Below are 165,371 nucleotides of genomic sequence, written 5' to 3' on the forward strand. Positions count from 1 at the left end.
ATTACATTGAATACTATAATAACGATCGAATAAAACTCAATCTAAAAGGGATGAGCCCGATAAAATATCGAGCTCATCACATTAATAATTAATTTCTAATTTCGTCCAACTTTTGGGGTGCACTTCAAAAAAATGATCAGACTCTTTTTTTTGCACCTTAGATAGTCCAAAATCCTAAACCTAAGCCCAACTTTTTCTTATAATGTAGTACCAAACATTGATCGATATCTAGCCTATTTTAAAAAATTTGAAGAGCAAGTACAGCAGCTAGATTTTAGGCCACCCCCGCTATCGCTACAAGTCCGCCCCGATAAAAATCGGGTTACGGGCTTTCCGATTTATCGGGTCTAAGTGGCTCATTCCCAATAAATATCTACGTTTCTAAAACACACAATCGCTCAACTCAAAAAGTAAAAAGTTTTTTTATGAAAAATTTGCGAAACCGAATAGTTGCATATATATTTGCAACCAATTAGTTTCATTTAATTAATCCCGAAAATGAGAAGAGATGTTTTTCAAGCCATTGCAGACCCAACAAGGAGAGCCATTATTACGTTAATTGCCTTACAAGCAATGACACCAAATGCCCTCTCCGAACATTTTGAAACCAGCAGACAAGCCGTTTCAAAACACATCAAAATTTTAATTGAGTGTGAGTTGGTTAAACAAGACCACCAAGGCAGGGAAATTTATTATCAATTAAATGCCAATAAAATGAAAGAAATAGACACTTGGCTTGAGCAATTTAGAAAAATATGGGAAACCAGATTTAATCAACTTGATCAAGTATTATTAACACTTAAAAACAAAAAATCATGAGAAACGACTTGCTATTTGATTTTACCGTTGATAAAGAATCAAAAACGGTATTCATAAATAGAGAATTTAATGCACCAATTGATTTGGTATGGGATGCCTTTACCAAAAAAGAAATCCTCGATCAATGGTGGGCACCAAAACCTTGGGCCTCCGTAACAAAGGCGATGAATTTTGAAGTCGGCGGACGAAGATTTTATGCCATGGTAAGTCCTGAAGGAGAAGAACATTACTCTATTCAAAAATATACGGCAATTAACCCGAAAACAAATTTTAAAATGTTAAATGCCTTTGCAGATCCACAAGAAAATCCACAATTACCTGGCTCTAACTGGGATCTTAACTTCAGTGAAGAAGAGGGTATCACCAAACTTTCCGTTACCATTTACAACGACTCTTTGGAGCGAATGGAAAAAATGATTGAAATGGGCTTCAAAGAAGGCTTCAGCATGACGTTGAATAGCCTTGATGATTTATTCGAACAACTATCAAAGCAACCCTAAATGTAGCGCCTCATTGCTATATGATTGCACAAAATTATTTTTGATCTTAACCCACAATGGCTTGCATTTCTGCAAGCCATTGTAAATTAAACTGATATTGATTGAGAATAAAATCCCTTATTTGCCATTCTGCTCAATATCCCTGTCCATTTCCACCAAATCTACCCCGCTTGGATCCGAGAAATCTCCAATTAAATACTTATTAAAATGATCGGCAAGTTTCCAGAAAGCATATTCTGTTAAATCGCCATAAGCATGGCGCTGACCTGGTACAATTAACATATCAAATCTTTTACCGGCCTTAATCAGTGCATTTGCAACGCGAATGGTATTCGCCGGATGTACGTTGTTATCCACATCGCCCGTCATTAACAATAAATGACCCTTTAAGTTTTTGGCCAGATCTGGGTTTTTCTCAATATTGTATTTAAAGGTTGTATCCCCTTTGGCAGATATAATTTCTTTAACGCCATGATGCTTCTCGCTCCACCATCTGTTATAAATACTATTATCATGGTTACCAGAATTACTGACCGCAGCTTTGAAAAAATCTGGGTAAACCAACATGGCAGCGGTTGACATGAAGCCCCCACCAGAGTGCCCAGTGATGCCTACTTTCTGATCATCAATAAAAGAATACTTTGCAGCAAGTTGTTCTACAGCCGTTTTTTTATCAGCCAAACCATAATCACGTAAATTTCCATAACCGAAAGTGTGATACCATTTTGAACGTGAAGGATTTCCACCTCTATTTCCCACGGTGATTACGATGTAACCAAACTGTGCCAAACGCTCAGTACGATCCATACTTTTACTAAATGCTTTGTTTACCGCTTCAGTTTGTGGGCCAGGATATACATATTCAATTATTGGGTATTTCTTATTGGGATCAAAATCAAATGGCTTATACATTACTCCATACAAATCGGTGATGCCATCATCAGCCTTTACTTTAAAGGGTTCTGGAAATTTATATCCCGCCGTCATCAATAAAGAAAGATCGGTAGTCTCCAAATCCATCACCTTTAATCCATTTCTGTTGTACAGTGTAGATTTTGGCGCTGTATTAACGCGAGAGTAATTGTCAACGAAGAAGGTACTATTATCATTCATGCTCGAAGAATGATCAAAATCACCTGCATTAAGCAATTTCATGTTCGAGCCATCAAAATTAATGCTATACATATGAAGATAATAAGGATCTTCTTTAGCCTCTCTCCCATTGGCGGTGAAATAAAGCACCCGATTTTTTTCATCAATGTTGACTATACTTTCACAATGGAAAGAACCTTTTGTAATTTGATTTTTAAGTTTTCCATCACCATCAAAAAGATAAAAATGTGCCCATCCATCACGTTCGCTCCAATGAATTAGCTCTTTACCATCGTTAACCAAACCTGGCCTATTTACTTCCACATAGGTATTAAAGCGTTCGTCAATCAATGGTTTAACCGCATTGGTATTAATATCTACGGTGCAAATATCAATTCGCTTCAAATCCCTACTGGTGCGAGAGAAATAGAACTTGGTATCGTTACCTAACCAAACAGATGGGCGGAATTCATTATCACGATCTTTAGCCAAGGTGGGTTTACTCCAAACTGAAACGCTTTGATCTTTAAAAGCAGAGACATTTAATTTCTTGTAGGTTTTTGCAGGAAAATCAAAGAGCAAAACTTCATCTTGAGGGGCTTCAGCTTCACCTGGCATTTGGTATTTGTAGGTTTCTAAAGTTGGTCGGCCTGGGGTAACGCTATTAATTACCCAAAGATCTTTAACCTTTCTAGAATCGGTACGGTCTAACACAAAATACCTCGAATTTGGCGACCACAACACATAAGCTCCACGTCTTTTTTTATTGTTTTTTTCGTTTTCTACATTATTTTCACCATCTCCATCACTTCCGTATGAGTAAAATTTAACTCCATCTTTAGTAAGTTGATGTTCTACAATTGTACTGTCATCCTCATTTTTAACGGCTTTTTGGTAGTTGCTCTTATCCATCCAATATAAATTATAATTGCGTGAGAAGATAATTGCAGAAGAATCTGGAGCCACCGAACCCCAATTTGGTTTGGGTTTTGGTTTCGTAAAATTTGGCACTTCGGTTAACTTAGCGGTTGCGAGTTCGTACTTAAAGGAGTAGATTTTTTTCTGCATGGAATCGGCAGCCTTTTTATCCTTTCTATCTTTTTTCAACTCATCTACCGAGCTCTTTATTTCGAACGAAATGCTTTTTTCATCTGCAGCAAATTTTAAATTTTCTAATGGTAAATGCTCGGCATCAAACGGATCACGAACGATTAGAGTGATGTCCGCAGCAAGTTTAGCATTATCAAACATCTGTTTTTTGGTTTTAGCAACAGGATCAACTAAATACCAGAATTTCCCCTTTGGGCTTTCAAAATTATACCAAAAACGATTGCTCATTTTTAACCAATGCGGATCTACCGAAGTGGAATACACCATTTTCTTCAACTTATTTGGAGAAAACCTAGAAGCCAATTGATAGTTTGCCTTTGGTGTTGATTGAATATTTTCGCTTAGGGTAAAAGTTTTGGTTTGCGCTAAAGCTGTAAGGGATAACAACTCTGCGCAGAATAATAGTTTGTAAAACTTGTTCATTAATTTGCGGTTTGAGTTTGCTAAAATATTTAATTAAAGGCGATTAAATTTGTAAATTTTGTAATAAAAGCGATAGTTTCAATCAATTTGTGCTCGATTAAATAATTATCAACACATTTTTATTTAGTGAATATTTAATTAGCGGATTTTATAGTTTTGTAGCAAATACATTTATATGAAATTCAGATTCTTGAGCATAATTTCAGCAGGCCTAATTTTATTCGCCAGCTGTCAATCTAAATCACAAACCGAAAGTAAAAGCAGTAAAGATTCTACCGAAACTAAAGCTCAAATCGCGGAAAGCAACACTACCCCAACCGATGTTTCCAAAATTAAAGTGGCCGATGCCAAAACAATTTTGGCCAGGAAGCAAGTTCCCATTTTATGCTACCACCAAGTACGCAACTGGAAACCCACCGATGGAAAAGTAGGCAAAGACTATATCGTAGAAATTCAAAACTTTAAGGATCAAATGAAAATGTTGGTCGACAGCGGCTACCATACCATTTTGCCAAATCAGCTTTATGCCTATTTAAATACAGGTGCAAAGCTACCAAGCAAACCCATTATGTTAACCTTTGACGATACAGACATGGATCAGTTTACGGTAGTAAAACCCACGCTAGATAAATTGGGCTATAAGGCTGTTTATTTCATCATGACCGTTTCGATAGGTAGAAAGGGCAAGTTTGTTGATTATATGACCAAAGAGCAAATTAAGCAACTATCAGATGAAGGAAATGTTATCGGAAGCCACACCTACGACCACAAGAACTTTAAGAAATATGCTGGCAAGGATTGGGAGGAGCAATTGGACAAACCCACCAAAAAGCTTGAAGAAATTACCGGTAAAAAAATGACCGAGTTTGCTTATCCGTTTGGTTTGTGGAATGCAGAAGGCATACCCGAATTGAAGAAACGTGGATTTTTGATGGCTTACCAATTATCAACCAAACGTGATGAAAAAGACCCCCTATTCACCATCCGCAGGATTATCGCCAGTGGATATTGGAGTCCGAGAACATTAAGCAACAGCATTAAAAACAGTTTTTAAAATAGATTTATGAGCTCAGGCATCGTGCCTGAGCTTTACTAGCCTCCGAACACATGAAACGACTTTTCTATTTCGCCGTTATCATTCCTCTGCTTTTAACATCCTGCCATTCAAAATCCAATCGAAACAAATTATCTGTTCTACAGCAAGCTGAAACAGCAGAAAATAAAACACCTTCACAAGGTAAACCAGCTGATACCAAAACCATATTGACCAGAAAGGAAGTTCCTGTTTTATGTTACCATCAAATAAGAAACAGCCTCGCCAGCGATAGTAAAAGAGCACACGACGACATTATAGCGCCCGATAAATTTGCCCAGCACATCAAGATGCTAGCCGATAGTGGTTACCACACCATTTTGCCAGATCAGCTGTACAATTATCTGGTTTATGGCACAAAATTACCAACAAAACCCATCATGATTACTTTTGACGATACCGATGAAGATCAATTTACCGTTGGTGCATCAACACTAAAAAAATATGGTTTTAAGGGCGTCTATTTCATTATGACGGTATCTATTGGTAAAAAAGGACGGATTGGATACATGACTGCCGACCAAATTAAACAACTGTCGGATGAAGGAAATACCATCGCCAGCCATACTTACGACCATAAAAATTTTGCTCAATTTACCGATCAGGATTGGATCACCCAAATTGATGAACCCACCAAAAAACTCGAAAAAATAACGGGTAAGAAGGTGGAGTATTTTGCCTTCCCCTATGGTGTTTACAAAGCTTCTACTTTACATAAACTGCAAGAACATGGCTTCAAAGCAGCATTTATCTTATCTACCAAAAGAGACGAACAATATCCACTTTATACCATCAGGAGAATCATCGATCCGGGAAGATATACCGCTAAAAACTTGTATTACAGTATCAATAAAAGCTTCAATAAGCCAAAACAATAAGCCAAAAAATTTATTTAATAAGTATAATCATTACCAGCCATGAAAAAACTTATTTTATGTAGTGCCATCGCATTGGTAGCGCTAACAGCCTGTAACCGCAGTAAAACAGAAAACAGCAATACAGAAACCCTCGACTCCTCAAAAAACACAGTTGCCGATTTGCCAGAAAACTTTTACAAGCGCCTTGAAGGCGAAATAGCTGGAAAACACGTTGTGATGAACTTACAAAAAACTGGGAGCGATTATTCTGGAACATATTATTACAACGGTTCATGGTTAAACTTATCTATTGATACTTTAATTGGGAAAGATAGTGTCGTATTAAATGAAAACAATTACGCTGAATATTATTTTGATGAGCATGCAAAATCCAATCGCTTAGCGCTAAAATGGGTAGGTAATGGTTTTAACGGTAAGTGGATGAATGGTAAAACAGATACAACCTTTCCCATTAACCTTACTGAAAAATATCCAGCGGGTAGTTATTCCTTCTCAATTTCGACCTATCAGGATTCTATAAAAGCATTTCCACAAAAGGCAAAATCGCCTGTTGCAGAAATTGGTTTGAAAGCTTTAACGGCTCCAGAAAACGCTTGGCTAGATCAACAACTTAAAAAATTGATGGGTTTCAAGGATAATCAAACCAACTGGAACGCAGGATTGAAGAGCATGGCAAGTTCTTATTTAGAAGATTATAAAAAAAATGTTGCTGAATACGAAAAAGACGGAGATACCAATGTCGCATTTTTAAATTATAGCAACCACAGTAATCAAAGTTTGGTTTATAACGATAAGGATTTTGTAATCATCGAGCAGATGGATGATGATTATAGCGGTGGTGCACATGGTAATTATGCAAGCACATTCCACTGTTTAGATGTTAAAACAAAAAAGAAATTGGTGCTAAGCGATGTTGTAAAGGTAGATACGCTAATTTTACAGGGCTTGTTAGAAAAGAACCTTCGCAAGCAATACAATGTTAAAGCAGGAGAAAAATTATCAACTGTTCTTTTTGATGATTATTTAAAGCCAAACAACAATTTCTATTTTAACGATAATGGATTGGCGTTTTTGTATAATCCCTATGAGGTTGCAAGTTATGCCCAAGGACAAATTATTGTTTACATTCCATTTACAGAACTAAAACCTTACTTAACACCAGCTTTTGCAGCAAGAATTGGAATGAAGTAATTAAAAATTCTTCTCCCTGTATTCAATTTAGAAGGGGATAAGATCAAAATACCTAAGCTTCTCATTTAAAGTATATTGCCTTCATTTTCAATTATTTAATAGATTTCCTCGATTAAATATTGCTTCCCGTTGAAGTTGAGTACTTCTTTGGCTTTTTTGCCAATAAATAACTTTCCGATTGGGGAAGCTTGAGAAACGGCAAAAAAGGTTTTACCATCAAATTTGAGTTCTCCTGCACTCATACTGATGTAGAAATTACCTTCAGAAGTTAGCACCAAACTTCCGTTTTTAACAACCTTCGCAGCCTCCACGTGCTCTATTTGTTGTAAAGCAATTTTCTGCTGTCCGGCTTCATATAAAAGCTTGTTGTTGCGGTCCATTTCTTGTTGCATCATCTCGCGGGTGGTTTCGTATTTATCACCGGCACTGCTTTTTGTATCGTCATTTGATGCCTGCCGGGCTTGCTGTAGGGAATATTCGATGTTTTCGATTCTATTCTCAATAAAAGTTAAGCAAAGCTGATATAATGAAGATTTTAGATTAGACATATTTTGAAATGGGAATAATTGATCATGAGGTTTAATTACGAATTGCAAAAGCCTGTTTTAAAATGAATTCAATCTTATCTTTTGGAATATCTAACTGCGGATCGATAATGAAAATTTTAATTCTGGCTCTTTTCTCTTGCAACAAATCTTCGTGTTCTATTTTGTTTCCATCTACCAAACCAAGGTAGGGCTTATGGCGCTTTTTGTGCATCCAAAGATAGCAGAACATTTTTCCTTTAAAATAATAAAAGGGCATTCCATATTTCCAGTGTTCGGTAACTTGGGCATAACTTAATAAAAGCGATCTTAAATATTGTAAACAGCTTTTAACGGGTTCATTTTTCTCTGCAAAATAAGTATCCAGTGGGTTTAAGATGGCTAAACAACTATTAGATTTTAAATGTCAACAGGATAAGTATTTTATAGATACGATTGAACAACTGAATAAACTACTCCTCTATCCATTTTACTTTTTCTTCTATCGGGGTACGGTTTGGAGTCCACGGCTTTTCATTATGGTAGCCCATGTAAAATAAACCAATACACTTCTCATTCTGGTTAAGTTTAAGAAAGTTGCCCAAATCATCAATTATCGGTGGTGAGCTCCAATATGCGCCAACTTTTAGACTTTCGGCGGTTAAAGCCATATTTTGAACCGCGCAAGAAACTGCCGCCAACTCTTCCCATTCAGGAATTTTGCCACTTAACTGCATATTAATGGCAATAACACAATCTGCTTGGCTCGTTTTTTCTGCAAAGCTATCGTACTTTTTCTGTAAAAACTGTTGTGGCGCTACCAGGGCTTTATACAAATTACCGAGTTCTGCACCAAGTCTTTCCAAGCCAGTTTTTCTAATTACGGTGAAGCGCCAAGGTTGGGTTAATTTATGTGTGGGTGCATAGTTTGCACTTTCTAAAATTTGATTAATGACCTCAAGCGGAATCTCCTTTTTGATGTAACTAGCTGGAAAGATACTGCGCCGTTCTTTTATAACTTTTATTAAATTTTCGTAAGCTGTTGTCATTTGGTAAATATAAGCTAATTGGTTAAGAATTGTGGCCTGAGGAAGAATCAAAGAAGTATTTTGACATTCGGATTCTGCCCGACTATTCTTTTTACTTGATAAGTTTGAGCTGTTTCCTAATCTGTTTAACTTTTGCAAAAAAGGCAATGCTTTCCTTATCCACTAGAAAATCCATCGTTTCGATTAACTCTTCCTTTATCCAACCGTGTTTAGTGCTTAAATTGGCGAGAATATTTAAGCAATGAGATTTAACGGCGACAGGTATTTTTTCATCAATGAGCCAAGCAAATACAACCTCTACTATTTTGTTGGTATCGTACTCAGCAACAATCTTTTTCAAAGCTGGTGAAGCATTTTTCTTGGTTATTAGAGCGAGAATTTTAACGAAATGCCTTAATGCCGATAAATTAGTCTGGTTAGAGAAATGATCAAGAAAATAAATTGTGGTGGGCAAAAACCGCTCTTGATGGCTGGAATACACATTTTCTAAAATCCATGCCGCTCTGAAACCGATTTGTGCATCTTTATGAAAACTTAGATTGATTAGATCTTCTATTGAAAACGTTTCTTCAGATGTGATGGCTGCAAGTTTTTCAACTCTGCTTTTTCCAATGGGCTGTTGTATGATGTCGATTAAATATTGCATAAATCGCTTCCATAAGTGCTTGAAAATAAAAATGCCTTTACCGTTGGCTTCGCCTTCGGTAAAGGATTTCCAATAATAAAGCTTAAATAGCTATCAATCAATGTTCAGGAACAAAAATTTTATTTCCGAATATATCGGTCTTATACGTACCAATTTTTTTTCCGTTTTTATCTTCCACAATCGTATCACCAAAGATATCAAGTCTTTGTTTTGAGATTGTATTTCCCTTTCCATCTTCGATAATGGTGTTGCCAAAAATATCTACTTTTTGTTTTGATATGACATTGCCTCTGCCATCTTCCTTAATTAAATTCCCAAAAATATCCACCTTTTGTTTTGAGATCACATTACCGCGCTCATCTTCATTTATAATGTTCCCAAAAATATCAGTTTTTTGCCTACCAATGGTTTGCCCGCTCCCATTTTCAATGATGGTGTTCCCTAAAATATCCTTTTTATAAACATATAAGGTATTGCCATGCTCATTTTCGATAATTCTATTTCCAAAAGTGTCTTGCTTTTGTTTAACAGCCGTTGTCCACTTTCCAGTTAAGGGCACCAAGGTTTCGACAACCTCATCCCACTTGGTTTCTAAACCTATTCCATTAGGTGTACGAATTATAGTATTGCCATAAAAATCTTTAGTTTGCTTACCGATCACCTTACCCTCCTCGTTTTCCAACAGAATGTTATTGAAAAAATCTGTTTTCTGAGTTGCAATGGTATTGCCTTGATTGTCAACAATGATGGTTTTACCAAAAAAATCCTTCTTTTGCTTTCCGATCGGGTTATCCTTTTCATCAACTATAACCGTATCACCAAAAAAGTCAACTTTATACTTATAGTTTGTAGTTTGACCGTGAGCCAATGGCCCAATAATAGACATTAGAATGCCTAGTGTTAATTTTTTCATAATGTTTCATTTTGTGTGTGAACTAAAATAACGAAATGAAATTAGATTTTAAGCATTTTTTTCGCCAATTCATTTATAAACTAATCCTAATGTTGATTTTACCAAACATTGCATTAAGAAGGCAGTTTAATGAAGCTTCTCAATGGATGATCGATTCAGTCAGCAATCGTTAAACATTCAGATCATTATGCCCAAACCATTTACGTTGTACCTTTTTCCCCTCAACCTTTTTGCCTATCTTTGCGGCTTATTTATTTCACAGCATGATTTCAGTTTCTAATTTATCCCTACGATACGGCAAACGCACTTTATTTGAAGATGTTAACCTAAAATTTACTCAAGGCAATTGCTACGGTGTAATTGGCGCCAACGGTGCAGGTAAATCTACTTTCCTTAAAATTTTATCGGGAGAAGTGAGCCAAACTTCTGGCAGTGTAGCTTTTACCCCAGGAGAACGTATGGCGGTTTTGAAGCAAAATCACTACGAGTTTGATGAGTTTACGGTACTGGAAACGGTTATGATGGGCCATAAGGAACTTTACGCCATCATGAAAGAGAAAGATGCCATTTACATGAAAGAAGATTTTACCGAAAAAGACGGCGAACGTGCTGGCGAATTGGAAAATATCTTTGCTGAAAAGGATGGTTGGAACATGGAAAGCAATGCAGCAACCATGTTGAGCAACTTGGGCATTACAGAAGAAAACCATTATAAATTACTTAAGGAACTCGATAATACTCAAAAAGTACGCGTATTATTAGCGCAAGCCCTATTTGGTAATCCTGATATTTTGCTTTTGGATGAGCCTACCAACGATTTGGACATTGAAACCATTGCTTGGTTGGAAAATTTCTTGGCGGATTATCAAAATATCGTATTGGTTGTATCTCACGATAGGCACTTTTTAGATGCAGTTTGTACACACATTGTAGATATCGACTTCAGCAAAATGAGCATTTATACGGGTAACTATACATTCTGGTATGAGTCGAGTCAGTTGGCTTTAAAACAACGAAGCGATCAAAACAAAAAGACTGAAGATAAAGTTAAAGAGCTTCAAGAATTCATTCGTCGTTTTAGTGCCAACGCGTCCAAATCAAAGCAAGCAACCTCGCGTAAAAAGGCTTTGGACAAGATTGACATTACCGAAATCAAAGCTTCAAGCAGAAAATATCCAGCCATTATCTTCAACAATACAGGTAGAGAAGCCGGAGATCAAATTCTACAGGTTGAAGGTTTGGGCAAAACTGGCAACGACGGTGTTTTATTTGATAAAATTACCTTCATGGTAAATAAGGGCGATAAAATTGCCGTTTTATCTCAAAACAGTTTAGCCACCGCAGCGTTTTACGATGTTTTATCTGGTAGAGATACCGACCACAAAGGCGAATTTAAGTGGGGCGTAACCATTAGTACGGCTGATATTCCAAACGACAGTTCAGAATACTTTTCTGGTAAGGATGAAAACTTGGTGGATTGGTTGCGAGAATATTCTGGAACCGATGCCGATGAGCAATTTGTACGCAGCTTTTTAGGCCGAATGCTGTTTTCTGGCGAAGAGGTGTTGAAAAACGTAAAAGTGCTTTCTGGTGGTGAAAAAATGCGTTGCATGTTCTCTAGAATGATGTTGCAACAAGCAAACCTATTGATGTTTGATGAGCCAACCAATCACCTTGATTTAGAATCGATTGAGGCACTAAATAATGGCATGAAAGATTTCAAAGGCACCATTCTATTCACCTCACGAGATCATCAACTTACTGAAACAGTGGCCAATAGAATTATCGAAATTACCCCTAAGGGAACGATTGATAAACTGATGACTTACGATGAATACATCAATAGCGATGAAGTTGCAAAACTCCGCGAAAGCATGTATGCCTAAATAAAACTTAAAACCCACATTTCTTAGTGTGGGTTTTTTTTTGAAAAAAAATTTCGCCATTTGTAGCGTTTTCTTGTGGTACATCGTTTTAGTCTAAAAAGCGTTAATGGCCATTAACCAATTTTGTTTATAAATTGATTTAATTACATGAAAACTAAAAACTACTTTTCCATCGCCACTAAAATTGCACTCTCCATCTTCGCTATAACTTTAACCCTATCTGCTTGTAAAAAAGATTTTAATGATACGCCCATTGAAGCCACAGGAATTGGATTTGTACATGCATCTCCAGGCACTGGTGCTTTAGATTTTGTTTTAGATGGACAGAAAATCAATAATTTTACCTACACCAAAGATTTAGGTTATTACGCCGCATATCCAGGCACAAGATTAATTGGTGTTGCAAAAAAAGATTCCTTAAAATACTTAACAACAGCAACTTCAGCCTTAAAAGCAGGTGCTTTCTATTCTGTTTTTGTGGTAGATACACTAAAATCAACCAAACTGTTGGTAGTTGAGGATGATTTAAAAGCTCCTGAAACCGATAAAGCAAAAATCCGTTTCATTAACCTAAGTCCAGGTGCTCCTGCTTTAGATTTAGCCGTACAAGGAACCGATGCACCAATATTTACAGCAAAGGCATTTAAAGAATTTACAACATTTACCTCTATTGCCCCATCAGATACTTATACTTTCCAGGTAAAAAATACAGGATCTACAACTGTAAGAGCTACATTATCAGCGGTAAAGATTGAGAAGGGTAAAATTTACACCATCTGGGCAAAAGGATTGAGCAGTAAAACAGATAGCACTCAATTTGGGTTATCTGTAATGACGAATAAATAAAATTATCTACCTATGAAAACTTACATCGCCCCGCTGGGGGCGGTGTATTTTATTAATTTTATAAATAATTGTCCCTTAGTAAACGAAGGCAAATCTTAATTAACCAAATTCCTTTTTTAGGGTGATCAAAAAAACACTCAGTTTTGAGGAGATTTTAAAAGGCTGCGTTAAAAACGATAATAGCTGTAAAGAAATGATGTATAAATCATTTTATGGCTACTTAATGGGAATTATTTTAAGGTACACGAAGAACATTTCTGATAGCGAAGAACTTGTAAATGATAGCTTTATAAAAATTTTTAGAAATATTTCGAGCTATAAATCACCACAAAACCCAGAGGATTTACAGAAATCTTTTAAAGGATGGATTGCTAAAATAGCTTCGCGCACAGCAATTGATAAACTAAGAAGTGCTAAAGCTCAATTTTATGTTGACGATTTAGCTGAAGATGAGCACCCCGCTTCTCCGGTTTCAATCGTTTCCGAACTCCACGTAAATGATATTCTGAAATTACTGAATCATTTACCCGATTTACAACGATTGGTATTTAATTTATATGAGGTTGAAGGCTTTAGCCACGATGAAATTTCAAAAATGCTCAGCATCCCAGAAAGTTCAAGTCGGGTTTATCTAACTCGAGCGAAGAATAAATTACGTACACTATATACAAGTACCATGCTTCATTTATATGAAAAAAATGGATAAAGAAATTATTAAGCATATTGTAACGCAACTCCATGGCCACGAAGAATCATATTCTGAAGGCGCTTGGGAACGTTTTTCTTTGCCAGAGAGAAAGAAAAGACGAGTAATTGCATACTGGCCTTTGTGGAGTGCTGCTGCCTTAATTTTAATAACTGCCGCCATATTTTTCGGCAGGGATAACAATGCCCTAAGAACGGATTTGGTTGTCAAACATCCATCATCAAAAAAACAACAAGTTGATTTACAAAAAAATACGAACCTCCAACAACAAAAAAAATCTAACCAAAACACAGATAACCAAATCGTTGAACCGATACTATTGTCAGAACAAATTGTTAAAAAGCCAAAAGGCGCGGAAGATCAAATGGCTTACGCAGTTTCGAATAACGGAACAGATATTTTTGCTAAACAAGTTGTTGCTCCGCCAAACAGCAACGAGGTGACCACATCAAATAGCCATGTGAATTTGCTCGAAAATCATTCAGCAGGCAATACACTTATTGCCTCAAATACGGAACGAGCTTTTAATATCATCGTGGAGAAAAGAAAGACATTACCTAAAACCACTTTTGAAGAATTACTAGCCAAAGATAGTCAAGTAAGTGCCCTCAGCCCAGCAAATAAGAACACTAAAGATTCTAAATGGTCGCCAGGTGTTTATGTTGCCCCTGCAATGGGTAACGATAACAAGGTTAATATGAACTACGGATTCTCTTTGGCTTATAAGGTGGCGGGTAAATTATCCATTAGCTCTGGAATTGCCTATACCGCTTTAAGTTCTACGAGCAATCCGTCTTCAAGTTCGTCGGCAGTGATGGATAGTCAGGCTTCAACGTCAAGTTTATCAAGAGACAGCAAGAATTTAGAATCTGTTGATGCCCAACTTCGTGGAATAAACATCCCGTTAGAATTAAAATACAGTTTTAGCGACAAGTTTTACACCGGCATTGGTGTTTCGGCATTGGCCATTTTAAACAATAGGCAAGAGAATAACTATATTATCAATCAGGCACAAAACACCACGGTTTTGAATACCATGGGATATGCCGAGCAAAAAATGTTGCTCGTTACGCAAAGGGTGTCGGAGCCGCAGGCAGAATCGGTAATTGCTCCAGAAAAGTATTTAGGCTTCTATAATTTTTCTTTGGGATACAAACAGAAAATATCACCAAAGAAAAATATAGCCATTGAGCCGTTTTTAAGGTTGCCGATGAGGACTTTCTCAAAAGAAAATTTAAACCTAACAAATGGCGGATTGAGAATAAAAGTAGATTTTTAGAGCACGGTTAGAATTTCCTTAATGGAAGCTCTTTTTTTATAATCGGTATCAAACTGTACGAATTTTATTTTACCATCCTTACCAATTACATAGGTTGCAGGCACAGGTAAAACAGCTTCATCAGCACCATTATTTTTAGCCACATCAATACCGTAGCTTTTATATTTAGAAGCCAAGGTTTCTTCCATCACAAAATTTACCTTGTAATTCTTCATAATCTGGTAACCACGATCAGAAATTAAAGAAAACGATGCTTTTGTTTTTTCTTTTGTTTTACTGATCGATTCGTCAGTTTCAGGCGTAACACCTACAACATAAGCGCCTTTTGCGCTTAAACTTTGTAAAGAATCTTGTAATTCCTTAATGTGCTTACTACAATAGGGGCACCACTGTCCGCGATAGAAAAAGAGCACCACGCTTTTGTTTTGCTTCAGTAATTGGGCAAGATTAATTGATTTCCCCTCACTATCTTTTGCAGCAAAATTAGGTGCTACATCACCAGTCTTTAAGCCCGTTTGAGCCTGGGTGGAGCCCGCTAAAATCAACACGAAAATAGAGAGTAAGAATGTTCTTTTAAGATTTTTCATTTTTAATGGATTTAAGGTTTTGATGTTTAGTCGCAACTGGCGAGTTAACCTTACAAGCTTTTTCGCTCTTTCAACACATTGAAGGCTAAGAAAATCAAAAAGTAAAAAAAAAGGAACCTAATTTTCATTAAGTTCCTGATATTTTAAAGAGTGTAAAACTTCGTTTTAAAGAAATTAGTGACCTGAATGACCATCAGCACCATGTGCGTGGCCATGTGCCAATTCATCTTGTGTTGCTTCCCGAACACTTAGGATGTTTCCGCTAAACAATAGATTTTTACCTGCCATCGGGTGGTTTAAATCAACTGCAACAGTTTCATCATGTACAGCTGTAACACCTGCTCTGAATTGGTTACCGTTGTTATCCTGTAAAGGAATTACATCACCAACTGCAGGCACTTCACCACCAGCTTCTGTAAACATCGACTTTGGCAAATCTGCGAAAGCACCTGGATCCAATTCTCCATAACCATCAACAGCAGACAATTCGAAGCTGTATTCATCGCCAGTTTTTAAACCAGTTAAATGCTCTTCGAACTTAGGCAACATCATGCCAACGCCGTATAAAAATACTAGAGGATTTTGCTCATCAGCTTTCTCAACGAAAACTTGTTGTCCTTCTTCATTAGTAGTATGCAATTCATAAGTTAATGCTACTACTGAGTTTGGTGAAATATTCATTTAAATTAATTTATTGTAAATATTCTAATGCTTCCTCAACAGTGTTAACCGGCAACTGGCATACTTTATTTCGGCAAATATCTTATCTGATTTGTGCTCGTAGCGCAAAGATAGCCTAATAATTAATTTAACAAAGAAAGTGTTGAATTGTTGTTTACATTGATATAAAAATTAATTTCAATTCGAAAGGATTTTCACCCCTAGCATGCAATACATTCTACTTAGCTTGTTTCTCTGAAATTTAAACTGAAAAAATGCCTAGGAACTTTAAAAAAGAAAACCCCCATTTAAGGGGGTTTAATGAGACTGACCAGAATTTTATCCTGCCCTTTGCAAGGCTGTCCAGATTGTTATCCTGTCTCAAATGCTGATACAAATATAAATATTTGCAATTAATATTCTAATCCAAAACAGAATCCTTAGTTGGAAATTGCATACGGTATCTATCTACGTATATTATTGTTATGACTAAAGTATTTGCAAATATTGATGAAGGAATAAAAGTAAGTATTTCCATAAAAAGGTGTTCTGATTATTATCAGAAAGAAACTTATATATTAAAAGACTTTCTGTCCAAATAAATACCTATAGTTTTCAGAAAGCTTAATTCCAGTTGATCTAAATCTTTCACTAGTCTTATTACAGTAACTTATTGTGTTTTTGAACAATCTAATTAATTTGATATTTTCAGCTGCTGCAAGCCTTAGTTGATGGTGATAATTCCAGAACTCCTTAGGTGTATATAGAACTTGTATCGGTGCAGAATTATTAAATTCAAATTCCGAAATATCAATAAAATATTTTTGACTATCCTCAGCCTTTCTCAAACCTTTATAGTAGACATTACTAATGGCTTCTCGTTTTTGAAGCCATATTTTCGTGTCTAAATTAAGTTCTAAAGTCGATGTTATTTTTATAGTTAAATCGCCAATATTTTCGATTGCTTGTTTGTTCAAAGAATTGATGTTTTGAACAACGGGTAGTGCTTCATTTTGATAGCTAGCTAGTATTGGAAAAATACGTTCTTCTTCTATTCGATACATTGCTAAACTCTCATACAAATAATCAAATGCTTGCAACCTTCTATTAAAATTAAATAAGCGAAAATTTTCAAGCCCAGTAAATAATGATTTGAAAGCATTGGAGTATGAGATATCCTTAAAATTTGAGATTGCTGAGCAAGGAGATACAAAAATATTGAAATTGGGATTACTATCTTCGTTTATCTGACTGCTGAATGTTTGCATATTTGTTGATTGTACAAATAAGTAGTTTTTGAAGATCAGATAATTTCTTTTTAATAACTTTTTAAAGTTTCTGCGTTGCCTGTATCTACCTATTTCTTTTATAGTTTCATTCAGAAACAGACCTAAAATAAATACTAAAATACTGATAGTTATAGTAGCCGTTGCTGGTTTAGGTATCGACAAATAGCTTGAAAGAAAATTAATTAGAGAGTTCATCTGTCTAAGATACTAAAAAATTAATATACTGATTTATAAGGATTTATCAATCAAACTTATAGATCAAATATTACATTAGCATAATTAATGTGTAACTATGGCTACTAAACTCATTATATTTCACCGAGTTTGGTGAAATATTCATTTAAATTAATTTATTGTAAATATTCTAATGCTTCCTCAACAGTGTTAACCGGCAACTGGCATACTTTATTTCGGCAAATATAAACTTTTGTTTCATTGCTTTCCTTACCTTTTAACAGTGGCAGGTTACTTTTTGTTCCGCCTAATGTAATTTTGTTCGGAATATAATGATTACTTAACTCCAGTTTAACTAAATCGGTTTCTAAACCCATAATCGCAATCTCGTTTATTCCGTAAACCTCATTTAAAATTTGTATCGACCAATTGGAATAAGCTGAACCGTAATTCTGGATTTTAGATTGTACAGAGGCCAACATTTCGGATGCCTTTGCCGTATAATCATCCAAGTCATAAAAAAGGCCAAGTTTGCGAAGGTTTTGTGCCATTACGGAATTAGATGCAGGAATAACGTTGTCCATAATTTCGTGTTTCCGGGCGATTAATCCTTCACTTTCTGCTGAGGTATAAAAAAACATTGGCGAATCCGAATCCGTGAAATTGGCAATAACATAATCAGCTAAATTCTTCGCCTCGATCAGCCATTTTTCGTCAAAATCTCCTTCATAAAGTGCAATAAGTGCTTCAATCATAAAGGCATAGTCATCTAAAAAAGCGGTTATAGATGCTTTTCCATTTTTGTAATTCCGATATAAGCCACCATTTTCAGCTTTCAGGTTGTTTAAAATAAATAGAGCAGCGGCTGATGCCTTTTCACGATATACACCATTGTTCAAAACAGCATCTGCATCGGCCAAAGCCTTAATCATCATGGCATTCCATGCAGTTAAGCATTTATCATCAAGCCCTGGGCGAACTCTTCTGCTGCGTGCTTCGAGTAGTTTTGTCTTTGCAAATTGTACCTTATCAAAAAGGATTGCGGCATCAATATCGTGCTTGGCAATGAGCGCATCATCCTGAACGGTTTTCCTTAAAATATTGGTTTGTTCCTCCTCCCAATTTCCATCTTCTGTTACATTGTAATAATCGCCGATTAAGGGCGCATCTGCCCCCAAAACTTCATCAAATTCCCGCTTATTCCAAACATAAAACTTGCCTTCAACACCCTCGCTATCTGCATCTAAAGCCGAATAGAATAAGCCATCAGGCGAAGTCATTTCACTAAAAACCCAATCAATACTTTCTATAGCCGTTTGTTTGAAGGAATCAAATTTTGTGCATTGGTAGGCTTCTATATACAAACTAATCAGCTGTGCATTATCATAAAGCATTTTTTCGAAATGTGGAACGTGCCATTTATCATCAACAGAATAACGTGCAAAACCACCTGCTATTTGATCGTAAATTCCGCCTCTGCTCATCTCTTCCAAAGTTTGACAAACGGGCGTAAAAACCGATTCATCATCTTTCAGAAATCCATACCTCAACAAAAACACCCAATTGTTTGGTAAGGGGAACTTTGGGGCACGATTATATCCACCGTAACTGATGTCGAAATGGCGTTTCCAAGGTTCTACAATTTCTGATAGGTCTTCATGCGTGTAGCCTTCCTTTTTAACTGAAGGAATGATTTTCTCGCTATCGCGAATGCCTGAAGTAAGCCTTTCCGCATATTGAATCGCCTTATCTGGCTCATTCGCCCAAAGGCCAGCTACATTTTCTAAAATGTTAATCCAATCATTCTTTCTAAAATAAGTACCGCCATAAATCGGACGTTGATCAGGCAAACAAATGCAGTTTAAAGGCCATCCTCCGCTTCCAGTCATTAACTGAATGGCATACATATAAATCTGATCGATATCTGGTCTTTCCTCACGATCTACCTTAATGCAGATGTAGTGTTGGTTCATCACCTCTGCCACCTCATGGTTTTCAAAACTTTCACGTTCCATTACATGGCACCAATGGCAGGCAGAATAGCCAATACTAACCAATATCAGTTTATTTTCTGCCTTCGCTTTCTCCAAAGCCTCTGCACCCCATTCATACCAGTGTACGGGATTATATGCGTGTTGCAGCAAATAAGGCGAAGAAGCATTAATTAGGCTATTGGGTTCGGAATGTGTGTTTGACATGGATTTTATGAATCTAAAATTGAAATCGTAAAGCTATAAATTATCTACAAAGCTGTTCCGTTTTAGTTTTTGTTTTTATACTTTAGTCGGAAATCTAAACATTGATGGCGCTGGCTAGAAACAGCTGATGCCAAATCCATTGGAGAGACTTTTAAATCGCCTATAGAAAATTATCAAAATACCATTATGAAAATCACCCATATAGAAATATTCCGATTCAGCATTCCGATGGAGCCTTTTGTTATTGCAACGGGAACCATGCACTTTGCTCAAAATGTGTTAATTAGGGTGCACACGGATGCCGAAATCCATGGCATTGGCGAATGCTCGGCCTTCCCGATGATTGTTGGCGAAACACAAGACACTTGCATTGCGATGGCGAAAGACTTTGCCGCCATTTGGATTGGCAAAAACCCCCTTGAAATTCCGGAAAGGATGAACGATTTGTTGGGTTATGCCGACCATAACAGCACCATTAAGAGCGCATTTGATATGGCCCTTTTCGATATTTCGGCTAAATATGCCAAACAACCACTTTACCAATTTCTAGGCGGACAAAAACGAACCATTGAAACAGACATGACCATCGGCATAGATACGCCTGAGGGTATGGCTCAAACCGCATTGAAATACAAAAGCCAAGGCTGTAGCATTATCAAAATAAAATTGGGTAAAAAAATTGATGATGATATTGAGCGGGTTAAAACCATTAGGGAAGCCGTTGGTGATGAAATGACGCTTCGCTTGGATGCCAATCAGGGCTGGACATTTGATGATGCCCTTTTTGCCCTTGGCGAACTTGCACAGTACAATATCGAATTCTGCGAACAGCCCATGCGCACTTGGTTTGATGATAAATTGCCTGAGTTAAACATCAATTCGCCAATTAAATTAATGGCTGATGAAAGTTGCTACAACCATCACGACGCCAGAAAACTCATTAACAGTCAATCAACCACCTACTTAAACATTAAATTCTCAAAATCTGGAGGCATTCTCGAGGCACAAAAAATTCATGAAGAAGCGATTCAAAAAGGGGTGAAATGTATGATCGGTAGTATGTTGGAGAGTAGAATTGCTTTGAGTGCAAATCTTCATTTTGCGCTGGCAAGCCCAAATGTAGAGTTCTTCGACTTAGATACGGCCTTACTGGGGCATTTGGTTGACCCTGTGGTTGGTGGATTAACCTACAATGGCTACTTTCTTGATGTTCCAGAATCGCACGGTCTAGGTGCCGAACCCGACGAAGAATTTTTGAAAACCTGCGAAAGTTGGACGATATAATGACCTGCCTAGCCCCTTTAAATTAACTTGCAAAAATAAGGGGGCTTACTTAATGATCATCTTTTCAAACGCAGTGCTATCTCCGTTAAAAGCGTTAAAATCGACCACGTGTCCGATTCCATTAATTTTCGCCTTATCAGAATGTTGCCAAAACTTCCATCTGCTTTTGTCTAATCGCAATTTGGGTTGGTAATAGTGCGCAATCCACAGCGGAGAATCATCCAGTTTTCCTTCCAGATAATCTTCATAAAATTTTAAGCCTGTGTAAACAATTGGCCTTACTTTGGTTTTCATTTCTACATATGTTAAAAAATCAGAAAGTTCGAGGCGCATTCTTAATGGCGAAACACCATCAAGCGATTCGACATCCACTACAGGCGGTAAATCTCCTTTTTCGATATTAACTACTTGTAAAAAGAACTTCGCTTGCGTTTTACCATCGCGTTTGGGTCTGAAAAAATGATAGGCACCACAGGCAATACCCACTTTAGGCGCTTCTCTCCAATTGCGTTGGAAATATGGATCGACCTGCAAAATCCCTTCGGTGGCTTTTATAAATGCAAAGCGAATGCTTACATCATCATCCCTCATCTCTTTAACTTTTTGCCAGTTAATTTTTCCCTGATAGTAAGATACATCGATTCCGTGTATGGTATATTTTTTCGGAATTTTAATGCTAAAGCTCTCGTAAGTTCTATAATTTGGGTCTTCACCAATATCCTTTATCCATCGCCAAGTGCCTACAAAACCTTTTAAAATATATCCATAGTAAAAAGGAGAAAGCAAAATGAGCAATATACCTGCTATTGCTATTTTCCACTGCGTTAAAAAGCGATTTGATTTCTTTTTACCCTTATTCGGTTTTCTTGCGGGAGCTTTTCTTACAACAGGCTTTTTTCTCTCTGGCGGCATAGCTTATTTGATTTGGCTAAGTTGAGGAAAAATGTAAGGAAATAAAAGATTTTGAACCATTTTAAGCCTTAAAAAAAGAGAGCGAGAAAAACCAAAGGCTCTTCCCGCTCATCTAAATTAACGCTCTCGTATTTTAAACGTCAGTTTTGCAAAAATGTTTGGCTGAGTTTAAATTAATTAAATATTATTTTTTGAAATCACGCTCCAATCGTCTGAACCGTGCCCTTTTTCAATCCAAGCATCCATTTCAGCAACAACGGCTGGCAAAACGGTTAGTTTAACTGCGCCTTTGTTTGCTGCGCTCATCATTAAACCCGCATCTTTTCTGGCCATATCAAGTTCCCAAGACGGTTTACTAAAATCGCCTGCTCTGAGTTTATCCAATCGGGCAGGTGCTCCAGCTCCCGGATTCCAGAATCCAAAAAGTGTTGCGATATCTTCTGAATCGATATTCAAGGCTTTTGAAAGTGCAAGTGCATCAGACAGGCCTGCGGTCATTGAAATCAAAAATAAATTGCCCACCAGTTTTATCCCGGCAGCTTTTCCCTCCTCTTTCCCGAAATTAAGCACTTTGCCCGTCATCTTAGAGAGTTCGGGCTCTAGCGTTGCGATAATCTCTTGATCGCCAGATACTAACATACTTCCTGTACTTTCAAGTGCATTTGGCGGACCCATAAACACTGGTGCGTGTAGGTACACAAAACCTCTTTCTTTCCAGCTTGCCGTTCTTTCCACCGCTCCTTCCGCAGATGTTGTGGTATGATCTATAATTACTGTACCTGGCGAAAAACCGGTACTGGCAGCCTCCAAAACCTCGTCAACTGTGGCATCATCTTTTAACGTAAGGTGAATCACGTCTGCTCCCCTAACCGCATCAGCCACATCAGTAAAAACAAGTGCACCATCTGCCGCAAGCGCTTCGGCTTTAGATGCCGTTCTATTCCAAACCTGCACCTGTTCTCCTTTGCGAAGCATGGCCTTAACAAAATTTGAACCCAAAAGGCCCATACCTAAAAATGCTTTCATAATTGTCTATTTTGAAGGGTAAATATAGCGATATGAACACAAACACTGAAGGCGAGTACAACTCTTTAAATATTGCAGGATTAAGCAATAAAGCCTGGCTATGTTAAAAATCCAACCGTAATAATTTATAATTTTCTATTTTTGCAGCTCCAAACCAAAGCATGTTTAAACTTATATTCAATACTTATAAAGCCTCTTTTAGCGGATTAAGCAAAGAGACTTGGTTGTTGAGCATTGTTATGATGTTTAATCGTTGTGGCAGCATGGCTGTGCCATTTATGGGGCTGTATGTTACGCAGAGTTTGCACCGATCGGAAACAGATGCGGGCTTAATTATTACGCTTTTTGGTGTAGGATCAATTTTAGGTTCATTAACAGGGGGCAAATTAACCGATATTATTGGTTTCAGACCCGTACAAATCTTATCCTCTATCATTGGTGGGCTATTGTTTATCTTATTTTCTTCGGTAGAACATTTTTATACCCTGTGCATTTTAGCCGTTGTGATTAGTTTTTTTTCAGAAGCATTTCGTCCCGCCAATTTTACCGCCGTTGCCCACTATGCCCAAGAAGGCACCATAACCAGATCATACTCCTTAAACCGCCTTGCAGTAAATATAGGCTGGTCTGTAGGGATCAGTTTGGCTGGTATTATTGCCTCCATAAACTATAAATTACTGTTCATTGTTGAGGGTGGCGTAAGCATTATGGTTGGGCTTTCCATTTTATTGCTTTTGCCTCAGGTTAAGGGCTTTATACAGAAAGCAAAAGCAAACCGAAATGCCATAGCCATTCAAAAACCTTGGGAAGATGGTTTTTACCTGAAGTTTATTGCACTCACAACGGTTTTCATCACATCGGCATTTTTAATGTTTAGGGTTGTACCTGTATTTTTTAAAGAGCAGTGGCACATTAACGAATCATCAATAGGCTTGATTATCGGCATAAACGGTGCAATAATTGCGCTTTTTGAAATGATTATGATCAACAAAATTGAAAATAAAAGACCACCTATATTTTTCATTGTAATTGGCGCTTCTTTATTTGCAATATCGTATCTGGTTTTGAGCATTCCGTTGGGCCTGCACATTACAATGGCTATTTTAACGGTAATCATTTTCACCATAGGCGAAATGTTTGTTTTGCCGTTTATAAATACGGTGGTAATAAGCAGAAGCAACGAACACAATAGAGGTTTGTATGCCGCGGGTTACACGCTCAGTTGGTCGGTGGCGCAAGTATGTGGACCAATAACCGGTTTCTACATTGCAAATCACTTCGGCTATACAAGCTTGTATGTTGGCATTGCTGCAATTTTATTTTTATGCGCTTATGGTTTTAGCGCACTCAACAAAACCAGTGCGAAACCTGCTTTGGAAAAAGAAAATGCTACATACCTCTAAGCAAAATTCTTTTTAGCTGATTAAATTTTATTTAAAAGCGCCTGGAAAAAATAAGAGGCAGACCCATAAAGACAAAATTCGTACACAAAATCTTTGTCCTGCTTGTGTCTCCACCAACCAAAAACAGACACCTGTTATCACGGTAAGAGGTGGCACGTACCATGCGGTTTACTAAATAATAAATCAAAATTAGGCAGTCATGCCTAAATAATATTTGCGCTTCTACAGCACATTTGACTAATGTTATCACAGTCAGATGAAAAAGAGCAATTAGATGCTTTCGGAAAGAATCTTCGAAGAATTGGAAAGGAGAAAGACCTTTCAAGGGAAGCGCTTGCAAATTTGTCTGAGATAGAATTATGACAGATTTATCGGATTGAGACGGGAAAGATAAATTGTAAGCTTATTACAATATCTAGGATTGCAAAAGCGCTAGAGATAGATTCTAGGGAGCTGTTTTGACGATAGTTTTTAATTCCGAATAGATTTAATTAACAGCCTAGATACTAGTACTTTACATAAATAGCGTAAGTTATTAACACTCGTATTAGTCTCTCAAACCCTTGAAAAGAAATATTTAGCTTTTTTATTGCTTGAAAATGATATTTGGATGATCGTTTTTCCCCAGCAATTCAACAGGGTGTTAACAACTTTGGTTCACAAAAAGCACATATTGCCCTATCTTTGAATAAGATAAATCGATGATACGTTTTTTCTAATATGATTTGTTCTTTTTCTCAGAAAGAAAAATCACGCATTAATAATCATTAGTTAAAGTTTAGCTCCCTCCAAAAGAGATAATTGCTAATCATGTTAGTGTGAAGCCTAGGTCCAAACTAGGCTTTTTTTATAAATCAAAACTATTCATAAATCTAAATTTTTCTTTCTAATCTTCTCCACATTTCAACATTTTCGATTGAAGACTTATATTTTAATGCATTTCAATTGAAATTAGCTACCTAATTTGTTTCATTAATCTATTTGTAACATTTTTGTTACTAAATTTTAAATGTTTATATTTGGTAATGGAAGAATCACAAATAAAAATAGGTGACGTTGCTAGACATCGTTATTTACCTGGAAGACACAAGTTTTATATTGCTAATGTTGCAGATACTAGGGTATTAGCCAGATATGTAATACAAGGAGGAAAGATTGAAACTTTAGAAATGTTTGTTCATGAAATCGAACTATTAGTTGAGCAGCCAGAAGAAAACATGGACGATATCGGAGTGTAGCCTTCTAATTTTATAGACCTATATTCTAAATCTCGAATTAGTAAGTTAGATGTTTAGAAAATACAAGAGGAGCCCGCAAGCCCCTCTTAGTTAATCGTAGTTCTGGTTAAAACAGAACGTCAATTAAGTGTACAATTCTTAGAATTGCATTGATGGCGGAAATTAAGGGTTTAACGACCGCCATCACTTTTTTGAGTTTCTTCAAAATATTATTGAATAGACACGATTCGTGCAGAATTATTTCCACGTAACAAAAATAACTAAGTGGTATAGAACTAAAAAATTTATTATTTAAACCGAATAAACACAGATTATATAGGTAAGGGTAATTTGCTATATTGTCGCCTAATTTTCAACCACTGCCCTGCCTTGGTTCGTGTTTTCACAAATCGGCTGCCTCAGTTCGTGTCTTCACGAACCAATAACAACATCTTTCATTCCGGTACTTGGAAACACTTGCAATGGTGGTATGGAAGAGAAACGGAATAAAAAAAGGCAGACTTTCATCCACCTTTCTATATCTATTTTACCTTTTGAGCTTTAACCCCCTCATTGGTTATTTTTACAGGAAGTATATTTCCATCAGCATCAAACTTCATTTCATCTATACAGGTAACACGGTGATTACCATCCGTTTCTGTTAAAGGACGGCGATGATAAACGATGTAATAATTTCCTTTCTTCTCATTGATGATGACAGAATGATGCCCTGCACCAGTTGCAATGGTTGGATCTTGTTTTAAGATTTTTCCAACGCGTTTAAACGGACCAAAAGGAGAATCGCTAACGGCATAAGCCACAGAATAATCAGGCCCAGTCCAGCCGCCTTCGCTCCACATAAAATAATATTTACCATTTCTGATAAACATGTACGGACCCTCAACATAGTTATCAGGCGTAATCTCTTTGAAAGTTCTTCCATCAGGGAAAGGCACAAAACCAGTAAAATCGTTATTCAGCTTGGCAATATTGCAATGTCTCCAGCCCCCGTAAATCAAATAGTATTGTCCGTCCTTATCCTTAAACACGAACTGATCAATGGGTTGCGCACCATTATAAAATTTATCAACCAAAGGCTTTCCTAAATGATCTTTATAAGGTCCTTCTGGCTTATCGGCCACGGCAACCCCAATACCCCCTACTTCTTGATCATTTTGAATATCGTTTGCACCAAAAAACAGATAGTATTTTTTATCTTTTTGAACAATTGCTGGTGCCCACATGGCTTTATTGGCCCATTTAACGGCTGCTGTATCTAAAATATGTTCGTGTTTTTTCCAAGTAACGAGGTCGTTAGATGAAAAAGCATCCAGAAAAACCTGCTCTTTGTACTTTGCAGAATACGTTGGATATACCCAGTATTTATTGTTAAAAATTGCGGCATCTGGATCGGCATACCAGCCCTTAAAAATTGGATTTCCAGACGGCTGAATCGTTTTACCACCTTGAGCAAAAGAAGCGATACCAGCGAAAAGTAAAAGAGATGAGAATAGGTATTTCATGTGCACAATTTATAAAAAATTATGGTATTTATAAACTTGAAGCCTAATGACTTTTTATTTTTTTGGAAAGCAAGTACAGCACGTATCGCTTGCAGCAGTCCCGCCCCCGTTTCTGCTCTCGATGAAAAATCGAGGAGCATTTCACTAAGTCGGGTTTAGGTGGCACATTTCGTACTCCGATTGTGGGTTTGCAAACCCTAAACACTTAACCCATCGGCAATTGATTTATACGATTTGCAGGAGCAGGCATTTCAAATGGAAAACAGACCTTTAATATCTAAACGCGACAGTAGCGAACACAATCCCGATTTTTCATCGGGTGAGTAAAGCGAATGGCGGGGCTACAGCACCTATGAAAAAAACACGTTCATTTTTAAAAAAAAGAGCATTGTACAGTTATTAAAATCAGTCTTAACGAATACAACTTAACCAGTTACCGCCCGGCTTCCACTTGACCTAATCTTCTTAAAATCATAGGTCCATACCACCTATTTTCCAAAAAAAAATCCCTCTGCTTTAAAGAGGGATTTCTCACGTCGCAACACAGGCAACAGACTGATTTTTTGCTGATTACTTACTCAGTTCGGCAAAGTATTTATGAAACAATGGCAAAGTTTCTATGCCTTTGTAATAATTATAGATGTCGTATTTCTCATTTGGAGAGTGCAGTGCATCGCTATCTAGGCCAAAGCCGAAAAGTACTGATTTTATGCCCAGTACATCTTCAAAAAGCGCAACAATTGGAATACTGCCACCACCACGGGTTGGAATTGCTGTTTTACCGAAACTATCTTCGATGGCTTTTTCTGCAGCCTGATAAGCAATACTATCTGTTGGTGTAACAACCGGTTCGCCACCATGATGTGGGGTAACTTTAACCTTAACATTTTTTGGGGCAATGCTTTCAAAATGCTTGGTAAAGATTTCGGCAATTTCTTCTGAACTTTGATTTGGAACCAAACGCATCGAAATTTTTGCATTTGCTTTGCTTGGCAATACGGTTTTAGCACCTTCGCCAATGTAACCGCTCCAAATGCCATTTACTTCTAAAGTTGGACGCGTACCGGTACGCTCTAATGTAGAATAGCCCTTTTCGCCCCAAACTTCATCAATATCTAAATCTTTGGTGTATTCTGCTTCATCGTACGGTGCTGCGTTTAAAGCTTGTTTTTCTGCATCGGTTAATTCTACAACCTTATCATAAAAAGCGGGAATGGTAATGTGGTTATTTTCATCGTGTAAGGAAGCAATCATTTTGCAAAGAATGGTTGCTGGATTGGCTACTGCACCACCGTAAACGCCAGAATGCAAATCGCGGTTAGGGCCCACAACTTCTACTTCCATATAGGCTAAGCCACGTAAACCGGTTTCAATAGATGGATGCTCCATGCTAATCATCGAAGTATCAGAGATTAACACCACATCGGCTTTTAAACGATCTGCATTATCTTTAACAAAAATACCTAGATTGGCAGATCCTACCTCTTCCTCACCCTCAATCATAAATTTAACATTACAGGCTAAGGTATTGGTTTCCATCATCAATTCGAACGCTTTAACGTGCATATAGAATTGTCCTTTATCATCGCAAGCGCCACGTGCATAAATCTTACCATCGCGAACGGTTGGCTCGAAAGGTGGTGTTTTCCAAAGCTCTAACGGATCTGCAGGCTGCACATCATAATGACCGTAAATTAAAACTGTTGGCAAAGATTCATCAATAATTTTTTCGCCATAAACAATTGGATAACCGGCTGTTGGACAAATTTCTACCTGATCTGCACCAGCATCTTTCAACTTCTGCGCAACATAATCGGCAGTTTTTAAAACGTCGGCCTTATATTTAGGATCGGCACTTACCGATGGAAAACGTAATAACTCAAACAATTCGTCTAAAAAGCGTTGTTTGTGCGTTTCTACATAATTTTTAATCTCTTGCATAACAATATGAATTTGGGCAAATATAGGCTTTACCGAATAAATGCCATAAAATTACAATAAACACCCTTACAAAAATGTGCGTAAAATTTGTTTTCATCATTTTTAGTGGTAAATTGCTTTATCTATCAATTGGATAACGAAATTTTTCATCCCCAAAAGAAAAATATCCCACCGCTCATTCACATTAAAGTTCTGGAATTTAGAATCCTGTTTAAATGATTTTATACCCTTCAGATTGAGAATTGAGCAAATTTTATCAACTAATTATTTTTTTATGGTTTGTTCATTAAATCAAATTAGCAAAATAATTTTATTGCTGTGCATTTTGGGATGTACTACGGAGGCAGCATTTGCGCAACACTTCTATCAATCAGGTAATTACATTGCTCAAAAGCAAAAGAGTTATCTGTGCTTGAAAGGCAAACTAAAAGAGCGTTACCAAAGTGGTAGGTTCAACTGGTTTATTGTGGAAAACGAAAATAAAACCTATAACATAAGCGTTGTTGACACGGGTATTTTTCATCGATTTTTAGTTAACGATTCTATTGAGCTAAAAAATTGCTTTAAAATTGCCCGAATGAACTTAAAAAAGAAAAAGTAACTAGGAACTTCAATCTAAATTTTTGTAAATTGCAACATTTAATAGAAATCCCTAAATCCCTCCTGATACACCCTTAATGATGAAGTTGAGTGCAATAGTATATCCTTTTCTGCTGTTGCTTTTATGTTTTGGTTCTGTTGATTTCGCTTTAGCGCAAAATTCTACCCGGATAAGTTGCCCTGAGGCAGCAAAATTCTATGCTAAAGACAGTATAAATATTGTAACCTTTGGCGCGAGTACGGTTGAGGGCGTTGGTGGTGTTGGTTTTCAGGCCATGCTTGCAAGTAACTTTCAAAATTGCTATGCAAACAAGGTAGTTGATATTACCAATCATGGAATTGGTGGACAAACCACTTTTCAAGGTTTATTGCGGGTTGAGAAAGCCATTCGAGATCGTACAGGCTTTATCGTAATCGATATGGGTATTAACGATGCCATTTCAATTCGAGATAAAAAGCAAACGGTAGCCAATACCGAAGCCAATATGCGCGTAATTATCGAAGCAAGTATAAAACAAAAACTTGTGCCCATCCTTTGCACCCTCCAAAACGTGGATGATAGAACACTTGCCAACTTAGTACCTGTAAATACGAATATCAGAACAATAAATGCAATTTACCGCAGGCTTGCAACGGAGTATAAAATTTATCTGGCAGATGTAAACGCGGCCATGCGTCGCGATTTTTCTTTGTATCAAGATCCTTTTCATCCAAATGCACGCGGCTATAGACTAATCAGTTACGTAATTTTTGATGCCATTAACAAAGCAATTTTTGATAAATTTTTAAAGTTTGTAGTTACACAGAATTACCCCAACCCGGCTTCAACGCAAACCAATATCGATATTGTGCTGCCGGAAGCAGATAAAATAAACATCCAAATTTTCGACCTAATGGGCCGATTGGTTAAAACCGTGGTTAACGAATATTTAAACACTGGCAAGCACACATTAGAGATTAATACTGCCGCATTTGTTCCAGGAATTTATTTCTTTAAAGTGTCTTCAGATTCTGGTCAGTATTCTGATGCGAAGAAATTTATTGTTGCTCGGTAACCTTTCTTCGGGATTTAAATATTTTTAAGGATTGAATCTCCTATTCAACACATAATCAGCAAGAATGATTTGATTGTACAGATCTAAACTTTCGGTACGGATGTATTTATACTTTCCTTTTATTGCCGCACTAAATGCACTGCCCAGCACCTTATGATCTGATTCTATAGCTGCCTCACAAAGTATAATCCCCATATTTTCATCGGCTCCAACACTTACCATAACTGTTTTCACATCTTTCCAATTGCCTGTATAATAATGAAATTTACCCAATAGTTTAGATTCGCTATAAGAAGCATATCCTTCCTTTGAAAATTTGATGTGTTGGGTTGCATTTAAATAACTCAAATTAAAAAGAACCACAGCAATTGAAAATAAGATTGATAATGGAACACCTAAATAATAGAGCTTTTTATCTTCATAACTGCCCGTTGCCTGACCAAAAACAAACAACCATAAAATGGTTAAAATGATGATTGAAATTTTGCCAACAAGCGGATTTGCTTTGAGGGAATAGGCCACTGCTGTGCCATCTGGATTTAATGTTGTTTTTACATTTCTCAAATTTTGATGAATTTTTGTAGGATCGTAACCCAATGTAACAGGCTGATCTTCTGAACCATCTCTTAAAGCGTAAATACCAGTTGAAATTTTCGGCAAACCAACTTGCTTTATTTTCGATAGCACTGCTGAGAATTCACTTTTCTGATATTCTCCAAGCGATAATGATAGTCCATCTTTGCGCAATAAATTTAACTTGTAACTCAATTTACTGTTTCTGTTATTGTCTTTTATACTTGAGACCTTAACTTCTACCCAATAACCTTTGAAGTTATGTAATGGGCTTTGATAAGTGAGCTTAGATTTTGAAGATGTGACAACAACATTCTTTTTATCACCCCTATAATTGATAAAAACCTGAACATGGCTACTATCGTATTGCTTGATTGGATAAACCATACTCAAACCAACAGCCAAGATTAACCCAATGCCGAAATAAATAATTAATGATTTATTTCTTTGCCTGCCCTTTTCTTCCTTAATGATTTTGACGATTTCTCTAATCAGAAATAACAAGGCAATAATAAAAATTAGGGAAAATAATTCAATCCATCTCGGCACAGCTTTTTCTGTAAAAAGCAAACCAAAAGGGGTTTCAGTTATGTTCATGGATTTGAGATAAAATCTAAAAATGAAGCTTCTAAATCATCTGGAACGTGGTATGAAACCAAAAACTCAAATTTATGGATATCGTAAGCCAACTTAATTCGAAAAACATCAATACACCATAGCTCAAATGTACTTACACTGCATGAATAGTAAGTTAAATCGTTTTCAGTATAAATGGAACCGCCTATATATAAAGGCTTTACAGAGTAACTGCAATCTAAAGTGTCGTAATAACAAAAGGATTCAGGATTATCTCGACCAACTTTCCATTCGAGTGCTTTTGGGAAAATGTCTTTAAATCCGTTCGCTTTTAAGAAATCGACTATTTTTTGATAGCTGTGGTTATAAAAATTTACGTCCCAAAAAGTGGGTATTAAGCCCAAGAATAGCTGTTCTTGCTCCAAAACAATGGACTTTAATTCATTCATATTATCAATATTTAAATCTAAATTTCTGTGTGTAGTAATCTTTTATTATTGTATGAATAGGGAATATTTCGCACCATAAGGGGCGGATTTTTATGCATTTCAAAAATGCTAAACGTTCAATTTTATTTTGGGGGATGCGTTGTAGATAAACTTATCAATCTCACTAGGGCGTGAGCATGTGTACAACGTTTTGAGCAAATTTCATAAGCACCCAAGGAAAATCAATTTTATTTGATTTCAGGTGGTTAATTATGCTTTAAACCATATAAGAAATCTAAGTTGGTAAATACTCCTTTACTCAGATATTCTTATATGGTCAAATATAGCATTTTTTGGAATCAATTTTAAAGCATCATAATGCCTTTAATATCAGCAACTTGTTTATATACAGCAATAACTTCATCTGCATTTTGCATTTCTTTCTTTACTGTAATGGAAACATATTTACCCGTTTTAGAGGCTTGTTCTAAAAATTGATCATCGGGAAGTACCTTCCGTAATTCTTGTATCTTATCCATGCCTCCAGTGATAATAAATTTAAAATTATATATCCCTGGAAACTGCTCCACACTTTCTAGCTTTTCTTTTAAATTCGCGTATATATCTGTACTCCCACCTTCTGGAATATCAGTAAACTCAATATTTTTATCTTCCATAGCCCAAACTTATCAAATACTATTCCTAAATGGTTAATATGTTATTTTGGCATAAATGGATTTGGTGTGATTTAAAAAATCATCTGTGTAAAGCTATGGCAAACGTTTTCGCGTAGTTTGAAATGATTTTGTAGTTTATTTTTATTTAATAACATCCAGACCTAATATTTCATTTTTTTAATTGCTATTTCTCCACAAAGCCCTAAATAAATGTAGGATTTCTTATTTTTGAAGCTCAAAAAACAGGAGCCGATTTGGACTATTTAGAAGGATTAAACCCACAACAAAGAGCAGCAGTAGAGAACACTAAAGGACCGGTAATGATTGTTGCGGGTGCGGGTTCGGGTAAAACCAGGGTAATTACCTATCGGGTTGCTCATCTCATTCAAACGGGAACAGATCCCTTTAACATCTTAGTTTTAACCTTTACCAATAAGGCGAGTAAGGATATGCGCGAGCGTATCAGCAAGGTTGTAGGTGCAGAGGCCAAAAACATTTGGATGGGAACCTTTCACTCCGTTTTTGCGAAAATTCTTCGTGTTGAAGCTGAAAAGATCGGCTACCCAAGCAATTTCACCATTTACGATACAGACGATAGCAAAAGTGTAATCCGTGCCATTTTGAAAGAAATGCAACTCGATGATAAGTTATATGCCGCCAATTTTGTGTTTAACAGAATTTCAAGCGCGAAAAACAATCTTATTTCTTGGGGCGAATATCAAGCAAACGATCAAATTCAGGCAGAAGACCATCAAAACAAACGTCCGTTAATTGGTCAGATTTACGAAACCTATGCCAAGCGTTGTTTCAGAGCAGGTGCAATGGATTTTGATGATTTGCTATTTAAAACCAATATTTTACTTAAGGAACATACGGATGTTTTAAATAAATACCAGCAAAAGTTTAGGTATTTGATGGTGGATGAGTATCAGGATACCAACTTTTCGCAATATACCATTGTGAAAAAATTGGCCGCAGCCTACCAAAATATTTGTGTTGTGGGCGATGATGCCCAGAGTATTTATGCTTTCCGTGGCGCTAACATTCAAAACATTTTAAATTTTGAACGCGATTACCCCGATTTAAAAGTGTACAAATTAGAGCAGAATTACCGCTCTACCCAGAATATAGTTGATGCCGCCAGCAGCATTATCGCCAATAACAAAAATCAACTCGAAAAAAATGTTTTCTCTGAAAACGTTCAGGGCGATCGAATCAAAGTATCGAGGGCTTTTACCGATAATGAAGAGGGTAAATTAGTTGCCGAATCCATTATTCAAGAGCGCAGTACAAAGGGCTATCAACATAGCGACTTTGCAATTTTATATCGTACAAATGCACAAAGTAGAGCCATGGAGGAAGGTTTGCGCAAGCTTAATATTCCCTATCGAATTTACGGCGGGCAGTCTTTCTATCAACGCAAAGAGATTAAAGATTTAATTGCCTATTTCCGCTTAACGTTTAATCCAAAGGATGAGGAAGCAATTAAAAGGGTAATTAATTATCCAAAACGCGGAATTGGCGATACTTCTATCGATAAAATTATTGTAGCGGCAGATCAAAATGATAAAACCATGTGGGATGTCATTTCAAATGCACACATGTATGTGGATGGTCGCTTGGCCAATCAATTGAATGATTTTTCAACCATGATTCAAAGTTTTCAAGCCGAAGCCAAAAAGCTTGATGCTTATGATACTGCATTATTTATTGCACAACATGCAGGCATTTTAAAAGAACTTTATACCGATGATAGCGTTGAGGGCAGAAGCCGATACGAAAACATTCAGGAGCTTTTAAACGGGATTAAGGAGTTTGCTGAGCGTGAAGATATTGAAGAGAAAGGCTTAGATATTTTTATGCAGGACGTTGCCCTTTTAACCAATGATGATAAAGATGGCGATAAAAACAAGGATACCGTTTCTTTAATGACTATTCACTCTGCAAAAGGATTAGAATTTAAAAATGTATTTATTGTAGGGTTAGAAGAGAATCTCTTCCCTTCGCAAATGTCGCTTACCAATAGAACCGATTTAGAAGAAGAGCGCCGATTATTTTATGTAGCCATTACAAGAGCTGAAATTAAGTTAACCTTAACTTATGCAACATCGCGCTACCGATGGGGCACCTTAACCAATTGTGAACCAAGTCGTTTCATCAACGAAATTAATCCAAAATACTTAGAATTGGATGTTAAACCTTCGAAAAGCAACCTACTTGAAGGTAATTTTGACGATGAACGCAAAACATGGACTTCGCAACCTCGTGATTTTTTCAGCAAGCCAAAACCTGCATCCACAACGTCGGCAGCCGCGGCTCGTCCGAAAACTACTACTTTGTTAGCAAAAGCACACGTGCCAACGCCTGGCTTTACGCCATCCTTACCGCACGAATTTCAAGGCGGAATGGAAGTTGAGCATGAAAAGTTTGGCTTCGGAAAAATAATAAGTCTGGAAGGTACACTCCCTGATGTAAAAGCAACTGTATTTTTTCAAGGCTTAGGCAATAAACAATTGTTATTGAAGTTTGCAAAACTGATGATTGTTAAATAAAAACTGATTTTCAAGATTATAATAAACGAGGATGTATCCGTAATTCAAATTAGCTCTAGCATAGTGCAACGGAGCGATCTTTGAAACTAAAAACAAATACCTCTTTAACAGATTTCTCCGCTACGGTCGAAAGGACGATCCTTTGATACGCTAGAAAGAACGCATCGGCAATCCGTCCTCTCGACTGGAGCGCAGCGGAACGGAAAGATCTTTGAAATGCGAACAGAAACCTACTATTAGTCAGATTCGTAATCCCGACTTGTTATACTAGAAATTTCAATCCCTAATGGTTTGTACGAGATCACAAATCTAGCCCAGATTGGTATTACATGCACAAACCCTTGTTAATAAACCGTATTGAAGCGGTATCCCCCGATTTTTCTATCGGGGATTTAGCGGAAAGACGGGCAGCAGGCCGCCAAGCCCAGCTAACCGTACCTTTCCAAATTAAATAACGTAAGTTCCGGATTACAAAAAAATCTAATAGAAACAAACACCTTGAAATCAATTCAAGAAAACAACGCGTCGTTCCCATATCACATAATCCTTCCATCATGCTCAATTTATTTCAGCATCTTAATGGATCTTAATTTGCTTTGGTCTTCCCCTTAAACCGAGCTCGGGTTAAATATCTACTTCCAAACAAGTGCCTCCGCCTATATTTATTACATGGCATTCATCAACCCAAGCAAAGCGAAAGAATCAATATCCCTTTTACCTAAAACATACGTTTGAAAAACCACAAAATAATCCTTAATATTGGTTTCGGTTCGCCCGATAAAAAACCATGCAACTTACTCGATTAGACATTAAAGGATTCAAGAGCTTTGGCGACAAGGTAACCATCAATTTTAATGAGGGTGTTACGGCCATTGTTGGACCGAACGGTTGTGGAAAATCGAACGTTATAGATGCCATGCGATGGGTTTTGGGCGAGCAAAGTACAAAGGCCCTCCGCTCTGAAAAGATGGAAAACATCATCTTTAATGGCACCAAGAACAGAAAACAAGCCCAACTTGCAGAGGTTTCTTTAAGTTTCGACAACACAAAAAACATACTTCCAACGGCGTATTCGCAGGTTACGGTTACACGCAAGTTGTACAGGAATGGCGACAGTGAATACCGCCTTAACGATGTTCAATGCCGGTTAAAAGACATCACCGATTTATTTCTTGATACAGGCATAGGCTCCGATAGTTATTCGATTATTGAGCTGAAAATGGTGGATGAAATCATTACCAATAAAGAGCATAGCCGTAGATCGTTATTTGAAGAAGCATCCGGGATTTCAAAATATAAACTCCGCAAAAAACAAACTTTCAATAAGCTAAAAGATACCGAAACCGACCTAGAGCGCGTTGAAGATTTACTCTTTGAAATTGAGAAAAATTTAAAAACCCTTGAAAATCAAGCTAGAAAGGCTGAAAGGTATTATAAATTAAAAGAACAATACCGAGAATTGAGCGTTCAATTGGCCACCCACAGAATTGCCTTTTTCCGAACCGATTTAAGTGCCCTCGAAACGGAAGAACAAAAACAGCAGTTGAATAGAACGGAACTAAGCACAAAGATTGACTCCCAAGAAGCTGATTTACAAAAACTTAAACTAGAGAGCATTAATCAAGAAAAAAATCTTTCTGTACAACAAAAGGCCACTAACGAATTTGTTTCTAAAATTCGCGCATATGAAAGTGAAAAGAAAGTTAAAAACGAGCAGATGCGTTTTTTACAGGAGAAGGAAACACGACTTTCTGGCGAGCTTGAAAAAGATAGAAACCAGCTTAACCACATCAAATACAACATTAAGCGCTTAAACGAAGAAGTTTTAACAGAAACTGAAGTTTTCAATCGTTTAGAGTCGGATTTAAAATCGCTTAAAACTGCGCTTGATACCTTAAGAGAGCAGCAACAAACCGAAAAAAACCGAACAGATAATTTAATAAAATCAGTCAACGACTTACAAAATCAAGTTTATCAAGCACAAAAGGAGATTGATATTTTAAACATCCAAAAAGATGCGCTGGTGCAGGAAAGCAATAGAAACGTTGATGATACCGAAACCAAAACGCTAGAACTTAAAGCATTTGACCATGCTTTGGCAGAATTGGATATTCAGCTTAGAGAAAAACAAACCCACATTAAGCAACTTACTGAAGCTGAATCGGTTTTAAAAGAAAAGTTAGCCCAATCCGAATTAAATTTAAGTACCAACAAAGAAAAGCTTACGGTAGAAAATCGCAAAAAAGATGCGAAGCAAAACGAGTACAACCTTACAAAATCGCTTGTTGATAGCTTGGAAGGCTTTCCAGAATCCATTCGTTTTCTTAAGAAGCACAGTTCTTTTCCAAAAAGTGCCTTACTCCTATCTGATATTTTGTTTTGTAATGAAGATTATCGTATTGCCATAGAAAATTATCTAGAGCCAGTGATGAATCATTACGTGGTTGATGAATATGCAGATGCCGTTCTTGCCATAAATTTGTTAACAGATGCAAGCAGAGGACGAGCTAATTTCTTTATTTTAGAAAATGTTCCAGATAAAAACTTTACTCAAAGTCCGCAAGATGGCTTGGTATCAGCTTTATCGGTTATTGAAGTAGATAAAAAATATCAAAACCTATGCAACCTACTGCTTCAAAACGTTTACATCGCCATTAACGAACAAGAACACTTATTTAAAGAAACGCCAACCGATGGTTTAACCATTTTGGCCAAAAACGGAAAATATGCGCAAACCAAATTCACCTTAGCAGGTGGTTCAGTGGGTTTATTTGAAGGTAAAAGAATTGGGCGTGCGAAAAATTTGGAGAATCTAGCGAAAGAAATTAAAGCATCAGAAGCACTCATTAATCAATACAATACGGCCATAACAACGGAAACCGATCAAATTTTTAATCTGAAAGAAGCATCTAAAATCAATCAGATTAACACGCTCCAACAAGAATTGAATCGTTTAAATAATGAACACATCTCGGTACAAACTCGTAGAGACCAGTATCACGAGTTTATTACCACCAGCGAAAACAGAAAAGCCGATATTGCACAGAAGATCTTATCCATAGAGAAAGCTTTATCCAAGAAACTCCCAGCATTGGTTTCCATGCAAAAGAACCAACAGGAAGCTCACATCAATTTACAAGAACAACAGCTTAATTATCAAGATATTGCCACACAGGTAAATGATAGTGCAGGCAAATATAATCAAGACAACATTCGCTTTCATCAGCAACAAAACAAACTCGCAAGTCTTGAAAAAGATTTAGATTATCGTTTTGTACAGGAAGAAGCTTTAAACAAAAGAATTACGCAGAACGAAAAGGAACTTCAAGAAGCCTTAACACAAATTACTGATACACTGCAACATACCGATTTAAACGACGATACCCTCCTGGAAATGTACCAACAACGGGAGGAAATGGAAAAAGGTCTGACCGAAGCAGAACAAGCCTATTTTACGAGCAAAGGGACAATTAATGAACTCGAAAATAACTTGAGTAACATTCGCAAAAACAGAGAGGAAACTGATTTCATTTTAACGGAGATCAAAGACAAAAAAAATGCCCTAAAAATTGACTTGAATGCTTTGAAAGAACGTTTAGCGGTAGAATTTAACATTGATATAAACGATTTATTGGATACTGAAACAGAAGTAGAAGCGCTAGAAAGCGAATTCGAACTTCGCCAAAAAGTAGAAAAAATGAAACGGCAGTTGGATGAATTTGGCGCAATAAACTCTATGGCAATGGAAGCATTTCAAGAAATGGAGCAACGGTACACCTTTATTCAAAACCAGAAAAAGGATCTCAACGCTGCTAAAGCCGACCTGTTGCAAACCATTAAAGAAATTGATGATACAGCCAAGGAAAAATTTATGCAAGCCTTTACACAGGCCCGTGAGCATTTTATTGTGGTGTTCCGCTCTCTTTTTAATGAAGAAGACAGTTGCGATTTAATCCTTTCTGATGTGAACAATCCACTTGAAGCTGATATAGATATTGTAGCCAGACCTAAAGGCAAAAGACCGCTGTCCATCAATCAGTTATCAGGCGGGGAGAAAACCTTAACCGCCACTGCCCTATTGTTTTCATTATATCTTTTAAAACCTGCACCATTTTGTATTTTCGATGAGGTTGATGCCCCGTTGGATGATACCAACATTGATAAATTCAATAACATCATCCGCAAATTTTCCGATCAGTCGCAGTTTATTATCGTATCGCACAACAAACGCACTATCGCCAGTACCGATATTATTTATGGTGTAACCATGGTAGAACAAGGCGTATCGAGAGTCGTAGCGGTAGATTTAAGAGAAGTTGCGGCCTAAAAAAGTTATATTTCTTTTTCCCAACTACGTTCAACGGTTGGGCAAAATATACGTTACAGCAGACAAAATCTCCACCTAAATTTGTACTTTCAGCATATAAACCATTCATAAAAATGAAATATTTCTTTTCTGCACTTTTTATTTGCACGGCTTCGTTGGTTAGTGCTCAGGATAAATTTGGTGATGTTTTCAATCAAATTAATACCGATGTTCAACAAAACTCTAAAGCCTACCAAACTCTCAAGTACGAAACCGAAACCATTGGCCACCGTTTAACCGGCTCTCCAAATGGAGCAAAAGCAGAGCAATATGCCTACGATTTATTAAAGTCTTACGGATGTGAGGTTAAGTTTCAGCCCTTTGAAGTAGAAAGCTGGAGCAGAAAAACAATCTTGGTAGAAGTTGGCGCCAATGCGAATAATTTAGCTAAAATGAAGGCCGTTACCTTGGCACATTCCCCTGTTCAGGCAGATGTATCTGGCGAAATTGTAGATGCAGGCAATGGCTTAGAAGCTGACTATCAAGCCAATCCAGAGAAATTCAAAAACAAAATTGCACTTATCTATTTGGGCGTTTTACCAGGATCGCCAGCGGGCACAAAATCACTGCATCGTTCAGAAAAAACAGCTATTGCAACAAAATATGGCGCTAAGGGTGTCATCATCATTAACACCGTAAAAAATGGCGTACTACTAACCGGAACAGCTTCTGTTACAGGTAAATTGATTCCAATTCCAGCGGTATGCATTGGTTTGGAGGATGGCATGGCTTTAAAGGAAAAGCTCAAATCTGAATCTCAAATGGCACACCTAGCCATGACTAATTTTTCGGGGATCATTAAAGCTAGAAATGTGGTGGCAACCTTTAAAGGCACCGACTTGCCAAAAGAGAAAATTGTAGTTGGTGGGCACTTAGACAGCTGGGATTTGGCAACGGGAGCAATAGACAATGGCATAGGTTCTTTCGCCATAATGGATATGGCCAGAAGCTTTAAGAAGCTGAATTTGAAAACGAAAAGAACGGTAGAATTTGTGTTGTTTATGGGTGAAGAACAAGGTTTACTTGGTTCAAAAGCTTACATCGCACAGGCAAGAAAGGATAAAAACCTAAGTCAGGTAAAGTTTATGCTTAATTACGACATGACAAATGACCCAAAAGGTTTTTCTACTTCCAGATCGGAAATGAAGGAGCTATTTACGACCTGGGGTGCCGACATTGTTAAGATTGATACCGGATTTAAAAACTTATTTAATGCAGGCGCTGGCTTACACAGTGATCATCAACCTTTTATGCTTGAAGGCATTCCAACTGGCGGTGGTTTTGGAGGAAAGTTACCCAACAATTCTGGCCCTTTTTATCATTCGGACGGAGATTCATTCAAGCTGGTAGATGAACAAGAGCTCAAAAATACCGTGCGCTACAGCGCCATGCTTACGTTCGCATTAGCGAATACAGCTACCATACCCGTTGGTGTGCAAGGCGAAGAAGAATTGAGGGCTTTCTTAGAATCTCAAAACTTAAAAGAGCCACTTTCAATTGCTGGAGAATGGCGGTGGAAATAGAAACTTAACCCTTGTAGGAATATAACCTATAATAAAATATAGGTTATGTTGACTATAATCAAAAAATTGACAAAAATCTTCAAAATCCGTAGTATTACGAATACAAAATATAGAAATATCTCAAATTTAACATTAGCTTTGTTAAATGAAAGCGATACTATATATCTTGACAATTATTGTAACGGGGTTTAACTACTCGGTTTTGGCTCAAAGCGTTAGCCCGATTAGCATCGCTCAAGTAAATGGTACTGAGGCCATTGCCAAATTGCGAGAGGCGAGATTTACTTTCAATAAAGCTTCCATGAGCAGCAGAAAAACAAATTTGAGCAGTCTTCCTCAGTCTGAATACATTTTTGATAAGCCAGGGATGCACGCCGTATCGTTTGAAGGGGTGAAATTTGTATTGAAAGATCAGAAGGTGGTTTCAATTAATGGAATGACGGCATCTGATGAAGTATTGGCTGTCATTACTGAAAAGCTATTGACGTTGGATAGACTTCAATATTTTTATAGTGAAAAATCTAATCAAGAATATTTAAATGCTGTAAAAAGCAATTCGTATATTTTTCACGCAGATAGATTGTTTTTTGCTGCATTAAAAATTTTAGGTACAACTGTTAAAGATATTGCTGCAATAGCAAAACCAGAAATATCAACAACACAACTTGCACTTGGCATTGCAAAATTGCCTAAACCAAATATCGATCAAACCATCATGCTCAAAGATTTTCAAAACAACAGCATTATCGCAAAGTAAGCTATTCGTTTAACACATTCTTTATATAACGAAGCGTTATCCACTAATATAGCTTTCCAACTGAGAAATTGTTTGTTTTTGATCTGCGATGATAAATTTCACCACATCGCCAATAGAAACCATTCCTTTAACTTCACCGTTCTCTACAATTGGTAAGTGTCTAATGTGTTTATCTGTCATCAATTCCATGCAATAATCAATCGTATCACCAAAGCGGACGGCAATTGGGTTTGGCGTCATTACCTCTCTGATGAGTGTATTTTGTGATGATTTACCTTGAAGTATAATTTTTCTGGCATAATCTCGCTCGGTAAAAATACCCGATAGCTGATTGTTTTCCATCACCAAAACTGCGCTGATGTTTTTTTCTGTCATAACTTTCAAGGCATCTAGTACAGAAATATTTTCTGAAACAGAGATTATTCTGGCTTGTTTGGTATCAAGCATGTGTTTTACTGATTTCATAAACGTTCGATTTGGTTATAACAATTTAAGAAATAAATAACTGGAAATCAAAGTTTTGTTTGAAAATTAACAAGGCATTGTTTTGTTTTCATGATCCGATTTCACTCAAAATGCACCAAGGCTGAGCCGATAGGTTGAATATTACCGTAAAAACCGTATATTTGCACTGTTCCTGAAAGCTTCCACTTTTCAGAAACACTAAAGCCTTTCAGCAATGAGAGGTTTTTTTATGCCCTATACTTTTATTAAGGCAGCTGATCATCTCTTCTTGACAAAAATCATTAAACCATTATTTTACAATTCGCAAACGAGCCCGCCCGCTTAATTATTTGGCTTTCACAAAGCTATGCTGTAACTTTACATCACATTTAAAAACAAATAATTATGTCATCAGTAGAGACAACTTACATCCCTTACAAAGTTAAGGACATTTCACTGGCAGAATGGGGCCGTAAAGAAATCGAATTAGCCGAAGCAGAAATGCCAGGTTTAATGAGTTTACGCAAAGAATTCGGTCCATCGCAACCGTTAAAAGGTGCTCGTATTGCAGGATGTCTGCATATGACCATCCAAACGGCTGTTTTAATCGAAACATTGACGGCTTTAGGGGCAGAAGTGACCTGGTCTTCATGTAATATTTTCTCCACTCAAGACCATGCTGCTGCTGCAATTGCTGCTGCTGGTATCCAGGTTTACGCTTGGAAAGGTTTAAATGAGGAAGAATTTGATTGGTGTATTGAGCAAACTTTGCACTTTGGACCAGATCAACAACCATTAAACATGATTTTAGATGATGGTGGTGATTTAACCAACATGGTTTTTGATAAATACCCAGAATTAATCGCTGCGATTAAAGGTTTATCAGAAGAAACCACAACAGGTGTACACCGTTTATATGAAAGAATGAAAAACGGAACATTGCACGTTCCAGCAATTAACGTTAACGATTCAGTTACTAAGTCGAAATTCGATAATAAATACGGATGTCGCGAATCATTAGTAGATGCAATTCGTCGCGCTACCGATGTAATGATGGCTGGTAAAGTTGCCGTAGTTTGCGGATATGGTGATGTGGGTAAAGGATCCGCAGAATCTTTAAGTTCGCAAGGTGTACGGGTAATTGTAACTGAAATTGATCCAATTTGTGCTTTACAGGCCGCTATGGAAGGTTACGAAGTTAAAAAATTAGCTACTGCAATTAAAGAAGCTGATATTGTAGTAACCACTACAGGTAACTGTGACATCGTTCGCGAAGAACACTTCAGAGCATTAAAAGACAAAGCCATTGTTTGTAACATCGGTCACTTCGATAATGAAATTGATATGGCTTGGTTAAATAGCAATTACGGCGATACCAAAGTGGAAATTAAACCTCAGGTAGATAAATATACCATCGAAGGTAAAGATGTAATCATCTTAGCTGAAGGACGTTTGGTTAACTTAGGTTGTGCAACAGGTCACCCAAGTTTTGTAATGAGCGCATCGTTCACCAACCAAACTTTGGCTCAATTAGAGCTTTGGACAAACACAGCTGCTTACGAAAACAAAGTTTATACTTTGCCTAAGCATTTAGATGAAAAAGTTGCTCGTTTACACTTAGAAAAAATTGGTGTAGAATTAGATGTATTGGATCAGCACCAAGCAGATTATATCGGCGTGGCTGTAGAAGGTCCTTTTAAAGCAGATACTTACAGATATTAATATAAATCAGATTAAATCTGAAGAATGGTAAAAGGGATGTGCGATAAGCGCATCCCTTTTCTTGTTATGTACTCTTCATCAACTATAATTCTTTAAAAAAGCAAAAATCAACTCCCGATAATTAATATCTTTAGCATTCAATCCCATTAAAAATGAAAATATTATATTTCTTACCATTAGCGATGATGCTAAGTTGCTGTTCATCAGTAAAAAACCAAAATACCACAGCATCTGGCAAATTAGATCCGCAGCTATTGAAAGATGTAGAAGTCTTATCATCAGACGCTTACCAAGGTAGAAAAACCGGAACCAAAGGGGCTGAAATGGCGAGGGCATATATTATTCAAAGGTTTCAAAAATTGGGATTAAAATCATATCCTCAACATGTAAATTACGCACAGGATTTCAAGTTCAAATCGAGAGGTGCCGACATTAATGGAACAAACCTAATTGGCTATATTCCTGGCAAAGGCAATAATGTTATCGTGGTTTCGGCACATTATGATCACATTGGCGTAATTAAAGATGAAGTTTATAATGGTGCCGACGATAACGCTTCAGGCACGGCAGGCCTTTTAAAAATTGCCGCTTACTTCGCCAAAAACAAGCCCAATAATACCATTATTTTTGCTTCCTTTGATGCTGAAGAAATTGGCTTACAAGGTGCAAAAGCCTTTGTTGCAAATCCACCAGTGCCCATTAATACCATTGCCATTGATTTGAATATGGATATGATAAGCCATAGCGACAAAGCTGAACTGTATGTTTGCGGAACATTCAAATATCCTGATTTGAAAAAATACGTGGTGAATAATAACCCGAATATCAAGGTTGCTTTAGGACATGATGATCCAAAACTGGGCCATGACGATTGGACAAACCAGAGCGACCAGGGTGCTTTTAATGCGAAAAACATTCCCTTTTTATACTTCGGAGTGGAAGACCACAAAGACTATCATAAAGCTACAGATGAATACAGCACCATTAATAAACCCTTTTTTAATGATGCTGCCAATGCAGTTTTGGAGGTTGTTAAAAATTTAGATCAACAAACGGGTTTACAAAAAACCTTGAAGGATAAAATGATTATGAATGACTCCAAAAAATCTGATGCAAACCAAAAATTATAAATCTAGCGGTAGATCACTAAACTACTGCGGTACGTAAACCACATACTTGGTTTCAAAGAAATCTTCCTCAAAATAAGCTGAAAGTGGATAAAGTTCTGCTTTCAGTTTTGATTCTTTAATTTCCTCTTCTAAATCGCCACCTTTTAAATACAGAATCCCATTCGGAATGGCGTTTAAGGCATCTTTTTTAAATTTTCCTTGAATCCAAGGGTAAAATTCGCCTAAACGTGTAACCGCTCTGGAAACAATAAAATTGAATTTATCTTTAATTTGTTCAGCGCGCAAATGCTCTGCTTTTAAATTCTCTAAACCTAATGCCGAGGCTACTTCCTTCACCACCTTTATTTTCTTGCCGATGGAATCAACCAAGTGGAAATCCGTTTCTGGAAACAAAATGGCCAATGGTATTCCCGGGAATCCACCCCCAGTACCCACATCTAAAACATTTTCGCCTGGTTTAAAAGCACAAACCTTTGCAATCCCTAAAGAGTGTAAAACATGTCTTTCGTAAAGTTCCTCTATATCTTTTCTCGAAATTACATTGATTTGAGCATTCCAAAAACTGTATAAATCAAACAGTTGCGCAAATTGAGCAATCTGCTTTTGGGTTAAATCGGGAAAATATTTTAAAACGATATCGGGCTTAACTTCAAGCATATATGTTGTTTCTTTAAAAATTTCGAATTATTTCCAGTTCACTTTCTTCTTTCCAAACATAGCCAAAAAGCCATTTAAGGTTAAAAAGAAAAACAAAAGTATATCTAATATCGGGAACCACCAACGTAAATCGCTATAGTTTAAGCGTTTCAATAATTTGGGATAGATTAAGCATCGGATGAATATGCTTAAAGCCAATATACCACCGCCCAAATATTGGCACTCCCGGCTAAAAAACATGCAAGCTGCAAAAAACGCATAAAACAAAAATTGAAATATGATTTGGATGCTGAGTATGAACTTGTGTTTGGATTTGTATAGTTTCCCAGCTCCAAAATGACGCTTTTTCTGCCGTAGGTAACCTTTCCAGGTTTTATTGGGTTCGCTCCAAACATGGCTCTCTTTATTTAGCCTCACAAGTACATTATTCCGATTTGCATGTGCATTTACGAATAAATCATCATCACCAGAAGGAATATGCATGTGTGCTGCAAAGCCTTTGTTTTTGAAAAATAAGGATTTTTTGTAGGCCATATTTCGCCCCACACCCATGTATGGCATGCCCTTGAGTGCAAAGGATAGGTAATTAACCGCCGTAAAGAATGTTTCGAAACGGATTAATGCGTTCAGCAATCCGCCTTTTTTAAGATAAGGGGAATAGCCTAGAACAATCTCAATATTTTCATCATCAGGCTGTTGCATATCCAATAACCAATTTTCTGAAGCTGGTGTACAGTCTGCATCGGTAAACACAAGCCACTCATGTTTAGCCGCTTTTATGCCCATGGTTACGGCAAATTTCTTTCCCGCAATAAACTTATCATTATCTAACACCTTAACTATTTTTAAGTGATGGTGTTGCTTTTCCAGATCTTCTAAAAATTCTTCTGTTCCATCCCACGACCGATCATTAACCACAACCACCTCAAAATCAGGATAATTCTGATTCAATACAGTTGGCAAATACTGCTTAAGGTTTTCGATTTCGTTTCTCGCACAGATGATGACACTGATCGGTTTACCCGGCGTGTTCGGCACGTCCTCTACCTTTATACGGGCTAATTTCAGGTGAACAAATAAAACATAATAGAGTTGCACCACCAAGCAAAAAGCTAAAGTGGCGAGCAAACAAATTTCGGGTAGAGTTAAGATCACGATGGTAAAATAAATAGGCGCAAATTTCTCATTTTTAATCTGTAATACCCTTTTATGTTGATAAAAAATTAAACAAAAATATGCCCTCAATTTTTGCTATTTTTGGCAGATTTTTGACGAGAAAATACCTTATTAACCCAACATGAGCAAAATCATGTTAACATCCATCTAAAGGTGGATCATAATACTCAATACATAGATGAAATTTAGTTTACAAGCTAACGATCCGCTTTCCAAAGCCAGAGCAGGAACCATAACAACTGCCCACGGCGAAATCCAAACGCCTATTTTTATGCCTGTTGGCACTGCTGGAACCGTTAAAGCTGTACATCAACGCGAGCTTAAAGAGGATATAGACGCCAAAATTATTCTTGGAAATACATACCATTTATATTTAAGACCAGGGCTGGATATTTTAGAGCGCGCTGGCGGATTGCATAAATTTATTGGCTGGGATAGACCAATTTTAACAGATAGTGGTGGTTACCAAGTGTATTCCTTAAGTAAAGTTCGTAAGATAAAAGAAGAGGGCGTTACTTTTCACTCGCACATAGATGGCTCTAAACACCTGTTTACGCCAGAATATGCGATGGACATTCAGCGCACAATTGGTGCTGATATTATTATGGCCTTTGATGAGTGCACCCCATACCCCTGCGATTATACTTACGCAGCGCAGTCCATTAAGATGACCCATAGATGGTTAAAGCGCTGCTGCACACGTTTCGATACCACCGAACCTAAGTATGGTTTCGATCAAACGCTTTTTCCAATCGTACAAGGCTCTGTTTACAAGGACCTTAGAATGAAATCTGCTGAGTTTATCGCCAGCATGAACCGCGAAGGAAATGCCATTGGTGGTTTGTCTGTTGGAGAACCCGCAGAAGAAATGTACGCCATGACAGAGGTGGTGTGCGACATATTGCCTTACGAAAAACCACGTTACTTAATGGGTGTGGGTACACCAATTAACATTCTGGAAAACATCGCACTCGGCATTGATATGTTTGACTGCGTAATGCCAACCAGAAATGCAAGAAATGGCATGTTATTCACTCGAAATGGCATCATCAACATCCGTAATAAAAAATGGGAAGATGATTTTTCGCCTTTGGATGCAGAGAGTGATTTACATGTAGATTTGGTAACCAGCAAAGCGTATTTAAGACATTTAGTACACAGCAATGAAATGCTTGGCGCACAAATTGCAACACTGCATAATTTACATTTCTACCTTTGGTTGGTTAAACAAGCAAGAGAAAAAATATTAGCTGGCGAGTTTTACGAATGGAAAAACAAAATGGTTAAAGTATTAGGGAACAAACTATAAGATGAACATAATCAAGGGAAACATTAAAATTATAGATCGATACATTATCGGAAAATACTTGGGTACATTTATTTATACTCTGGCTATTTTTGTAATTATTATTGTTGTTTTTGATTTATCAGAAAAACTGGATGACTTTCTAAACAGCGGTTTAAGCTTCTGGGGCATTTTAACCAAGTATTACGCGGGTTCTATTCCCTTTTACGTGAATATGCTTTCCCCCCTAATTAACTTTATCGCGGTGATTTTCTTTACTGCGAAGATGGCCGATCAAACTGAAATCGTACCGATATTAAGTGGTGGTGTAAGTTTTAATCGCTTTTTATTTCCTTACTTAATTTCTGCAACGATCATATTTTCAGCCAATCTCGTTTCCAATTTATACATTCTACCTTATACCAATACCCTTAAAAACAACTTCGAAAACACCTACGTAAAGCGGAACGACCCCTCTACAAAACAGAACATCCACATGAAACTGGATGATAAAACATACATTTTTATAGAGAGTTTTGATAATAAAACGAACTCTGGATACCGCTTTTCATTAGATAATTTTAATGGAGACGTTTTGACTAAAAAAATTGTAGCCGATAACATTAGATGGGATTCATTGAAAAGAAAATGGTCACTATCTAATTATTCCATTCGTAAAATTGATGGCTTAAAAGAATCTATGATTTACGGCAGTGGAAAGCTCAAAGATACTATTTTAGACATGCGCCCTGACGATTTCTCTGCCTACGACAATGTGGTGCAAAACTTAACCACCACTGAACTGGCGGAGAAAATAAGGAAGGAAAGAACGCGTGGCACTGGCATTATGAACGATTTGATGTTTGAGCAATACAAACGCTACTTACACCCGCTATCAGCCTTTGTATTAACCTTAATTGGGGTTGCACTCTCTTCAAGGAAAGTTCGCGGAGGCGTAGGTGTATCGTTAGGAATCGGGATTTTCTTGAGCTTTGCCTACATCGTGTTTAATCAATTTACCCAAATGTTCTCGACAAAAGGTGGATTGCCTCCATTTATCGCGGTGTTGGCACCGACTATTTTCTTTGGTCTTTTAGGTTTGTACCTATTAAAAAGAGCACCAAAATAATGGAAGCAAACAAAAAAAATCTCATCATTCTTCATTTAACTGTTTTAGTTTGGGGCTTTACCGGCGTGTTGGGTAAGGTAATTTCTATTGATGCTGTGCCAATGGTTTGGTATCGAGTATTGATTGCAACCACGACGCTTTTTGCCTATTTTTTGATTACCAAAAAGAACATCAAAATCAGCCAGAAACAGTTTATCCAATTCTTTTTAACAGGTGGAATCGTGGCCATACATTGGATTTTTTTCTTCCATGCCATTAAAGTTTCTACCGTTTCGGTAACCTTAGTTTGCCTATCTTCTTTCACATTATTTACTGCGATATTAGAACCATTAATCAAGAAGCAACCCATTCATCTGGGTGATATTCTGGTTGGTTTAATCATTATTTTCGGCATTTATATGATCTTTAAATTTGAAGGTCAATACACTTTGGGCATCATTTTCGGCCTCCTAGCCGCCTTCGCCGCCAGCCTTTTCTCTACCATAAATTCAACCTTAATCCATAAAAGTGAAGCCTCAATAATCGGATTTTATGAGTTAATTGGCGGTTTATTTTGGATTACTTTGTATCGTTTATACGATGGTTCTTTACTGCGTATGCCTTTTAATTTGAGTACAAATGATTGGATTTTCCTCGCAATTTTAGGCACGTTTTGCACCTCTGTAGCTTACGTTGCGGGGGTATCTGTAATGCGAACTTTATCCGCTTTTCGGGTAGCTTTGGTGACTAATTTAGAGCCTGTTTATGGAATCATTTTGGCCTTCATTTTCTTCGGAAATAAGGAACAAATGACGGGTGGATTTTACATTGGAGCAGCGATAATTCTGACCACAATCTTCGTATATCCGGTGTATAAAAGACGCAAAAACCAACTGTAATTTTCACGGTTCAAACGAGCAAAATTAAAGTCAAAGGCCTTCGATGTAAAGGCTCAATCTGAAGTCAACATCGCCTACAATTTGTGCCTTAAATCTAAAACATCAACACTCTATAAACAGGTTCTTAGGCGTAAGATTTCAATGAATTTTTTAACGTTTTTGATCGCAGAAATTTGTTGCAAATTGCACTTAACCCAAGCCTTGCATACACCTAAAAATTCAAATCTCTAACTTTCCATCTCATCAAAATTCGGATAAAAATCTAGCCTTTTGCAAGGCATAAATGAACCAATTTTAGGCGAATATCAAGCTTCAAATGAGCTCAAAAGAATCTAAAAACAGGAACTCACAAAAAATCAGCGCTACATTATAGGAGCAAGCAAAAACAAGATAAATCCGCCTCAAAACACAATTCAAAGCACATTTTAGCCCCATCACAGAATTTTGGGAAATCATAGCCGTCAAACAGGTTCTGAGCAAAATAACGGCAAGAAATTGCATTATCTACTGAAAATACGCCCTAAAAATGCCCTTTGCAATGTAATAATATATACCGAATCCCTAATTTTTTTTAAGTTTTCGACTTAAATAACGCCGTATAAATCATTAAAACTTCGGGAATTTACCCACGAGATAAGGCATGAATATCGACCAAAATTTCAAAATTGATCATGTTTACCGAAGTTGATATGCAATGAAATATGAGCAGAATTGCGAAGATAGGGGCATATAGTTTCAGAATAAATAATTAAAAAAAAAGCGCCAATATGACAGTTATCCAATCTGCTTGATTTTAGAATTTCAAATTCCACGCAATACAAAATCCTAAAATGGAAATGTGTTTTCTGCAAATTTCAGCATCCAAAACGCAAAACAAAATGGTGCAAACTCGTTAAAAATTGAGGTGATTTATTCATCCAATTCGCATTCCAAAATGCCTCAAAATTATAGGATAATTCCAGCCAAATTTCATCAAAACGGGTTATTATCCCTTGTCAATTACTAAGGTAATTTGGCTTGGCAAACGCAACATTCTGCATACAACATTCAAAATTGGAGTGAAAATATTCCAAGAAAATCAATTAATAAGTGTACATTAAAGCCGTATTTAAGAAGCACGGAAAACTCGAATTTTTGATCTTAATCGTTCTCTCTTTAAGGCTTTTGAACATCATTAAACGCTCTTTTAATCAATTTATATAAATATTACAAATATCAATAAATCAGATTATTATATATTTCTACATCAATTAAAATTATATATAAATATCTCCCAGCAAATTTTAAAAAACTAAATATTTTAGCAAATCTATTACATGAATCTATTTTTTACATACAAAACTCAGTTTATCAGATACTTAATAATACTTACATTAAGTTTTATTTCACTAAGCGTTTTTGGCCAAATATTCAGTACCGAGCAGAACCCACTTAGTGTAAAATGGAACTATATTAATTCAGGGGGCTTCAAAATCATTTATCCAACGGAACTTGAAAAGGAGGCGCAGAGAATGGCCAATACCCTACCCTACATCTATCCAAAAATTGGCTTGGGTTTGAGGCAACAAAAAACCTCCATTCCACTCGTACTTCAGAACCGCGGCACCATCGCAAATGGCTTCGTACAGCTGGCCCCAAAGAAGTCAGAATTCTACACCACCCCACCTCAATATTTTGACAGCCAAGATTGGCTAAACAACCTAGCTGTGCATGAGCTTAGGCACATTGCTCAGTTTGACAAATTGACAGGAAATCAAAGTCATCCTTTTCCAGAGCTCGTTTACTTTGCCTATTTCGGCGCGGGCATCCCGACTTGGTTTTTTGAAGGTGATGCGGTAGTTAACGAAACGGCTCTGACCTATTCGGGCCGAGGCAGACAGCCCAATTGGATTATGCCTTTTAGAGCTTCTGTTTTGGAGGGCAAAAAATTCTCCTACAGCAAAGCCTATTTCGGATCGAACAAGGACGTAACTCCGGGCTATTACCAAACCGGGTATTTGATGGTTGCCGACATGAAAGAAAAATATGGAAAATTTATTTCAGACAGTTTGCTGGGCGACATCAGAAAACGCCCGATTAGATTGTATCCATTTTCACAAAGCTTAAAGAAATTTACAGGCAAAAACACGAATGACTATTTTCTAAAAACACAACAAAAATTGGAAGATAAATGGAAAGCTCAAGACAAACTTTCGCCTTCAGAAAACTATGAAAGTTTAAATGCAAAAACCGATTTGGCCACCAACTATTTTTTACCAGCAAGACTCAACAAAAACCAAATCTTGGCGCTTAAAGAAAGTAAGCAAAACGCAAGGCATTTCGTCATCATCAATGCCGATCAAACGGAGCAAAGATTGTTTGGAATTGGCTACCAAGAACACCCTTGGTTTAGCCTTAAAAATGAGCTGCTGGTTTGGGATGAGATTCGTTACGACCCAAGGTACAAACAGCGAAGCTACAGTGTAATTTGTTCGTATAATTTTAAGACGAAAAAATTCAAAAGCTTGAGTAGTAAAAGTCGCCTCTTCTCGCCTAGTCTTTCTGGCGACGGAAAAAAATTGGTTGCCGTAAATGTTGATTTGAGCAATCGCTTCAACTTGGTCGAAATCGAAACCGCAACCGGCGAAATTTTAAAAACTCACCCCAACTCAGACAATCAAATTCTTCAAACACCAAGCTTCGATAGTTGGGGCAACAAAATTGCCTACATCAGCGTAAGCGAAAAAGGTAAAAGTTTGTGGTTGCTGGAGGGTGGCAAAAAAACACAACTTATTGCCAACAGCAGGCAGCAATTAACTCGCCCAATTTTTATTGGCTCTAAAATCGCATTTAATGCGCACTACAATGGAATTGACAACATCTGCGACATCGACATAGCCTCAAAAAAAATAAGCGCGCTAAGCGACGCTAAATACGGCGCCTTCAATTTAACCGAAACGCCCGATGGAAAAATGATTTTCAACAATTACAAAATCAATGGTTACGAAATTGCCGAGAAAACAATTAATGAAAAAAGCATAGGAAAAAACGAATTTGTAGATTTTTCATCAGCAGCAGAGCAGCAGGAAAATGCAGGCAATGTTTTCGAAAAAGTTCCCGAAAATAAATTTGAATCGAAACCCTACCGCCAGGGATTAAATCTTTTCAGTGTACACAGTGTAATTCCAGTTATTGATGATGAATATGTTTTCGGATTAGAGCTTCAATCCAATAACCTACTCAACACAATGGATTTTTATACCGGTGCAAAATACCACCGAGATTTGGCAAGATTTGAATATACGGCAGACGTGAGTTATAAGGCACTTTACCCCGTTTTGAGTGTTGCTTATCGGAACCGACCTAAAAGAACCTTCTACAACACCAAAACCGGCGTTAAACAGGGCGATTGGAGAGAGAACTATACCAAGCTCAATGCATCACTTCCAATTTCCATAAATGCCATGAATCATAATTATTCTTTTACGCTGAACGTGGCCACAAGTTTTACCCAACGGTACATGACCCAAAACATGCCGAGCAACTTCATTACCAGCTTAAAATTTCCGATGGAGTATAATTTTACCTTTAACCACAGCGTTCGAACCACCGAACGGGATATTGCACCAAGGTGGGCCCAGGTTTTTAGATTTACTTATGACAACCAACCCTTCGACAAAAACTTAAAGGGCGAAATTTTGGCGCTAGAAAGTTTTCTTTATTTCCCTGGCTTTGCAAAAAACCATTCATTTTTAGCCAGTTTCAATTATCAAAAAGCCAATGGGGTAAACCAATACGCAACCGAAATTGCAACCGTTTATGGCTACAACAACATTTTGGCGAAAAGCAGATTGGAAAATAGTTTGCTGTTTAATTACCGCTTTCCCTTTGCTTTTCCCGATTGGGAAATTGGCTCATTAGCCTACGTACGCAACTTTAGAGGGGGTTTATTTGCGCATTACGAAAACATTGGGGTAGATACAAATATCAGCCAGCCTAAAACCTATGGGATAGAATTAAACAGTAGCTTAAACATTTTGCGCTATCAACCTGTTGTTGATGTGGGCGCAAGACTTGTTTTTGTGAATCAAATTTACAACCAAAACCCGATATTAGAGTTTTCATTTAATTACAGCTTTTAAAACCATGACTACAAAAACGATTTTCATTATCATCCTAACAGCATTGCTAACTATATTTTTAATGGTTAACACTGAGCCAGTTGATTTCAATTTCTTGGTTACCACTGTTGCCGTTTCTAAACTTTTGGTTATCGGTATTTGCATCATCATTGGTTTTATTATTGGTTTTATTGTGGGTCGACCAAGGAAAACGCTAACCAGTTACGATGATGAGATTCAAAAAAACCATCCAGATGCCAATAAAAAAGCATTAAGCGATGAGGATAGAGAATACATCAGTTAGAAATTAAGTTTAGGGCTTAAAAGTGTCTCACAAATCGTCAAATAGATTTGAAAAGCAGAGGCAGCGCTTCGTTTTAAAGCCAGCCGGGCTTTTCGCTAAATCTTTTTTTTGCGATTGGTGCTTACGAAGTTTCAAGGGCTTGCAACAAAAAAAGGATACCGCTGCAATCCCGTTTAGGAGGCTGGGCAATACGAAATAGGAACGTTGGTTCAGCGATTAGCCTAGAGCAGTCATAATCTCACCGTAGAGCAGTCCACTACCACCACCATAATGTTGAATAATTTTCGCATTCGGACATAAAGCCTGTAATTTGTTTCTTAATTGGCTTTCTTCTTCATCTTCAATGCCGTTTCCCAGCAAAATTAAATCAATGTGCTGTGTACTGCAAACAGCAAGCGCCTCATCATCGGTACAAAAACACAAACCTTTCCACTCTGGCCTGGCGTTAAGCAGTCGGTTCATCACTACGGTTATTTCTGGATCTCTTCCTATGTAAAGTATGTTGGTTTGCATGTTATTTTTTTTTGTTTTCGATTCAAGTAGATTAAATTTTTCAGTGCAATTGGCGTTCGGGAAATTTACCTAGGTGTTGTCGTTTGTGTCTTTCCCCTTTTTTTAAACCACAAAAAGAACAAAAGAAAACAAAAGTTTTATGCTCTTGCTCTAGACAACCGTCTCCCAACTTCAGTCCGCTTCACTTTTATTCTTTTTCCCTTTAGTCTCTCCGCTTTGGTCTTCCAGCTTTAGTCTTTCACCTTTAGTCTTTCACCTTTAGTCTTTCCCCTTTAGTCTTTCAACCTTTAGCCTCACTCAGATTAGTTTAACCAAAAGAAGAAATCTTTGAGCATCGCAACCAGCGAGCCCAAAGATTTCCAATCCAGCCGGAATGACGGCAAATTATATCAATCGTTAATATTTAATTAGTTTATTTCCATCGGTACATCCATCAGTAGCACTTCAGCATTTGCTGTATTTGCTTTAAAACTAATGGCATCTGCATCCCAAATCCCTAAACCATCTCTTTTGCTTAGCGTTTGTCCGTTAATGGTTACTTCACCACTAATTACGAAGGCGTAAACACCGTTGCCAGGTTTTTTAATTTTGTACTCCGTTTCAAAACCTTCATCAAATTTTCCTAACGAAAACCAAGCATCTTGTTGAATCCAAACACCAGCATCATCGGCATTTGGCGATAAAATCTGCTGGAAGTTATTGTGCATGGCCTCAACATTGAGGGTTTGTTGATCGTATCTTGGCGTAACATTTTTCTTATTGGGGAACAACCAAATCTGCAATAAATTTAACTGCTCATCAGCAAGCGCATTGTATTCACTGTGGCTAACACCTGTGCCAGCGCTCATCACCTGAATTTCTCCGCTTTTAATCACTGCCGAGTTACCCATGCTATCTTTGTGTGCAATGGCACCAGCCAATGGAATGGTGATGATTTCCATATTATCGTGCGGATGTGTTCCAAAACCCATTCCTCCATCAATCAAGTCATCATTTAAAACCCTCAAAACTCCAAAGTGCATTCTTTCAGGATTGTAATAATTAGCAAAGCTGAATGAGTGGTGAGCGTTTAACCAGCCATGGTTAGCATGGCCTCTGGTGTTTTCTTTGTGCAAAATAAACTGTGACATAAATTTCCTTTCTTGTTTATGATACAAATTTACTGCACGAATCTTAGCCGTGCATTGATGTAGGGTAAGTAATAGCGCATTGAACATTTTTTTGGTTTAATCCTCTGAATTGGGCTCCCAAAATAAAAAAAGTGGAGCGATCACAACGGACGCCCCACTTTATAGCCTTAAAATCTAAGTGAATTGGCTTTTATGCCAAGGCCTGCTCTATGTCGGCTAAAATATCGTTAATATGCTCTAATCCAATAGATAAGCGGATTGAACCCTGCTCTATACCCACAATATTACGCTCAGCTTCGGTGAGCTTGCTATGCGTACTCGTCGCAGGATGGGTTGCAATAGAACGGGTATCGGCCAAATTTGCCGAAATGGAGAACATTTTCAGTCTGTCCATAAATTTACTGGCACCTTCTGCCCCACCCTGAACCACGATTGTTACGATACCACCACCCTGTTTCATTTGCTTTTTGGCTATTTCATACTGTGGATGAGATGGCAGAAATGGATATTTCACCAATTTAATTTTTGGATGGCTTTCTAAATATTCGGCAACCTTTAAAGCGTTTTCGCAGTGGCGATCCATACGAACGGCCAGCGTTTCTAAACTTTTAGATAAAATCCACGCATTAAATGGCGATAACGATGGTCCGCTGTGGCGAGCAAAATTCATCACTTCGGTAATCAAATCTTTTCTACCTAAAATTATACCACCTAAAACACGGCCTTGCCCATCGATGTACTTGGTAGCCGAATGGATGGAGATGTGAGCGCCCAGTGCTAGCGGCTGCTGAAGATATGGAGTTGCAAAACAGTTATCAACCACTAAAAGCTGATTGTGTTTTTTGGCTAGATTGCCTAAAAACGCTAAATCTATAATGTCGATACCCGGGTTTGAGGGTGTTTCAACAAAAATCATTTTTGTATTTGGTTTGATTAAGCCCTCCCAATCTTCGGGTTTATCTAAATCTGCATAATCGAAAGTGACGCCCCATTTAGAAAAAACATTGGTTAGTAATTGGTGTGTAGAGCCAAAAACAGATCGACTTGAAATAATATGATCGCCATTTTTTAAGAACGCCCCGAAAGTTGTAAAAATTGCAGCCATGCCTGTTGCTGTAGCGAAGCCATCTTCAGCACCTTCCAACAAGCACATTTTTTCGATGAATTCTGATGTGTTGGGATTTGAATAACGGCTATATACATTACCTTCCTTTTCGTTCGCAAATAGGGCACGCATTTCCTCCGCATCATCAAATTTATAGCTTGAGGTTAAATACAAGGGCGCAGAGTGCTCTTTATGTAAACTACGTTCTAATTGGGTGCGGATGGCTATGGTTTCAAAATTTTCGGATTTCATTGTTTTGGTTATTGTCATTTAGTAGTGAGACGTGAGTATTGAGATTTTATGGGGTATCAAGGTTTGAGTATCAAGTATCGAGGTTTGAGCATTAAGTATCAAGGCTTTAGTATCGAGATTGGAGTATCAGGTATCGAGGTTTGAGTATCAGGTATCAAGACTTTAGTATCAAGTATCAAGAGTTGGTGATTCATGTTTTTTTATCGAATTTTCAAAAGATGTTATTTTCTGTTACTTGCCACTTTATACTCGCTATTTTACACTTTTTACTGGCTACTTTATACTTTTTACTTGCTACTTTATACTTTTTACTTGCTACTCATCACTCCATACTTGCTACTTTATACTCGCTACTTATTACTCACTACTGTTTATGCTATATGTAAAGTTAATTGTTGCTGAGCGGCCTAGAATGTTTGAAACGGAGCAGTACTTATCGAAAGTCATAGATAGAGCTCGTTCTACTTTTGCAGGGCTTAAATGTCCGTATAAATCGAAGTGGATATTAATTACGTCGAAAATTGGAGGCATTTCTTCTTCCTTTCTTGTGGCGTTAATGGCAATTTTGATATCGGTTAGTGGTTCTTTTTGTTTGCTGAGTACATTCACCATGTCAATACCACTACAGCCACCTAAGCCAATTAAAAGCATTTCCATTGGTCTGAAGCCCTTACCTTCGCCACCAATGGCTTGTTTAGCATCTAATTCTACAGTAAAACCGCTTTCGTTTTCTGCTTCAAAATTAAATTTTCCACTTTTGCGGATTAAATTTATATTCATTTTTTTATTCTTTATCCACTAACTGGTAACAACCATCAAGACCAATTTTACTTTTAGTCTGTTTGCTTTTACCCATCAGCCCTTTTAAATATTATAATAAACTAAGTTGTTTTTTTCCAGTTCGGGCAATTTAACCGTGCTTGGAAAAATTGCAAAAACCGACGAGCCGCTGCCACTCATTAAAGCGAATGTTGCGCCTGCATCGTATAAACTGGTTTTTATTTGATGAATTTGGGGATATTTAGCGAATACCGATGGCTCGAAATCGTTGATAACCTTATTTTTCCATGTTGTTGGCGACAAATGTATGATTTCTTTCAAAGATTGCAAAGGCTTTTGCGGTTTTACAAGTGCGTAAGCATCGGCTGTGCTTACATGTACTGGCGGTTTTACCAAAACTTTGAACCAGCCTGACAAATCAACTCTACATTGTTCAAACTCATCGCCTTTATTATATGCATAAACGGGCGCATTCTGAATGAAGAAAGCACAATCTGCACCAAGTTTGCGTGCATAGGCTTCCATTTGACTTACAGATAAGCCAAGTTCAAATTTATCATTCAACAACTTGATTAGAAAAGCACAATCTGCTGAACCTCCGCCTAAGCCTGCCCCTACAGGTATGTTTTTTAGAAGATTAATTTGTTGTGCGGGAATATTAAAATCTTGTTTAATTAAATGGTAAGCTTTTAAACACAAATTATCTTTTGAGTCGCCAGGGATCTCGATCCCATGAATTTTGCAAGAGGTAAATTCTGCATCTGTAATCTCTACCGAATCTTTAATGTTAATCGGATAAAAAACAGTTTCGAGGTTATGGTAACCATCGTTGCGTTTCTCGGTGATGTTTAAGCCTAAGTTTATTTTCGCGTTTGGAAAAGATAACATACAGATATGAGATATGAGATGTGAGATATGAGATATGAGATATGAGTACTTGGATATGAGATATGAGCGTTTAGAAATGAGCGTTTAGATATTAGCATTTAAACATGAGGTGTGAAACTATAAATGTGGATTTTTTCTCAAAGCCACATACTGATGCAAACATACAAAAGTCGGGCTTGTTTAAAAATCCATTAATGTAGAAAACTAAAAGATTACGGGATTAAGATTTTTTACATATTTGTACATTATCAGATTTTATGAAACAGTATTTAGATTTAATGCAACATGTGCTGGATCACGGCGCACAAAAACATGATCGTACCGGCACAGGAACCATCAGCGTTTTTGGGTATCAAATGCGATTTAATTTGCAAGAGGGTTTTCCGATGGTTACCACTAAAAAATTGCACTTAAAATCGATTATACATGAATTGATCTGGTTTTTAACGGGCGACACCAACATCAAATACCTTAAGGAGAACGGTGTGCGGATTTGGGATGAATGGGCGGATGAGCATGGAAACCTTGGGCCGGTGTATGGTTCTCAATGGAGAAGCTGGCCTACACCTGATGGACAACACATCGACCAGATTACCAATATCATCAATACGATCAAAAACAATCCAGATTCGCGTAGAATTATTGTTTCTGCATGGAATGTTGCAGAAATAGAAAACATGGCCTTACCGCCTTGCCACGCTTTCTTCCAATTTTATGTTGCTGATGGCAAACTAAGTTGCCAATTATACCAACGCAGTGCCGATATTTTCTTGGGCGTTCCTTTCAATATTGCCTCTTATGCGCTATTAACTATGATGGTGGCTCAGGTTTGTGGTTTACAGGCCGGAGATTTTATACACACACTTGGCGATGCACATTTGTACAACAACCACATTGAGCAGGCCCATTTACAATTGAGCAGGGCACCAAAACCGCTTCCAACGATGAAAATCAATCCGGATGTAAAAAGTATTTTTGATTTTAAATTTGAGGATTTCAGTTTAGAAAACTATGAGGCACATCCACATATTAAAGGCGTTGTAGCAGTTTAATTCATTGCCGTACAGGTCATACCTAATTAACGCATTGCTATCGAGGATGTCCAATATCAGGAACTATAATTAGTCGGGTGCCGTACATTACAGCTATTGCAGGATATAAAAAACGAAAGAAATGATTAGTGATCAAAAGAACAAGCCATCAATAGCGATAGCCGTTGCGGTAGGCAAAAACTCCGAAATCGGCAAAAACAATCAGCTTTTATGGCACATGCCTGCCGACCTTAAATACTTTAAGCAAACAACTTCTGGACATACTGTTGTAATGGGGCGCAAAACTTTTGATTCTGTTGGCAGGCCTTTGCCCAACCGCCGGAACATTGTAATTACGAGAGATGCTTCATTGAAAATTGATGGTGTGGAAGTGGTTAATAGTTTAAACGAGGCTTTAAACATTACCCAAAGTGAAGAAAAGCCCGTTTTTATTATTGGTGGTGCCGAAATTTACCACCAAGCACTGCCGAAAACAAATATGCTTTACTTAACCACCATACACGAAACTTTTGACGCAGACACCTTCTTTCCTGTAATTAACCGCAATGAGTGGGATACGGTGAGTTCGGAAACACACCTTGCTGATGAGAAAAACAAATACGACTATACTTTTGAAGTTTTAAAGCGGAAGTAAACTGCTAGCTAGTTTACTGGCTCAGCAATGCCGCAAAATGTTATAAAAATTTGCTTATTACCAAACCGAAATAAAAATTCGGAAATGAACTTTGAGCTTTTCAATTGATACAGCTGCCCACTGTACCTCCAAGTGCTATAAAAAATAGCGACTTTCCGTCCAATCGGGCTTATGATTAAAAGTCTGCAAAAAAAAGAAACCGTAGTTTTGGCTGGGGGCAAACCTGTTTGCTGAGCTTTCAAACAGGGGTTTTTGAAAGCAAAGCCCTTGTACCTAAACCCAATGGAAGCGGTAGCCCGAGCTTTTTCTGCGAGGCTTTAGCGAACAGTGGGGCTGCACGAAGCGAAGAATTACTGCACGCACGTTTTCAAACATAAATCAATACAAGTTACGAAATGAGCAGTGTTCAAAAACCAAGCATCTTAATTTTGGTTAAGAAATTCAGGCTGATGTGCCAACAACTACGGAAGGATATTAAAACAATTTAGAAGTATCGAATAACGAAAGGATAATTCTGCTGTAAAAATTATTGTTAATAAATTATCAATTAAGGGGTTCTATAATTTAAAAATTTAATTAGATTTGCCGACTTGTTAAAAAACAGCCAAAGACAAATTATTTTAAACAAACAATGCAAGGAAAAGGTTTTATTAAGTTTATAGCGATAGTATTAGCTATCGTTTGTGCGTATGCACTTTCTTTTACTCTGGTAGCATCCAGTGTAGAAAAAGACGCAAAAAACTATGCGAAAGGTGATTTAGCCAAAGAAAAGGCTTATTTAGATTCGATGAGCACGGAGAAAGTTTATCCAGTAGTTGGGTTTACTTACGGAGAGGTTAAAGCGAAAGAGATTAATTTAGGTTTAGACTTAAAAGGTGGTATGAATGTAACGATGGAGATATCGTTAGCGGAATTGGTTAAATCTTTAGCGGGAAACCCTACTGATGCAAACTTTAACAAAGCCATTCAAAATGCTCAAGCCCAATTAAACGCTGGTGGTAAAGATTACATCAAAATATTTGTTGATGAATTTGAAAAATTAAGCCCTGGTGTAAAACTTGCAGATTATTTCTCTAACCAAGACAATGCTTCACAGTTAAAAGCAAGCGCAAGCAATAGTGAGGTAGAATCTTTCTTGGAGAAAGAGGCCACAAGTGCTATCGACCGTTCGTTTACTGTTTTACGTTCTCGTATTGATGGTTTCGGAGTTGTAAGTCCGAACATGCAAAAACAAGAAGGCAGTAACCGCATCTTAATCGAGATGCCAGGTGTGCAGGATAAAGATCGTATTGCTAAACTTTTACAAGGTTCTGCCGAGTTACAGTTTTGGCAAGTATATCAAGTACAAGAGGTTGCGCCTTTATTAGAAAATATAAACAAAACCTTAGCGGCGACCCTAAAAGTTGCTACGCCTGCTAAAACCGATTCTACAGCAAAACCTGCTGAAGGCGGTAAATTAGCTGGTTTAGAAAAAGCTTCTGCTAAAGATAGCACAACTAAAGGTGGCAAACTTGCTGGCTTAGGTAAAAAAGATTCTACAGCTGCAAGAGCGGAGTTACTAAAATCTAACCCACTTTATGCAGTTTTAAACTTACCAATTTACCAAGGCGAAAACGGCCAACAACAACTTATGCCAGGTGCAGTTGTGGGTATGTCGTTACAAAAAGATACGGCTAAAGTAAACGCTTACTTAAAACTTCCAGAAGTTGTTGCTGCAATTCCTTCTACAATGAAGTTTATGTGGAGCGTTAAGCCAAGAGAAGGTTCTAAAGTTTTCGAATTATATGCCATTAAAGTTGTAAGTGCCGATGGAAAACCGGATTTAGGTGGTGAAGCCATTAGCGATTCGCGTGCAGACTTTGACCAAAAAGGTAAACCAGAGGTAACCATGTACATGACCAGCGAAGGTGCTGCGAAATGGAAAAAAATTACCGCAGAAGCTGCTGCTGATGCAAACAATAAAAAATCTATTGCAATTGTTTTAGATAACATGGTTTATTCTGCTCCAACGGTTCAGAATGAAATTGCTGGTGGTGTTTCTTCAATCACAGGTAACTTTACCCAAGCAGATACTAAAGATTTATCAAACATTTTAAAAGCGGGTAAATTACCTGCCCCAGCACGTATTGCTGGTAGTTATGTTGTTGGGCCTACTTTGGGTGCGCAAGCCATTCACGATGGTTTAATCTCTTTCGTGATTGCGTTTATCGTAATCCTGATCTTCATGGCATTGTATTATCACCGTGCGGGTTGGGTAGCTAACTTTGCCTTGTTAATCAACTTATTCTTCATTATTGGTATTTTGGTATCATTAGGTGCAGTTTTAACATTGCCTGGTATTGCCGGTATCGTGTTAACTATTGGTTTATCGGTAGATGCAAACATCCTAATTTTCGAACGTGTACGTGAGGAACTGGCTTTAGGCAAGAACATTCCCACGGCCATTAAAGAAGGTTTTAAACATGCCATGCCATCTATCCTAGATGCAAACATTACCGTATTTATTTTAGGTGCTATTCTTTATGCGTTTGGTAGCGGGCCGGTACAAGGTTTTGCAACTACGTTGTGTATTGGTATTCTATCGTCGTTATTTGCAGCGGTTGCCATTTCGAGAGTTGTATTTGAAGGAATGCTAAGTCGTAAAATGGAAATCAGTTTCGATAATAACTTTACACGAAATGCATTTAAAAACCTTGCGTTCAACTTTGTTGGTCGTCGTAAAATATACTACATCATCTCAACTGTAATTATTCTTGCAGGTATTGGTATGTACTTCAAAAACGGTGGTTTAAACTTAGGTGTAGATTTTAAAGGTGGTAGAACTTATTTGGTTCACTTTAATAAAGCAGTAAATACTGAAGATATTAAAGCCAAATTAACGCCTGTTTTTGGAAACGAAACACCAGAGGTTAAAACTGCTGGCGAGGCAAGCAATGTAAAAATCACGACTACATTCCACATCGAAGATCAAGACATTAAAACCGATAAAGTTGTTGAAGATGCTCTGAAAAAAGGTTTAACTGGCGATACCTACAAAATTGAAAGCTCGCAAAAAGTTACACCAATCATTGCTAGTGATATCGTAAATGGTGCTTTCTATGCTGTATTGATTTCATGTATCTTCATGTTCATCTACATTGTGGTACGTTTCAAGAAATGGCAATATGGTTTAGGTGCGGTATTGGCATTGTTCCATGATGTGCTTATGGTACTATCTTTCTATACCATTTTAGATGGCGTTTTACCATTCTCTTTAGAAATTGGACAAGATTTCATTGCCGCTATTTTAACAGTAATGGGTTATACCATGACAGAAACTGTAGTTGTTTTCGATCGTATCCGCGAGCGTTTAAAAGAAGCTGGTAAAGATGATTTACATGGTGAAGCTCGTAACAACTTAATTAACTTCGCATTAAACAGCACATTAAGTCGTACAATTTTGACTTCATTAACTGTATTCTTCGTGTTATTGGTAATCTTTATTTTCGGTGGCGATAGCATTCGTGGATTCATCTTCGCATTGTTAATTGGTCGTATCATTGGTACATATTCATCATTATGTATCTCTACGCCTATCGTAATCGATTTAGGTAGCTCTGAAGAAAAAAAGTAGGACGATTATAAATTCAAATTTATACCAACGCCTCGATGAAAATCGGGGCGTTTTTTTGTGGTTAATCTTCGAGTTTAGTCTCTCGAAACATTAAATCTATATTCATTCAGCTTTGGCAACTGACCAAATAATTATGTTTTGGAAAGCACTTGCAGTAACTCTTTTGTACATGCAGTCCTGCTGTACACTTTACTTCGCTGCGCTTCGTGCTCGTTTCCATCAGGTTTAATTTACGCAGAACAGTACTAGAAATTTCCACTGCTAAAATGAGTGAAAGAGTGAAAGAATGAGTGAATGAATGGTGGGTCAGCTTAGTAGTGCCACGTTTGGCGTCTTATCCAACATTAAATTTATATTCATTGAGCTTTGGCAACTGACCAAATAATTATGTTTTGGAAAGCACTTGCAGTAACTCTTTTGTACATGCAGTCCTGCTGTACACTTTACTTCGCTGCGCTTCTTGCTCGTTTCCATCAAGTTTAATTTACGCAGAACAGTACTAGAAATTTCCCCTCCTATAATGAATGAATGACTGAAAGAATGAATGATTGGTGGGTCAGTCATACCAAAGTTATTTCTCCATGCAATAAGGTTATGAATGTGCTAAGCGCCCCACAGCCCTAAACCTTTTAGCTATCTTTTTGTTACTTTAGCAACACATTAACAAAAGAAAATGGATTTACAACTTCCGAAAAGCGAATACCCAAGAGTAGTTATAGTAGGCGGTGGATTTGGTGGAATAGAACTGGCTAAACGATTAAAAAACAAACCTTTCCAGGTAGTTATGTTAGATAAACACAACTATCATACCTTTCAGCCACTATTGTATCAGGTAGCAACGGGTGGCCTTGAGGCAGATTCTATCGCTTTTCCATTACGGAAGATTTTTAAGGGGCAGAAAAATTTAATTTTCAGGGTTACAAAAGTGAAGGAAGTTAATGCAGGTGAAAACTGCCTGCTTACAGATATCGGCAAAATAAATTACGATTACCTCGTGATTGCAACAGGTTCTACTAGTAACTTTTTTGGCAACAAAGAAATTGAAACCAACTCAATGCCCATGAAATCGATACCAGAGGCATTGGATTTGAGAAGTCTGATTCTGCAAAATTTCGAAAAATCGTTAATTGAAACAGATCTAGATAAAAAAAGTGCATTATTGAATTTCGTAGTTGTAGGTGGTGGACCAACAGGGGTTGAAACCTCTGGGGCAATTGCCGAACTTAAGAAGCATGTAATTCCGAATGATTATCCTGAGATGGATTTAAGCAAGGTAAACATTTACTTGGTTGAAAATTCACCAGAACTTTTGGGCGTAATGTCTCCACAAGCACAAAAAAAATCAAAAGATTTTTTAACGGAAATGGGTGTGCAGGTGATGAACGAGACTCGGGTTTTGGGCTACGATGGTCATACCCTATCCCTTCAAGATAAACCAGCGATACTGAGCGCTACCGTAATTTGGAGCGCTGGTGTTAAAGGAGAAGTTTTAGGTGGCTTGGATGAAGCCGAAATTGTACGCGGCGGAAGATTAAAAACCGATACTCAAAACTTGGTAGTTGGCTACAACAATGTTTATGCAATTGGCGACGTTGCTGCAATTATAACGGAAGAAACACCAAACGGACATCCCGGTGTTGCACCTGCGGCAATCCAACAAGGGCATCATTTGGCCAAAAATTTAATCAACTTGAGTTTGAATAAGCCCCTAGAGCCATTTAAATATTTCGATAAGGGTTCTATGGCAACTGTAGGAAGAAACAAAGCGGTTGTAGATATTGGCAAAATCCGTTTTCAGGGCGTATTTGCTTGGTTTACATGGATGTTTGTTCACCTGATGACCTTGGTTGGCTTTAGAAATAAGATTATCGTTTTCGTAAACTGGCTTTGGAGCTATTTTAGTTACGATCGCGGAACCAGATTAATTATTAGAACCTTCGCAAAAGATAGAAGTGTAGATTATCGAGCAGAGGCAAATACTGTAAAGGAAGTACATTAAAGTATAACCTGAGCCGTTTTTGTTGGGTGTTGCTTCAAAAACTTCTTGTTTATAAAAAACTTTGCTCAACTTAGCTGTAAACCAAATTAAATATGAGTAACGAAGAATTCAAGTTAGTAGAATGCCCTCGTGATGCCATGCAGGGATTACATGATTTTATTCCAACTCAACTAAAATCGGAATACTTGAATTTGTTATTGCAGGTTGGCTTTCACACCTTAGATTTTGGCAGTTTTGTTTCGCCAAGAGCGATTCCTCAGATGGCAGATACCGCAGAAGTTTTGGCTAATTTGGATTTAGGCAACACCACAACCAAGCTACTCGCCATTGTAGCCAATTTAAGGGGCGTAGAAGACGCTGTAAAACATCAAGAGATTGATTACTTGGGATTCCCTTTCTCTATCTCAGAAACCTTTCAACAACGTAATACCAACTCCAGTATAGCTGAGTCCTTAAACACAGTTGAAGAAATGCTTTTATTGTGTGATCAAAACAATAAGAAAGCAGTTGTATATTTATCAATGGGATTTGGAAATCCTTATGGTGATGAATGGAATTACGAGATTATAGAAAAATGGGCCGATATTTTGGTGAGTAAAGGTGTGGCAATTCTTTCTTTGTCTGACACCGTTGGTGTTTCTACCCCAGAAAAGATAAGCAGCATTTTACCGAAAATGATAGATAAGTTTAACAAAACCGAGATTGGAGTTCACTTACATTCAGCGCCCAACCAACGTTTTGAGAAGATTGAAGCGGCATACAATTCGGGTGTTAAACGGATAGACTCGGCGTTGAAAGGTTTTGGCGGCTGCCCTATGGCTGCTGATGATCTAACAGGAAACATTGCCACGGAGGATGTAATTGCCTATTTAAATAGCAGAGGAGAAAATTTAGAGATCAATATGGACAAATGGAAAGAGGCAGTTGTACTATCCGAGAAAATTTTTGGATAATTAGCCTGAGTTCGGGATGATAGATAGCGATTGAAACCAACTAAGGCCTTGCAATACATTCAGATTGACGAACTTCTATAATTTCTTTTGAAAGTCGTCCACCCTGCTTGATGTATTTAAGCATTGTAATGGCTTTGGTTGTTCTCCATTGCCGCTTAAACCGACTCCATGAATGAACAATTGACAAACAAAGGCTTCAATATGACACAGCATTAATGCACATTGCAATTTTGGTAAAGGATTATGACGAAGCCATAGAATTTTATACCAAAAAATTGCACTTTGATTTAATTGAAGACACAACTTTAACTGATTCCAAAAGATGGGTATTAGTTAGACCACAAGGAGCCAAAGAATGTGCACTTTTATTGGCTAAAGCCGTAAATGATACGCAAATAAGCGCAATAGGCAATCAATCTGGCGGCCGTGTCTTCTTATTTTTAAATACCAATAATTTCGATCGTGATTATGAAAATCTAATTCATAACAACATCAAAATCATTAGGCCACCCACGATATAAAAATATGGTAAAGTGGCCGTTTTTGAAGACTTATACGGCAATCTTTGGGATTTAATTGAATCAACTTCGAAATAAATTTTTGGTTAAATCCCTCACATTGACCCCTGTAATTTAGCCCTTCAAACAATCAAATTAAACCTGCTTAACCATTTTAAAATGCTGGATACCAGCTTCTTCAAATTGATCTCCCTCTGCAACAAATCCAAATTTTGCATATAAACTCATGGCATCCAACTGGGCATTTAAGTAAATGTAATGCGCATCTAAAGGTAAATCAGATAAAGCTTCTGCAATTAGTGCACGCCCAACCCCCTGACCTCTAAATTCTTTAAGTACCGCAAAACGCTCTAATTTGTAACCCTTATCGGTTTTACGCCATCTGCAAGCGCCACATGGCTGCCCATTGTTAGCGGCAAGAAAATGTATCGATTCATCTTCATGTTCCCATTCCAGTTCGGGTGGGCAGTTCTGCTCATCAACAAATACAATTTTACGAATGGCAAATACTTTATCTAAATCTTCTGGATGGTTAACTTTTTGGACTAGCAAACTCATTATTTCTGTTGTTTAAAATGTTTATTTGTTTTTAATTTCATTTCGTTTAACTCTTTAGCTACATCTATAGAGTGCGAACAATGAATATCGGCCTCTTTTTTTGCAAGTGTAGCAATCGTTACGTAAAATTTATGTAACTGATCCAATTCTTTTTCGCTCAAATCTTCAATATCCACCATTCTATTACTTGCCCCCTGCTGAGCTGCAATAAGCTCATTTAATTTAAGCTGAATGGCTTTACCATCTTTATTTTGCGCTTTCTGGATTAAAAAAACCATCAAGAAAGTAATGATCGTTGTACCCGTATTGATGAACAATTGCCAAGTCTCTGAATATTTAAAAAGTGGCCCACTAACAGCCCACAGAATTACAATTGCTGTGGCAGAAATAAAAGCCACCGAGCTACCAGTAAATTTTGTTGCAGCATTGGCAAACTTCTCAAAAAAATTATTTTTTGGGGCATCAGGTTTAGACTTTTTCATCGCGATTTGTTTGATTTAAATATAGCTAAAACAAACAAAAGCGCCATAAGTTTTACAACCTATGGCGCTTCGTTAAAGCGATATGCTAAATAACTCAAGTTTGGAATAACAACATCATCTTTTAGAAATAAAAAGACCCTAAAATAAGTGTAGGGTGACGACTCCTTATAAAATCTTTTAAAACTCGTCCTCAAGCTGAAATTTCAGCATCTTAATGAAGATTTGCTTTGGTCCTTCTCCTATAAACCGAACTCGGATTTAAATAAGTTAAGAATGTTAAAGCTAATTCATCCCTAAAAAATAAAAATGTTATAACTTGTCGTTAGCGTTGATGCAGTTCAAATCTTCGAAAGCAGTAGTTAAACGCTTAACAAAAGTTTCTTCACCTTTACGCAACCAAACGCGAGGATCGTAGTATTTTTTGTTAGGTTTATCGTCACCGTCTGGATTACCAATTTGGCCTTGAAGGAAAGCTTCATTCTTTTTGTAATATTCTAAAATACCTTCCCAAAATGCCCATTGCATATCAGTATCAATATTCATTTTAATTGCACCGTACGAAATGGCTTCTCTAATTTCTTCTTGAGAAGAACCCGAACCACCGTGGAAAACGAAGTTAATCGGTTTCTCAGCAGCCAATCCAAATTTTTCTTTAACAAAATCTTGCGAGTTTTTCAAAATTACAGGTTGCAATTTAACGTTACCTGGTTTATAAACGCCATGAACGTTACCAAAAGCAGCAGCAACCGTAAAACGAGGAGAAACTTTGCTTAATTCTTCGTAAGCATAGGCAACTTCGCTTGGTTGAGTGTATAATTTGGAGCTATCAACATCGCTATTATCTACGCCATCTTCCTCACCACCTGTAACACCAAGTTCAATTTCGATGGTCATATTCATTTTAGCCATACGGGCTAAATATTTAGCAGAAATTTCCATGTTTTCCTCGATAGATTCTTCTGATAAATCTAACATGTGAGAAGAAAACAAAGGTTTTCCGGTTTCGGCGAAGAATTTTTCTCCATGGTCTAAAAGGCCATCAATCCAAGGTAATAATTTTTTAGCGGCGTGGTCGGTATGTAAAACCACGGCAACACCATAATGCTCTGCCAATAAATGTACATGTTTAGCTGCCGATACAGCACCTAAAATACATGCTTGCAATTTCTCATTATCTAAAGATTTACCCGCATAAAACTGAGCACCCCCATTAGATAATTGAATCATAACAGGCGAATTTACTGCCTTTGCAGTTTCTAATACCGCATTAACCGTGTTTGTACCGGTTACGTTTACTGCTGGTAAAGCAAACTGATGTTTTTTAGCCTGCTCAAACAATTCTTGAACGGCATCTCCGTAAATTACGCCTTTGTAGCCTTTTAAACTCATTTCTTGTTAATTTTATTAAGTCCGAAGTTATAAAAAAAAATAACATTTTATACTTTTATAACAATACATTTATTTGTTTAACAACCAAATAAGGCATATTTAGTGTAAAAACTACATTATCCATCGTGTACTTTTTACACTAAATACAAATACTTGACTTAAATATTTTTTTCGTTTCTTTGCAATCCAATTCTTTAAAAAATTATATGGCTTGGTTTAAGAGAGAGAATAAAGGTATCATTACCACAACTGAAGAGAAAAAAGAAGCACCAGATGGCTTGTGGAACAAATGTCCAAATTGTAAAAAACCGCTACATCAGGCAGAATTACAGGAAAACAAATATGTTTGCCATTACTGCAGTTATCACCTAAGAGTAGGGTCTAAAGAATACTTCGAAGTTTTATTTGATGATAATGAGTTTAAAGAGCTGTTTGCCAACCTTACTTCAGGCGATCCATTAAACTTCAACGATAACAAACCCTACACCGATAGAATATTAGAAAGCCAAGCTAAAACAGGCTTAAAAGACGCTATTCGTGCAGGCGTTGGTAAAATCGAAGGTCAGGATATAGTTATTGCTTGTATGGATTTCGCTTTCATTGGTGGTTCTATGGGTTCGGTGGTTGGAGAAAAAATTGCTCGATCAATCGATTACAGCATCAAACACAAAATTCCGTTCCTAATGATTTCAAAATCAGGTGGCGCAAGGATGATGGAAGCTGCATTTTCTTTAATGCAGATGGCCAAAACGTCTGCAAAGCTTGCATTGTTAAGCCAAGCTAAAATTCCATATATCTCTTTGTTAACCGATCCAACAACAGGTGGTGTTACAGCATCTTATGCCATGCTTGGCGACATTAACATTGCCGAACCTGGTGCCTTAATCGGTTTTGCTGGGCCAAGGGTAATTAAAGAAACCATTAAAAAAGATCTACCAAAAGGCTTCCAAACATCCGAATTTGTTTTAGAACACGGATTTTTAGATTTTATTGTGGATAGAAGAGCCATGAAAGCAAAATTGGGTGCTTTCATCAAAATGATGAACAATTAAATTCCTTTCCCATAAACCTATTTGGTAAAAGGAAATAGCAAAATTTTTCGATACTTAAAAGAGCAGGGCTTAAATCACTTCAGTTATTTAAGTCCTGCTCTTTGCTTGTTGTAGGCTGTTTCATCAATCAAAAATAGTTTCTAGCAGACAAAATTAAATTTCTTCGCCGTGGTTCGTGTCTTCACGAAACACCATCTAGCTGTCGGTGGCCCACTAAACTGATTGCCAAAAACAAACAGCACTATTCTTTTTGTTTACTACATGCAATAGTATTATTTTAGCCAATACTTGAGTAGCCAAATTTGGCTCTGTAATTCATTCATTAAAAAATAACATGCCCAACAACCCGATTCCAGAAAGTGCCCACAATCCAGCCGACGCTTTTACCCGTTTGCTAACTGTTTTAGATACCCTTAGAACACAATGCCATTGGGATAAAAAGCAGACCATGGAAACTTTGCGACACTTAACCATCGAAGAAACTTACGAGCTATCTGATGCAATTTTAGAGGGCGATTTAGAAGAAATTAAAAAAGAATTAGGCGATGTAATGATGCATCTGGTTTTCTATGCCAGAATAGCCTCCGAAACCAACGATTTTAACATTACCGATGTTTTAAACGGCGTTTGCGACAAATTGGTTAATCGCCATCCGCATATTTATGGCGATGTGGAAGTGCAAAATGAAGAAGACGTAAAACGCAACTGGGAACAGATTAAATTGAAGGAAGGAAATAAATCGGTGTTGGCGGGCGTTCCATCCTCTCTCCCAGCCCTTGTTAAAGCCTCAAGAATTCAAGAAAAAGCTCGTGGAGTGGGTTTCGATTGGGAAGATAAAAATCAGGTTTGGGAAAAGGTTGAAGAAGAATTACAAGAATTTAAAGCTGAATTTAACGTGGTCGACAATACGGCGATTGATGTAGAAAAAGCAGAATCCGAATTTGGTGATGTGCTGTTTTCATTAATTAACTACGCCCGCTTTATCAACATCAATCCAGAAAATGCCCTCGAAAAAACAAATAAGAAATTTATCAAGCGTTTTCAGTATTTGGAAAATAAGGCAAAAGCTAATGGAAAAGCCTTGGCAGACATGACACTTGCCGAGATGGATATTTATTGGAACGAGGCTAAAAAACTGTAAAAGCATACAAAATCGCAAAATTTACATGAATTTTGCGATTAAAATCGCAAAATTTATATTAAATTTGCGATTATGATTTCTAGAGCTGTAGCCAATTTTATTGAAAACCATCTGAATGATGAGAAAGCAATCATACTTTTGGGACCTAGGCAGGTTGGTAAAAGTACGCTTTTGCAACAATTATCATCAAAATTTGCTAAACCAGTTATTTGGTGGAATGGAGACGACGCTGACATCAGGGCGATCTTATCCAATACCACCTCAACTGCGCTCCAATCCTTAATAGGTAAATCGAAAACCCTGATTATCGACGAAGCTCAACGCATAGATAATATTGGTTTGTCCATCAAAATAATTATCGATCAAATTAAAACTGTAAAGGTTATTGCAACTGGCTCATCTGCCTTTGAATTGGCCAATCATATCAATGAGCCTTTAACGGGAAGAAAATGGGAATTCAACCTCTTTCCCTTTTCTTTTGGCGAAATGGTAGAAGAGCACGGCTTACTTGCCGAGAAAAGATTGTTAAACCACCGCTTGGTTTATGGCTACTATCCAGAAATTGTTAACAATCAAGGTGAAGAAGAGATCAGACTGAAACAACTTTCCAACAGTTATTTATATAAAGACATTTTGACTTGGGAAAAGATCCAGAAGCCTGATAAAATGGAGAAACTGATTCAGGCATTGGCGTTTCAAGTTGGAAATGAAGTTTCGTACCATGAACTTGGACAGATAACCGGACTTGATAATGAAACGACGGAAAAATACATCGATTTATTAGAAAAAGCATTTATCGTCTTCCGATTAGGTTCTTTAAGCCGAAATTTAAGAAATGAGCTTAAAAAAAGTAGAAAAATATATTTTTACGATAATGGAATCCGGAATGCAGTCATCAATCAATTTGGTTCTGCTACATTAAGGCAGGATATAGGTGCATTGTGGGAAAATTTTGTAATTAGCGAGCGCGTAAAGTTTCTTGCCTATCAGCAAATTAACTGTAATCAATATTTTTGGAGAACCCATGCACAGCAAGAAATAGATTATATTGAAGAAAGAAATGGTTTAATGAACGCTTACGAGATTAAATGGAATCCAAAGTCAAAAGCAAAATTTCCAAAATCGTTTTTAGAAGCATACAAAGATGTTGAAACCAAAATAATAACGCCAGAAAACTTTAGTGACTTCCTTTTATGAGTAGAATTTACCATCAACGTAATACCACCTGCCCTCTTCCAACTTGAAATTCGATTTTTCGTGTAAAACTTCGGCTTGGAATTTCTTATTCAAGTAGTACGCCTTAAACTCTACCACATCAAGTTCAGCATGAACAATTTCTAGTTTAACCCACTTGGTATTTTTGGCACTCTTTAGGTAGGCGCTTTTGGCATTTCCTGATCTTTTGATTGGGTGCGTGGTATCGTATAGATAATCTCCATCTAAAACTACGAAAGCCGAATATCTAGATCGCATTAAAGCCTCTGCTGTGGGTGCTGCTAACTTTTTTTTTGTGATAAGGTTCGCAACAAATGGAGTAGTGCAAGCCACTTCCGCAAGGACAATTTACTGGGTTCATTCGATTTTAAAGGTTAAAAATGGAAAGCTGGAGCACAAAAGTATGATTTAATATTCCTGATGCTAAAATTTACGTAAAATTGCAGTCGAAACTAATGAGATATTTCTTCCACATTGCATATCAAGGTCAGCATTTTAGCGGCTGGCAAAAACAACCCGGTGTTAAAAGCGTACAGGAGGTAATTGAACAATCACTTTCCAAGATTTTCAAAAAGCCTATTCAAATCATTGGTTGTGGCCGAACGGATGCCCATGTGCACGCCAGTCAGTTTTTTTTTCACGCCGACTTTGAAACCGAATTTGAATTTGATTTACTTTTTATCCTGAACAAATCACTTCCACACAGTATTGCGGTTTTTGATATTGTTAAGATGGATGGATTGCCTCATGCCCGTTTTGATGCTGTACAACGAAAATATGATTACTTTATCCACACCTATAAAGACCCATTTTTAGGCACACAAAGTTCTTATTACTACGAGCATCATCTCGATTTTAAAAAAATGAAGCGAGTGGTAAGCCTTTTACCCAAATACAAGGATTATCGAAATTTTTGTACCCATCCTGATAAATATGACCATACCAAGTGCAATGTTATGGAGGCCGATTTATTTGTAAACGCGAAGGAAAATCGAATCCGATTTCACATTGCGAGCAACCGTTTTTTAGGTAAAATGATACGGATTTTGATGGGTAAAATACTCCTAGTGGGCAAAGGAGAGTTAAGTGTAGATGAATTTGAGAGTTATTTGAATGGTGCAGATCGGCCACAACTATTACTTCCTGCGCACCCAACGGGCCTATTTTTATCAAAAGTAACCTATCCTTACTTGAATTTGGAGCCTAAAACGGAATTTTTAACAGATACGCAGGGAACAGAATGGCTTTCCGTGTAGCATCTGATTTATTTTTTTAATCGCAGACTGTCCAGTGTCAAATTCATAAAGCGTACAAATGGTTATTTAAACCGAATGGCTTTTAAAGGAGAAACTTTACTAATGAGCAGTGATGGAACGATTAAAACCGTTAAACAAACCACTACCGTAACCAGATTAAGCAGAAATACATCCATAAAATGAAATTCTATGGGCGCATAAGCCAAAAAGTACGATCCCTGATCGAGTTTGAAAATGTGGGTAGATTGTTGAATAAAACCCAAGCCCAAACCCAAAATATTGCCCAGAATTAAGCCTATGCCAATAAGATAAGCGGCATTGAAAAGGAAAATCTTCATAATGCTGAAGTTATTTGCGCCAAAAGCCTTTAACATACCTATCATGTTAGTGCGTTCCAAAATCATAATTAATAAGGCTGTAACCATATTAATAACGCCCACTATAAGCATTAATATCAATAAAACTTTTGTATTCACATCCAGAAGCCCTAACCAAGTAAAAATATTAGGAAAATTCTCTTTAATGGAATAGGAACGAAGCGTTGATGGCAGGTTTTCAAAAATATCATCGGCAACCGTATTGAGCTTCTTAAAATCTTTAATCTTGATCTCTACCCCACCTATTTCGTTCGGTTTCCAATTGTTAAGGCGCTTAACAATATTCAGGTTGCCAAGCACAAAACCCTTATCTATATCTTCTACTCCAATATCATAAATACCAACAATTTTAAATTTACGCTTGCGCGGTGGATCTTGAACAAAATACATGATGAAATCATCACCCGTTTTGAGTTTTAATCGGTTGGCTGTATAACTAGAAATCAGAAGCTCTTGCATGGCAGCGGTACTGTCTCTAAAATCGATAATGGTTCCGCTAATGATATGCTTTTTAATGTAATCCCAATTGTAAGTTTTATCGATGCCTTTAAAATTAATCCCCTCAATTTCATTGTTGGCCGAGAGTATGGCTGGCTTTGTGGCGAAAGGATAATAATACGCAACATTAGGATTATTCTTCAGCTTTTTATCACTCTCTGCATCGAAAACGAAAGGCGAGTGCTCAAAAGAATTGTTTAAATCGTATCGCGTAATTTGAACATCGCCTAAATATCCTCTAACCTTATCTTGTATTTCTGTTTTGAAGCCCTTAATAATTGCTATCGACAGAATCATAACGGCTAAACTCAGCATCACACCGGCAATGGCAATGCGCACAATGAGCTTAGAAAAAGTTCTTTCTGATTTGATGGCAATTCGCCCGGCTATGAAATATTCGAAATTCAACGTTAAGTGATTTATAGGGACAAAAATGCTCAAATCCTTTTAAAAAAAGGCAGTATTTAAGAATTAATAGCCGAAATTTATAATGAACTGACGAGTACATAATGTAAAAAAATTGAGAATTGTTTTAATCTTAAATTGTTTTTATGGATACTTGGAGCTTAATAAGAATATCCCCATCATGAAAACATACATTGGCATTGCCCTCACCTGCCTAATCGCATTATCTGCGTGTGGCCAACAATCAAATCCATCTGAACAACTGGGCAACAAAAGAGGCGAACGCAAACTATTAATTAGAGATAACATAAAACTACCTAGTGGTTTTAAAACCGGTGCAGAACAAACCGAACAGTATTTGCCTCTACTTGCAGGCAAACGGGTTGGCATGGTGGTTAATCCAACTTCGATGATTGGATCTGAAACATCGGTTGATAGCTTGATAAAACTTGGTGTTGAAATTCAAAAAATATTTGGTCCGGAGCATGGCTTTAGGGGGAATGCAAGCGCTGGAGTTACCGTTAATGATGATGTTGATGCTAAAACCGGTATAAAAGCCATTTCACTTTATGGCAAACACAGTACGCCAACTGCTGAAGATTTAGCCGACATTGATATTATGATTTTTGATATTCAGGATGTTGGTGTACGTTTTTACACCTATATCAATACCTTACAACACGTTATGGAAGCTTGCGCTGCCAACAACAAGGAGTTGCTGATTTTAGATAGACCCAACCCAAATGGTTATTTAATTGATGGCCCTATTTTGGATCCGAAATTCAAATCTGGTATTGGTGTACAACCTATTCCAATTGCGCACGGCTTAACCGTTGGAGAATATGCACAGATGTTAAATGGAGAAGGCTGGCTTAAAGACAAATTGAAATGCAAAATTACGATTATAAAAAATGCCAACTATAATCATGATATGGAATATACCCTTCCGGTTAAACCATCGCCAAATTTAAACACCCAACAATCCATCATGCTTTACCCTACAACATGCTTATTTGAAGGCACTTACCTAAATCATGGTCGCGGAACCATGTTTCCTTTCACTATTGTAGGTGCTCCATATTTAAAAGGAAAATTCGCCTTCAACTTTACGCCAAAAAGCATCAAAGGCATGTCTGAAACACCATTATTTCAAGATCAAGTGTGTTATGGATTGGATTTAAGAAACTATGATGTTTCGAAATTGAGAAAATCTAAAACAATTAATTTAAGCTGGATTATCGAACTATACAAGGCATCGCCTAAAAAGGAAGATTTTTTTAATACGAAGCTGAGCAAAGAGATGGGAACGATAGAAAAATTAGTGGGCGTTGCAGATTTTAGACAGCAGATCATCGATAAAAAAAGCGAGAAAGAAATTAGAGCCACTTGGGAGCCTGGATTAAACGCTTACAAAGCCATGCGCAAAAAATATTTGTTGTATAATTAATGATTGAATGAGGGAATGACAGAATGAGCGAATTAGCGAATTAGATAATTAGCGAATGGGAGAATTAGCAAGTTGAGCGATGAGCAACCTATTATTAAATGAAACAATTATTTGTGGTGGGTGTTTTAATCATTCAATCATCTCAGTCATTCAATAATTCAGTCATTCAATAATTCAATAATTCAGTCATTCAATAATTCAATAATTTCAGTCATTCAATCATTCACATCATGAGCGGACCAAAGAAAACAAGCGATAATCCAGGAAGCAATTACGAGGAAGAAGTTCCAAAAGGACGCAAACCTACGGATCATCAAACAGTTAGAAAATCTAATGACAGTTTGCCAAATAAGCCGCCTAAAACAGATAACCCTGCACAACAAAGGGAAAATGAAGAGCAACCTGTGCATTCCATTAAAAAAGCACCGAAAGAATAAGCCGAAAGGCTTTACTAAATATGTTTTATTGCAAAATAAAAAGTAGAGCCTTTCCTTTCTTCACTCTCCACCCAAATCCGTCCGTCTTCATTTTTGATAATTTCTGATGAAATGTACAGGCCCAATCCAAGGCCGGGATAGGTGTGTTGCATATTTCCACCCACCCTATAAAACTGATCGAATACTAGGGGCTGAGCTTCTTTTGAAATGCCGATGCCGTAATCTCGAACGCTAAAAATTACTTCTCCGTTTTCAACATAACTTTTAACATCTATTTTATTCGAGTCAGTAGAATATTTGATGGCGTTGGATAAAAGATTAATCATCACTTGCCCAATGCGTTCTTTATCAGCGAAGACTTGTACACCGCTCTTTAAATCTGACTCAATAACATGCTGGCTGGTGGTATGCTGAACGTCTTCTACCATATCTACAATAGCCGAATCGAAATCAAACTGAACGGGATTAAAAGTCATTTTTCCCGATTGAATTTTAGTTACATCCAATAAATCGCCAATCAAACTTGTTAATCTGTTTAACTGCTGATCCATTTTACTCACCATGCTCGCTTTCTTCTCATCCCCTTCACTTCGAATCATTCGCTCCAGTACTTGGGCATAAGCTTTTATGCTGGTAACAGGCGTTTTTAATTCGTGACTGGCAATACCTAAAAATTCATCTTTTTGCTTTTGCAGTTGAACTTGCTTCGTTACATCGATGGCCGCATGGATAATGGCATAAACTTTTCCATCTGAATCAAACAAGGGTTTATAGGTGAAATTAAACCAAAAAGTTTGAAGTTTTCCGTCCACCACTAAATCTGCGGCTTGCTGGTCGGTATGATAGGCAATCCCAGTTCTATAAACTTCTTTTAAAAGACCAATAAAGGGTTGTCCCTCCAGTTCGGGGATCGCTTCGAGCATAGGTTTACCCATTACACTTTTATCTTTTCCCCAAAAGTTAAGCATTTCATCGTTGGCTAAACTGATGATGATGTCTTCACCTTCATAAAAACCGGTAGCGGTGGGTGCATCCAATAATAAGTTTCTAAAGCGTTCCTCACTTTTGGCCACCTCATTTCGGGCCTTAACTTGTGTTGTAATTTCGTTGGCCACAACCATAATTCCGGTTACCTGATTGTTTGTATCACGTATCGGATCGTACACAAAGTTGAAATAACAATCTTTTAAAACACCCTCTCTTTCAATTACCGCCAGCGTTTCATAACCATAATGGGGATGACCAGTTTCATAAACTTCGGTCAGCAAATCGGGGAAGGGTTGATCGATAATTTCAGGCAAACCCTCTATAAGTTTCAATCCGATCACCTTTTCTGTTTTACCCCAAAGCTTCAATAAATCGGCATTTGCCTGTTCTATTATAAAATCTTTGCCTCTTAAAATACCGATAGCAACAGGGGCCTCCAGAATCATTTTCTTAAATAATTCTTCGCTTTCTTTAATTTTTAATCTGGCGCTTACCAGCTCGGTTACATTTGTGGCATTATTTAAAATCGCGCAAACGTCCCCGTTACCATCTTTTAATGGCTTGTATGTAAAATCAAAATAAAAGGTTTTTAACGCGCCATCCTGCATTAATTCTACCCGATCTTCCTTTGCTTCGTAGGCAATGCCTGTTTGAAAAACGTTTTTCAGAATTTGCAAAAACGGCTGTCCTTCTAACTCAGGAAGGGCAATATGCAGCTCCTTCCCAATTACAGAAGCATCTTTACCCCAAGCATTTAGCATGGCCTTATTCGCAACCTTAATAAGCATATTCTCACCAACATAGAGCGCAATTGGCATTGGAGATTCTTCAATTAAGCTGTTAAATAAAGCTGCGTTGTTGTTGAGGTCAATTTGCATACTAAGAGATAAAAAACAAATATAATTTATTTATTTATTCGTAGTTTTTAAAAAGGACAATAATACTTTTTCATCATGCTCTAAACCAAGCTTCCCAACGGTTTTCTTATTGTTCATCTTTTTCAGATAATTGACCAACTCATCTTTCTCGTAAGCGGTTAATAAAAGCGGATAAACATACGAACTTTTACAAACCGCACGGGTATTGCCTAGTTTCTTGGCCACACAATCGAGCACGTTTACAATTGTTTTTTTGGAGTTGATTGGAAGGTGTTGATCTACACTGCATTTGGCAAATTGCCGTAAAGCTTCTAAAGTTCCGCCCCAGGTTCTAAAATCTTTTGCCGTAAAATCGTTTCCAGTAATCTCTTTTATATAGTTGTTAATTTTTCCAGAGTCGATGCCCCTGTGTTCCTTTCCATTGGTGTAAAACTGAAAGAGTTCTTGACCAGGAATATCTCTACATTTCTTCACCAGTTTGGCCAAGTTTCTATCGTTTAATTCGATGCTTTGCTTAACGCCCTTTTTGCCTATAAAATCCATGGTAATTTTACTTCCATTTATTTTTACATGCTTATCTCGAAGGGTTGTTAATCCAAAAGATCCGTAAAGTTGCTTGTAACTTTCATTGCCCACTCTTATCAACGTTTTTTGAAGCACATCTACCGATATGGCAAGCACTTTTCTTTCGTCGAGTTCTTTGCGTTTCAAATCTTTCTCCAAGCGCTTTCTGGCTTCTGGCAAGGCTTTACCAAATTCCAATAAACGAAAATATTTATCTTCTGAGCGTCTGCTGGTCCATTTGGGGTGATATTTATATTGTTTACGGCCTGCAGCATCAATTCCAGTTACCTGTAAATATCCATTGGGTTTATTGGAAATCCATACTTGTTGCCAAGCGGGTGGTATAACCAGCGATTTTATTCTGCTGAGATGCTTTTCATCAGTTATTTTCTGACCTTTTTTATCCTCATAATGAAATTTTCCTGGCTTACCTATTCGATAAATGCCTGGCATGGCATCTGTTACATAAACCAATCCACTTGCTTTGACAACTTCTTCGCCCTGAACCATTTTTTTAAATATAAGGATGATTTTATTTTAGTTATTTTGCAAACATAACGCCTGCATGCTCGTTATTTTTAGAAACACAACACGTTTAATATGAAAATAGTTTTCATGGGTACGCCCGATTTTGCAGTTGCTTCATTAGATGCGCTGGTACAAGCACAATTTGATATTGTTGCGGTAGTTACGGCACCTGATAAGCCCGCTGGCAGGGGGCAAAAATTAAGCGAAAGCGCGGTAAAAAAATATGCCGTAGAAAAAGGCATTCCGGTTTTACAGCCAGAAAAATTGAAAAACCCTGAATTTGTTGCGCAACTTAAAGCCTACAATGCAGATTTACAGGTTGTTGTTGCCTTTAGAATGCTACCCGAAGTGGTGTGGGCTATGCCGTCTAAAGGAACGATTAACCTTCATGGTTCGTTATTACCACAATATCGTGGTGCCGCCCCAATTAATCATGCTATAATAAATGGCGAAAAGGAAAGTGGCGTAACTACATTTTTCTTAACTCATGAAATTGATACCGGCGATATTATCCTTAGAGAACAAGTTTCTATCGCGGATGACGAAACCGCTGGCGATTTACATGATAAACTGATGGATGTTGGCGCAAAACTGTTAGTTAAAACTGTTACTTTAATTGCCGAGGGAAATTTCTCTGAGCAACCGCAGCCTCAAACGGATGTGCTTAAACATGCGCCTAAAATTTTTAAAGAGGATTGCAAAATCGATTGGAATGGCTCTGCCGTGCAGGTTTACAACTTAATAAGAGGACTAAGTCCTTACCCCACTTCTTTTACATTCTTAAACGATAAAACGCTTAAAATTTTTAAGGCAGAACTGGAACAAAAAGAACCCGGAATTGCCGCTGGTGGCTTTTTAACCGACGGAAAAACCTTTTTAAAATTTGCTACAAAAGATGGTTTTATCAAACTGCTTGATATCCAATACGAAGGAAAAAAACGGATGTTAATCGAGGATTTTTTAAGAGGTATGCGTTTGTAATTTTCGTTTAACTTAATTTATTTTTTTGAGCAGAGAACCTTTGCAAAAGATAAACCTTGATAATGTTGTTTCGAACGTTTCGTGAGGACATGACAAAAGGCAATTTGGATTTAAGCAATAGAAATAGAGATTTGGTGCGGCTGCTGTGCTTAGAAATTATTCAGTTTTTCTGTTAAAAACTTAGAAATCTCATTAAAATAACGCTTTCTACCGTAGCCCATCACCCATTGTATGCCCTGTGTGGCATTGGTGATGAAAACTTCGTCGGCCTCTTTTAATATTTCTGGGTTAATCTGTGCTTCAATTACCGATAGATCGTTCATCTTTGCAATTTCCATCACCGCACTGCGCATCACACCACCTACACAACCCTCGGTTAGGGCTGGTGTATAGATTTTCTCATCATACACTACAAATACATTTGCGCTAATGCTTTCGCAAAGGAATCCGTTTTGATTCAAAATGATGGCTTCATCCAACCGATTGGTACTTTTAAAAAGGCCCGCCATTACATACAATAATGAATTTGAGGTTTTAAAATTCGAAATTTTATTGACCGATTTTGTCATTTCATCAAAAACATCAATAATTAATCCCTTGGTATTCAAATCATAGTTACTGCTTTTTAATGCCGTTCCCTGTAAAACATAGCCTGCCCTATTAATTTCTGGTGTATAAACGCCTGCGCCATCACGATAAACGGATAGCCGGAACCGAACATTTCCGTTCCATTTATTACGCTTACCCAAATCGGCTGTTTTTTGACGCAAAAAATAATCATCCATCAAAGCATGACCTTCAATTTTCAAGGCTTTCATTCCGGCAACCAATCGATCTGCATGTAAATCTGCAAATTGCAGTTTGTTGTTGATCATTCGCATGCTCTCAAATAGACCGTCGCCAAATTTAAACCCACGGTTTGAGGCGGTTAAAATCGGTGCATCTACTAAATGAAATTCATCATTAAATAAAAGGTACTGTTGAGACATATTTTATTTTATGATGTAACGATGTAATTTCTCCACTTGGTAAGGGCAGCCTTGAAATCAGGAGGTAAAGGAGATTCAAAATGCATGTATTCTTTTGTTGTTGGATGAATAAAGCCTAAAGACTGGGCATGTAAAGCTTGCCTAGGCAAAAGCTCAAAGCAATTATCTACAAATTGTTTGTATTTGTTAAACGTAGTTCCCTTCAAAATCTTATCGCCGCCATACATTGCATCATTAAATAATGGATGCCCGATGTGTTGCATGTGTGCACGAATTTGGTGGGTACGACCCGTTTCCAACTCGCAGCTAATGAGCGTAACGTAACCCAAGCGCTCTAAAACCTTGTAGTGTGTAACAGACCATTTGCCTTTCTCTTCGGTGTCGTAAATATCCATCACTCTGCGATCTTTCAAACTTCTGCCAATGTAACCTGTAACGGTTCCATCGTTTTCGATATCGCCCCATACTAAGGCAATATATTTTCTGGTAATGCTGTGATCGAAGAATTGTCTGGCTAAAATGGTAATCGATTTTTCGTTTTTACTGATTAACAGCAAGCCCGAAGTATCTTTGTCAATTCTGTGCACTAAACCTGGTCGGCCATCATTACCAGGCAGTTGTGGCAGTTGTTCGAAATGGAAAGCTAAAGCATTAACCAATGTTCCTGTATAGTTATTGAAACCCGGATGAACAACCATTCCTGCCGCCTTGTTTACCAAAAGCAAGTCGTTGTCTTCGTAAACAATTTCAATTGGAATATCTTCTGGATAAACTTCCGTATCGCGAGGTGGATGCGGTAAAACGATTGAAATTTCATCAAAAGGCTTTACTTTATAGCTTGCTTTAATTTGTTTTTGATTAACCAGAACATTGCCTGCATCAATGGCATTTTGAATGCGGTTACGAGAAGCATTTTCTACCCGAACCATTAAAAATTTATCAATTCGGAGCAAAGATTGACCTTTATCAACGATAACTTTTAAATGTTCATATAACTCTTGATCTTCCGATTCCTGCAATTCTACCGAATTTTCCATGCTGCAAAAATAAACTTTTAAGCGCAAGAATTTTGGAATCATTTTAGTTTAATGAAAAGAGCCTATCTTTATGTGATAGAAATTATCATCCTAAAAAAATATCTCATGAGAAAACACTACGCTTTCGGGGCATTATTCGCACTTATCCTGACCCTTAGCTTTAATCTTACAAAAGCCCAACAAGATGTAGGCGGACTATTTGTTTCGGGCCCTGCCGATGCAACCAAACTCATTAACGCTTATTTCGATCCACTTTATAAGGGATTAGGTGTTGGGTTAAGCGATGGTTGGACCAATACGGCGAAATCAAAAGGCTTTTTGAAGTTTGATGTCCGTGTTTCAGCAACCGGTGCATTTGTACCACAATCTGCCAGAAGCTATGATGTAAATACGCTTGGTTTAAATAACATCAAGCCAGCGCCAGGCGCCTCATCGATAGGTCCAACCGCTTTCGGAAACGATCAGGAAGGCGGAAGAATGCAAGTTTACACCAGTGGCGGCATTCCAACAACTACATTTTTTAATCTTCCACAAGGTGTAGGCTTCCACGTGGTGCCCTCAGCGCAAATACAGGCTACAGTGGGTTTGCCAAAAAATATCGACATTACTTTAAGGGCAATGCCCAAAATTAAAATAAGCAACGATTTAGGAAGCCTATCCATGATTGGCTTTGGTGCTAAAGTAGAGTTGCTACCCCTATTACTTGGAAAGGCTGAAAAAATAATTCCCATTGATATAGCCATTGCTGGAGGCTTTACCCAATACAAATACACCTTACCATTAAATGTGAATAACACCGCAAATTCGGATCAGCGGATTGACGCGAAATTTAACGGCGTAAATTTCGACGCCATTGTTTCTAAAAAGATTCTTTTCTTCACTCCTTTTGCAAGCGTTGGCTACCAAACTTCTAAAACCGATTTAAAAGCATTAGGAACCTATAGCTTTGACACCGGTAATGGCACATCAGTTACTTATGTTGATCCAATTGCGGTGAAACAAACTGATATTGATGGCCTTAGAGCAAGCTTAGGCTTTCAATTAAAATTTGGATTCTTTAAGTTTTATGGCTCGTACACGGCTGCAAAATACAGTATGGTAAATGCTGGCATAGGATTAGGCATTGGCCAATAGAAATGATATTAAATTAATGTTAATTTTCGAGAAAAATTGAACAAAAAAAATATTTGGCGTGTTATTTGTAGAATTGTTCATACCTAATAATAATACCATGAAAAATTTTACTTCAAATGTCAAGATTGTACTTAATTTTTTTCCCTACTTAGTAAGGAAAATATACTTTAAGTAGTTATAATCTGAAAAAACGCTTAAAAAACACTTGAAATCATCAGGTGTTTTTTATTTTTACACGTGTTTGAAAAAATATACAGTCCTGTACAGAAATTAGAATTATTTCCTTTTACCCAGCTTTTTGTTAAAAGAGATGATTTAATTGATCCATATATTTCGGGCAATAAATGGCGTAAGTTAAAATACTTACTTTTAAGTGCCAATAATGCACACAAATCTCATCTAATCACCTTTGGAGGTGCCTATTCAAATCATCTGGTTGCCACCGCAGCTGCTGCATCCCGATCAGGGTTAAAAGCTACAGCCTTTGTTCGTGGCGAAAGCGTTGAAAATGAAATGCTGATGCTATGCAAACTCTTCGGAATGAAGTTGATTTTTACCGATAGAGAAAGCTATAAAAATAAAAAATCTTTATTCGAACGGTATTTTAAGCTTGATGAGGATGCTTTTTTTATCGATGAAGGCGGGGCCTCTGAAGAAGCCACCATTGGCTGTTCGGAAATTATTAGCGAGTTGGACCATACCTACGATCATATTTTTTGCGCAGCAGGTACAGGAACAACAGCCGCTGGTTTATTAAAGGGCATTCAAGATCGGGGTTTGAAAACTAAATTGCATGTGATTCCAGTTTTAAAGGGCGGCTCATTTATAAGAAACGAAATCGAAAAATATACCCCAATATCAAATCACTTGGAACTGCATCTCGACTATCATTTCGGCGGCTATGCGAAAACAACACCTGAATTGATTGAATTTATAAAGTTTTTCACTGCAAAAACGGGTTTACTCATTGATCCGGTTTACACCGCTAAAATGTTTTTTTCAATAAGTGATCTTCAAAAACAAAATGCTTTAAATCCAAACGATAAAATACTGGCCATCCATACGGGCGGTCTTTTGGGTATGTTTGGGATGAAGGATAAGTTTTAAACCTATTTTATAATCTTAGCGCCAATTCGCGAGAACAAAATATCTTTTAAAACTAGCAGAGAAGGCTTACTCATAATTCACTTTCCCATCACAGTCGCCAAATACTATTTTGCATTCATAAATATCTATGCTTGTCAAAAATTAATTTTTAAACGCTCATGCATTCCTTTTTTGCTTTTCGTAGCTAGGTAGTAAGCGATTATAGCTCTAAAATTTACCACAGAAACATCGAATACGTGGAAAATATTTTTCTACTTCCTTCTCTTGGGTGCCATAGGTGGTTCAAATCCCTTATGGCTTAAACCGAATACAAGTCTGAGTCAGTCTTGTTGAAGCTGATTGATGGTTTCAATAAAATTTGGTTCGGAGAGTATATATTGATTTAACAGTGCAATTTGGTTCCGAGCTCTTGATAGGTTATGATGGGGATAAGTGGTTGGATAATAAACATCGCCATTTAAAAAATCGGTTAGAAAGCGAAGGGCTTGCATGTAAATCATAAATTTTCCGCCATAAATAAAAAGATCCTTTTCTAGAGGTGTGAGTATATGCGCCATTTCTCCCATATATCCTTTATAGATAGCGGTAAATACTTCCTCACGGACGGTAACTTTCTTAAAGTCTTGCTCTTCCTCATTTGATTCAGCGAGGTAAGTACGCATCATGTCGCCAACATCACTAAAAAAATAGCCTGGCATAACCGTGTCCAAATCGATCACGCATAAACCTTTATCCTCATCATCCAACAAAACATTGCTAATCTTAGTATCGTGATGAATAACCCGAAGCGGAATGGCTTCACTCCTCTTTATTTCATCGTATTTTTCGGCAATGTCGGCATGATTGACCAACTCCTCGATTTCGCTTTTTGCAAGGCTAATTCTTCCCTCATTCGCCTTCTCAATGGCTTTATTAAACTGTTCTATCCTGAGTGAAAGATTATGAAAATCAGGTATCGTGTAGGTCAATTTTTCAGCATTAAAACCATTAAGCACACGGGTAAATTTACCAAAGGCCTTGGCCGCCTGATAAGCCTGATCGGCACTCGTAACATAATCTATCGTGTGCGAATTTTTAACAAACGGCAACATTCGGTAATATTCTTCACCCTTATGTACAAGAGTTTGACCATTCAAGGTTGACAATGGTGCCGGAAAAAGATACTCCGGAAAAGCTTGTTGAAGGTAAATTTTGATGTGATTCAAGTTATCATCAATCGCTTCTGGATTTGCAAACACCTTATTATTGATCCGCTGTAAAATGTATTCAGCCTCTGAAGCAGTAACTTTCCAAGTGTGATTAATTAAGCCAGAGCCAAAGGGTTGGATGAGACATTGATCTTCATCCAAGCCGTAAGCGTTTAAAATATTCTGAAACATCATTGAACGATAATAGAAAACTAAATGATAACATTGATGAATGTAAAATTAGTACAATCCGTTCAGTTTGGAAATGATGGCAAAATTTTAACTTTTTTAACAGAAATCTTTGAAACAGTGCATTTTATTTCCTCCTATTTTTCTCTGATGGGATATCCAATTCGGTAGTTGTTTTTACGGGAATGCCGAAGTTTGGCGTGCCATCTGCATTCCAAGTAAACTTTTGTGCTCTAGGCGAACGAAACCCACCGCAACCTTGCCCCGCTTTATCGTTGGCATGGTACAAGATCCAATCTTCCGTTCCATCAGGCGATTTGAAAAAAGAATTATGCCCTGGAGCATAAACCCCATTTTCTATTGATCTTTGGAAAACTGGCTGGTTGTGTTTAACCCATGATTTTGGATCTAAAAGATTGCTTTTTAAATCGGCGGACAACATACCTAAGGCATAAAAATCTGTCCAACAGCCACTTGCAGAATATATAATGAATACCTTTTTATTGTGCACCAGAAACTGCGGACCTTCATTCACATCTACATGTTCAGAATTTCCCAAATCACCTATTTTTTCCCAATCGAATTTAGGAGTGGATATTTTGTAACGCTCGCCCTCTACTGTCCAAGGGTTTTTGAGTTTTGCAATAAATACTTCTTGTTTACCATTTACATCACCTTCCCATCCCGACCAAATCATGTACAATTGGCCATTGATTTCGCCTACGTCGCCATCTATTGCCCATTTATTTGTTGGGTCGTTAATTTGACCTTTAAATACCCACTCGCCCTGCATGGGGTCTTTCGATGAATTTTCTAAAACATACATTCTGTGGTTTTCATTTTTACCATTATCGGCAGCAAAATAGGCATACCATTTCCCGCGTAAAAACATTACTTCGGGTGCCCAAATACTTTTAGAGTATGGCCCAGAGGCGGGTGCTTTCCAAATGGTTTTATGTGGAGCATCTTTTAAGCCTTCAAGCGTTTTACTTTTCCACAGCTCAACGCGGTTTCCGGTCGTGTTGGTGTAATAATAAAATCCATCTTTATAAAAGCTATAAGGATCGGCACCAGAAGGAAGCAATGGATTTTTGAAGGTTTGCGCTTTGCTCATTCCTAAAGAAAACAGCGTGATGCATAAAAGGAAGAATAAATTTTTCATAACTTATTTTATTGATTTAAAAATCTGAACGATGTTGGGTCAACCTTTAATGCAAAACTACCATCGCTTTGCTTAACGAATTTGGCTGCAATAATGGCGGTTGCTCTTGGCGATACTTGTGTATTTGAGTGGTGGGTATGCAATACGTATTGAAGATTGCCTTTGCCATCGACAACGAAATCGCCATGCCCAGTGCCGTTAAAACCCAAATTGTATTTGCTGATGATGGGGTTGCCTTGAAATTTTGTCCAAGGACCAAGTGGTGAATTTGAAGTTGCATAGCCTACCGCATAATCTGGATTCCTAAAATCGTTTGCGGCGTAAAAAAGATAATAAACGTTCCCCTTTTTTAAAACCGTTGGCCCTTCAGTTACCGGCCATGTCGTTTTTTCGGTATTTTCCCAAGCTTCGGTGGCTGTAATGCATTCCTTTAACGTTTCCTTTACGATGTCAGAAAAATCTAGTTTAAGTTCTGCAACAAAAATTCGGTTTCCATGATCGAGCCTTACGTGGTATAGGTACATTTTACCATTCGTATCTTCAAAAACAAAGGGATCGATTTGCAAACCAGCACTTGGTAAGCATTTGATTATCTGTTGTTTAAACGGACCTAAAGGGCTATCACTTTCTGCGAAGGCAATATGCTCGTTGGCGGTATAGGCCATATAAAATCTGCCATTCTTCTTGAAAACCTGTGGCGCCCAAAACCCCTTATCGCCATAACTTTCGCCCTTTGATAGCGCAAAGCCTCTGTTTTTACCTATTGGGCCTGTCCACTTGTGTAAATCGGTTGATTGATAAACCTCAAAACCTTTATTGCTACTGGTACCATACAGGTAATAAATGCCTTTATCTAAAAATATCGTTGGATCGGCAAGGTAAATAGTATCTACACCAATAGATGTGTTTTCTTTATGTTTCGGCTGAGCGTAACTGGCAAAAGAGATTAACGCGAAAAGCGGTAGCACATAGTTTTTCAAAATGGGAGAGATTGCTTTCAAACTAAGGCTAAATTTAAGTCATTTTAAACGAGAATTACGAAGGTAAAACGATTTATTTTACTAAAAACGAAGTGGCTGTCGTTTGAGTATGCTTCTTAGCTTTTTCGAAATTAATTTCAAACATCTCGATTTCATAATGTATTTAGACTAATTATCATTACCATAAAAATGGTTCTACTCCATGTTGTTTTTCCTAAATTCATAGAATTAAAAAAAGGAATTAACCAACAATGGGTGTACACATCGGCTTAATGATTTGGAAAGAAATGAAAAGACAAGATCTTTCCAGTGCATTCCTTGCCACCGAACTCAAAATTAGTAAGGTTAAAGCACAAGATATTTTAAACAGTGCATCTATAGATACAGCGTTACTGATGAACATTTCTGAAGTTTTAAACTATAATTTCTTCCAATATTACGAGAACGGCAAAGCCTTCTCTAAAATTGAAACCCAATCCAAACAACAGTCTGCCCTAGAAATTGAACGCCTAAAACACTTAATTGCAGAGAAAAATAAATTGATCGATCTTAAAGATCAGTTTATTAAAACCCAAACCAATCTCATTGGTTTGCTCGAAAAGGGGCAGTATATTTAAGTTGATGTTTGCAAACGTTCTATTTATTGATAGTTGAAACGAGAAACTGAAAACACATTACACAAAAATATAATTTTAATAAAATTACCCACCTCAACAGCAATACCCTAATAAGTTAAACTTATTTTCTGCGCGCCGAACAATTATAACCAAATACACAAAACTTATCATCAATTTTTGCTGTTGATTAGATTGGAAAATAATAAAACACGATCTATGCGAACAGAATCTATTCAACCCCCTCCTGAAGCAAAAAATTCGGAAACCGTAACGCTCCACATCAATGGTGAAGCAAGAACGCTTAGCGTAAAACCTTGGGTTACCTTATTGGATGCGCTAAGAGAAAATTTAGATTTAACCGGAACAAAAAAGGGCTGTGACCATGGTCAGTGTGGTGCATGCACCGTAATTTGCGATGGTAAAAGAATTTTAAGTTGCCTTAGCTTAGCCGTAATGAAAGATGGTGCCGAAATCACCACTATCGAAGGCGTAGCCCCAACCGGCGATTTACATCCACTACAAAAAGCTTTTATTGAGCACGATGCCTTTCAATGTGGCTATTGTACGCCAGGCCAAATTTGCAGTGCAATAGGTATGTTTAAAGAAGGGAAAGCGCACACCGAAGCAGAAGTTAAAGAGCTAATGAGCGGAAACTTGTGCCGCTGTGGAGCCAATACCAACATCATAAATGCCATTATGGAAGTTAAAAACGGAGGGAATTATGAATGATTTTAATTTCTATAAAAGCCAAGGCATAAGCGATGCTGTTGAAAAAATAGCCGATCAACCAGATGCCAAATTCATTGCAGGCGGAACAAATCTGATTGATTTATTAAAATATAACTTAATGACTGTTTCAACTTTAGTTGATGTAAATTCGATTAAAGAGGATACCCTAAGTGAAACAGATGGAGCAGTTCTACTCAACGCTTTTGCAACAAATGCCAATACCGCTTATCATCCGATAATAGAAGAACGTTACCCACTCCTATCAAAAGCGATTTTGGCAGGTGCATCAGCACAAATAAGAAATATGGCCAGCAATGGTGGAAATCTGCTCCAAAAAACCAGATGCTATTACTACTATGATGCCAATACGCCCTGCAACAAGCGCGAGCCGGGTTCAGGTTGTTCAGCCATAAATGGTTACAACAGAAATTTAGCCATTTTAGGAACCAGCGATCACTGTATTGCGGTGTTCCCATCGGATATGTGCGTGGCATTAGCCGCTCTAAATGCCACAGTTTGTGTTACTGGGCCAGATGGAGATAGAAAAATTCCTTTTTCAGAATTTCATCGTTTACCGGGAAACACCCCGCATATTGATAACAATCTGTTAACCGCTGAACTGATAACAGGAATAGAACTTCCATCAAAAGGCTTTGAGAAAAACTATTCTTACCTCAAACTTCGCGATCGAAATTCCTATGCTTTTGCATTAATTTCAGTTGCAACAGCGATGGAATTAGAAAACAATCAGATAACAGAAATTAGAATTGCACTAGGTGGCGTGGCTGCAAAACCTTGGCGGGTGCAAAAAGCAGAAGATTTTTTGGTTGGAAAAACACCCACGAAAGAAAATTTTGCATTAGCCGCCGAGTTAATTGTAGAAGGTGCGAAAGGTTTTGAGTTTAATGCATTTAAAATTGAACTTGCCAAAAGAGCCATTATCCGCAACTGCCTAATGGCCCTTAACCCAGCCTCACAATTGCCAGGCGCACAACCATCAGCTTAATAATTCATTCTTATTTAAAAAGATATGTCTATAAAACCGTTAATAGGCCAGCCGATCAGTCGGTTGGAAGGACACTTAAAAGTAACAGGTGCAGCAAAATATGCAGGCGAATACAATGTTTCGGATTTGCTGTATGGTTATGTTGTAAATAGTACCATTACAAAGGGAAAAATCATCAGCATGAATACTGATGAAGTAAAAAAAATACCAGGAATTGTAGAAATTTTCACGCATGAAAATCGGCCATCTTTGGCTTGGTTCGATATGCAATATTCGGATATGGATGCCCCTCCCGGCTCTCCTTTTAGGCCACTGCATAAACCGGATATCAAATACAACGGGCAACCCATCGCTTTAATCGTTGCCGAGACTTTCGAGTTGGCCCGTTATGCAGCCTCAATCCTTAAGGCTGAATACCAAACGGAAGCCTTTAAAACGGATTTGGAAGCCAATTTAGGAGAAGGCCGGAAACCGCAACCTGGATTAGCCACCATGTTAAAACCGCCTCCGCCAAAGGATAAAGGCGATATAGATTTAGCACTCTCTGCTGCGGCGTTTACCTCAAAGGGCACTTTTACGCATGGCACAGAACACCATAATCCGTTAGAACTGTTTGCCACAACAACCGTTTATGAAGGCAAAGGCAAGGTTACCATTTACGATAAAACGCAAGGTACCGTAAATTGCCAGCTATACGTGGGCAATGTTTTCGGGCTTCATTTTAAAGATGTTCGAGTGATTTCTCCGTATGTAGGCGGTGGGTTTGGCTCTGGGTTAAGACCTCAATATCAGCTCTTTCTATCGGTTATGGTGGCATTGGAGTTGAAAAGAAATGTCCGGGTGACTTTGGATAGAAGCCAGATGTTTACCTTCGGACACCGTCCACCAACGATTCAAAAAACAAAATTTGGATCAGATATAAACGGTAAAATTACGGCTTTATACCACGAAGCAACGGCAGAAACTTCTTTATATGAAGATTATACAGAAACCGTTGTAAATTGGGCACCAATGATTTACCCAAGTCCGAATTCGAAAATGGAATATAATTTGGTTCCATTGGATGTGTTTACGCCGATTGATATGCGTGCACCGGGTGGTTCAACAGGTCTTCATGCCATCGAGAGTACGATCGATGATCTTGCTCATCAGGCAAAAATAGATCCCATTCAATTTAGGTTGCTCAATTATGCAGAGCGCGATGAAAGTGTAAATCGTCCTTTTTCGAGCAAGGAATTAAAGCAATGTTTTATTCAAGGGGCAGAAAAGTTTGGATGGGATAAACGCAATCCGGAACCGCGCAGTATGCGCAACGGCAATAAATTGGTGGGTTATGGCATGGCAACAGGCGCTTGGGAATCGATGATTTTACCAGCAAGGGCAGAAGCCATTTTAACCACAGAAGGCAAACTAATTGTTAAAAGTGCCGTTACCGATATTGGTACAGGAACCTTAACGGTGATGAGTCAAATTGCTGCCGATGAACTGGGGCTTCCGCTGGATCAGGTTACGTTTGAATATGGCGATAGCAAAATGCCATTTGCACCCATCCAAGGTGGTTCTTTCACGGTATCAACCGTTGGCTCAGCCATTAAGGCTGCAGGAAAAGCTTTGCGCAAAAAACTGTTAAAAATTGCACAGCACATACCCCATTCAGCATTTAAGGGACTAGAAATAGAAGATGTGGTTTTTCAAGATGGATATATTCGCTTAAAACTAGATCCATCAAAAGAAATCGCATTTACAGCACTTATTCATGCCAACAAAGGGAAAGTGATCAGAACCAAAAACTTCAACGTACCCAATTTATTAAAACTTAAAAAACATTCCAGAGCAGCGCACAGCGCCGCCTTTGTAGAAGTTGAGGTAGATGAAGAATTGGGTGTAATTAACGTAACCAGAGCGGTAACCGCGGTTGCTGCTGGTAAAATTATCAATCCGAAAACGGCAAGAAGCCAAATTTTAGGCGGAATGGTTTGGAGCATCAGCAAGGCTCTAAGAGAAGAAACAATTTCAGACCACAACTTCGGCAAATACATGAACCAAAACTTAGGCGAATACCACATTCCTGTTCATGCAGATATCCATGATTTAGACGTGATATTTGTAGAAGAGAATGATGAAATTGTAAACGAATTAGGCAGCAAGGGTATTGGCGAAATTGGTTTGGTGGGCATGCCTCCTGCCATTGCAAACGCCATATTTCATGCCACAGGAAAAAGAATTAACGAATTCCCCATCCATTTCGATAAGCTTTTGTAAGTTTTATAATTAAATTGCGCCAATAAAAATGGCATTACATCCCAACCACAATGAGAGAGATTAAGGACATCATTAAAAGTTACGAACTGGCTGATAAAGCAGGTTTGAAAACTGCGCTTGCAACTGTTGTACAAGTGGAAGGATCTTCTTATCGGAGGCCAGGTGCCAGAATGTTAATTTGCGAAAATGGACAGTTAACAGGGGCCATTAGTGGTGGATGTTTGGAAGGCGATGCATTGAGGAAAGCGCTCTCTGCCATACTTCAACAAGAAAATAAATTGGTTACTTACGACAGTACCGATGAAGATGATGCCAAATTTGGCGTGCAGTTGGGCTGTAATGGCATTGTGTACATTTTATTCGAGCCAATCAATCGCGAAGAAATAAACAACCCCATCTCACTTTTAAAACAAATTGAAGAAAAGCGCGAAAACGCAGTTCTAAGCACCCTCTTTTCGCTGGAAGAACCACAACAAGTGGGCACGATTTTAATGACGAAAAATGAAATTCTACAAAAAGGAATAGCAGATGATTTAGTCGAAGTCATTGCATCAGATGCGAAAAATACACTTAATGAACGGTCTTCAACCATTAAAAGTTATCAAGTAAACGGCAAAAGCCTAAGCGCCCTCCACGATTTTATCGAACCTCCCATTGCACTGGTTATTGCTGGAGCAGGTAACGACGTTCAACCTTTGGTAGAAATTGCGGCTGTTTTGGGTTGGCAAATTACCGTTGCAGATGGTAGGCAAACACATGCCACTGTGCAACGCTTTCCTAAAGCCGATTTGGTTTTAGTTGCAAAACCAGATGCGCTTTTAAATAAAATCGAAATAGACAATCGTACTGCCCTAGTTTTAATGAGCCACAATTATAATTACGATTTGGCCATGCTAGATGGATTGTTGCAAATTCAAACGCCCTACATTGGCGTACTCGGACCGAAGAAAAAGTTGATGAGGATGTTAGGCGAACTAGAGATTGAGGAAAGCAGAAATCTCGATCATGTGCACGGGCCAGTTGGATTGGATATTGGTGCAGAAACCGCAGAGGAAATTGCCATTTCGATTGTATCCGAAATTAGAGCTGTTTTTGCCAGAAGATCGGGTAAAACGTTAAAAGATAAAAATGCGCCCATCCATCAGGCATCACCAACGATATAAAACAAATGAACACTGGAACGATTATTCTTGCGGCGGGCAGTTCTTCCAGATTGGGTCGCCCAAAGCAATTGTTGGATTTTAATGGTAAAACATTACTCTCACATGTAATCGATGAGGTGCAAGAAGCAGGAATTCAGCCCATTATAGTGGTTTTGGGCGCTAATGCTTCGGTTTTTAAGCAAGAAATCAAAGATACAAAGGTTGTCATCCTAGAAAATGAAGCTTGGAAGACAGGAATGGCTTCTGCTATCCAAGTTGGCGTATCTGAAATCACCAAACAATATGATGTTGAAAATCTAATTATTGCCGTTTGCGATCAGCCCCACATCAGCAGCGCCATTTTTACTTCGCTAATAAACAAGAAGAACAGCACAGGCAAAGGAATTATCGCTAGCACCTATCAAAACATTATAGGCACGCCTGTGTTATTCGATAAAAAATATTTTGATGCTTTGAAAGCTTTAACGGGCGAAGAAGGCGCAAAAAAAATAGTAAAACATTACACTGCTGATGTTGAAACAGTGGCTTTCGAAAATGGGGAAATTGATATAGATACTGAAACAGATTACTTAAATTTACAACATAAAATAAGCAAATAGCGTATGATAGAGGATTCATTTGGAAGGGTACACGATTATTTGCGCATCTCATTAACAGATAATTGCAATTTTCGTTGCTTTTATTGCATGCCTGAAGAAGACTATGATTTTACACCGGCTTCTAGGTTAATGCAAACCGATGAGATTATTCATTTGGCAGAAATTTTTGTCGCTCAAGGCGTAAAAAAAATCAGACTTACTGGTGGCGAGCCTTTGGTACGGAAAGATGCAGCAAAAATTATCGAAGCATTAGGTAAACTGCCTGTAGAACTTGCCATTACAACTAATGGAACCCGAATAAATGAGTTGCTGCCAGTTTTACAAGCCGCCAACATCAAAAATATCAACATCAGTCTGGATACTTTACAGCCAGAAAAATTTTTCATGATTACCCGACGGGATGTTTTCCATCAGGTAAAAAGCAATATTGAACTGTTACTACAACATAAAATTGGCGTAAAGCTCAATATGGTGGTTATGAAAGGCTTAAACGATAACGAAATTTTAGATTTCATCGCTTGGACCAAACACAACCCCATCCAAGTAAGATTTATAGAATTTATGCCTTTCAGCGGAAACCGATGGACGAGCAATAAGCTTTTTTCGTTGGAGGAGATTTTAGCCATCATTCAAACAGAGCATACCATTCTTCCTGTAGAAGCCGGGCCAAACGATACCGCAAAAAGTTATATGATACCTGGACATGATGGTTCTTTTGCAGTCATTAGCACGATGACGAGTCCATTTTGCAGCACCTGCAATCGCATGCGATTAACAGCTGATGGCAAACTTAAAAACTGCTTATTTTCAAAAGGAGAAACCGATCTTTTAACGGCATTACGCGCTGGAGAAGAAGTTTTACCTTTGATAAGATCTTCCATTTGGGCAAAAGAGAAAGAGCTTGGGGGGCAATTGCACACACATTTTGAAAACATTGATGCTGAATTGCTTACGAACAGAAGTATGATTACCATTGGCGGCTAAATTTTTAAAAGAACATGATTACAGTAGCAGAAGCCAAAGCCCTAATCGCTGAAAATATTGCATCACTTAATCCATTAAACTTACCCATTGAACAGGCCAGCAGGCATATTTTAGCTGCTGATGTTTTCGCAAAGTACGATATTCCGCAATTCAGACAATCTTCCATGGATGGCTATGCACTTCGATTCGAGGAAAAAGATTTAGCCCTTCAAATTGATGGTGAAATGGCTGCTGGAACCGCTAGCCCACTTAGCTTAGCACCAGGAAAAACAGCTAGAATTTTTACGGGTGCGCCACTTCCAGATGGTGCAGATACCGTAGTGATGCAAGAAAAGGTTTCTTTGAGTGAAGGAAAGTTAACTGTTTTAGATGATCGCCTTCAAGAGGGTGTTAATGTTCGGGCTGTAGGCTCAGAAATAAAAGCGAATGCCTTAGCCATGCACAAAGGCAGCATATTAAGCCCGGCCGCAATTGGCTTCTTGGCCGGAATAGGCATTACAGAAGTACCGGTTTATCCGCTCCCTACAGTTTCCATCATTGTTACGGGAAAGGAACTTCAATCGCCGGGAGAGGAATTGGGTTTTGGTCAGGTGTACGAGTCAAACTCTTATTCGTTGAGCGCCGCTTTAAAACAAGCAGGCATCATAAAAGTTGATGTGATTTGTGCAGATGATGATTTGGAAATTTTAACGGGGATTTTAGATGATGCATTGAAAAATAGTGATGTGGTTTTACTAACTGGCGGCGTAAGTGTAGGTGATTACGATTTCGTGCTTGAGGCTTCAAAAAGGTGCAAGGTGAATCAAATTTTTCATAAGGTGAAACAGAGACCAGGTAAGCCACTTTTCTTCGGTATGCAGGGTGCAAAACCCGTATTTGGTCTGCCCGGTAATCCATCATCCGTGTTAAGTTGCTTTTACAACTATGTTTTGCCGGCTTTGTTTCAGATGGCGCGAAAGGAAAATCCGGTAAAAGAAATCTATGCAAAACTGACCGCAGCATACAACAAACCATCAGGATTAAGCCATTTCTTAAAGGGGACTTATCAAAATGGATTAGCCACGCCATTGAGCGCACAAGAATCCTTCCGATTAAGCTCTTTCGCCTATGCAAATTGCCTAATTTGCCTTAATGAGGGCGTAGAACAATTCGAAAAAGGTGACCACGTAACCATTTTATTAATCCCCGATTAATTATTCCATGCAGGCAGAAATTTTACTTTTTTTTGGTTTATTGTTTACCGTTGCATTTCTATATGCATCTGTGGGGCATGGTGGGGCAAGTGGGTATTTGGCATTAATGGCTATTTTCGCCATTTCACCATTGGTGATGAAACCAACTGCTTTACTGCTAAATTTATTTGTTTCATCTGTTTCATTCATACAATTTTATAGGGGTGGGCATTTTAAATGGAAAGTATTTTGGCCATTTGCCCTATCCTCCATCCCACTCTCTTTCGTTGGGGGCACAATGGCTATCGATAGCAACATCTATAAGAAGATTTTGGGTGCATTACTGCTTATTCCCGTAATTCGTTTTTTCTTTTTCAAAAATACCGATCCAAAGGATTTCAGACCGCCAAATTTTGCGCTATCACTATTAATTGGGGGCATAATTGGCTTACTATCAGGCATGATTGGAATTGGAGGTGGCATTATTCTGTCTCCAATTTTACTACTTTTAAAATGGACCGATCAAAAACAAACCGCAGCAATAAGTGCAGCATTTATATTTGTAAATTCGGTAGCTGGCTTAGGTGGTCAATTGATAAAAGGAATTAATTTCAGTACGGATATGATAGCCTATGTTGTTGTAGCCTTTGTGGGTGGTTTACTTGGCGCTTATTTCGGTGCACTTAAATTCCCACAAACCTTACTTAAAAATGTTTTGGCCTGTGTACTTGCATTAGCAGCCTATAAATTATTATTCACTTATGCATAACATAAAATTTAACCCATCAGGTAAATTAGCGAAATGGAAATTCAATTACTAAGCTTCGGCAAAATAGCCGAAATTATAACCGTTAAACATGTAAATATCGAGGGTATTTCAGATACCGATGGATTGAAATCACATCTCGAAGCACAATTTCCTGAATTGAAAAACGTGAAATATAAACTCGCTGTAAATAAGCTAATTGTACAAAGCAACACAAGTCTTACCCATCATGCAACTGTAGCAATTATGCCCCCATTTTCTGGAGGATAAACCTGTACCAATGGATACCGAACGATACAACAGACAGCTCATTTTAAAAGGATTTGGAGAAACCGCCCAACAGAAACTTGCTGATGCAAAGGTGCTGATTATTGGTGTGGGCGGATTAGGCTGTCCGGCATTGCAGTACCTTGTGGCCTCAGGAATTGGCAAAATTGGTATGGTAGATGGAGATCGCGTATCGCTCAGCAATTTGCATCGGCAAATATTGTTTACCACAGCCGATGTTGGAAAACTGAAAGTGGAAGTTGCCAGCAAGAGGCTGAATGAACTAAACCCTCAAATCGGAATTGAAGCTTATCCAAATTTTATTACCCAGACAAATGCTTTACAAATCTTCAGCCAGTACGATTTGATTATAGATGGAACAGATAATTTTGAATCACGATATTTAATAAATGATGCCTGCGCCTTACTCCAAAAACCTTTAATTTTCGCTGCGGTTTCTGGTTTTGAAGGCCAATTGGCCATTTTTAACATCGAAGATCAGAATGGAGTGAAAACCAATTACCGTGATTTATTCCCAATTCAACCCGGTAAAGGAGAAATTCCAAACTGTGCAGAAAATGGCATTTTAGGTGTTTTGCCAGGCATCATCGGAACCATGATGGCAACAGAAGCCATCAAATTAATTACCGGAATTGGCGAAGCATTAATCAATCAAATACTAAACTATAACCTTTTAAATCAACAGGTTTACACGATAACCATAACCCCCTCACCGAACAACACCTATAAATTACCCTCCAACCAAAACGAGTTTTTAAACATGAATTACGGCAGCAATGTACAGAGCAAAGCAAAACAAGTGGTTGAAATTGATATTGATGAATTCGAAAATCTTCAGAAAAAAAAATCTACATTGATTATTGACGTAAGAGAAACTTATGAAGTGCCTGTATTGAATTTATCCGATTATAAACAAGTGCCCATGTCTGTTTTCGAAAGTTTTTTAAATCAGGATATCGAACAAGAAAACATTGTTTTGCTTTGCCAACACGGCATTAGAAGTTTGGCGGCGGCTGAAGAGCTACACGAAAAATATGGCGATAAAAAACACATATACAGCTTAAAAGGAGGCGTAATACGCTGGAAAAAATATTTTACCACAACACCATGAGCGAGAAAAAAATTAAAAATATATTTGTAGAAGGCGCAATTAGTCCACAATTTATTGCCGAAAGCATTGCCAAACACAGTTCGAAAACTGAAATTGGTGGACATGGCATTTTCCTTGGTCAGGTAAGGAAAGACAAAATTGACGAAAACACAGTGGCAGCAATAGAATATACCGCTTTCGAAGATCTGGCTCTTGAAAAAATGCACCTCATTAGAGAAGATATTTTCGAAAAATATCCCTTAACCTGCATGCACATTTACCAATCATTAGGCACCGTAAAGGCGGGAGAAATCTGTTTGTTCGTTTTCACTTCATCAGCGCATCGCAAACCAGCCATCGCGGCTTGCGAGGAGGTTGTAGAACGACTAAAGGCTGAACTGCCAATTTGGGGCAAAGAAATTTTTGAAGACGGATCACATCAATGGAAAGAAAATAAATAACATGGTTAACATTACATCCAAATCCAATACCCTCAGAGTTGCAATTGCTACGGCTACCGTACGCGTATCCAAAATCGAAACCATTGAAGCCATACAAAACCGCAAGGTTCCAAAAGGCGATGTATTTGAATTCGCCAGAGCAGCTGGCCTATTGGGTGTAAAAAAAACCAGTGATGTGATTCCAGATTGCCATCCCCTACCTGTAGAATTTACCGCCATTACCTACGAAATTGAAGGTTTAACCGTTGTTATTTCTGTTGAAGTGCATACCATTTATAAAACTGGTGTTGAGGTAGAAGCCATGCACGGTGCTGCGGTTACCGCCTTAACCATGTACGATATGCTAAAACCGATTGATAAAGGGGTAGAGATAGAATCAGTTAAATTGCTTAAGAAATCTGGCGGAAAAACAGATTTCAACAAGAACGATTTTGCACACTTAAAAGCTGGCGTAGTGGTGTGTTCAGATACCATTTCTGCTGGTCAAGGAGAAGATAGATCGGGCAAAGCAATTATTGCCAAATTGGAATCTTTTGGAATAGAAAGCACACATTATGAAGTCATTGCAGATGATTTTGAGATCATACAAAATCAGGTTAAACAACTTACAGAAAAAGTACAGCTTCTAATTTTTACCGGTGGTACAGGCTTATCGCCGAGAGATGTAACGTTCGATGCCATTGAACCGCTGATTGAGCAACCAATAGATGGGATAATGGAAACGGCCAGGCGCTATGGACAAGAAAGAATGCCATTTGCCATGCTATCTAGAGGTGTGGCAGGCTTAATCGGTCAAACTTTGGTTATGGCTTTCCCAGGGTCGGTTAAGGGGGCACAAGAGAGTATGGATGCATTATTCCCTCAGGTATTGCATGTATTTAAGGTAATGAAAGGCGATCGGCATTAAAAAATTGGCAGGAAGAAAAACCCTTCCTGCCAAGAAACTACATTTTGCCTTTTGACATTTTGTCTTTTGCCATTTTTGATTGCTCCATTTTGGCTTTTTTCGTGGTATCTGCCTTCATTTTAGACATCTTATCCACCTTCTTCTTCTCCATTTTATCGGTTTTCATTTTAGACATTTTGTCTTTTTCCTGCAAAGGACCATTTGATGCAAAGGTTGAAAACGATACGCTGGCCACCACCAATGCAGAAAGAATTAATTTACCTACTGATTTTAAAATTTGATTTTTCATGTTTTATGAGTTTTGTATATCCGCTTAGTCGAAAACCTTTTCAATACCTTACATAAAAACATTTTTTGTTCTCTTTCCTGTAAAGTGTAAATTAAATGCCCATAAATTACCGATCTTGTTAGAAGTCTAGCCAGTAGAATGATTTCCTCAATCACCTCATTTATTTTTATTTTGTAAGGTTTAGGATGCTCAACCGACTAAGTATAAAATGATCATCATGATAAAGAACATAATATTGCCTGTTATTGCATTTGGGATAATTGGCTTAGGATTGGCTTTTAATCCTGTAAATAAAGACACATCAAAAACAATAAATACTGCACCAACTGGATTTGCCGTCGTTGAGTTGTTCACATCAGAAGGGTGCTCCAGTTGCCCACCAGCCGATGCACTTATTGCAAAAATCGAAAAAGAAAGTGCTGGTAAGCCTATCTACATTTTAGCCTATCATGTAGATTATTGGGATAGGCTAGGCTGGAAAGATACATTTAGCGATGCCAAATTTTCTGCAAGGCAAAACCGTTACGCCAATTGGTTAAATTTAAAAAGCGTTTATACACCTCAAATCGTGGTTAATGGCGATCAAGAATTTGTCGGTTCAAACGAAGTAACATTACGCAAAAGCCTGGCTACCGAACTTGCAAAGCCCTCAAGCCAGAATTTGGAAATTTCTTTAAGCAGATCGGATAATCACAATTTGAGCATAAGCTATAAAACAAACCAAAAAACCGATGACTACAATTTAGTAGTGGCTTTGGTGAGCCCAATGGCAACAAACAAAATATTAAGGGGCGAAAATAAAGGCAGAACGCTTGCTCATATTCAAATCGTTCAACAGTTTGAATCCATCCCTATTAAAGGCAACACCAACGGAACTGCCAACATTGCACTCGCCCGGGCAAAGCAAAATGATGCTTTACAAGTCATTTGTTTCTTGCAAAACAACACCACAGGCAAAATAACAGCAGCATCCAAATTAAATACGAGAGAATTGCAAACTGATTGATAAATCCAACTCGATAAATTTCCAGTATATTACATGTAAATCAAGCTCTGATGAAAGAAATAAAAGAAAAGCATTCATTCTTAATGCGTTGGACCCATTGGGTCAATTTTCCGGTGCTTACCATTATGATTTGGAGTGGACTATTTATCTATTGGGCAAATGATGCGTATGGCATTTCTATTTTCGGGTTTAGTTTGATAAAATTTTTCCCCCAATGGTTTTACAATTATTTTCACATCCCACACCGGCTAGCAGAAGGCATGGCCTATCACTTTCTATTTATGTGGTTCTTTTTCATTAATGGATTGCTTTATATCGCCTATACCATTTTTTCGGGTGCTTGGAGAGAACTGATTCCGAAGCGAAATTCTTTTAAAGAAGCCTGGTTGGTGCTACTGCACGATTTGCACATTCGAAAAACCATCCCCCCACAAAAAAAATATAACGCCGCCCAAAGAATTGCCTACACCGCCATAATTGTAATGGGCATTGGTTCAATCGCCACCGGCTTAGCCATTTATAAACCTGTTCAATTTTATTGGCTTTGCTGGCTCTGCGGTGGTTACCATTTTGCAAGAATCATTCACTTTACCCTAACCATTGGCTACGTACTCTTTTTTGTCATCCACATTGTTCAGGTTGCGCTTGCCGGTTGGAACAATTTCCGATCCGTTATTTCTGGCTTTGAGGTGATTGATTCTTCAGCTAAAAACAAATCTAATAACCTACCTGTAGAAAAAGTTAAGGAGAAAAATGGAAACGACTAATCAAAACAAAGAACAGCTTAGTGTAGAGCAAAAAATAAAACGTAGAAATTTTATTTCGTTTGGCGTTTTTTTCGCACTCGGTGGAACCGCCGTAGCCGGATGGAAATGGCTGTTAAACTCGCCGGATGAAGTAGCTGGCGTTACAGCCAATGCGAAGGCACCGTTAAGAAGAGCATTGAACAAAACAGAACTTTTCTTTCGCAACTTTTACAGCAATAAGCATCTGGTTAAAACCTATCCAACATCCAGAGCAGCCAAAAATGTTCGTGTAAATAGCTTAATCGGAATAAATGATGATGAAGATTTCGATGCGAAAAACTGGCATTTGGCCGTTAAATTAAATAACCTGCAAACGCTAAACATTAATATTGATGAAATTAAAGCCTTGCCGAAAACGGAAATTGTTTTTGACTTTAAGTGTGTTGAGGGTTGGGATCAAATTCAACATTGGGGAGGCGTTAAATTGAGCGACTTTTTAGCGCACTTTAAACTGATTGAACAAAGCAAAAAACAATACATGGGCTTAGAAACCCCCAACGGAAAATATTATGTAGGCTTAGAAATGGAATGTGTGCTGCATCCACAAACCCTACTGGCTTATGAAATGAATAATCAACCCATTTCAATGGAGCATGGTGCCCCTTTAAGATTGATTGTTCCCGTTAAATATGGAATAAAGAACCTCAAAAGAATTGGCACCATGTCGTTTAGCAATGCCCGCCCTAAGGATTATTGGGCAGAACAGGGTTACGATTATTATTCAGGACTTTAATAAAAAAGCATGCTACCTGCATTACTTTCCTAGAAACTCTGGCTTAATTAAAGCGCTCATACTTTTTCTAAGTTTCATCACTTTTGGGGCAGATACATTTTGAATATATGAACTGCTGGGATGCAACTTATAATAGCCTTGGTGATAATTTTCCGCCGGGTAAATCACTTTAAAAGGCTCAACCTCCGTAACAATCGGATTTGAGTAGTGATGACTTGCATTCACTTTAGCAATTACACTTTTAAGTGTTGTTTGTTCTTCAGGCGTTCTATAAAAAGCAATTGAACGATAATCTTCGCCCTCATCTGGGCCTTGGCGATTTAAGGTAGTTGGATCATGTGCATAGAAAAACGCTTCTACAAGCTGTGCGTAACTAATCACTTTTGGATTGTAATACACCTGAACAGATTCTGCATGCCCGGTATTGTCAGCACATACCTGCTCGTATGTGGGGTTTTTAACCGTTCCGCCTGCATATCCGGATACCACCTTGGTTACGCCCTTCAACTCACTTAAGCCTTCTGATAGCGCCCAAAAGCATCCCCCGCCAAAAGTAGCAACTTTTTCATCAGCCTGCGGGACAGGCAATTTGGCAAAGGCATTCCCGTTTTTTGTCGATTGACCATTTGCACATGCACTTAATAAAAGCAGTGCACAGATCCATATTTTATTTAGTTTCATAACGATGTCTGAATAATTATTTTGCTGGAATAAACTTCAAAGCGTAAGAGTTCATGCAATATCTTTTTCCGGTTGGCTTTGGCCCATCATCAAAAACATGGCCTAAATGCAAGCCTGTGCTGGCTTCTATCACTTCATCTCTATCCATGCCGTAAGATGAATCATGAACAACTTTAACTGCTTTTGGATCAATCGGTTGGTAAAAACTTGGCCAACCTGTTCCCGATTCAAATTTTGTATCAGAAGAAAAAAGCGGTTTCCCCGTTGCCGCACTAACATAAATGCCTTTTTTGTGGTTATTCCAATATGGGTTTTTGTAGGGTGTTTCCGTACCGCTATTGACCATAATTTCGTAACTATTGGCAGAAAGTTGCTTTTTCCAATAGGCATTGGGTTTGGCTTCTGGATATAACTTTGTATTCTCAGATCGACTACCACCCGTGGCTGATTTTTGACCTGAAGGATTTTGGCTACAAGCATTCAATGCCAAGGCCAAAAGTGGGATCATTAAAAATTTTATCTTTTTCATATTGTATTAGTCGGATTGTAAGGGCATACCTTACAGTTGTGATTTAAATAACTGCTTATATATCAACAAATACGAGTAAAGTTTAAATTCAGTTCTTAGCCGAAGCGAAAGATGAATTAACCGTGACTTGTTTAAACCGTTGGGCTATAATCGGCCGTATTAAAAAACTAAAGGCTTAACTTTTCCGTTTATAATATAGTAAGTGTAACTTGCGAGTTAAAGTAAAATAAATCAACTTACTGATCCTGGAATTAAAAGTCTGCGAACATGAGTACAGCACCGATAGTCCATGAAATCAAAAGCGAAGTTCCCATCTGCCACCGGAACCACATTCTACTCTGAAGTTAGAAAAAAAGTTAATGCCCATTTTAAAGATCAAAATATAAGCACCCATGCAAATGTGGCCATGTGGTTTAAAACCAGTTTATTTTTAAGCTTGTTTTTATTTCTGTATCTGTCGATTTTATTATTGCCATTAAATTTAATCATTTTAACTGGCATGGCTATTTTGCTTGGGGTTACTTCGGCATTTATCGGTTTTAACGTTTGCCATGATGCCATTCACAATTCGTTTTCAAAACACAAATCGGTCAATCAGTTTTTTAGTTTTTTATTTCACATGGTCGGTGCAAACCCATACGTTTGGAACATCACACACAATGTTGTTCACCACACCTATACTAACATACCTGGGCATGATGAAGATATTGAAGTTGCACCCGGTTTAATCAGAATTTCTTCAGAGGATGAGCTTAAACCCCACCAACGTTTTCAACATTGGTATGCTTTCCCCTTGTATAGTTTGGCTTCATTATCATGGATTTTTAGAAAAGATTACAAAAAATTCTTCCAAAAAAGCGTTGGCGCATGCGAAAACAAACATCCCAAAATACAGTACTTCAATCTGTTTTTTTATAAAGCGCTATATTACTTTATGTTTATTGGCCTGCCCTTGTTGGTAATGGATGTTGCTTGGTGGCAAATTACAATTGGCTTCGTGGTGTTGCATTTGGCACAAGGTTTAACCATGGGCTTGGTTTTCCAGTTGGCACACGTGGTAGAAGGCACCATTTTTCCATCACCAAATATTAATGGGAACATGGAAGAGGCCTGGGCAGAACACCAAATGCGTACAACGGCTAATTTTGCCACGCAATGTAAGTTTGCAGCCTTTTTCCTAGGCGGACTTAACCGCCAAATAGAACACCATCTCTTCCCTAAAATTTGTCACATTCATTACGGGAAGGTATCGCTGATTGTGAAAGAAACCGCTCTAGAGTACGGCATGCCTTACCATGAAAGTAAAACTTTTGGCGCTGCATTGAGGTCACATTATCTGGTTTTAAAGAAAATGGGGAAAGCCCAATAACATTTGTTCAATCACAATTCAATATTCTAATATCCTAGTAATGATTTGCTTACACAAGCTAAGGTCGGCTCAAGACCTAAGGGCAAAAAGATAATCAAAGCAATTTCCGTTAAGGTGTTAAAATCAATTCAGCGGGAATGGACAAATTTGAAAAAAGGATTATATAAATTAATCACCATCAATTTATTGGAGCGTTTTAGCTCTTTTTGAAAGATATTTTTGTGATCCCGAGCTTAGATTACCGATTTAGGTGTAGCTCATTCCTGTAAATCTTAAGCGCAAGTTCAAAATCTTTTTTGTCAACATAAATTTCATCATTCTTAAAAGGTGAAGCAACGGGAGCGGTAAATAGTGTGATCTCCTTATTTATATGACTAATCTCGTGCACGTGTAGTATTTCTTGAAATTCTTCAGGCGTTAATAAAAACTTCATGCAAGCATCGCGTCGGGTATAGTAAGATTCTGTATTCATTAGTTACAATAAGTTTCGCCTATATGGCTAAAAGTGCTCCTCGTAAAAATCAGGTCGTGGTTCCGAATCCTGCTTTGAATTTTAAAGAAGCTCTATATAAAATTTAGGGCTAAACAACAATAAATTCTTCTACAAGCGGCCAAGTTTAACAACTGTGCGCTTAAGAAGCACTATGAATTTTTTGATATGATTAGTAACAAGGTGAATTACGTAAAGTTTAGTTTAATTGCAAAAAATTAACAACTTGTAGTAGTAATTAGCCTATAAATCCTTTAAAATTATCATTTTATAACCTTTAATTCTGGTCAAAATGGATAAAACTACAAGGCTGTATAATCTTCTAGTTTAGAAACAATAGGCAAGAACTACAGCCTTTTATTAATCAGAATACCCTTACTGTATCTACACAAATGCGTCGAAAATAACTAAACTTACTGAATCATCTGCTTAACGTCATAATCCAGTTTAACTGCATCTAAACCGCCATTTTAAATGATAACTTGCAGCATTATTCCCTTGTTACTTAACCAAAAATGAACATCCAAGTTTTCTTAATTAGCATCTTAATTTTCCTTTCTACACACCTAGAAACCACCCCTCCCATAAAAGTTTTACGCAATACAACTAGTCGAGATTTTTTTAAAGACACCAAATATGTGCATACTGCTTGGTTGGGTTTTCTTCAATCTAAAGATTCGAAAAAATTGATTAGCAATGTGCCCATGTTTATTTACGATAATAAAGCCGATGGCTACGGCAAAATTGTATGTGTACCCAAATCATTAGAAGGCTGGAATGCAAAGTTTAAGGGAAAAACAAAAGCGGAGAAAATATCAATCGGAAGAACTTTGTTCAATGGTATTTTAAACAATTCTATCGGCGACAACAATTTTACAATCTATACCTTCTTCACCAATACCAATGAGCTTGATAACACCGCCGATTTGCAAAAAGGAAGTTATCCCAAATTTCCAAGTACGGTGTACATTTATGAAAAAACGGGCACTAAATGGAATTTGGTAACTCAAAAAGCAGTCAGAACGGTTGCCGAATACAGCGACCTCCAATTCAAAATTGCCAAGGGCTTGTAATACAAGCTTTAACTTAAAAATTGTACCACAAAAAAAGCCCTTAGATAAAAATCTAAAGGCTTACTACTTAAAAATAATAATACAATCTAATTGTGTAAAATATCGTCTATTAGGGCATTAATACCATCTATAAAATGTGTTTTGCCCTCATTAAAAGTTTCCGGGGAAGAAAACTCGGAAATAATTTCATTGACTTGATTTTCTTTAACTTTCTCGTCTATACCCTTAAACTGGCTGGCCAAGAAATAAGAATTCATATCACCAAAGCCCCTCAATTGCTTAACTTTTGCAAGGAAGGTATTTAACATTTGAACTTTATTAAGCGTTTCCATACACAAACATAATAAAACATATAATTAATACTACAGAAATAAACCTTAATTGGTTAATTTAATGATATATATCAATAAGTATTATTGTTATTGGCTTCAATTCCGTTAATCAAGCTATAATTTATGTCGTGTACAACGTTCAGGATGGAAATAATAAGCATCAATTTGATCATCTCTTCAGAAAAAAGTTTTCCACATTTATTAAAAAGATGTCTGTGTAGGGGCAAAATCATACTTTAAACAGTTTAAACCTATTTTTGCTCTTCGAGTACAAAAAGGGCTTAAATTTTGATTCTAGGCACATTTCGCTAAATTTGAAAAACATCAAAACCAAATTTATGTACCAATTAACAATACCTGCAGATCAAGTTAACGAAGCACTTAGTAAACATATTTTAGCTGACGGTTTCGACCTTACCTATGATATGGAAAAAAGTAAGGGGGCATATATTTACGATTCGAAATACAACCGTACACTGCTCGATTTTTTTACCTGTTTTGCTTCGGTGCCATTAGGGTACAATCATCCAAAAATGATTAACGATGAAGCCTTCAAAAAAAATCTACTACAAGCAGCCATGGCCAATCCATCAAATTCTGATGTATATACCCAACAATATGCACAATTTGTAGAAACCTTTTCCAAAATCGGCATTCCAGATTATCTGCCCCATGCTTTCTTTATTGCAGGTGGTGGTTTGGCCGTCGAAAATGCCATTAAAGTTGCTATGGACTGGAAGGTTCAAAAGAATTTTGCAAAAGGATATACAGCAGAGAAAGGTTTTAAGGTACTTCACTTTGAGCGCGCCTTTCACGGTCGTACAGGATATACCTTAAGTTTAACCAATACCTTGCCAGATAAAACCAAATGGTTTGCCAAATTCGATTGGCCGAGGGTAAGTATTCCACAAGTTAAATTTCCACTTCAAGGTGATCATCTAGATCAGGCCATACATACGGAAGAAACATCTATAGCACAGATTAAACAAGCCTTCGCCGAGAATAAAGACGAAATTTGTGCGATTATTATAGAACCCATCCAATCTGAAGGTGGCGATAATCATTTACGTGAGGAATTTTTAATTCAACTTAAAACCTTGGCAGATGAAAATGAGGCGTTTCTAATTTATGATGAGGTACAAACGGGCGTTGGTTTAACCGGTAAATTTTGGTGCCACCAACACTTTAGCGAAAAAGCACGGCCAGATATTGTTGCCTTTGGCAAGAAAATGCAGGTTTGCGGAATTTTGGTTGGCGATAAGGTGAATCAAATTGAGAACAATGTATTTAGAGTTCCAAGCAGAATTAACTCAACATGGGGTGGGAATTTGGTTGATATGGTGCGCGCTACCCAAATTCTACAAATTGTAGAAGAAGACCAACTTTGCGATAATGCCACAAAGGTTGGAGCTTATTTAAAAGAAAACCTCGAAAACCTTGCCCACAAATACGATAAAATGAGCAATGTACGTGGAAGAGGCTTATTGTGCGCGTTCGATTTCCCTACAAAAGACATGAGAAATCAATTCATAAGCAAAGGATTAGACCATAACGTTATGTTTTTAGGCTGTGGCGAAAAAACCATTCGCTTCCGCCCCGCCCTTTGCATTGAGCAAAAACATATTGACGAGGGTTTGACGGTTATGGAAAAAATATTGCCTTTATTGTAAGCATGCGCAAAAAATCCCTTTTTTACCTAACTTTCATTGGTGTTTTAATACTAATCTTCTTTATCGTGAAAGACACCCTTAACCAACCAGGTATAGGCGATATGAAATCGGGTTTCAAAGAAGTTGTTAAATACAGAAATGCTAACAATACCGGCCCCGTGCAAAGGATTTATGTAGTAACGGTTAAAGATAGCATTTGGAAAGAAATGGAAGATTATGGAAACATTATGCCCCATACCAAATACGGAAATACCAAAGTTTATTTCTTCATGGAAAATTCCAATGTTCCTAAAGCATTGGAACCTGGAGCAATAAACTTTGATTCTCAATACAATAAATCCTGTATTGCACTATTCGAGAAAAGTGCCATGAGCCAAGTGGCATTCAATAAGCATCCGTTTTAAGCAGTAGTTAAGCAAGCTGTTTAATTGGCGACTGACATACCGTTTCATCTATTGATGGGCATAAGCCTCAATAAGCGTTAGATACGACGAAAATAATTTGGAAATGAACGTTCAGCATTCCATTGGAAACACCTGTCCCGCTTTCCCTGCTGCCAATTTGAAAAAAATTGGCATTCGTACAATCGGGTTTACAATTAAAGGGGGCTCATAATCCATATCTATAGCATGCAAACAATTCAATCATACCTTGCGCCTCCATATAAGAAAAGGACGTTCAAAAGAACCACAAGCCCAATTTATTAAACCTGATAATAGCGGCAGCCCCAGCTTTTTCAGCTGGGCTATAGCGGTTAGCAGGGCTACAGCACCTATGAAATATAGAACCGTTCATTTCCTAACAATAAGCGATTAGCCACTCACAAAATTGGCATTCGCAAAATCGGGTTTATAATTAACGGGAGGCTCATAATGCACATATACTACATGCCAAGCAATTCAACATTACCTTACCCCACCATACAAGAAAAACGTTCAAAAGAACCACCAGCCCAATTTATTAAACCTGATAATAGCGGCAGCCCCAGCTTTTTCTGCTGGGCTATAGCGGTTAGCAGGACTACAGCACCTATGAAACACAGAACCAATCCTTTCCAAATATTAATATGGTGGCGTCTGAGAAAATACGCCACAATTGATTTTCCAAGAACGTTATGACTAACAACAGAACACCCTCGCTTATTTACTACCAATACTTTTGCAATTCCGAAAATATACTAATGGTTTTGCGAAAAAAATAAACCCTTCCCCGAATCAAACGAAAGCAGAAAACCCGGTGATCGCCCTGCCTACAATTAAGGTATTAATCTCTTTTGTACCCTCGTACGAATAAATTGCCTCTGCATCTGCAACAAATCTCGCAACATTATACTCAAGCAAAATCCCATTTCCACCCATTACTTCACGGGCTTTACTCACTACATCCCGCGTGCGCAAAGAGCAGAAAACCTTCGCTAAAGAGGCATGTTCATCTTTCAACAGACCTTGATCTTGCAGTTGGGATAAACGGAAACAGAGCGTTTGCATAGCCGTTAAATTAGATAACATTTCCACTAAATGGTTCTGAATTAATTGGAATGATGCTATCGGTTTACCAAACTGTTTGCGCGTTCTGGTATATTCTAAGGCGTTTTCATAGGCACCTCTTGCACAGCCTACTGCCTGCCAAGCAACGCCAGCCCTTGTCATTTGCAAAACCTTAGCCGTATCTTTAAACGAATTGGCGTTTTGCAATCGGTCGGATTCTGCAACTTCGCAATTGCTTAGCGTAATAATTCCATTTTGAACTATTCTCAAGGCCATTTTATCTTGCATTTTTTCGACTGCAAAACCGGGGTTGTCCTTTTTGACAATGAAGCCTTTCACCTCTCCACTGTCTTCGTCCCTTGCCCAAATAATTAAAATATCGGCAAAGGTGGCATTGCCAATCCACTTTTTCTGACCATTTAGAACCCACTTATCGCCTATTTTTTTACAGGTAGTGGTTAAGCCGCCAGCAGCAGCAGAGCCAACTTCGGGCTCGGTTAAGCCAAATGCGCCTATAATTTTAAATTGTTGCATTAGGGGAAGCCATTGTTGCTTTTGTTCTTCTGAGCCACAAAGATAAATAGAGCCCATGGCCAAACCGCTTTGGACTCCGAAAAAGGTAGAAATAGAGGTATCAATTCTCGCCATTTCCATCGCTAAAATACCTTCCATCAAATTGGATTTGCCCGGACAGCCATAACCTTGGTACGTTAAGCCGCAAATATTTAATTCGGCAAGTTTAGGAATGATTTCGAAGGGGAATTCGGCTCTATTCCAATAGTGATTTACAATTGGCTTAACTTCTTTTTCTAAAAATGCCCTTACTTTAAGCTGTAATTCTCGATCTTCATCTTTAAGGGCCTCATCTCCCAAATGATAGAAATCGCCCTCAATTGGAGGCAATTCCCTCTTTTTACCAGAGCCGCCCATCATTTTCATCATCCCTTGAATTTGCTTATCATCAAGGCTAGAGATGGTTTCGACCATTTTAGGAAGATCGACTTTTTTGGATAAGGCTTCTAACTTATCAAAATCTACATGCTTAAAAAGATTATAAGCATGTTTAAGTGAAGAAAATATATTCGCCATTATTATTCGTTTTCAGAGTAACAAATAACTCAGCTTTTTGTTGCATGCTGCCCTCTTTGCACAAGGGAGCGCTAGCAATACGCTACTTTAAATGAAATAGATTATCTACTCCAAGCAGTTTCCTTGAGGTAAAACCCTCACCGAAGGTAACACCGATGTTTTTTCCAAATTCTCTTGATCTGCCAATAACACTTTCGAAAAATTCTGGAGAAGATATATAAGTATCTAAGCCCTCTACGCCAGGCGTGTAAAACTGTGTTTTAAAAGCCCTTATCGACTTAATTTTTGTGTCCATGTAATCTGTAATATCTACAATAATATCAGGCTTAAGGTAACGATCTTGAATGTACTGTAGCAACAATCTCGGACGATGTGCACCCTGTTTTTCTCCATCTAGTGTGGTTTCAATTTTGGGTAAGCCCGATAGAAACACAGAATCATAAACCAAATCGCCTGCACGGCCATGATCTGGGTGACGATCTTCTAAAGCATTGCTTAAGATAATTTCTGGCTGATACTTTCTGATCGCTTTAATCACTTCTAAACGGTGTGCCTCATCGTTTTGGAAAAAGCCATCTCGAAACCTCAAATTTTCTCTAACGTGTAAGCCTAAAATCATTGCCGATTCGGCGGCTTCTTCATCTCTGGTTTCTGCAGTTCCCCGTGTGCCGAGCTCTCCTCGGGTTAAATCTACGATGCCTACTTTCTTGCCCAAGGCGATGTGTTTTAAAATCGTTCCTGAACAACAAAGCTCAGCATCATCTGGATGCACGGCAATGACTAAAATATCTAGTTTCATTATTTTACTACGAATTTTGATTCAGCAAGCGCTGAATGCTCTTTTTAATTTTTGAGCTCAATGGTTTGGTAAAAGGAAAGAAGAAATCGACCAACTCTCCATGTTGATTGACCAGGTACTTATGAAAATTCCACCTCGGTTTTGAATTTAGTTTTCCGTTTTGTTTCTTATCACTCAAAAATTGATATAAGGGATGAACTTGAGTGCCACGAACCATAATCTTATCGAAAACGGGAAATTTCACACCATGATTAATTTCGCAAAAGGTACTAATGTCCGAGCCGCTGAGGGGTTCTTGTTTTCCAAAATCGTTGGTTGGAAAACCTAATATCTCAAAATCAGGATGATTAATTTCATCCTTAAGCTGTTGAAGTTCTTTAAGTTGTGGGGTAAAACCACATTCAGAAGCCGTGTTTACAATTAATACAACCTTGTTTCTGTAAGCAGATAAGGGCTGCTCGTCGCCATTAATTTTCTTGACTTTGAATGGGTAAATATTCGGAACGCTTTCCTGCATTTTGTTATTGATAATATCCAGAGGTACGAATGATGGATTCTATATCTCTGTCTTGATTGGGGTCGTAAGTGCTTTTCAAATTATGACCAACAACTCTGGCCACAATTTGATAAGAAAACGCTGCAAAACCACCTTTAGTTTGTTTTACAATATCGTAAGTGGTTCTTCCAACTTCACGATCAATGAGTTTGGTTAATATTTGTCCTTGCGTAATGGTTAACTCTTTAATCTCCCGATTAAACATGTCTTTAATCTCATTATCACAAGCTTTAACCAATTGTTTTTGTTCTTTTTTCTCGGGTGTTTTAGCTAAGTCCTGTTCCAATTGCTCATATCTGCGTTTGGCGTACAAGGCATAAGGCATCACCTTTAAAACGTTGTAACGCAAGCGATTGTAAGCAGCTTGCTCTGCTGGAGATTTCCAAATTCTGGCCGCAAAAATACTAACATCGTTTAGTTGCATCCAAGGAATCATCACACCGTTATCATTTGTAGAGGCAACTCTAATGGTATCGGCCTTGCCCAATTTAGGAAAAACTGGGGATGCAGGGTCTTGTGCTTTTAGCGAAATGCTAAAAATCATTACAATACACAGAAAAAAGAGCCCTTTAAATTTCATAAATTTATACTTTTACAAAGTTAGGTGTTATTTCATATATAAGGTGTTTCACAGATCTAATATAAGTTTTATTCATAAATAAGACGCAATTTTTTACGCAAAAAATACAAATGAAAACAGAGTTAGTGATTGATTTAGAGGCGGAAAAACAAGAAATTCTAAAAAGATACAGGGCATTGTTACGGGCCAGCAAGTCCACATTACAAAAAGGAGATAAGAAGGAAATCCGCAAAGCATTTGATATGGCATTAGAAAGCCATAAAGACATGCGACGTAAATCTGGCGAACCCTATATTTATCATCCAATAGCGGTAGCACAGATTGCAGCAGAAGAAATTGGTTTGGGTACAACATCAATTGTTTGTGCCCTATTGCATGATGTAGTGGAAGATACGGACATTACACTTGAGGATATAGAACGCGAATTTGGCAAGAAAACCGCCAAGATTATCGATGGTTTAACCAAAATATCTGGCGTTTTCGATACAAATAGTTCCTTGCAAGCCGAGAATTTCAGAAAAATGTTGCTTACCCTGGCAGATGATGTTCGTGTAATACTGATTAAACTAGCTGATAGATTGCACAACATGCGCACGATGGAGTTTATGCCTCGTCATAAGCAACTCAAAATCGCTTCAGAAACCATTTATCTTTATGCACCCCTGGCCCATCGCTTGGGGCTTTATGCCATCAAATCCGAACTCGAAGATCTTTCCATGAAATATCTTGAGCCCGATACCTATAAATTTGTTGCCAAAAAGTTAAACGAGAAAAAAGCCGAACGGGCAATGTTTATCAAAAAGTTTGTAGAACCAATTGATGAAATCGTACACGAACAGGGTTTAGTTGCTGATGTTTATGGCCGCCCAAAATCAATTCATTCCATCTGGAATAAAATGAAGAAAAAGAACATCCCTTTTGAGGAGGTTTATGATCTTTTTGCGATCCGCATTATTTTGGATAGCCCGCCAGAAAACGAAAAGGCCGATTGTTGGAAAGCCTATTCTATTGTAACGGATTTATACCGCCCCAATCCTGATCGCTTGCGCGATTGGGTATCCTCACCAAAAGGAAATGGTTACGAGAGCTTGCATACTACCGTAATGGGCCCTCGCGGCCAATGGGTTGAGGTACAAATTCGTACACAGCGAATGAATGAAATTGCGGAGAAAGGTTTCGCCGCACATTGGAAGTACAAAGAATCGAGCAACGATAATGGTTTGGATCAATGGATTCAAAAAGTGAGGGAGATGCTCAGCAATCCTGAAGCCAATGCGCTCGATTTCTTGGATGATTTTAAGATGAATCTATTCTCCGACGAAATTTTCATCTTTACTCCCAAAGGATCGCTTATTCAATTGCCATTAGGTGCAACGGCGCTAGATTTCGCCTTTGAAATTCACACGGGAGTGGGCGCAACCTGTATTGGTGCGAAGGTAAATCATAAACTGGTACCCATATCTTACAAACTCCAAAATGGCGATCAAGTAGAAATTATCACCTCTAGCAAGCAAACGCCAAAAGAAGATTGGCTGAATATTGTGGTTACGGCGAAAGCTAAATCCAAAATTAAATCCTCTTTAAAAGAAGAAAAACGCAAAATTGCCGATAACGGAAAAGAAATTTTAGAGCGTAAGTTAAAATCGCTTAAAATCACATACAACACCGATAACCTTCAAAAAATAAGTTACTTTTTTAAGCTGCCCTCCACACAAGAACTCTTTGTACATGTAGCACAAGGGAAGATAGAACTTAAGGATATTAAGGAATATTTAAGCACAGAAAAAGAAGTAGAAAGCCGTGCGCCAGAACGCCCAGAAAATCTATCGGTTGATGGCATTAAAAATAAAATTAAAGGTGGAGAATCTGATATTCTTTTAATTGGCGAAGACATGCAACGCATTGATTATACGCTTGCTGCATGTTGCAACCCAATTCCGGGGGATGATGTTTTTGGATTCATTACCGTAAGTGAAGGCATTAAAATACACAGAACCAATTGCCCTAATGCCACACAACTTATGGCCAACTATGGCTACCGCGTGGTTAAAGCAAAATGGAACAAACAACAAGAACTAACCTTTTTAACCGGATTAAAAATTGTTGGAATTGATGATGTGGGGCTTATCAACAACATTACCCGAGTAATTTCAACTGATTTTAAGGTAAATATGCGTTCGATTACAGTTGATACCAACGATGGTATTTTTGAAGGCTCAATTATGATTTTTGTTAACGATACAGAGCACTTAGAAAATCTCATTAAAAACTTATTAAAAGTTAGGGGTGTTACCGGCGTAACTAGGTTTGATGCTTAAATGATACTTTCGATTAAGATGCTGAAATAAATTCAGCATGACGGATTGTTTATTTAGCATAAGGGATGGGTTTAAGGTATTATTCCCCGAATTCATTTCAGGGTCTTGGCTAGTTTTAAAGGGTATTTTTATTACCCAGAACTCGCCAAAACATAGCGTTGAAAGGTTAAAAACCCTTCAAATTCAATCCGTAAGAAAGCCATTTAATCCTTCAACTTTACAACATTTAAACAATCAAAAGCTAGGAGAATCAAACAATTTACATACCTTTGAATGGAGTTAGAAAACTATGTCTGAACAAAAAACAAATGAGCTCGTTCGTAAGATTTTTGAGGCTTATTTAGAGAACAAAAACCTGCGTAAAACACCAGAGCGTTTCGCCATATTGGAAGAAATATATTCTAGAAACGACCATTTTGATGTTGAAACCCTATACATTCACATGAAAAACCAAAAGTATCGTGTAAGCCGAGCAACGGTTTATAATACTTTAGAGTTATTGGTATCGTGTGATTTGGTAACTAAACATCAATTCGGGAAAAACATGGCCCAATTCGAAAAATCTTACGGCTACCGCCAACACGATCACGTAATTTGTATTGAATGTGGCAAAGTTGTGGAGTTTTGCGACCCACGTGTACACCAAATTCAAACCATGGTGGGCGATCTTCTAAAATTCGATATTAAACACCATTCCTTAAATATGTATGGATTCTGCTCTGATTGCAGTGTATCCAGAAAAGTAAGTGAAAACGCCACAGCAGCAGCGAAAGTTGAAGCAAATTAAATCAATCCTAAATAATAAAACCCGCTTAATTTTTTAATAATGACGCAAGTAGATGTACTTCTCGGCCTACAATGGGGCGATGAAGGAAAGGGAAAAATCGTTGATGTTCTAAGTCCAAAATACGATCTTATTGCCCGCTTCCAAGGTGGTCCAAACGCTGGGCATACGCTGGAATTTGACGGTAAGAAATTCGTTTTGAATACCATACCATCAGGAATCTTTAACGAGAAAACCATGAACCTTATTGGTAATGGTGTAGTTATCGATCCAATCATATTAAAAAGAGAACTAGATAATCTAAAAAAAGCTGGTCACGACCCAGTTGCTGAGGGCAAATTAGTGATTGCCAGAAAAGCCCACTTGATTTTGCCAACCCATCAATTATTAGATGCAGCAAACGAGGCCAGAATGGGTAAAAACAAAATTGGATCTACCTTAAAGGGTATTGGTCCAACTTACATGGATAAAACCGGACGTAATGGGTTACGCGTTGGCGATACCACCCTGCCCGATTTTAAAGAACGCTACAATAAATTAGTAGAAAAACACACAGAAATTCTCTCTCATTACGAAGGTTTCGAGTATGAATTGGCAGAGAAAGAAGCCTCCTTTTTTGAAGCCATAGAATTCTTAAAAAGCATTCCACATGTAGATAGCGAACATTTTGTAAATGGCTATCTAAAAGAAGGAAAGGCCGTATTGGCAGAAGGTGCACAAGGTACTTTGTTGGATGTAGATTTTGGTTCATACCCATTTGTAACATCAAGCAACACCACAACTGCTGGTGCTTGTACAGGATTGGGTATTGCACCTAACAAAGTTGGGGCCGTGTATGGTATTTTTAAAGCCTATTGTACACGTGTTGGTGGCGGTCCCTTCCCTACTGAACTAGACAATGAAGTAGGCGAGAACCTACGTGCCCTTGGGCATGAATTTGGTGCAACTACAGGACGTGCTCGCCGTTGTGGATGGATAGATTTGCCAGCCTTAAAATATGCCATTATGTTAAATGGCGTTACCGATTTAATTATGATGAAGGCAGATGTTTTAGATACTTTCGACACCATTTATGCTTGTACACACTACGAATATAATGGCGAAACCATCGATTACATGCCATACGACATCATTTCTATCCAACCAAAACCTGTTTTAAAAGCGATAGAAGGCTGGGCTACTGATGTAACCAAAATTACATCCGTTGATGAAATCCCTTCAAAATTACAAGCTTATATCGATTACTTAGAAAAAGAATTAGAAGTTCCCATCAAATTCCTTTCAGTAGGACCAGATCGGGCACAAACTTTAGAATTACGTTAAACTATTTTCAGCATTGCTGATTTAGAGATTATTTGAATGAATAAGGCAACTTTCTCTGCTGAAAGTTGCCTTTTTTTATACTTATTTTCGTTAGTACAAACACCGCTTACTAGGAACGGAAAATGTAATCATGCGATTTTAATTGCGCTTCGCTTTATATGTTATTGCGTTGCGTCGGTGCTTCATAATTTATTTTGCTTGCCAAAACTATTTTTGATTAGGCTGGCTTTAATTACCTTTGTTCAGCTTGAAAACTCCAGAAACCATCATCGATTTTAAATACAAGGCCCTGAATTGGGCAAACCAATTTGGCGTATGTTGTTTTCTAGATTCAAATGAATACCAGGACAAATACGCTGCCTTTGATTTTTTGCTGGCTGTGGATGTTCAAACCGAGTTGAAATCTTCAAGAGGCAATTCATTCGATCAATTAAAAACTTTTTGCGATAAACACAAACAGTGGATTTTTGGTTACTTGGGCTACGATTTAAAAAATCAGATAGAAGACCTGTCATCTAAAAACAGAGACCAGTTAAAATTTGACGACCTCTATTTCTTTATTCCAAAATATCTAATCGCCTATAAAAATGGAATTGCAGAGGTTTTAATTGGAGATGCTTCTCTATTAAATGAAATTGATGATTTCATACCTGAGTCCAATTTACCAAGCAAAAAACCAACGATTAAATCTCGACTTTCAGAAACGCAATACATAGAGAAAATCGAATTACTGAAAGAACACATCGCTAGAGGCGACATTTATGAAATCAATTTTTGTCAGGAGTTTTTTGCCGAACATGCCGAGATTAATCCACTCGAAATATTCGAATCTTTGAATCGATTATCGCCCACTCCATTTGCAGGTTTCTTTAAAATCAATCAACGTTACATCCTATCCGCAACACCCGAAAGATTTTTATGCAAACGCGGCGATAAGCTCATTTCACAACCCATCAAAGGTACGGCAAAGCGAAGTTTAGACGCTGAGGAAGACGAAGCCATAAAATCTGCGCTAAGGAACGACATTAAGGAACAGGCTGAAAATGTGATGATTGTGGATTTAGTACGGCACGATTTGACAAAATCAGCAATTAAAGGAAGCGTAAAAGTTGAGGAACTGTTCGGAATTTATACCTTTCCGCAAGTGCATCAAATGATTTCGACAATTGGTTGTCACCTTCATCCAGATGTTCATTTTATAGAAGCGATTAAAAATGCCTTTCCTATGGGCTCGATGACTGGAGCGCCAAAAGTGAAGGCCATGCAACTTATAGAACAATATGAAGAAACCAAGAGAGGTGTTTTTTCAGGATCGTTTGGCTGCATCAATCCGAACGGTGATTTTGATTTTAATGTGGTCATCAGAACCATCCTATATGATGGTGAAGCAAAATATCTTTCCTTTCAAGTGGGTAGCGCAATTACCTATCAAAGCAATGCAAATGCAGAATACGAGGAATGCATGCTCAAAGCCACTGCAATTTTGAAAGTTTTAGGTGCACAGTAAAACAAAAAAAGGTGGAAGTGTTTTGCCTAAGCAAGAAACTTCCACCCCAATATACGGATATTTAAAATCCTTATTTCTTGTAATACTGCTGTGCTTCAGGTAAGTATTTTTGAATTTGTGCAATCCTGGTCGCATCACTTGGGTGAGTACTTAAAAATTCAGCAGGTTTTTGCGCATTTGCAGATGCTGAAGACATTCTATTCCAAAAACTTACTGATGATTGTGGGTTGTAACCAGCCATTGCCATAAATATTAAACCTAATCGATCGGCCTCTAATTCCTGATTACGAGAATATTTTAACATTGCTATAGGGGCGCCAACGCCATAAAGTGTATTGAAAGTAGATTGTGCTCTTGGGTTTTTAGATAGAGCAACACCCCCTGCAGTTCCAATACCTTGCGCAACCATTTCTTGCGACATGCGTTCTGCCGAGTGACCAGCGATTGCATGGGCAATTTCGTGTCCCATAACTGTTGCTAAGCCCGCATCGTCTTGTGTAACTGGCAAGATACCAGTGTAAACCACAATTTTTCCACCTGGCATACACCAGGCATTTTTTTCATTATTTTGAACAACATTTACCTCCCATTTATAATCCTGTATCAAATTTCCATAGTTGTTGTTGTTCATATAGGTTTGAACGGCAGAAATTAATCGGCTACCAATGGTTTTAACTTTCAAAGCCTGTGCATTAGATGCTGGCAAAACCGTTGTTTTATTCTCCGTTAAGAACTCGCTGTACGCCTGAAAAGCCATAGGCAAAACTTGGTCGTTACTTACCAAATTTAATCTACTACGACCCGTTAATGGAACAGTAGAACAAGAATTGAACAATAGTAAACCGGCAACACTTGCGGTTAGTAATAACTTTTTCATAAAAAATAATATTTTTTTAAAGGTGTAAACTCAAATTGTAAGCAAACAATGTAGTAACATTTAGCTTACAAATAAGTTTCAAAAGCTGTGCGATTTGTTAATTAGTTTTGTTTCGAAACAAATACACCTTGGATTCTTTGCCCTTCAGCAAGCGCTCTAAATTTTTCTGGTGCGTAACCAATATTAGAATACAAACCACCATTCCATAAAGTACTTCTGATTTTATGGATACTTGAAACAAAAAGACAACGCTGAGCGGAAAGGTAAATCCCGCACAAATTGAACTCAATGAAACATATTTTGTTAGCAAAAGAACGACCACAAAAACCAGAACACAAAGCATAGATGCTTCGAAATTAACGGCTAAAATCATTCCAAAAAGCGTTGCAACACCCTTTCCGCCCCGAAAACCAGCAAATACCGGGAATAAATGACCCATTACAGCCGTTACGCCAAGTGCCAACTGATAGTTAACGAAAACAACTGAATTTTGTGGGCCAGTTACACTCATGCCAATTAGATAGGCAAGATTAGTGGCGGTATAGCCTTTGGCAATGTCGATAACCATTACCGCAATGCCTGCTTTTTTACCCAAAACCCTAAAAGTATTTGTAGCCCCTGCGTTGCCACTGCCGTATTCTCTAACGTCCACGCCATAAAAGGCTTGTCCTAGCCAAACCGCCGTTGGGATGGAGCCGAAAAGGTAAGCAAGAAGTAAAGCGCTGAGAGAATAAACCGTAACCATAGCCTACAATGATACAAAAAATAAGCGTTTTATTAAGCAGCTCATTACGTTAATATGCTTTTAGGCTGATATCTAAACTCTTAACAGAATGTGTTAGTGCACCCATCGAGATAAAATCTACACCACAGTCGGCATATGCGCTAACATTTTCTTCCGTAATGCCTCCAGATGCTTCGGTTATGAACCGCCCATCAATCAATTTTACGGCCTCTTTAAGTTTATCAAAACCAAAGTTATCAAGCATAATTCGATCTACTCCACCAATTTCTAACACTTCTTTAAGTTCCTCAATATTCCTCACTTCAATCTCAATCTGTAGAGATTTTTCCTTAGTTGACAAATATCTCTGAGCAGATTTTATCGCATTCGAAATGCCACCAGCATAGTCAACATGATTATCCTTGATTAAAATCATGTCGTACAAACCTATCCTATGGTTCACCCCTCCACCTATTCTCACAGCCCATTTTTCCAAATAGCGCAGTCCAGGTGTAGTTTTTCTTGTGTCTAAAATTTTAGTTTTGGTATTCTTTAACAAGCCTACGATATGATGGGTTTTGGTTGCAATGCCACTCATTCTTTGCATGCAATTCAAAACCAAACGTTCAGCAATGAGGATCGAATGTGTGCGACCACTAACCGTTAGGCCAATATCACCTACTTTTACCTGATCGCCATCTTTTAACAGCACATTAACTTTCAAATCACCATCTACAACTTTGAAAATTTCTACAGCAAGCTCAATACCTGCTAAAATTCCATTTTCTTTGATAATTAGTTTTGCATTGCCTTCTGTATGAGCCGGGATGGTTGATAATGAAGTATGATCGCCATCGCCAACATCTTCAGCAAGAGCATTTTTTATGAATTGATCTATAAGTTCTTTGTCCAAAACAAGTGATTTGATCGCAAAAATAGGAATTATTTATCAGCCAGCAATTGACAGAAAGCCTTAAATTAAAATTTAGGCGGCGTGATGGATAATTAGCAGATTGGATTAATCTTTAGCAGGTTCTATGCGCAATTCGGTAATCAGAAAATTGCTATTAAATTTTTTCATCGTGATTGAAACACGAAAAGTTTCTTTTGCTGTACTTAAAAGAATTACGCCAAACCGGTAGTTGGGATTGGTATTAATTTTATGAAAAATACTTGTTTTTATCGGTGGGTGTTTGATGAAAAAATCTTTTAAAATCTGTTCACCCTGTGCTTTAGAATATACATCTTCTTCATCAATAAAGATCAATTCGATAGTTGTGGCGAAATTTTTGGCAATCTCTTTGGCGTTACTCGCCTTAAAATACGAAGATAAGTCATCGATAATATCAGCCTGGTAGGCTGTAAAACGATATAATGATGATAAACTGATAACCAATAAAAATAAGCTCCGGATCATTTCTGCATTTTATACAGAACCCTATAGCTAAAATTATGCCATTAGCTCAGCAAAAAAAGGATTTCTTAATTTGTATAAGCTTCAATAAAGTTATATTTGCTTCGTAATAAAATATTAAAACAGGTTCTCGACAATAATGTTTTAAAAAAAATCAAGAATGCATAATTACTTTTATTAAATTTTGTTCGGGCGGAACGCGAAAAAACGAATGTTCTAAGCCTTACAAATATGATTATAAAACCAAAAACGAATGACAAATAAAAAACTTGCACTTATTATTCTAGATGGCTGGGGCTATGGAAATAAAGATGAATCTGATGCTGCTTATGCCGCAAATACGCCTTTTTTTGATTCATTGCTGCAAAATTATCCCAACTCAAAACTTGAAGCTTCTGGCGAAGCAGTAGGCTTGCCAGCCGGACAAATGGGTAACTCGGAAGTGGGCCACATGAATTTAGGCGCCGGAAGAGTAGTTTATCAAGAACTGGGTAGAATCAATAAAGCCATTACAGATAGAGAATTGCACAGCCACCCAGTTTTATTAAATGCATTTGATTATGCCAAAAGGAATAATAAGGCTGTTCATTTTATAGGTTTAGTTTCTAATGGTGGTGTGCATGCACATATCGAACACTTAAAAGCCTTATCTGATGCTGCAAACGAAGCGCATGTTGGAAGAACTTTTATACATGCTTTTTTAGATGGTCGTGATACCGATCCGAATTCTGGACTGGGCTTTATAACTGATTTGCAACAACATATACAAAACTCCAATACCAAACTTGCCACAATGGTTGGTCGATATTATGCGATGGATAGGGATAACCGTTGGGAGCGCGTAAAAAAGGCGTACGATGTTATGGTAAATGGCATAGGTGAGAAAACGCAGGATGCGCTTGCTGCAATAAAAAAATCATACGATGCTGGTGTTACAGACGAGTTTTTGCAACCCGTTGTTTTAACGCAAAACAATGGCGAGCCAGTTGCAACCATTCAGAACGATGATGTGGTGATTTGCTTTAACTTCCGCACCGATAGAGGTAGAGAAATTACAACAGCTTTAACACAAAAAGACTTTCCTGAACAACAGATGCATAAATTGCCACTGTACTATGTTACAATGACCACCTATGATGAAAGCTTTGAAAAAGTTAATGTGGTTTTCACCAAAGATGATTTGAGCAAAACTTTAGGAGAAGTATTGGCAAACAATCAAAAAAATCAAATCCGCATTGCTGAAACAGAAAAATATCCACACGTAACCTTCTTCTTTTCTGGCGGAAGAGAAAGCGAGTTTGAAAATGAGAAAAGAATTCTAATTCCGTCGCCAAAAGTTGCGACTTACGATTTGCAACCTGAGATGAGTGCCGCAGGAATTACAGAAGCCATTACCGCCGAAATGGAGACTGGATGGGCGGATTTTATTTGTTTAAACTTTGCAAATCCGGATATGGTTGGGCATACAGGCGTTTTTGAAGCCGTTGTGAAAGCCGTAGAAACTGCCGATAAATGCGCTGAAATTGTGGTAAATAAAGGTTTAGAAAATGGCTACTCGTTTATTTTGCTCGCCGATCATGGCAATTCAGAATACATGGTCAACAACGATGGATCTGCAAATACCGCACACACCACCAACTTGGTTCCATGCATCCTAATTGATAAAGATTACAAAACCATTGCCGATGGAAAATTGGGAGACATTGCCCCTACGGTTTTAAGAATATTAGGTGTGGCCATTCCAGAAGAAATGACAGGAAACGTATTGGTATAATGATTAAAAAACAATATCTATTTGTATTTGCTTTGGCGCTCTTTTCCTGCAATCAGCGTAAAGAATCTGAAGCAAATACAGATTTACTTTATTTCGATGTAAAGGGTTATTTCAAGAAGGAAATTTCTCGCTTGCAAAAGCAGAAACCAATTGTGAATAAGATGGTTATCGTGAATGGAGCATCAGAAAATAAAGCGTTGGTGATTCAAGATTGGAACAAAGAACTTTCTGTCTTTATCGATGCAGACATCAATAAAACGTCGTGGAAAGGAAGCTTTCAAACTTCCAAAAACAACCTGGAGGAAAATTATACCTCATCAAATAAAAAGATTCCCGTTAAAAGCATTCGGGTTGAAAAAGATGGCGCGAGAATTAAGAAAGTCGAGATCTTCATCGCTAATAAAAATATCCTTTACACCTCCAACGACACTTTAGTTTATTATCCCGATAGTTTATATCAAATCAAAAAGCAACAAAAAATTAAGTTGCTCGAGCCCAAAAAATACATCATTACCGGAAAAATTAGATAAAAAAAATAGTCCTGGAAGAATCCAGGACTATTTTTTTGCTTTTGCTGCTATTCATTTTAGGCTTAAAATCTGGGCCTTATCATAAGCTACCCAATCAATAATATCTTTTCTTAAGGGTTGTAGGGTTAATACTTTCTGGAAATCAGCTATTGAATTGTTAAACAGCGCTATGCATGCCGCTTTTTCTTCTTTTTTCTTTACTTTAAATGATCTAAAAATAGCGTAATCCTTATAAGCTAAAGCCCTATTCTGTAGCATTTGTGAGTCTTCTTCACCACTAATTTCAATTGCTTTGGTGAAATCTTTAATGGATGCGGTGTAAAAATTTTCACGCATAGAATTTAAAGACTCTTTGGGGTCATTGGCAATATTTAAACGAGCCTTGCCGCGATAATAGTAAGCAGAAACCTCATTTGGTTTAATTACCACCAATCGGCTGTAAGTAGAAATCGATTTTTCAAACTCTCCATTTTGAAAATAAGAATAACCTAACATTTTCAAAACATTTGCGTTGTCAGGATCTCTTGTATCGGCTTTTTCCAACTGCACAACGGCAGTTTTATAATCGCCCTTCATCATTGCCTGCATGCTCTTATCGTAGTTACTTTGTGCAAAACAGGTTGCAGATGAAAAAAGGCAAAGTCCTAAAACAGCTTGTTTAAAATAATTCATGTATCAATAATAAGTTAACAAATCTACACATCAGGAAGATTTATAGGGAATATTTTTCGCAATATAATCCTATTCTGAGAATTTAAAAGTATTTTTAATTTCTTTCATACACCCCATCCTGTAATCAATAGCATTAACGTTGAATTTTAGTTAATATGATAATGCTGGAAATATTTAAAAACAAGCCTGCCTTTTTAACAAAAGTTTCGTTCTAATTCTACTTTGGCACAAGAGTTGGAATTATTAACTTAACAATTAAATTAAACCAAGAATACACGATGATACTGCCAGTTTGTCGTTAGAGGAAAGATGTAGATAATGAGTAAACAAGATATATTTGATTTCAATTCAGCTATGCCAATTATAAATGAAGATACCGAGTTTTTTCCCTTAATGTCTCAACAAGACGAGGAGGAAATGAATAATGAGGAAACTCCTGAAACGTTGGCAATTTTGCCATTGAGAAATACGGTTCTATTTCCTGGAGTAGTGATCCCCATTACGGTTGGAAGAGATAAATCCATCAAATTAATTAAAGAAGCTTACAAAGGGAATAAGATTATTGGGGTGGTGTCGCAGAAAGATGTTTCTATAGAAGACCCTACATTTGAGCAACTTAACAGTGTTGGAACGGTTGCAAACATCATAAAATTGCTTCAAATGCCTGATGGCAATACCACTGTAATTATCCAAGGTAAGCAACGCTTCAGCTTAATTGAAGAAGTGCAAAACGAACCTTACATTAAAGCCGTTGTTCAAAAATTTGAAGAACAAAAACATAAGGCCGATAAGGACTTTAAAACGCTAATTGCCTCGATCCGGGAGATGTCTGCACAGATTATCCAACTTTCGCCAAATATCCCTAGCGAAGCCAGCATCGCGCTTAAAAATATCGAAAGCAATTCATTTTTGATCAACTTCATTTCGTCAAACATGAATGCCGAAATGGCGGATAAGCAAAAAATCCTCGAAATGGATAAATTGCAAGATCGAGCCCAAAAAGTAATGGATCTTTTAATGGTTGAATTACAGATGTTGGAATTGAGAAATCAAATTCAATCGAAAGTTCGTACGGATTTAGATAAGCAACAGAGGGATTATTTCTTAAATCAGCAATTAAAAACGATACAGGAAGAGCTTGGCGGTAATTCTGCAGATCTGGAATTTGATGCCTTGCAAGAAAGAGCCAAAAAGAAAAAATGGTCTAAAGAAGTCGATCAGCACTTTGATAAAGAATTGGATAAACTCGGCAGGATGAATCCTTCAGCGCCAGATTATTCTATTCAGTTAAACTATTTAGAGCTGTTGTTGGATTTACCTTGGAGTGAGCTTACAAAAGATAACTTCGATTTAAAGCGTGCCCAACGGATTTTAGATAAAGATCATTTTGGATTAGAAAAAGTAAAGCAACGCATAATCGAGTATTTAGCCGTACTAAAGTTAAAACGCGACATGAAAGCGCCAATTTTGTGTTTAGTTGGCCCTCCAGGGGTTGGTAAAACATCGCTAGGTAAATCAATTGCAAAAGCATTAGGTCGTAAATATGTACGAATGGCTTTAGGCGGTATTAGAGACGAAGCCGAAATTAGAGGTCACCGTAAAACCTATATCGGTGCAATGCCTGGCCGTGTCATTTCCTCTATTAAAAAAGCAGGGGCCGATAATCCGGTGTTTGTATTGGATGAAATTGATAAAGTTGGTACCGATCATCGTGGCGATCCATCATCGGCTTTGCTTGAAGTTTTAGACCCTGAACAGAACAGTTCTTTTTACGACCATTATGTGGAAGTAGATTATGATTTATCAAACATTCTTTTCATCGCTACTGCCAATTCATTAAGCACCATTCAGCCTGCATTGTTAGATCGTATGGAAATTATTGAAGTAAATGGATACACCATTGAGGAAAAAATAGAAATTGCCAAAAAATATCTATTGCCTAAACAGAAAGAAAATCATGGTCTTCAAAATAAAGACATCAACTTAAAACCCGCTTTAATAGAAAAAGTAATTGAAGATTATACCAGAGAATCTGGCGTTCGTGGTTTGGAGAAGAAAATTGGTTCGCTTGTGCGTGGCATCGCAACGAAAATTGCCATGGAAGAAACTTATGATGCTAATTTAACTGTTGCCGATGTGGAGCGCATTTTAGGTGCACCAATTTATGATAAGGATTTGTATGAGGGTAATGAGGTTGCCGGAGTGGTAACCGGACTAGCTTGGACCAGCGTTGGTGGCGATATTCTTTTCATTGAATCTAGCTTAAGTCCGGGTAAAGGAAAATTAACCTTAACCGGAAACCTTGGCGATGTAATGAAAGAATCTGCCGTGATTGCATTAGCTTACTTACGGGCACATGCAGCAGAATTCGGAATTGATTATTCATTATTTGACAATTGGGACGTTCACGTTCACGTACCCGCAGGCGCAACACCTAAAGATGGGCCTTCTGCTGGAGTAACCATGCTAACTGCACTAACTTCGGCATTTACCCAGCGTAAGGTGAAACAACATTTGGCCATGACGGGTGAGATTACCCTTCGTGGTAAAGTTTTGCCTGTTGGTGGCATTAAGGAGAAAATTTTAGCTGCAAAAAGAGCAAATATTAAAGAAATTATCCTCTGCAAGAGCAATAGAAAAGATATTTTAGAGATCAAAGAAAGCTATATTAAAGATTTAACTTTCCACTACGTTACTGAAATGAGCGAGGTAATTGAATTGGCTTTAACGAAAAATAAAGTTAAAAAACCTCTAGATTTAAGCATTAAAATTGCACCAATCGTAAATTAATTTGTAATCTTTTATTTATTACATATTAAAATTCGATAACAATAAATACTTTTACAGCCTAGGTTCAATCGCCTAGGCTTTTTTTATGAGATTTTTTTTACCCGCCGTAATTCTTTCATTGCTTGTATCAAACAGCTTTGCGCAATCCTATAAGAACGAATTTGGTTTTAAAACTGAAAACGATGCTTATTTGGCTACATTGAACGATCGTTATTATACCAATGGCTTATTTATATATTTCCGCAGAGCGATAAACCCTGAAAAATTTGGAGAAAAAATAGAAAAGAAAATCTATGAGATTTCTGCCGGGCAAAAAATATACACGCCTTATTGGGGTCAAGTTGCCAACAAAGCAGATCAGGACAGGCCTTTTGCTGGTTATTTATATGCCGGAGGCGCCTACTCCCTATTCTACAAAAACGAAAGTGTACTAAAATTAAGTACCGAAATAGGTACTGTTGGACCAAATTCTCTGGCTCAAGATGCCCAAAGCTTCCTTCATAAAACCGTTGGTTTTTACACGCCAGCGGGCTGGGAATATCAAATAAAAAATGAATTAGCCCTAAACTTGGCTGCAAATTATAGCAGGTTACTTTACCGTACAGATGATAATATAGTCGATTTTAGTGGTCAGGGATATGCAAATTTGGGTACTACCTTTTCGGGTTTGGGTGGCTCCGTTTTGTTTAGAGCAGGTAGATTGAATCAACTGTTTAATAGTGCATACCACAATGCCGTAATTGGAAATTCTAAAACTGCCAATCTCAACAAATCAGAATTTTTCTTTTATGCAAAACCTCAATTAAATGTTGTTGCTTATGATGCAACCATACAAGGAAGCTTGTTTAATAACGATAGTCCGGTAACTTTTGGTGTTAAACCCATTGTTTTCGAACAGCAATTCGGGGTAAATTACAGCTCAAAAAGATTTACTGTAGATTTTAACATCATTTTTAAAACCAAAGAAGTTAAAAGTGTAGCCAAGGCACAAAATTATGGCGGGCTGAGCTTGTATTATCGATTTGGTAAACTATAGAGTTAATCGAAATTCGGCTTTTTTCTACTTTCTTTTCGCTCGGAGATTACGGATTTGTTTTTCAGTCGCTTCTGTACAACGGCTTTTGGAACTCGGGTGGGTTTTCGTTTTTTTTGCACAACAAGTGACCGTTTTAGCAAATCGATCAGTTTCGCAACCGTTTTTTCTTTGTTTAAAAGCTGACTCCTATCCTCCTGAGAAACAATATGTAGCAAACCATCGGTATCTAAACGATGTTCAAGTTTTAATTTCAATAGCGCCTTTTCCTCATCACTAAGTTGCTCTGATTGTTCTAAATTGAAGATCAATTCTACTTTACTCGAAACTTTATTTACATTTTGACCGCCTTTACCACCACTACGAGAAGTTTTGAATGTAACGATCTTTAAAATTTCTTCTCTACTGGGTAACATGCTGATTTTAATAAGTAATATGAAGAGCAAATATATTTAGAAAAAATTAAACCAATACTTTCGAAATTTAACCTAAATGAATGCAATTTTGTTAATTCGTTATAAAATCCTAACTTCAAGGATTCATCCACATTAAGCTCTAAATACCATTAATCGTCCCATGACTTTAAAATCTTTCGGCCAAAAACTTAAACGTTTTTTAAAAGCATTCCTATTTACCATCCTCTGTATTGTTTATCTATTTCTAACAATTTGGACGTTTTGCTACTCCTTAAGCATATTCTATGTCTTTATAATTGTATTGGCAATTGGGATATTCATTTATTTCCGACGGAAAAAAAGGAGAGACTTATCAGCAATATTGGTAACTGGTTTACTTATCTTCCTTGTTGCAACGCCTTTTAACTTAACACAGTACAACCGTAATGCTGCTGGTTTTCAAGCTAGAGTAAATAGGGGTAAATCGCTTACTTTTAAAGAAAAATGTGGCATTTACGGAAACGTTTTAATGATTATTGTGCTTGATTATATTCCACTGCGCGAAGCCAGTATCATGAACTTTTACATGTTGTTTCCTAAGGAGAACAAAACAAGGGTTTTCTACAGTAACGCTTATTTACAAGCTAGAGATATTAAGCCCTTATTAAATCAAAAAGGTAAGAACGCTGTGGCCTGGAATAAATGGAACGAGCGTTTGAATGGCAATTTCCGATTTGCGGCGGCATTTGATCCTTGTACAATTGAAATTACAGATGAAGGGACTTATAAAAAAGCAGTCTTGATTACACCATTTACATATCGCAAGAATTACACCACCATAAATGCCGCACATGCCATGCATGGGTTGTTTGAGTTCCATATCAACGAAGGTTTATTTTGGTATCTACAACATATAGGATGGCTTCACCCCTATACCGCAGTATGGATAGCTAAGTTTGATAAATAAGGATTGTGAATATTTGCGTGAATCGTTGGGATGTGCTGTAGCAGCAAGCGTAGCAAAATTCCTCTATTTCTCCCGCAGATGACGCAGATTTTAGGGATTAACGGGGATTGAATTTCAAATCAGATATCTACGTAAATCATTTGGACGTGCAGCAGAAAATAATGCAGTTAAAATTTCTCTATTTTCCCCGCAGATGACGCAGATTTTGGGGATTGAGGGGATTGTGGGGATTGTGGGGATTGTGGGGATTGTGGGGATTGGGTTTCAAATCAAATATCCACGTAAATTGTTCGGATGTGAAAAAGATATTCACCTTGAGATTGTGATTTTTTTTATGCGCCGGCACATGATTCTGATTGCTTAGATGCTTAGTTTTTAACGAATGCATGGCAGCTGCACTAGAATTGTTCATTAATAATTCAACAAGTACATTGTCTTTTTTTACCTTTGCGGTAATGAAAAAAAACTTAGTTATAGCTATCGACGGCTATTCATCTTGTGGAAAGAGTACTTTAGCAAAAGCATTAGCTAAAAAATTAGGTTTCATATACATCGATAGTGGAGCGATGTATCGCGCGGTAACTTTATATTTTTTAAGGAACAATATCGATATTTCTAATGATGCTCTTGTTGTAGATGCGTTACAGCACATCGAACTCAACTTTCATTCAAGAGATTATCAATCACATATAACCTTAAATGGAGAAGAAGTTTCCGACGAAATTCGTCTGATGCCCGTGTCTGAAAACGTGAGCGAAGTTTCTGCACACAAAATTGTTCGCCACGAAATGGTAAAACAACAGCAGCGGATGGGCAAATCCAAGAACATCGTAATGGATGGCCGAGATATTGGCACAACCGTTTTTCCACAAGCTCCGGTTAAGTTTTTTATGACTGCAGACCCAAAAATAAGAGCCGAACGCAGGTTTAAAGAATTGGAAAGCAAAGGCAACAACGAAACTACACTTGAAGAAGTTTTCGAAAATTTAGCCCACCGCGATTATGCAGACACCACCAGAAAGGAAAGTCCTTTAGTTAGAGCTGATGATGCGGTTATTCTAGACAATACCGATTTAGACCAAGAGGAACAATTAGCTTTTGCTTTAGAGAAAGTTCAGCCTTTTTTAGGTTAATATTTCCACCTGTATAAATTAAATTTATACTTTTGCATCACCAAATTTTCGCAGCTATTTTGAATACTGTAAAGCATTAAAAGCTGATTAAATTGTCTTACAGAGCGAAAACGATGACATAATTTTTAAACCATTTTAATTAAGCGCTTTTTATCAATACCAAACCCAAGTTCGATTTAGTTTTAGAAAAGATATTGAAAGCGTAATACATTTCCTCCCTATTGTTAAAGTATGCAACGCATAAATTTAACTTAAGAAAATGTTTAACAAAATTTCCAGCAAAACCATTGCATTATTTTTTATTGCATTATTTTTTTCATGTGCAACATTTGCCCAAACGGCTTATACAATCGATCAAATTCCCGATCCAAAGAAGAACGGTGGTGGCTATGTAAGCAATCCCGATGGCATCTTAAATTCAGATGATGTTTCAAAACTAAATAGTACAATAGCCAGTTTCGAAAGCCAAACAAATGTTCAAATGGCTATTGTGATTGTTAAAGATTTCGACCACGACAAAGAAGATTTTGATTTTGCCTACGAGCTTTTTAATACTTGGGGAATAGGGCAAAAAGAAAGCAACAATGGCTTGCTCTTATTCATTTCAACTGACCGGAGAAAGTACAGATTTATAACAGGAACTGGCGCAGAAGGTGTTTTGCCAGATGTTACCCTTAAGCATACTGCAGAAGATTATTTAATTCCGGCCTTTAAGGAAAATGACTTTGGCACTGGAATCATAAACACCGTAAACGCACTTGGAGACATCATTTTAAAACCTGAAAACAAGTCGGAACTGAACCAATTTTTTACACAGCTACCTGTTGATGATGATAATTTAGGTAATGGCTGGCTACAATTTATTGTAATTCTCGTTGCATTTGTTGGGGTGTTCCAAATGGTAAATAGAAAGCTTGGAATTACTCCTTCACCCTCACCAGAGCAAGACAAAAAGCTTTCTTATTCTATTTTTAAGGTAATCAGAAACTTTTTTGTAGTGATTTTTATCCCGTTTATACTTATCGCAGCGGCAAATGCATTTGGTGTTATTGAGATTTTTGAGTTTAAAACTGCTCCAATATGCTTGTATGGATTACTTTCTTTTTCACTTTTCATTCACTATTTAACTTCTATTGATCACATTAGGGCAAAACACCACGACGACAAGAACTTTATGATGGAGCTAAAATCCTTTCAAAAAAAATATTATTGGATTATTTTCTTCTCGCCATTCATATTTTTATCATTTCTAGTAAGCTTAATCAAAAGGCTTAAGTCGGTTGATCGTTTCAAACCCATCTTGGATAGCAAAAAAATGGAAATGGTTCGCTTAGATCGAGATATAAATGTTGAAGGCGAGCCCTATTTAACAAAAGGACAACGTAAAGAAGAAGTAATAAAGACCTATGATTATGACATTTGGCTCAGCCAAGATCAAAAAGAACACGTAATTAAGGCATGGCCAGCAGAAGAGTACAGCAAATTCATCGTATGCCCATCTTGTGGTTTCAGAACTTACAAACTGAACGTGCTCGTAACAATTACAGAAGCAACTTACAGCCGCGAAGGTGAAGCCAAAAGAATAAATGAATGTAGTTTTTGCGATAAAAGTGAATTTTTAAAAATGGTTACTTTGCCCATGCTTGTAAAATCAACGCCCTCATCTAGTTCGTCATCGTATAGCAGCTCGTCGTCTTCATCCTCATCCTCCTCTAGCAGCAGTTGGGGCGGTGGAAGCAGTAGTGGCGGTGGAAGCGGAGGCAGTTGGTAAACGCTACACCAACAACTTATTGCTCGTTTTTAAAAGTATTTCCTAATTTTGGAATGTTTAGCACGGTGTTTGCGCATAGCGTCAATGCATCGGTTTATTAAAAATGCATGCAGCAAAACACCTCATTATGACTAGAATATTCTTCGTTTTTTTATCGCTCCTTACTTTTTCTTTCAATGTACATGCGCAAGATATGTATCGTGTAAAGGCCGATAAATTAAATGTTAGATCCACAAACGACCCAAAAAGCAAGATTATTGGATTTATCAAGCAAGATGAAAATGTGGTGGTGTTGGATTCCGCAGATGCCAAATATTTTAAAGTTAAGGTTAGCAATGGCGAAGGTTGGGTAAGTAAAGATTTCTTAGTAAAAATTGCCTCAGCAGCGAAGCCTACACCAGCAAAACCCACAGTTTCAGTAGAAGTTCCTCAAGTAACCAAAGATTATTCCAACGTGATTTTTTTCGGCGTTGTTGCTCTTCTGTTAGGCACAATACTATTCTTCATTTTTAAATATTCTAGTCAGAACAAATTCTTAATTGGCTTTTCTACCCTTGTGGTGCTTGTTGTTGCTTATTTCTGTTTTATTACTTTCATTAAGGCAAAAACCGTTAGCGGAACTTTTGCAACCGATACCGATGCACAGTATAAGTCCTTCGATTTTAACACCTCAGATTCGGTCATTGTAAAAGATGTTTACACAGATTCTACTTTTTCGGCGAAATATGTTATTGAGGGAGATATGATTAAGTTGTACGACCAGCAGAATATGATATTGTTACTGATTAGAGATGAAAACACGCTTGTTGGAGAGGGTTTTACAAGAGGCGTATTTACGAGAAAATAGTAGCAACTACACCCTTACAGGTAATTCAGCATCTCGTTTTGTGGCATAATGCTATGTGATTGGCTTGGCTCATCAAATATACCCCAATCCCATGTGAAAAGGTTTTGGAAATGAACGTGCAGTAATTCTCCTATTCATGCAGTCCCTCTGTACGCTAAAGCCGAGCTGAAAAAGTTCGGGCTACCGCTTCCATAGTGTTTAGGAACAAAGGTACGGTTGCAAAAACCTTAATCTCGTGCAATCCCGTGTTTGGTGGCTAAACAAACATTCCCCAATCCCATGTGAAAAGGTTTTGGAAATGAACGTGCAGTAATTCTTCTATTCATGCAGTCCCTCTGTACGCTAAAGCCGAGCTGAAAAAGCTCGGGCTACCGCTTCCATAGGGTTTAGAAACAAAGGTACGGTTGCAAAAGCCCCAATCTGAACAATTCCGTGTTGGGTAGCTCACCAACATGCATGAATCCCATATGAACAGGTTTTGGAAATGAACGTGCAGTAATTCTTCCATTCATGTAGTCTCTCTGTACGCTAAAGCCGAGCTGAAAAAAGCTCGGGCTACCGCTTCCATAGGGTTTAGGAACAAAGGTACGGTTGCAAAAGCCTTAATCTCGTGCAATCCCGTGTTTGGTGGCTAAACAAACATTCCCCAATCCCATGTGAAAAAGTTTTGGAAATGAACGTGCAGTAATTCTGCCATTCATGCAGTCCCTCTGTACGCTAAAGCCGAGCTGAAAAAGCTCGGGCTACCGCTTCCATAGGGTTTAGGAACAAAGGTACGGTTGCAAAAGCTGTAAATTATAAACCCGGTAGAGCGGAATAGCCCGCAGCGCAGCGAGGACTATAAGCGATAACGGGGCTGTAGTTGCCAAGCACCGCCGAACGCTCATTTTCAAATGATTAGATTAAATTTGGTTTTGTCTGTGGAATAAAACAAGCATATGTAGCAACAAAATGTTAATAACCTTAAAATCAGCAACATTTATTAAAAAAATCTTTTCTATTAATTAAAATATTTTTACCTTTGCAGTCCCTAAATAGGGAAAAAAGGAGATAATTAATTAATGGCTAAAAAACAAGTAGCAGAAAAAGAATTAGCAGCTAAAACAGCTGAACTTCAGGGAGAAGGCGGACGCCTAACTGAAAAAGAAACGATAGAATCAGAAGCTGATTCAGTTTCGATCGAATCGATCAAATCATCATTAGCAACACCAACCGAAGATTTCGATTGGGATGCAGATGAAAAAGTTTTCGGTAATTACAATGATGCAGACCGTAAAAAGTTTGAAGATATGTATGCTGGAACATTCAATCAAATCACTAAGGGTGAAATCATTAGCGGTATCGTTGTTTCAATTAACAACAAAGATGTAGTATTAAACGTTGGTTTTAAATCAGACGGTTTAGTTTCTACTTCAGAATTCCGTGATACACCAGATTTAAAAATCGGCGATTCAGTTGACGTTTTCGTTGAAGCACCAGAAGATGCTAACGGTCAATTAATCCTTTCTCGCAAAAGAGCAAAAACTCAAAGATCTTGGGAAGCTATTAACGAGGCGCTTGAAAATGATAGAATCATCAATGGTTTCGTTAAGAGCCGTACTAAAGGTGGTTTAATTGTTGACATTATGGGCGTTGAGGCTTTCTTACCTGGATCTCAAATTGATATTAAACCTATCCGCGATTACGATGTATATGTGGGTAAAACAATGGAATTCAAAGTTGTTAAAATTAACCATGAGTTTAAAAACGTAGTTGTTTCTCATAAAGTGTTAATTGAAGACGATCTAGAAAGCCAAAAAGTAGAAATCGTTTCTAAATTAGAAAAAGGACAAGTATTAGAAGGTACTGTTAAAAATATTACTGATTTCGGTGTGTTCATCGATTTAGGTGGTGTTGATGGTTTACTTCACATTACTGATATTTCTTGGGGCCGCATAGAGCATCCAAAAGAAGTATTATCATTAGATGAAAAAATCAACGTGGTTGTTTTAGATTTCGATGATGAGAAAAAACGTATCGCTTTAGGCTTAAAACAATTAACTCCTCACCCTTGGGAAAATTTAGATGCTAACTTAGCTGTTGGTTCTAAAGTAAAAGGAAAAATCGTAACTGTTGCAGATTACGGTGCTTTCTTAGAAATCATCCCAGGTGTTGAAGGTTTAATCCACGTTTCTGAAATGAGCTGGTCGCAAAACTTAAGAAATCCACAAGAATTCTTAAAAGTTGGTGATGAGATCGAAGCTGAAGTTTTAACTTTAGATAGAGACGAGCGCAAAATGAGCTTAGGTATTAAACAATTATCTAACGATCCTTGGCAAGAAGTTGCGGCTAAATTCCCAGTTGGAAGCAAGCATACAGCTACAGTTAAAAACATGACTAACTTCGGTGTGTTTGTTGAAATTGAAGAAGGTATCGATGGTTTAATCCACATCTCTGATTTATCTTGGTCTAAAAAAGTAAACCACCCTAACGAATTCACTAAAGTTGGTGATGTATTAGACGTTGTTGTTTTAGAACTTGATGTTGATAACCGTAAATTAAGCTTAGGTCACAAACAATTGGAAGAAAACCCTTGGGATACTTTCGAAACAATCTTCACTTTAGATTCGGTTCACCAAGGTACAGTTGTTAAAGTAACTGATAAAGGTGCTGTTATTGCTTTACCATACGGTGTAGAAGGTTTCGTACCAACTAAACACATGGTTAAAGAAGATGGTACTTCGGTTAAAGCTGAAGAAACTAACGACTTCAAAATTATCGAGTTTAACAAAGAAGCTAAACGCATCGTTGTTTCTCACGCTCGTATTTGGGAAGAAGTAAAAGCTGAAGCAGTAGCAGAAGAAAGAGCAACTAAGAAAAAAGAAGCTAAAGCATCTATTACAGCAGTTAAAAAAGTTAAAGATTCTGTAGAGAAATCTACTTTAGGAGACTTAGACGTATTGGCTCAATTGAAATCGCAATTAGAAGGCGAAGAAAGCAAAGCTAAAAAAGGCTAGTTCTTTTTAACTCAATATATTAAATCCCGATAGCGAAAGTTATCGGGATTTTTTTTTACCACGGAAAGAGTTCTGCATTTTTTGCCACGGCAACACGGAAGGCGCAGAAGGTTTGGTTATTAAATTTGTAAAAACAAAGCAAGTTCTTATCGGGCACATCTGCCCCACTCTACGTTCAATCTTTTTGGTTAAGGTAATGCAGGATCATTAATTTGTACAACCAAAAAGGATTTTCCTCCGATTGGGTTTATGTAACAAAGTAAGGTAGTTCTATCAAACCACTTCCTGCAAACCACTCATAATTATTACTTTTGAAGTCGTAAATTGAATCCCCATGAAAAACCTTTTTATTGTAATTCTACTATCTGCTTGTACCCTAAAGCTTTTTGGGCAAGGTATAGATCTTATTCCTCAACCTGTGCAGATGGAGCTTAAATCGAACGAATTACCGTTTAAAATAGATAGCAATACGGTAATTTATAGCAACGATTCACTTGCTTATTCATCCATAGAGTTTTTCAAAGGTTACCTAAGCAAAAACTACAATTTCGAGCTTAAAACAACTAGAATTGCCGATATAAATCGGACCAATGTAATAAACTTGATTGTTTCGGATAAAATTTCTAATCCTAAAGAATACCGCTTAAACGTTACAAATCAATCCATTACTATTGGCTCTGCTTCAGATACCGCTATCTTCCAAGGCATTCAAACACTTATTCAACTTTTACCCACCTCAAAATCGTTGCAACTGCAAATCCCGTCGGTTTCTATTACAGATTACCCCCGTTTCGACTACCGTGGGATGCATTTAGATGTTAGTCGCCATTTTTTTGATGTGGCTTTTGTGAAGCAGTACATTGATTATTTGGCCTTCCATAAAATGAATTATTTCCATTGGCATTTAACCGATGACCACGGCTGGAGAATTGAAATTAGAAAATACCTAAAACTCACAGAAATTGGCGCTTGGCGTAATGGCAGTATTATTGGTTTGTATCCGGGCAAGGGCAATGAAAACATCAAATATCAAGTATTGCCAACCGAAGTAAAAATAACGCCAAAAGATGCCGTAATTAAAACAGATGGTATTCGCTATGGCGGCTTTTATACCCAAGCGCAAATTAAGGATGTAATTGCCTATGCCGCAAAACGCTACATCACCATCATTCCAGAAATTGAGATGCCCGCACACAGCATGGCCTTACTCGCAGCCTATCCAGAATTGGGAACCGAACCCAGTAAAAAATACGAAGTTGCAGAAACTTGGGGCATGATGAATAAATACAATAATGTTTTGCAACCATCAGAAAAAACATTTCAATTTTTAGAAGATGTTTTGTCAGAGGTGATGGACTTATTCCCCTCACCTTATGTACACGTGGGTGGCGATGAAGGGTCGAAAATTTGGTGGAGAAAATCAGACGTTTCTCAGCAAATTATGAAAGCCAATGGATTAAAAGATGAAAGCGAACTGCAAAGCTATTTTATCCGCAGGATGGAAAAATTTGTAAATGCAAAAGGCAAAACCATCATTGGCTGGAACGAAATTTTACAAGGCGGGTTGGCTCCCAACGCAGTTGTAATGAGCTGGCAAGGTGAAAAAGGCGGAATTGAAGCCGCAAAACAACAACATAAGGCCATTATGACTCCAGAACTTAAAATGTATTTTAATCATGCCCAATTTGTAAAAGAAGATAGCCTAACGGCCAATAAACTATCGCCATTAGCTGATGTGTACAATTATGAACCTGTACCAGCTGAACTAAGTGAAGCGCAAGCGAAATACATTTGGGGTGGGCAGGGTTGCTTATGGACTGAATATATTACAAATCCTGCGAAAGTAGAATACATGCTTTTCCCTAGGTTAGATGCATTAAGCGAAATATTATGGAGTCCAAAAGATAAGCGCAATTATCCCGATTTTTTAAAGCGACTAAAAACTCAATTTAAACGCTACGATTTGATGGGCATAACCTACAGTGAACGGTATTTAACCCTTAATGAATAGTGTGAGAAACTTGATTCTGATAAGCTCCTGGTGTAATACCTACTATCTTTTTAAAAGCTCTAATAAAATAATTGGCATCACTAAATCCAAGTTCGTAACTTATAGAAGCAACTTTGGCTGTAGGCTGTGCGAGTAAGATTTTTGCCCTGTTAACTTTTTCAGAAAGTATAAAATCGTTAGGGCTAATGCCTAATTCTCTTTTAAAGAGACGATAAAAAGTAGCCTTGCTCATACAGGCTTTATCGCTAAGGTTATTGATGCTGATTTTTTCGTTTAAGTTGGCTTTGATGTAGCCGAGTACAAAGGCCAATGGATTTTGATTGAGGTTGTAGCCATCATCGCTAATGGTCTTCAAATTCTGAGTTTGCATAATTCTCACTAACAATTCTTTCAAAGTTAAATCAGCTAAAACATCCTTCTCTTTTGTTCGTTCTGAGCATATTCTAATAACCTTATTGATTAGGTAAGCAATTTCTTCATTGTTGTAAAAATGGTATTCATCATAATTTAAAAGCCACTTTTCGTTACTTCCCTCCTTTGGAAAAAATTCGTTTAAATAAGTAATTGTTTTCTTAATTTGTTCTTGATCGATAGCCAAAGCAATGCATTGAGTAGGATTCAGATTGGTGGCTTCGGGAAAATCGATTTGCATGGTAATGGCAGGAGGCACAATAACCGTTTGACCGGGAAAATAATCAAAGCCCTCTTTATCAAATAAATGCATTACCTTCTTACCCCTTAACATGCTGGTAATTACAAAATCGTTAAAGGTTAGCGGAACTTTATAAGATTCGGTATAAGTTTCGAAAACATTCAGTTCGCAACGCTCTAACGTGTATGACGTTCTATTTTCGACAAGCGTTTGCAAACTTTTAGAATTGCTTAGGTTCACCTGATCCAATGTATGTTGCATATCAAAAAGATTTGGTTAGAAATAGTACTTTACGTGAGTTCGGAATAACAATCATATCTTTTTAAAAAAGCTAAGACCCTGAAATAAATATAGGACAAGGTACTGTAACCATCTTTTAAAATTCGTCCGTTCATGCTCAATTTATTTCAGCATTTTAACGGGTATAGATTTGTTTTGGTCTTTCTCCCTAAGGGCTCAAAAACCGAACTCACATTACTTATTAATCAAATATAAAAGTATTTCAACAAGGTTACACAGCTTGAAACGATAATGCTACCAAATGCTACAATTATACTATCTATTCGTTACGCTTTGCCATTAGGTTTGTATCACCAAATCTATAAGTTATGAGCAATTTAATTTCAAAACCAGCATTTAAAACCCATTACGACAATTACATAGGAGGCAAATTTGTTGCTCCAGTAAAAGGCGCATACTTTGATAATATTTCGCCGATTGATGGTAAAGTCTTTACAAAGGCAGCACATTCCACCAAAGAAGACTTAGAACTTGCTGTTGATGCAGCGCATGAAGCATTTAAAACATGGAGTAAAACATCTTCAACCGAACGAAGCCTTATTTTAAATAAAATTGCGCAGCGGATGGAAGATAATTTAGAATATCTAGCCACTGTAGAAACCATTGATAACGGCAAAGCGGTAAGAGAAACACTGGCTGCCGATTTACCGCTGGGCATCGATCATTTCAGATATTTCGCAGGCGTTATTCGCGCCGAGGAGGGTTCATTGTCTGAACTAGATCAAAACACGGTTTCGCTAATTGTACACGAACCAATAGGTGTTGTTGCACAAATTATTCCTTGGAATTTCCCCTTGTTAATGGGCATCTGGAAATTGGCTCCGGCCTTAGCTGCTGGAAATTGTGTGGTTTTAAAGCCCGCTGAAAGCACACCAGTTTCCATTATGATTTTAATGGAACTCATTGGCGATCTACTTCCCCCAGGTGTAATTAACGTGGTGAATGGTTTCGGAGCAGAACTTGGCCGGGCACTGGTTACTAATCCAAAAATCTCTAAAGCTGCATTTACGGGTTCTACTCCAACAGGACGTTTAGTGATGCAATATGCAACTGAAAATATCATCCCAGTAACACTAGAACTTGGTGGCAAATCGCCAAACGTATTTTTCAGCTCGGTTATGGATCATGATGATGCCTTCTTGGATAAAGCCGTAGAAGGTGCCGTAATGTTTGCACTAAATCAAGGGGAAATTTGTACTTGCCCTTCCAGACTTTTAATTCAAGAAGATATCTACGATAAATTTATCGCAAAAGTGATTGAAAGAACAGAAGCCATAAAAATTGGAAGTCCGTTAGATAGAACCGTGATGATGGGTGCTCAGGCATCTAAAATTCAATACGAAAAAATTGCTGCATACATAAAATTAGGCAAAGAAGAAGGTGCCGAACTTTTAACAGGCGGGGATGTAAATAAACTAGAGGGAGAATTAGAAACTGGTTACTACATTAAACCAACCATTTTTAAAGGCCATAACAAAATGAGAATTTTCCAAGAGGAAATTTTTGGTCCGGTGCTAGCCGTTACCACTTTCAAAACCGTTGAAGAAGCAATAGAAATTGCTAATGATACTTTGTACGGCTTAGGTGCAGGTGTGTGGACCCGCGATGCACACGAACTTTACCAAGTACCTAGGGCCATTCAGGCTGGTCGGGTTTGGGTAAACCAGTATCATTCTTACCCAGCGGGTGCACCATTTGGTGGCTATAAACAGTCGGGCGTAGGCAGAGAGAATCACAAAATGATGTTAGGACACTATCGTCAAAGTAAGAACATGCTCATCTCTTACGACAAAAATAAATTAGGATTTTTTTAATTCAGAATGTTCGCATTCGTTTCCATTGATGAACGTTTAACTTAAAATCCAATTTCGATTATGATTAGCAGAATTGATAGCACCCAAGCCGCAAAGGAATTAATCGCAATCCTTAAGGAAAAACATGGCGAATTGATGTTCTACCAAGCTGGTGGATGTTGCGAAGGCACACAACCTCAATGTTTTGAAAAAGGTGGGTATTACCTCAGGATGCGTGATGTTTGTATTGGAATAGTTGAAGGCTGCGAATTTTGGGTCGATCGAGATTTATTTGAGTATTGGAAATTTTCACACTTTAATTTAGATGTTTTGGATGGCTTCGGCGTAGGCGGTTTCTCATTAGAAACCCCTTTACAAAAAACATTTAAAATACATTATACACTTTTTACGGCAGAGGAACTTGATGATCTTGAGCCGGTTAAAATTGCAGATTAGTTATTATTAGGTAGAGGTAAGTAAGCTGGAAATTCCGGCTGGCTTTTTTTTATGGTTTTCCTTAAAATAATTCAATCTTTGTACAAATATAAAACATGCGTAAAATTTTTGCCATTCTCTTCACTGTAATCACCGTTTTCGCAATTAAAGAAACTGTTTACATTTTTACTTCAACAGATGCTGATATTGCAAACCAAAGAAGTCAGTTGGAATTAACAGCGTTGAGCATTACCGTTCCTTTAGTTATTTTAACGCTTTGGCTTTGGATTTCGAGCAGAAAGATTAAGCAACACTAATTTAATTTTACGAAAGAAACCTGAGTTTTAAATCTGGAGTGGGCACCCAACATTGCTCCTGTTTGCCCCACCATCTGTATCTATTCTTGGCAATTAAATCATACACCCAATCGCGTATAAACCGAGGTACAAGCATAAATCCAAATAACATGGGGCAAAGCCCATCTAACTTTCTAGCTACGCGCAAGGCTGCCGAAGATTTGGTATAAAGCACACCGTCTTCCAGAAGCATAGTTGAGTTTAATTTTGAAGGATCAACATTAAATTTGGACAATAACTCCTGTGCATAAACACTCTGTAGCGCTGTAAATTTAAACAAGCTATCCTTATCATGCTTTATTACAAATTGAACAGAAGCATTGCAAAGGTTACACACACCATCAAAAAAGATTATTGGTTGAGCCATGGTTAAAGTTAAATATTTAAGGTTCAATAAAAATCAGATTTTTGTAGTATTAATCTTCTGCAATTAATTTATCGCTTATAATCTTGTAATAGAACGCTTTAAGCATCAAAACATAAAACAATCGGCCTGCAACTTTCCAACCTTAAAACATTTTTATATATTTGCCCAATCCTTCTTCAATGCAAAAGAAAACACTTCTTGACGGACAAAAAATTCAGATCACAATTAAGAGGCTCTGCCATCAGTTAATTGAAAACCACGACGATTTCGCGAATACCGTTTTAATTGGCATCCAGCCGAGAGGTATTTTTTTAGCCGATCGCATTCAACAAGAACTTCAAGCCATTTTAAAGAAAAAGAAAATTTTAAAGGGAAACCTTGATATCACATTCTTTAGAGATGATTTTCGTAGAAAAGATGGTTTAGTAACCGCCAGCAGCAACTCTATCGATTTTATTATTGAAGGCAAAAAAGTGATTTTAATTGATGATGTACTGTGGACCGGCAGAACCATAAGAGCAGCATTAGATGCACTTTTGGCCTATGGAAGACCAGAGAAAGTTGAACTTTTAGTTTTAATTGACAGAAGATTTAGCAGACACCTCCCTATTGAACCCGATTATATTGGTCATCAAGTAGATAGCCTAAATTCTCAACAAGTAAAGGTAACCTGGGCAACTGAAGGCGCAGAAGACAAAGTGATTTTATTATCTGAAAAACAATAAATAAAAATGGCAGCAGACAAACTATCAACCCGACATCTTCTAGGCATTAAAGATATTAACCGGAATGATATCGAATTGATTTTCGAAACTGCAGATAATTTTAAAGAGGTGATTAACAGGCCAATTAAAAAAGTGCCTTCTCTCCGTGATATTACTATTGCCAATATCTTTTTCGAAAATTCTACCCGTACCAAACTTTCTTTCGAACTGGCAGAAAAAAGACTGTCGGCAGATGTTGTGAATTTTGCGGCATCATCCTCATCTGTAAGTAAAGGCGAAACGCTGATCGATACCGTGAATAACATCCTATCTATGAAAGTGGATATGGTGGTTATGCGGCATCCATATGCAGGTGCAGGTCAGTTTTTAAGCAAACATGTTAAGGCTCAAATTGTAAATGCTGGCGACGGTGCACACGAACACCCTACACAGGCCTTGCTTGATGCTTTTTCTATTCGTCAAAAGCTTGGCGATGTAGCAGGCAAAAAAGTAGTTATCGTTGGTGACATTTTGCACTCCAGAGTTGCAATTTCAAACATCCTTTGCCTGCAACGTTTAGGGGCAGAAGTGATGGTTTGCGGCCCTACCACCCTAATTCCAAAGCACATCCATCAGTTGGGTGTAAAGGTAGAACATAACCTAATTAAAGCCCTAAATTGGTGCGATGTAGCCAATATGCTGCGCATTCAGCTGGAGCGCCAAGACATCAAATATTTCCCATCATTAAGAGAATATGCCATGATGTATGGCTTGAACAAACAGATTCTTGACAATTTAGATAAGGAAATTATTGTAATGCACCCAGGGCCAATTAACAGAGGCGTGGAGATTACCAGCGATGTTGCAGACAGCAAGCAATCTATCATTTTAGAGCAAGTTGAAAACGGTGTAGCAGTAAGGATGGCGGTACTCTATTTATTGGCAAGCCAAGGCTAATTATTCTTATATAAGAAGTTAAAGGCAAGGCAGACGTATGGGTGTCGAATTATTCTAAATACCCAACCCACAATGCAAAATCTCGAGTCCATTTTTTGACCAGAATCTAATCCGGTGAATTCATAATCTGGCTAATTTTCCACAATCGGCCGAAACCCGATACCAAAGCAAACATACCTTCGTTTATTTGTGTTATTAACAGTTGTTAATTACTTCTGTTGATAAGCTTTGATACTATTTATAATTTAGTACCAACCATATTTGAAACCAATGCAGAAAAAATACTTACTAATTCCGTTATTTTTAGCGGGAGGTTTAAGTACATACGCTCAAGTTAGCGCCGTACAAAATCTCAATAAAAACTACCAAACAGGTTTAGAACTATTAGATAAGGAGAAATACACCGCGGCCTCGCAACAGTTTAAACTGGTTGAGCAGCAACGGTTTAAGCCATCTACGCAAACCGAGAGCAATGCCGAATTATCTTTGCTTAAAGAGAATGCAAAGTTCTATGCAGCAGTTTGCGCTTTAGAACTCACCAATAGCGATGCTGAGAGTTTATTTCAGGCGTTTATTCGCGATTACCCCTTAAATCCGAACACAAAACTTGCCTATTTTTATGTGGGTAGAACCTATTTCAACCAAAAAAACTATACAAAGGCATTAGAATGGTTCGAAAAAACTGATCCCTCTACCCTATCTGCAAAACAACGTAACGAATATCAATTTAAACAAGGCTATTCCTATTTCGAGCTGAAAGATTATGAAAAAGCAGAACCTTTATTTGAGCAGGTAAAAAAAGATGAAGGCGATTTTCAGGAAAGTGCAACCTATTATTTTGCCTACATCAATTACCTAAATAAAGAATACAAAACGGCGCTTGCAAATTTCGAAAAGTTAAAGGGTTCTCCAACTTACGAGGCAAGCTATCCCTATTATATAACCTCTATGTACTATTTGGATGAGCGTTATGATGATGTGATTAGCTATGCCATTCCGGCAATGCAAAAAACCAAACAACAATTCGAACCAGAAATGTTGAGCTTGGTAGCTGCCTCTTATTTCGCAAAATCAGAATTTAAAAACGCAGAGAAATATTTTGCCGAATTTTATGCAAAAGATAAAAGCGAAACCAAAAACAACCTCTTTATTTATCAGTATGGATACTCCTTATTTCAAAATAAAAAGTACAAGGAATCTGTTTCAGTTTTAGAAAAGCTGAACTCGGATGATGTTTATCTGCAAAATGGTATGCACACCTTAGGAAAGGCATTTATTCAATTGGGCGATAAACCTAAAGCACAGAGTGCATTTTTTAGAGCGTCTAGGTTAACATTCGATAAAGCCATTCAAGAAGAAGCCTGGTTAAATTATGCCAAATTGAGTTACGAGCTAGAATTTCATCAACAAGCTTTAGATGCAACTCAAGGTTTCTTAAAACAGTTCCCGAACTCCAAGAAAACCAATGAAGCCAAAACCTTGTTGGGTGAAGTGTTATTAACCACCAAAAACTATCAAGCTGCAGTTGATATTTTAGAACCTATTCCAAATAAAACACTTGAAGCTAGAGAAGCCTATCAGAAAGTTACTTATTTCCGTGGATTAGAATTCTATAATGAAAGGGCCTTTCCAAATGCGCTATCAATGTTTTTACGTTCAGAAAAGTTTCCAGAGGACAATGAAATCAATGCTTTAAGCACCTATTGGAAAGCAGAATCGATGTACGAACTTCGCAAATTTGGTGAGGCCGTTAAAACGTTTGAACTTTTCCTAAAAATGCCTGATGCTGATAAAACAGGCGTGTATAATTTTGCGAATTACGCATTGGCCTACGCCGCATTTGAAGATGAAAAATACAGCAAAGCCGCAAATTACTTTGAGAAATTTTTAGCCGGAAGCGATAAAGATCAAAAAACAATTGATGATGCAACCATCCGCCTGGCCGACTCATACTTCGTAGATAAGAATTATGGCAACGCAATGTCGAACTATAACAAAATCATCAGTCGCAAAACCAGTGCAGAAGACTATGCATTGTTTCAAAAAGGAATGATTCAAGGTTTGGAAACTCAATATGATACCAAAATTGCGACCATGCAAAGCTTATTGAAAACTTTTCCAAATTCAAATTATGCAGATGATGCTGGTTTTGAAACGGCTTATACCTATTTTAACAAAGGCGATTTTGATAAATCAAAATCTGATTTAGTAGAACTCGTGGCTAAATATCCAAGAAGCAGCTACGTACCCAAAGCACTGGTAACCATTGGATTGGTTCAGTATAATCAGGATCAAGATGATGCAGCTTTAGAATCTTTCAAAAAAGTGATTCGCGATTATCCTAGCGCAGATGAGGCTAAGCAGGCTTTAGAATCCATCAAAAACATTTATGTTGACAAAGGGGATGCGAATGGGTTTATTGCTTATGCAGGAACTACACCACTAGGCAATTATTCAAATGCAGAGCAAGATAATATCATTTTCAGCGCTGCAAACAATCTTTATTTAAAAGGAGATGCCAACGGTGCATTGCAAGCCGTTAATGCTTATTTCGATAAATTTCCGAAGGCAATACACGAAAAAGAAGCCAAGTTTATCAGGGCAGAATCTTTAGTTAAACTTAAACGCCCAGATGAAGCAGTTGCAGATTACGAATTTATTTTAAATGATTGGACAAGTGATTATACTGAACGTTCTTTATTAAGTATTTCACAAGTATTCTTAGATCAGAAAAAATACAATGAAGCAATCGTCTATCTGAAAAGATTAGAAACCACAACAGATTACAAGGCACATTACAGCTACGCAATTAACAGTTTGCTAAAGGCATATACCGCACTTAATATGCCAGATGATATGTTAAAATATGCAAAATTAACCAAGGAATCTGAAAAAGCTTCTGAAGAAGAAAAGAACAGTTCTGGTTTATATTCAGGCAAAGCATATTTGTTAAAAGGCGATACAACCACAGCTGTAAAAGAATTTAAAAACGTTGTTGCAAGTACCAAAACCATTGCTGCAGCAGAGGCGAAATACAATCTCGCTCAGTTAGAATATACCAAAGGCGATTATAAAACTTCATCAAAATCATGCTTCGACATTATTAACAACATGGCTTCTTATGATTATTGGGTAGCTAAAGCGTTCATCTTACTATCGGATAACTATGTTGCACTTAAAGATAATTTGCAAGCAAAAAGTACACTTCTAAGTATTATCGATAATTACGATGGTAAGGATGACATTATCCCTACTGCGAAACAAAAATTAGAAAAACTAAACCAGAAGAAGTAGAATTATGAAGTCGATTAAATATATATACAGTTCATTATTTTTCCTAGCCGCCGGATTAATGACGGCTCAGGCACAGGATAAAAAAACTGAAGAAAAAGCCACCGTAAACGAAGAAATTGAAGTTGTACGCCCCTATAAACCAATTTTGGCAGAAGCCGTAAAACTGAGAAGAAGTCCGAATTTAGATGATGTAAAAACCTACAAGGCAAAGCTAAATTACAGCCTAACCGATAGAAAGTTAGAACTGAATAGTGATATTAAAAAATTGCAGGCACAGCAACTGGCCGACGAAAAAGAAACCGTACTGATTAACAATTACGTTAAAGGTGCATTTGGGTCTTTAGCAACACTTTTAGGCGAAGCCTATTTTAACACCGGGAAAGATGAAGGCCTGCAAGTTGGAGGTTACTTTAAGCATTTTAGCCAGGAGGGAAAATTAAACAAACAAAATAGCAGTAGCCAACAGCTAAGTGTTTTTGGTCGCAGCATTTTAGAAGAAAATACCATTAGTGGCCGGGTAAACTTCGAGCGAAATGGCGTTCACTTTTATGGCATCGATAACGATCGCCCCGCATTAAATCCAAATCCTGAAAAACAGGCACTAACGATGTTCGAGGCAGAAGGCGAGTTGGTTAAAAACTTTACAGAAGATGAGGATGCACTAAGCTACGCCTTAAAAGCGAATGGCTACGTTTGGAGCGATAAATTCAGTGCAAAGGAAAATTATTTTACCGCTAACGGTTATTTAAACAAACGAATTAGTTCGTTAAACTTAGGTTTGGCAGCCGCTGCAGAATTTGGGAATACTAAAGATGCCTTAACCAGCGTAGGAAATAACCTATTGCGGTTAAATCCATACATCCGTTTACAAGTGAAAGGCGCAAAAATTACAGCGGGTATTAACTTCGTTCAGGAGTTTGGTGCATACAGCAGTTCAAGAATCTTCCCATCCGTTACTGCAGACTTCACTCTAATTCCAGATTATTTACAAATTTTTGGAGAGGTAAAAGGCGATGTTAACCGAAATTCTTTAAAGGGATTTACAGATGAAAACCCTTGGTTAAACAGCAACATTCTAATCAAGAACACCGTAGAGAAATTAAGTTTCAGCGCAGGCATTAAAGGAACAGGTGGTCCTGGCTTTGGTTACAAAGCCCGTGTATATGTTAAGCAGTTTGATGATATGCCTCTATTTATAAATAACTACACCGATTTCAATAAATTTGATGTGATTTATGACTTCGGCAAAACCAAATTAACAGGTTTGGAGGGAGAAATTTCCGTGCAAGTTAGCGATGCGTTAAAATGGACAGGCAAGCTGAATGTTGATGATTGGAAACCCGCACAAGAAACCTACAGTTGGTTTAAACCAGGTTTAAAAGTGAGTTCAAATTTTGTTTATACATACAATAAAAAACTAAGCTTTAATGCTGGGGTTGTGATTCAGGACGATGTTAAAGCCAAATTGAACATTGCCGCTCCGGTTAGTCCATTGCAATATGTGGTTCCAAACCCTGCAATAGAATCTATTGTTACCGTTAAGGGCTATGTTGATTTAGGTTTGGGCGCAGAGTACAGAATTAACAATAAATTTTCTGTGTTTGCAAAAGCGAATAACATCCTAAACAGTAATTACAGCAGGTATTTATTTTATCAGGTAAACGGATTTAATATTTTTGGCGGACTAACCTATTCATTTTAAACGCATTAAATTAATTATTGTGTAGGTTTAGAAAAAACGCTTAATTTTACCAGAATGGACATCTTATCATACCTCTTAGAGCTCTTGCAACAAAGCAAGGAAGTCAGTATTACTGGCTTAGGAACTTTCTATAAAAAGAAATTTCCAGGCAGATACGATAAGGAAAAACAGTCGTTTTTACCTCCGGGCTACACTTTGCAGTTTACAAGCGAAGTTAGAGATGCGGAAAATTTAGTCAATTTTATTGCTGCTAAACGAAATATTTCTACCGATAGCACCAATCATTACATTTCTCGCTTTGCTGACGATGTAAATAAACGATTAGAAATTGAACATGAAGCTGAGTTGGAAAATATTGGTAGGCTGTTTTATACCGAACACGAAGGTTTAAGCTTCGAGCCGGCTCAAAGCGTTAGTTACGGATCGGAATTTTACGGATTACCATCAATTCAAGCAGCAGATGATTCTGCAGAGGAAGTAGCTGTACCACATCAGAAAGAAGATGAAGGGGAGATTTATGATGAGATTGCAGAAGCACCAGTTGTTCCTTCTGAATCGCAAAAAACCATCGAAAGCGAAGCCACTTTTCCAGTTATAGAAAACGTAGAATTGGATGAAGTTAAGGATGACCTTAAAAATACCCTGAAGCATTCAGGACCACTGGAAGCAGAAGCAGAAGTTCCAGAATTTATAAAAGAGCAACATCAAGAAAATCCTGACCGTTTTGGGCACACGCCGGAATCAGAGCAAGGTAGCGATGAGCATAAGGGAGGTATCATTGATGCTCCTGAATTTATAAAAGAACAACACGAGGAACATCCGAATCGTTTTGGCCATACACCTGAAGTTGAAATACCAAAAACTTACATCAATTTACACGATGATGTTGTTGAACACGAAGAAATCGTGCCGGTTGAAGAAGTTATAGAAGCACCTGGATTTATCAAAGAACAGCATGCCGAACATCCAGAACGTTTTGGCCATGATCCACTGTTAGATGAAACCAGCGCGGACGAAAGCAAATCAATCTGGCCTAAAATATTGGTTGGTATATTAATTTTAGCTGTAATTGGCGGCCTTCTTTATTTTATTAAACCGGAATTGTTCACGCCAGTAGCCAAAGTTGATCAAAAACAAGCTCCGGTAGCTATTGATTCGCAAAAAGTTACAGTGGATACCGCAAAGTTAAAGCAAGATTCCATAGCAAAAACAGATAGCATTTTAAAAGCCAATCAGGTTGTACCTAAAAAAGATAGTGTTAAAAAAGCCGCTTTAGCATCACAAAAGCCGGCACTATCAGATGTAATGGCTGGAAATACAACCTTCCACATTATTGGAGCTTCCTTTAAAACGGTTAAAAAAGCAGAACAATTCATTCAACAAATGAAAGGTTATGGAATATCAGCTAAAATTGTTCCCATAGAAGGCCCTTATAAAAAAGTAAGTATTGCTTCATTTAAAACAGAGAAAGAAGCTTTTGAAGCCAGACCAGCTTTAAGCAAAAAAGTTAGAATAAAAGAATTAGACATTAAACAGATAAACACACCATAATGACGACCCTATTAACCATTCTTCAAGACACTACACAAGCATTGCAAGACACCGCACAGGTAGCTAACCCAACGTTAAGCCAACCCGCACCAGAGATACATTTTATTGATTTACTGTTTAAAGGTGGCTGGGTAATGATTCCTTTGGCATTTTTGGCCGTTTTAGCTTTGGTTATTTTCTTCGAACGTTACATAACCATCAAAAAAGCCACTAAAGACGAGTCTAACCTGATGGGTCAAGTTAGAACTTACATCCAAGCTGGAAATTTAGAAGGCGCATCTGCGATGTTGAGAAACAATAACTCTCCCCTATCTCGCATGTTGCAAAAAGGACTAAAACGTATTGGTCGTCCAATTAAAGACATTGAGGGTGCTATTGAAAACGTTGGCAAATTAGAAGTTTCCAAATTGGAAAAAAACATCAGTATTTTAGGCATCGTTGCCGGAATTGCACCAATGCTCGGTTTCGTAGGTACAATTGTTGGGGTAATCACCATCTTCCATCAAGTATCCATCAAAGGCGCAATCGAAATCGGCACCATTTCAGGAGGTTTGTACACCAAAATGATTACCTCAGCAACGGGGTTGATTATAGGAATCATAGCCTACGTTTTATACCACATTTTAAATATCATGGTAGAGAAAATCATTCTTAAAATGGAAACCGATGCAATTGATTTTATTGATTTATTAGAAGAACCAGGCAAATAATGAATTTACGCAAAAGAACAAAAGGAAGTGTAGAAGTACATACATCAGCACTGAACGATATCATGTTCTTTCTGATGCTGTTTTTCTTATTGGCCTCTGCAGTGGTAAATCCAACCGTAGTTAAACTACTGTTGCCTCAATCCTCTAGCGGACAGCAATCTACAGCTAAAAAGGCGGTTACCGTAACCATAGACGAAAACTTAAAATATTTCGTTGAAAAAAAACCGGTAAGCATAGAAGAATTACAACCCGTATTGGAAGGATACCAGAAATTAGCACCAGATATGACCATCTTGTTGTACGTATCTCGTAATGTAACCTATCAAGATGGTTTTGTAGTGAACGACATCGCAAATAAATTAAAGTTAAAACTTGTAGTAGCGGTTGAGCCTAAAAAATAATGACTCATAAAGAAGAAAATAATTACCCAAAAGCATTTGCCATTTCAATTGGCATTATGGCCCTTTTATTGGCCATAAGCTTTATAATCGTGATTGGTTCTTACCAACCACCCGAAGAATTGGGTATGGGCGGTATGGTAGTTAACTACGGCACCTCTGCCGAAGGTATGGGCGACGATTACACCAGCATCGAAGAACCATCTGCCGATCCAAATGCAAATAATAAGAGGCCAGACAAGGTAACACCAGAAGAAAAAGTTACCCCAACCACATCTACAGAAAGTAGCGATAAAGACATCCAGACACAAAACACAGAAGAAGCCATAAGCATTAACACAAAACCTCAAAAGGCAACTTCTTCAACGCCAACAACCACAACAGAAGAAAAACCTTCTAAACCTGTTATCAACCAAAATGCCTTATACAAAGGCAAGAAAAATACCGGGCAGGGCGGTGGAGATGGAACCGGCTCAACAGCCGGAAATCAAGGTTCCGTTAATGGCGACCCACTATCAAACAACTACGGCGAAGGGGGCTCAGGCTTTGGAAACAAACCTATCGAATTAAGACGGTTTTCAAATTTAGTTATCCCGAAAGATGACGGACAGAAAACAGGTAAAGTGGCCATAAGGATTTATTTCAACAAAGCAGGCGCAATTACAAGAGCCAACCAAGAGTTAAAAGGTTCTACCATTACAGATACAGAATTGGTTAATAAATGCATTCAAGCCGTATTGAATTCATCTTTGAGTAAAACAGATGTTGGCGGTGATAGCCAAACAGGTGTAGTTGTTTTCAATTTTAAAGTGAAGTAATTTTGCAATCAACGTTCCATTACGCTTATCCTTATTCATGTTGAACTATCAGCAAACACTTGATTATCTGTACAGTAAACTTCCAATGTTTACACGTATCGGCGCAGCAGCCTTTAAAAAAGATTTAACTAACACCCTAATTCTTTGCAAAGCTTTAGATCAACCCCAGCATAAATTTAAAAGCATTCACGTTGCCGGTACAAACGGTAAAGGGTCAACATCGCACATGCTGGCTTCCGTATTGCAAGCTCAAGGTTACAAAACCGGGCTATACACTTCGCCCCATTTGAAAGATTTTCGGGAGCGTATTCGAATAAATGGCAAAATGATCTCAAAAACAGAAGTCATAAAATTTGTTCAACAACAAAAAACACTAATTAGAGAAGTAGAGCCCTCTTTCTTTGAAGTTACGGTAGCCATGGCATTTGATTATTTTGCAAGGCATCAAGTAGATGTTGCCGTAATCGAAGTGGGCTTAGGCGGCCGCTTGGATTCAACAAATATCATCAAGCCAGAAATTGCGGTGATTACCAACATCAGTATGGATCATACCAATATGCTCGGCAATACCATTGAAGAAATTGCAGGAGAAAAAGCAGGGATCATCAAGCAAAATATCCCGGTGGTTATCGGAGAAACGCAAGAAAAATCAAAAGGCGTTTTTTTAAATAAAGCGGATGAAATGCATGCCCCAATCGTTTTTGCAGATGCCGTTCTATCCGCAAACAATATCTCCGTGAAAAATAACAAACTGCATCTCAACATATTTCAAGCTGCTGAACTTAAATTCGAAAACCTACAAAGCGACTTAACCGGACTGTATCAGCCAAAAAATGTGCTTACCGTTTTGCAAACTTTTGAAGTATTGAATCAGCACACCGAAATTAAAACTTCAACAGAAAATATTTATAAAGGCTTAAAACAAGTAAAAAAACGAACAGGATTGCAAGGGCGTTGGCAAACGTTGAGCAAAATCCCACTAATCATTTGTGATACGGGCCATAACGAAGCCGGAATAACGGAAGTGGTAAAAAACATCGAGCAGACCCCGCATAAAAACCTACACCTAGTTTTTGGCATGGTGAAAGATAAAGACATTTTAAAAGTGCTATCATTATTACCAAAGGATGCAAAATATTATTTCTGCAAACCAGATTTAGAGCGAGGCTTAGATGCTAAAGATCTTCAAGAACAGGCTAAGGCATTAGGATTACAGGGAAAAACCTTTAATTCTGTTGCAGAGGCGAAGTCAAAGGCAATCGAATTAGCCAGTATGGATGATTTAATATTCATCGGTGGGAGTACCTTCGTTGTTGCAGAATCCCTATAAAAACTTTACAAAAACTTCAAAAATTCTTCATCTAAAAATTGTTACTTTAGCCGAATAACAAAAATAAGAATGAAGAAAATATCTTACTTAATCTTTTCCCTATCGCTCTTTTCGCTATCCATTGCCTCTGCGCAAACCAAAAAAACCACATCACCACAACCAAAAGCATTTCCCGCCGAAGTTGCCAGACCTAAATTGGTTGTTGGCCTAGTTGTTGATCAAATGCGCTGGGATTATTTATACAGATACTACAATCGATATACAAATGGAGGCTTTAAAAGGTTAGTTAACGAAGGTTTCTCTGTAGAAAATACTTTAATCCCATATACCCCAACTTATACTGCATGCGGACACACTTGTATTTATACAGGTTCAGTTCCAGCGCTGCATGGTATAATCGGTAACGATTGGTACGATGCTGAAACAAAAAAGAATTTATATTGTACGGAAGATACATCTGTTACGACCGTTGGAAGCACACCTTCATCAGAAGGCCAAATGTCTCCAAAAAACATGTTAACCAGCACCATAACAGATGAACTTCGATTGTCCACCAATTTTAAAGGCAAAGTAATCGGCATCTCCTTGAAAGATAGAGGTTCTATCCTTCCGGCAGGACACACAGCAAATGCTGCATACTGGTATCAAGGTACAACCGGCAACTGGATCACCAGTTCATATTACATGAAAGCGGTACCAACATGGATTGCAGATTACAATAAATTAAAGTTGGCAAATAAGTTTTACGCCAAAAACTGGGAAACATTATATCCCATTAATACCTACGTAAACAGCACCGCTGATGAAAAAGCTTATGAAGGTAAAACAAGCACCTTTCCGCACCAGCTTACACAAAACATCGATAAAAACTTTGATGCCATCAGAAGTACACCGTATGGAAATACGATCACTTTAGATTTAGCAAAACTGGCCATTTTATCCGAAGATTTAGGACAAGACAACAACACCGATTTCTTAGCAGTGAGCTGTTCATCAACCGATTACATCGGACATGGATATGGACCAAACTCTATCGAAGTGGAAGACACCTATTTACGATTAGACAAGGATGTGGAAGAATTTCTAAACTATTTGGATAAAAAAGTCGGTAAAGGAAACTACACCATTTTCTTAACTGCTGATCATGGCGCAGCACATGTACCCGGTTTTATGACAGAAAATAAAATCCCTGCAGGTGTAGTCAGTGATAGAGATATTGCCACTAAACTGAATGCCTTCTTAAATGAAAAATTTAAGGTCAACAACATCGTGTTAAGATCCATGAATAATCAGATTATCTTCGATCACGATAAAACAGATAACGGATCAGTGAGTTTCGACGTAATTAAAGCTGCATCTATAGAGTATTTAAAAAAACTAGATGGCTTTGCTAACGTAGTTGACATTTCTAGAATAGCACAATCTACACTTCCAGAAATTCAAAAAACAATGATAACCAATGGCTACAATGCCAGAAGAAGTGGAGATCTTTACTACATACTAAATCCGAATTGGTTTAATGGCAGCAGCACTGGTACAACCCATGGCAACTGGAATCCATACGATGCCCACATCCCATTGGTATTTATGGGCTGGGGAATTAAACAGGGTGCTTCAAACAAGACACATTACATGACAGATATTTCTGCAACACTTGCAGCCCTGCTCCACATACAAATGCCAAACGGTTGTGTTGGAGAACCCATAACCGAGATTACCAATAAATAACTTACCAAGGCCACCAATTCGGTGGCTTTTTTGTTTTATTACTGTATCAATATCATTAAAAAACCATCCAATAACAAGTATTTGCTACATTTGCATACCAAATATATACAAGCAATAAGTTTAGAAAAATCTTCCTTTTCTATCCCAAGAATCCACAAATATGCAACAAGTAGAAATATATAAACCTAAAAATAAAATCCGGTTCGTTACAGCAGCTTCTTTATTCGATGGACACGATGCCACGATAAACATCATGCGTCGAATTCTTCAGTCGTCTGGAGCGGAGGTTATTCATTTGGGGCATAACCGATCAGTTGATGAAGTGGTTAATTGTGCCATACAGGAAGATGTTCAAGGTATCGCAATGACATCTTATCAAGGTGGTCACCTAGAATATTTTAAGTATATGTATGATCTGCTTCAAGAAAAAGGATCAGGACACATCAAAATATTTGCCGGCGGTGGAGGCGTAATCCTTCCTTCAGAAATTGAAGAGTTGCAACAATATGGCATTTCTAAAATTTATTCTCCAGATGATGGTCGTAAAATGGGTTTACAAGGTATGATAAATGATATGTTGCAAAAAACCGACTTCGTGACCAAAGCCAGCATAACCGATGAACTTGCAACCATACCTACCAAAAGCATCAAAGCCATAGCAGGGGCCATCACCGTTGCAGAAAATGATCCCGAAGGCGCTCAGCAATTTGTGGATGAACTCAAAAAGTTATCCAAAAACAATAAAGCACCAATACTCGGCATCACCGGAACGGGAGGCGCAGGCAAATCATCATTAGTGGATGAACTGGTTCGAAGATTTCTGGTAGAAGTTAAAGATAAAACCCTTGCCATAATCTCTGTCGATCCCTCCAAGAGAAAAACAGGTGGCGCACTCTTGGGCGATCGAATTCGAATGAATGCGATTAATAATCCCAGAGTGTACATGAGATCCTTAGCCACTCGCCAAGCAAATCTCGCGCTATCAAAGAACGTACAAGAGAGTATTGATATTTGCAAAGCAGCAGGTTACGATCTCATTATTGTGGAAACTTCGGGAATTGGACAATCTGATACCGAAATTACCGAACATTGCGATGTTTCTTTGTACGTTATGACACCAGAATTTGGCGCTGCCACTCAATTGGAAAAAATTGATATGCTAGACTTTGCAGATTTGGTTGCCATAAATAAGTTCGACAAAAGAGGTGCTTTAGATGCCTTGCGAGATGTGCGTAAGCAATACAAACGGAATCACAATATTTTCGATGCAAAAGATGAGGAAATTCCAGTTTATGGAACAATGGCTTCTCAATTTAACGATCCTGGAATGAACAATTTATTTGTTGCCTTAATGCAGCAGATAAAAGAAAAAACTGGAACAGATTTCCATGCAAAAATGGAGCTTACATCCGATCAATCAGAAAAAGTTTACATCATCCCACCAGACCGAATCAGATATTTAGCAGAAATAGCAGAAGCCAGTCAAACCTATAACGATTGGGTCAATCAGCAATCAAGTATTGCCAGAAAAATGTACCAATTGAAAGGTGTGATGGATTTATCTAAAGAACACCAATCCCTTTCATTGGGCGCTGGATTACAAGAAGCCTACAATTTTTTTGAGGAACAACTAGATGGAACCTGTAAAAGATTACTTCGCCAATGGCCTGAAACCAAAAAAGCCTACAAAGAAGAATTTTTCGTTTACAAGGTGCGCGACAAAGAAATTAAATTGCCTTTGTATTACGAATCCCTGTCAAAATTAAACATTCCGAAGGTTTCTTTGCCAAGATATGAAGATTGGGGCGACATTTTACGCTGGCTACTCACAGAAAATCTCCCGGGAGAATTTCCTTATGCGGCAGGCGTATTTCCACTTAAACGTGAAGGAGAAGATCCAACCAGAATGTTTGCCGGAGAAGGTGGACCGGAAAGAACAAACAAACGTTTCCATTACGTTTCTTTAGGGCAACCCGCACATCGCCTTTCAACAGCTTTTGATTCTGTAACGCTCTATGGCGAAGATCCTCATATCCGTCCGGATATTTATGGTAAAATCGGAAATTCTGGCGTAAGTATCGCTACTTTAGATGATGCAAAGAAACTCTATTCTGGATTTGATCTCTGTGCAGCCTCCACCTCGGTTTCGATGACCATAAACGGCCCTGCACCCATGTTATTGGGCTTCTTCATGAACGTGGCTATTGATCAACAATGTGAAAAATACATCATCGCAAATGGCTTACAGGAAGAAATTCAGGAGAAAATAGAAGCGATTTATAAAGCTAAAAACACAACTCGTCCAAGTTATCAAGGCGAGCTCCCTTTAGGAAATGATGGTCTTGGTCTAATGCTTTTGGGCGTTACAGGAGATGAAGTATTGCCGCCAGATGTCTATTCGGAAATACGAGCCAAGGCAATAAGTTCAGTACGTGGAACGGTTCAGGCCGATATTTTGAAGGAAGATCAAGCGCAAAATACCTGTATATTCTCAACAGAATTTGCCCTGAGAATGATGGGCGATATTCAAAAATACTTTATTGATGAAAAGGTAAGGAATTTCTATTCCGTATCCATCTCAGGCTATCACATTGCTGAAGCGGGCGCTAACCCAATTTCTCAACTTGCCTTTACTTTGAGTAATGGATTCACTTTCGTAGAATATTACTTAAGCCGTGGGATGCATATTGATGATTTTGCACCCAATCTATCGTTCTTCTTTTCAAATGGTATTGATCCAGAATATGCAGTGATTGGCAGAGTAGCCAGAAGAATTTGGGCAAAAGCAATCAAAAATAAATATAAAGGGAATGATCGTTCTCAGAAATTGAAATATCACATTCAAACTTCCGGGCGATCTTTACACGCACAGGAAATCGATTTTAATGATATCAGAACCACTTTGCAAGCTCTGTATGCCATATATGATAATTGTAACTCCTTACACACCAATGCATATGATGAAGCCATTACAACCCCTACGGAAGAATCTGTAAGAAGAGCAATGGCCATTCAGTTGATTATAAACCGCGAATTGGGATTAGCTAAAAATGAAAACCCGCTACAAGGTGCTTTCATAATCGAGGAATTAACAGACTTGGTTGAAGATGCCGTACTTGCAGAATTCAAAAGAATAAACGATCGTGGAGGGGTACTTGGTGCAATGGAAACGATGTATCAACGAGGTAAAATTCAGGAAGAAAGTCTTTATTACGAAACACTAAAACACACGGGAGAATACCCTATTGTTGGGGTGAATACGTTCTTAAATAAAAACGGCTCACCAACAATTATTCCTGGAGAAGTTATCCGTGCAACAGAGGAAGAAAAACAATATCAAATTTCCGCACTACAAAAATTTCAAGAAAGAAATGAAGACAGATCTGCTGCACTTCTAAAAAACCTACAAAAGTCGGCCATTGAAGGACAGAATATCTTCGAGCAGCTCATGGAAGTTTGTAAGGTTTGCTCTTTAGGCCAAATTAGCAAAGCGCTTTACGAAGTAGGTGGTCAATATAGGAGAAACATGTAGAGATTGTTTTGAGTAAAAAAATGACTAAGATCAAATTATTTTGAGCACTTTAAAACAAGAAATCCATCCAGCAATGGATAACTTAGCTAAAATTAATTTGATCTTTACATGCCAACACTCAATTACGTTAGTGCTGCAGCAGCAGTGCAAAATATTCATTCAGGTAACCGAGTTTTTCTTCATGGAAGTGCAGCAACCCCAATTCATATCATTCATGCGTTGCAAAACAGACATCAGGAATTAAAAAAGGTAGAGCTTGTGAGCATCACTAGCTTTGGAGATGTGGATTTCAATGATGAGAAATACCGAAAAAGCTTTTTCATCAATTCTCTTTTTGTATCGGCCAATACCAGAAAGATTGCAAACAGCAATTTTGGCGATTACATTCCAATTTTCTTAAGCCAAATTCCACAGCTTTTCGAGAGTAACATTTTACCCATTGACGTTGCAATCATTCATGTATCCCCACCAGACAGACATGGCTATTGTTCATTAGGAACATCGGTTGATATTGCGAGGGCAGCCGTGAAGGTAGCCAAATTTATCATTGCACAAGTAAATCCGAAAATGCCGCGTACCCATGGAGATAGTTTTATTCATGTAGATAAAATTGATAGTTTGGTTTGGCATGAGGCAGAACTTCCAGAAATAAACTATGAAAGTGGCGCGACAGAAGCCATAAAACAAATTGGCAAAAACATAGCTGAATTAATAGAAGATGGAGCCACTTTGCAACTTGGAATAGGTACCATACCCGATCAGGTTTTAAAAAACCTAAGCAATCACAAAAATTTAGGCATTCATACAGAAATGCTATCTGATGGTGTAATTCCATTAATTCAAAATGGTGCAATTAACAATAGCCAAAAGAAAATCAACAGAGGAAAGTCGGTTACAAGTTTCATGGCCGGTACGAGACAGCTTTATGATTTTGTGGATGACAATCCAGAAATAGAAGTATTAGACATTAGCTACGTTAACGATACCAGTATCATCAGAAGAAATAACGATATGATTGCCATAAATAGCGCAATTGAGATTGATCTAACTGGACAGATCTGTGCAGATTCAATAGGCACTTACCAATATTCTGGTATTGGCGGGCAAATGGATTTCATGCGCGGCGCTTCCCTCTCACAAGGTGGAAAACCAATTATTGCCTTACCGTCAATCACAAACAAGGGAATTTCAAGAATAACACCATTTTTGAAAGAAGGTGCGGGAGTAGTGACAACACGCGGACATGTACATTGGATTATTACGGAATATGGAAAGGTAAACCTGTTCGGGATGAACTTGAAACAGAGAGCTAAAGCGTTAATTAGTATAGCCCATCCCAGCCATATCGAAAATCTGGAAAGAGCTTTCCATGAAAGATTTAAATAAGAAAGCCCCGCTTCTGTTTAGAAACGGGGCTTGTAAATGTCTGAATATTATTAATTTTAACCGGCTATCCAGCTAAATTTGTAATCAATCGTTGGATTCTTCATGCGTTCTGCAACTTTCAATAGTCTTGATGGCAGATTCATGATATAATCACGGGCTTTCTCTCCTGCCTCATCTAAATCGCGCATGCCTTCAATTTTCCAATCAATAATCAATTGTTGCATGATCTCTACATAATCAACGGCAGTATAAACACCTAAGCGCTGTGCTGCATCTGTAAAATGGCCAAAAGTTTGCCCAATTTTCAAACCCACTTCTCTCAAAAAATGAGCTGGCATCACAATCTTCTTACGCATCATATCTTCAAAAGCCAACATAGCTTCATTAGGATCAACCTCAAAAATACGGTTCATAAAATCTTTATAAGCTTTAGCATGTCTAGCTTCGTCTGACGCGATCACACCACACATCTTAGACAGCAAGGTATCGCCATCTTTCTTCGCTAAGGAAGCTACTCTTCTGTGCGAAACATTAGTAGCCAATTCTTGAAAACTAGTATATATGAAGTTGCGATATGGATCATGTCCTGTACCAATGTCGAAACCATCGGCAATAAGATATTGCGTTGAAATCTCCATCTGACGCATATCTACACGACCAGATAAGTATAAATATTTGTTTAATAAATCACCATGACGATTTTCTTCTGCTGTCCAATGACGAACCCATTTCATCCAACCGCCTTCTTCGTCTCTGCTGTGTCCGTCAACCATTGCAAGCCATGATTCATAGGTAGGTAAAGCTTCTTCAGTAATCGTGTCGCCAATCAAAACCGCTACTAAATCATACGAAAGATCTTTTGCGTTTTCCCTTAAAATCCTAATATCTTGGTAGAATGTTTCGCTTGTAGAATCTGGTAAAAAATCAGAAGGCTGCCAGTTCGTGTCAATTGGTTTCAAATAAGTTCCCATCGACTCGAGCATATATTTTTCAATATGCATCATTACTTCCCTTCTTTTATCTGCAAAAAAACTCATTTACTTATGCTTATATTTTTGTTAAAAACAAAGATAACCAAATATTATCGCAAACCTTAGCATATTAGCATAATTGCATCAGTTGAGCTTAAAAAAGATTAAATTTTATTAATAATGTAATAGATATGGGGAGATAAGATCAAAGTACCTTATAGATACCGATTGGAGAATGGAGGGCTTGAATTGAAGAAGGCCCTATTTATTTAAATTTCCTGAAAATTAGGGCGGATAAGATTACATGTGATGTGCTAAATATGCTATTCATAAATGGCCAAACAGCTGTATGGAATAAAAAAAGGGTATAAAACAAGAAAACCCTGCAACGTTAGTTACAGGGTTTCTTTTAAGATCTGGCACCGACCTACTCTCCCACGTGTTACCGCAGTACCATCGGCTCTGGCGGG

Annotated in this window: 146 protein-coding genes; 90 read left to right on the forward strand and 56 right to left on the reverse strand. The window is 37.7% G+C overall.

Features of this window, described 5'->3' with window-relative positions:
* Positions 1-5 precede the first annotated feature (5 nt).
* The 3 genes from DHW03_RS19715 (at position 6) to DHW03_RS18005 (ending at position 1,319) form a co-directional block, all read left to right on the forward strand.
* Complete coding sequence (locus tag DHW03_RS19715; protein ID WP_394340900.1) at positions 6-92, forward strand: IS3 family transposase; 87 nt, start codon at positions 6-8, stop codon at positions 90-92.
* A gap of 406 nt (positions 93-498) precedes the next feature.
* Positions 499-819, forward strand: coding sequence for an ArsR/SmtB family transcription factor (locus DHW03_RS18000; RefSeq protein WP_109927247.1), 321 nt, complete (start codon positions 499-501; stop codon positions 817-819).
* The gene (locus DHW03_RS18005; protein ID WP_109927248.1) at positions 816-1,319 is read left to right on the forward strand and encodes an SRPBCC family protein; all 504 of its coding nucleotides are present in this window, start codon (positions 816-818) and stop codon (positions 1,317-1,319) included. Before DHW03_RS18000 ends, DHW03_RS18005 begins: the two co-directional genes overlap by 4 nt.
* 117 nt (positions 1,320-1,436) lie before the next feature.
* Here the strand turns inward: DHW03_RS18005 and DHW03_RS18010 are convergent, their stop codons facing one another.
* Positions 1,437-3,944, reverse strand: coding sequence for a S9 family peptidase (locus DHW03_RS18010; protein WP_109927249.1), 2,508 nt, complete (start codon positions 3,942-3,944; stop codon positions 1,437-1,439).
* A gap of 175 nt (positions 3,945-4,119) precedes the next feature.
* On the opposite strand from DHW03_RS18010, the gene DHW03_RS18015 reads away from it, so the two are divergent.
* The 3 genes from DHW03_RS18015 to DHW03_RS19735 are packed head-to-tail and all read left to right on the forward strand — an operon-like array spanning position 4,120 to position 7,106.
* Positions 4,120-4,998: a polysaccharide deacetylase family protein gene (locus DHW03_RS18015; RefSeq protein ID WP_109927250.1), complete on the forward strand. Its 879-nt coding sequence runs from the start codon at positions 4,120-4,122 to the stop codon at positions 4,996-4,998.
* A 53-nt stretch (positions 4,999-5,051) separates the two neighbouring features.
* Positions 5,052-5,915: a polysaccharide deacetylase family protein gene (locus DHW03_RS18020; protein ID WP_109927251.1), complete on the forward strand. Its 864-nt coding sequence runs from the start codon at positions 5,052-5,054 to the stop codon at positions 5,913-5,915.
* Positions 5,916-5,954: 39 nt separating this feature from the next.
* Entirely contained in the window at positions 5,955-7,106 is a 1,152-nt protein-coding gene (locus tag DHW03_RS19735; RefSeq protein WP_109927252.1) for an RsiV family protein, read from the forward strand.
* Positions 7,107-7,201: 95 nt separating this feature from the next.
* Here DHW03_RS19735 and DHW03_RS18030 read toward each other — a convergent pair whose 3' ends face one another.
* The 5 genes from DHW03_RS18030 to DHW03_RS18050 all read right to left on the reverse strand — a co-directional run bounded on the left by DHW03_RS18030 (position 7,202) and on the right by DHW03_RS18050 (position 10,238).
* Positions 7,202-7,654, reverse strand: a complete 453-nt coding sequence (locus DHW03_RS18030) for a 3-oxoacyl-ACP synthase (RefSeq protein ID WP_109927385.1) — start codon at positions 7,652-7,654, stop codon at positions 7,202-7,204.
* A gap of 31 nt (positions 7,655-7,685) precedes the next feature.
* Positions 7,686-8,030 carry a DUF1801 domain-containing protein gene (locus tag DHW03_RS18035; protein WP_109927253.1) on the reverse strand — a complete coding sequence of 115 codons (345 nt, stop codon included), beginning with the start codon at positions 8,028-8,030 and terminating at the stop codon, positions 7,686-7,688.
* Between the two features lie 73 nt (positions 8,031-8,103).
* Positions 8,104-8,679 (reverse strand): nitroreductase family protein, encoded by a 576-nt coding sequence (locus DHW03_RS18040; protein ID WP_109927254.1) that lies wholly within the window; start codon positions 8,677-8,679, stop codon positions 8,104-8,106.
* Between the two features lie 91 nt (positions 8,680-8,770).
* Positions 8,771-9,325, reverse strand: a complete 555-nt coding sequence (locus DHW03_RS18045; protein WP_109927255.1) for a hypothetical protein — start codon at positions 9,323-9,325, stop codon at positions 8,771-8,773.
* A 97-nt stretch (positions 9,326-9,422) separates the two neighbouring features.
* Positions 9,423-10,238, reverse strand: coding sequence for a hypothetical protein (locus DHW03_RS18050; RefSeq protein ID WP_109927256.1), 816 nt, complete (start codon positions 10,236-10,238; stop codon positions 9,423-9,425).
* A gap of 263 nt (positions 10,239-10,501) precedes the next feature.
* Here DHW03_RS18050 and DHW03_RS18055 point away from each other — a divergent pair, with 263 nt between their 5' ends.
* The 4 genes from DHW03_RS18055 to DHW03_RS18070 all read left to right on the forward strand — a co-directional run bounded on the left by DHW03_RS18055 (position 10,502) and on the right by DHW03_RS18070 (position 14,955).
* The gene (locus DHW03_RS18055) at positions 10,502-12,124 is read left to right on the forward strand and encodes an ABC-F family ATP-binding cassette domain-containing protein (RefSeq protein ID WP_109927257.1); all 1,623 of its coding nucleotides are present in this window, start codon (positions 10,502-10,504) and stop codon (positions 12,122-12,124) included.
* Positions 12,125-12,271: 147 nt separating this feature from the next.
* Positions 12,272-12,970 (forward strand): DUF4397 domain-containing protein, encoded by a 699-nt coding sequence (locus tag DHW03_RS18060; RefSeq protein WP_109927258.1) that lies wholly within the window; start codon positions 12,272-12,274, stop codon positions 12,968-12,970.
* A gap of 121 nt (positions 12,971-13,091) precedes the next feature.
* Positions 13,092-13,676, forward strand: coding sequence for an RNA polymerase sigma factor (locus DHW03_RS18065; RefSeq protein ID WP_109927259.1), 585 nt, complete (start codon positions 13,092-13,094; stop codon positions 13,674-13,676).
* Positions 13,669-14,955 carry a hypothetical protein gene (locus tag DHW03_RS18070; RefSeq protein WP_133248556.1) on the forward strand — a complete coding sequence of 429 codons (1,287 nt, stop codon included), beginning with the start codon at positions 13,669-13,671 and terminating at the stop codon, positions 14,953-14,955. Before DHW03_RS18065 ends, DHW03_RS18070 begins: the two co-directional genes overlap by 8 nt.
* Here DHW03_RS18070 and DHW03_RS18075 read toward each other — a convergent pair.
* The 4 genes from DHW03_RS18075 to DHW03_RS18090 all read right to left on the reverse strand — a co-directional run bounded on the left by DHW03_RS18075 (position 14,952) and on the right by DHW03_RS18090 (position 19,863).
* The gene (locus tag DHW03_RS18075; RefSeq protein ID WP_109927261.1) at positions 14,952-15,542 is read right to left on the reverse strand and encodes a peroxiredoxin family protein; all 591 of its coding nucleotides are present in this window, start codon (positions 15,540-15,542) and stop codon (positions 14,952-14,954) included. The genes DHW03_RS18070 and DHW03_RS18075 overlap by 4 nt on opposite strands.
* Before the next feature lie 174 nt (positions 15,543-15,716).
* Complete coding sequence (locus DHW03_RS18080) at positions 15,717-16,223, reverse strand: FKBP-type peptidyl-prolyl cis-trans isomerase (protein WP_109927262.1); 507 nt, start codon at positions 16,221-16,223, stop codon at positions 15,717-15,719.
* Positions 16,224-16,780: 557 nt separating this feature from the next.
* On the reverse strand, positions 16,781-17,686 hold the full coding sequence (locus tag DHW03_RS18085; protein WP_109927263.1) for a hypothetical protein: 906 nt from the start codon (positions 17,684-17,686) through the stop codon (positions 16,781-16,783).
* A gap of 155 nt (positions 17,687-17,841) precedes the next feature.
* Positions 17,842-19,863, reverse strand: coding sequence for a thioredoxin domain-containing protein (locus DHW03_RS18090; protein ID WP_109927264.1), 2,022 nt, complete (start codon positions 19,861-19,863; stop codon positions 17,842-17,844).
* A gap of 186 nt (positions 19,864-20,049) precedes the next feature.
* Between DHW03_RS18090 and DHW03_RS18095 the strand changes: the two genes are divergently transcribed.
* On the forward strand, positions 20,050-21,147 hold the full coding sequence (locus tag DHW03_RS18095) for a mandelate racemase/muconate lactonizing enzyme family protein (protein WP_109927265.1): 1,098 nt from the start codon (positions 20,050-20,052) through the stop codon (positions 21,145-21,147).
* 45 nt (positions 21,148-21,192) lie between these two features.
* On the opposite strand, the gene DHW03_RS18100 is transcribed toward DHW03_RS18095, so the two are convergent.
* A complete protein-coding gene (locus DHW03_RS18100) occupies positions 21,193-22,059 on the reverse strand; it encodes a glycoside hydrolase family 25 protein (protein WP_109927266.1) in 867 nt (288 codons plus the stop codon).
* A 177-nt stretch (positions 22,060-22,236) separates the two neighbouring features.
* The gene (locus tag DHW03_RS18105) at positions 22,237-23,085 is read right to left on the reverse strand and encodes an NAD(P)-dependent oxidoreductase (protein ID WP_109927267.1); all 849 of its coding nucleotides are present in this window, start codon (positions 23,083-23,085) and stop codon (positions 22,237-22,239) included.
* 161 nt (positions 23,086-23,246) lie between these two features.
* Here DHW03_RS18105 and DHW03_RS18110 point away from each other — a divergent pair, with 161 nt between their 5' ends.
* Together DHW03_RS18110 and DHW03_RS18115 are read left to right on the forward strand one after the other, a co-directional pair.
* Complete coding sequence (locus DHW03_RS18110; protein WP_109927268.1) at positions 23,247-24,488, forward strand: MFS transporter; 1,242 nt, start codon at positions 23,247-23,249, stop codon at positions 24,486-24,488.
* A 1,025-nt stretch (positions 24,489-25,513) separates the two neighbouring features.
* Positions 25,514-25,726, forward strand: a complete 213-nt coding sequence (locus tag DHW03_RS18115; RefSeq protein WP_109927269.1) for a hypothetical protein — start codon at positions 25,514-25,516, stop codon at positions 25,724-25,726.
* A 521-nt stretch (positions 25,727-26,247) separates the two neighbouring features.
* On the opposite strand, the gene DHW03_RS18120 is transcribed toward DHW03_RS18115, so the two are convergent.
* Together DHW03_RS18120 and DHW03_RS18125 are read right to left on the reverse strand one after the other, a co-directional pair.
* Positions 26,248-27,228, reverse strand: a complete 981-nt coding sequence (locus DHW03_RS18120; protein ID WP_109927270.1) for a glycoside hydrolase family 43 protein — start codon at positions 27,226-27,228, stop codon at positions 26,248-26,250.
* 570 nt (positions 27,229-27,798) lie between these two features.
* A complete protein-coding gene (locus DHW03_RS18125) occupies positions 27,799-29,169 on the reverse strand; it encodes a dipeptidase (protein ID WP_109927271.1) in 1,371 nt (456 codons plus the stop codon).
* A gap of 274 nt (positions 29,170-29,443) precedes the next feature.
* On the opposite strand from DHW03_RS18125, the gene DHW03_RS18130 reads away from it, so the two are divergent.
* Positions 29,444-29,770, forward strand: a complete 327-nt coding sequence (locus DHW03_RS18130; protein ID WP_133248557.1) for a hypothetical protein — start codon at positions 29,444-29,446, stop codon at positions 29,768-29,770.
* A gap of 76 nt (positions 29,771-29,846) precedes the next feature.
* Positions 29,847-30,824 carry an SGNH/GDSL hydrolase family protein gene (locus DHW03_RS18135; protein ID WP_109927273.1) on the forward strand — a complete coding sequence of 326 codons (978 nt, stop codon included), beginning with the start codon at positions 29,847-29,849 and terminating at the stop codon, positions 30,822-30,824.
* Positions 30,825-30,848: 24 nt separating this feature from the next.
* Here DHW03_RS18135 and DHW03_RS18140 read toward each other — a convergent pair whose 3' ends face one another.
* From DHW03_RS18140 to DHW03_RS18150, 3 genes are all read right to left on the reverse strand, one after another.
* Positions 30,849-31,994, reverse strand: a complete 1,146-nt coding sequence (locus DHW03_RS18140) for a hypothetical protein (protein WP_109927274.1) — start codon at positions 31,992-31,994, stop codon at positions 30,849-30,851.
* Entirely contained in the window at positions 31,991-32,422 is a 432-nt protein-coding gene (locus tag DHW03_RS18145) for a hypothetical protein (protein ID WP_109927275.1), read from the reverse strand. Before DHW03_RS18145 ends, DHW03_RS18140 begins: the two co-directional genes overlap by 4 nt.
* Positions 32,423-32,766: 344 nt before the next feature.
* A complete protein-coding gene (locus DHW03_RS18150; RefSeq protein ID WP_109927276.1) occupies positions 32,767-33,078 on the reverse strand; it encodes a DUF493 family protein in 312 nt (103 codons plus the stop codon).
* Positions 33,079-33,332: 254 nt separating this feature from the next.
* Here DHW03_RS18150 and DHW03_RS18155 point away from each other — a divergent pair, with 254 nt between their 5' ends.
* The 4 genes from DHW03_RS18155 (at position 33,333) to DHW03_RS18170 (ending at position 42,276) form a co-directional block, all read left to right on the forward strand.
* The gene (locus tag DHW03_RS18155; RefSeq protein ID WP_109927277.1) at positions 33,333-35,630 is read left to right on the forward strand and encodes an ATP-dependent helicase; all 2,298 of its coding nucleotides are present in this window, start codon (positions 33,333-33,335) and stop codon (positions 35,628-35,630) included.
* A 787-nt stretch (positions 35,631-36,417) separates the two neighbouring features.
* Positions 36,418-39,957: a chromosome segregation protein SMC gene (gene smc, locus DHW03_RS18160; protein ID WP_109927278.1), complete on the forward strand. Its 3,540-nt coding sequence runs from the start codon at positions 36,418-36,420 to the stop codon at positions 39,955-39,957.
* Between the two features lie 113 nt (positions 39,958-40,070).
* Positions 40,071-41,519, forward strand: a complete 1,449-nt coding sequence (locus DHW03_RS18165; protein WP_109927279.1) for a M28 family peptidase — start codon at positions 40,071-40,073, stop codon at positions 41,517-41,519.
* Positions 41,520-41,664: 145 nt separating this feature from the next.
* Positions 41,665-42,276, forward strand: coding sequence for a hypothetical protein (locus DHW03_RS18170; protein WP_109927280.1), 612 nt, complete (start codon positions 41,665-41,667; stop codon positions 42,274-42,276).
* A gap of 36 nt (positions 42,277-42,312) precedes the next feature.
* On the opposite strand, the gene DHW03_RS18175 is transcribed toward DHW03_RS18170, so the two are convergent.
* Positions 42,313-42,741: a CBS domain-containing protein gene (locus DHW03_RS18175; RefSeq protein ID WP_109927281.1), complete on the reverse strand. Its 429-nt coding sequence runs from the start codon at positions 42,739-42,741 to the stop codon at positions 42,313-42,315.
* 384 nt (positions 42,742-43,125) lie between these two features.
* Between DHW03_RS18175 and ahcY the strand changes: the two genes are divergently transcribed.
* Together ahcY and DHW03_RS18185 are read left to right on the forward strand one after the other, a co-directional pair.
* A complete protein-coding gene (gene ahcY / locus DHW03_RS18180) occupies positions 43,126-44,442 on the forward strand; it encodes an adenosylhomocysteinase (RefSeq protein WP_109927282.1) in 1,317 nt (438 codons plus the stop codon).
* 152 nt (positions 44,443-44,594) lie between these two features.
* Positions 44,595-45,572, forward strand: coding sequence for a M28 family peptidase (locus DHW03_RS18185; protein WP_109927283.1), 978 nt, complete (start codon positions 44,595-44,597; stop codon positions 45,570-45,572).
* Positions 45,573-45,593: 21 nt separating this feature from the next.
* Here DHW03_RS18185 and rsmG read toward each other — a convergent pair whose 3' ends face one another.
* Both rsmG and DHW03_RS18195 read right to left on the reverse strand, forming a co-directional pair.
* Positions 45,594-46,229 (reverse strand): 16S rRNA (guanine(527)-N(7))-methyltransferase RsmG, encoded by a 636-nt coding sequence (rsmG, locus tag DHW03_RS18190; RefSeq protein WP_109927284.1) that lies wholly within the window; start codon positions 46,227-46,229, stop codon positions 45,594-45,596.
* Positions 46,230-46,256: 27 nt separating this feature from the next.
* Positions 46,257-47,384: a glycosyltransferase gene (locus tag DHW03_RS18195; protein ID WP_240618572.1), complete on the reverse strand. Its 1,128-nt coding sequence runs from the start codon at positions 47,382-47,384 to the stop codon at positions 46,257-46,259.
* 199 nt (positions 47,385-47,583) lie between these two features.
* Here DHW03_RS18195 and tgt point away from each other — a divergent pair, with 199 nt between their 5' ends.
* The 5 genes from tgt to DHW03_RS18220 all read left to right on the forward strand — a co-directional run bounded on the left by tgt (position 47,584) and on the right by DHW03_RS18220 (position 55,101).
* Positions 47,584-48,714 (forward strand): tRNA guanosine(34) transglycosylase Tgt, encoded by a 1,131-nt coding sequence (gene tgt / locus DHW03_RS18200; RefSeq protein WP_109927285.1) that lies wholly within the window; start codon positions 47,584-47,586, stop codon positions 48,712-48,714.
* 1 nt (position 48,715) lies between these two features.
* Positions 48,716-49,819: an LptF/LptG family permease gene (locus DHW03_RS18205; RefSeq protein ID WP_109927286.1), complete on the forward strand. Its 1,104-nt coding sequence runs from the start codon at positions 48,716-48,718 to the stop codon at positions 49,817-49,819.
* Positions 49,819-50,697, forward strand: coding sequence for a DMT family transporter (locus DHW03_RS18210; protein WP_109927287.1), 879 nt, complete (start codon positions 49,819-49,821; stop codon positions 50,695-50,697). The genes DHW03_RS18205 and DHW03_RS18210 overlap by 1 nt, the downstream gene beginning before the upstream one ends.
* A 1,316-nt stretch (positions 50,698-52,013) precedes the next feature.
* Positions 52,014-54,818: a hypothetical protein gene (locus DHW03_RS18215; RefSeq protein WP_109927288.1), complete on the forward strand. Its 2,805-nt coding sequence runs from the start codon at positions 52,014-52,016 to the stop codon at positions 54,816-54,818.
* Between the two features lie 4 nt (positions 54,819-54,822).
* Positions 54,823-55,101: a lipopolysaccharide assembly protein LapA domain-containing protein gene (locus tag DHW03_RS18220; protein WP_109927289.1), complete on the forward strand. Its 279-nt coding sequence runs from the start codon at positions 54,823-54,825 to the stop codon at positions 55,099-55,101.
* A 216-nt stretch (positions 55,102-55,317) separates the two neighbouring features.
* Here the strand turns inward: DHW03_RS18220 and DHW03_RS18225 are convergent, their stop codons facing one another.
* From DHW03_RS18225 to ispE, 5 genes are all read right to left on the reverse strand, one after another.
* Entirely contained in the window at positions 55,318-55,614 is a 297-nt protein-coding gene (locus DHW03_RS18225; protein WP_109927290.1) for a hypothetical protein, read from the reverse strand.
* A gap of 407 nt (positions 55,615-56,021) precedes the next feature.
* Positions 56,022-56,744, reverse strand: coding sequence for a pirin family protein (locus tag DHW03_RS18230; protein WP_109927291.1), 723 nt, complete (start codon positions 56,742-56,744; stop codon positions 56,022-56,024).
* Positions 56,745-56,934: 190 nt separating this feature from the next.
* Entirely contained in the window at positions 56,935-58,101 is a 1,167-nt protein-coding gene (locus DHW03_RS18235; RefSeq protein ID WP_109927387.1) for a trans-sulfuration enzyme family protein, read from the reverse strand.
* Between the two features lie 357 nt (positions 58,102-58,458).
* Complete coding sequence (locus DHW03_RS18245; RefSeq protein ID WP_109927293.1) at positions 58,459-58,881, reverse strand: OsmC family protein; 423 nt, start codon at positions 58,879-58,881, stop codon at positions 58,459-58,461.
* 84 nt (positions 58,882-58,965) lie between these two features.
* The gene (ispE, locus tag DHW03_RS18250) at positions 58,966-59,769 is read right to left on the reverse strand and encodes a 4-(cytidine 5'-diphospho)-2-C-methyl-D-erythritol kinase (protein WP_109927294.1); all 804 of its coding nucleotides are present in this window, start codon (positions 59,767-59,769) and stop codon (positions 58,966-58,968) included.
* Between the two features lie 257 nt (positions 59,770-60,026).
* Here ispE and DHW03_RS18255 point away from each other — a divergent pair, with 257 nt between their 5' ends.
* The 6 genes from DHW03_RS18255 (at position 60,027) to DHW03_RS18285 (ending at position 68,541) form a co-directional block, all read left to right on the forward strand.
* Positions 60,027-60,821, forward strand: coding sequence for a thymidylate synthase (locus DHW03_RS18255; protein ID WP_109927295.1), 795 nt, complete (start codon positions 60,027-60,029; stop codon positions 60,819-60,821).
* A 121-nt stretch (positions 60,822-60,942) separates the two neighbouring features.
* On the forward strand, positions 60,943-61,455 hold the full coding sequence (locus DHW03_RS18260; protein ID WP_165825464.1) for a dihydrofolate reductase: 513 nt from the start codon (positions 60,943-60,945) through the stop codon (positions 61,453-61,455).
* A 631-nt stretch (positions 61,456-62,086) separates the two neighbouring features.
* Positions 62,087-65,068, forward strand: a complete 2,982-nt coding sequence (secDF, locus tag DHW03_RS18270) for a protein translocase subunit SecDF (protein WP_109927297.1) — start codon at positions 62,087-62,089, stop codon at positions 65,066-65,068.
* A gap of 673 nt (positions 65,069-65,741) precedes the next feature.
* Positions 65,742-67,067, forward strand: a complete 1,326-nt coding sequence (locus tag DHW03_RS18275; RefSeq protein WP_109927298.1) for an NAD(P)/FAD-dependent oxidoreductase — start codon at positions 65,742-65,744, stop codon at positions 67,065-67,067.
* A 92-nt stretch (positions 67,068-67,159) separates the two neighbouring features.
* Complete coding sequence (locus DHW03_RS18280) at positions 67,160-68,020, forward strand: hydroxymethylglutaryl-CoA lyase (RefSeq protein ID WP_109927299.1); 861 nt, start codon at positions 67,160-67,162, stop codon at positions 68,018-68,020.
* Positions 68,021-68,235: 215 nt separating this feature from the next.
* Positions 68,236-68,541, forward strand: a complete 306-nt coding sequence (locus DHW03_RS18285) for a VOC family protein (RefSeq protein ID WP_205941029.1) — start codon at positions 68,236-68,238, stop codon at positions 68,539-68,541.
* A gap of 132 nt (positions 68,542-68,673) precedes the next feature.
* Here the strand turns inward: DHW03_RS18285 and DHW03_RS18290 are convergent, their stop codons facing one another.
* The 3 genes from DHW03_RS18290 to fbaA all read right to left on the reverse strand — a co-directional run bounded on the left by DHW03_RS18290 (position 68,674) and on the right by fbaA (position 70,967).
* The gene (locus tag DHW03_RS18290; protein WP_109927300.1) at positions 68,674-69,096 is read right to left on the reverse strand and encodes a GNAT family N-acetyltransferase; all 423 of its coding nucleotides are present in this window, start codon (positions 69,094-69,096) and stop codon (positions 68,674-68,676) included.
* Positions 69,096-69,578: a low affinity iron permease family protein gene (locus DHW03_RS18295; RefSeq protein WP_109927301.1), complete on the reverse strand. Its 483-nt coding sequence runs from the start codon at positions 69,576-69,578 to the stop codon at positions 69,096-69,098. Before DHW03_RS18295 ends, DHW03_RS18290 begins: the two co-directional genes overlap by 1 nt.
* Before the next feature lie 309 nt (positions 69,579-69,887).
* Positions 69,888-70,967 (reverse strand): class II fructose-bisphosphate aldolase, encoded by a 1,080-nt coding sequence (fbaA, locus tag DHW03_RS18300; RefSeq protein ID WP_109927302.1) that lies wholly within the window; start codon positions 70,965-70,967, stop codon positions 69,888-69,890.
* Positions 70,968-71,173: 206 nt separating this feature from the next.
* Here fbaA and accD point away from each other — a divergent pair, with 206 nt between their 5' ends.
* The 3 genes from accD to DHW03_RS18315 all read left to right on the forward strand — a co-directional run bounded on the left by accD (position 71,174) and on the right by DHW03_RS18315 (position 74,357).
* Positions 71,174-72,019, forward strand: coding sequence for an acetyl-CoA carboxylase, carboxyltransferase subunit beta (gene accD / locus DHW03_RS18305; RefSeq protein WP_109927303.1), 846 nt, complete (start codon positions 71,174-71,176; stop codon positions 72,017-72,019).
* A gap of 334 nt (positions 72,020-72,353) precedes the next feature.
* Entirely contained in the window at positions 72,354-73,160 is an 807-nt protein-coding gene (gene mazG / locus DHW03_RS18310; RefSeq protein ID WP_109927304.1) for a nucleoside triphosphate pyrophosphohydrolase, read from the forward strand.
* 72 nt (positions 73,161-73,232) lie between these two features.
* The gene (locus tag DHW03_RS18315) at positions 73,233-74,357 is read left to right on the forward strand and encodes an ATP-binding protein (protein ID WP_109927305.1); all 1,125 of its coding nucleotides are present in this window, start codon (positions 73,233-73,235) and stop codon (positions 74,355-74,357) included.
* Here the strand turns inward: DHW03_RS18315 and DHW03_RS18320 are convergent.
* Both DHW03_RS18320 and DHW03_RS19730 read right to left on the reverse strand, forming a co-directional pair.
* Entirely contained in the window at positions 74,352-74,633 is a 282-nt protein-coding gene (locus DHW03_RS18320; RefSeq protein WP_205941030.1) for a YchJ family protein, read from the reverse strand. The genes DHW03_RS18315 and DHW03_RS18320 overlap by 6 nt on opposite strands.
* A complete protein-coding gene (locus DHW03_RS19730; RefSeq protein WP_205941031.1) occupies positions 74,623-74,736 on the reverse strand; it encodes an SEC-C metal-binding domain-containing protein in 114 nt (37 codons plus the stop codon). The genes DHW03_RS18320 and DHW03_RS19730 overlap by 11 nt, the downstream gene beginning before the upstream one ends.
* A gap of 94 nt (positions 74,737-74,830) precedes the next feature.
* Here DHW03_RS19730 and truA point away from each other — a divergent pair, with 94 nt between their 5' ends.
* Entirely contained in the window at positions 74,831-75,631 is an 801-nt protein-coding gene (gene truA, locus DHW03_RS18325; protein WP_109927306.1) for a tRNA pseudouridine(38-40) synthase TruA, read from the forward strand.
* A gap of 62 nt (positions 75,632-75,693) precedes the next feature.
* On the opposite strand, the gene DHW03_RS18330 is transcribed toward truA, so the two are convergent.
* A complete protein-coding gene (locus tag DHW03_RS18330) occupies positions 75,694-76,914 on the reverse strand; it encodes an FtsX-like permease family protein (protein ID WP_109927307.1) in 1,221 nt (406 codons plus the stop codon).
* Between the two features lie 178 nt (positions 76,915-77,092).
* On the opposite strand from DHW03_RS18330, the gene DHW03_RS18335 reads away from it, so the two are divergent.
* The gene (locus DHW03_RS18335; RefSeq protein ID WP_109927308.1) at positions 77,093-78,358 is read left to right on the forward strand and encodes an exo-beta-N-acetylmuramidase NamZ family protein; all 1,266 of its coding nucleotides are present in this window, start codon (positions 77,093-77,095) and stop codon (positions 78,356-78,358) included.
* A gap of 230 nt (positions 78,359-78,588) precedes the next feature.
* Positions 78,589-78,795, forward strand: coding sequence for a hypothetical protein (locus tag DHW03_RS18340; RefSeq protein WP_109927309.1), 207 nt, complete (start codon positions 78,589-78,591; stop codon positions 78,793-78,795).
* A 14-nt stretch (positions 78,796-78,809) separates the two neighbouring features.
* Here the strand turns inward: DHW03_RS18340 and DHW03_RS18345 are convergent, their stop codons facing one another.
* Entirely contained in the window at positions 78,810-80,660 is a 1,851-nt protein-coding gene (locus tag DHW03_RS18345; RefSeq protein ID WP_109927310.1) for a PAS domain-containing sensor histidine kinase, read from the reverse strand.
* 30 nt (positions 80,661-80,690) lie between these two features.
* Positions 80,691-81,734 (reverse strand): DNA topoisomerase IB, encoded by a 1,044-nt coding sequence (locus DHW03_RS18350; protein ID WP_109927311.1) that lies wholly within the window; start codon positions 81,732-81,734, stop codon positions 80,691-80,693.
* A 90-nt stretch (positions 81,735-81,824) separates the two neighbouring features.
* Here DHW03_RS18350 and fmt point away from each other — a divergent pair, with 90 nt between their 5' ends.
* Positions 81,825-82,733: a methionyl-tRNA formyltransferase gene (gene fmt, locus DHW03_RS18355; RefSeq protein WP_109927312.1), complete on the forward strand. Its 909-nt coding sequence runs from the start codon at positions 81,825-81,827 to the stop codon at positions 82,731-82,733.
* A 149-nt stretch (positions 82,734-82,882) separates the two neighbouring features.
* On the opposite strand, the gene DHW03_RS18360 is transcribed toward fmt, so the two are convergent.
* Together DHW03_RS18360 and DHW03_RS18365 are read right to left on the reverse strand one after the other, a co-directional pair.
* Complete coding sequence (locus tag DHW03_RS18360; protein WP_109927313.1) at positions 82,883-83,722, reverse strand: aminotransferase class IV; 840 nt, start codon at positions 83,720-83,722, stop codon at positions 82,883-82,885.
* 8 nt (positions 83,723-83,730) lie between these two features.
* Positions 83,731-84,759: an RluA family pseudouridine synthase gene (locus DHW03_RS18365; protein WP_109927389.1), complete on the reverse strand. Its 1,029-nt coding sequence runs from the start codon at positions 84,757-84,759 to the stop codon at positions 83,731-83,733.
* A gap of 105 nt (positions 84,760-84,864) precedes the next feature.
* Here DHW03_RS18365 and DHW03_RS18370 point away from each other — a divergent pair, with 105 nt between their 5' ends.
* Positions 84,865-85,893, forward strand: coding sequence for a DUF6588 family protein (locus tag DHW03_RS18370; RefSeq protein ID WP_133248558.1), 1,029 nt, complete (start codon positions 84,865-84,867; stop codon positions 85,891-85,893).
* Between the two features lie 237 nt (positions 85,894-86,130).
* Positions 86,131-87,000, forward strand: coding sequence for a 1-aminocyclopropane-1-carboxylate deaminase/D-cysteine desulfhydrase (locus tag DHW03_RS18375; RefSeq protein ID WP_109927315.1), 870 nt, complete (start codon positions 86,131-86,133; stop codon positions 86,998-87,000).
* A gap of 320 nt (positions 87,001-87,320) precedes the next feature.
* Here the strand turns inward: DHW03_RS18375 and DHW03_RS18380 are convergent, their stop codons facing one another.
* The 3 genes from DHW03_RS18380 to DHW03_RS18390 form a co-directional block, all read right to left on the reverse strand.
* Complete coding sequence (locus tag DHW03_RS18380) at positions 87,321-88,382, reverse strand: phosphotransferase enzyme family protein (RefSeq protein WP_240618573.1); 1,062 nt, start codon at positions 88,380-88,382, stop codon at positions 87,321-87,323.
* 121 nt (positions 88,383-88,503) lie between these two features.
* Positions 88,504-89,538 carry a glycoside hydrolase family 43 protein gene (locus tag DHW03_RS18385; protein WP_109927317.1) on the reverse strand — a complete coding sequence of 345 codons (1,035 nt, stop codon included), beginning with the start codon at positions 89,536-89,538 and terminating at the stop codon, positions 88,504-88,506.
* A gap of 8 nt (positions 89,539-89,546) precedes the next feature.
* Entirely contained in the window at positions 89,547-90,539 is a 993-nt protein-coding gene (locus DHW03_RS18390) for a glycoside hydrolase family 43 protein (RefSeq protein WP_205941032.1), read from the reverse strand.
* A gap of 230 nt (positions 90,540-90,769) precedes the next feature.
* Here DHW03_RS18390 and DHW03_RS18395 point away from each other — a divergent pair, with 230 nt between their 5' ends.
* From DHW03_RS18395 to moaCB, 13 genes are all read left to right on the forward strand, one after another.
* Positions 90,770-91,135, forward strand: coding sequence for a hypothetical protein (locus tag DHW03_RS18395; protein ID WP_109927318.1), 366 nt, complete (start codon positions 90,770-90,772; stop codon positions 91,133-91,135).
* Positions 91,136-91,351: 216 nt separating this feature from the next.
* Positions 91,352-91,864 (forward strand): (2Fe-2S)-binding protein, encoded by a 513-nt coding sequence (locus tag DHW03_RS18400; RefSeq protein ID WP_109927319.1) that lies wholly within the window; start codon positions 91,352-91,354, stop codon positions 91,862-91,864.
* Complete coding sequence (locus DHW03_RS18405) at positions 91,857-92,870, forward strand: FAD binding domain-containing protein (RefSeq protein ID WP_109927320.1); 1,014 nt, start codon at positions 91,857-91,859, stop codon at positions 92,868-92,870. Before DHW03_RS18400 ends, DHW03_RS18405 begins: the two co-directional genes overlap by 8 nt.
* Before the next feature lie 24 nt (positions 92,871-92,894).
* Positions 92,895-95,132, forward strand: coding sequence for a xanthine dehydrogenase family protein molybdopterin-binding subunit (locus tag DHW03_RS18410; protein ID WP_109927321.1), 2,238 nt, complete (start codon positions 92,895-92,897; stop codon positions 95,130-95,132).
* Between the two features lie 50 nt (positions 95,133-95,182).
* Positions 95,183-96,295, forward strand: a complete 1,113-nt coding sequence (locus DHW03_RS18415) for an XdhC family protein (RefSeq protein WP_109927322.1) — start codon at positions 95,183-95,185, stop codon at positions 96,293-96,295.
* 5 nt (positions 96,296-96,300) lie between these two features.
* Entirely contained in the window at positions 96,301-96,894 is a 594-nt protein-coding gene (locus DHW03_RS18420; protein WP_109927323.1) for a nucleotidyltransferase family protein, read from the forward strand.
* A 3-nt stretch (positions 96,895-96,897) separates the two neighbouring features.
* Positions 96,898-97,878: a GTP 3',8-cyclase MoaA gene (gene moaA / locus DHW03_RS18425; RefSeq protein WP_109927324.1), complete on the forward strand. Its 981-nt coding sequence runs from the start codon at positions 96,898-96,900 to the stop codon at positions 97,876-97,878.
* Positions 97,879-97,892: 14 nt separating this feature from the next.
* Positions 97,893-99,071: a molybdopterin molybdotransferase MoeA gene (locus DHW03_RS18430; RefSeq protein ID WP_109927325.1), complete on the forward strand. Its 1,179-nt coding sequence runs from the start codon at positions 97,893-97,895 to the stop codon at positions 99,069-99,071.
* Positions 99,072-99,078: 7 nt separating this feature from the next.
* A complete protein-coding gene (locus DHW03_RS18435; RefSeq protein ID WP_109927326.1) occupies positions 99,079-99,819 on the forward strand; it encodes a sulfite exporter TauE/SafE family protein in 741 nt (246 codons plus the stop codon).
* Positions 99,820-99,852: 33 nt separating this feature from the next.
* Positions 99,853-100,086, forward strand: coding sequence for a MoaD/ThiS family protein (locus DHW03_RS18440; RefSeq protein ID WP_109927327.1), 234 nt, complete (start codon positions 99,853-99,855; stop codon positions 100,084-100,086).
* Positions 100,087-100,096: 10 nt separating this feature from the next.
* Positions 100,097-101,215: a HesA/MoeB/ThiF family protein gene (locus DHW03_RS18445; protein WP_109927328.1), complete on the forward strand. Its 1,119-nt coding sequence runs from the start codon at positions 100,097-100,099 to the stop codon at positions 101,213-101,215.
* The gene (locus tag DHW03_RS18450; protein WP_109927329.1) at positions 101,212-101,655 is read left to right on the forward strand and encodes a molybdenum cofactor biosynthesis protein MoaE; all 444 of its coding nucleotides are present in this window, start codon (positions 101,212-101,214) and stop codon (positions 101,653-101,655) included. Before DHW03_RS18445 ends, DHW03_RS18450 begins: the two co-directional genes overlap by 4 nt.
* A gap of 1 nt (position 101,656) precedes the next feature.
* Complete coding sequence (gene moaCB, locus DHW03_RS18455) at positions 101,657-102,562, forward strand: bifunctional molybdenum cofactor biosynthesis protein MoaC/MoaB (protein ID WP_109927330.1); 906 nt, start codon at positions 101,657-101,659, stop codon at positions 102,560-102,562.
* 37 nt (positions 102,563-102,599) lie between these two features.
* Here moaCB and DHW03_RS18460 read toward each other — a convergent pair whose 3' ends face one another.
* Positions 102,600-102,851, reverse strand: coding sequence for a hypothetical protein (locus DHW03_RS18460; RefSeq protein WP_109927331.1), 252 nt, complete (start codon positions 102,849-102,851; stop codon positions 102,600-102,602).
* Positions 102,852-103,068: 217 nt separating this feature from the next.
* Here DHW03_RS18460 and DHW03_RS18465 point away from each other — a divergent pair, with 217 nt between their 5' ends.
* Genes DHW03_RS18465 through DHW03_RS18475 form a run of 3 tightly spaced genes read left to right on the forward strand, consistent with a single transcriptional unit; the run spans position 103,069 to position 105,396 of the window.
* Positions 103,069-103,857: a DUF1223 domain-containing protein gene (locus tag DHW03_RS18465; protein ID WP_165825465.1), complete on the forward strand. Its 789-nt coding sequence runs from the start codon at positions 103,069-103,071 to the stop codon at positions 103,855-103,857.
* Between the two features lie 50 nt (positions 103,858-103,907).
* On the forward strand, positions 103,908-104,624 hold the full coding sequence (locus DHW03_RS18470; protein WP_109927333.1) for a cytochrome b/b6 domain-containing protein: 717 nt from the start codon (positions 103,908-103,910) through the stop codon (positions 104,622-104,624).
* Positions 104,611-105,396, forward strand: a complete 786-nt coding sequence (locus tag DHW03_RS18475; RefSeq protein ID WP_109927334.1) for a molybdopterin-dependent oxidoreductase — start codon at positions 104,611-104,613, stop codon at positions 105,394-105,396. Before DHW03_RS18470 ends, DHW03_RS18475 begins: the two co-directional genes overlap by 14 nt.
* Before the next feature lie 21 nt (positions 105,397-105,417).
* On the opposite strand, the gene msrA is transcribed toward DHW03_RS18475, so the two are convergent.
* Both msrA and msrB read right to left on the reverse strand, forming a co-directional pair.
* Entirely contained in the window at positions 105,418-106,077 is a 660-nt protein-coding gene (msrA, locus tag DHW03_RS18480) for a peptide-methionine (S)-S-oxide reductase MsrA (RefSeq protein WP_109927335.1), read from the reverse strand.
* Between the two features lie 16 nt (positions 106,078-106,093).
* A complete protein-coding gene (msrB, locus tag DHW03_RS18485) occupies positions 106,094-106,606 on the reverse strand; it encodes a peptide-methionine (R)-S-oxide reductase MsrB (RefSeq protein ID WP_109927336.1) in 513 nt (170 codons plus the stop codon).
* 289 nt (positions 106,607-106,895) lie between these two features.
* Between msrB and DHW03_RS18490 the strand changes: the two genes are divergently transcribed.
* Entirely contained in the window at positions 106,896-107,975 is a 1,080-nt protein-coding gene (locus DHW03_RS18490; RefSeq protein WP_109927337.1) for a fatty acid desaturase family protein, read from the forward strand.
* A 238-nt stretch (positions 107,976-108,213) separates the two neighbouring features.
* Here DHW03_RS18490 and DHW03_RS18495 read toward each other — a convergent pair whose 3' ends face one another.
* Positions 108,214-108,447 (reverse strand): hypothetical protein, encoded by a 234-nt coding sequence (locus DHW03_RS18495; protein WP_109927338.1) that lies wholly within the window; start codon positions 108,445-108,447, stop codon positions 108,214-108,216.
* Positions 108,448-108,980: 533 nt separating this feature from the next.
* On the opposite strand from DHW03_RS18495, the gene DHW03_RS18500 reads away from it, so the two are divergent.
* The gene (locus tag DHW03_RS18500) at positions 108,981-109,538 is read left to right on the forward strand and encodes a hypothetical protein (RefSeq protein WP_109927339.1); all 558 of its coding nucleotides are present in this window, start codon (positions 108,981-108,983) and stop codon (positions 109,536-109,538) included.
* Positions 109,539-109,624: 86 nt separating this feature from the next.
* On the opposite strand, the gene DHW03_RS18505 is transcribed toward DHW03_RS18500, so the two are convergent.
* Positions 109,625-109,870, reverse strand: a complete 246-nt coding sequence (locus DHW03_RS18505; RefSeq protein ID WP_109927340.1) for a hypothetical protein — start codon at positions 109,868-109,870, stop codon at positions 109,625-109,627.
* Between the two features lie 338 nt (positions 109,871-110,208).
* On the opposite strand from DHW03_RS18505, the gene lat reads away from it, so the two are divergent.
* The gene (lat, locus tag DHW03_RS18510) at positions 110,209-111,540 is read left to right on the forward strand and encodes an L-lysine 6-transaminase (RefSeq protein WP_109927391.1); all 1,332 of its coding nucleotides are present in this window, start codon (positions 110,209-110,211) and stop codon (positions 111,538-111,540) included.
* Between the two features lie 2 nt (positions 111,541-111,542).
* Positions 111,543-111,944: a hypothetical protein gene (locus tag DHW03_RS18515; protein WP_109927341.1), complete on the forward strand. Its 402-nt coding sequence runs from the start codon at positions 111,543-111,545 to the stop codon at positions 111,942-111,944.
* 810 nt (positions 111,945-112,754) lie between these two features.
* On the opposite strand, the gene DHW03_RS18525 is transcribed toward DHW03_RS18515, so the two are convergent.
* From DHW03_RS18525 to DHW03_RS18540, 4 genes are all read right to left on the reverse strand, one after another.
* Positions 112,755-114,116 carry an acyl-CoA dehydrogenase family protein gene (locus DHW03_RS18525; protein WP_109927343.1) on the reverse strand — a complete coding sequence of 454 codons (1,362 nt, stop codon included), beginning with the start codon at positions 114,114-114,116 and terminating at the stop codon, positions 112,755-112,757.
* 82 nt (positions 114,117-114,198) lie between these two features.
* The gene (gene bshB1 / locus DHW03_RS18530; RefSeq protein ID WP_109927344.1) at positions 114,199-114,915 is read right to left on the reverse strand and encodes a bacillithiol biosynthesis deacetylase BshB1; all 717 of its coding nucleotides are present in this window, start codon (positions 114,913-114,915) and stop codon (positions 114,199-114,201) included.
* A 7-nt stretch (positions 114,916-114,922) separates the two neighbouring features.
* Complete coding sequence (locus DHW03_RS18535; protein WP_109927345.1) at positions 114,923-115,432, reverse strand: glutathione peroxidase; 510 nt, start codon at positions 115,430-115,432, stop codon at positions 114,923-114,925.
* A 4-nt stretch (positions 115,433-115,436) separates the two neighbouring features.
* Positions 115,437-116,051 (reverse strand): DUF4294 domain-containing protein, encoded by a 615-nt coding sequence (locus DHW03_RS18540; protein WP_109927346.1) that lies wholly within the window; start codon positions 116,049-116,051, stop codon positions 115,437-115,439.
* 110 nt (positions 116,052-116,161) lie between these two features.
* On the opposite strand from DHW03_RS18540, the gene DHW03_RS18545 reads away from it, so the two are divergent.
* The 4 genes from DHW03_RS18545 to DHW03_RS18565 all read left to right on the forward strand — a co-directional run bounded on the left by DHW03_RS18545 (position 116,162) and on the right by DHW03_RS18565 (position 121,983).
* Complete coding sequence (locus tag DHW03_RS18545) at positions 116,162-118,369, forward strand: RelA/SpoT family protein (protein WP_109927347.1); 2,208 nt, start codon at positions 116,162-116,164, stop codon at positions 118,367-118,369.
* 289 nt (positions 118,370-118,658) lie between these two features.
* Positions 118,659-119,156 carry a Fur family transcriptional regulator gene (locus DHW03_RS18555; protein ID WP_109927349.1) on the forward strand — a complete coding sequence of 166 codons (498 nt, stop codon included), beginning with the start codon at positions 118,659-118,661 and terminating at the stop codon, positions 119,154-119,156.
* 39 nt (positions 119,157-119,195) lie between these two features.
* Entirely contained in the window at positions 119,196-120,476 is a 1,281-nt protein-coding gene (locus tag DHW03_RS18560) for an adenylosuccinate synthase (protein ID WP_109927350.1), read from the forward strand.
* Between the two features lie 247 nt (positions 120,477-120,723).
* Positions 120,724-121,983 (forward strand): anthranilate synthase component I family protein, encoded by a 1,260-nt coding sequence (locus DHW03_RS18565; RefSeq protein ID WP_109927351.1) that lies wholly within the window; start codon positions 120,724-120,726, stop codon positions 121,981-121,983.
* 70 nt (positions 121,984-122,053) lie between these two features.
* Here the strand turns inward: DHW03_RS18565 and DHW03_RS18570 are convergent, their stop codons facing one another.
* From DHW03_RS18570 to DHW03_RS18585, 4 genes are all read right to left on the reverse strand, one after another.
* Positions 122,054-122,860, reverse strand: coding sequence for a M48 family metallopeptidase (locus DHW03_RS18570; RefSeq protein WP_109927352.1), 807 nt, complete (start codon positions 122,858-122,860; stop codon positions 122,054-122,056).
* Between the two features lie 97 nt (positions 122,861-122,957).
* The gene (plsY, locus tag DHW03_RS18575) at positions 122,958-123,605 is read right to left on the reverse strand and encodes a glycerol-3-phosphate 1-O-acyltransferase PlsY (RefSeq protein WP_109927353.1); all 648 of its coding nucleotides are present in this window, start codon (positions 123,603-123,605) and stop codon (positions 122,958-122,960) included.
* Positions 123,606-123,654: 49 nt separating this feature from the next.
* Positions 123,655-124,497: a carboxylating nicotinate-nucleotide diphosphorylase gene (nadC, locus tag DHW03_RS18580; RefSeq protein WP_109927354.1), complete on the reverse strand. Its 843-nt coding sequence runs from the start codon at positions 124,495-124,497 to the stop codon at positions 123,655-123,657.
* A gap of 105 nt (positions 124,498-124,602) precedes the next feature.
* Positions 124,603-125,001, reverse strand: coding sequence for a DUF4783 domain-containing protein (locus tag DHW03_RS18585; protein ID WP_109927355.1), 399 nt, complete (start codon positions 124,999-125,001; stop codon positions 124,603-124,605).
* Positions 125,002-125,251: 250 nt separating this feature from the next.
* Here DHW03_RS18585 and gpmI point away from each other — a divergent pair, with 250 nt between their 5' ends.
* Positions 125,252-126,772 carry a 2,3-bisphosphoglycerate-independent phosphoglycerate mutase gene (gpmI, locus tag DHW03_RS18590; protein ID WP_109927356.1) on the forward strand — a complete coding sequence of 507 codons (1,521 nt, stop codon included), beginning with the start codon at positions 125,252-125,254 and terminating at the stop codon, positions 126,770-126,772.
* Entirely contained in the window at positions 126,772-127,302 is a 531-nt protein-coding gene (locus DHW03_RS18595) for a hypothetical protein (protein ID WP_109927357.1), read from the forward strand. The genes gpmI and DHW03_RS18595 overlap by 1 nt, the downstream gene beginning before the upstream one ends.
* A 51-nt stretch (positions 127,303-127,353) precedes the next feature.
* On the opposite strand, the gene DHW03_RS18600 is transcribed toward DHW03_RS18595, so the two are convergent.
* Positions 127,354-127,974, reverse strand: a complete 621-nt coding sequence (locus DHW03_RS18600) for a tetratricopeptide repeat protein (protein ID WP_109927358.1) — start codon at positions 127,972-127,974, stop codon at positions 127,354-127,356.
* A gap of 318 nt (positions 127,975-128,292) precedes the next feature.
* On the opposite strand from DHW03_RS18600, the gene lon reads away from it, so the two are divergent.
* Both lon and DHW03_RS18610 read left to right on the forward strand, forming a co-directional pair.
* On the forward strand, positions 128,293-130,764 hold the full coding sequence (lon, locus tag DHW03_RS18605) for an endopeptidase La (protein ID WP_109927359.1): 2,472 nt from the start codon (positions 128,293-128,295) through the stop codon (positions 130,762-130,764).
* Between the two features lie 85 nt (positions 130,765-130,849).
* Positions 130,850-131,800, forward strand: a complete 951-nt coding sequence (locus DHW03_RS18610) for a lipid A deacylase LpxR family protein (RefSeq protein WP_109927360.1) — start codon at positions 130,850-130,852, stop codon at positions 131,798-131,800.
* Between the two features lie 2 nt (positions 131,801-131,802).
* On the opposite strand, the gene arfB is transcribed toward DHW03_RS18610, so the two are convergent.
* Positions 131,803-132,213, reverse strand: coding sequence for an alternative ribosome rescue aminoacyl-tRNA hydrolase ArfB (arfB, locus tag DHW03_RS18615; protein WP_109927361.1), 411 nt, complete (start codon positions 132,211-132,213; stop codon positions 131,803-131,805).
* A gap of 160 nt (positions 132,214-132,373) precedes the next feature.
* On the opposite strand from arfB, the gene DHW03_RS18620 reads away from it, so the two are divergent.
* The 6 genes from DHW03_RS18620 (at position 132,374) to DHW03_RS18645 (ending at position 141,917) form a co-directional block, all read left to right on the forward strand.
* On the forward strand, positions 132,374-133,159 hold the full coding sequence (locus DHW03_RS18620; protein WP_165825466.1) for a hypothetical protein: 786 nt from the start codon (positions 132,374-132,376) through the stop codon (positions 133,157-133,159).
* A gap of 455 nt (positions 133,160-133,614) precedes the next feature.
* Positions 133,615-134,292 (forward strand): (d)CMP kinase, encoded by a 678-nt coding sequence (gene cmk, locus DHW03_RS18625; RefSeq protein WP_109927392.1) that lies wholly within the window; start codon positions 133,615-133,617, stop codon positions 134,290-134,292.
* 259 nt (positions 134,293-134,551) lie between these two features.
* Positions 134,552-136,063 carry a TPM domain-containing protein gene (locus DHW03_RS18630; protein ID WP_109927363.1) on the forward strand — a complete coding sequence of 504 codons (1,512 nt, stop codon included), beginning with the start codon at positions 134,552-134,554 and terminating at the stop codon, positions 136,061-136,063.
* Between the two features lie 127 nt (positions 136,064-136,190).
* Entirely contained in the window at positions 136,191-136,910 is a 720-nt protein-coding gene (locus DHW03_RS18635; RefSeq protein WP_165825467.1) for an SH3 domain-containing protein, read from the forward strand.
* A 1,061-nt stretch (positions 136,911-137,971) separates the two neighbouring features.
* Positions 137,972-139,906: a 30S ribosomal protein S1 gene (gene rpsA, locus DHW03_RS18640; protein WP_109927365.1), complete on the forward strand. Its 1,935-nt coding sequence runs from the start codon at positions 137,972-137,974 to the stop codon at positions 139,904-139,906.
* Between the two features lie 334 nt (positions 139,907-140,240).
* Positions 140,241-141,917 (forward strand): beta-N-acetylhexosaminidase, encoded by a 1,677-nt coding sequence (locus DHW03_RS18645; protein ID WP_109927366.1) that lies wholly within the window; start codon positions 140,241-140,243, stop codon positions 141,915-141,917.
* Here the strand turns inward: DHW03_RS18645 and DHW03_RS18650 are convergent.
* A complete protein-coding gene (locus DHW03_RS18650; protein ID WP_109927367.1) occupies positions 141,907-142,830 on the reverse strand; it encodes an AraC family transcriptional regulator in 924 nt (307 codons plus the stop codon). The two genes, DHW03_RS18645 and DHW03_RS18650, sit on opposite strands and share 11 nt — an antisense overlap.
* A gap of 347 nt (positions 142,831-143,177) precedes the next feature.
* On the opposite strand from DHW03_RS18650, the gene DHW03_RS18655 reads away from it, so the two are divergent.
* The 3 genes from DHW03_RS18655 to DHW03_RS18665 all read left to right on the forward strand — a co-directional run bounded on the left by DHW03_RS18655 (position 143,178) and on the right by DHW03_RS18665 (position 145,414).
* Entirely contained in the window at positions 143,178-144,683 is a 1,506-nt protein-coding gene (locus DHW03_RS18655) for an aldehyde dehydrogenase family protein (protein WP_109927368.1), read from the forward strand.
* A 60-nt stretch (positions 144,684-144,743) separates the two neighbouring features.
* Complete coding sequence (locus DHW03_RS18660; RefSeq protein ID WP_109927369.1) at positions 144,744-145,118, forward strand: DUF779 domain-containing protein; 375 nt, start codon at positions 144,744-144,746, stop codon at positions 145,116-145,118.
* Positions 145,119-145,213: 95 nt separating this feature from the next.
* Positions 145,214-145,414 carry a hypothetical protein gene (locus tag DHW03_RS18665; protein WP_109927370.1) on the forward strand — a complete coding sequence of 67 codons (201 nt, stop codon included), beginning with the start codon at positions 145,214-145,216 and terminating at the stop codon, positions 145,412-145,414.
* Positions 145,415-145,421: 7 nt separating this feature from the next.
* Here DHW03_RS18665 and DHW03_RS18670 read toward each other — a convergent pair whose 3' ends face one another.
* On the reverse strand, positions 145,422-145,820 hold the full coding sequence (locus DHW03_RS18670; protein ID WP_109927371.1) for a thiol-disulfide oxidoreductase DCC family protein: 399 nt from the start codon (positions 145,818-145,820) through the stop codon (positions 145,422-145,424).
* A gap of 179 nt (positions 145,821-145,999) precedes the next feature.
* On the opposite strand from DHW03_RS18670, the gene pyrR reads away from it, so the two are divergent.
* The 12 genes from pyrR (at position 146,000) to DHW03_RS18730 (ending at position 163,930) form a co-directional block, all read left to right on the forward strand.
* The gene (gene pyrR, locus DHW03_RS18675) at positions 146,000-146,545 is read left to right on the forward strand and encodes a bifunctional pyr operon transcriptional regulator/uracil phosphoribosyltransferase PyrR (RefSeq protein ID WP_109927372.1); all 546 of its coding nucleotides are present in this window, start codon (positions 146,000-146,002) and stop codon (positions 146,543-146,545) included.
* Between the two features lie 6 nt (positions 146,546-146,551).
* Positions 146,552-147,481 carry an aspartate carbamoyltransferase catalytic subunit gene (locus tag DHW03_RS18680; protein ID WP_109932580.1) on the forward strand — a complete coding sequence of 310 codons (930 nt, stop codon included), beginning with the start codon at positions 146,552-146,554 and terminating at the stop codon, positions 147,479-147,481.
* Between the two features lie 270 nt (positions 147,482-147,751).
* On the forward strand, positions 147,752-150,775 hold the full coding sequence (locus DHW03_RS18685; protein WP_109927374.1) for a tetratricopeptide repeat protein: 3,024 nt from the start codon (positions 147,752-147,754) through the stop codon (positions 150,773-150,775).
* A gap of 4 nt (positions 150,776-150,779) precedes the next feature.
* A complete protein-coding gene (locus tag DHW03_RS18690; protein ID WP_109927375.1) occupies positions 150,780-152,477 on the forward strand; it encodes a porin family protein in 1,698 nt (565 codons plus the stop codon).
* A 54-nt stretch (positions 152,478-152,531) separates the two neighbouring features.
* The gene (locus DHW03_RS18695) at positions 152,532-154,028 is read left to right on the forward strand and encodes an HU domain-containing protein (protein WP_109927376.1); all 1,497 of its coding nucleotides are present in this window, start codon (positions 152,532-152,534) and stop codon (positions 154,026-154,028) included.
* Positions 154,028-154,738 (forward strand): MotA/TolQ/ExbB proton channel family protein, encoded by a 711-nt coding sequence (locus DHW03_RS18700; RefSeq protein WP_109927377.1) that lies wholly within the window; start codon positions 154,028-154,030, stop codon positions 154,736-154,738. Before DHW03_RS18695 ends, DHW03_RS18700 begins: the two co-directional genes overlap by 1 nt.
* Positions 154,738-155,139, forward strand: coding sequence for an ExbD/TolR family protein (locus tag DHW03_RS18705; RefSeq protein ID WP_109927378.1), 402 nt, complete (start codon positions 154,738-154,740; stop codon positions 155,137-155,139). The genes DHW03_RS18700 and DHW03_RS18705 overlap by 1 nt, the downstream gene beginning before the upstream one ends.
* Complete coding sequence (locus DHW03_RS18710; RefSeq protein WP_109927379.1) at positions 155,139-155,954, forward strand: energy transducer TonB; 816 nt, start codon at positions 155,139-155,141, stop codon at positions 155,952-155,954. The genes DHW03_RS18705 and DHW03_RS18710 overlap by 1 nt, the downstream gene beginning before the upstream one ends.
* Before the next feature lie 37 nt (positions 155,955-155,991).
* The gene (locus DHW03_RS18715) at positions 155,992-157,284 is read left to right on the forward strand and encodes a bifunctional folylpolyglutamate synthase/dihydrofolate synthase (RefSeq protein ID WP_109927380.1); all 1,293 of its coding nucleotides are present in this window, start codon (positions 155,992-155,994) and stop codon (positions 157,282-157,284) included.
* A gap of 69 nt (positions 157,285-157,353) precedes the next feature.
* On the forward strand, positions 157,354-159,012 hold the full coding sequence (gene pafA / locus DHW03_RS18720; protein ID WP_109927381.1) for an alkaline phosphatase PafA: 1,659 nt from the start codon (positions 157,354-157,356) through the stop codon (positions 159,010-159,012).
* Between the two features lie 160 nt (positions 159,013-159,172).
* Positions 159,173-162,544, forward strand: a complete 3,372-nt coding sequence (locus tag DHW03_RS18725) for a methylmalonyl-CoA mutase family protein (RefSeq protein WP_109927382.1) — start codon at positions 159,173-159,175, stop codon at positions 162,542-162,544.
* A gap of 108 nt (positions 162,545-162,652) precedes the next feature.
* Positions 162,653-163,930, forward strand: a complete 1,278-nt coding sequence (locus DHW03_RS18730; RefSeq protein ID WP_109927383.1) for an acetyl-CoA hydrolase/transferase family protein — start codon at positions 162,653-162,655, stop codon at positions 163,928-163,930.
* Between the two features lie 56 nt (positions 163,931-163,986).
* On the opposite strand, the gene DHW03_RS18735 is transcribed toward DHW03_RS18730, so the two are convergent.
* Positions 163,987-164,967 carry an acyl-ACP desaturase gene (locus DHW03_RS18735; protein WP_109927384.1) on the reverse strand — a complete coding sequence of 327 codons (981 nt, stop codon included), beginning with the start codon at positions 164,965-164,967 and terminating at the stop codon, positions 163,987-163,989.
* Between the last annotated feature and the right edge of the window lie 404 nt (positions 164,968-165,371).

This window comes from Pedobacter yonginensis, assembly GCF_003173595.1.
GTDB classification, from domain to species: Bacteria; Bacteroidota; Bacteroidia; order Sphingobacteriales; family Sphingobacteriaceae; genus Pedobacter; species Pedobacter yonginense.

Excerpts from the sequence above, each read along its gene's own strand:
- DHW03_RS18000 (WP_109927247.1), top strand. The coding sequence starts at position 499 with ATGAGAAGAGATGTTTTTCAAGCCATTGCAGACCCAACAAGGAGAGCC.
- DHW03_RS18005 (WP_109927248.1), top strand. The coding sequence starts at position 816 with ATGAGAAACGACTTGCTATTTGATTTTACCGTTGATAAAGAATCAAAA.
- DHW03_RS18010 (WP_109927249.1), bottom strand. The coding sequence starts at position 3,944 with ATGAACAAGTTTTACAAACTATTATTCTGCGCAGAGTTGTTATCCCTT.
- DHW03_RS18015 (WP_109927250.1), top strand. The coding sequence starts at position 4,120 with ATGAAATTCAGATTCTTGAGCATAATTTCAGCAGGCCTAATTTTATTC.
- DHW03_RS18020 (WP_109927251.1), top strand. The coding sequence starts at position 5,052 with ATGAAACGACTTTTCTATTTCGCCGTTATCATTCCTCTGCTTTTAACA.
- DHW03_RS19735 (WP_109927252.1), top strand. The coding sequence starts at position 5,955 with ATGAAAAAACTTATTTTATGTAGTGCCATCGCATTGGTAGCGCTAACA.
- DHW03_RS18030 (WP_109927385.1), bottom strand. The coding sequence starts at position 7,654 with ATGTCTAATCTAAAATCTTCATTATATCAGCTTTGCTTAACTTTTATT.
- DHW03_RS18040 (WP_109927254.1), bottom strand. The coding sequence starts at position 8,679 with ATGACAACAGCTTACGAAAATTTAATAAAAGTTATAAAAGAACGGCGC.
- DHW03_RS18045 (WP_109927255.1), bottom strand. The coding sequence starts at position 9,325 with ATGCAATATTTAATCGACATCATACAACAGCCCATTGGAAAAAGCAGA.
- DHW03_RS18050 (WP_109927256.1), bottom strand. The coding sequence starts at position 10,238 with ATGAAAAAATTAACACTAGGCATTCTAATGTCTATTATTGGGCCATTG.
- DHW03_RS18055 (WP_109927257.1), top strand. The coding sequence starts at position 10,502 with ATGATTTCAGTTTCTAATTTATCCCTACGATACGGCAAACGCACTTTA.
- DHW03_RS18060 (WP_109927258.1), top strand. The coding sequence starts at position 12,272 with ATGAAAACTAAAAACTACTTTTCCATCGCCACTAAAATTGCACTCTCC.
- DHW03_RS18070 (WP_133248556.1), top strand. The coding sequence starts at position 13,669 with ATGGATAAAGAAATTATTAAGCATATTGTAACGCAACTCCATGGCCAC.
- DHW03_RS18075 (WP_109927261.1), bottom strand. The coding sequence starts at position 15,542 with ATGAAAAATCTTAAAAGAACATTCTTACTCTCTATTTTCGTGTTGATT.
- DHW03_RS18080 (WP_109927262.1), bottom strand. The coding sequence starts at position 16,223 with ATGAATATTTCACCAAACTCAGTAGTAGCATTAACTTATGAATTGCAT.
- DHW03_RS18085 (WP_109927263.1), bottom strand. The coding sequence starts at position 17,686 with ATGAACTCTCTAATTAATTTTCTTTCAAGCTATTTGTCGATACCTAAA.
- DHW03_RS18090 (WP_109927264.1), bottom strand. The coding sequence starts at position 19,863 with ATGTCAAACACACATTCCGAACCCAATAGCCTAATTAATGCTTCTTCG.
- DHW03_RS18095 (WP_109927265.1), top strand. The coding sequence starts at position 20,050 with ATGAAAATCACCCATATAGAAATATTCCGATTCAGCATTCCGATGGAG.
- DHW03_RS18100 (WP_109927266.1), bottom strand. The coding sequence starts at position 22,059 with ATGCCGCCAGAGAGAAAAAAGCCTGTTGTAAGAAAAGCTCCCGCAAGA.
- DHW03_RS18105 (WP_109927267.1), bottom strand. The coding sequence starts at position 23,085 with ATGAAAGCATTTTTAGGTATGGGCCTTTTGGGTTCAAATTTTGTTAAG.
- DHW03_RS18110 (WP_109927268.1), top strand. The coding sequence starts at position 23,247 with ATGTTTAAACTTATATTCAATACTTATAAAGCCTCTTTTAGCGGATTA.
- DHW03_RS18115 (WP_109927269.1), top strand. The coding sequence starts at position 25,514 with ATGGAAGAATCACAAATAAAAATAGGTGACGTTGCTAGACATCGTTAT.
- DHW03_RS18120 (WP_109927270.1), bottom strand. The coding sequence starts at position 27,228 with ATGAAATACCTATTCTCATCTCTTTTACTTTTCGCTGGTATCGCTTCT.
- DHW03_RS18125 (WP_109927271.1), bottom strand. The coding sequence starts at position 29,169 with ATGCAAGAGATTAAAAATTATGTAGAAACGCACAAACAACGCTTTTTA.
- DHW03_RS18130 (WP_133248557.1), top strand. The coding sequence starts at position 29,444 with ATGGTTTGTTCATTAAATCAAATTAGCAAAATAATTTTATTGCTGTGC.
- DHW03_RS18135 (WP_109927273.1), top strand. The coding sequence starts at position 29,847 with ATGATGAAGTTGAGTGCAATAGTATATCCTTTTCTGCTGTTGCTTTTA.
- DHW03_RS18140 (WP_109927274.1), bottom strand. The coding sequence starts at position 31,994 with ATGAACATAACTGAAACCCCTTTTGGTTTGCTTTTTACAGAAAAAGCT.
- DHW03_RS18145 (WP_109927275.1), bottom strand. The coding sequence starts at position 32,422 with ATGAATGAATTAAAGTCCATTGTTTTGGAGCAAGAACAGCTATTCTTG.
- DHW03_RS18150 (WP_109927276.1), bottom strand. The coding sequence starts at position 33,078 with ATGGAAGATAAAAATATTGAGTTTACTGATATTCCAGAAGGTGGGAGT.
- smc (WP_109927278.1), top strand. The coding sequence starts at position 36,418 with ATGCAACTTACTCGATTAGACATTAAAGGATTCAAGAGCTTTGGCGAC.
- DHW03_RS18165 (WP_109927279.1), top strand. The coding sequence starts at position 40,071 with ATGAAATATTTCTTTTCTGCACTTTTTATTTGCACGGCTTCGTTGGTT.
- DHW03_RS18170 (WP_109927280.1), top strand. The coding sequence starts at position 41,665 with ATGAAAGCGATACTATATATCTTGACAATTATTGTAACGGGGTTTAAC.
- DHW03_RS18175 (WP_109927281.1), bottom strand. The coding sequence starts at position 42,741 with ATGAAATCAGTAAAACACATGCTTGATACCAAACAAGCCAGAATAATC.
- ahcY (WP_109927282.1), top strand. The coding sequence starts at position 43,126 with ATGTCATCAGTAGAGACAACTTACATCCCTTACAAAGTTAAGGACATT.
- DHW03_RS18185 (WP_109927283.1), top strand. The coding sequence starts at position 44,595 with ATGAAAATATTATATTTCTTACCATTAGCGATGATGCTAAGTTGCTGT.
- rsmG (WP_109927284.1), bottom strand. The coding sequence starts at position 46,229 with ATGCTTGAAGTTAAGCCCGATATCGTTTTAAAATATTTTCCCGATTTA.
- tgt (WP_109927285.1), top strand. The coding sequence starts at position 47,584 with ATGAAATTTAGTTTACAAGCTAACGATCCGCTTTCCAAAGCCAGAGCA.
- DHW03_RS18205 (WP_109927286.1), top strand. The coding sequence starts at position 48,716 with ATGAACATAATCAAGGGAAACATTAAAATTATAGATCGATACATTATC.
- DHW03_RS18210 (WP_109927287.1), top strand. The coding sequence starts at position 49,819 with ATGGAAGCAAACAAAAAAAATCTCATCATTCTTCATTTAACTGTTTTA.
- DHW03_RS18215 (WP_109927288.1), top strand. The coding sequence starts at position 52,014 with ATGAATCTATTTTTTACATACAAAACTCAGTTTATCAGATACTTAATA.
- DHW03_RS18220 (WP_109927289.1), top strand. The coding sequence starts at position 54,823 with ATGACTACAAAAACGATTTTCATTATCATCCTAACAGCATTGCTAACT.
- DHW03_RS18225 (WP_109927290.1), bottom strand. The coding sequence starts at position 55,614 with ATGCAAACCAACATACTTTACATAGGAAGAGATCCAGAAATAACCGTA.
- DHW03_RS18230 (WP_109927291.1), bottom strand. The coding sequence starts at position 56,744 with ATGTCACAGTTTATTTTGCACAAAGAAAACACCAGAGGCCATGCTAAC.
- DHW03_RS18235 (WP_109927387.1), bottom strand. The coding sequence starts at position 58,101 with ATGAAATCCGAAAATTTTGAAACCATAGCCATCCGCACCCAATTAGAA.
- DHW03_RS18245 (WP_109927293.1), bottom strand. The coding sequence starts at position 58,881 with ATGAATATAAATTTAATCCGCAAAAGTGGAAAATTTAATTTTGAAGCA.
- ispE (WP_109927294.1), bottom strand. The coding sequence starts at position 59,769 with ATGTTATCTTTTCCAAACGCGAAAATAAACTTAGGCTTAAACATCACC.
- DHW03_RS18255 (WP_109927295.1), top strand. The coding sequence starts at position 60,027 with ATGAAACAGTATTTAGATTTAATGCAACATGTGCTGGATCACGGCGCA.
- DHW03_RS18260 (WP_165825464.1), top strand. The coding sequence starts at position 60,943 with ATGATTAGTGATCAAAAGAACAAGCCATCAATAGCGATAGCCGTTGCG.
- secDF (WP_109927297.1), top strand. The coding sequence starts at position 62,087 with ATGCAAGGAAAAGGTTTTATTAAGTTTATAGCGATAGTATTAGCTATC.
- DHW03_RS18275 (WP_109927298.1), top strand. The coding sequence starts at position 65,742 with ATGGATTTACAACTTCCGAAAAGCGAATACCCAAGAGTAGTTATAGTA.
- DHW03_RS18280 (WP_109927299.1), top strand. The coding sequence starts at position 67,160 with ATGAGTAACGAAGAATTCAAGTTAGTAGAATGCCCTCGTGATGCCATG.
- DHW03_RS18285 (WP_205941029.1), top strand. The coding sequence starts at position 68,236 with ATGCACATTGCAATTTTGGTAAAGGATTATGACGAAGCCATAGAATTT.
- DHW03_RS18290 (WP_109927300.1), bottom strand. The coding sequence starts at position 69,096 with ATGAGTTTGCTAGTCCAAAAAGTTAACCATCCAGAAGATTTAGATAAA.
- DHW03_RS18295 (WP_109927301.1), bottom strand. The coding sequence starts at position 69,578 with ATGAAAAAGTCTAAACCTGATGCCCCAAAAAATAATTTTTTTGAGAAG.
- fbaA (WP_109927302.1), bottom strand. The coding sequence starts at position 70,967 with ATGAGTTTAAAAGGCTACAAAGGCGTAATTTACGGAGATGCCGTTCAA.
- accD (WP_109927303.1), top strand. The coding sequence starts at position 71,174 with ATGGCTTGGTTTAAGAGAGAGAATAAAGGTATCATTACCACAACTGAA.
- mazG (WP_109927304.1), top strand. The coding sequence starts at position 72,354 with ATGCCCAACAACCCGATTCCAGAAAGTGCCCACAATCCAGCCGACGCT.
- DHW03_RS18315 (WP_109927305.1), top strand. The coding sequence starts at position 73,233 with ATGATTTCTAGAGCTGTAGCCAATTTTATTGAAAACCATCTGAATGAT.
- DHW03_RS18320 (WP_205941030.1), bottom strand. The coding sequence starts at position 74,633 with ATGCGATCTAGATATTCGGCTTTCGTAGTTTTAGATGGAGATTATCTA.
- DHW03_RS19730 (WP_205941031.1), bottom strand. The coding sequence starts at position 74,736 with ATGAACCCAGTAAATTGTCCTTGCGGAAGTGGCTTGCACTACTCCATT.
- truA (WP_109927306.1), top strand. The coding sequence starts at position 74,831 with ATGAGATATTTCTTCCACATTGCATATCAAGGTCAGCATTTTAGCGGC.
- DHW03_RS18335 (WP_109927308.1), top strand. The coding sequence starts at position 77,093 with ATGAAAACATACATTGGCATTGCCCTCACCTGCCTAATCGCATTATCT.
- DHW03_RS18340 (WP_109927309.1), top strand. The coding sequence starts at position 78,589 with ATGAGCGGACCAAAGAAAACAAGCGATAATCCAGGAAGCAATTACGAG.
- DHW03_RS18345 (WP_109927310.1), bottom strand. The coding sequence starts at position 80,660 with ATGCAAATTGACCTCAACAACAACGCAGCTTTATTTAACAGCTTAATT.
- DHW03_RS18350 (WP_109927311.1), bottom strand. The coding sequence starts at position 81,734 with ATGGTTCAGGGCGAAGAAGTTGTCAAAGCAAGTGGATTGGTTTATGTA.
- fmt (WP_109927312.1), top strand. The coding sequence starts at position 81,825 with ATGAAAATAGTTTTCATGGGTACGCCCGATTTTGCAGTTGCTTCATTA.
- DHW03_RS18360 (WP_109927313.1), bottom strand. The coding sequence starts at position 83,722 with ATGTCTCAACAGTACCTTTTATTTAATGATGAATTTCATTTAGTAGAT.
- DHW03_RS18365 (WP_109927389.1), bottom strand. The coding sequence starts at position 84,759 with ATGGAAAATTCGGTAGAATTGCAGGAATCGGAAGATCAAGAGTTATAT.
- DHW03_RS18370 (WP_133248558.1), top strand. The coding sequence starts at position 84,865 with ATGAGAAAACACTACGCTTTCGGGGCATTATTCGCACTTATCCTGACC.
- DHW03_RS18380 (WP_240618573.1), bottom strand. The coding sequence starts at position 88,382 with ATGATGTTTCAGAATATTTTAAACGCTTACGGCTTGGATGAAGATCAA.
- DHW03_RS18385 (WP_109927317.1), bottom strand. The coding sequence starts at position 89,538 with ATGAAAAATTTATTCTTCCTTTTATGCATCACGCTGTTTTCTTTAGGA.
- DHW03_RS18395 (WP_109927318.1), top strand. The coding sequence starts at position 90,770 with ATGGGTGTACACATCGGCTTAATGATTTGGAAAGAAATGAAAAGACAA.
- DHW03_RS18400 (WP_109927319.1), top strand. The coding sequence starts at position 91,352 with ATGCGAACAGAATCTATTCAACCCCCTCCTGAAGCAAAAAATTCGGAA.
- DHW03_RS18405 (WP_109927320.1), top strand. The coding sequence starts at position 91,857 with ATGAATGATTTTAATTTCTATAAAAGCCAAGGCATAAGCGATGCTGTT.
- DHW03_RS18410 (WP_109927321.1), top strand. The coding sequence starts at position 92,895 with ATGTCTATAAAACCGTTAATAGGCCAGCCGATCAGTCGGTTGGAAGGA.
- DHW03_RS18415 (WP_109927322.1), top strand. The coding sequence starts at position 95,183 with ATGAGAGAGATTAAGGACATCATTAAAAGTTACGAACTGGCTGATAAA.
- DHW03_RS18420 (WP_109927323.1), top strand. The coding sequence starts at position 96,301 with ATGAACACTGGAACGATTATTCTTGCGGCGGGCAGTTCTTCCAGATTG.
- moaA (WP_109927324.1), top strand. The coding sequence starts at position 96,898 with ATGATAGAGGATTCATTTGGAAGGGTACACGATTATTTGCGCATCTCA.
- DHW03_RS18430 (WP_109927325.1), top strand. The coding sequence starts at position 97,893 with ATGATTACAGTAGCAGAAGCCAAAGCCCTAATCGCTGAAAATATTGCA.
- DHW03_RS18435 (WP_109927326.1), top strand. The coding sequence starts at position 99,079 with ATGCAGGCAGAAATTTTACTTTTTTTTGGTTTATTGTTTACCGTTGCA.
- DHW03_RS18440 (WP_109927327.1), top strand. The coding sequence starts at position 99,853 with ATGGAAATTCAATTACTAAGCTTCGGCAAAATAGCCGAAATTATAACC.
- DHW03_RS18445 (WP_109927328.1), top strand. The coding sequence starts at position 100,097 with ATGGATACCGAACGATACAACAGACAGCTCATTTTAAAAGGATTTGGA.
- DHW03_RS18450 (WP_109927329.1), top strand. The coding sequence starts at position 101,212 with ATGAGCGAGAAAAAAATTAAAAATATATTTGTAGAAGGCGCAATTAGT.
- moaCB (WP_109927330.1), top strand. The coding sequence starts at position 101,657 with ATGGTTAACATTACATCCAAATCCAATACCCTCAGAGTTGCAATTGCT.
- DHW03_RS18460 (WP_109927331.1), bottom strand. The coding sequence starts at position 102,851 with ATGAAAAATCAAATTTTAAAATCAGTAGGTAAATTAATTCTTTCTGCA.
- DHW03_RS18465 (WP_165825465.1), top strand. The coding sequence starts at position 103,069 with ATGATAAAGAACATAATATTGCCTGTTATTGCATTTGGGATAATTGGC.
- DHW03_RS18470 (WP_109927333.1), top strand. The coding sequence starts at position 103,908 with ATGAAAGAAATAAAAGAAAAGCATTCATTCTTAATGCGTTGGACCCAT.
- DHW03_RS18475 (WP_109927334.1), top strand. The coding sequence starts at position 104,611 with ATGGAAACGACTAATCAAAACAAAGAACAGCTTAGTGTAGAGCAAAAA.
- msrA (WP_109927335.1), bottom strand. The coding sequence starts at position 106,077 with ATGAAACTAAATAAAATATGGATCTGTGCACTGCTTTTATTAAGTGCA.
- msrB (WP_109927336.1), bottom strand. The coding sequence starts at position 106,606 with ATGAAAAAGATAAAATTTTTAATGATCCCACTTTTGGCCTTGGCATTG.
- DHW03_RS18490 (WP_109927337.1), top strand. The coding sequence starts at position 106,896 with ATGAAATCAAAAGCGAAGTTCCCATCTGCCACCGGAACCACATTCTAC.
- DHW03_RS18495 (WP_109927338.1), bottom strand. The coding sequence starts at position 108,447 with ATGAATACAGAATCTTACTATACCCGACGCGATGCTTGCATGAAGTTT.
- DHW03_RS18500 (WP_109927339.1), top strand. The coding sequence starts at position 108,981 with ATGAACATCCAAGTTTTCTTAATTAGCATCTTAATTTTCCTTTCTACA.
- DHW03_RS18505 (WP_109927340.1), bottom strand. The coding sequence starts at position 109,870 with ATGGAAACGCTTAATAAAGTTCAAATGTTAAATACCTTCCTTGCAAAA.
- lat (WP_109927391.1), top strand. The coding sequence starts at position 110,209 with ATGTACCAATTAACAATACCTGCAGATCAAGTTAACGAAGCACTTAGT.
- DHW03_RS18515 (WP_109927341.1), top strand. The coding sequence starts at position 111,543 with ATGCGCAAAAAATCCCTTTTTTACCTAACTTTCATTGGTGTTTTAATA.
- DHW03_RS18525 (WP_109927343.1), bottom strand. The coding sequence starts at position 114,116 with ATGGCGAATATATTTTCTTCACTTAAACATGCTTATAATCTTTTTAAG.
- bshB1 (WP_109927344.1), bottom strand. The coding sequence starts at position 114,915 with ATGAAACTAGATATTTTAGTCATTGCCGTGCATCCAGATGATGCTGAG.
- DHW03_RS18535 (WP_109927345.1), bottom strand. The coding sequence starts at position 115,432 with ATGCAGGAAAGCGTTCCGAATATTTACCCATTCAAAGTCAAGAAAATT.
- DHW03_RS18540 (WP_109927346.1), bottom strand. The coding sequence starts at position 116,051 with ATGAAATTTAAAGGGCTCTTTTTTCTGTGTATTGTAATGATTTTTAGC.
- DHW03_RS18545 (WP_109927347.1), top strand. The coding sequence starts at position 116,162 with ATGAAAACAGAGTTAGTGATTGATTTAGAGGCGGAAAAACAAGAAATT.
- DHW03_RS18555 (WP_109927349.1), top strand. The coding sequence starts at position 118,659 with ATGTCTGAACAAAAAACAAATGAGCTCGTTCGTAAGATTTTTGAGGCT.
- DHW03_RS18560 (WP_109927350.1), top strand. The coding sequence starts at position 119,196 with ATGACGCAAGTAGATGTACTTCTCGGCCTACAATGGGGCGATGAAGGA.
- DHW03_RS18570 (WP_109927352.1), bottom strand. The coding sequence starts at position 122,860 with ATGAAAAAGTTATTACTAACCGCAAGTGTTGCCGGTTTACTATTGTTC.
- plsY (WP_109927353.1), bottom strand. The coding sequence starts at position 123,605 with ATGGTTACGGTTTATTCTCTCAGCGCTTTACTTCTTGCTTACCTTTTC.
- DHW03_RS18585 (WP_109927355.1), bottom strand. The coding sequence starts at position 125,001 with ATGATCCGGAGCTTATTTTTATTGGTTATCAGTTTATCATCATTATAT.
- gpmI (WP_109927356.1), top strand. The coding sequence starts at position 125,252 with ATGACAAATAAAAAACTTGCACTTATTATTCTAGATGGCTGGGGCTAT.
- DHW03_RS18595 (WP_109927357.1), top strand. The coding sequence starts at position 126,772 with ATGATTAAAAAACAATATCTATTTGTATTTGCTTTGGCGCTCTTTTCC.
- DHW03_RS18600 (WP_109927358.1), bottom strand. The coding sequence starts at position 127,974 with ATGAATTATTTTAAACAAGCTGTTTTAGGACTTTGCCTTTTTTCATCT.
- lon (WP_109927359.1), top strand. The coding sequence starts at position 128,293 with ATGAGTAAACAAGATATATTTGATTTCAATTCAGCTATGCCAATTATA.
- DHW03_RS18610 (WP_109927360.1), top strand. The coding sequence starts at position 130,850 with ATGAGATTTTTTTTACCCGCCGTAATTCTTTCATTGCTTGTATCAAAC.
- arfB (WP_109927361.1), bottom strand. The coding sequence starts at position 132,213 with ATGTTACCCAGTAGAGAAGAAATTTTAAAGATCGTTACATTCAAAACT.
- DHW03_RS18620 (WP_165825466.1), top strand. The coding sequence starts at position 132,374 with ATGACTTTAAAATCTTTCGGCCAAAAACTTAAACGTTTTTTAAAAGCA.
- cmk (WP_109927392.1), top strand. The coding sequence starts at position 133,615 with ATGAAAAAAAACTTAGTTATAGCTATCGACGGCTATTCATCTTGTGGA.
- DHW03_RS18630 (WP_109927363.1), top strand. The coding sequence starts at position 134,552 with ATGTTTAACAAAATTTCCAGCAAAACCATTGCATTATTTTTTATTGCA.
- DHW03_RS18635 (WP_165825467.1), top strand. The coding sequence starts at position 136,191 with ATGACTAGAATATTCTTCGTTTTTTTATCGCTCCTTACTTTTTCTTTC.
- rpsA (WP_109927365.1), top strand. The coding sequence starts at position 137,972 with ATGGCTAAAAAACAAGTAGCAGAAAAAGAATTAGCAGCTAAAACAGCT.
- DHW03_RS18645 (WP_109927366.1), top strand. The coding sequence starts at position 140,241 with ATGAAAAACCTTTTTATTGTAATTCTACTATCTGCTTGTACCCTAAAG.
- DHW03_RS18650 (WP_109927367.1), bottom strand. The coding sequence starts at position 142,830 with ATGCAACATACATTGGATCAGGTGAACCTAAGCAATTCTAAAAGTTTG.
- DHW03_RS18655 (WP_109927368.1), top strand. The coding sequence starts at position 143,178 with ATGAGCAATTTAATTTCAAAACCAGCATTTAAAACCCATTACGACAAT.
- DHW03_RS18660 (WP_109927369.1), top strand. The coding sequence starts at position 144,744 with ATGATTAGCAGAATTGATAGCACCCAAGCCGCAAAGGAATTAATCGCA.
- DHW03_RS18665 (WP_109927370.1), top strand. The coding sequence starts at position 145,214 with ATGCGTAAAATTTTTGCCATTCTCTTCACTGTAATCACCGTTTTCGCA.
- DHW03_RS18670 (WP_109927371.1), bottom strand. The coding sequence starts at position 145,820 with ATGGCTCAACCAATAATCTTTTTTGATGGTGTGTGTAACCTTTGCAAT.
- pyrR (WP_109927372.1), top strand. The coding sequence starts at position 146,000 with ATGCAAAAGAAAACACTTCTTGACGGACAAAAAATTCAGATCACAATT.
- DHW03_RS18680 (WP_109932580.1), top strand. The coding sequence starts at position 146,552 with ATGGCAGCAGACAAACTATCAACCCGACATCTTCTAGGCATTAAAGAT.
- DHW03_RS18685 (WP_109927374.1), top strand. The coding sequence starts at position 147,752 with ATGCAGAAAAAATACTTACTAATTCCGTTATTTTTAGCGGGAGGTTTA.
- DHW03_RS18690 (WP_109927375.1), top strand. The coding sequence starts at position 150,780 with ATGAAGTCGATTAAATATATATACAGTTCATTATTTTTCCTAGCCGCC.
- DHW03_RS18695 (WP_109927376.1), top strand. The coding sequence starts at position 152,532 with ATGGACATCTTATCATACCTCTTAGAGCTCTTGCAACAAAGCAAGGAA.
- DHW03_RS18700 (WP_109927377.1), top strand. The coding sequence starts at position 154,028 with ATGACGACCCTATTAACCATTCTTCAAGACACTACACAAGCATTGCAA.
- DHW03_RS18705 (WP_109927378.1), top strand. The coding sequence starts at position 154,738 with ATGAATTTACGCAAAAGAACAAAAGGAAGTGTAGAAGTACATACATCA.
- DHW03_RS18710 (WP_109927379.1), top strand. The coding sequence starts at position 155,139 with ATGACTCATAAAGAAGAAAATAATTACCCAAAAGCATTTGCCATTTCA.
- DHW03_RS18715 (WP_109927380.1), top strand. The coding sequence starts at position 155,992 with ATGTTGAACTATCAGCAAACACTTGATTATCTGTACAGTAAACTTCCA.
- pafA (WP_109927381.1), top strand. The coding sequence starts at position 157,354 with ATGAAGAAAATATCTTACTTAATCTTTTCCCTATCGCTCTTTTCGCTA.
- DHW03_RS18725 (WP_109927382.1), top strand. The coding sequence starts at position 159,173 with ATGCAACAAGTAGAAATATATAAACCTAAAAATAAAATCCGGTTCGTT.
- DHW03_RS18730 (WP_109927383.1), top strand. The coding sequence starts at position 162,653 with ATGCCAACACTCAATTACGTTAGTGCTGCAGCAGCAGTGCAAAATATT.
- DHW03_RS18735 (WP_109927384.1), bottom strand. The coding sequence starts at position 164,967 with ATGAGTTTTTTTGCAGATAAAAGAAGGGAAGTAATGATGCATATTGAA.